General features: G+C 57.9%; 210 protein-coding genes and 18 pseudogenes (1 of these 228 cut by a window edge). 118 read left to right on the top strand and 110 right to left on the bottom strand.

Translation table 11 applies throughout. The features are described from left to right. Both AFK24_RS29735 and AFK24_RS06495 read left to right on the top strand, forming a co-directional pair. Positions 1-360 (top strand): annotated as a pseudogene (locus tag AFK24_RS29735) (integrase domain-containing protein); the annotation flags it as partial. Beyond that, positions 357-632 (top strand): hypothetical protein, encoded by a 276-nt coding sequence (locus AFK24_RS06495; protein WP_065832445.1) that lies wholly within the window; start codon positions 357-359, stop codon positions 630-632. The pseudogene AFK24_RS29735 and the gene AFK24_RS06495, both read left to right, overlap by 4 nt. Before the next feature lie 178 nt (positions 633-810). Here the strand turns inward: AFK24_RS06495 and AFK24_RS06490 are convergent, their stop codons facing one another. Then, complete coding sequence (locus AFK24_RS06490) at positions 811-2,184, bottom strand: IS1182 family transposase (RefSeq protein WP_065832444.1); 1,374 nt, start codon at positions 2,182-2,184, stop codon at positions 811-813. A gap of 232 nt (positions 2,185-2,416) precedes the next feature. Here AFK24_RS06490 and AFK24_RS06480 point away from each other — a divergent pair, with 232 nt between their 5' ends. From AFK24_RS06480 to AFK24_RS31505, 4 genes and pseudogenes are all read left to right on the top strand, one after another. Beyond that, positions 2,417-2,926 (top strand): sigma-70 family RNA polymerase sigma factor, encoded by a 510-nt coding sequence (locus tag AFK24_RS06480; protein WP_065832442.1) that lies wholly within the window; start codon positions 2,417-2,419, stop codon positions 2,924-2,926. Positions 2,927-2,929: 3 nt separating this feature from the next. Further along, positions 2,930-3,868, top strand: a complete 939-nt coding sequence (locus tag AFK24_RS06475; protein ID WP_065832441.1) for a FecR domain-containing protein — start codon at positions 2,930-2,932, stop codon at positions 3,866-3,868. A 121-nt stretch (positions 3,869-3,989) separates the two neighbouring features. Further along, complete coding sequence (locus AFK24_RS06470) at positions 3,990-6,419, top strand: TonB-dependent siderophore receptor (protein WP_065832440.1); 2,430 nt, start codon at positions 3,990-3,992, stop codon at positions 6,417-6,419. Between the two features lie 406 nt (positions 6,420-6,825). Continuing rightward, positions 6,826-6,924: pseudogene (locus tag AFK24_RS31505) on the top strand (integrase domain-containing protein); the annotation flags it as partial. Positions 6,925-6,931: 7 nt separating this feature from the next. On the opposite strand, the gene AFK24_RS06465 reads toward AFK24_RS31505, so the two are convergent. Then, the gene (locus AFK24_RS06465; protein WP_065832439.1) at positions 6,932-7,777 is read right to left on the bottom strand and encodes a helix-turn-helix domain-containing protein; all 846 of its coding nucleotides are present in this window, start codon (positions 7,775-7,777) and stop codon (positions 6,932-6,934) included. 83 nt (positions 7,778-7,860) lie between these two features. Here AFK24_RS06465 and AFK24_RS06460 point away from each other — a divergent pair, with 83 nt between their 5' ends. The 6 genes and pseudogenes from AFK24_RS06460 to AFK24_RS30550 all read left to right on the top strand — a co-directional run. Further along, the gene (locus tag AFK24_RS06460; RefSeq protein WP_065832438.1) at positions 7,861-8,484 is read left to right on the top strand and encodes a glutathione S-transferase family protein; all 624 of its coding nucleotides are present in this window, start codon (positions 7,861-7,863) and stop codon (positions 8,482-8,484) included. A gap of 126 nt (positions 8,485-8,610) precedes the next feature. Next, positions 8,611-9,954: a SidA/IucD/PvdA family monooxygenase gene (locus tag AFK24_RS06455; protein WP_065832437.1), complete on the top strand. Its 1,344-nt coding sequence runs from the start codon at positions 8,611-8,613 to the stop codon at positions 9,952-9,954. Between the two features lie 64 nt (positions 9,955-10,018). Further along, complete coding sequence (gene ectB / locus AFK24_RS06450) at positions 10,019-11,341, top strand: diaminobutyrate--2-oxoglutarate transaminase (protein ID WP_065832436.1); 1,323 nt, start codon at positions 10,019-10,021, stop codon at positions 11,339-11,341. Beyond that, entirely contained in the window at positions 11,331-12,236 is a 906-nt protein-coding gene (locus AFK24_RS06445; protein ID WP_065832435.1) for a DMT family transporter, read from the top strand. Before ectB ends, AFK24_RS06445 begins: the two co-directional genes overlap by 11 nt. A gap of 861 nt (positions 12,237-13,097) precedes the next feature. Beyond that, complete coding sequence (locus tag AFK24_RS31145) at positions 13,098-13,490, top strand: ParA family protein (protein WP_170826287.1); 393 nt, start codon at positions 13,098-13,100, stop codon at positions 13,488-13,490. Positions 13,491-13,694: 204 nt separating this feature from the next. Next, positions 13,695-13,797 (top strand): annotated as a pseudogene (locus AFK24_RS30550) (transposase domain-containing protein); the annotation flags it as partial. A gap of 82 nt (positions 13,798-13,879) precedes the next feature. Here the strand turns inward: AFK24_RS30550 and AFK24_RS06435 are convergent. Both AFK24_RS06435 and AFK24_RS06430 read right to left on the bottom strand, forming a co-directional pair. Beyond that, complete coding sequence (locus tag AFK24_RS06435) at positions 13,880-14,824, bottom strand: DMT family transporter (RefSeq protein ID WP_065832434.1); 945 nt, start codon at positions 14,822-14,824, stop codon at positions 13,880-13,882. 79 nt (positions 14,825-14,903) lie between these two features. After that, positions 14,904-15,632, bottom strand: a complete 729-nt coding sequence (locus AFK24_RS06430; protein ID WP_065832433.1) for a helix-turn-helix transcriptional regulator — start codon at positions 15,630-15,632, stop codon at positions 14,904-14,906. A gap of 666 nt (positions 15,633-16,298) precedes the next feature. On the opposite strand from AFK24_RS06430, the gene AFK24_RS06425 reads away from it, so the two are divergent. Both AFK24_RS06425 and AFK24_RS06420 read left to right on the top strand, forming a co-directional pair. Continuing rightward, the gene (locus AFK24_RS06425; protein ID WP_065832432.1) at positions 16,299-17,081 is read left to right on the top strand and encodes an alpha/beta fold hydrolase; all 783 of its coding nucleotides are present in this window, start codon (positions 16,299-16,301) and stop codon (positions 17,079-17,081) included. A gap of 255 nt (positions 17,082-17,336) precedes the next feature. After that, on the top strand, positions 17,337-18,158 hold the full coding sequence (locus tag AFK24_RS06420) for an alpha/beta fold hydrolase (RefSeq protein WP_170826294.1): 822 nt from the start codon (positions 17,337-17,339) through the stop codon (positions 18,156-18,158). Between the two features lie 462 nt (positions 18,159-18,620). Here the strand turns inward: AFK24_RS06420 and AFK24_RS06415 are convergent, their stop codons facing one another. Next, a complete protein-coding gene (locus AFK24_RS06415) occupies positions 18,621-19,736 on the bottom strand; it encodes a GNAT family N-acetyltransferase/peptidase C39 family protein (RefSeq protein ID WP_065832430.1) in 1,116 nt (371 codons plus the stop codon). 91 nt (positions 19,737-19,827) lie between these two features. Here AFK24_RS06415 and AFK24_RS06410 point away from each other — a divergent pair, with 91 nt between their 5' ends. Beyond that, the gene (locus tag AFK24_RS06410; RefSeq protein ID WP_065832429.1) at positions 19,828-21,411 is read left to right on the top strand and encodes a RimK family protein; all 1,584 of its coding nucleotides are present in this window, start codon (positions 19,828-19,830) and stop codon (positions 21,409-21,411) included. Between the two features lie 24 nt (positions 21,412-21,435). Further along, the gene (locus AFK24_RS06405; RefSeq protein WP_065832428.1) at positions 21,436-22,383 is read left to right on the top strand and encodes a magnesium transporter CorA family protein; all 948 of its coding nucleotides are present in this window, start codon (positions 21,436-21,438) and stop codon (positions 22,381-22,383) included. A 275-nt stretch (positions 22,384-22,658) separates the two neighbouring features. On the opposite strand, the gene AFK24_RS06400 is transcribed toward AFK24_RS06405, so the two are convergent. The 10 genes from AFK24_RS06400 to AFK24_RS06360 form a co-directional block, all read right to left on the bottom strand. Further along, positions 22,659-23,057: an NADPH-dependent F420 reductase gene (locus tag AFK24_RS06400; protein WP_240500347.1), complete on the bottom strand. Its 399-nt coding sequence runs from the start codon at positions 23,055-23,057 to the stop codon at positions 22,659-22,661. A 149-nt stretch (positions 23,058-23,206) separates the two neighbouring features. Next, positions 23,207-24,316 carry an NAD(P)/FAD-dependent oxidoreductase gene (locus AFK24_RS06395; protein WP_205884858.1) on the bottom strand — a complete coding sequence of 370 codons (1,110 nt, stop codon included), beginning with the start codon at positions 24,314-24,316 and terminating at the stop codon, positions 23,207-23,209. After that, positions 24,246-24,527 (bottom strand): NAD(P)/FAD-dependent oxidoreductase, encoded by a 282-nt coding sequence (locus tag AFK24_RS31805; RefSeq protein WP_205884857.1) that lies wholly within the window; start codon positions 24,525-24,527, stop codon positions 24,246-24,248. The genes AFK24_RS06395 and AFK24_RS31805 overlap by 71 nt, the downstream gene beginning before the upstream one ends. Continuing rightward, positions 24,524-25,582, bottom strand: coding sequence for an ABC transporter ATP-binding protein (locus tag AFK24_RS06390; RefSeq protein WP_065832427.1), 1,059 nt, complete (start codon positions 25,580-25,582; stop codon positions 24,524-24,526). Before AFK24_RS06390 ends, AFK24_RS31805 begins: the two co-directional genes overlap by 4 nt. Beyond that, positions 25,582-26,634 (bottom strand): ABC transporter ATP-binding protein, encoded by a 1,053-nt coding sequence (locus AFK24_RS06385; RefSeq protein WP_065832426.1) that lies wholly within the window; start codon positions 26,632-26,634, stop codon positions 25,582-25,584. Before AFK24_RS06385 ends, AFK24_RS06390 begins: the two co-directional genes overlap by 1 nt. Next, positions 26,631-27,518 (bottom strand): ABC transporter permease, encoded by an 888-nt coding sequence (locus AFK24_RS06380; RefSeq protein WP_065832425.1) that lies wholly within the window; start codon positions 27,516-27,518, stop codon positions 26,631-26,633. The genes AFK24_RS06385 and AFK24_RS06380 overlap by 4 nt, the downstream gene beginning before the upstream one ends. 13 nt (positions 27,519-27,531) lie before the next feature. Next, on the bottom strand, positions 27,532-28,482 hold the full coding sequence (locus tag AFK24_RS06375) for an ABC transporter permease (protein ID WP_065832424.1): 951 nt from the start codon (positions 28,480-28,482) through the stop codon (positions 27,532-27,534). 60 nt (positions 28,483-28,542) lie between these two features. Beyond that, on the bottom strand, positions 28,543-30,219 hold the full coding sequence (locus tag AFK24_RS06370; RefSeq protein WP_065832423.1) for a peptide ABC transporter substrate-binding protein: 1,677 nt from the start codon (positions 30,217-30,219) through the stop codon (positions 28,543-28,545). Positions 30,220-30,345: 126 nt separating this feature from the next. Next, positions 30,346-31,680 (bottom strand): NAD(P)/FAD-dependent oxidoreductase, encoded by a 1,335-nt coding sequence (locus AFK24_RS06365; protein ID WP_065832422.1) that lies wholly within the window; start codon positions 31,678-31,680, stop codon positions 30,346-30,348. Further along, positions 31,680-32,378, bottom strand: a complete 699-nt coding sequence (locus AFK24_RS06360) for an SDR family NAD(P)-dependent oxidoreductase (RefSeq protein ID WP_065832421.1) — start codon at positions 32,376-32,378, stop codon at positions 31,680-31,682. Before AFK24_RS06360 ends, AFK24_RS06365 begins: the two co-directional genes overlap by 1 nt. A 212-nt stretch (positions 32,379-32,590) precedes the next feature. On the opposite strand from AFK24_RS06360, the gene AFK24_RS06355 reads away from it, so the two are divergent. After that, the gene (locus AFK24_RS06355; protein ID WP_080482053.1) at positions 32,591-33,472 is read left to right on the top strand and encodes an IclR family transcriptional regulator; all 882 of its coding nucleotides are present in this window, start codon (positions 32,591-32,593) and stop codon (positions 33,470-33,472) included. Here the strand turns inward: AFK24_RS06355 and AFK24_RS06350 are convergent. Continuing rightward, the gene (locus AFK24_RS06350) at positions 33,421-34,722 is read right to left on the bottom strand and encodes an NAD(P)/FAD-dependent oxidoreductase (protein ID WP_205884856.1); all 1,302 of its coding nucleotides are present in this window, start codon (positions 34,720-34,722) and stop codon (positions 33,421-33,423) included. The two genes, AFK24_RS06355 and AFK24_RS06350, sit on opposite strands and share 52 nt — an antisense overlap. A gap of 257 nt (positions 34,723-34,979) precedes the next feature. On the opposite strand from AFK24_RS06350, the pseudogene AFK24_RS29725 reads away from it, so the two are divergent. From AFK24_RS29725 to AFK24_RS06310, 10 genes and pseudogenes are all read left to right on the top strand, one after another. Continuing rightward, positions 34,980-35,180: pseudogene (locus tag AFK24_RS29725) on the top strand (NAD(FAD)-dependent dehydrogenase); the annotation flags it as partial. 73 nt (positions 35,181-35,253) lie between these two features. Further along, positions 35,254-35,568 carry an ArsR/SmtB family transcription factor gene (locus AFK24_RS06345; protein ID WP_065832418.1) on the top strand — a complete coding sequence of 105 codons (315 nt, stop codon included), beginning with the start codon at positions 35,254-35,256 and terminating at the stop codon, positions 35,566-35,568. Next, positions 35,565-36,005: a YeeE/YedE family protein gene (locus AFK24_RS06340; RefSeq protein ID WP_065832417.1), complete on the top strand. Its 441-nt coding sequence runs from the start codon at positions 35,565-35,567 to the stop codon at positions 36,003-36,005. Before AFK24_RS06345 ends, AFK24_RS06340 begins: the two co-directional genes overlap by 4 nt. After that, the gene (locus tag AFK24_RS06335) at positions 36,002-36,421 is read left to right on the top strand and encodes a DUF6691 family protein (RefSeq protein ID WP_065832416.1); all 420 of its coding nucleotides are present in this window, start codon (positions 36,002-36,004) and stop codon (positions 36,419-36,421) included. Before AFK24_RS06340 ends, AFK24_RS06335 begins: the two co-directional genes overlap by 4 nt. A gap of 71 nt (positions 36,422-36,492) precedes the next feature. After that, positions 36,493-36,608: pseudogene (locus AFK24_RS31870) on the top strand (MBL fold metallo-hydrolase); the annotation flags it as partial. Next, positions 36,598-36,891: a DUF202 domain-containing protein gene (locus tag AFK24_RS06330; RefSeq protein ID WP_065832415.1), complete on the top strand. Its 294-nt coding sequence runs from the start codon at positions 36,598-36,600 to the stop codon at positions 36,889-36,891. The pseudogene AFK24_RS31870 and the gene AFK24_RS06330, both read left to right, overlap by 11 nt. A gap of 133 nt (positions 36,892-37,024) precedes the next feature. Continuing rightward, on the top strand, positions 37,025-37,237 hold the full coding sequence (locus AFK24_RS06325) for a hypothetical protein (protein WP_065832414.1): 213 nt from the start codon (positions 37,025-37,027) through the stop codon (positions 37,235-37,237). A 189-nt stretch (positions 37,238-37,426) separates the two neighbouring features. Beyond that, positions 37,427-38,341: a cation diffusion facilitator family transporter gene (locus AFK24_RS06320; protein ID WP_065832413.1), complete on the top strand. Its 915-nt coding sequence runs from the start codon at positions 37,427-37,429 to the stop codon at positions 38,339-38,341. Next, positions 38,334-38,738 (top strand): annotated as a pseudogene (locus tag AFK24_RS29720) (ATP-binding protein); the annotation flags it as partial. The gene AFK24_RS06320 and the pseudogene AFK24_RS29720, both read left to right, overlap by 8 nt. Before the next feature lie 38 nt (positions 38,739-38,776). Continuing rightward, positions 38,777-39,241, top strand: coding sequence for a DUF411 domain-containing protein (locus AFK24_RS06310; RefSeq protein WP_065832411.1), 465 nt, complete (start codon positions 38,777-38,779; stop codon positions 39,239-39,241). Positions 39,242-39,292: 51 nt separating this feature from the next. On the opposite strand, the gene AFK24_RS06305 is transcribed toward AFK24_RS06310, so the two are convergent. The 5 genes and pseudogenes from AFK24_RS06305 to AFK24_RS06290 form a co-directional block, all read right to left on the bottom strand. Next, positions 39,293-40,699 carry a sensor histidine kinase gene (locus AFK24_RS06305; protein ID WP_065832410.1) on the bottom strand — a complete coding sequence of 469 codons (1,407 nt, stop codon included), beginning with the start codon at positions 40,697-40,699 and terminating at the stop codon, positions 39,293-39,295. After that, on the bottom strand, positions 40,696-41,361 hold the full coding sequence (locus AFK24_RS06300; RefSeq protein ID WP_065832409.1) for a response regulator transcription factor: 666 nt from the start codon (positions 41,359-41,361) through the stop codon (positions 40,696-40,698). The genes AFK24_RS06305 and AFK24_RS06300 overlap by 4 nt, the downstream gene beginning before the upstream one ends. An 84-nt stretch (positions 41,362-41,445) precedes the next feature. Continuing rightward, positions 41,446-42,261, bottom strand: coding sequence for a MipA/OmpV family protein (locus tag AFK24_RS06295; RefSeq protein ID WP_080482051.1), 816 nt, complete (start codon positions 42,259-42,261; stop codon positions 41,446-41,448). Positions 42,262-42,451: 190 nt separating this feature from the next. After that, positions 42,452-42,559: pseudogene (locus AFK24_RS31500) on the bottom strand (cytochrome b); the annotation flags it as partial. 46 nt (positions 42,560-42,605) lie between these two features. After that, complete coding sequence (locus AFK24_RS06290) at positions 42,606-43,508, bottom strand: LysR family transcriptional regulator (protein WP_065832407.1); 903 nt, start codon at positions 43,506-43,508, stop codon at positions 42,606-42,608. Positions 43,509-43,649: 141 nt separating this feature from the next. Here AFK24_RS06290 and AFK24_RS06285 point away from each other — a divergent pair, with 141 nt between their 5' ends. The 4 genes and pseudogenes from AFK24_RS06285 (at position 43,650) to AFK24_RS06270 (ending at position 46,470) form a co-directional block, all read left to right on the top strand. Further along, complete coding sequence (locus AFK24_RS06285) at positions 43,650-43,847, top strand: tautomerase family protein (RefSeq protein ID WP_020291262.1); 198 nt, start codon at positions 43,650-43,652, stop codon at positions 43,845-43,847. A gap of 95 nt (positions 43,848-43,942) precedes the next feature. Next, positions 43,943-44,306 (top strand): annotated as a pseudogene (locus tag AFK24_RS06280) (putative quinol monooxygenase). 78 nt (positions 44,307-44,384) lie between these two features. Next, entirely contained in the window at positions 44,385-44,999 is a 615-nt protein-coding gene (locus AFK24_RS06275; RefSeq protein WP_065832406.1) for a nitroreductase family protein, read from the top strand. Positions 45,000-45,102: 103 nt separating this feature from the next. Then, entirely contained in the window at positions 45,103-46,470 is a 1,368-nt protein-coding gene (locus tag AFK24_RS06270) for an MFS transporter (protein ID WP_065832479.1), read from the top strand. A gap of 273 nt (positions 46,471-46,743) precedes the next feature. On the opposite strand, the gene AFK24_RS06265 is transcribed toward AFK24_RS06270, so the two are convergent. Both AFK24_RS06265 and AFK24_RS06260 read right to left on the bottom strand, forming a co-directional pair. Next, positions 46,744-47,538, bottom strand: coding sequence for an SDR family NAD(P)-dependent oxidoreductase (locus tag AFK24_RS06265; protein ID WP_065832405.1), 795 nt, complete (start codon positions 47,536-47,538; stop codon positions 46,744-46,746). A 139-nt stretch (positions 47,539-47,677) separates the two neighbouring features. Next, positions 47,678-48,586 carry a LysR family transcriptional regulator gene (locus AFK24_RS06260; protein WP_065832404.1) on the bottom strand — a complete coding sequence of 303 codons (909 nt, stop codon included), beginning with the start codon at positions 48,584-48,586 and terminating at the stop codon, positions 47,678-47,680. Positions 48,587-48,767: 181 nt separating this feature from the next. Here AFK24_RS06260 and AFK24_RS06255 point away from each other — a divergent pair, with 181 nt between their 5' ends. After that, positions 48,768-49,721: an alpha/beta fold hydrolase gene (locus AFK24_RS06255; RefSeq protein WP_065832403.1), complete on the top strand. Its 954-nt coding sequence runs from the start codon at positions 48,768-48,770 to the stop codon at positions 49,719-49,721. Positions 49,722-49,845: 124 nt separating this feature from the next. Here AFK24_RS06255 and AFK24_RS06250 read toward each other — a convergent pair whose 3' ends face one another. Next, entirely contained in the window at positions 49,846-50,745 is a 900-nt protein-coding gene (locus tag AFK24_RS06250; protein WP_065832402.1) for a LysR family transcriptional regulator, read from the bottom strand. A 110-nt stretch (positions 50,746-50,855) separates the two neighbouring features. Between AFK24_RS06250 and AFK24_RS06245 the strand changes: the two genes are divergently transcribed. The 4 genes from AFK24_RS06245 to AFK24_RS06230 are packed head-to-tail and all read left to right on the top strand — an operon-like array spanning position 50,856 to position 53,454. After that, complete coding sequence (locus AFK24_RS06245; RefSeq protein WP_065832478.1) at positions 50,856-51,485, top strand: NADPH-dependent F420 reductase; 630 nt, start codon at positions 50,856-50,858, stop codon at positions 51,483-51,485. Between the two features lie 30 nt (positions 51,486-51,515). Next, a complete protein-coding gene (locus AFK24_RS06240) occupies positions 51,516-52,349 on the top strand; it encodes a DODA-type extradiol aromatic ring-opening family dioxygenase (RefSeq protein WP_065832401.1) in 834 nt (277 codons plus the stop codon). Between the two features lie 4 nt (positions 52,350-52,353). Beyond that, entirely contained in the window at positions 52,354-53,025 is a 672-nt protein-coding gene (locus AFK24_RS06235) for an alpha/beta hydrolase (RefSeq protein WP_065832400.1), read from the top strand. Positions 53,026-53,055: 30 nt separating this feature from the next. Next, the gene (locus AFK24_RS06230; protein ID WP_065832399.1) at positions 53,056-53,454 is read left to right on the top strand and encodes a DoxX family protein; all 399 of its coding nucleotides are present in this window, start codon (positions 53,056-53,058) and stop codon (positions 53,452-53,454) included. A 94-nt stretch (positions 53,455-53,548) separates the two neighbouring features. On the opposite strand, the gene AFK24_RS06225 is transcribed toward AFK24_RS06230, so the two are convergent. After that, positions 53,549-54,430 (bottom strand): LysR family transcriptional regulator, encoded by an 882-nt coding sequence (locus AFK24_RS06225; protein ID WP_065832398.1) that lies wholly within the window; start codon positions 54,428-54,430, stop codon positions 53,549-53,551. A gap of 153 nt (positions 54,431-54,583) precedes the next feature. Between AFK24_RS06225 and AFK24_RS06220 the strand changes: the two genes are divergently transcribed. The 9 genes from AFK24_RS06220 (at position 54,584) to AFK24_RS06180 (ending at position 61,608) form a co-directional block, all read left to right on the top strand. Continuing rightward, positions 54,584-55,594 (top strand): LLM class oxidoreductase, encoded by a 1,011-nt coding sequence (locus tag AFK24_RS06220; RefSeq protein WP_065832397.1) that lies wholly within the window; start codon positions 54,584-54,586, stop codon positions 55,592-55,594. Next, the gene (locus AFK24_RS06215; RefSeq protein ID WP_065832396.1) at positions 55,594-56,394 is read left to right on the top strand and encodes a TIM barrel protein; all 801 of its coding nucleotides are present in this window, start codon (positions 55,594-55,596) and stop codon (positions 56,392-56,394) included. The genes AFK24_RS06220 and AFK24_RS06215 overlap by 1 nt, the downstream gene beginning before the upstream one ends. Positions 56,395-56,410: 16 nt before the next feature. Next, on the top strand, positions 56,411-57,217 hold the full coding sequence (locus AFK24_RS06210; RefSeq protein ID WP_065832395.1) for a sugar phosphate isomerase/epimerase family protein: 807 nt from the start codon (positions 56,411-56,413) through the stop codon (positions 57,215-57,217). A gap of 42 nt (positions 57,218-57,259) precedes the next feature. Further along, a complete protein-coding gene (locus tag AFK24_RS06205; protein WP_065832394.1) occupies positions 57,260-58,243 on the top strand; it encodes an LLM class flavin-dependent oxidoreductase in 984 nt (327 codons plus the stop codon). Between the two features lie 50 nt (positions 58,244-58,293). Beyond that, positions 58,294-58,641: an ArsR/SmtB family transcription factor gene (locus tag AFK24_RS06200; RefSeq protein WP_065832393.1), complete on the top strand. Its 348-nt coding sequence runs from the start codon at positions 58,294-58,296 to the stop codon at positions 58,639-58,641. Positions 58,642-59,182: 541 nt separating this feature from the next. Then, positions 59,183-59,458 carry a formaldehyde-responsive transcriptional repressor FrmR gene (gene frmR / locus AFK24_RS06195; protein WP_020291289.1) on the top strand — a complete coding sequence of 92 codons (276 nt, stop codon included), beginning with the start codon at positions 59,183-59,185 and terminating at the stop codon, positions 59,456-59,458. A 69-nt stretch (positions 59,459-59,527) separates the two neighbouring features. Beyond that, entirely contained in the window at positions 59,528-60,637 is a 1,110-nt protein-coding gene (locus tag AFK24_RS06190; RefSeq protein WP_065832392.1) for an S-(hydroxymethyl)glutathione dehydrogenase/class III alcohol dehydrogenase, read from the top strand. Between the two features lie 70 nt (positions 60,638-60,707). Beyond that, on the top strand, positions 60,708-61,286 hold the full coding sequence (gene gfa, locus AFK24_RS06185) for an S-(hydroxymethyl)glutathione synthase (RefSeq protein WP_065832391.1): 579 nt from the start codon (positions 60,708-60,710) through the stop codon (positions 61,284-61,286). Positions 61,287-61,392: 106 nt separating this feature from the next. After that, positions 61,393-61,608 (top strand): hypothetical protein, encoded by a 216-nt coding sequence (locus AFK24_RS06180; RefSeq protein ID WP_139110454.1) that lies wholly within the window; start codon positions 61,393-61,395, stop codon positions 61,606-61,608. Positions 61,609-61,624: 16 nt separating this feature from the next. Here AFK24_RS06180 and AFK24_RS06175 read toward each other — a convergent pair whose 3' ends face one another. From AFK24_RS06175 to salA, 5 genes are all read right to left on the bottom strand, one after another. Then, entirely contained in the window at positions 61,625-62,548 is a 924-nt protein-coding gene (locus AFK24_RS06175; protein WP_430962144.1) for a SphA family protein, read from the bottom strand. Between the two features lie 95 nt (positions 62,549-62,643). Next, positions 62,644-64,095 carry an aldehyde dehydrogenase gene (locus AFK24_RS06170; RefSeq protein ID WP_065832389.1) on the bottom strand — a complete coding sequence of 484 codons (1,452 nt, stop codon included), beginning with the start codon at positions 64,093-64,095 and terminating at the stop codon, positions 62,644-62,646. A 28-nt stretch (positions 64,096-64,123) separates the two neighbouring features. Continuing rightward, the gene (locus AFK24_RS06165; protein WP_065832388.1) at positions 64,124-65,272 is read right to left on the bottom strand and encodes an NAD(P)-dependent alcohol dehydrogenase; all 1,149 of its coding nucleotides are present in this window, start codon (positions 65,270-65,272) and stop codon (positions 64,124-64,126) included. Positions 65,273-65,320: 48 nt separating this feature from the next. Continuing rightward, on the bottom strand, positions 65,321-66,259 hold the full coding sequence (catA, locus tag AFK24_RS06160) for a catechol 1,2-dioxygenase (RefSeq protein WP_065832387.1): 939 nt from the start codon (positions 66,257-66,259) through the stop codon (positions 65,321-65,323). A gap of 66 nt (positions 66,260-66,325) precedes the next feature. Then, on the bottom strand, positions 66,326-67,600 hold the full coding sequence (salA, locus tag AFK24_RS06155; protein ID WP_065832386.1) for a salicylate 1-monooxygenase: 1,275 nt from the start codon (positions 67,598-67,600) through the stop codon (positions 66,326-66,328). Positions 67,601-67,736: 136 nt separating this feature from the next. On the opposite strand from salA, the gene AFK24_RS06150 reads away from it, so the two are divergent. Next, the gene (locus AFK24_RS06150) at positions 67,737-68,636 is read left to right on the top strand and encodes a LysR family transcriptional regulator (RefSeq protein ID WP_065832385.1); all 900 of its coding nucleotides are present in this window, start codon (positions 67,737-67,739) and stop codon (positions 68,634-68,636) included. 231 nt (positions 68,637-68,867) lie between these two features. On the opposite strand, the gene AFK24_RS06145 is transcribed toward AFK24_RS06150, so the two are convergent. Both AFK24_RS06145 and AFK24_RS06140 read right to left on the bottom strand, forming a co-directional pair. After that, entirely contained in the window at positions 68,868-69,281 is a 414-nt protein-coding gene (locus AFK24_RS06145) for a cupin domain-containing protein (RefSeq protein ID WP_080482050.1), read from the bottom strand. A gap of 75 nt (positions 69,282-69,356) precedes the next feature. Further along, positions 69,357-70,283: a LysR family transcriptional regulator gene (locus tag AFK24_RS06140; RefSeq protein WP_065832383.1), complete on the bottom strand. Its 927-nt coding sequence runs from the start codon at positions 70,281-70,283 to the stop codon at positions 69,357-69,359. Positions 70,284-70,488: 205 nt separating this feature from the next. On the opposite strand from AFK24_RS06140, the pseudogene AFK24_RS29710 reads away from it, so the two are divergent. Then, positions 70,489-70,678 (top strand): annotated as a pseudogene (locus AFK24_RS29710) (hypothetical protein); the annotation flags it as partial. A gap of 85 nt (positions 70,679-70,763) precedes the next feature. On the opposite strand, the gene AFK24_RS31140 reads toward AFK24_RS29710, so the two are convergent. Next, positions 70,764-70,991: a hypothetical protein gene (locus AFK24_RS31140; protein WP_170826286.1), complete on the bottom strand. Its 228-nt coding sequence runs from the start codon at positions 70,989-70,991 to the stop codon at positions 70,764-70,766. On the opposite strand from AFK24_RS31140, the pseudogene tnpC reads away from it, so the two are divergent. Beyond that, positions 70,983-71,660, top strand: a pseudogene (gene tnpC / locus AFK24_RS06135) (IS66 family transposase); the annotation flags it as partial. The gene AFK24_RS31140 and the pseudogene tnpC sit on opposite strands and share 9 nt — an antisense overlap. A gap of 174 nt (positions 71,661-71,834) precedes the next feature. Here tnpC and AFK24_RS31980 read toward each other — a convergent pair. From AFK24_RS31980 to AFK24_RS06120, 4 genes and pseudogenes are all read right to left on the bottom strand, one after another. After that, entirely contained in the window at positions 71,835-72,548 is a 714-nt protein-coding gene (locus AFK24_RS31980; protein WP_430962146.1) for a methyl-accepting chemotaxis protein, read from the bottom strand. Between the two features lie 141 nt (positions 72,549-72,689). Then, positions 72,690-73,697 (bottom strand): annotated as a pseudogene (locus AFK24_RS31975) (methyl-accepting chemotaxis protein); the annotation flags it as partial. Between the two features lie 254 nt (positions 73,698-73,951). Next, positions 73,952-74,257, bottom strand: a complete 306-nt coding sequence (locus tag AFK24_RS06125; RefSeq protein WP_065832381.1) for an IS3 family transposase — start codon at positions 74,255-74,257, stop codon at positions 73,952-73,954. A gap of 35 nt (positions 74,258-74,292) precedes the next feature. Continuing rightward, positions 74,293-74,898 carry a hypothetical protein gene (locus AFK24_RS06120; protein WP_065832380.1) on the bottom strand — a complete coding sequence of 202 codons (606 nt, stop codon included), beginning with the start codon at positions 74,896-74,898 and terminating at the stop codon, positions 74,293-74,295. 189 nt (positions 74,899-75,087) lie between these two features. Here AFK24_RS06120 and AFK24_RS31970 point away from each other — a divergent pair. Both AFK24_RS31970 and AFK24_RS06110 read left to right on the top strand, forming a co-directional pair. Further along, positions 75,088-75,348: pseudogene (locus tag AFK24_RS31970) on the top strand (fumarylacetoacetate hydrolase family protein); the annotation flags it as partial. Between the two features lie 220 nt (positions 75,349-75,568). After that, positions 75,569-76,765: an MFS transporter gene (locus tag AFK24_RS06110; RefSeq protein ID WP_065832378.1), complete on the top strand. Its 1,197-nt coding sequence runs from the start codon at positions 75,569-75,571 to the stop codon at positions 76,763-76,765. A gap of 32 nt (positions 76,766-76,797) precedes the next feature. On the opposite strand, the gene AFK24_RS06105 is transcribed toward AFK24_RS06110, so the two are convergent. The 3 genes from AFK24_RS06105 to AFK24_RS06095 all read right to left on the bottom strand — a co-directional run bounded on the left by AFK24_RS06105 (position 76,798) and on the right by AFK24_RS06095 (position 80,108). Continuing rightward, on the bottom strand, positions 76,798-77,922 hold the full coding sequence (locus tag AFK24_RS06105; RefSeq protein ID WP_065832377.1) for a zinc-dependent alcohol dehydrogenase family protein: 1,125 nt from the start codon (positions 77,920-77,922) through the stop codon (positions 76,798-76,800). A 202-nt stretch (positions 77,923-78,124) separates the two neighbouring features. Beyond that, positions 78,125-79,021: a universal stress protein gene (locus AFK24_RS06100; protein WP_065832476.1), complete on the bottom strand. Its 897-nt coding sequence runs from the start codon at positions 79,019-79,021 to the stop codon at positions 78,125-78,127. A 40-nt stretch (positions 79,022-79,061) separates the two neighbouring features. Further along, positions 79,062-80,108, bottom strand: a complete 1,047-nt coding sequence (locus AFK24_RS06095) for a universal stress protein (protein ID WP_080482048.1) — start codon at positions 80,106-80,108, stop codon at positions 79,062-79,064. A gap of 227 nt (positions 80,109-80,335) precedes the next feature. On the opposite strand from AFK24_RS06095, the gene AFK24_RS06090 reads away from it, so the two are divergent. Continuing rightward, positions 80,336-81,094 (top strand): cyclic nucleotide-binding domain-containing protein, encoded by a 759-nt coding sequence (locus AFK24_RS06090; protein WP_065832375.1) that lies wholly within the window; start codon positions 80,336-80,338, stop codon positions 81,092-81,094. Positions 81,095-81,351: 257 nt separating this feature from the next. After that, complete coding sequence (locus tag AFK24_RS06085; protein ID WP_065832374.1) at positions 81,352-82,275, top strand: universal stress protein; 924 nt, start codon at positions 81,352-81,354, stop codon at positions 82,273-82,275. A 55-nt stretch (positions 82,276-82,330) separates the two neighbouring features. On the opposite strand, the gene AFK24_RS06080 is transcribed toward AFK24_RS06085, so the two are convergent. Beyond that, positions 82,331-85,120: a cation-translocating P-type ATPase gene (locus AFK24_RS06080; RefSeq protein WP_080482047.1), complete on the bottom strand. Its 2,790-nt coding sequence runs from the start codon at positions 85,118-85,120 to the stop codon at positions 82,331-82,333. A gap of 341 nt (positions 85,121-85,461) precedes the next feature. Between AFK24_RS06080 and AFK24_RS06075 the strand changes: the two genes are divergently transcribed. After that, positions 85,462-86,034 (top strand): GNAT family N-acetyltransferase, encoded by a 573-nt coding sequence (locus AFK24_RS06075; protein WP_065832373.1) that lies wholly within the window; start codon positions 85,462-85,464, stop codon positions 86,032-86,034. Positions 86,035-86,062: 28 nt separating this feature from the next. Continuing rightward, the gene (locus AFK24_RS06070; RefSeq protein WP_065832372.1) at positions 86,063-86,713 is read left to right on the top strand and encodes a BON domain-containing protein; all 651 of its coding nucleotides are present in this window, start codon (positions 86,063-86,065) and stop codon (positions 86,711-86,713) included. 62 nt (positions 86,714-86,775) lie between these two features. Here AFK24_RS06070 and AFK24_RS06065 read toward each other — a convergent pair whose 3' ends face one another. Further along, the gene (locus tag AFK24_RS06065) at positions 86,776-87,732 is read right to left on the bottom strand and encodes a threonine dehydratase (protein ID WP_065832371.1); all 957 of its coding nucleotides are present in this window, start codon (positions 87,730-87,732) and stop codon (positions 86,776-86,778) included. 96 nt (positions 87,733-87,828) lie between these two features. Here AFK24_RS06065 and AFK24_RS06060 point away from each other — a divergent pair, with 96 nt between their 5' ends. Beyond that, positions 87,829-88,638 (top strand): helix-turn-helix transcriptional regulator, encoded by an 810-nt coding sequence (locus AFK24_RS06060; RefSeq protein WP_065832370.1) that lies wholly within the window; start codon positions 87,829-87,831, stop codon positions 88,636-88,638. 345 nt (positions 88,639-88,983) lie between these two features. On the opposite strand, the pseudogene AFK24_RS30540 reads toward AFK24_RS06060, so the two are convergent. Continuing rightward, positions 88,984-89,178, bottom strand: a pseudogene (locus AFK24_RS30540) (transposase); the annotation flags it as partial. Between the two features lie 126 nt (positions 89,179-89,304). Continuing rightward, entirely contained in the window at positions 89,305-90,162 is an 858-nt protein-coding gene (locus AFK24_RS06055; protein ID WP_065832369.1) for a LysR substrate-binding domain-containing protein, read from the bottom strand. Positions 90,163-90,273: 111 nt separating this feature from the next. Between AFK24_RS06055 and AFK24_RS06050 the strand changes: the two genes are divergently transcribed. The 7 genes from AFK24_RS06050 (at position 90,274) to AFK24_RS06020 (ending at position 97,567) form a co-directional block, all read left to right on the top strand. Further along, positions 90,274-91,503 (top strand): glutamine amidotransferase-related protein, encoded by a 1,230-nt coding sequence (locus tag AFK24_RS06050; RefSeq protein WP_065832474.1) that lies wholly within the window; start codon positions 90,274-90,276, stop codon positions 91,501-91,503. Positions 91,504-91,719: 216 nt separating this feature from the next. Continuing rightward, positions 91,720-92,538 carry an ABC transporter substrate-binding protein gene (locus AFK24_RS06045; protein WP_205884855.1) on the top strand — a complete coding sequence of 273 codons (819 nt, stop codon included), beginning with the start codon at positions 91,720-91,722 and terminating at the stop codon, positions 92,536-92,538. Positions 92,539-92,605: 67 nt separating this feature from the next. Further along, positions 92,606-93,331, top strand: coding sequence for an amino acid ABC transporter permease (locus AFK24_RS06040; RefSeq protein WP_065832368.1), 726 nt, complete (start codon positions 92,606-92,608; stop codon positions 93,329-93,331). 28 nt (positions 93,332-93,359) lie between these two features. Further along, positions 93,360-94,118, top strand: coding sequence for an amino acid ABC transporter ATP-binding protein (locus tag AFK24_RS06035; RefSeq protein WP_065832367.1), 759 nt, complete (start codon positions 93,360-93,362; stop codon positions 94,116-94,118). 10 nt (positions 94,119-94,128) lie between these two features. Beyond that, positions 94,129-95,298, top strand: a complete 1,170-nt coding sequence (locus AFK24_RS06030) for a M20 family metallopeptidase (RefSeq protein WP_065832366.1) — start codon at positions 94,129-94,131, stop codon at positions 95,296-95,298. Next, the gene (locus AFK24_RS06025; RefSeq protein ID WP_205884854.1) at positions 95,295-96,392 is read left to right on the top strand and encodes a mandelate racemase/muconate lactonizing enzyme family protein; all 1,098 of its coding nucleotides are present in this window, start codon (positions 95,295-95,297) and stop codon (positions 96,390-96,392) included. The genes AFK24_RS06030 and AFK24_RS06025 overlap by 4 nt, the downstream gene beginning before the upstream one ends. Continuing rightward, entirely contained in the window at positions 96,392-97,567 is a 1,176-nt protein-coding gene (locus AFK24_RS06020; RefSeq protein WP_065832365.1) for a M24 family metallopeptidase, read from the top strand. Before AFK24_RS06025 ends, AFK24_RS06020 begins: the two co-directional genes overlap by 1 nt. A 53-nt stretch (positions 97,568-97,620) precedes the next feature. On the opposite strand, the gene AFK24_RS06015 is transcribed toward AFK24_RS06020, so the two are convergent. From AFK24_RS06015 to AFK24_RS06005, 3 genes are all read right to left on the bottom strand, one after another. Further along, positions 97,621-98,826 (bottom strand): pyridoxal phosphate-dependent aminotransferase, encoded by a 1,206-nt coding sequence (locus tag AFK24_RS06015; RefSeq protein WP_065832364.1) that lies wholly within the window; start codon positions 98,824-98,826, stop codon positions 97,621-97,623. A gap of 108 nt (positions 98,827-98,934) precedes the next feature. Continuing rightward, positions 98,935-99,720 carry an SDR family oxidoreductase gene (locus tag AFK24_RS06010; RefSeq protein ID WP_065832363.1) on the bottom strand — a complete coding sequence of 262 codons (786 nt, stop codon included), beginning with the start codon at positions 99,718-99,720 and terminating at the stop codon, positions 98,935-98,937. 41 nt (positions 99,721-99,761) lie between these two features. Further along, a complete protein-coding gene (locus AFK24_RS06005) occupies positions 99,762-100,718 on the bottom strand; it encodes a GntR family transcriptional regulator (protein WP_065832362.1) in 957 nt (318 codons plus the stop codon). A gap of 168 nt (positions 100,719-100,886) precedes the next feature. Between AFK24_RS06005 and AFK24_RS06000 the strand changes: the two genes are divergently transcribed. The 3 genes from AFK24_RS06000 (at position 100,887) to AFK24_RS05990 (ending at position 103,745) form a co-directional block, all read left to right on the top strand. After that, on the top strand, positions 100,887-101,810 hold the full coding sequence (locus tag AFK24_RS06000) for a dihydrodipicolinate synthase family protein (RefSeq protein WP_065832361.1): 924 nt from the start codon (positions 100,887-100,889) through the stop codon (positions 101,808-101,810). A 78-nt stretch (positions 101,811-101,888) separates the two neighbouring features. Further along, on the top strand, positions 101,889-102,854 hold the full coding sequence (gene speB, locus AFK24_RS05995; protein WP_065832360.1) for an agmatinase: 966 nt from the start codon (positions 101,889-101,891) through the stop codon (positions 102,852-102,854). Positions 102,855-102,950: 96 nt separating this feature from the next. Then, on the top strand, positions 102,951-103,745 hold the full coding sequence (locus AFK24_RS05990) for a transporter substrate-binding domain-containing protein (protein ID WP_065832359.1): 795 nt from the start codon (positions 102,951-102,953) through the stop codon (positions 103,743-103,745). A gap of 70 nt (positions 103,746-103,815) precedes the next feature. Here AFK24_RS05990 and AFK24_RS05985 read toward each other — a convergent pair whose 3' ends face one another. Next, positions 103,816-104,781: a biotin-dependent carboxyltransferase family protein gene (locus tag AFK24_RS05985; RefSeq protein ID WP_065832471.1), complete on the bottom strand. Its 966-nt coding sequence runs from the start codon at positions 104,779-104,781 to the stop codon at positions 103,816-103,818. Continuing rightward, a complete protein-coding gene (gene pxpB / locus AFK24_RS05980; protein ID WP_205884853.1) occupies positions 104,778-105,509 on the bottom strand; it encodes a 5-oxoprolinase subunit PxpB in 732 nt (243 codons plus the stop codon). The genes AFK24_RS05985 and pxpB overlap by 4 nt, the downstream gene beginning before the upstream one ends. 157 nt (positions 105,510-105,666) lie before the next feature. Between pxpB and AFK24_RS05975 the strand changes: the two genes are divergently transcribed. After that, on the top strand, positions 105,667-106,443 hold the full coding sequence (locus AFK24_RS05975; RefSeq protein ID WP_065832358.1) for a LamB/YcsF family protein: 777 nt from the start codon (positions 105,667-105,669) through the stop codon (positions 106,441-106,443). A gap of 86 nt (positions 106,444-106,529) precedes the next feature. Here the strand turns inward: AFK24_RS05975 and AFK24_RS05970 are convergent, their stop codons facing one another. Further along, positions 106,530-107,765: a D-amino acid dehydrogenase gene (locus AFK24_RS05970; protein WP_276204938.1), complete on the bottom strand. Its 1,236-nt coding sequence runs from the start codon at positions 107,763-107,765 to the stop codon at positions 106,530-106,532. A 144-nt stretch (positions 107,766-107,909) separates the two neighbouring features. Between AFK24_RS05970 and AFK24_RS05965 the strand changes: the two genes are divergently transcribed. Beyond that, positions 107,910-108,266 carry a RidA family protein gene (locus AFK24_RS05965; protein WP_065832356.1) on the top strand — a complete coding sequence of 119 codons (357 nt, stop codon included), beginning with the start codon at positions 107,910-107,912 and terminating at the stop codon, positions 108,264-108,266. Here AFK24_RS05965 and AFK24_RS05960 read toward each other — a convergent pair. The 8 genes from AFK24_RS05960 to AFK24_RS05925 form a co-directional block, all read right to left on the bottom strand. Next, positions 108,263-109,711 carry an N-acyl-D-amino-acid deacylase family protein gene (locus AFK24_RS05960; protein ID WP_065832355.1) on the bottom strand — a complete coding sequence of 483 codons (1,449 nt, stop codon included), beginning with the start codon at positions 109,709-109,711 and terminating at the stop codon, positions 108,263-108,265. The genes AFK24_RS05965 and AFK24_RS05960 overlap by 4 nt on opposite strands. A gap of 2 nt (positions 109,712-109,713) precedes the next feature. Then, positions 109,714-111,357 (bottom strand): dipeptide ABC transporter ATP-binding protein, encoded by a 1,644-nt coding sequence (locus AFK24_RS05955; RefSeq protein WP_065832354.1) that lies wholly within the window; start codon positions 111,355-111,357, stop codon positions 109,714-109,716. Beyond that, a complete protein-coding gene (locus AFK24_RS05950; protein WP_065832353.1) occupies positions 111,354-112,229 on the bottom strand; it encodes an ABC transporter permease in 876 nt (291 codons plus the stop codon). The genes AFK24_RS05955 and AFK24_RS05950 overlap by 4 nt, the downstream gene beginning before the upstream one ends. Before the next feature lie 10 nt (positions 112,230-112,239). After that, the gene (locus AFK24_RS05945) at positions 112,240-113,181 is read right to left on the bottom strand and encodes an ABC transporter permease (protein WP_065832352.1); all 942 of its coding nucleotides are present in this window, start codon (positions 113,179-113,181) and stop codon (positions 112,240-112,242) included. Between the two features lie 35 nt (positions 113,182-113,216). Continuing rightward, positions 113,217-114,815, bottom strand: a complete 1,599-nt coding sequence (locus tag AFK24_RS05940) for an ABC transporter substrate-binding protein (protein WP_065832351.1) — start codon at positions 114,813-114,815, stop codon at positions 113,217-113,219. Between the two features lie 113 nt (positions 114,816-114,928). Next, positions 114,929-115,783 carry a D-amino-acid transaminase gene (locus AFK24_RS05935; RefSeq protein ID WP_139110453.1) on the bottom strand — a complete coding sequence of 285 codons (855 nt, stop codon included), beginning with the start codon at positions 115,781-115,783 and terminating at the stop codon, positions 114,929-114,931. 16 nt (positions 115,784-115,799) lie between these two features. Further along, a complete protein-coding gene (locus tag AFK24_RS05930) occupies positions 115,800-116,723 on the bottom strand; it encodes an N-carbamoyl-D-amino-acid hydrolase (protein WP_065832349.1) in 924 nt (307 codons plus the stop codon). A gap of 124 nt (positions 116,724-116,847) precedes the next feature. Then, the gene (locus AFK24_RS05925; protein ID WP_065832348.1) at positions 116,848-117,768 is read right to left on the bottom strand and encodes a LysR family transcriptional regulator; all 921 of its coding nucleotides are present in this window, start codon (positions 117,766-117,768) and stop codon (positions 116,848-116,850) included. A 166-nt stretch (positions 117,769-117,934) separates the two neighbouring features. On the opposite strand from AFK24_RS05925, the gene AFK24_RS05920 reads away from it, so the two are divergent. Then, positions 117,935-118,834: an AEC family transporter gene (locus tag AFK24_RS05920; RefSeq protein ID WP_065832469.1), complete on the top strand. Its 900-nt coding sequence runs from the start codon at positions 117,935-117,937 to the stop codon at positions 118,832-118,834. Between the two features lie 4 nt (positions 118,835-118,838). Here the strand turns inward: AFK24_RS05920 and AFK24_RS05915 are convergent, their stop codons facing one another. Continuing rightward, positions 118,839-119,774, bottom strand: coding sequence for an NAD(P)-dependent oxidoreductase (locus AFK24_RS05915; RefSeq protein WP_065832347.1), 936 nt, complete (start codon positions 119,772-119,774; stop codon positions 118,839-118,841). Between the two features lie 122 nt (positions 119,775-119,896). Here AFK24_RS05915 and AFK24_RS05910 point away from each other — a divergent pair, with 122 nt between their 5' ends. The 5 genes from AFK24_RS05910 to AFK24_RS05890 all read left to right on the top strand — a co-directional run bounded on the left by AFK24_RS05910 (position 119,897) and on the right by AFK24_RS05890 (position 123,679). Further along, the gene (locus AFK24_RS05910) at positions 119,897-120,532 is read left to right on the top strand and encodes a DUF1989 domain-containing protein (protein ID WP_065832346.1); all 636 of its coding nucleotides are present in this window, start codon (positions 119,897-119,899) and stop codon (positions 120,530-120,532) included. Positions 120,533-120,536: 4 nt separating this feature from the next. Further along, complete coding sequence (locus tag AFK24_RS05905) at positions 120,537-121,343, top strand: amino acid ABC transporter ATP-binding protein (RefSeq protein ID WP_065832345.1); 807 nt, start codon at positions 120,537-120,539, stop codon at positions 121,341-121,343. Beyond that, complete coding sequence (locus tag AFK24_RS05900; RefSeq protein ID WP_065832344.1) at positions 121,340-121,996, top strand: amino acid ABC transporter permease; 657 nt, start codon at positions 121,340-121,342, stop codon at positions 121,994-121,996. Before AFK24_RS05905 ends, AFK24_RS05900 begins: the two co-directional genes overlap by 4 nt. Positions 121,997-122,039: 43 nt before the next feature. Further along, the gene (locus tag AFK24_RS05895) at positions 122,040-122,831 is read left to right on the top strand and encodes a transporter substrate-binding domain-containing protein (protein ID WP_065832343.1); all 792 of its coding nucleotides are present in this window, start codon (positions 122,040-122,042) and stop codon (positions 122,829-122,831) included. Between the two features lie 134 nt (positions 122,832-122,965). Beyond that, positions 122,966-123,679 carry a GntR family transcriptional regulator gene (locus AFK24_RS05890; RefSeq protein WP_065832342.1) on the top strand — a complete coding sequence of 238 codons (714 nt, stop codon included), beginning with the start codon at positions 122,966-122,968 and terminating at the stop codon, positions 123,677-123,679. Between the two features lie 81 nt (positions 123,680-123,760). Here AFK24_RS05890 and AFK24_RS31965 read toward each other — a convergent pair. The 5 genes and pseudogenes from AFK24_RS31965 to AFK24_RS05865 form a co-directional block, all read right to left on the bottom strand. Next, positions 123,761-124,162, bottom strand: a pseudogene (locus AFK24_RS31965) (hypothetical protein); the annotation flags it as partial. A 23-nt stretch (positions 124,163-124,185) separates the two neighbouring features. Next, a complete protein-coding gene (locus AFK24_RS05880; RefSeq protein WP_065832340.1) occupies positions 124,186-124,509 on the bottom strand; it encodes a hypothetical protein in 324 nt (107 codons plus the stop codon). A 253-nt stretch (positions 124,510-124,762) separates the two neighbouring features. Further along, positions 124,763-125,658, bottom strand: a pseudogene (locus AFK24_RS05875) (transposase). 57 nt (positions 125,659-125,715) lie between these two features. Beyond that, on the bottom strand, positions 125,716-126,393 hold the full coding sequence (locus AFK24_RS05870; RefSeq protein WP_065832339.1) for an aspartate/glutamate racemase family protein: 678 nt from the start codon (positions 126,391-126,393) through the stop codon (positions 125,716-125,718). A 160-nt stretch (positions 126,394-126,553) separates the two neighbouring features. Continuing rightward, positions 126,554-127,756 (bottom strand): pyridoxal phosphate-dependent aminotransferase, encoded by a 1,203-nt coding sequence (locus tag AFK24_RS05865; RefSeq protein WP_065832338.1) that lies wholly within the window; start codon positions 127,754-127,756, stop codon positions 126,554-126,556. On the opposite strand from AFK24_RS05865, the gene AFK24_RS31135 reads away from it, so the two are divergent. Then, positions 127,755-127,928, top strand: a complete 174-nt coding sequence (locus tag AFK24_RS31135; protein WP_170826293.1) for a hypothetical protein — start codon at positions 127,755-127,757, stop codon at positions 127,926-127,928. The two genes, AFK24_RS05865 and AFK24_RS31135, sit on opposite strands and share 2 nt — an antisense overlap. A gap of 308 nt (positions 127,929-128,236) precedes the next feature. Next, a complete protein-coding gene (locus tag AFK24_RS05860) occupies positions 128,237-129,133 on the top strand; it encodes a serine hydrolase domain-containing protein (RefSeq protein WP_065832337.1) in 897 nt (298 codons plus the stop codon). 67 nt (positions 129,134-129,200) lie between these two features. Here AFK24_RS05860 and AFK24_RS05855 read toward each other — a convergent pair whose 3' ends face one another. Beyond that, on the bottom strand, positions 129,201-130,208 hold the full coding sequence (locus AFK24_RS05855; protein ID WP_065832336.1) for an NAD(P)-dependent oxidoreductase: 1,008 nt from the start codon (positions 130,206-130,208) through the stop codon (positions 129,201-129,203). A gap of 114 nt (positions 130,209-130,322) precedes the next feature. Between AFK24_RS05855 and AFK24_RS05850 the strand changes: the two genes are divergently transcribed. After that, on the top strand, positions 130,323-130,937 hold the full coding sequence (locus AFK24_RS05850; protein ID WP_170826292.1) for a TetR/AcrR family transcriptional regulator: 615 nt from the start codon (positions 130,323-130,325) through the stop codon (positions 130,935-130,937). A 300-nt stretch (positions 130,938-131,237) separates the two neighbouring features. Here AFK24_RS05850 and AFK24_RS05845 read toward each other — a convergent pair whose 3' ends face one another. Next, complete coding sequence (locus AFK24_RS05845) at positions 131,238-131,714, bottom strand: cupin domain-containing protein (protein ID WP_065832335.1); 477 nt, start codon at positions 131,712-131,714, stop codon at positions 131,238-131,240. A 304-nt stretch (positions 131,715-132,018) separates the two neighbouring features. On the opposite strand from AFK24_RS05845, the gene AFK24_RS05840 reads away from it, so the two are divergent. Next, positions 132,019-134,193: a TonB-dependent siderophore receptor gene (locus tag AFK24_RS05840; protein WP_065832334.1), complete on the top strand. Its 2,175-nt coding sequence runs from the start codon at positions 132,019-132,021 to the stop codon at positions 134,191-134,193. A 116-nt stretch (positions 134,194-134,309) separates the two neighbouring features. Here the strand turns inward: AFK24_RS05840 and AFK24_RS05835 are convergent, their stop codons facing one another. Beyond that, positions 134,310-135,674 (bottom strand): dicarboxylate/amino acid:cation symporter, encoded by a 1,365-nt coding sequence (locus AFK24_RS05835; RefSeq protein WP_065832333.1) that lies wholly within the window; start codon positions 135,672-135,674, stop codon positions 134,310-134,312. A 122-nt stretch (positions 135,675-135,796) separates the two neighbouring features. Then, complete coding sequence (locus tag AFK24_RS05830; RefSeq protein WP_065832332.1) at positions 135,797-136,852, bottom strand: tartrate dehydrogenase; 1,056 nt, start codon at positions 136,850-136,852, stop codon at positions 135,797-135,799. Between the two features lie 136 nt (positions 136,853-136,988). Between AFK24_RS05830 and AFK24_RS05825 the strand changes: the two genes are divergently transcribed. Both AFK24_RS05825 and AFK24_RS05820 read left to right on the top strand, forming a co-directional pair. Further along, positions 136,989-137,933 carry a LysR family transcriptional regulator gene (locus tag AFK24_RS05825; protein WP_065832331.1) on the top strand — a complete coding sequence of 315 codons (945 nt, stop codon included), beginning with the start codon at positions 136,989-136,991 and terminating at the stop codon, positions 137,931-137,933. A gap of 63 nt (positions 137,934-137,996) precedes the next feature. Further along, on the top strand, positions 137,997-138,542 hold the full coding sequence (locus tag AFK24_RS05820; RefSeq protein ID WP_065832330.1) for an NMCC_0638 family (lipo)protein: 546 nt from the start codon (positions 137,997-137,999) through the stop codon (positions 138,540-138,542). A gap of 44 nt (positions 138,543-138,586) precedes the next feature. Here AFK24_RS05820 and AFK24_RS05815 read toward each other — a convergent pair whose 3' ends face one another. Continuing rightward, positions 138,587-139,423 carry a LysR family transcriptional regulator gene (locus AFK24_RS05815; protein WP_065832329.1) on the bottom strand — a complete coding sequence of 279 codons (837 nt, stop codon included), beginning with the start codon at positions 139,421-139,423 and terminating at the stop codon, positions 138,587-138,589. 111 nt (positions 139,424-139,534) lie between these two features. Between AFK24_RS05815 and AFK24_RS05810 the strand changes: the two genes are divergently transcribed. The 6 genes from AFK24_RS05810 (at position 139,535) to AFK24_RS05785 (ending at position 143,824) form a co-directional block, all read left to right on the top strand. After that, a complete protein-coding gene (locus AFK24_RS05810) occupies positions 139,535-140,239 on the top strand; it encodes a haloacid dehalogenase type II (RefSeq protein ID WP_065832328.1) in 705 nt (234 codons plus the stop codon). A gap of 7 nt (positions 140,240-140,246) precedes the next feature. Further along, positions 140,247-141,035: an aldolase gene (locus AFK24_RS05805; protein WP_065832327.1), complete on the top strand. Its 789-nt coding sequence runs from the start codon at positions 140,247-140,249 to the stop codon at positions 141,033-141,035. Between the two features lie 242 nt (positions 141,036-141,277). Beyond that, positions 141,278-141,784, top strand: coding sequence for a peptide-methionine (S)-S-oxide reductase MsrA (msrA, locus tag AFK24_RS05800; RefSeq protein ID WP_065832326.1), 507 nt, complete (start codon positions 141,278-141,280; stop codon positions 141,782-141,784). Positions 141,785-141,850: 66 nt separating this feature from the next. Beyond that, a complete protein-coding gene (locus AFK24_RS05795) occupies positions 141,851-142,744 on the top strand; it encodes a LysR family transcriptional regulator (RefSeq protein WP_065832325.1) in 894 nt (297 codons plus the stop codon). Positions 142,745-142,829: 85 nt separating this feature from the next. Then, positions 142,830-143,297 carry a DUF1203 domain-containing protein gene (locus AFK24_RS05790; protein ID WP_065832324.1) on the top strand — a complete coding sequence of 156 codons (468 nt, stop codon included), beginning with the start codon at positions 142,830-142,832 and terminating at the stop codon, positions 143,295-143,297. Between the two features lie 200 nt (positions 143,298-143,497). Further along, positions 143,498-143,824, top strand: a complete 327-nt coding sequence (locus tag AFK24_RS05785) for a hypothetical protein (protein ID WP_065832323.1) — start codon at positions 143,498-143,500, stop codon at positions 143,822-143,824. A gap of 211 nt (positions 143,825-144,035) precedes the next feature. Here the strand turns inward: AFK24_RS05785 and AFK24_RS05780 are convergent, their stop codons facing one another. After that, entirely contained in the window at positions 144,036-144,923 is an 888-nt protein-coding gene (locus tag AFK24_RS05780) for a LysR family transcriptional regulator (RefSeq protein ID WP_065832322.1), read from the bottom strand. A gap of 310 nt (positions 144,924-145,233) precedes the next feature. Between AFK24_RS05780 and AFK24_RS05775 the strand changes: the two genes are divergently transcribed. After that, positions 145,234-146,217 (top strand): aldo/keto reductase, encoded by a 984-nt coding sequence (locus AFK24_RS05775; RefSeq protein WP_065832321.1) that lies wholly within the window; start codon positions 145,234-145,236, stop codon positions 146,215-146,217. A gap of 629 nt (positions 146,218-146,846) precedes the next feature. Here the strand turns inward: AFK24_RS05775 and AFK24_RS05770 are convergent. The 5 genes from AFK24_RS05770 to AFK24_RS05750 form a co-directional block, all read right to left on the bottom strand. Beyond that, entirely contained in the window at positions 146,847-147,275 is a 429-nt protein-coding gene (locus AFK24_RS05770; RefSeq protein ID WP_240500344.1) for an ester cyclase, read from the bottom strand. A gap of 26 nt (positions 147,276-147,301) precedes the next feature. Next, positions 147,302-147,715: a nuclear transport factor 2 family protein gene (locus AFK24_RS05765; RefSeq protein ID WP_065832320.1), complete on the bottom strand. Its 414-nt coding sequence runs from the start codon at positions 147,713-147,715 to the stop codon at positions 147,302-147,304. Positions 147,716-147,805: 90 nt separating this feature from the next. Further along, a complete protein-coding gene (locus AFK24_RS05760; RefSeq protein ID WP_065832319.1) occupies positions 147,806-148,426 on the bottom strand; it encodes an NADPH-dependent F420 reductase in 621 nt (206 codons plus the stop codon). Positions 148,427-148,609: 183 nt separating this feature from the next. Then, positions 148,610-149,575, bottom strand: coding sequence for an SDR family oxidoreductase (locus AFK24_RS05755; RefSeq protein ID WP_065832318.1), 966 nt, complete (start codon positions 149,573-149,575; stop codon positions 148,610-148,612). A 49-nt stretch (positions 149,576-149,624) separates the two neighbouring features. Next, entirely contained in the window at positions 149,625-150,260 is a 636-nt protein-coding gene (locus AFK24_RS05750; RefSeq protein ID WP_065832317.1) for an NADPH-dependent F420 reductase, read from the bottom strand. A gap of 203 nt (positions 150,261-150,463) precedes the next feature. Between AFK24_RS05750 and AFK24_RS31865 the strand changes: the two genes are divergently transcribed. Further along, positions 150,464-150,625 carry a winged helix-turn-helix transcriptional regulator gene (locus AFK24_RS31865; RefSeq protein ID WP_346424274.1) on the top strand — a complete coding sequence of 54 codons (162 nt, stop codon included), beginning with the start codon at positions 150,464-150,466 and terminating at the stop codon, positions 150,623-150,625. A gap of 653 nt (positions 150,626-151,278) precedes the next feature. Here AFK24_RS31865 and AFK24_RS05740 read toward each other — a convergent pair. From AFK24_RS05740 to AFK24_RS05730, 3 genes are all read right to left on the bottom strand, one after another. Then, positions 151,279-154,365, bottom strand: a complete 3,087-nt coding sequence (locus AFK24_RS05740) for an efflux RND transporter permease subunit (RefSeq protein WP_065832316.1) — start codon at positions 154,363-154,365, stop codon at positions 151,279-151,281. Beyond that, the gene (locus AFK24_RS05735; protein ID WP_065832315.1) at positions 154,362-155,468 is read right to left on the bottom strand and encodes an efflux RND transporter periplasmic adaptor subunit; all 1,107 of its coding nucleotides are present in this window, start codon (positions 155,466-155,468) and stop codon (positions 154,362-154,364) included. Before AFK24_RS05735 ends, AFK24_RS05740 begins: the two co-directional genes overlap by 4 nt. A gap of 76 nt (positions 155,469-155,544) precedes the next feature. Next, positions 155,545-156,159 (bottom strand): TetR/AcrR family transcriptional regulator, encoded by a 615-nt coding sequence (locus AFK24_RS05730; protein ID WP_065832314.1) that lies wholly within the window; start codon positions 156,157-156,159, stop codon positions 155,545-155,547. Between the two features lie 977 nt (positions 156,160-157,136). On the opposite strand from AFK24_RS05730, the gene AFK24_RS05725 reads away from it, so the two are divergent. After that, positions 157,137-157,808 carry an SPOR domain-containing protein gene (locus AFK24_RS05725; RefSeq protein ID WP_240500343.1) on the top strand — a complete coding sequence of 224 codons (672 nt, stop codon included), beginning with the start codon at positions 157,137-157,139 and terminating at the stop codon, positions 157,806-157,808. Between the two features lie 70 nt (positions 157,809-157,878). Next, the gene (locus tag AFK24_RS05720; RefSeq protein ID WP_065832313.1) at positions 157,879-158,169 is read left to right on the top strand and encodes a DUF6388 family protein; all 291 of its coding nucleotides are present in this window, start codon (positions 157,879-157,881) and stop codon (positions 158,167-158,169) included. A 105-nt stretch (positions 158,170-158,274) separates the two neighbouring features. Here AFK24_RS05720 and AFK24_RS05715 read toward each other — a convergent pair whose 3' ends face one another. Both AFK24_RS05715 and AFK24_RS05710 read right to left on the bottom strand, forming a co-directional pair. Then, entirely contained in the window at positions 158,275-159,129 is an 855-nt protein-coding gene (locus tag AFK24_RS05715; protein WP_065832312.1) for a helix-turn-helix transcriptional regulator, read from the bottom strand. Between the two features lie 189 nt (positions 159,130-159,318). Continuing rightward, on the bottom strand, positions 159,319-160,290 hold the full coding sequence (locus AFK24_RS05710) for an XdhC family protein (RefSeq protein ID WP_065832311.1): 972 nt from the start codon (positions 160,288-160,290) through the stop codon (positions 159,319-159,321). A gap of 123 nt (positions 160,291-160,413) precedes the next feature. On the opposite strand from AFK24_RS05710, the pseudogene AFK24_RS29700 reads away from it, so the two are divergent. Next, positions 160,414-160,737: pseudogene (locus AFK24_RS29700) on the top strand (alpha/beta fold hydrolase); the annotation flags it as partial. Here AFK24_RS29700 and AFK24_RS31855 read toward each other — a convergent pair. The 4 genes and pseudogenes from AFK24_RS31855 to AFK24_RS05690 form a co-directional block, all read right to left on the bottom strand. After that, positions 160,734-161,234, bottom strand: a pseudogene (locus tag AFK24_RS31855) (xanthine dehydrogenase family protein molybdopterin-binding subunit); the annotation flags it as partial. The pseudogenes AFK24_RS29700 and AFK24_RS31855 sit on opposite strands and share 4 nt — an antisense overlap. A gap of 162 nt (positions 161,235-161,396) precedes the next feature. Beyond that, positions 161,397-162,665, bottom strand: a complete 1,269-nt coding sequence (locus AFK24_RS05695; RefSeq protein ID WP_346424275.1) for a putative bifunctional diguanylate cyclase/phosphodiesterase — start codon at positions 162,663-162,665, stop codon at positions 161,397-161,399. Between the two features lie 48 nt (positions 162,666-162,713). Beyond that, a pseudogene (locus AFK24_RS31335) lies at positions 162,714-162,992 on the bottom strand (transposase); the annotation flags it as partial. 223 nt (positions 162,993-163,215) lie between these two features. Then, a complete protein-coding gene (locus tag AFK24_RS05690; protein ID WP_065832308.1) occupies positions 163,216-163,578 on the bottom strand; it encodes a winged helix-turn-helix transcriptional regulator in 363 nt (120 codons plus the stop codon). Between the two features lie 113 nt (positions 163,579-163,691). Here AFK24_RS05690 and AFK24_RS05685 point away from each other — a divergent pair, with 113 nt between their 5' ends. From AFK24_RS05685 to AFK24_RS05670, 4 genes are all read left to right on the top strand, one after another. Then, a complete protein-coding gene (locus AFK24_RS05685) occupies positions 163,692-164,426 on the top strand; it encodes an SDR family NAD(P)-dependent oxidoreductase (RefSeq protein WP_065832307.1) in 735 nt (244 codons plus the stop codon). 72 nt (positions 164,427-164,498) lie between these two features. After that, positions 164,499-165,098, top strand: coding sequence for an NADPH-dependent F420 reductase (locus AFK24_RS05680; RefSeq protein WP_065832306.1), 600 nt, complete (start codon positions 164,499-164,501; stop codon positions 165,096-165,098). Positions 165,099-165,173: 75 nt separating this feature from the next. Next, positions 165,174-165,596 (top strand): nuclear transport factor 2 family protein, encoded by a 423-nt coding sequence (locus AFK24_RS05675; RefSeq protein ID WP_240500341.1) that lies wholly within the window; start codon positions 165,174-165,176, stop codon positions 165,594-165,596. A 47-nt stretch (positions 165,597-165,643) separates the two neighbouring features. Further along, entirely contained in the window at positions 165,644-166,060 is a 417-nt protein-coding gene (locus AFK24_RS05670) for a nuclear transport factor 2 family protein (protein WP_065832305.1), read from the top strand. A 637-nt stretch (positions 166,061-166,697) separates the two neighbouring features. On the opposite strand, the gene AFK24_RS05665 is transcribed toward AFK24_RS05670, so the two are convergent. Continuing rightward, positions 166,698-167,354, bottom strand: coding sequence for a hydrolase (locus tag AFK24_RS05665; protein ID WP_065832304.1), 657 nt, complete (start codon positions 167,352-167,354; stop codon positions 166,698-166,700). A 229-nt stretch (positions 167,355-167,583) separates the two neighbouring features. Between AFK24_RS05665 and AFK24_RS05660 the strand changes: the two genes are divergently transcribed. The 3 genes from AFK24_RS05660 to AFK24_RS05650 all read left to right on the top strand — a co-directional run bounded on the left by AFK24_RS05660 (position 167,584) and on the right by AFK24_RS05650 (position 170,804). Continuing rightward, entirely contained in the window at positions 167,584-168,480 is an 897-nt protein-coding gene (locus AFK24_RS05660) for a LysR family transcriptional regulator (protein ID WP_065832464.1), read from the top strand. A 202-nt stretch (positions 168,481-168,682) separates the two neighbouring features. Then, complete coding sequence (locus AFK24_RS05655) at positions 168,683-170,281, top strand: sensor domain-containing diguanylate cyclase (RefSeq protein WP_065832303.1); 1,599 nt, start codon at positions 168,683-168,685, stop codon at positions 170,279-170,281. A gap of 52 nt (positions 170,282-170,333) precedes the next feature. After that, on the top strand, positions 170,334-170,804 hold the full coding sequence (locus tag AFK24_RS05650; RefSeq protein WP_065832302.1) for a potassium channel family protein: 471 nt from the start codon (positions 170,334-170,336) through the stop codon (positions 170,802-170,804). A gap of 14 nt (positions 170,805-170,818) precedes the next feature. Here AFK24_RS05650 and AFK24_RS05645 read toward each other — a convergent pair whose 3' ends face one another. Further along, entirely contained in the window at positions 170,819-171,382 is a 564-nt protein-coding gene (locus AFK24_RS05645; RefSeq protein ID WP_065832301.1) for a TetR/AcrR family transcriptional regulator, read from the bottom strand. Between the two features lie 93 nt (positions 171,383-171,475). Between AFK24_RS05645 and AFK24_RS05640 the strand changes: the two genes are divergently transcribed. The 3 genes from AFK24_RS05640 (at position 171,476) to AFK24_RS05630 (ending at position 173,959) form a co-directional block, all read left to right on the top strand. Next, on the top strand, positions 171,476-172,486 hold the full coding sequence (locus AFK24_RS05640; RefSeq protein ID WP_065832463.1) for an NADP-dependent oxidoreductase: 1,011 nt from the start codon (positions 171,476-171,478) through the stop codon (positions 172,484-172,486). 108 nt (positions 172,487-172,594) lie between these two features. Further along, positions 172,595-172,933: a DUF7693 family protein gene (locus tag AFK24_RS05635; RefSeq protein WP_065832300.1), complete on the top strand. Its 339-nt coding sequence runs from the start codon at positions 172,595-172,597 to the stop codon at positions 172,931-172,933. A gap of 60 nt (positions 172,934-172,993) precedes the next feature. Then, positions 172,994-173,959 (top strand): endonuclease, encoded by a 966-nt coding sequence (locus AFK24_RS05630; RefSeq protein WP_065832299.1) that lies wholly within the window; start codon positions 172,994-172,996, stop codon positions 173,957-173,959. A gap of 253 nt (positions 173,960-174,212) precedes the next feature. Here AFK24_RS05630 and AFK24_RS05625 read toward each other — a convergent pair whose 3' ends face one another. Then, a complete protein-coding gene (locus AFK24_RS05625; protein WP_170826290.1) occupies positions 174,213-174,890 on the bottom strand; it encodes a hypothetical protein in 678 nt (225 codons plus the stop codon). Next, a complete protein-coding gene (locus tag AFK24_RS31960) occupies positions 174,823-175,107 on the bottom strand; it encodes a DUF262 domain-containing protein (RefSeq protein ID WP_080482060.1) in 285 nt (94 codons plus the stop codon). The genes AFK24_RS05625 and AFK24_RS31960 overlap by 68 nt, the downstream gene beginning before the upstream one ends. Before the next feature lie 242 nt (positions 175,108-175,349). On the opposite strand from AFK24_RS31960, the gene AFK24_RS05620 reads away from it, so the two are divergent. The 4 genes from AFK24_RS05620 (at position 175,350) to AFK24_RS05605 (ending at position 179,312) form a co-directional block, all read left to right on the top strand. Continuing rightward, positions 175,350-177,068 (top strand): amidase, encoded by a 1,719-nt coding sequence (locus tag AFK24_RS05620; RefSeq protein WP_065832298.1) that lies wholly within the window; start codon positions 175,350-175,352, stop codon positions 177,066-177,068. 136 nt (positions 177,069-177,204) lie between these two features. Beyond that, positions 177,205-177,651 carry a thiol-disulfide oxidoreductase DCC family protein gene (locus AFK24_RS05615; protein ID WP_065832297.1) on the top strand — a complete coding sequence of 149 codons (447 nt, stop codon included), beginning with the start codon at positions 177,205-177,207 and terminating at the stop codon, positions 177,649-177,651. Further along, complete coding sequence (locus AFK24_RS05610; RefSeq protein ID WP_240500340.1) at positions 177,648-178,391, top strand: LysE family translocator; 744 nt, start codon at positions 177,648-177,650, stop codon at positions 178,389-178,391. The genes AFK24_RS05615 and AFK24_RS05610 overlap by 4 nt, the downstream gene beginning before the upstream one ends. A gap of 60 nt (positions 178,392-178,451) precedes the next feature. Continuing rightward, positions 178,452-179,312, top strand: coding sequence for an urea carboxylase-associated family protein (locus AFK24_RS05605; protein ID WP_065832295.1), 861 nt, complete (start codon positions 178,452-178,454; stop codon positions 179,310-179,312). A gap of 59 nt (positions 179,313-179,371) precedes the next feature. Here the strand turns inward: AFK24_RS05605 and AFK24_RS05600 are convergent, their stop codons facing one another. Continuing rightward, complete coding sequence (locus AFK24_RS05600) at positions 179,372-179,902, bottom strand: glyoxalase superfamily protein (RefSeq protein ID WP_065832294.1); 531 nt, start codon at positions 179,900-179,902, stop codon at positions 179,372-179,374. 310 nt (positions 179,903-180,212) lie between these two features. Continuing rightward, a complete protein-coding gene (locus AFK24_RS05595; RefSeq protein WP_065832293.1) occupies positions 180,213-181,022 on the bottom strand; it encodes a DeoR/GlpR family DNA-binding transcription regulator in 810 nt (269 codons plus the stop codon). Positions 181,023-181,359: 337 nt separating this feature from the next. Between AFK24_RS05595 and AFK24_RS05590 the strand changes: the two genes are divergently transcribed. From AFK24_RS05590 to AFK24_RS05580, 3 genes are read left to right on the top strand one after another with little or no spacing between them, the layout of a single operon-like run. Beyond that, complete coding sequence (locus AFK24_RS05590) at positions 181,360-182,370, top strand: zinc-binding alcohol dehydrogenase family protein (protein WP_065832292.1); 1,011 nt, start codon at positions 181,360-181,362, stop codon at positions 182,368-182,370. 10 nt (positions 182,371-182,380) lie between these two features. Then, entirely contained in the window at positions 182,381-183,907 is a 1,527-nt protein-coding gene (locus AFK24_RS05585; protein ID WP_139110452.1) for a UxaA family hydrolase, read from the top strand. Positions 183,908-183,964: 57 nt separating this feature from the next. Beyond that, positions 183,965-184,669: a FadR/GntR family transcriptional regulator gene (locus tag AFK24_RS05580; RefSeq protein ID WP_065832462.1), complete on the top strand. Its 705-nt coding sequence runs from the start codon at positions 183,965-183,967 to the stop codon at positions 184,667-184,669. Positions 184,670-184,777: 108 nt separating this feature from the next. On the opposite strand, the gene uxuA is transcribed toward AFK24_RS05580, so the two are convergent. From uxuA to AFK24_RS05550, 6 genes are all read right to left on the bottom strand, one after another. Then, positions 184,778-185,953, bottom strand: a complete 1,176-nt coding sequence (gene uxuA / locus AFK24_RS05575) for a mannonate dehydratase (RefSeq protein WP_065832290.1) — start codon at positions 185,951-185,953, stop codon at positions 184,778-184,780. A 17-nt stretch (positions 185,954-185,970) separates the two neighbouring features. After that, positions 185,971-187,428 carry a mannitol dehydrogenase family protein gene (locus tag AFK24_RS05570; protein WP_065832289.1) on the bottom strand — a complete coding sequence of 486 codons (1,458 nt, stop codon included), beginning with the start codon at positions 187,426-187,428 and terminating at the stop codon, positions 185,971-185,973. Between the two features lie 27 nt (positions 187,429-187,455). Then, positions 187,456-188,748, bottom strand: a complete 1,293-nt coding sequence (locus AFK24_RS05565) for an MFS transporter (protein ID WP_065832288.1) — start codon at positions 188,746-188,748, stop codon at positions 187,456-187,458. A gap of 67 nt (positions 188,749-188,815) precedes the next feature. Further along, entirely contained in the window at positions 188,816-189,847 is a 1,032-nt protein-coding gene (locus tag AFK24_RS05560) for a Zn-dependent oxidoreductase (RefSeq protein WP_065832287.1), read from the bottom strand. 67 nt (positions 189,848-189,914) lie between these two features. Then, positions 189,915-191,126, bottom strand: coding sequence for a D-mannonate dehydratase ManD (manD, locus tag AFK24_RS05555; protein ID WP_065832286.1), 1,212 nt, complete (start codon positions 191,124-191,126; stop codon positions 189,915-189,917). Positions 191,127-191,130: 4 nt separating this feature from the next. After that, a complete protein-coding gene (locus AFK24_RS05550) occupies positions 191,131-192,132 on the bottom strand; it encodes a sugar kinase (RefSeq protein WP_065832285.1) in 1,002 nt (333 codons plus the stop codon). A gap of 151 nt (positions 192,133-192,283) precedes the next feature. Between AFK24_RS05550 and kdgR the strand changes: the two genes are divergently transcribed. The 4 genes from kdgR (at position 192,284) to AFK24_RS05530 (ending at position 197,200) form a co-directional block, all read left to right on the top strand. Next, on the top strand, positions 192,284-193,066 hold the full coding sequence (gene kdgR, locus AFK24_RS05545; RefSeq protein ID WP_065832284.1) for a DNA-binding transcriptional regulator KdgR: 783 nt from the start codon (positions 192,284-192,286) through the stop codon (positions 193,064-193,066). A 112-nt stretch (positions 193,067-193,178) separates the two neighbouring features. Continuing rightward, positions 193,179-193,685, top strand: a complete 507-nt coding sequence (locus tag AFK24_RS05540) for a sigma-70 family RNA polymerase sigma factor (RefSeq protein WP_065832283.1) — start codon at positions 193,179-193,181, stop codon at positions 193,683-193,685. Beyond that, positions 193,682-194,653 (top strand): FecR domain-containing protein, encoded by a 972-nt coding sequence (locus AFK24_RS05535; protein WP_065832282.1) that lies wholly within the window; start codon positions 193,682-193,684, stop codon positions 194,651-194,653. Before AFK24_RS05540 ends, AFK24_RS05535 begins: the two co-directional genes overlap by 4 nt. 114 nt (positions 194,654-194,767) lie before the next feature. Continuing rightward, positions 194,768-197,200 carry a TonB-dependent siderophore receptor gene (locus AFK24_RS05530; protein ID WP_065832281.1) on the top strand — a complete coding sequence of 811 codons (2,433 nt, stop codon included), beginning with the start codon at positions 194,768-194,770 and terminating at the stop codon, positions 197,198-197,200. 83 nt (positions 197,201-197,283) lie between these two features. Here AFK24_RS05530 and AFK24_RS05525 read toward each other — a convergent pair whose 3' ends face one another. The 4 genes from AFK24_RS05525 to AFK24_RS05510 form a co-directional block, all read right to left on the bottom strand. Next, positions 197,284-200,604 carry a type III effector HrpK domain-containing protein gene (locus AFK24_RS05525; RefSeq protein ID WP_065832280.1) on the bottom strand — a complete coding sequence of 1,107 codons (3,321 nt, stop codon included), beginning with the start codon at positions 200,602-200,604 and terminating at the stop codon, positions 197,284-197,286. 349 nt (positions 200,605-200,953) lie between these two features. Continuing rightward, on the bottom strand, positions 200,954-201,196 hold the full coding sequence (locus tag AFK24_RS05520; protein WP_065832279.1) for a hypothetical protein: 243 nt from the start codon (positions 201,194-201,196) through the stop codon (positions 200,954-200,956). Further along, complete coding sequence (locus AFK24_RS05515) at positions 201,186-201,974, bottom strand: MlaA family lipoprotein (protein ID WP_065832278.1); 789 nt, start codon at positions 201,972-201,974, stop codon at positions 201,186-201,188. The genes AFK24_RS05520 and AFK24_RS05515 overlap by 11 nt, the downstream gene beginning before the upstream one ends. 220 nt (positions 201,975-202,194) lie before the next feature. Further along, positions 202,195-202,638, bottom strand: coding sequence for a MarR family winged helix-turn-helix transcriptional regulator (locus tag AFK24_RS05510; protein ID WP_240500339.1), 444 nt, complete (start codon positions 202,636-202,638; stop codon positions 202,195-202,197). Between the two features lie 95 nt (positions 202,639-202,733). Here AFK24_RS05510 and AFK24_RS05505 point away from each other — a divergent pair, with 95 nt between their 5' ends. Further along, on the top strand, positions 202,734-203,750 hold the full coding sequence (locus AFK24_RS05505; protein ID WP_240500338.1) for an FAD-dependent monooxygenase: 1,017 nt from the start codon (positions 202,734-202,736) through the stop codon (positions 203,748-203,750). 4 nt (positions 203,751-203,754) lie between these two features. After that, positions 203,755-204,231: a hypothetical protein gene (locus AFK24_RS31475; RefSeq protein ID WP_240500337.1), complete on the top strand. Its 477-nt coding sequence runs from the start codon at positions 203,755-203,757 to the stop codon at positions 204,229-204,231. 9 nt (positions 204,232-204,240) lie between these two features. On the opposite strand, the gene AFK24_RS05500 is transcribed toward AFK24_RS31475, so the two are convergent. Next, positions 204,241-204,615, bottom strand: coding sequence for a cupin domain-containing protein (locus tag AFK24_RS05500; RefSeq protein ID WP_065832276.1), 375 nt, complete (start codon positions 204,613-204,615; stop codon positions 204,241-204,243). Here AFK24_RS05500 and AFK24_RS30530 point away from each other — a divergent pair. After that, a complete protein-coding gene (locus AFK24_RS30530; protein WP_139110451.1) occupies positions 204,598-205,035 on the top strand; it encodes a hypothetical protein in 438 nt (145 codons plus the stop codon). The two genes, AFK24_RS05500 and AFK24_RS30530, sit on opposite strands and share 18 nt — an antisense overlap. On the opposite strand, the gene AFK24_RS05495 is transcribed toward AFK24_RS30530, so the two are convergent. Continuing rightward, on the bottom strand, positions 205,000-205,590 hold the full coding sequence (locus AFK24_RS05495; protein ID WP_065832275.1) for an NADPH-dependent FMN reductase: 591 nt from the start codon (positions 205,588-205,590) through the stop codon (positions 205,000-205,002). The genes AFK24_RS30530 and AFK24_RS05495 overlap by 36 nt on opposite strands. 188 nt (positions 205,591-205,778) lie before the next feature. Between AFK24_RS05495 and AFK24_RS05490 the strand changes: the two genes are divergently transcribed. After that, positions 205,779-206,525: a substrate-binding periplasmic protein gene (locus AFK24_RS05490; protein WP_065832274.1), complete on the top strand. Its 747-nt coding sequence runs from the start codon at positions 205,779-205,781 to the stop codon at positions 206,523-206,525. 57 nt (positions 206,526-206,582) lie between these two features. On the opposite strand, the gene AFK24_RS05485 is transcribed toward AFK24_RS05490, so the two are convergent. Continuing rightward, on the bottom strand, positions 206,583-207,479 hold the full coding sequence (locus tag AFK24_RS05485) for a LysR substrate-binding domain-containing protein (protein WP_065832273.1): 897 nt from the start codon (positions 207,477-207,479) through the stop codon (positions 206,583-206,585). A 109-nt stretch (positions 207,480-207,588) separates the two neighbouring features. On the opposite strand from AFK24_RS05485, the gene AFK24_RS05480 reads away from it, so the two are divergent. Beyond that, positions 207,589-208,200, top strand: a complete 612-nt coding sequence (locus AFK24_RS05480; protein WP_065832272.1) for a glutathione S-transferase — start codon at positions 207,589-207,591, stop codon at positions 208,198-208,200. 84 nt (positions 208,201-208,284) lie between these two features. Here AFK24_RS05480 and AFK24_RS05475 read toward each other — a convergent pair whose 3' ends face one another. The 4 genes from AFK24_RS05475 to AFK24_RS05460 all read right to left on the bottom strand — a co-directional run bounded on the left by AFK24_RS05475 (position 208,285) and on the right by AFK24_RS05460 (position 210,843). After that, positions 208,285-208,980, bottom strand: coding sequence for a tRNA (adenine(22)-N(1))-methyltransferase (locus tag AFK24_RS05475; protein WP_346424273.1), 696 nt, complete (start codon positions 208,978-208,980; stop codon positions 208,285-208,287). 79 nt (positions 208,981-209,059) lie between these two features. Beyond that, on the bottom strand, positions 209,060-209,281 hold the full coding sequence (locus AFK24_RS05470) for a hypothetical protein (protein WP_065832271.1): 222 nt from the start codon (positions 209,279-209,281) through the stop codon (positions 209,060-209,062). A 13-nt stretch (positions 209,282-209,294) separates the two neighbouring features. Beyond that, positions 209,295-210,161: an SDR family oxidoreductase gene (locus AFK24_RS05465; protein WP_065832270.1), complete on the bottom strand. Its 867-nt coding sequence runs from the start codon at positions 210,159-210,161 to the stop codon at positions 209,295-209,297. A gap of 25 nt (positions 210,162-210,186) precedes the next feature. After that, positions 210,187-210,843: an O-methyltransferase gene (locus AFK24_RS05460; protein WP_065832269.1), complete on the bottom strand. Its 657-nt coding sequence runs from the start codon at positions 210,841-210,843 to the stop codon at positions 210,187-210,189. A gap of 129 nt (positions 210,844-210,972) precedes the next feature. Between AFK24_RS05460 and AFK24_RS05455 the strand changes: the two genes are divergently transcribed. Continuing rightward, entirely contained in the window at positions 210,973-211,605 is a 633-nt protein-coding gene (locus tag AFK24_RS05455) for a TetR family transcriptional regulator (protein WP_065832268.1), read from the top strand. A gap of 13 nt (positions 211,606-211,618) precedes the next feature. Here AFK24_RS05455 and AFK24_RS05450 read toward each other — a convergent pair whose 3' ends face one another. The 3 genes from AFK24_RS05450 to AFK24_RS05440 are packed head-to-tail and all read right to left on the bottom strand — an operon-like array spanning position 211,619 to position 213,887. Beyond that, positions 211,619-212,311, bottom strand: coding sequence for an HAD family hydrolase (locus AFK24_RS05450; RefSeq protein ID WP_065832267.1), 693 nt, complete (start codon positions 212,309-212,311; stop codon positions 211,619-211,621). Positions 212,312-212,333: 22 nt separating this feature from the next. Continuing rightward, on the bottom strand, positions 212,334-212,708 hold the full coding sequence (locus tag AFK24_RS05445; RefSeq protein WP_065832266.1) for a RidA family protein: 375 nt from the start codon (positions 212,706-212,708) through the stop codon (positions 212,334-212,336). A 45-nt stretch (positions 212,709-212,753) separates the two neighbouring features. Further along, on the bottom strand, positions 212,754-213,887 hold the full coding sequence (locus tag AFK24_RS05440; RefSeq protein ID WP_065832265.1) for an alanine racemase: 1,134 nt from the start codon (positions 213,885-213,887) through the stop codon (positions 212,754-212,756). An 87-nt stretch (positions 213,888-213,974) separates the two neighbouring features. On the opposite strand from AFK24_RS05440, the gene AFK24_RS05435 reads away from it, so the two are divergent. Beyond that, positions 213,975-214,724, top strand: partial view of a LysR family transcriptional regulator gene (locus AFK24_RS05435; RefSeq protein WP_065832264.1) — the 5' portion only. 156 nt of this gene lie beyond the right edge of the window; the window shows 750 of its 906 coding nt (coding positions 1-750); its start codon is at positions 213,975-213,977; its stop codon lies off the right edge, out of view.

The raw sequence follows: 214,724 nt of genomic DNA, 5'->3' as shown, positions 1-214,724 counted from the left end.
CGCTGGATCAGGGCGGGTGATCATATTCGCGAGGCGCTGAGATTCGCCGAACAGGTCTCACCCGACGGCAGCCGCAACCTACTTGCACCGAACGAAACCTACCTCGATTTCCAACGAGGAATCGTCCGTCCTGCACGGGACATCCTCCATCAGTACAACCTCAAAGGCTTCCACGAATTGCGTGCAGCCTATGCTTGCGAACGCTATGAGCAAATCACCCACCATCCCGCCCCCATCAACGGTGGCCATTGCTATCAACTCGACCGACGTCTCGATCGGGAAGCCCGAGTACAAATCAGCTATGAGCTGGGGCACAAGCGTATCCTCGTAGTGGCCGCTTACATTGGTGGTCGCGCATGAGCACGGTATTCGATATGGATCTGTTCCTGACGGGCGTCCTGACCGGGTCGCATACCACACGCCAACGCCACCTGCGTCAGGCGAAGGCCATCCAAACAGCGATCGCTGAGCGCTGGCAACGCGACAATCCATGGACGTGGCAGAGAAAACACCTTTCGTGGTTTTTGAATCACCACCTAAACCAGCACACTCAATCGACGCGCTATTATTATTTGCTGACCATGCAATTACTCACTCGTCGCTTAGGAAAATCCTGGCAGTTCAACCTCTAAACGAAGGTCAGAAAACGGTCGATTCTGTTGAAAAAGTCGGAATTTCAAACTGGAAGACTTCGAAGTTGATCGTCTCTTCAGAACCTATTCACCACGTTGCGTGGCTTTCCGGTTCTGCGTTGATCGTTGCAGCTTGTCAGTAGGTTGATTTGAAGATTTTTGCTGATTCCGGACGTACCTATCCCGTGGTCGGTGGCCCTTGTGAGGTCATTTTCGCCAGTCTTCTTAGATTCTGTACCGCTGCGGCCAAGGTAAATTCATCGTTTGCACCGGTCATTCCTCGTAGCCGCAATCGATCCAGCTTCAGGATTCGCTTGAGGTGAGCGAACAACATTTCGACCTTCTTGCGCTCATGGCGAGAGCACACGTATTGAGGTGTCTTTGCGATGCGCCGCGCAACATCGCGCGCCGCTTCATGGACGCTGCGTGCGATTTTTCTAAACGACGTGTTCGGGCAGCAGCGCTCTTTCATTGAGCATTTAGCACAGTCGGTTTGCCGGGATCGAAAGATGATGGTGTCGGCTTTCGTGACATGTGAGCGCTGGTTCTTGAAGGCCCGCCACTCGCTACGCAACGCGTGTCCCGTGGGGCAACGATATTCCTGCGCCTCTTCATTCCATTGAAAATCGCTGATCGAGAGGTTGTCGTTCTTGCGCTCGGTTTTGTCCCAAACCGGCACATGTGGCTCGATGTCTTTTTCGTCCACCATCCAGGCCAACATCGGTGCGGTCCCATAAGCGGTATCGCCGATGAGCCGATCCGGCTTGATGTCGAACTGTTCTTCGACCCGCTCGATCATGGTTATGGTGCTTTCGACCTCGGCGGTTCGATGAGCTGGGGTCGGCTCCACGTCCATGATCACGCCATGCTCGACATCAATCAGGTAGTTCGTCGAGTAAGCGAAAAACGCCGGGCCTCCTGGCGCTGCGGTCCAACGAGAAAGCGGATCAGTCAGCGACAGGCGCTTGGGCAGTGCTTCGGCCAAGGCCTCTTCATCCAGCGCATCAAGGTGCTCACGGACGGCGCGAGTACTCAGCGACGGATCGCGCCAGTTGATTTCATCATCGCCAGATACGCCACGTTGCCGACTGGCATCAGCCTTGATCACACTTGCATCCACAGCAAAACCTTCGCCCTTGACCAGACCCGCGTCCATGCACCGACGCAGCACCTCGTTGAACAGCCAGCGAAAAAGCGAGCTGTCACGAAAACGGCCGTGGCGATTCTTGGAAAACGTAGAGTGATTGGGGACTTCGTCTTCAAGACTCAAACGGCAGAACCAGCGATACGCCAGGTTCAAATGAGCCTCTTCGCACAACCGACGTTCGGAGCGAATGCCGTAGCAGTAGCCCACCACCAACAGGCGAATCATCAGTTCGGGATCAATCGACGGACGCCCGATCGGGCTATAAAAATCGGCGAGATAATGGCGCAGATCGCTTAGGTCAAGGCATCGATCAATGCTGCGCAGGAGGTGATTGGCTGGGATGTGATCTTCAATGTTGAACGAGTAAAACAGTCTCTCTTGTCCGCTCGACAATTGTCCCATCATGCTGCGAATCCTCCCGCTGGCCGATGACCTGATTTTGCCGCTGGCCAGGCAGGAGATCTACTTTTTCAACAGAATCGGCCAGAAGCGGACGTTTAGGCAACTGGCCCAAGCCACTACCGTGACTGGCTCACAGCCGCAACGACGAAGCCGGCCCCATTTCCAGCCTTGCAAAATCATCCAGCAAACACGAAAATGAGATTGATTATCATATAAGCCTCTTCAGGTTTGAGCCATGTCCTCCGTCGACCGCCTGCATCAACAGACCGTACACACCCTTTACGCCGATCATCATCGCTGGCTGTGTGGCTGGCTGCGCAAACGCCTGGGCTGTGTCGATCACGCTGCGGACATGGCTCAAGATACCTTCATGCGGGTACTGATCCAACGCAAGGCGCCTGAGCTGCGTGAGCCGCGTGCGTATTTGAGCACCATCGCGCGCAGCCTGATGATCGATATGTTCCGGCGCCGGACTGTGGAACAGGCGTATTTGGAAACCCTGGCTTCCCGACCCGAAGCGCTGGATATCTCGCCGGAAACACGCTTTCTGATCATTGAAACCTTGCTGGAAATCGACCGGATCTTGAATGGCCTGGGCGCTCGCACTCGGCAGATTTTCCTGATGGCCCAGTTGGATGGCTTGAGCTATGTGGAGATCGGCCGACAACTGCACGTATCGGTCAACACCGTCAAGAAACACGCGGTGCGCGCGTTGATGCACTGCCTGCTGGCCACTGAGGAGTAAGGCGTGGCACTGGATCACGCGACCCTTGAAGCCGCCGCGCGCTGGTACGTCGACTTGCGATGTGATGACGCCGATGGAGCCACGCAGGAAGCGCATCGGTGCTGGCTTGAGGGTGCGCCCGGGCATCGTCAGGCCTGGGAACGGCTGATCCAACTGCAGGAACGCTTTGATCGGGTCGGCCCCGGTATCGCTCGACCAACGCTCAACAGCGCACGGGTCAAGCGGCGTGAAGTGCTCAAGGTGCTGTCGCTATTGCTCGCGGCCGGTGGTGCCGGCACGTTGGCCTGGCGCAACACTGCACTGCCGTCACTGGTGGCAGACCAGCGCACCGTCACAGGTGAAAGCAAAAGCCTGCGCCTGGAAGATGGCAGCCAAGTACGCCTCAATACCGCCACCGCGATGAATATTCACTTCAGCCCGAGCCTTCGCGAGCTGCAATTGCTTAGCGGGGAAATCCTTGTAGAAACCGCGCGTGATACCCTGGCTCGGCCCTTTGTGGTGCACACCCGCGAAGGCAGTATCCGCGCGCTCGGTACACGCTTTATCGTGCGTTGCGAAGACGCTCAAACCCGGGTCTGTGTGCTTGAACATGCCGTCGAAGTGCGCAGCGCAACCCGCACGCCGACAGTGCGGGTGGAGGCGGGCCAGCAGGTGTGGTTCAGCCAGGGCCAGGTGGGTAACGTGCAGCCTGCGAGCCCCGACGCCGATGCTTGGATCCACGGCATGTTGGTGGTCAACAACTGGCGCCTGGAGGATTTGATCCTTGAACTCCAACGCTACCGTCCCGGGCACCTGGGCTGCCAGGCGCAGGTCGCGGCGCTGCGTATCTCGGGGGCGTTTCATTTGAACAATATCGATACGATCCTGGAAAACCTGTCCTCTACCCTGCCTGTGCGCATCCGCCAATTCAGCCGCTATTGGACGCGCGTGGAGTCGGTCTGAACAAGCGCCAGAAAATAAATGCCCGCCAGGGGTTGTTGATTCAAGTTCTCATTCGACTTGGTAGATAGAGGCGCATCAGACGCCGCTCTCACTCTACTGCCACTGGGCGAAAGGAAACGGTATGTCCGTACACAAGCCAACCACTCAACGACCGCCTTCACTGACCCGCATCGTGTGCCGCACGCTGCTCGGCATGGCCCTGGGGGCCCCGCTGACCTCAATCATGGTTGCCGCGCCCGCCTGGGCGCAGACGGCCGCGACCCGTCAGTTCGATATCCCTTCCGGCTCGGTCAACACTGCACTGGCGCAGTTTGCAGCCAAGGCGGGAGTCAATATTTCGTTCGACCCTACCCAGGCGCAAGGGCACCGCTCGCCTGGTTTACACGGGGCCTACACGGTGGACTCAGGCTTGCGCCAGCTGCTGGCCGGCAGCAAATTGCAGGCCGTGCTGCTGAGTAACGGCAGCTACTCGCTGATCCCTGTCGTCGACGCAACACTTCAATTGGACCCCACGAGCATCACCGGCAAATCGGTTGAGTCCGCCGCCGGTCCAGTGGAAGGTTACGTGGCCACCCGCAGCAGCGCAGGTACCAAGACCGATACACCGATCATCGAAATCCCACAATCGATCTCGGTGATAACCCGCCAGCAAATGCAGGCCCAGGGCGCGCAGACCGTCACCGACGCGTTGCGCTACGTACCCGGTGTCAAGGTGGAAGCCTACGGCCTGGACCCCAAGGGTTTTGACTGGTTGTACATTCGCGGTTTCAACGGCCAGGCCAGCAGTGACTACCTCAATGGGCTGCGTCAGCAAAACAACAGCTACGCATTTTTCCGCAGCGAACCCTACTCACTGGACCGCATAGACGTCGTACGTGGCCCGGCCTCCAGCCTGTTCGGCCAAGGGGATGCGGGCGGCATCGTCAACCGGGTCAGCAAGAAACCCGAGGCCAATCACGTCAACGAAGTGCAGTTGACCGGCGGCAACCATGATCGCCTGCAAGGCCAGTTTGATATCGGCGGTGTGCTGAGTGACGATCAACACCTGCTCTACCGAGTGGTCGGCCTGGCCCGAGAAGCCGATACCCAAGTGGATTATGCGGACGGCCACGCGCTGAAAGACGACCGCTTGTACATCGCGCCATCCCTCACCTGGGCGCCGGATGAAGACACCAGCCTGACCCTGCTCAGTGACTTCATGCGCGATTCGAACGGCGGTTCGCTGTTCGCATACAGCACGCCGAACGGCCACACCACCAACACGCTGATGGGCGATCACAGCTTCAACCATCTGGACCAGGAACAATTCAGCCTGGGCTACGAGTTCCGCCACCGGCTGGACGACACCTGGGAGTTCCGCCAGAACGCCCGCTACGGGCAGGTCGACCTGATCTTCCAGAATCTGCTGCCCACCGCCGTCGACACCAACACCGGCAACGTGACGCGGATCGCCGACCGCTTCGACCAGCACATGGACACGTTCAACCTGGACAACCAATTGCAGGCCGACTTCACCACCGGCCCGCTCAGCCACACCCTGTTGATGGGCGTCGACTACACCTGGCAAGACGCCGATATCTCGCGCTGGCGCACCCAAGCGCCAGGCCTGAACCTGAACGCGCCACAGTATGGCCTGGCGATCGCTCGTCCCAACGCCGCCAACAGCCTGAGCTCGATTGATTACGACCAGACCATCGAACAGGTCGGCGGTTATATTCAAGACCAGATCAAGTTCGACGACCACTGGATCGTCACGGCCGGCGGGCGCTATGACTATGTTCGCAACGCCCTGGACAACCATGTCGGCGCCTCCTCCAACCAAAAAGACAATGCCTTCACCGGTCGCCTAGGCCTGACCTATCTCACCGAGTTCGGCCTGGCCCCCTACGTCAGCTACGCCGAGTCGTTCACCCCCAACACCGGCACGGACCGCAACGGCAGTGCGTTCGACCCAAGCATGGCGCATCAATGGGAAGTGGGCGTGAAATACCAGCCCACCGACGCCATCCTGATGACTCTGGCCGCTTACGACCTGACCAAGACCAATGTGCTGACGACGGAAATCGTCGGCGGAGTGAACACAGGCTTCACCGTTGCGTCGGGCGAACAACAATCGCGCGGCATCGAAGCCGAGATCAAGGCGCGGCTGGATCAGCACTGGGATCTGATCGCGTCCTACACCTACACCCACGCCGAAATCACCAAAAGCAATCGCGGCGACGAAGGCAAACGCCCGGCCAACGTGCCCAGGCACATGGCGTCCACCTGGTTGAACTACACCTTCAACGACAGCCCGCTCAAAGGCCTGAGCCTGGGCGGCGGTGCCCGCTACACCGGCGTGCTCTATGGCGACAACGGCAATACCTATCACATCGACAACTACACGCTGTTCGATGCGGGCGCCAGCTACCCGATCAACAAACACGTGACCGTCTCGGTCAATGCACAAAACCTGTTGGACACCGAGTATGTGGCCACCTGTGACGATTCTTATGAGTGCTACCCAGGGATGCGGCGTACGCTGCTGACCAGCGTTAAATACTCCTGGTGACCAGATGCACACCATTGACTAAAAAGCGGCTTACCGAGAGGTAAGCCGCTTTTTATGTGCGCCAGGCAGGGCGCGTTGAAGCGCACCTAGTTCCGTAGACACCCGACGGCCGCGTTTGGCCGTCCGCTGCCTGTCGCCACGGCAGCTTTTGGCGGATTCCTACCTATTCTCGACGGAGGGGATGATCAACAACGTTCGAATTCGGGAGGTTTACCATTCCGTATGCGGCTCTGAATTACTTGCAGACCGACAACGTGCTGACATCTAAAAAATCCCGAGTTCGATTCCACCGAACGCCATAACTAGCTGATTTGTTTATAGTTACTAGTTGGGGTACGCCGAATTTTCCAGCGAACTCCAGATGCCCGAAAAACCTACTCTCGCCGAAACATACCGTTCGTCTGGTGCCACCGGCATGCGGCTGGGCGAGGCCATTTTAGCCGACTTAACGCGCTTAAAACGTGAGGCCGAGCACTACGGCAAGATCAACATCCAGGATGGCACTTACAGGCTCAGGCACTGCTGTTGCGGAAACTGCCCGGTGTAATGCCGACTACTTTTTTGAAGGCCCGGGTCATGTGGCTTTGATCGAAGAAGCCGCAAGTGAATGACGCTTCTGCGAGACTGGACCCGGTGCGCAGCAGTTTTTGGACCTGGGCGATTCTTTTCTGGATTTGATAGCTGTGGGGGGAGACGCCAACGCTTTTTTTGAACACCCGGATCAGGTAAAGAGGGTCAAGGTTCACCAGTTGCGCCAGTTCTTCCAGCGACAGATGTTTGTCGAACTCGTCTTCGAGCTTCCTCTTGATCTTTTGCACTGCGTGCTGCTCAGCCGCGCTGACTGATTCGATGGGCGCTCCGCTACGCTCGAAGAGCTGTGTCACCAGATCCAGCAGGATAGTTTCCCGTTCAAGGCTGGAGGGGGATTTTTCAATGAGTTGATGTTGATGCAAAAAAATCCGGGCGAAGTCGGGTGCTTGGCTCAGAGCTGTTTGAAAAAGATGAATATGATCGTCTGAAAAGCGCCCTTGAAACACCACCCGATTGACCCATTCGGGGTCGATATAGAGCATTCGATACATCCAGCCCTCATCATGGCCTGGCAAGCCGTCGTGGATCTCCCCAGGGGTAATGGTGACCACACTACCAGCGACCCCCATGTAGTAACTGCCGCGATAAAAAAGCTTTTCAATACCGCTGCTTATAACGCCGATGGCGTACCGATCATGTGAATGTCGGCCGAAAGATTGGGTGCTGTAACGCGCAGATAGCAACTCGCAGTCGCCTTCGGGTATACGCCAGAATTGAACAAAATCCTTATCTTTTTGAGGGGCTTTATCACTGCGGATCCCGTCCATAAATTGTCCAGTTTTGTGCAATACGTATAAAAAAAAGGTCGCTAAATTTAGCACCTATTTCATAAAACAAGCTAGGGGATGCGATGTCTACAAAACTGGTAATTGGGGATTTTAATAAGTCGTCATGGTCATTTCGTGCGTGGCTGGTTCTTGTGACAGCGGACGTTTCGTTTGAAACCCTTCAGCTGAAACTGGAACAGAGCGACACTCGCCAGCAAATCCTCGAACACTCGCCTTCTGGCCGAGTCCCGGCACTGTTACTCAATGGCATCGTGATCAACGACAGCCTAGCCATCAGCGAATACGTTGCCGATGCCTATCCTAGCGCCAACCTCTGGCCCCAGGACCCGCAGGTCAAGGCACTCGCCCGCGCCGCAGCGGCGGAGATGCACTCCGGCTTCACTCACCTGCGCACACAGATGTCGTTCGGCCTGAACACCGGTGATATCCCTGAAACGCTGACCGCCGAGACGCGTGAAGAAGTTATGCGCGTGTTCGATATCTGGAGCAACCTGCGCGAGCTGAGCGGTTCGAAGCAGTTCCTCTGCGGCGACTTCGGCATTGTCGATGCCATGTTTGTTCCGGTGGTATTTCGTTTCCGTCGTTATGGCATTGCCATACCGGCACAACTGCAGGGATATATCGACAACATCCTGGCGTATGCACCGGTACAACAATGGTTGAAGCTGGCCGCACAAGAAGTTTAAAAAACAGCACTACCGATATCGATTAAAGATAACTACAAACAACTTTTGTTGGCCGCATGCAGGAAAGACCTCAGGGGCTTTTCTGCTTTGCCGAGTCTGACTTTTGTAATAAATGGGGATAAAGCTGTGAGCGTTCATAAAGTTAATACCAGTGATTCAGGGCGTGACGGGCAAGTCTACGATGTCATCGGTATAGGCTTTGGGCCCGCGAACATCGCCTTGGCCATTGCCCTGGAAGAATTAGGCTTTGCCGGAACACGCCTGTTCCTGGAGCGCCAGGGCAGTACGAAATGGCAACCGGAGATGATGCTGTCGGGCAGCGATATCCAGAATCATCCGAGCCGCGACCTGGTGACGCCACGCAACCCGCGCAGCCGCTACACCTTCACCAACTTCCTGTTCGAAAATGATCGGCTTTTCGAGCACCTCAATCTTGGCCTGGAGTTTCCGCTGCGCAGCGAATTCGCCGAGTACGTGCGCTGGGTCGCGGGTTTCTTTGCCAAAGACGTGGCTTACAACCAGGCCGCGACATCGATTCAGGCAGACCCTGTCAGTAACCTGTATTGCGTGACGACGCAAACTGGGAGCAAGTTTTTTGCCCGCTCGCTGGTCGTCGCCCCCGGGCGGACACCCGTGATTCCGCAGGCATTCACCGACTGCGCCGCCGACCAGGTTTTCCATTTGACCCAGTACCTCGGGCGGTTGGCGCAACTGGCGCAACAGCGCGAGTTGAAGCGGGTCGCGGTAGTGGGCGGCAGCCAGAGTGCGATCGAGATCATGCTGCACCTGCGCCACAGCTACCCGCACCTCGAGATTATCAACATCCAGCGCGGCTACGGTTTCCGCCTCAAGGACACCAGCCAGTTCAGCGAGCACGTGTACTTCCCGTCCTTTGTCGACCATTACTACAACAGCTCCGCCGAAGCGAAGAAGAACATCAACCGCCACTTGCATTACACCAACTACTCCGCCGCCGACGCCGACGTGATCTCGGAGTTGTATGTAGGCATGTATGAAGACAAGTTGCAGGGCAAAAACAGAATCACCATCAAGAGTTTCAGTGACATCGAGGCTTGCACAGCCACCGGGCACAGCTACTCACTGACGCTACTCGACACCCAGGCCGGGACCACCGAACAGCTGCCTGAGTTGGACGCTGTCGTGCTGGCTACCGGATTCCGCAATCTAGGCACCGGCGCACAGGACGAGCGTTTCCCCTCCATTCTGCGCGACCTGGCCGAAAGCCTGGACTGTGATGCCCAGGGCGTGATTCGCATCGGGCGCGATTATCGCCTGTCCGCGCGCACAGGCTGCAACTTGCCGGCGCTTTACCTCAATGGCTTGTGCGAGTCGTCCCACGGCTACGGCGATGCCGGCTCCTTCAGCCTGTTGTCGCTGCGGGCCCGGGATATTTTCACGTCGTTGAGCGAACAACTGGGGCTGGAAGACGTCGCAGAAAAAATCGCCTGAGTCGCCTTTAATCGCACGCACCTCGACCCCTTATATGAGTAGGCCGTAAATGGAAATTTCAGGAATGGATGAGTTGGGTATATTTGCCGAGGTCGAGTCCCAGGCGCGAAGTTATTGCCGCAGTTTCCCCGTGGTCTTCGACCAGGCTCAGGGCAGCTATCTGTACGACCTCAAGGGTCAGGCCTACATCGACTTTCTAAGTTGCGCCGGCTCGGTCAACTATGGTCACAACCCTAAACCGGTCAAGGCAGCGGTAATCGACTACTTGCAGCGTGACGGGATCCAGGCGGCGCTGGACATGCACAGCCGGGCTAAGCAGGAATTTCTCTTCAACTTCCGCAAGATCATTCTTGAGCCACGGGCGCTGTCTTACAAAATGCAGTTCACCTCGCCCACGGGCACCAGTGTGGTGGAGTCGGCCATCAAACTGGCGCGCAAGGTCACCGGGCGACAGCACATCGTAGCGTTCACCAATGGCTTTCACGGGATGTCGAACACCTCGCTAGGGCTGACCGGCAACCGCGATAATCGCCAACCTGGCGTCGACCCATATGTGTTCCGCATGCCCTACGACGGTTATCTGAAAGGTCTGGATTCCGTCGAGTATTTCGAACGTTTGCTGAACGACAACAGCTCCGGCATGGATCTTCCGGCGGCGGTGATTCTGGAAACCGTTCAGGGCGAAGGCGGGATCAACGTAGCGTCCGCCGACTGGCTGGTGCGCTTGCGCAAACTGACGGCCAAGCACGACATCCTGCTGATCATCGATGATATCCAGGCCGGTTGCGGTCGCACCGGGACCTTCTTCAGTTTCGAGCCGTCCGGTATCACCCCGGACATGGTCTGCCTGTCGAAATCTCTCAGTGGTTACGGACTACCGTTCGCCCTGCTGCTGCATCGTCCAGAGCTGGATCAATGGTCGCCCGGCGAAGACAACGGCACCTTCCGTGGCAACACCCTGGCCTTCGTCGCCGCGACCAATACCTTGCAGGAATTCTGGAGCGACGACCGTCTCGTCAAGCACATCCAGGCCAATGAAATGCTCCTAAAGACCTGGCTCGCCAAGGTCACCGAGCGCTTCGCGGTGCATATCAAGCAGGTGCGTGGGCGCGGGCTGTTTTATGGCATCGAGTTCCACGATGCGTCATTGACCGCCGCGGTCACGCGCGCGTGCTTTGCGCGCCGATTGATCATCGAGCGCTGCGGCCCGGAAGATCAGGTGCTCAAGTTAATGCCGGCCCTGACCATCGACGCAGAAACCCTGCAGACCGGACTGGCGAGCATTTTTGAGGCCATGCAGCAGGTACTGGAATACCCCTCGTCCAGCGAATCGGACACTGATACAGATACGTTGCGCTTTACCAATGAGGTCTCCCATGTCGACTAATAACAACCGGGCAATCATCGAGCTGACCATCGGCGGGCTGATGCTCAGCCTGTCAGCACTGGCGGTGGCTTTCGCACATATTGGCGCCGGTGGTGCCGGATTCTATCGGATGCTGATCGCCTCGATCCTGTTCTTCCTGCTCCTCAAGGTGCGCAAGACGCCGGTGCGACTGAAAAGCGCCAAGGCCCAGCTCTACACCGCATTGGCCGGGGTATTTCTGGCGATCGACCTGGTGCTGTGGCATCAGAGCATCTACATCGTTGGCCCGGGCATCGGCTCGATCCTGACCAACTGCCAGGTGTTCTTCATGACCTTGCTGGGGCTGTACCTGTTGAAGGAAAAGCCCTCGATCTACTTCCTGATTTCCATCTCGCTGGCCTTCGTCGGGCTGTACCTGTTGCTGCTGCCGGAGATGACCAGCGGAGTCGGGATCAAAGGCGTGGTGTATGGGGTGCTGTCGGGGCTGGCGTATGCCATTTGCGTGTACTTCTTGAAGATCAACACCCAGCTGTCTGATGGTGGCGGTGACAAGATTGCGCAGATGCTCAACTTGAGTCTGTGGGCAGCCCTGGTATTGCTGGTATACGCGCTGGCGACCGGGGAAAGCCTGGCCATCGTGGACGGACAAACCCTGGTGATGCTGGTGATTTACGGGGTGCTGGTGCAATTCGTCGGTTGGCTGCTGGTCAATCGTTCGATCGGCGCCATCAGCCTGGGGCTGGCCGGACTGATCCTGCTGCTCGAACCGGTGATCACTTACTTCATCGACGTCGCTTTTCTCGGCAAGGCAAGCTCCTCGCTACAGATTGCCGGCGCGCTGCTGTCTATCTTCGCGGTGTACATCGGCTCAATCAAACCGCCGGAAAAGGCTCAGAACTTACCCGAGGCTATCTGACGGATGGGGTGTCACGGCAGTCTGTGAACAATGGTTGCGTGCCCCCAATCGATAAGCTACGTGCAGGCCCACAACGTTTGCGCGTAGTCGTTTATATCCGTTGCGGCCAACTTCCTGGACCGGGCAGATCGTGCCAGCTCACAAAAAAGGTCGAGAAAAAGCTGCTGAATCTCCGGCTAATCGTTCTTTTGGGGTCGCTATTCAGCGAACCTTGTCAGCTATAGGCGGGCGTTTATCAAGAGCCTGGCATATCGGTCTTTTATTTTGCCCGGCAAGATATTTTCAATTTTCCGAGCGATCATCGTTCGTTAGCATCCAATCATCATGCCTTGTGTGAGCTTGCGCTTGGATTGCCAGGGTTTGCCTTGCAGCATCTTGGGATCGACCCACGATAGCAGCTGTTGCTAATTGAAAAGGTGTGATGGCTAACTGAATCGCCGAAGTCTAGAGCGAACTATGGTCAACGTCAGTGCCATTTGTTAGCCAGCATAGACGCGTGTCACTTTATAAAAACTGTCAAACTAATGCAATGATCGGTAAGCGGGATGGACGCAACTGCGGTGTTCATGGTGACCCAGGAGTTTCCATAAAATCTCGGATTAATTAGGATAGCCTTAGGGATATAATTTTTATATGTTTTGTAAAATGTCTTTGTAAAACATTTGCTTATTTTTCTATTCGAGTCCAGGTCGTGCCATATTTGATTCAAGGGCTTAGGTGGGCTTGTAGGAAATTTCGTTGATAGTGGCGCTTTTCGCGTTGGATCCTACGAAACCTCAAAACCACCCTTCTCCTGCATAGCCAAGCAATTTGTCGCGCCGCAAACGCTGTCTCTAATCATTCGATTTAGAGGCAAGCATCATGAAAATCGCAACAATCCTGTCGACCAAAGGCGGACCCGGTAAAACCACGGTTACCGCCAACTTGGGCGCGTTCTGCGCCGATGCCAACATCCGCACCCTGCTCATTGATCTCGATACGCAACCCTCGTTGTCTTCGTTTTATCGCCTCGTTCATGAAGCGCCAGGCGGCACGTATCAGCTGATTTCCCAGAACGACACCCGCCCCGATCAAGTTATCTCCCAGACCTGCATCCCCAACCTCTCGCTGATCCTTTCCAACGACCCGCACAACCAGCTCAGCAACATGCTGCTGTACGCCGCTGACGGCCGGCTGCGCCTGCGCAACCTGATGTACGAGTTCGCCCTCGATTACGACCTGATCCTGATCGACAGCCTGGCGCGCGTTCGGTGACGCTGGAGACTGCGCTGCTGTGTTCGGACCTGGCCATCTCGCCGATCACCCCGGACATGCTCGCTGCCCGCGAGTTTTACCGGGGCACCCAGCAACTGCTCAAGGACCTTGCGCCTCTGGCATCGCTGGGCGTGCACACTCCGCCGCTGAACATCGTGATCAACAAGCTCGATGCGACCAACGATGCGAGCCTGACTTATCAATCGCAACCACTCCCACGATCCGTACGCGTACTTGAAGGATGTTCTTACGCGCCTGCCGACGCAGCGTGCGAGTGAGACTGCCAATGCTGTTGCCGCACAGTTGGGCTGCACGTCGCCTCGCGTTGACACTGGCAAGTCAATTCCAGAGCCAGCATTGCTCGATAGGCTTCAGGGTCAGTGTACGAGCTAAGCAGCCGGGGAATGGAGGGGAACACGATGACAATTCAGACACCAGACGACACCGGTAACCAGCAGTGCAATGGCCGCCAGCTCATACCCGTCGGGTAGCCGATGCTCCCATAAAAATCCAAAAACGAGCGCTGCCAACGTTTCAATCACGAGCACTTGTCCACTGAGTGCCAATGGTAAAAGTCGGCTCGCCTGATTCCAGCATGCGCCTCCCACAACCGAAGACAAAAGTGCAACGCCAGCGGCCACCAGGAGAAAATGCAGCCATTCCGAGATGCCATGCGTTCCGGCCTGCAAACCCAGGACAGGCGCCGCCAAAAGCAGTGACTGAGCGCCAGTCATGACCCCTGTCAGCAGTGCCCAGTCATGCGAGGAAACGCTGGCGACCTGCACCAACCGCCAAGCGTTGCTCACCGCGAACCAACTCCACGCCACCAATGCGCCTGTCGCGCATAGAATCCCGACGATGTTCGTCAATGTATCGGGCCTGTCGCCGTTGATCAGTGCATGCCAGCTGATGAGCACGACTCCACCCACGGCGCAGCACAGCGAGGGGAAGAGCTTGCGCAAAGAAACTGCGTTTGCGTCATTACGACCTGCCAAGGTTACGAACACCGGGATGAGTCCGACAATCAGGGACGTTGTGGCAATGCCAACCAACTGCACACCTGTGCCCACCAGCGAGTAGTAGATGAGGTTCCCGATCAGGCTAAGCCAGAACAGTGACTTCCAATCAGCCATAGTGAGATTGGCACAAACGCGCCTCCAACGCGGCATAAGCAGGGCCGCCGAGATCGCGCCATAGCAGAGGAATCTTATGACTGCGAATTGCAAACCGCTCAACCCCGGGGTTAGCTGCGGGCCTAGGAAAATCACTCCCCAACACAGACCCGCGCAAACACCGTAGGCGATGCCCTTCAGCAGTAATCGATCAGCAAACATTTCACCAGCGCTCCAAAGCGTAAAGCATGAAGTCTGGAGTAGCTGACTCGGAGAGTATTGTCGGTAACTGTAGGGTTTTTTACCCAGGCTGTTTTTGCGCTTTACGATAAACCGCAGGGGTCGTGGCGCTTACACGCTGCATGGTACGCGTCAGCGATGCCTGGTCGGAAAAGCCTGCACGCAAGGCAATCTCAGCTATCGACAATGATGTGCCGCGCAACCACCGTTGAGCCTCCTGGATGCGAAAATCGGTCAGCCAGGCTTGAGGACTCATCGCAAACAATTGCCGGAATCGCTGGTGCAGTTGACTCATGCTCATATTTGCTATTTGAGCCATGACCTCGTTACTCCAGTTTGCTCCAGGATTTGCACGCAGACGGGCGACCAACTGCTCCATAGGGGACGAAAAACAGGAGGTGTCCGAGCCAAGGGATGACAGAAGCAGAGGGCCCAGCTGTGAAGCACCGATGGACAGTTGCTCATTACCTATCAGCTCAGCGAACTCGATAAGCCGCCGGGTCGCCGGGGAAATAGGCACATAGATTCTCTGAGCCAGACGCCCCATCTGGAGTGTCTCCAGCGTTGTCGGTGCACAGTCCAAAACCAAAAAACGGCTATCAACGTGAGTGTGCTGCGAATGCACCGAGCCGGGCGTTACAAGCGCTGCCAATGACTGATCAATGCAGCCCCCGCGACCGTCCACGTCAATTTCCATTCGGCCACGAACCGGCAGTACCAATTGAGCATGGTCATGGTGGTGATGAGGGTTTTCCCTCTCGTAGCTGCGAACTTCAAGGCTTAGAAACATTAGCGCACCATTGGGCCCGTCTGGTGGTTCGAGGTTGGCGTTCCACAGTGCCCGCGCGCACCCGCGGTAGGTTGGACATGGGCACCGGATTCTAACACCTGCCGATCAGGCCGTTAATCACACAAGCTGTGTCGGCCATACGCTTACCATCAATTTGCTCCCTACCCAGACGAGAAGGCGTAGGCCTGACCACAACTATGTGGGAGTGAATTCATCGCACCCCGTCAAGACCGCCAAGTTTCAGGGACGGGTCGCCTTAAAAATCGAGGCAGCGCGTCAAGCTCCAGGATCGCTGCAAGGCGAATGGTATCGTCGAACGGTTACAGTGAAACACAAAGCCGAACACAGTATCGGAGAGACTTCTAGCATCGCTCTACTCTGGAGAGGGATCGAAAGATGGTAGATCGGAAATTGCTCATGCTAGCGACAGAATCAATCGACCACTGGTAACTTTCGCGCTATTGCTGACCAAACAGTTAACTCCATATTTAAAGCTTCTATGTTTTGCCGCCGAGGAAATAGCACGCCCGTACAATCTGCGCTTTGCAATGCTCTCTAATCTAAATTTTTAGTCGGTTTAATGTGTTTTTCTAAGGAGAGAGCAATGCGTAGATGGGCCACGCATAACGGAAGACTCACCCCTCACACGTTCGGAAGGAATCTGATATGAACAAACATAAGTTAGTCATCAGGCTGGCTCTAATTGCCGTGGTATCGGCATCCAATTTAGCATTCGCCGAGACCCTCAAACCCACAGTCGTTTTGGTTCACGGTGCATTTGCCGGCTCCAGTAGCTGGAATGGTGTAATCAAGATCCTGGAGAAGGATGGCTACACCGTTGTTGCAGCAGCCAACCCATTGCGTAGTGTTAAGAGCGATGCTCAATCGGTAGCAAGCCTGGTCAAAAGTATCAAAAGTCCAGTGGTGCTAGTAGGTCACTCCTACGGTGGGCCGGTCATCAGCGAGGCCGCTTATGGCCAGGCTAATGTCAAGGCGTTGGTGTACGTAGCCGCTTTTGCACCTGAGGTGGGTGAAAGCGCCGTAGCACTGACAGGAAAGTTCCCAGGTGCAACCCTCGGCCCTACGCTTGCTGCTCCAGTCGAGCTGGAGGGAGGTGGCAAGGATTTGTACATTCAACAGGATAAGTTTCCCGCTCAGTTCGCAGCTGACGTTCCCCTTGCCGAGGCACGCCTGATGGCTGCGACGCAGCGACCAGTTACTGAGGAAGCACTCAACGAGGCGGCGACTGAGCCAGCATGGAAAACCATCCCTTCGTGGTGGATTTTCGGCGACAAGGACAAGAATATCCCCCCACAAGCCATGCAATTTATGGCTGAGCGGGCGAAGTCCAAGCAGACGACAGTCGTCAAAGGTGCATCGCACGTCGTCATGGTTTCCAACCCGAAACCTGTAGCGCAGATCATTGAGGCAGCTGCGAAAGCCAAGTGAGCGGGTCTTGACCCAATTGCTGGTTGTTCTAATTAACGCTCACTGGTTGAGCTAAGTCTTGAATCTGATTCTCGTGCAAAGCCGAGACCTGGAGGTTCTGTGTCAGACACAAACAACATCCCGACAAGTTCACGTAGGCAAGTTCTCAAGGTTGGGGCTACTGCCCTGGCCGCAGGATCACTCTCGGCAATTTCCATGGGAAGCAACGCTGCGCAAGCGGCAACCTCAGCCTCTACCGGACAAGGACAAAACGAGATGACAAGTTTCACCACGAGCGACGGCACTGAAATCTTCTACAAAGATTGGGGCACTGGGCAGCCCATCGTTTTCCACCATGGTTGGCCGCTCAGTTCCGATGATTGGGACGCACAAATGCTGTTTTTCGTTTCCAAAGGCTACAGGGTGATCGCTCATGACCGTCGCGGTCATGGCCGCTCGACTCAGACCGCTACCGGAAACGACATGGACACCTACGCAGCCGATGTGGCAGCGCTGGTTGCCCATCTGAAGCTCAAGGCCGCAGTGCACATCGGCCACTCCACAGGCGGTGGCGAGGTCGCTCGCTATGTCGCTCAACATGGCGCTGGTCATGTAGCCAAAGCAGTATTGATCGGCGCAGTGCCCCCGATCATGGTCAAGTCCGCCAGCAATCCAGCTGGGCTGCCGCTAGAAGTATTCGACGGCTTCCGCTCAGCGCTCGCTTCCAACCGTGCCCAGTTCTATAAAGAGGTACCTATTCCGTTCTACGGCTACAACCGTGAAGGTGCCAAAGTCTCTGAAGGCGTGAAAGACAACTGGTGGCGCCAAGGCATGATGGGCGGCGCTAAAGCCCACTACGACTGCATCAAGGCGTTCTCGGAAACCGACTTCACCGAAGACTTGAAAAAGATCACAGTGCCGGTGCTGATCCTGCACGGCGACGACGACCAGATCGTACCGATTGCCGACTCAGCTGAGCTGTCCATCAAGCTGGTCAAGAATGGCACGCTTAAAGTATACAAAGGCTATCCGCACGGCATGTGCACGACACACCCAGAGATCATCAACGAAGACCTACTGGCGTTCATCAAAGGCTGATGCGTAAAGGCCTTCCACTAACGTAGTGGCAGGCCTGACCTAATCCCTTCAGCGCGCCATCACGCAGTTCTGGCTCGTATAATTATCGTATGGATTTCAAGCAACGTATAAAGAAATTGTAGAAATCATTGAGTTCCCCCAAGAATGTCTTACTCTACTTTCTCACATATCTAATGAGAGAATCCGTATGAGCAACTCAGATTTGGGCACCATGATTATCATAATGATCGGGTTGTTCGGCTTTGCTTCCTTTCTCTTCGAATACCTCACTGCCAGGCACACCAAGAAAAATAAACGCAGCTAACTAAAGCTCGACACTGAGCAACCACGGCCTGATGCCGCTGAAATATAATGAGCCCTACACGTTTCACGATTTCGATCCGATAAGTACACGTTCAATAAGCGCTCGCTTAGCCCTTGCCGCTCGTAGAATAGAGTAGCGCAATGTCGATTGCTACAGACCTAATCGTTCAGAGCTTCAGAACCATGTTTAAAAAGCACTAACGCAGCCCTGATCTTGTCTTTGCCAAAGACGCTCATCCGTTCGAACTCCTGCTGCGTTAGCGGGACGTGCTGGCAATCCAGTCGCTGGCGATACCGGCTGTGGTCAAGGTCAGGATCATGGAAGTAAACGAAGTCTTCATCGCACCCGGTCACCACTACCCAATGGGGTGCCTTGGAACGCGTTAGTCGGTAGCTGCTTATCAAAACGATAGGAACGCCGCCGGCAGCGAAAATCTGAGGCAGATCCAGGCGACGAGACCTGGATTGCTGCACTCCGCTGGCTTGCAGCTCTCTGCAGAATGCATCATGAACAAGCCGCATCACGGACTTCTTGTCCTCACGGCGCACGCCATCCAAAAACAGAGGGCCTGCTCGGCTTACGTGCAAACGCACATCAAAGCCCCGCCGCCAGGCCGCCAATGCCAATCCATGCGGGCTGCAGCCACCATGGCCGGAAGTCATGAAAATGGTCGTCGCTTCGCGCCACAACTGAATCTCTTCTTCCCGCGAAAAGGCTCGCTCAGGGTAGAGTGCCCTCATGCCCATAAGCAGTGACGCGGCGCCGCAGGTGAATTCTGTAGTTTGCGAATAATACGGAACTGCGGTGACACTGCCAGCAATCGGCATGACCACGCGTTTCTCGTAGCGCAGTGCCCGAGCGTGGTCTTCGTAGTAATCGTCCACTTCTGCAAACAGACGGTAGCCCGCTCGCTCGTACAAACGAATCGCCAATGGATTGTCGGGGCGTACCTCAAGGCGCAGGTGAGCGCACTCATGATCGATAGCCAATTGCTCTGATTGCTGAAGCAACGCTAACCCCAGGCTCATACCCCTGGCACGGTTTGCAATCGCCAATGAATACAATCTCGCCAGTGATGTCCCTCGGTGGAATAGAACCAGCGAGTAACCTGCCAATCCTGTTTCATCTTCAGCAATGAGTAACTTTCCATGGGCGCGCTGAATCATCCATAGGAAGTTGCGCCGAGATAACCGATCCTGTTCGAAACACTGATTTTCCAATAATTGAAGAGCATCAATATCTTCGGCGACCGCAAAGCGATAGTTAAAAATCATAGTTTTACCGTAAAGGAATCGTAACGACGAGGGACAGCTCAGCTCAAATATGTTTTATAGACCTACCTGCACTCCAAAGGCTCCCTTCATCATGGTTTCGGTGTATTCAAACGTAATGGAAGTTTTGCAAAAGGTCGAGTTTAATTTGCAGCCTGTTAAAAGTGGGTCTGCGGCGACATCCCCCTCGAGCAAGTTATTAGTTATCGTTGAGCGCCGAGATGACTGGCTCGGCTACCTGCCCAGTGAAAGTATCGTAACGGCGCAGGAATACCTGGAGGATAAGCGCTACAAAAGCGTTGGAGGACAGGTTCAAGTCATCAATCTATGTCGAAGCTATAAATACCTTGGACACGGCTACTATTGCTCGTTGTTGGCCGAGGCGCGTGGGCACAAAGTCATACCCTCCGTTAGAACCATCAGCGAACTGACCAAGCGAGCACTGTACGGACTGGTATTAGATGACCTGGATAAGGTGTTGGATAAAGCAATATCCAATCACCCCTATGGTGAGACGGAAGGGTTCACGCTCAGTTTCCACTTTGGCAAGACTGATTTGATACCCCTGCAGAACCTGGCTCAGCAGTTATTTGATACGTTTCCAACCCCGATTTTGCAGGTCGAATTCGTCAAAAACCAACGTTGGCATATTGCCGGAATCAAGATCGGTGCGTTGCATAAGCTTCGTGAGGAGCAGCAATACGATTTCGCCAATGCGCTGGATACGTTCAACCGACGCATATGGCGGCAGCCCAGTTCGTTGCGTCAGTCTCGCTATGATCTGGCGATTTTGCATGACCCCGCAGAAGCGTTGGCTCCGTCTAATCCCTTGGCGCTTCAGCGGTTCGCTGAGGCGGGCCGGCGATTGGGGGTGGATATTGAGCTGATTGAGAAGAAGGATTACGCGCGGCTGGCCGAATATGACGCGCTGTTCATTCGAGAAACGACGAGTGTCGACAACCATACTTATCGTTTCGCCAAAAAAGCCGAGAACGAAGGTTTGGTGGTAATGGATGATTCCGCGTCCATTCTGCGCTGTACCAACAAGGTGTTTCTCACTGACCTTCTCAACAAGCACAACCTTGGAATGCCAGCCACGGAAATCCTTTACCGCGACCGCATCCAGGATTTGGAACAGATTGGTGAACGCCTGGGTTTTCCCGTTGTGTTGAAAATCCCTGACGGTTGTTTCTCCAAGGGTGTCATCAAGGTGGAAACACAAGCCGAACTCACTAAAGCGGCAGCTGAATTATTCGAGCGGTCAGTGTTGCTGCTCGCCCAGGAATACCTCTACACAGAATTTGATTGGCGTATCGGTGTGCTCAACAGACAGCCGCTCTACGCATGCCGCTACTACATGTCCAAAGGGCATTGGCAAATCTACAACCACAAGGCTCAAAGCAATGACGTCAACGGCCTGTGCGAGACGGTGCCCATCGAAGAAGTGCCTGCCGATGTGGTGAAACTAGCGGTCGATGCTGCCAGCCTGATTGGCGACGGACTATACGGTGTAGACCTCAAGCAGACCGATGAGCGTCTTGTTGTGATTGAGGTAAACGACAATCCAAACCTGGACGCTGGCATTGAGGATGCCTGCATCCAGGAGGGTTTGTACGAGCGGATATTGGAGGAGTTCATCCGGCGCCTGGAGCTCAAGCATCAAGGCCATGGCGTATAAGCCTTCAGCAGTAGAGGCGACGTAATGATCGAGCGCTATAGCCTTATCGACGGTAAATTGAACGAGACGGCGGCTGGGGAAGCGCCTCTGCTGTTATGTACTGACCCAACCCAAGAAGAGCGGGCCTATTTGCATCGGCAGTTTCAAGTCGATGCACATATGCTGGACTCCGCTTTAGACCCCGATGAAGTCTCGCGAATCGAATTCCATGATGGCCAATTATTCCTCATCTGGAAGCGCCCCGAAAGCTACACGGGCGCTGCGACCATGTCATTTGAGGTTTCCTCATTTGGCCTTTTATTCTCCTCTGATAGCTTGGTCGTTATTTCTGCAGGAAACTCATTGCTCAGCCCTGATGGCACCCATCGGCCGTTGAACAACCCGCTGGACATACTCATCAACCTGCTATTCCACAGCGTGCATCACTACCTTGGCCACCTGCGAGTTATCAAGCTTATTGCTCGGGAACTGCATAAGAAATTTGACACATCTCTTGATAATCAGCACCTGTTGCAAATGTTCAATCTGAGCGAAAGCCTGATCTATTACATCAACGCGATTCAAAGCAACGGAGCCGTGCTTGACCGTTTGCATAACCATGCTAAAAGAAATGCATTTCCCGCCCAGGTCATCGCTTTGCTGGACGACCTGATGATCGAGAACGATCAGTGCTACAAACAGGCCAAGATCTATTCCACCGTGTTCGCCTCTCTGATGGATGCCCGAGGCAATATGGCGAACAACAGTATGAATGCCACCCTTCGTAACCTTACCGTTGTGAACGTAGTGTTCTTGCCTCTGAATCTCATCGCGAGCATCGGCGGCATGTCCGAGTTCAGCATGATGACGGCGAAATATCCATGGTGGATCGCTTTTCCAACTTTAATATCAGGGATGCTGTTTTTGAGTCTGCTCATGACATGGCTGCTCAGGAAATCGCTTTTCAGGAGCAACGCGTCAGCATCCCACTAACCAACCTAGCAAAAGCTCTGAAGCCAGGAAGGCTGCCACACCAGGCGGGGCAAGGGGCAAGGACCACCGCCGCAGCTCACCCAGGAACAGGTCCGCGTGCAGGAACGGCAGCGCAACGCCTCCCCGAGCTCGAAGACATCAAGCAGACCCATAAGCGAGCGCATGCCAGATGATCGGAGCGAGGCTTACTACCGGCGTCGCCCTCGCGTCAATCAAACTGTGGCTGCCCATTGCCCACGCGGCAGGATCGCATCGAAATTTGCGATCACGATTCATCAGTCGAACTTGACCAGGTCCTTGAAGATCAGTTGACCCCAGCTATTTCCCCGCGCCTGCACTAGCAGCCCACCTTCCGAAAGCCCGCCAAGTTGGATCGGCGAGAAACCGAGTTTTTCCGCAAGCGCACCAATCTCTGCTGCGGCACCGTCATCGTCGCTCGCCAGGAACACGACTCTCCTGCCACCTTGTACGGCCTGATCTTGACCAAGGACGGCAGCACCCAAATGATTGAAGCACCTGACCAGCCTTGCACCCGTGAAGGCCTGCGCGACGACCCTGGAAGAAGGCTGATCGCCCAGTTCCTCAGGGGATACGCCGTAGGCATTGGTCACATCGATGATGGTCTTGCCCTTCCATGTCGGCAACGCCTTCACGACAATTAAAAACCGCAGCAACCCCCTGTCGGGGCGTCACCACAATGACTCACTGCTCCTCAGCAAAGGTAGTAGTGGTAACTATCCGGTGACGTTGGACACGTTTCTGGATCGGCTGCCCCCGCTTGAGGGATGTCGCTGATTAACACCTCGGTGGGCGCCTTTGAGCCTCAATGGTACGGCGGCAACTCGACGCCATCGTGCCTGGCCGCGCGGTTGTCGCGCCAACGGTAATAGCGAAGCGCCAATGACGGTGCAATGCCCATATAAGGTGGTGCGGCGCTTATGGGTTCGATGGGGAGCGCCAGTTCGTCAGCGGGCACCTCTCTTGCCCAGTCGGCGAGAATGCCGCCCAGCATACTGCCGGTGGGCACGCCTCGACCGGACAACCCGGTCAGGGCAACAACCCCCGGCGCCAGCCCATACAGACGCGGAATGGTCTGGCGCTGCATGTCCAGTTCACCCATCCAGAAATAATCCCAGCGTACGCTCCTGGGGATTTGCGGATGCAACCAGTGCAGCCGCTCGCCCATGACCTGCCGGGTGAAGGCCATGTCGCGGCCCCGTCTTCCCAGGGGAAACATCGAGGCCACGATGCGGCCTTCGGCGTTGTACTTGTAGACAAAAATATCGCCGCGCCCGTCATGGGTTGTGGTGTTGAGCGGTAGCACTTCACGACGCACCGATTCAGGCAATGGCTCAGTGGCCGCGACAAACACCTTTTGGATGCGGAACGTCTGGTCCAGCCCCGGCCAGCCCAGACGGGAGTATGCTCCGGTGGCGAAAATCACTTTGTCGGCCAACACCAGGCCATTACCGGTATTGATCTGCCAGCGGTCGCCCTGGCGGGCCACATTGCTCACCAGTGACTGGGTAAACACCCGACCACCCTCTTGCACCACGGCTCGCGCCAAGCCTCGAGCATAACCCAGCGGATTGAGATGCCCGCCAGCCGGATGCAACCAACCACCGTGCAAGCGCTGACTGCCGGTCATTGCGCAAGCCTCTTCACACTCCAGCAACCGGGTGTGCTGGCCGACCGCATTGTACTGCTCGGTTTTCAGCGCCAGGCGTGCCATGGCGCTGGGCGTATGTGCCGCCATCAAATAGCCGTTCTGCTGCCATTCGCAGTCGATGTTGTAGCGCTCTATGTAATCGGCCACCACCGTATTGGCACCGGTCTGTCGGGCGATCAACCGCTCGCCGCGCTCAGGCCCCAGCAATTGGCGAATCTGGGGGGATCGAATGATGGTGAAACGTCGGTGTGCAGTGGCCCGCATTACGCCCGGAACCGCCAAAGCCGATTCCTTCGGCTTCCAGCAACACCACGCGCACCCCGCTGCGCGCCAATTCCAGCGCGGTTGTCAGCCCGGTATAACCGCCGCCGACGATGCACACATCGGCTTCCAGGCGCTCATTCAACGCCAGCGTCGCTATCGGCGCCGCAGCGGTTGCAAACCACAGTGACGTGTCGAAGTCGGAGAACCTCATACGGCACTCTCCCGACGCACCGTTTCACAGAGCGTCTCGCGCTGTTCGTTGAGGGGCGAGATCAACGACAAATCATCACGGATACAGGCCGTACCATGCCCCGGCCCGATCATGCGTAGCGACGGACGTTCCAGGCTGCACGCGGGCAGCACGTAGGGGCAACGGGTACGAAAGGTACAGCCGGAAGGCGGTGAAATCGGGCTTGGAATATCACCCTGCAACACAATGCGCTGGCGCCGCTGACCCGGGTCCGGCATCGGGATCGCCGACATCAACGCTTCGGTGTAGGGATGGCGTGGGTTGCTGAACAACTCGCGGGTCGGCGCCACTTCAACGATGCGCCCCAGGTACATCACCGCCACGCGGTCTGCGATATGCCCGACCACAGCCAGGTCATGGGTGACGAACAGCATCGTCAGGTTCATTTGTTGGCGAATGCGCGAAAACAGATTGAGCACCTGCGCCTGAACCGATACATCCAGCGCCGACACCGGCTCATCGGCCATGATGAATTCCGGCTCCAGGGTCAAGGCTCGGGCGATGCCGATGCGCTGGCGCTGGCCACCGGAAAACTCGTGGGGATAGCGGTCCAGATACTGGCTGGGCAAGCCCACGGTTTCCAGGGCCTGCTCGGCTTTTTCCCGGCGTCCCAGGGCGTCCAGCTCTTTGGAATGAAAACGTAGGGGCATGCCAAGAATCTCGGCCACGGTCATGCGTGGATTCAGCGAGCCGTAAGGGTCCTGGAACACCATCTGCATGCGCTTGCGCCAGGGTTTGAGCAAGCGATCGTTGAACGGGGTGATTTCCGTGTTATCGAACACGACATGCCCGTCTGTAGGCGGGTCGAGCATCATGAGGCTGCGGCCCAGGGTGCTTTTGCCCGAGCCGCTTTCTCCGACCAGACCCAGCACTTCGCCACGGGCAATGGATAAATCGACGCCATCCACGGCCCGCACCAGATTGGCGTCACGACCACGGCTGCTGACGAACAGCTTTTTGCGCACCGGAAAGTATTTCTTCAGGCCGATGGCTTCGATCAAGGGTGGCTGTTTCATCACGCACCTCCCAAGGCAGTCTCAAAGGACGCATATTCAAGGGTGGCCGGCAATTCCTGCCAGCGCACGCAACGCAAGTGGTGTCCGGGTTCCACCTCTTCGAGCTCAGGCGCCTGACTGTCGCAACGTCCAGCGATGCTGAAGGCGCAACGCGGATGGAACGCGCAACCGCCTGGAGGTGCCGACGGGTCGGGAACAAAACCCGGGATCGTTCCCAGATCACCCTGCCCCAGCCCGGCGTGTTCGAAGCGCGGTACGGCGGCAAGCAAGCCACGCGTATAAGGCATGCGCGGCGACGACAGCACCTGGGCAACACTGCCCTGCTCCACGATACGGCCGGCATACATCACCATCACCCGGTCGGCAATTTCCGCCACCACCCCGAAGTTATGAGTGATGAACAAAATCGCCATGCCGTTCTTCTTTTGCAGCGTGCGCAACAGATCGAGGATTTGCGCCTGCACCGTGACATCCAGCGCAGTGGTCGGTTCATCGGCGATCAACACGTCCGGCTCCATGGCCAGGGCAATGGCAATCATCACCCGCTGACGCATCCCGCCAGAGAGCTCATGGGGAAAACACTCCATACGTTGCGCGGGTTCAGGGATGCCGACCTGCTCCAGCAACGCCTGGGCTCTGGCTCGCGCCTGGGTTTTGCTCAGGTGCTCATGGAAGCGAATGGCCTCGGCAATCTGATCGCCAACCCTGTGCACCGGGTTCAGTGAGGTCAACGGTTCCTGAAAAATCATCGCCACCCGGTTGCCCCGCACATGGCGCATCTGCTGTTCGCTCATCGCCACCAGATCGATCATATTGCCACTGCTGTCGGCCACCACTGCGCTGCCTTCGATGCGGGTCTTGGGCGCCTGCGCCAGCAGTTTCATCATCGCCAGGCTCGTTACGCTCTTGCCGGAACCGCTCTCGCCCACCAGTGCCAGGGTTTCCCCGGCGCGGATGGTGAAGTTGATGTCATGCACTACCGGGACATAGCCGCTGCCCCTGCGAAAGGCGACGCTGAGGTGAGACACGCTGATCTTTTCGTCTGCGTTCATTTCAGGTCACTCCTGCCGTCCAGCGCATCGCGCAGACCGTCACCGATGAAGTTGAAGCTGGTCACCGCCAGGGTGATCGCCAGGCCAGGAATAATCGCCAGCCACGGGGCTTTGCCCAGGTATTGCTGGGCCGCGTTGAGCATGTTGCCCCAGCTTGGCAGCGGCGGCTGAATGCCATAACCGAGGAAGCTGATGTACGCCTCCAGCAAAATGGCGTTGGCGATGGTCAGGGTAGCGGCGACGATGATGGGACCGATGGCGTTCGGCACCAGCTCACGAAACATGATCCACCGATTGCTCGCGCCCACCATGCGCGCAGCCAGCGTGAAATCACGCTCGCGCAACGAACGAATTTCGGCCTCGACGATACGTGAGATCTCCATCCAGCTGGTCACGGCAATGATCAGGGTGATCATCATCGGGCTGGGCTTGATGAAGGCCGCCAGTACCAGCACCAGGAACACGCTGGGGAACGATAAAAAAGCATCGACGAATCGCATCAACGCCGCGCCGATCCAGCCTCGGTAGTACCCGGCAACCACACCGATCAAGGTGCCGATGACGGTACTGATCAGCATCGCGAAGAAACCCACCGTCAACGATATCCGCCCGGCGTTGAGCAGGCGTGCCGCCGTGTCGCGGCCCAGGGCATCGGTGCCCAGGTAATGGTTGCCGGTCAGCGGCGGCGAAAAACGATTACGAATGTCGATGGACAGGTCGTTGTAGTGCAGCAGCCAGGGCCCGAACACGCAGGCCAGGACCAGCAGCGTGATCATCACCACGCCGAGCACCGCCAGTTTGTGTCGCATGAAACGCGCCAGGGTCGGGTTGCTGAACCAGGCCAGGCGGCCGGAGGACGGCAGATAGGTCGCAGAGGTGGTCATATGCAGTGCTCCTTTAACCGAGTCGGACGCGAGGGTCCGCAACACCCACCAGCAGATCGGCAAGCAGGTTGCCGAGCAGCACCAGAATCGCCGAGAACATCAGAATGCCCATGATCACCGGGTAATCGCTGTAACCCAGGCTGTCGAGAAACAACCGGCCCATGCCCGGCCAGGTGAACACCGTTTCGGTCACCAGCGCGCCGCCGAGAATCGTGGGAATTTGCAGACCCGCAAGGGTAATCATCGGCAGCAAGGCGTTGCGAATGACGTGATGAGTCAGCACCCGTCGATACGGTAAGCCTTTGGCGCGGGCGGTACGCACGAAGTCCTGATCGATGACATCCAGGGTCGCCGAGCGCATGTAGCGGCTCCAGATCGCCACGTTGACCAGAGCAAGGACCGCCACCGGCAGAATCAAGTGGATCGCATAATCGCCCACCGACTGATCGCCAATGGTGTACATGTTCCCCGCTGGCAACCAGCCCAGATACAGGGAGAAAAAGAAGATCGCCACCAGGCCGAACCAGAACGTTGGAATCGACAACGCTACCATCGCGCCCACCGTGGCCAGAGTGTCGAACACCGAATACCGTCGCACCGCGCCAAGCACCCCCACCCAGGTTCCGACAATCACCGAGAGCACGGTGGCCGTCCCCATCAATAGCAGCGTGGCCGGCAGATGACCGCCAATGACGCTGAGCACTGGCCTGCCATCACGAAATGAATGGCCCCAATCGCCGATGAACAGCCGCGTGAACCATTCAACATACTGCACCATCAGCGGGCGATTGAGGCCCATCTGTTCGGCGATGCGGTCGAGTTCGGCCTGGCTCATGCCGGGGTTCATGGCAAACTGTGACATCGGCCCGCCGGGCGCCAGGTTAAGTACGATGAAACCGATCAGTGACACCAGCACCAGGACGATTGCGCTCTGGCCCAGACGATTGAGGATGTATTGGGGCATAGCGTATTCCTTCTGAAAGCAGAACTACGCCCGGCGAACGTGCCGGGCGCTGGCGGACAATCAGGTCCAGGACCAGGTGTTCACGTTCCACGGTTCGATGCGCAGGTTGATGTTGCCGGCAAATCCCTTGAGCTTTGATTTGTAACCACGCACGTAGGCGTACTGAAACAGCGGCAGGATCGGCAGGTCGTCACGGATGATCTGCTGAACCTGCACATACACAGCCTTACGCTGGGCCACATCCTGCAGGGATGCGCCCTGAGCCAGCAATGCATCGACCTTGGCATTGCTGTACTGCGTGGTGTTCTGCCCGGCGCCACCCTTGGCGCTGATGGACGTAGACCCAAAATAATCACGGGTGTCGGGATCGGCACCGGTCAGGAAGTTGATGCCCACCACCACTGAATCGAATTTCGACTGCATCCAGTACTCACCCCACATGACCGCCGGCGGCAGATTCGAAATTTTCATCTCGACGCCGATGGCCAGCCAGGTTTGCTGCATGAACTGCTGCGCTTGCTCGCGGATCTGGTTACCGGCTGTGGTCGAGTTAGTGAATGACAGACGCACCCCGTCCTTTTCTCGAATACCGCCAGCACCCGGCTTCCAGCCGGCCTGATCGAGAATCTTGTTGGCCTCATCGATATTGAAACTCTGCTTGGGCAGGTCGGGGTTGTAGTAGGCCGACTGCTGCGGCATGTAGGTTTCGGTGGGCAGTACCAGGCCGTAATACAGCTCATCGATGATGGTTTTCTTATCGATGGCCAGGTACAACGCCTTGCGTACCGCCGGATCCTTGAACTGCGGGCGCTCCATGTTCAACGCCACCGACTCGACCGTCGCCACCGGCAGGATCACCACCTTGCGTTCGGCCAGACCCTTGGCTTCTTCATAGTGATCCGGGGTGATGCCCTGCATCGCGGTGACGTCGATGTCGCCGGTCTTGAACTGGGTATAGAGCACGGTCAGGTCAGGGATGTACTTGAAAATCACACTGTCGATCTGCGCACCCGTGCCGTAGTAGTCAGAATTGGCCTTGAGCTGGATGTGATCGCCTGCCACACGGCTGGCCCATTTGAATGGTCCGGTGCCAATTGGCGCATTATTGAAGGGCGCGCTGTTCACGTCCGCTGCGGCTGACAGAACATGCTTGGGCACCATGAACGTCCACGACAGAATCGACGCATATGGGGCGTAGGACTTCTCCATCCGCCAATGGATTTCAGTGGGGGAAACCACGGTGATATCGCGCACCAGATCATGACCGGCGCGGCGACCGCTGCGAAAGTTCGGTGCAACAATCAGCTCAAGGGTGTATTTCACATCCTCGGCGGTGAAGGGTTTGCCGTCGTGCCATTTGACGTCATCGCGTAACTTGACCTTCCACTGCAAACCGTCGCCCGAGATACCGCCGTTGGCCACGGTGGGGACTTCCACGGCAAGCGCCGGGGTGAATTCGCCGCTCGGGGATATTCCGAATAGCGGATCGAAGACGTTCCAGTGAATACCTTCGTCCACTTCGATGTGGGGCATGTGCGGGTTGAAGACAGTCGGTTCCTGGGACAACCCAATGATGACCTGGCCGGTCGCTGTGGCCTTCATCGCCGCAAAGGACTGACCAGAGCGCCCCAGAGGCAACATCACACCGGCCGCACCAATAATCGCCATCGCCAGCGCCTGGCGGCGAGTAGGATTGAGCAGACTGTTACCTTTTTCCGAATCATCGCGCTGCGACATGCTGAAGCTCCCGTAGAAATGAAGGCAGGTGGCTTGCGCCTGAAGTCGTGTAAGCGATAAAACCTGGCTCGTTCAATCGAGCTTCTTGGCTGCTGCGTGATGTGCCGAGCGTGCTGTCGGGCCCTCTCAAAATCCGGAAATGGGTTTAGGGATCGAGCCGTCGCTAAAGCGCGACAAGCTAAACGCCTTGATGTCGACGATGGGCGTCTCGCCAGTAACCAGATTGGCCATCAACCGCCCCGCCGCAGGCCCGATGCCGAAGCCGTGGCCGGAGAAACCGGTGGCAATGAAAAAACCCGGCACCGCGTCCACGGCCGAGATAACCGGCACCGCATCAGGCGTGACGTCGATCATGCCGCCCCAGCGCTGCGCAACGCGGACGTTGCTGAACACCGGGAACGCCTTGGTCAGGCTCTCCAGTGCCCGGTTCGATTGACGGATGGAAGGAACCGGATCGAGCACCCTGCGGTATTCAAACGGACTCGCTTCGTCCAGTGCCCAGCGCCGAGGCAACACCGCTTCCTGGAAAAAACGCTGGCCGAGGCGCAGCGACAACGAGGCATGTTCGTGCTTGAACGCAGGCCAGAACTGCCTTGCGTGGCGAAACGAGTCCGGCACGATGTCAGCGATGTTTTCATGCCCCGAAGCGACGGTGTAGCCGCCATCCTGACGCTTGCGCACGGCAAAATCGGTGGTCCAGATGGCTGATTGCGGTCCGCCTTCCACGGGCGTAGTGCGGATCACCGAATTGAGCACCTTCAACTGCGGTAAGTGCACGCTCAGAGGCGAGCAGAACAGGCTGGACCAGGCGCCGCCCGCCAGTACCACCGACGAACAGGCAATCGGCCCACGTTCAGTGATAACACCGCTGACACGTCCTGCTGAGCGTTCGATACCCCGTACCGCGCACTCGGTCAGAATGAACGCCCCTTTGGCCCGAGCCGCCTCGGCAATCGCCGGTGCCGCCTGCTGCGGTTCGGCCCGACCGTCATCCGGCGTATACAGGGCACCCTTGACCTGCAAGCGATTGACCTCTGGCAACAGGCTGCCTAATTCCGCACCGGAGACCATCCGCGCGCTGACCGGGTAATCTTCCAGATTGCGCTTCCAGCGTTCGTGCTCTTCGTAGCTTTTGTCATCAGCACAGGTGAACAGAATCCCAGCGCGGGTATAGCCGACATCCTTGCCAATGCGCGCGGCCAGGCCGTCCCACAACGGCAGGGCGTGAGCCATTAACGGCAGCTCGCGAGGGTCGCGACGGGAAATGCGCACCCAGCCCCAGTTACGGCTTGATTGCTCATGACCGATGCCGCCTTTTTCACAGAGCGCCACTTTCAAGCCCCGCTCGGCCAATTCCAGCGCCGTCGATACACCAATGATTCCGCCACCGATCACCACCACATCCACGCGATCAGGAAGCTGTTCGTCACTCTGCACGGGTACAACACGCGGTCCAGGCATCAGTAGCTGTCATCCAGTTGGCAATTGATATTCAACTCCGCGACGCTCGCTTCGTTGGGCAGGTCCAGGAGGGTATTGATCAGCAAAGCCAGGTCGGCGGGGGCTGTCATCTGCGAGTCCTCGCGGGTGCTCAGGCTGCGGGCCATGTCGGTGGCGACGAAGCCCGGACAAATCGCAGTGGCACGAATGCCCAAATCCCAACCGCTGTGGCGCAGACCGTGAGCCAGGCCCAGTGCGGCGAATTTACTGACCGAATACAGACTTGAGCCGGCTGATTTGACACGCTTGCCCGACAGCGACGCCATGATGATCACCCGCCCTCTGCCGCTGATGCTCAGGGCATCCCATGCAGTGGCGGCGAGTCGGCGCGGCGCCTTGACGTTGACCTCCAGCAGCGCGTCCATGTCGGCCTCATCGGCTTCGACCACGGTTTTACGGATCATCAGGCCCGCGTTGGCGACGACAGCATCGATGCGCCCAAAGCGCGCCAGCGCAGCGGCAACCCAGCGAGCTTCGGCACCCACGTCGGTGGCGTCGTAGGCCACGACCTGGACGGAATCGGTGTCGCGCCAGGCCGCCGCCGTCGGCTTACGCATGCCCAGCGACACGCACCAGCCGTTGCTCGCCAACTGCCTGGCAATCGCTTCACCAATCCCGCGATTGGCACCGGAAATCAGAGCGACGCGTTGTTGCTGCATGGATGTTCTCCTTCAAATCAGTCACACGTGCAGCCATCCGGATGCGCGGCAAAAAGGTGAATCACGCCAGGCCGATACCTCCTGGAAATACCCAAGGCCTGAAACTTGCACAGCAATGATTGGCCAGAGCCCGGCGACCATCACTTTGTGCACTGACCCTCACTCCAGGCTGACCATGAACCAGCAATCGCCTGTTTCAGGGAGATGCAAACATGCCCCAAACCGAATCATCACTACCCCGAGTGCAACGTTGCAGTACCCAAGGGACGCAAATGCTGGACCGTTCCTTTGAAATACTTCAGGCCATTGCCGCCCGTGGAGAGCTGGGTGCGAGCATCGAAACCCTCAGCGCCGAAACCCGGTTGAGCCGAGCGACGCTGTATCGTCTGCTCAAAGCCATGAAGTCTTACGGATTCGTGCGTCTGCCGCGTCTGCGCGGCCATTATTTCCTGGGCTACGAGCTGCTGACCTTGGGTGCCCAGGCAGGTAATACCGGCGGCTTGCGAGAACAGGCCCGGCCAGCGTTGATGCGGCTCTCGGAGGCGTTCCAGGACAGTTTCTTTCTGTTCGTGCAGGACGGCTATTACGCGCTGTGCCTGGAAATCCAGGAGGGCGGCAACCCCACCAAAAGCTTTGCGCACTGCGTAGGTTCCCGGGTACTGAGTGGCGTCGGCCAAGGCTCGCTGGCCTTGATGAGCAACATGCCGACCGCCAAGCGCAATGAGATCCTCAACCACAATGCCCCGCGGCTGCTGCGTGAGTACGGCATCTCTGCTGCACAAGTGCGCGAGGCGATAAACCAGTTCTGTCGTCAGGGTTACACCTGTGGTCTGAGCGACAAGATTCTCCCGCTGTACACCGGCGTCGCTGTGCCGATTCGAGATAAGGAAGGCGCACCGATGGGAGCATTGAGCAGTGCCCTGCCGACGTCGCGTCTGACCGAGACCTATCAACTGCGGCTGGTGGAGGCTATGCAGTGCGAGGCCGATGCCATTGCCCAGCGGCTGAGCACGCCGCTCGGACGCACCGCGGACCAAGGGGATCATCGAGCAAATCTCGAAAAACGGAACGGCATTGGACTGACCAGCGGTTGATCGCCAGTGATCAAATCCGCCATCAGATGCCCGGCGCCGGGTCCGATCCCGAAACCATGCCCGGAAAAGCCGGTAGCAAGGTAAAACCCGGGGATCGATTCCACTTCATCCATCACCGGGATGATGTCCGGCGTCACGTCGATCAAGCCCGCCCAGCGCTGCTCAATTTTGGCCTCGGCAAAGACCGGAAACAGTTCGGCAAGCATCTTCAGCGCCTGATCAAGAAAGGCGTCGACGGGTTTTGGGTCATAAATGCGCTGGGTCTCGAACGGCGTCGGCTGATCGTTTCCCCAGCGGTCAGGCGTATTGATTTCCTGCCAGCTCTGACCCGTAACTCGTAACCGGTACTCCTGATGATGCGCCTTGACCATCGGCAGAAAATCCGGGAAGTAGCGAAAGCTGTCAGGCACCAATGGCGCGATATTGGCGTTGCGCATCGCGACCGTATAGCCACCATCGGCGCGTTTTCTGAACGACACCTTTTCAGTGGCCACGGCGCATTCCGGGCCACCCGATAGCGGCGCAGTACGCATCACTGAACCGAGCACTCGCAGCTGCGGCAGTCGAACCCCCAGATTGCGACAGAACAGACCCGACCAGGCACCTGCCGCCAGGACGACCGTCTTGCACTTGATTTCCCCCAGCTCAGTGACCACTGAACTGACTCGGCCAGCTTCTGTTTCAAGGCCCCGTGCGGCGCAGCGGGTGAAGAATCTGGCGCCCAGCGCACGGGCGCCTTCGGCGATGGCTGCAGTGGCGATGTCGGGTTCGGCGCGTCCATCGGTGGCGGTGTACAGCGCGCCCTTCCAGGAAAGCGGGCCCTTGGTCCCAAGTCTGGCAGCAATCTGCGCAGTATCTAGCCACTCGGCTTCAACACCCATGGGTTTGGCCTGCGCCAGCCATGACTCCTTGTCGCGGATTTCCTGCTCGGACTCACAGGCGTAGAGGATGCCGGCGCGAATAAAGCCAGTGTCGTGCCGCAGCCGCATGGCCCAGCCGTCCCACAGCTTCAGACTGGCGATTGCCAACGGGATCTCGGCGACATCACGGCCCATGGTGCGAACCCAACCCCAGTTGCGTGAGGACTGTTCGTGGGCAATACCACTTTTTTCCACCAACACCACCGAGACACCGCGTTCAGCCAGAAAGTAGGCCGTACAAACCCCGACAATTCCACCCCCGATGATCACCACATCGGCGCTTTTGGGTAGTGGATGATCGCTATCGACTTGCGAGATGTGCGGGTACATGGGCATTCCTGCGGCGGTCGTTACCCAAGGTTTACTCCGTGGGCAAAACAGCAGCAAGCATTGGTACAACGAAGGGTGCCATGCTCTCACATGGTGAGATCAAGTCAGTGAATCAGGACGGTGGCCAACTGTGGAAGGTGCGCATGCCGCAGCCCAAATCGTCGACTACGCGCAGCACTCGCGCGTCGAACCCACGGCCAGCGCGTTGCGCAGTTGGACTGCCCAGCTCAACGGCAATCAAAGGCAAGGCATCACCCGTTCAACGCGGCAAGATCGTGCTGGCTGAGTTCACCTATGGCGGCAAGGTCGCCCCCAGCTTCCCGTCCTGGTTGATTCACGGTACTCGGCCATCAAGGCTGGCGTGGCTGCTCAAAGAGCGGATTCTTCCACCGTCATATTGGAAAGCAATGCTTAAGGGCCGTGAGTGGATGGCGAAACCTGAGTTGGCTGACGTATGAAATCAGTGCCGCCAAACACTATATCTTTTTATATACTATAGTTTAATAAACTGACTAATTAGCGATCAATCCTGTGCCCGAATTAGATCTCCAGCAGTTACACGCCAATGCCGATGCTGCCAGCCAATTCCTTAAAGCCCTGGCCAATCCGGATCGTTTGATCCTCCTATGCCAGCTATCCCAAGGTGAGCGCAATGTCAGCGATCTGGAGTCACTGCTGGGGATACATCAACCGACTCTCTCTCAACAGCTGGCCGTGCTTCGCCGCGAAGGACTGGTGGAGACCCGCCGTGACGGAAAGCAGGTGTTCTATCGCATCAGCAGTCCCGCAGCATTGGCAGTCATCCAAACCCTGTATCAACAATTTTGCGCCGGAGAAGCCTCATGAATATCGACTGGCTCAACTTCACTCCCTGGTCGTCTCTTGCGGGCGGCGCATTGATTGGCCTGGCGGCCAGTCTATTCGTCGTCGCCAACGGGCGTATCGCAGGCATCAGCGGTTTGATAGGCAGTCTCTTACAGCGCGGGAGCGAGGGGGTGAGTGAAAAAGCACTTTTTCTCCTGGGCCTGCTAGGCGCGCCGTTTCTATGGGGCTTGTTTGCCACGCTGCCGCAGATTGAGTTCCAGACGGGCTGGTTTGGACTGATCGTCGCCGGTGTATTGGTGGGTATTGGCACACGGTACGGTTCAGGTTGTACCAGTGGCCATGGAGTTTGCGGCATATCTCGCCTTTCGCCGCGATCGTTGGTCGCCACTGGGTGTTTCATGTTCAGTGGTTTTGCCACGGTGTTTGTCTTGCGCCATCTACTGGGGGATTGGACATGATCAAACTGACTGCATTCATTGCTGGCCTGCTGTTCGGCTTAGGTCTGCTTCTGGCGGGCATGGCCAATCCGAGCAAAGTACTGGCTTTCCTGGATTTAACTGGCGCTTGGGACCCTTCCTTGGCGTTGGTCATGGTTGGGGCAATTGGCATAGCCGTTGGCCCGCTAAGTTGGGCGCGCCAACATTCCAGCTCGCTGCTGGGAAGGCCAATGCAGTTACCAATCAAACGTGAACTGGACCCGCGCTTGATTGGCGGGAGCCTGTTGTTTGGCATCGGTTGGGGAATAGCGGGCATCTGTCCTGGCCCCGCAGTGGCAATTCTGCTGACAGGCCGCTGGCAAGTGATCGTGTTCATGTTGGCCATGCTGGTCGGCATGTTGTTTTTTACTGCGCTGGAGACCCGGCGCAGATATTGATCGGGAGATCGTCATGAAAGCCCGTTGATAGATCAGCGCTGTACTTTGTATATCAAAGAGAGCGTTCCACCATGAAACCACCTGTAGAAGCTTTCTTTGACTCCGCACGTATACCTACAGCTATGTTGTCAGTGACCCGACTACCGGGCACTGCGCCATTACCGATTCTGTGCTTGATGTCCGACCTGAGCGATGCACGCGTGTTCTTCGCCACTGAGCGAACGTTGCTGGCGTTGCACCGAACCAGACTTTCTCTGATGGCACTTGGCTTTATGATTGAACGATCCGGGCTACTGCTGCAGCTGCTGAAGCCGCGCGTTGTGGGCTCCTCCGGAAAACATTTTCCGTTCTGGATCGTACTGGCTTTTCCGATGCTGCGCTCATGGGTTGCTGCTGTTGGCCACTTACCGAAAGGTTGCGCGGAAATTACCATTTCAAAATTTCATAGAGTGTTTTTGCACGCAACTTAAATCCCTTTCTAACAGTATTGTCATCCTTCACTCACCCTCTCGTTAACTTTCGGGGTTTACCATCACTCTTAATTCCTGAGGTGCGATTGAGCGTTCCTCTGGTTTCTGCCATTTCACCTATACGGTAATCACCATGAATCTGATCAAGTCGCTGGTTTTCACAGCCACCGTCCTTTCCTGTACGGCTGTACTGGCTGAGGGCGGCAGTGAACGTGCGAGCCAGGCCGCGCAAAAGATGCGCCTCGTTCAAGAAACTCGCTTCAATGACCACAGCAGCGAAGCTTCTCGGCTCGTCAGCGCTGACGAGAAATCTCGCGCTGAACAAATGAAGAAGTCAGAAGGTTAAATCCTTGCTCCATACAATTCGCCTTTAGTAGCTTCACAGCTCCTTTGGTCAAGGTGAATCTTTAAGCGTCCTTCGGGGCGCTTTTTTTTGCGCTTATTTTATAGATTGCATTGCGAACGTCCTGCCTGCCTGATGTGTCCTGACACAGGCTCTATTGTTTACTTAACCCCCCTACCAAAGGACCCTCTAATGAGCTCAGGTCACAGCCATGGCCAAGTACGTGCAGGTCATGAGAAAAAACTCCTGATGGCGCTGGGCCTGACCACCGGATTCATGATCGCGGAAATTATCGGTGCGTGGATCACAGGTAGTCTGGCGCTTCTCTCCGACGCGGCACACATGTTTACCGACTCAGCTGCGCTGGCGATATCGCTTATGGCGTTGCAGATAGCAAAACGTCCTGCAGATCGCAACCGCACATTTGGTTATGCGCGATTCGAGATCCTGGCCTCGGTATTTAACGCCATTCTTCTTTTCTTCGTTGCGATCTACATTCTTTACGAGGCCTATCAAAGGCTCCTGAGCCCTGCCCCTATTCAATCCACAGGGATGTTGGTTGTCGCTATTCTGGGGCTTGTGGTGAACCTGGTCTCAATGCGGCTATTGGGGGCGGCGAGTGGTGAAAGTCTTAATGTAAAAGGTGCGTATCTGGAGGTCTGGAGCGACATGCTTGGATCGATAGGTGTCATTGTTGCGGCACTGGTGATCCGCTTCACCGGCTGGGCATGGATGGATTCGCTCGTTGCGGCAGGCATTGGCTTGTGGGTATTGCCAAGAACCTGGACGCTCTTGCGTGAAAGCATGAATGTGCTTCTGGAGGGTGTTCCAAATGGGATTGACCTGGAAGAGGTCGAGCGAACCATCGTGGCGGTTGAGGGGGTCAAAGCGATCCATGACCTGCACGTCTGGTCGGTCACCAGCGGCAAAAACGTGATGAGCGTGCATCTGGTAATTCCACGCACATCCCTCAATGGACAAGAAATCCTGGCTCAGGTGACGACCTCAGTCAGTGAGAAATTTGAGATTGGTCACTGCACCATTCAACTTGAGCATGATGGCTTCCACGATCAAGAGCACAAACATGCAGATCATGAGCATCATTGAGCTTTTTGCATCGTCAGCTGAAGAGAAGTTTATGTTCTTACAGGTCCAGGGCAGCGGTTGCGCTCAGGGCGACAGACTGATGATCCAGAGAGCGATATCGAATCTACTTTCAAATACCATACGGCACGGCACTCCCGGCAGTACCGTAACGATAATGCTCGTCGGGCATGCTGATGAAGTAGCACTGGCGGTACGCAACGAGGGCGCCGGGATTGAAACCGAGCATTTACCTCGACTGTTTGATCGTTTCTACAGGGTTCATCCAAGTCGTTCCCGCCAACAAGGAGGCACGGGATTGGGGCTTGCCATCGTCCGCTCTATCATGACGCTTCATGGAGGTCGTGTAGCGGTTGAAAGCGAGCTGCGTGAGTTCACTGCGTTCACTTTGTATTTCCCCCACCCTCTTTCCCAAAAAAACATCTGTGAGTACGATCAATGCGCCTGCTTTCAGTTAAAAACCAAGCTTTTATCCTCACCGCCGCGGCAATCATCGGTTTTGCTTCTGTTCTACAGGCAGCCCCGCAGTTGTCCATCGACGTTCATCGAGATCCGAACTGTGGCTGCTGCAGCAAATGGATCGCTTACCTGCAAGAGCACGGCTATACCGTGATAGATCACCTTGAAGACAACATGAGTGAGGTGAAGGAAAAGTTAGGCGTGCCGGCACAACTGGGGTCCTGTCATACCGGCGTTGTGAATGGAAAGTTTGTGGAAGGTCATGTACCTGTAGAACAAATCGCCGAGCTGAGCAGGCGAACGGATCTGATCGGCGTCGCCGCCCCCGGCATGCCGATGGGATCGCCCGGCATGGAATCAGGTGACCGGCGCAGTGCCCACCAAATCATCGGGTTGACCAAATCTGGCGCAGAGCAAGTCGTAGCAGACTATCCGGCTCGATAGCCGCGTGGCGTAGTCACTTAGCCTGCCTCTGGCGAGGTAGCCATACGGCTGCTACAGACACGACGGAGTCAGCTCTTGGAAAGAAGCTGGGCCGTCGGCGCTGATATCCGGGAATATGACGCATATGGACAGTCCACTCCCGTTCAGCCCTTGTCCGGTTTCAATGATAGCGCGATGATTCTGGGCAATACCTGCAACCAAGGACAGTCCAATTCCGCTGCCTCCCTTCTCAGTGCCAACAGCGCGATAGAATCGCTCGAATATTAACTTTCGCTCTGGAGCCGGCACCCCAGGGCCGTTATCTGCGACCTCGAGGTAAACTTGCTTATCTGGCCCTCTTCGGTAACCACAGTTGACGCTTACGTGCCCCCCGGTTTTGGTGTAGCGCAGCCCGTTATCTACGAGATTGCGCAGAAGAATTCCTATTTCGTCAATACTGCAACGAACCATGCAAGGGGAAATATCCAGTGACAAGGTACGGCCTTGCTGGGCTGCGTAGATATCAAATTCATGCGCGACGTGCAGGACCAATTCGCTCAGATCAGCGAAGCCGTGCTTTGGCGCTCGGGTACCAGCCGTGAGGCGGGCCAAGTCAAGCAGCTGTTCGGATAGACGTGAGCTATGCTGAGCAACCGTTAGCAACTTCGATAACGCTACGTCTTTGTCGGCTGCCAGTGGTGCACGCAGGGCTATCTGAGCTTGTGCCTGCAGAGTGGCAAGCGGTGTGCGTAGCTCATGTGCCGCATTGCCGATGAATTGACGTTCGGCTTCAACCGCCTCGTCCAACTGCTGGAGAATGTGATTAAAGGAGGCTACAAGTGAATGAAGCTCTTGGGGCAATGAAGCTACCGGCAACTGTGTTAGATCGAAACTGCGTCTCTCACGCATAGCCTTGCCCAAGGCCACGACAGGCGTCAGGGTGTTGCGAACTACAAACCACATCAACACCCCCGCCAGCAGTAATAGTAAGGTAGCGAGCCCGACTGAAATCAACGTTTCATGCTGAATCTCTTGATCCACAATGCTGTGCAGATTTGCGACTTGCACATTGACCAGGCCTGTACTGTCTCCCACGGAGTAGACACGCCAGCGTTTGCCGCCAATGACACTTGAGGTAGCGCCATCGAAAAAGTCGGGACGCAAAGCCTCTTTTGGCGAGTTAGGCGTGCTTGCGATCAAATCTCGTTGCCTGAACCAGACTTGGAAAACCAGATTTTCTCTGTCAGCCAGTGCCGGATTGCTCAGTTGCATGCCCGGTGTTTGCCTGGCGGTTAATTTGCTGTTGGCTGGTATCGTCATGAGGATTTGGGTAGCGATGATTTTCAGTTTTTCGTCCCAGGTACTGGTGGTGTTGTGGGTGAAGTAGGCGGACAGTATGGCCAGCGCCCCCACCCAGCAAAACACAATCACGACGGCTATAACCAACATCATTCGAGCATGCAGTGATTTGGGTTTCATGACGCTGGCAGCCCAATGATGTAGCCGTGCCCGTGCACCGTCCGTATCAGATTGTCGCCCAGTTTGCGCCGCAATTGATGGATGAATACCGCAATGGTGTTGCTTTCCACCAGGTTAGTGTTGCCATAAATCCTGTCCTGCAAGTAGTCACGGGTGACCACATGGCCAAGACGATCAAGCAATGCGAGTAACGTGCGGTACTCCTGGGCGCTGAGTGGCACATCCATCCCCCCCTTGCTGACTAGCCTGCGAGTACGGTCAACTTGTACGTCACCATGAGTAAACAGCGGGATGACGCGACCTTGGCTGCGACGTAGCACAGAGCGCAACCGAGCCCACAGCTCATCAAATTGAAACGGCTTGACCAAATAATCGTCTGCGCCTGCGTCCAGACCTTGAATACGCTCACTCAATTGCCCGCGAGCCGTCAGTATCAACACCGGAGTAGCGTCACAGTTAAGACGCATCGACCGCAATACCGTCAGCCCTGACTCGCCAGGCAATCCTATATCCAGCATTACGGCCGCATAGGCATGGTCTACCAAGGCTATTCGGGCTGCTTGAGCATTGCAGGCATGATCAATGCTCCATCCAGTCTGGCGAGCGCCATCGCAGATGGCCTCGCCGAGCATGACATCATCTTCTACAAGGAGTAGGTGCATGGGATGGCATTGACCTCAAGAGCAGCAGATCGTTAATCCTGAGGGATCATCGTTAGTTTTTCATTAAGAACCTGCCAGCCAGGCCTAAAATCGATAGATGTAACCTGCACGTACACCGGTTTGCTGCTCTCGCTCTACCAGTGGGCTGTCCTTAATGCTGCTGCCCAGATAAGTTGCGCCCAGATCGAGGAACACCATCTGCTTGGAGCTGAAGGAATAGTCCGTACGCAACCCCAACTCAAAGTTGGTTGTTGATTCACCACTGTACTGCACTCGTTCAGCGCGCACTTCCAAAGGGCGCACACCGTAGTAATAGTCGACAAAATTGCTGTCCAGCAGATGCACCGCTGCGCGAGGGGTAAAACCCCAGGCGCCGGCTGCAAAGCGCCGATCTGCTTGCAATTTAAACCTTGAACCATTGCTATTTCCGGAGCCGTCGACCAAAGCCTCGGCGCTCAAATTGACTAAGTCATTACGCCAGATGGCCGCTCCGCCAAGCCAAATGCTGTTTTTGCGCTCCGTCATGCCGTCCAGGTAAGGCGAGTCGTTGTCCTCATACCCATCATTGGCGTAGCGCGCACGTAGACGAAAGTTGACCGGGCCAACCGATGGGAGTTTTATATCGATGCTAGGGAAGCCCAGACTGATCCATTTGTTCTCATAAGTGAGTATCGGGATGGGCTGAGCTTTGTCATCAAAGTCGCGGTAAGCCCGACGCTCCATTGCTGCACCGAGGCCCATGCTCCACTGTGATCCGCCATCTTTAAATTTGTCCTGCTCATTTTGCCCCCATGCGCTGGGTAGAAGCGCCAGGCACAGCGCTCCAGCGCACCAACGGGCACTCGCCAAGCATGCAGGAACAGTGAGGAAGTGGCGCAGGATCTGATGCACAGTCGTCATAGCGGATTCCCAAAGTACGAAGGATGGCCGGTAATCACAGAGGTCGCGATACCGTGCCTGGGGAACCGTGCGCCAAGAGAGTTAATTTTTTTTTATGATTATTAAGATGTTGTTAGTCAGTATGGGAACCAGCCTGCAGCACTAAGAGCAATGGTGTGTCTGCGTATTTAAAGCGTAAACACCATTGGCCTGCTACCGAACTCCAATACCAGCCTGAAAGAGGCAGGGGAATCAGGGCGACGGTGTAAAGCAAAGGGCGACCCACTATTGCTCCGCGCTGCATCAGCAGGCTCATGGATGTATACCTACAGATAAAAACCAGCGTCAGGCCCTCTCCTTGCCTGCTACTGCCAGTCCTCACATACCCGGACCAACTCATCGACCACGTACCTCACCTTGGGCCGCAAATGCGAAACTTTGGGCCAAACAGCATGGACCTCAACAGGTTCAGGCTCATAGTCTTCCAGTACCTCTACCAGCCTGCCTGCGTCAAGATCGTCCCTAAAAAGGCAGCGCGGCATCTGGCATAGGCCAACCCCCGCCACGGCAGCGAGGATCATCGCCTCGCCGTCGCCTATCTGATGAGTGGAGGGTGGCGCATAGCGAACGGTTTCCTGACCTTGCCTGACTCGCCAGGAGAGTGGTTGACCTCGTCGATGCCCAACAATGCAATGGTGACGATTCAGATCCTCCAAAGTGTCCGGTACGCCGAAACGACGCAGGTAACTCGGCGAAGCACAGATAGCCCAGCGTTGTCGCGCAAGACGGCGAGCAACCAGCCCGCTGGTATCTTTGAGTTCGCCAAAACGAACCAGCAGGTCGATGCCCTCTTCAATCGGATCGACCAGATGATCAGAAAACGTCATGTTGAGTTGCAGCGCGGGATACTTGTTAGCGATTTCAAATAACAAGGGCGCTACAACCCTGCGCCCGAATGCCACGGGTATATCTACGCGCAATCGGCCAGATGGTTCGCGAGTCCCAGGCCCCAACCCACTCTCCGCAGCACCAATTTCTTCGAGTGCAGTTGAACAAGCAATGAAATACGCATCGCCATCAGCAGTAAGAGAAATTCGACGGGTGGATCGATGAAACAGCTGCACTCCCAGGCGCCCTTCAAGGCGGGCGATAGATTTTCCGACAGCCGATTTCGAAATACCCAGTCGCCCGGCCGCCTCGGTAAAGCTGTTCGAGCGCGCAGCCACAACGAAGGTGATAACGCCTTGGAACGAGTCTATGGGAATCATGACGGCCTTAGTCAGTAGACAATAAGTCTACCCACTTTAGAGTTTTAGGCGGTTTATCGCCAGACGCTTCTACCCTAGCATGGCAACATGTCACGGACTGATCACTTCAGACCACGTTACTTATCCCAAGAGGAATACCTCATGCCCGTAGTACGCGTTAGCTGGTTCGAAGGTAAAGAGCACGCTCAGAAAGCCACCGTGGCTGCTGAGATTACCGAAAGCATCGTCAAAAACACCGGCACGCCAGCCGAATACATCTACGTTATTTTCGAAGACGTAGCGCCATCGGATTGGGCAGGTTCGGGCAAGTTGTTCGGCGAAGCGCCCGAGAAGTCCTGACCCCAGAGACTGCATCGACCGTATCAATGCATCGGCTGGATCAGCGATGCATCCTCACCTGGCGTTTTCTAACGCCGACGATGGAAGAGATCCCCATGCATCCACATATTTCCTGCCTGTTCACCCTCGCAATCAAACCCGGCGACTTTCCAGAGTTCAAAGCGCTGATTGCTCAGATCGTTCCCGCGACCAAGCTTGAGCCGGGCACACTGGTTTACGAGTACAGCGTCANACAGCGTCAACGAAGACCAAAGCGTTGCGCATATTCTTGAGCGCTACAACGTCGAATCCGTGGTCAGCCACGTGGACGAGACCTTTGCTCCGTTCGGCAAACGCTTCCTGGAACTGTGCACCATCACCAGCCTGGTCGTGTACGGCACACCTGATGCCGAGATCCGTAAACGCCTGGATCCGTTCGGTGCTGTGTACATGACGCCGTTCGACGGCTTCAGCCGCTGATTGATTTGATCTGCGCAGACTCGACTGCAAAAAAACTGGGGCTGCGCTTACTTCCCCCCTTACTGCATGGAGAGCACCATGTCTGCCATTGCTGATGTAATCAAGTCGCGGATTTCCGCCAACAACTACGACACCGAGCGCAAACTGTCAGATCAAGAGATCGCGGATCTGATTGATCTGGCCACCCACGCGCCTTCCGCATTCAATCTTCAAAACTGGCGATTCATAGCCATACGTAGCGAAGAAGCCAAAACACGTTTGCTGCCATTGGCATATGGCCAACAGAAGGTGATGGATTCGGCAGTCACTTTCATTATTTGCGGCACCCTGAATCCGCACGAAACAATTCCGGCGTCCCTGAAGCCATCAATGGATGCAGGCATCATCGACAAAGCCATCTATGACATGTGGGTGGGCGCGGCTCAGGGTATGTACTCTGAAAACCCGCAACTGCAGCGCGACGAAGCCATTCGCTCAGGCTCGCTCGCCGCCATGACGCTAATGCTTGCCGCTAAAGGCCAAGGTCTTGATTCAACGCCAATGATCGGCTTCAACCAAGCGGCGGTCGCAGAAGCATTCAATCTATCGGCTACCGAAATCCCGGTCATGCTGGTAACTGTCGGTTATCCAGGCTCGACGAACTGGCCGCAAAAGCCACGTAAAGCCGTTCGCGAAGTGCTTGAGTTCATCTAGCAAACACCGACGCCGACCTTGTCGGCGTTTCGCTCTTGCATGCGGTCGCATGGGTTTGCTGGTCAGCCGAGCATCGCTCCCCCCGATAAAGCAGAGTAAAACCATGTCAAAAACCACCTCCTTGGCTGCGATACAAATCGCGGCCTGCTTAGGATTTCTGGTAGTCCAACTCGATGTCAGCGTGGTCAACGTCGGTCTGGGTGCGCTGAAAACGGCTTTCGATACAAATCTCACCGGCTTGCAATGGGTCATTAATAGTTACGCCATGGCGTTCTCCGCGCTACTGATTCTCGGTGGTGCCTGGGGCGACAAGTTCGGCGCCAAGACCGTCTTCGCCTCCGGGTTTGCGGTTTTTACCCTCGCCTCCATCAGCTGTGGCCTGTCAAATAGCATGAGCATGCTCATTGGCATGCGAATGATTCAGGGTGTCGGAGCCGCCCTATTGGTCCCGACCTCTCTGACACTGATACGGCTGGCTTTCGAGGATCCTGATAAGCGCAGGTCCGCCGTAGCGATGTGGGGAGCCTGCGGAGGTATCGCCTTGGCTGCTGGCCCTGTCATGGGTGGCCTGTTAATCGAGTATCTAGGCTGGCGCAGCGTTTTTTTGATCAATGTACCTATCGGCATTCTGGCGATCGGACTTGTCATGCGCTACGCCCCGGCATCCCCTGGCGTTGAGCATAAAGTCGATGTGCCGGGGCAGATCAGTATTGCAGTTTGTCTAGCATCGCTGACTTACGCGCTGACCGAGTTGAGCGCCAAAGGCTGGGGCACCGAAACTGTCTCGACCATGGCAATCGCCATGGTGTGCGCAATTGCCTTTGTAGTGATCGAGCGCCGGATAAAACACCCGCTGTTGCCAGAGCGCCTGGCCAAAAACAAAATATTGGCGACCACTGCATTGGCCGGCGCGGCGATCAATCTCACGTTCTACGGAACGGTGTTTGTATTCAGCATCTACTTCCAATCATTTCTGCACTATGACGCGTTTCGAACAGGCCTCGCCTTTATACCCCTGACAGCGGTGCTGACCCTCTCCACCATGGTGTCGTCGCGTATCGCCAAACGCGTGAGTGCGCGGTGCATCATCACCACCGGTTTCTTGATTCAGGTCATAGGTTTTCTGGCGCTATCCAGAGTCACTCCAGACTCATCGCTTTGGTACTTGAACATTGCCTTGATGATTGTGGGTATTGGCAGCGCAGCGTCGGTGCCGTCGATCACCAACTCAATGTTGTCATCTGTCTCCAAGGATGATGCTGGTATGGCATCCGGCTTGATGGCATCAGCACGGCAGTTGGGGGGCGTGATTGGTGTTGCCGTGTTTGGTGCAATGATCACCAGCACAGAACCCACCGCGTTTTCTCAGGGTCTGTCCAATGCAATGATCACCTGTGCGCTGGCTCTACTGTTCTGTCTCGGCGTGAGCCATTGGGTCAACCGACCGTCCGAACTACCGGTTAGCACCTGAGTATCTCTGCGAGAAATTATCTCCAATGAACTTCATGGAGTGTAACTGCATGAATACGCGCTTAAAGGGATAAGGAAGTCAGGCGATCACGACTGATCGATTTGAGCGCTATCGCGCCAGCTACCGAAGCCCGCCTGCTGCCTGCAACCCTGCGCCATGGATCGATGGCAATTCTGCCACCGACCCCGCCGAGTCATTTCAACAGTCGGCGATAGAAGTATCAGCTGCTACAACCGTCTATCGATGATGCCAAGTGCGCATCAACCGATCAGGTCAAACAATGTCATCGACCACGCCGCCATCAACCCTGAGCGCCGCGCCCGTGGTGGCTGACGCCTGAGGCGAGCACACGTAGACGATCATGTTCGCGACTTCTTCGACGGTTGCAGCGCGCTGAATGATCGAGCTGGGGCGATGCTCCGCGATGAATGCCTTTGCGACTTCCTCGAGGGATTTGCCAGTACGCTCAACTTCGCTTTGCATCATGCCTGCAACGCCATCGGACAATGTCGGCCCGGGCAGGACACTATTGACGGTCACACCGCTACCGGCGACGCGCTTGGCCAAGCCGCGCGCCAATGCCAACTGGGCGGTTTTGGAGACGCCGTAGTGAATCATGTCCGCCGGGATATTGCGTGCCGACTCCGAGGACACAAACACTACCCTGCCCCAGTTCTGGTCAACCATTGCCGGCAACAGTGCGCGGCTCAGACGCACACCCGACATAACGTTGGTCTGCCAATAGCTGTCCCAGACGTCATCGCCAGTTTCAAAGAAATCCTGGGTGCCATAGATCCCGGCATTGTTCACCAGAATGTCGATATGCCCGGCGCCCTGCACCAGCGTTTCAACGCCATTGGGGGAGCCCAGATCTGCGGCCACGCCAGTGATGGTGGCACCCGGCACAGCGCTGGATAGTTTGGCCACCGCATCGTTGACAGAACCTTCACTGCGGCCATTGATCACCACCTCTGCGCCGGCCTCAGCGAGCCCTTTGGCAATCGCAAAACCTATTCCACCGGTTGACGCGGTGACCAGCGCACGTTTGGCATTCAACTCGATTTTCATTTTTACTCCATCACGATCGGGAGAACATAGCCCACCCTATTGGAGCTTCCACAGCATGTATAGAAGCAATCCGACACTCTAAAGCTTTAAAACCACTGGATAAATGTCGGTTCTGGGCATGCATTCAAAACAGAGTGTTTCAAAACACCTGAGGATTCACCGCATCAGGACCAAATTTAGCCACAGCGAAATCCAGAAAGCTTCGCAGTTTTGGCGTCAACCGGCGGTCCGGGGCATACAGGACATGCAAAGGACGTGAGGGAATGGGATAAGTCGGCAAGAGCGGAACCAGATCGCCCTGGAGCAGTGCCTGACGTACCAGCTCTACCGGCTGGAGCAAGACTCCCAACCCCGCCAGCGCCGCGCACAGAAGTGGCTCACCGTGATCAGCCATCAGCCGGCTGTTCACAGGAACGATCACCTTGCCTTCAGGCCCCTCGAACGTCCAATGGGTCCTTAATTCTGTGTGAGAAAAGCCAAGGCACTCGTGATCCTGAAGGTCCCACGGGGTTTTGATCGCTGGCTTATCCCGCAGATAGGAAGGCGCTGCGCACAGAACCAACTGATAAGGCGCCAAGGGACGAGCAATCAAACCGCTATCGGAAAGCTGACCCACTCTGAACACCACGTCAAAACCTTCATCGATCACGTCGACGGCACGGTTGGCCAGCGTCAATTCGACACTAATCATGGGATTGGCCTTCATGAACCCCGGCAATCGAGGTGCCAGGGACTGCATCCCGAAGCTGACCGGCGCGTTCACCCGAAGCCGCCCCGTGGGCGTTGCCTGTGTCTCAGCCGCCATGTTCTCGGCGGTTTCAACCTCTGCAAGGATGATCTTGCAGCGCTCATAAAACTCGCGACCGAAGTCGGTGACGCTTTGTCTTCTGGTCGTGCGATGCAATAACCGCACGCCCAGATGCTGTTCCAGATGGCGTACATGCTTGCCAATCAACTGCGCGGACATCTGCATCGAATCCCCGGCAGCACTGAACGAGCCCATCTCAACTGCCTTGACGAACGCAGCCATACTGCTTAACCGATCCATTAAAAATGATCCGTTTCGAATGTTGCCCCATTTTGGGTATTTATCCCGATGCAGTTCAAGCCCTATTCTGGGTCGATACCACTGATACCCGCTGGCGAAGGTCCAAATCACACTGCCTTCGAAAGACCAAGGTTGATGCCAAGACATATCCATCGCCATTTCAACTTGCAGGTGTTCCTTCTTGAATTACCCATTGAAAGATGTATCTCTCAACACAATGCTCGCGGAAGATTTTTACTTCCCTCATGAGATCATTGGGCAGCCGTTGCGCACTTCAGACTTTACTGATCTGAAGATAAGCAGCTTCACCACAAGCGATGCCATCAACCTTAGCTATTGGGAAGCAGGTACTGGACAACCGTTGATTTTCATCCCCGGCTGGTCTGCCAATGGTGCGATGTACTTTCACCTGATGCACATCTTGAGCAAGCACTACCACGTGTATGTGCTGGACGTGAGAAACCAGGGTTTTTCTGAACGTGTAGCCTTTGGTAATCGCATTTCCCGGTACGCCATGGACGTGAAGGAGTTTGCCGATCACCTGGGCGTGTCGCAGGCCAACTACTGCGGCTGGTCCATGGGCGCATCTGTGATGTGGGCCTACATTGATCTGTTCGGTACCCGAGGCATTCGTACACTGAGCATCATTGATCAGGCGCCATCGATTTATTGCCATGCCGACTGGACGGAGCAAGAGCGGCTGGAGGCTGGGGCGTTCACAACCTCGCCCGAGCGAATGATTGCATCCTATGCGCAAGGCACCGCCACCAATATGCTCGTTTCCGGTAGTCGGGTTGTCGAGCGGGCAATGGCCATGGATTCGCCCTACTTCCACAACGTCATCAGCCTCGTCCAACAAGCGGTTACAGATGACATGGCATTTACTGCACAGGTGCTTTTCGATCACGCAACCAACGACTGGCGAGACGTGATTCAATCAAAGATCAATGTGCCGACCGCGATCTTCACCGGCGAGTACAGCGACTGGCTGGAGAGCCAGCGCTGGATGAGTTCGGTCATCCAGGGCTCGGTGCTTCATGTGTACACCAAAGCCGAGCAAGGCGACCACTTCCTGGCGTTCAAGAACCCGGAGAAATTTGCTGCAGATCTGCGCAGCTTCTTGCAACTGAACTAAACCAGGGATGGATAGGCTAGCCTAGAGAATCTATGAGCCATATGGCTCCTGACACAGAGCTCCTTTTTATCCGGCTGATGACTTCATCTCCCTTTTTATCAGCCGTTTTTTTGCCAAAGGTCTATCACTGCTCCCAGACCGGATGGGCGAATCGCTCCACCAGAAAGTTGATCAGCGCCCGTACCTTCGCAGGTAAATGTTTACGGGTCGGATAGACCACGTAGATGCCCAACTCGACCGAGCGGTACTCGGGCAGTATTTCGACCAGATCGCCTCGACGCAGATCTTGCGCCACCATAAAGCTTGGCTGCAACGAAACGCCGCCACCGGCCAACGTGATGGCTCGACAGGTATCCCCGTTATTGCACCGAACCACTGAACGCGTGTGTACGCTTTCACTGCCTTGTGGCCCTTCGAAATGCCATTCATTGCCGCTGGCGAAGTTGCTGTAAGCCACCACCCCGTGCTCCGCCACATCTGACAAGGTGCGGATGGCTGCATGGCTGACCAAATACGCTGGCGATGCGCACAAGCACATCCGAGTACCGGCCAGACGTCTCCCCACCAACGAAGAATTTTCCATGCGTGCAATACGCACCGCAGCATCGATGCCTTCGTCCACCAGGTCTACCAGACGATCACTCAAGCTGATCTCCAGCTCAACCTTGGGGTAGGCGTTCATAAAGTCGGCCCAAATCGGAGCCAGGTGCAGCACGCCAAAACTGACGGGGGCGTTCACTCGAAGGATACCGCTGGCCTCAGGCGATGCAGACGACACGGCCTCCTCTGCCTCATCCATCATCGCCAACACTTCGCGGGCCTGGTGATAGAACTGACGCCCCTCATCCGTCAAGGAGAGCCGTCGAGTTGTGCGCTGCAATAACCGCGCGCCGAGTCGCTCTTCCAGCCCACTCACGTAACGCGATATTGCGGCTTTGGACATGTCGAGCGGCTCGGCTGCGCCTACAAAACTCCCTTTGTCGACAACGGTGCAAAAGACCTGCATTTCTAGCGCACGATCCATAATTGTCTCACTTAGTGGAACTATTCATCACATTCAGCCTGATTTATCCCGTCTGGGCAATCTATAAACTGAGCCTCATCGAAACGCAGCTCAACTCAAACGAGGTAGTCATGAAAATCACAGTAATTGGTACCGGCAACATGGGTTCAGCCTTTGCCAAACAGCTTTCAACCGCAGGGCACACCGTTCGCATCACCGGCCGTGACATCAGTAAGGCTAAAGCCTTGGCGGACCAGCACGCTAATGTCAGCGCCTATGTGGCATCCGAAGCTTTGGGTGACAGCGAGGTGGTCCTCGTTGCCACCGCTTATGACGATGCGATCACAGCGCTGCAAAGCATCGGTGATCTGACCGGCAAAGTAGTCATCGATATCACCAACCCGCTCAGCGCCGACTACATGTCGTTGACTGTCGGCCACGTCACCAGCGCCTCGGAAGAAATCGCCAAGGCTGTGCCAGAAGCCAACGTCGTGAAGGCGTTCAACACCCTGTTCGCTCAAGTGCTCGCTGATGGTCCGAAGTTTGCCAACAACCAGACCGGCAGCGTATTTGTCGCCAGTGACAGCGAGCGCGCCAAGCAGACAGCTATCGCACTGGCCCGCAGCCTGGGCTGGAACACTGTGGATGCCGGTGGCTTGGTCAACGCTCGCTACTTGGAGCCACTGGCCGGTTTCAACATCTACCTCGGCTACGGCGCGGGTCTGGGCACTTCGATCGCTCCGGTCTGGCTGAGCAAGTAATCAATACGTAATCACACAGGAATAGTCACCATGAACACTTTGTTTCCCCTGCTGTTTGTGTCTCATGGTGCTCCTACGTTCGCAATCGAACCCGGCCTGGCTGGCCCGAAACTGGCCGAGCTTGGTCGCGAACTGCCAAAACCTGACGCCATCGTAGTCCTCTCGCCGCACTGGATGACCCGTGGAGAAGTCAGTGTAACGGCGAGCACCGCACCTAAAACCATTCACGACTTTGGCGGTTTTCCGGACGCTTTGTATCAGTTGTCCTACCCGGCGCCGGGCGCGCCAGAGTTAGCGAGTCATATCGTTGATCTGCTGCAGACGGCGGGCTGGAAATCCCGGCTCGATCAGACCCGGGGTCTTGATCACGGCGCATGGGTACCGCTGCTGTATCTGGCGCCCGAAGCAAACATACCGGTGGTTCAGGTCTCCATGCCTGCGACGCTTGATACGCGCAGCGCGTGGCAACTTGGCGCAGCACTCAAGCCGCTGCGAGACATGAATGTGCTGATCGTGGCGTCAGGAAGCCTGACCCATAACCTGTACGAGTTCCGCGGCGCTACGAGCCACGGCGCCGACTACGTCAAACAGTTTGCAGCCTGGACCGCCAGAACCTTGCAGGCTGGAAACATTGATCAATTGCTGGATTACAAGCAATACGCACCTTCAGCGGAACGCGCACATCCGACCGATGAGCATTTCTTGCCGCTGTTCATTGCGCTCGGTGCAGCCGGAAAAAGTTACCAGACTCAGGTTCTGGACGGCGGGATTACCCATGGCGTACTGGCCATGGACAGCTACCTCTTCACCTCGATCGATAACGAACGATTCGAGTCAGTTCAACCCGTTCAAGATGTGAGATAACTTCATGCAAAACATCAGCTTTTCTGAACCAGCACGCGAGTCAGAGTCAGGTATTTTCTTCCGTAAGGCGTGTAACACCGCCAGCCCGAAAGCACGGTTGTTGCTGCTTCACGGCGTGGGATCGAACGAAACCAATCTGGCCAGCCTTGCCGCATCCCTGCCAGAAGACATCGAGATTCTGTTGCTCCGCGGCCCGCTGCAGGTTGGCCCTCAAGGATTCGCCTGGTACCAGGTCAACTTCACCAGCAATGGGCCGTCGTTCAATCAGGAGCAGGCCGAATCCAGCCGCCAGTTGTTGATCCGGTTTATTGAGGCACTTCCTCCGCTACCTACCGTGATCGCCGGCTTCAGCCAAGGCGGGATCATGAGTTCCAGCGTCGGCGTCACGCGACCTGAACTGGTGGCAGGCTTTGCGCTGCTCAGCGGGCGGATGCTGCGGGAAATCGAGCCGCGGATTGCGACACAGGCCCAGCTGAAAAGCGTCTCAGCCTTCATTGCTCACGGCCACCACGACAACGTGCTGCCTATTGACTGGGCACATGAAGCTGACGCCTGGCTCAGCCGGATTGGTGTGGAACACCAGACTCACTTTTACGACATGGCCCACGAGATTGTCCCGGAAGAACTGGCTGATTTCTCGCAATGGCTGAACCAGACCCTTTCACTTTCTAACTGATCCGCTCTAATAACCAAAGGAAGCTTCATCATGATTGATTCACGCACCGCTCCTTACGCCGCACTAGTCATGCGCCTGGCTCTGGGCATCATGTTCATCGCCCACGGTCTGACCAAAGTATTCGTCTTCACCCCGGCAGGTACTGCTGGCTTTTTCGAGTCCATTGGCTTCCCAGGCTTCCTGGCCTATCCGGTTATGGCCTTTGAAGTCATCGGCGGTTTGATGCTGGTCCTGGGCGTCTATGCTCGCTGGGTGGCTGCGATTGCTGTTGTTCAACTGTTTGTAGCCGCGACCGTGCACTTCGGCAACGGCTGGAGCTTTACCAATGCCAATGGCGGCTGGGAATATCCGATTTACCTGTCCGTGACTGCGCTGGTTGTTGCTTTGCTGGGTGACGGCGCTTTCGCTGCAAAGCCATCGAAAGCGTAATCAGTCCTGGTCGGGATAGATAAACCGCCTATCGTTTGCTCAGTCACAACGAAGCGGCGCTATCCCGACAAGCTGGCCGACCTCGGCAAGTAATCTAAGCCAGGCGAGAAGCCATGAACTCCACGAACGCCTTGATCTTCGGTAACGGCTGACGGCTGGAGGGCCAGAGAATACTGATGGTGCGATGGTCGTGAACATGGCGCTCTAGAACAGGCGTTAATCGTCCCTCGGCAACGGCGTTCTCTACAAAAAAATCTGGAAGGCAGGCAATGCCCAGACCCGCCTCGGCCATCGCCATCAAGGACTCAATGGCGTTGGCTGTCGCCGACGTCGGGACGTCAACAGTGACTGCGGCGCCTTTAACCACAAGCGGCCAAGGATCCAGTTTGCCACTGGTGGGGTATCGATAACGCAGGCAGGAATGCCTGGAAAGGTCAGACGGTCGGCCAGGAACGCCTCGATCCAAAAGGTATGCCGGGGACGCTACCAACCGATGACTGTAACCATTGAGCCTGCGCCGGGTGAGTCGCGAATCCTCGGCCTCACCGATACGCACGACAGCATCAAACCCTTCCTCAATCACATTGACCAGCCTGTCGCTGAACTCAAGCTCGAGTTCAATCTCAGGGTAAGCCTGCTGAAAAGCGATCAAGTGGGCCATCAGGCTCATGCCCAATTGCGGCAGGCCGACTCTTAATTTCCCTTGCGGTTTGCCTGCGGCCTGAGTGAGCTCGCGCTTGGCGACCTCGAACTCAGCAAAAATCCGATTGCAGCGTTCCAGGAACAGACCGCCCTCGGCGGTCAGCGTGATGGCCCGAGTCGAACGATGAAACAGCCTTACACCGAGGTCTTGCTCCAATCGCGCGACGGCCTTGCCCACTGCAGAGGACGACACGCCGGTTCTGCGACCCGCCTCGGTAAAGCTGCGTGTTTGTGCGGCCTGAACGAATGCGCTAAGCGCGCCAAAGTGATCCATGTCCGACCTCTCATGTAAGCGTTTTATTCCGAAATGATCGGAATTCTATCCTGTTTTTCTTTCCAGGCATCCCACTTATAGTCATTGCCATAGCGAATTAACGCCGTTGAATCTGGATGCGCCGTTGCATCCATTTATACGAGACACTTTACAATGACATTCACACGTCCCCCCGACAGACTAAACCCAGAACTTGAGCAACACCCCGGATATTCACGCGTCTTTCAGCCTGGCCAGTTGACCTTTGGCTTCATTGCTCCATTGGAGAGCTACCCAAACAGCCCAAGCCCAACCATGGCCGAACATGCCGCGTTGGCGCGCAAGGTTGACGACGCCGGATTTGCAGCGATTTGGTTACGTGATGTTCCTTTCTACGATCCAAACTTCGGCGACGTCGGGCAGATCCTCGACCCAATGGTCTACGCCAGCTATCTCGCGGCCGTTACCAAGCGGATTACGATTGGTACTGCAGGTATTGTTCTTCCATTGCGCGACCCACTGATCGTTGCCAAACAGGCAGCAAGCGTTGATCAGCTATTGGGAGGTCGCTTCATACTGGGACTGGCAACTGGGGATCGACCCGTTGAGTACCCTGCATTCGGCATTGATTTCGAGAGCCGCGCCGAGCGTTTTCGTGATGCATTGGCCCTCATTCGCGCTACGACCGAACAGCATTGGCCGAAGCACTCATCGCAATTCTATGGCCAATTGGGAGGGTTTATTGACCTGATACCCAAGCCCGTCGGCCCTCGAATTCCGACCATAGTGATTGGCCAATCGGGTCAGTCGCTCGAATGGATAGCCGAACACTCCGACGGCATATTGTCTTACCTGTCAAACCCCGCACTCGTACCACAAACCATCGATCGTTGGCGGACCGCCTGCGGGGCAAACGGCTACAAGCCCTACGGCTACGGCACCTTATTCGACCTGGATCGTGATCCGAATTGTCCCGTGCAACCGGGACGTGTGTTGCGCGCAGGTCGCAACGCACTGATCGAACTCTGGAAGCGCCAGCGGGATCAGGGCGTCAGCCATGTTGCTCTGCACTTCAAGCCTCAACGGCGGGATGCGGCAGAAGTCATCGATGAGCTGGGCGAATACCTCCTGCCTGTGTTTCCAAGTCTGCCGTTACCGACCCCACCGAAAGCGGAGATGCATTGATGAAACGGCCTCTACACCATATGGATTTCATTTTTCAGACCGCATTGGGCACCTATCCGCTGTCGGCTCAGTGCGAGATGTTGGCTGAGCTCGACTACCAGGGCCTTACCATGTCGGCGTGGAGCGAAGATCTGAAATCGATCCCCCTCATCAAGCCCCAATGGGGACTGGATGTAGGCGCCGTCTACCTGATCTATCGTCCAGGTCTGGAATCTTTCGTGACTAACGTCTTTGAATCCATCGAGGGCTGTTCGACCATTGAATTGGCCCTGCACTCGGGTGAAGAAGTCACCGATAGGGACAGGAGGATGCTCGAGCACTTGCTGCCCATCTGCGAACGCCGCGGACTGGACATCGCCCTGTACCCACACGCGCGGTACGGCATGCAAACCACCTCCGAGGCAGTCGCGCTGTGTGAAGAATTCAAGCACCCGCGCCTGAGCATCGTCTTCAATGGTTATCACTGGTACGCCAATCAAGAGAAGGCGCTGGAGCAAAGACTCGACGCGGTGTGGCCATGGCTCAATCAGGTGAATATCGCCGGCTGCAGACGCTCGCCGCTGGGATGGGGCGGCCTGGCAACCATCGAGCCTTTGGACGAGGGTGAAATGGATAATTTCGTGCTGCTCGGTGCGCTGGAGCGTCGTGGTTTTGATGGGCGTGTCGGCGTTCTGGGCTGGGAAAGCATGGGCGGTGATGTGTATGGCAACCTGCGCCGATCGATGACGGCATTTCGCTCCATGGAGCAACGGTTAGCCGCCCACCCCGAATGGGCAGTCTTGAACACTTTGCCCTACTAGGGTCCGGAGACGATTGATGGCTCATCCAATCCACGCGCTTGACTCGTTCTTCTACTCATCGATGGGGGTTTACGAGTTCCAGACACAATGCGAAATGCTGGCAGAACTGGGTTATGACGGAATCACCGTTTCTGCCTGGGGAGGCACGCCGCTGACCGATCTGACCTTGCTGCCCAGTGTGAAAGACAACTACGGCCTGAAAGTTGACGCGCTTTATCTGGTGCTGCATGAAGGCCGCAATGACGCTGTACTGCGGCGCATCGTGGACACCGTCGAGGGCGTAGAGCTCATCGAGCTGGCAGTACAAACATCGGTCAATGGCAGTGACGCGATCCTGCGCTTTATCGAATCGATATTGCCCATTGCCGAGCGCCGCGGATTGCGCATTGCGCTCTATCCGCACCTACACCACGTAACCCAGACCACCACACAGGTTGTGCAAATCTGCGAGCACTTTAACCACCCCCGGCTGGGCGCATCGTTCAATGGCTACCACTGGTACGCCAGCCAGGAAGGTGAACTTGAAAAATGCCTGCAGGCGATGAAGCCTTGGCTCATGCAAGTGGTGACCTCCGGCAGCGCACTTTCACAACTGGGCTGGGGTGGTGTCGCCACCATGGAACCCGTGGATCGGGGTGAAATGGATAACTTCGCGTTGATCGCAGCGCTGGACCGTATTGGCTATGCCGGCAGTATTGGCATGCTCGGCTGGGATTACGGTGGAGATATCTATCTGAAGCTACAGCGCTGCCTGACAACGCTTAGAGATATTGACCGACGCCTGGAGTCCCATCCGGACTGGGCCGCATTCCCTTTGAAATAGTGGGCCCGCCCTTCCCCTTCACCCTGCAAACAGGAGCACCCAATGACGGCGCTTTCAGTCCTTGACCTCATGATGATCGGCGACGGCAAGACCTTCGCCCACACACTCGACGAAGCCGCCACATTGGCACGGCACGTAGAAAACCATGGCTATAAACGCTACTGGGTCGCAGAGCACCACGACCTGCCGGGTATCGCCTCCTCGGCAACAACGTTGCTCATCCAGCACCTCGCCGCTACCACAAGCACTTTGCGTGTGGGCTCGGGCGGCATCATGTTGCCCAATCACTCGATACTGAGCGTGGCAGAGCAATTTGGCACCCTGGACACTCTGTTCCCGGGTCGCATCGATCTGGGTGTCGGCAGAGCGCCCGGGTCTGCCGGCCCTGCTATCCGCGCGCTACGGGGCGATGCATCCGAACGCAATTTCGAACAAGACATCCAGCAACTGGCTGACTACCTTGCCGACGAGGGTCGCCAGCCTGTCCGAGCGATCCCGGGCAATCACAGTCTTCCGATCTGGCTGCTGGGCTCCAGCCCGAACAGCGCAGACCTGGCAGCCAGATTAGGGCTGCCTTACGCGTTCGCCTCACACTTCGCGCCACGCTTTCTAATGGATGCAATTGATCACTACCGCGCGACATTCCAGCCCTCTGCGGTACTGAAGAAGCCTTATGTCATCGCCGGTGCCAATGTCTTCGCAGCAGCAACCCGCTCCGAGGCCGAGTACCACGCCAGTTCTCATCGACAATGGGTAAGCAAGTTGTACGCAGGTAAGCCTGGCCCCCTCCCAAAACCCGTCGAAGGCTATATGGAGCGGCTTTCCGATTTTGAACGACACAACCTGGCACAGGCCATGGTGTGTACTGCGGTCGGAGACAAAAATGATGTGGGTAGCTGGCTGCGGCAGTTCATAGCGACGACACAGGCAGACGAAGTGATCATCGATGCGAGGATTTACGACGCTGAAGCGCGTTGTCAGTCCTACCAGATTGCAGCTGAATCGATCGCTGACATGCTCAACTGAACCGGTCGAGCTTTTCCCGGAATGCGAGCTTCACCCCTCGAGAACGTCCCATGGCACTCAATACAGATCAAAACTCGACACAGACCCAGAAATTCGATACGTCCATAAGAGCCATTGCCCACCCCCTCAGACGCCAGATTTTGGTATGGCTGAAGGATCCTCAACTGTATTTTCCGGAGCAAGCGTACGGTCAGGATTTCGGCGTGTGCTTTGGGCAGGTAACCCTTAGATGCAGTCTTTCTCAATCGACGGTATCAGTGCACATGGACTCACTCAAAAGAGCCGGACTGATCGATCTGAACAAACAGGGAAATGTTCATTTCTACAAGCGGAATGAAAACGCGATCCAACGCTTCAAAGAACTGCTCACCTCGCATTTACAAGGTGAGGGTTTTTGAGGGGCCATCGCCCTCCTGCATCAACGCTGGAAAAGGTGTCCATCCGCATTTAACAGCTTGTTCAGCCTCTTGAAAAAATCGACCACACTTCGATTGCAAACAAAACGATGGGAGTCTCCAAACCTGGAGGCTGTTTTTGGTTCGGACATTCAGGGCTAAGCTCGTGGGTAATTGATATCGCGCCCTGGATCGCTCCTGATATGAAGTTGCATCCTTATGCCGAGCCTTATCGGATCCGCGACTGCTCCCATCGTTTGCCCAGAACCATCCAGCCACTCTTAGGCTTCATCGTCGATGTTGATTTGCGGTGGTCTACAGAGTTTGTAGCCCGCCTGAACAATGCCTATCAGGCGAACAGCTCTTTGAGCGTGTCAATTCCAACCACGAAAACCGAGCCGCTGAAAGCCCATGCGACAGTGAGACGCAGATACCTCTGTATACTCCCCACCAGTATGCGCATATACTCCCCATCAGTACCTACAGATACCCCCTCCCAGTACCTGTGTACAATGCGATCCATGTACACACCTGGAGAACATAGATGCCACATTCACCTGCTGAGAAAAAACGCGTACTGGGAAGGGTTCGGCGCGTCAGGGGGCAACTTGATGCCCTTGAGGCGGCGCTTGAAAAGGGTTCTGAATGCGGCCCGGTCCTGCAACAGATTGCCGCCATACGCGGGGCTGTGAACGGACTGATGGCAGGCGTGCTGGAAAGCCATCTCAGAGAAGAGTTTACGAATCTGGTAGAAACGACCGAGGCGCAGCGCTCGTCGATCGATGAAGTGGTTTCATTGGTGCGCACGTACCTCAAATAGGCCCTACACCTAACATCGGCGTGGCTGCTTGCCTTGGTCAAATGAGCATCATCACTTGGAGAAAGTCATATGAAATCTCGTGCTGCAGTTGCATTCGAACCTGGCAAGCCACTCCAGATCGTCGAAATCGACGTTGAGCCGCCACGCAAGGGTGAAGTGCTGATCAGGATCACCGATACCGGCGTATGCCATACCGATGCCTTCACCCTTTCAGGTGATGATCCGGAAGGTCTGTTCCCGGTGGTACTGGGCCACGAAGGCGCCGGTATAGTTGTGGAAGTAGGCGAAGGTGTGACCAGCGTGAAAGTTGGCGACCACGTCATTCCGCTGTACACCGCCGAGTGCGGCGAATGTCTGTTCTGTAAATCCGGTAAAACCAACCTGTGCACAGCAGTCCGCGCTACCCAAGGCAAAGGCGTCATGCCTGATGGGACCTCACGTTTCTCCTATAACGGCCAGCCGCTGTACCACTACATGGGTTGCTCGACGTTCAGTGAATACACGGTTGTGGCTGAGGTTTCTGTCGCGAAGATCAACCCAGATGCCAACCCTGAGCACGTCTGCCTGCTCGGCTGCGGTGTGACAACCGGTATTGGCGCGGTGCACAACACGGCCAAAGTCCAGCCTGGTGACACTGTGGCCATCTTTGGCCTGGGCGGCATCGGATTGGCTGCAGTTCAAGGCGCGCGCCAGGCTAAAGCAGGACGGATCATTGTGATCGACACCAACCCTGCCAAATTTGAACTGGCCCGCTCGTTTGGCGCTACAGACTGTGTGAATCCAAAAGATCACGATCAGCCGATCCAGCAGGTGATCATCGAGATGACTGGCTGGGGTGTTGATCACTCCTTCGAATGTATCGGTAACGTGCATGTGATGCGCGCAGCACTCGAATGTGCACACCGCGGTTGGGGCCAATCGATCATCATCGGTGTCGCCGGTGCCGGTCAGGAAATTTCAACCCGCCCCTTCCAGTTGGTCACCGGCCGCACCTGGAAAGGCTCGGCGTTTGGCGGCGTAAAAGGTCGTAGCCAACTGCCGAAGATGGTTGAAGACTCGATGAAAGGCGAAATTGAGCTGGCACCTTTTGTCACCCATACCATGGGCCTGGAGCGCATCAATGAGGCGTTTGACTTGATGCACGAAGGCACGTCCATCCGCACCGTCATCAAATACTGATGTATTCCCCTGTTCTGGGGCACTTGCCTCAGAACTCATTCCAAATCACCCATAGATCTGGAGATACAACGTGAGCGAAGTAAAACTTCATCCTGCGCTGGATAACGGCATTAAACCGGCAACTGCCGATTTCGCGGGCGGCACGCTGCTGTGCCTGTGCTCAACCGACAAGGTTGAGGTCAAAATCGACGCCCAAACCCTGCATAACCACGCCTGTGGCTGCAGCAAATGCTGGAAACCAGCGGGCGCCAAATTTGCCGTCATCGCTGTAGTTCCACGCGACAAAGTCAGCGTCACCGCCAACGCGGCGAAACTGGCCATTATTGATGAAAGCGCAACCATCCAGCGTCATGCCTGCAAAGACTGTGGCGCGCATTTGTACGGCCGCATCGAGAACCAAAACCATGCTTTCCATGGTCTGGACTTCGTGCATACCGAACTGTCCCCTCAGACCGGCTGGGCTGCACCTGGCTTCGCCGCGTTCGTATCATCGGTCATTGAAACGGGCACCCCGCCAGCTGAAATGGACGGTATCCGCGCCCGTTTCAACGCAATTGGCTTGCCACCTTACGATTGCCTTTCCCCTGCACTCATGGATGCTTTGGCAACACATACAGCGAAGCAAAACGGCGTTCTTCAGCCAAGCTGAATTAATCCCAGGCTAATCAACACTGCTTTCAATCAATAGTACTGAGTACTGTTGGCCGTACCCGTTCGCTTGCTGAAACATGCAAGCGAACGGTTTTACAAGGTAAATGGAATCATTCTCCTTCCAACTTGGCCGAATGAAAGACCTCAACATCGGCGACGAATACATTTCATTGGACGCCGTACTGGATGAGAACGTTAAACAAATACTGGCTGATCGAACAGCAAGTTACGACACGTTGGTCATCGCCGTAGGCAGTACCTCCAGCGGCTTTGGTATCCAGGGTGTCAGGAAACAAAAGGCGGCTTTAGGCCGCCCTTAATGCAGTTACCCTCGGGTTAAAGGGGCACGGTAAGTTTGATCCAGTACGCTTCACCTTCAGGACGGTTGCGGACATCACTTTCCTTTTGCCACTTAGCAGTGACAAACCAGCCAGACGAACTGCTGTATTTGATCGACGGACCTATCGCAAAAGCGCGTCCCTTGTTGTCCTCCACCCGGTCGCCGTTTTGGCGATCATCGGTTGTCTGACGGTAGATATACCCCCCGACGCCCAAAACCCAACCATGCCCTACTCCCCATCCAAGGGAGTAGTCCGCGTGCAACTCCTGCCCCGACCGATAGTCGGTGTCCGAGTTGCGCAGGTTGAAGTCGTACATCATCTTGATGTCGGCGTTGAGCCCGACGGGATCAACGTAAGAAAACGCCGCAATCGGTTCGAACGCCCAGTAGTTACGGCCAATGTTGGCCAGATCACCCTGCTCATAGCGCCCGGTTGGCGCGAAGATGTCCAGCGCGTAGATGGCGTGGAATTTTTCGCTGTAGTGATACCCCAGCGCAGGACCAAAGATGATATCGCCCATGCCTTTCTTGCTTTGATGCTGGCCGTTGACGTCAACACGCAGGTTAACCAGTGGAACGTTCAGGTGAAATGCCAATGCTCCGTCCAGCACTTTTTGCTCAGTCACCCAGATCAGTCGTGGGGCGATGACATCCGCACTCAGATGAAAATCATCGACCGCCTTGCCACCCCGGTTGTCGCGCAGGTCGTCCGCCCGATAGCTTTCGGCGAATATCTGGCTGTAGAACCCCGGTGGCGGCATGGCCCCGGTCATGTAGTTTTCAGCCCCCATTGGGTAGGAGGATCCTCCTCCCTCAGTGGCCCGGGCATCCGGCAGCGCCACAACCAGCGCGGAGCCGAGCATCAGATAGTGAATGTTCTTGAACAGGCTTGCGGGTGCATACGATTTTTTATTATTCATTGTTCGCAACCATTTACGGTGAGCACGCGATAGCCCTGGGAGTTGATCCTCCACAGGGCCGTTTTACGTTTTGAAAGCGTTGCTTCGGGCTTAACCTAGAACGGATACGGCTGGTCGGCCGGCTCCACGGTCACCCACTTCACTTCGGTGAATTCCTCGATCACAGCGCTGCCGTCGAACCGGCCGTAACCGCTGTTCTTCACGCCGCCATAGGGGGCTTGCGGTTCGTTCTGTACTGTCGCCCCATTGATATGCACGCAACCGGCATCCAGACGACTCGCCAGTTCAAGGGCACGGCTGACATCGCGGCTGAAAATCGATGAAGAAAGGCCGTAGGCGGTGTCATTGGCTACCGCCAACGCCTGCTCTGCGCCTTTGACTCGGACCACGGTGGTGACCGGTCCAAAGGTTTCCTCATCGTAGATGTCCATTGATGAGCTCACGTGATCGACCAGCGTAGCGCCCATCAGCGCCTGCTCCGCCAGACCGCCTGCAACGATCTTTGCGCCTTTACTGATTGCGTCGTCCAGCAACTGATTGATGCGTTGGACCGAGCCTTGGGAAATCATCGGCCCTATCACGCAGGCTGGCGACGAAACCGGATTACCCATTTCCAGGCTGCTGACACGCTTGGCGAACATCTCAACGAATTGGTCAGCGATCGCTTCGTCGACAACAAAGCGCTCGGTCGACATGCAGATCTGCCCCTGATAAAGGAAGGCACCAAACACCGCAGCGTTCACGGCGCCATTAAGATCAGCGTCATCGAGAACGATGAAGGGCGCTTTGCCACCCAGTTCCAACAAGCAACGTTTGAGGTGTTTGGCACTGGTCTGGGCAATCATCCGCCCGACCTTGGTTGAACCGGTGAAGTTTATCCGTCGGACAGTGTCGTGGCTGATCAATGCTTCGGTTACGGCCGACGCGTCTTCGGGGGCCGAAATAATGAAGTTCAACACCCCCGGAGGAAAGCCCGCCTCATAGAAGGCTTCGGCCAGTAGCTCATGAGTCCTGGGGCTGTTTTCCGACCCTTTGAAAATAACGGTGTTGCCACACGCCAGCGGGTAGGCAATGGCCCGAGCGCCCAATACCACCGGCCCGTTCCAGGGCACGATGCTCAGCACGGTGCCGACAGGCTGGCGAAGGGTCATCGACAGGGTATTGGCCTTGTCGGTCGGAATGGTTTCACCCTTGATCTGGGTCGTGAGTGCGGCGGCCTCACGCAACAGGTTCGCAGACGCACCTACGTTGAACTGCGCCCATAATTGAGATGCGCCGATTTCTTCTGCCATAACACTGCAGAACGTGGCCATTTTGCTCTCTAGCACATCAGCGGCGGCCAATAGCAGACGACGGCGTTCCGTCGGCCCGACCTTGGACCAGGTCTTGAACGCTGCCTGTGATGACGCTGCTGCGCGCCGGGCATCTTCAACGCTGCATGCAGCCCCCTCGGTGATCAGTCGAGCGCTGACCGGGTCCAGTCGCTGATAAGTCTTGCCGCCCGTGGCATCCAGTTTCTCGTTATCGATAACCAGTTGAACATTCATCTTTTCGCTACCTTTATCAGTCGGAAATTCAAGCCAGGTCAGTCGCTGTCGACATGCGCAGGATCGGTTTGATCGTGATACCGCTTTCGCTGTCGGCCATGGCTTCGTTGATCTGGTCGAAGGTATAGAAACGGCACAGCTTGTCGAACGGAAAACGGCCTTGCAGGTACAGATCGACCAAGGTGGGAATGAACGCATTGGCGACTACGTCGCCTTGAACGATGCCCATGATTCGCTTGCCGGGAATCATGACGTCGTTAATGTTGAAGGCCACTTCGGTGCCCATCTTCGTCGCGCCGACGATGCCGCAAATGCCTAACGTGGTGACCGCATCGATAGCCTGGCGCAACACTTCTGCGCGCCCTGAACACTCCAGGCTGTAGTTGACGCCACCGCCAGTAATTTCACGGATGCGCGCTACCGGGTCCTCTTGGCGGCTGTTGATGATATGAGTCGCGCCCAGCTCAAGTGCCAGCTCCAGGCGACTTGGGGTTACGTCCACCGCGATAATGGTGGTCGCACCCGCGACCTTGGCGGCCATGATCGCAGCCAGTCCAACAGCGCCAGAACCGAATGCTGCAAAGCTTGCGCCCGCCTCGACCTTCATGGCCTTGAGTACAGAGCCCGCCCCCGTCTGTATGCCGCAGCCCAGTGGGCCCAGGAGTTCAATCGGTGCCTTCTTCGAGACCTTGACGACATTGCGTTCATTGGCGATGACATAGGTCGAAAAAGATGACTGACCGAAAAAGTGGTCATGAATGGGCGCATTACCTTCGCAACTGCACGTCGAGGTGCTGCCATCCAGACGGCCCCCACCGAAGTTCAGTGGGTGCATATGTGAACAATGGGCTGGGTGGCCGGTTTCGCACGGCAGGCATAGCCCGCACGACATGTAAGTCATCACAACATGGTCGCCGGGCACAATAGTGGTTACCGCCGATCCTACTGACTCGACCACACCTGCACCTTCGTGCCCCAGAACGATAGGCAGCGGCGTCGGGAATAGCTGGTCACGAACGACCATATCCGTGTGGCAAACGCCCGTTGCAACTATGCGCACGCGGACTTCGTCGGGACGTGGAATGCCCAACTCGGCGCGCTCTACCTGCAGCCTTGCACCCGCCTCACGCAAGACAGCGACAGTGACTTCAATGGGTTTCAAATTACTCAGGGACATGCGGTTATCCTCTTTTTTCATTTTCGATTGATGGTATGCAATGCTGTTTTACGAGGCCTGAAGCGCCCGCGGGCGAGTGCTCCGCTGCTCGGCTTCGCGATCAACCGCCTGGCGCAACTGGAAGTCGAAAGTCATCTCGGCAAACCGCGCGGCAACCCCGCTTTCCTGAGCTGCCTCAGGGTTTTCGACAAAGCGAACCTCGCCAATCAATCCATCACGAGTGGCATAGGCGAAGTCATCCCAGAGGTAGGCATCGTTCGAAAGATTTATCTGGGTGGTCAGATGCTCATAGCCCGATGCGGATACGAAAAAATGAATGTGTGCCGGACGCTGACCATGACGACCGAGCTGGTTCAGGCACTCCTGAGTAGGACCTGACGGATTGCAGCCATAGCCCGATGGCACAATGCTTCGAAACCGGTAACGCCCCTGCGCATCAGCCACTATCCGGCGGCGCAGGTTGTATTCGGACTGGCTTTTGTCAAAGTGCGAGTAGTTACCCTTACTGTCCGCTTGCCAGACGTCGACCAAGGCTCCAGCGACCGGCTGACCCTGCAGGTCCAGCACCTGGCCCTCCACGAACATAACCGTTGCGGCATCTCCCTCGGCCCCGTCATCCAGGCGAGCGTAGCCCTCACAAAGAGGAGCTCCGGCGACGTACAGCGGGCCTTCGATGGTGCGTGGCGTTCCACCGGTTCGTCCGGCTTCTGCCTGTTTGGCGTCGTTGCGCAGGTCGAGGAAGTGTTCAATGCCAAGCCCCGCGACCAATAGCCCCGCCTCATTACTTGCACCTAAACGGTTGAGGTATTCGACAGCTGACCAGAACTCGTCGTCGCTGACGTCCAGCTCTTCGATCAGCCGGGTGGTCTCCTGCAGCAGGCGAAAGACAATCTGCTTGTTTCGGGCACTGCCAGCGGTGTTCTTCAATCCCGCAGCGTCCTTGAGAAACTCAAGAACCTGAGGTGTGTTTGTAATGCTGACGGTCATGATGTGGCTCCTTTTTTATTGTTGATGTTTCTGCAATTGATCCGGCACGGGGGCAACCCAGCCTCGTTATTGCCATCCGAGCTGAGCGCGTGCGCTCGCCAGATCAATTTCCATGTCGTGGTTCCACAGCCAGTCGAACCGGTTGGCCAGAGTCGTTGATAGAAGGGGCTGGTCATCGCCGACCTGACGATCACGATATTCATACAGCTCGCCGGCTTCCCACGAGGTCCGCTGGACCCGGCACGCACGTGGCCTGCGCACTTGGTCGTAAACCTCGAGCACACGTTTGACATTCCCGGCATCGACCTGAGGATCTGCCAATAAACGGGCGAGCAACCAGGCATCTTCGAGGCCTTGGCCAGCGCCAGCTCCTTGATGGGGTAGCATGGCGTGCGCTGCGTCACCGATCAGGCCCACGCGACCATGAACATAGCCGGGCAGCTCTTCCAGCTCATGAAGGGCCCAGAGCGTGGGCGCAGGAATGCACTCGAGCAGGACCCGAACCGCGTCGCCCCAGCTCGAAAACGCATCGAGCATCTCGGCTTGTGTGGTGTTTTTTACCCAGGGTTTATCCTGGGGCCATTGCGGGTCTTGGGAGCTGCGATCAGAGACGAAGGCCACGACATTGATCAGCCGGCCTTTTTTGACCGGGAATGTGAGGATGTGCCCGTCAAGGCCCAGATACATCTGCGGAACGTTAATCAAATGTTCGTCGATATCGGCTGCGCGATAAGCCGCACGCAGTGTTTCGCTATCAATCATTCCACGATAAGCGCACGTGCCACTGAATCGAGGAACTACGGCGGGATGCCCCAAGCCTTGCAGAACATAATCGCGAATCGAGGACTTGATACCGTCTGCGGCGATCAGCAGGTCACACTCGTGTTCGGTTCCGTCGGTAAAGTGAACCCGAACCCGCTCAGCTGTTTCTTCGACCTTCAGCGCACGCTTGTCAAAACAAGCGATTCCAGCTGGCAACTGCTGCGCCAAGGCCTCCAGAAAATCGGCTCTATGAACGGATGACTGGCCAACGCCCGGCGCGATACTGGCTCCCAGATAACCCGCATCTGCGCCACGACGCCATTCAAACCAGATGTCCTGCCAGGGTTGTGGAGTGCGGTCAGCAATGAGTTGATAGGGTTTGCCAATGCCCAACCCTTCGATTGCACGAACGGCGTTGGCACCAAATGAGACCCCCGCCCCGACCTCGCCAAATGCAGGCGCCGCTTCGAATAGCAGGATGTCGAGATGGGCGTGGCGACACAGATCCAGTGCCAGGGCCACGCCTGCGATACCACCGCCAACGATGGCTATTTGTAGCTTCGATTGAGGACTGCTCATGGGGACAACCTTGCGTCTTGTTTTTGGAATGTCCCGATAATGCAACGCAGATCGCTATTGATAAATGGTGCAAAAACCATAGAAACTATCACCATCATGAATATCGGCTCTAGCCTCAGGCCTCAAGGGCACCGCAATGCACTTACGCGATCTGGATTTAAATTTGCTGGTGATCTTCCACCAGTTGTTGCTAGACCGAAGCGTGTCCATCGCCGCTCAGAACCTTGGCTTTACTCAACCAGCAATGAGCAATGCCCTTAAACGATTGCGCACAGCACTCAATGACGAGCTGTTCGTACGGACGAATCAGGGCATGCAGCCCACCCCCTACGCAATGCAACTGGCCGAGCCCGTGGCTAACGCCATTGGCACACTGCACGGTGCGTTGAATCGTCTTGACGATTTCGATCCGGCGACGACGCAAAAACGGTTTGTGATTGCGATGACGGATATTGGCGAGATCTACTTCATGCCGAAGTTGATCCAGACCCTGCTTACGCTTGCGCCGGGTGTGTCGGTGACGACGCTGCGCAGCCATGCAGGCTTGTCCGAAGGGCTGGCCAACGGCAGCGTTGATCTGGCAGTAGGACTGTTACCGGACCTACAGGCAGGTTTTTATCAGCGACGACTTTTTCACCATCGCTACGTAGGCTTATGCAGGAAGGGGCATCCCATCACACAGCACGCCATGACCCAAGAGCGTTACTGTGAATACGGCCATGTCAGGGTTATCGCAGCCAGTACAGGTCACGGAGAAATAGATGGAGTCATGCAGCGCGCTGGTCTGCATCGAGACATCAAACTGGAAGTGCCGCATTTCGTCGCAGTCGGTCACATCCTCCAGAATACGGATCTCATAGCAACGGTACCGGAGCGTTTCGCAACCAGTTGCACCGAGCCATTCGGTCTCACCATCCTGCCCTTGCCGATGCCACTGCCAGAAATTGCCATCAACCTGTTCTGGCATGCCCGATGTGTTCGCGACCCGGCCAATCGCTGGTTCCGGCAGTTGATGTTTGATCTTTTCAGTGACTGAGCGTTGCTAGCCCCCCCTTGCCACTGATTGAACTTGTAGCTGCTCGCTCGACACAAAAGTCGGGAAATTGCTTTTCCGTAGCGCTGTCAAACTGCGCACTCATCTACTCGTTGGAGGTTCCTGTGACATCAGAAGTATGGGGAGGCGCCACCTACTCCGAAACGCTGGTACCTCACCAAGCTTCATGCTCGGTGCCTGGGTAAAGACAGGCATCGAACCAGCCAGTAATAGCTACGGCAGCGCCTTCGTTACTGGCTTTCCGGTTTCAGTGATGTAGGTCGAAATAATCTCTGTCTCGGCGGGCCCATTTTTTACAATATGGGGCGCATACGCCGGCGTCTCAAAGGTATCCCCTGCGCGCAGCACATGTTCCGCCTGGCCATCAATGCTGATCGTCACAGATCCTCTTGCGATATAGCCCGACTCCAAACCCGGGTGTTCGTGATGGGGTGAATTAGTGTTCGCAGGAAGCACGATGCGGATCACGTTGACTTCGTACCCCGACGGGTAAACCTCGTGTTGCAAAACTGTTCTTGAACCCTTTGCTGGTGCAGACACCGAGGCACATCCGGCAAGGACTGCAGCAGTTGCGACTACTATGCAAAGCGCGCTTGGGCAAAGCCTGGCGTTGGATTTGAAGCTCATCGTTCAACCTCGATTTTGATACGGAAATAATCAGACAACACATACAGGCAGCCGACTGACTGACAGCATGCGCCGTTAGGCCGATCGCTCATGCAGATCGCTGGCCAGGAGCCTGGGCAAGTTATTGCCCAGGTGTGCAGTCCAGCTTCGAATACACGTGTTGCTGCTTGACTCTGATCGGTAAACGGCATGGATCCCGTTCGACTCAAGATGATAAAGAGGCAGTACTCTAACCAGTCGTCCATCAGCCAGGTGCTCTGCCGCAACAAAGGCGGGGATGCAGCCGATCCCCAAACCGGAATTTACGGCATCCAATAGACCATCACTGGTATTCAAGTGAAACTCCGAAGGTGGAATATAAAGATTCACCGGCCCGTAAGGTCCCTCAAACGTAGCGTTGTCCACCGTGCTTGCAGGATCATCCGAGGGCCTGATGCACTCATGTCCAGCGAGGTCCTCAGGTACCAGTGGCATTCCATGACCAGCAATATAGTCGGGCGAAGCACACAGCACGCTATAGGTTGCGCCCACATTGCGAGAAATCCATTTTTCATTCAGCAGCGGCATAACTGAAACTGCTACATCGAAGTTTCCGGTGCAAAGGTCGGGAATTCGATTTTCCAGGGTCAGATCAAAGGTCACCAGTGGAAATGATCGTCGATAGTCCGCGATCAACGGGATAAGATAACGCCGTCCGATTTCATTCAGAGTATGGACACGCAAGTGCCCTTCAGGCTGTACCTTGCTGTCGGCAACGGTTTGAACCGCGTCATCCACACCGACAATAATGGTTAAACAACGATTGAAGAAATCTTGTCCGGGCCCCGTCAAAGTAACCTTACGGGTTGTTCTGTTCAGCAATACAGCGTTTAGATGGCCTTCCAACCGGGAGATACTCTTTGAGACTGCGGGAAGCGTTAGATTCAGCTCTTTAGCCGCGATCGTAAAGCTACTGTATTTCCCAACGAGCACGAACGTTCGCATGTGATGTAGCAGGTCCATATTTTTCTCTTGCTAAAGAATAGGGAAAGGGAGCTATCACCTGATGAGCGACGAAGACCAATTCCCAAAGTGAAGGTTTTAAGAGTTGCGAGGACCTTAACAAGGCAGCCAGTTATCCGTGTATGGTTACCGTTGATAACCGCTATTGAGGATCGATGTTTATATGAATAACTCTTCATAAAGACGACGAACAGAAGCGATTGATGAAGACGAACGCGACGTACTCGGCGAACTGGAAATCACTGCACGGTTGACCACCGGCGGCGAAGACAAGGAAGAAGCGCGCATGACTCGCGCCGATCGCAGCCTGATCCGGCAATGCATCATCGACGCCACGGGTTGGCGTCGCAGCAAAACACACGGTGCTCACGCAGGAGGTGCGCGATGCACCAAGACGATTGGGCAGTTGAGCGAATAAAAGTTCTCACCAGCAAGCAATTGCGAGCACTGGTTATTTATTCATCACGCCATCAATACTTTTCACCCACGCGGAGTCCTTTTTTCAACACTTTTTCTTATATTCATCAGTGCCATATCAACCAACTTACTAGAGCCAGGATCTTCCTTTACAATATCAGTCAACTCCTTATTATCGAAAGCAAACTTCAAATATTTCTTGGTTTGATCTTTTGTATCATCAGCATTGACCATCCATTTCTTTGGCGATTTCTCCCACTTCGATGTGTCAACCTCCTGCGGGGGGGGCATGCACGCAACTTCCTGCAAGACTGGAAAGGCAAGCTGGTGTGTGATGATTTTAGTGGTTACAAGGCCAGCTTCGAACTCAGTGTGATCGAGATCGGTTATGGCTCATGCGCGGCGCAAGTTTTTCGAACTGCATGCCACGAATAAAAGCACGCTCGCCGAACAAGCCTTGCGCTATATCCAGTTGTTGTACGAAATCGAGAGTGACGTCCGCGACCTGGAGCCGGATTTACGGCACGAATACGGCAAGAAAGCCGCGCCGATGATGGAGATGCTGCATGCCTGCATGCCTGCATGCCTGGATGCCTGGATGCCTGGATGATCGCCCAGCGTGACCTCGTGCCCGAAGGCTCAGCCATCAGCAAAGCACTCGATTACAGCCTGAAACGCTGGGCAGCGCTGTCGCGCTACCTCGATGACGGAGGCGTACCCATTGATAACAACTGGTAGGAGAACCAGATCCGGCCATGGGCTCTTGGACGCAAGAACTGGCTCTTCGCTGGGTCGCTTCGCAGCGGAAAACGCGCGCCGGCGATCATGAGTTTGATTCAGTCTGCGCGGCTAAATGGACATGATCCTTATGCGTACCTGAAGGATGTTCTTACGCGTCTGCCGACGCAGCGAGCGAGTGAAATCGATCAATTGCTGCCGCATAGGCGGCAGCCGGTTTAATCACGCAAGGCGTGATGCCCGGACGCATAGGTTGTTTCGTCATCAGGCACCTCTCTGTGGCAAGCATTCTCGCCTAAATGGGCGTCCAGTTTCATTAGACCACTACACAGGAGATTGCGAGAGCGTGGATATCTGGCACCCACTCATGGCACCGCTGCCCATCTCGCCCACCCCTTACAACGTAAACTTGCTCACCATCGACTGCAAACTCCCGCCCAAACGCGCCAACTCGATACTTGCCTCTGCCGTTTGCTTGCTCGCGGTTGACGTTTGCTCGCTGATATCGCGCACATTCATGATGCTGCGGTTGATCTCTTCGGCCACAGCGCTCTGCTGTTCAGCAGCAGCGGCGATCTGCAGGTTCATCGATTCGATACCAGCCACCGAGCGACTGATACCAGTCAAAGACTCGCCCGCCTGACGCGTGAGGTCAACGCTGCTTACAGTCAATTGCTGGCTGGTTTCAAGTGCAGTCGCGACTTGTACGGTACTGCTTTGCAGCCTACCAATCAGGTTTTCGATTTCCTCGGTAGAGGTCTGGGTGCGCTGCGCCAGGCTTCGTACTTCGTCGGCAACTACGGCGAAACCACGCCCGGCCTCACCCGCACGAGCGGCTTCGATGGCAGCGTTCAGAGCCAGCAGATTGGTCTGTTGCGCGACGGACTTGATCACATCCAGCATGCTGCCAATCTTGTCGCTATCACGCTTAAGCTCTGCCATAGCCGTTGTCGAGTTACCGACTTCGCCGACCAGAAGGTTGATCTGGTCGATAGCTTTAGCCAGTACGACATCGCCTTGGGCCGCCTCGCGGCTTGCGCTCTTGGCGGCATCGGACGCCTGTTCTGCGTTGCGCGCGACTTCCTGAACAGTGGAGGCCATCTCATTCATGGCCGTCGCAACCTGGTCTGTTTCCAGTCGTTGGCTGTTGACCCCGACGTTTGTCTGCTCAGTGACCGCAGACATTTCTTCAGCCGCACTGGAAATCTGAACAACACCATCCCTGAGGCCTGTGATCAGCTCACGTAGGTTCAGGGTCATACGCTGCATGCTTTGCTGTAAGAGCCCCAATTCGTCTCGTCGCGTTACAGCGGGCCCGCCAGTCAACACGCCGGACGCCACACGCTCGGCCTGGCGCAATGTGTCAAGCAACGGGGCTACGATCATCCGGGTAATCACCCACGCAGCCAAAACCCCTAGCAACAGGGCCAGCAGCGCTGCACCGGCTAGCAAATTGTGTGAGTGGGTGACATCCGCAGCACGTTTCTCAGCCTGTGCTTTCGACAGATTATTGCTCGCAGCGAAAAGATTAGAGATGTCATCGTTAAGCAGAGCCGTGATCTTGGTGGCCGCCTGCAAGGCGTTGCTGAATTGCTCGACCGTGGTGCGATAACCCGCTAACGCACGTTGCAAGTTTTGCAGATGTTCTGCTTGATCTGCCGGGAGCAGGTCAACTGCGGCTTTGGCATAAGCACTGGCCTGGTCGATGGCATCTTTGGCAGCCTGCTCCAGTTCCGGCTTCATGCTGTAGCTGTAACCGCGAAGCTGGAAACGTGCCTGCTGCACCATGAACTGGGCTTTGATGACTACATCTCGCTGGGCCTGTTCACCTGCCGGCGCGGCCACTGCATCGCTGAGCTTTTTCAGCTCGGCGACAGCGGTATCAGCGTAGCCACCGAACACACCCCGTATGTCTTCACGGTTTTTTATAGCTTGGCTGAAGTCGTTGAAGTGGTTGGTGTACTGCTTTACCGAATCTATCGCGGCCTGAATCTCGACCAAGTTATTTGCGTCCATAAAGGTCGCTCGGATTGAAACAAGGTGGCTATCGAGATTATCGATTTGTTTACGCACCGCAGTCGCCTGCTCACTGTCAGGGGAGGCGGTGTAACGCAGGCGGGCAATTCGCAGATCACGAGTGAGGTCATTGAGTTTGGCGATGTCGAGAATTCGATCACCACGATTACCCAAATCTGTAATACCCACCCACCCGGTTGCGGCAATCAGGAGGGTCAGTATAAGAACGATTGCGAAGCCCATGGCGAGCTTGGTACGCACACTCATGTTTTCCAGAGCTCTATTTATCGTCGCAAACATTCGGTTCTTCCCACGGTCAATGAAGGGATTTTTTCAGGGCGGCTTGCCCTTTAAATAGCACCTATAATGCATCTTTATCGGTCGCACGGGCAGAAACTGAATGATGAGCTGGATGAATAATGGACGGGGTGGGTTTTGTCATCTTCCCGTGAAATCCGCGTCCTGGTTGCCGGGACAAGGCCTCCAATCCGCTTTCATCAGACCTGCGCTCCCCACTCGCCAATGATGTCGGATTTCCGGATATCAAACAGGGCAGCGACTTGGCGATAGGATAGCTCTTCCTCTCGCATGCGCTGCAACACTTTCAGCTTGAACTCAGCGCTGTAGTTCTTCTTTCTCTTGCTTTTGAGGCCTGCGGCACCAAGCGCCTGATATTCCTTGATCCACTTTCGAAGGGATGAAGCATTGACCCCGTGACGATGCGCGACCTCTCTGTGACCTGCGCTCCCCGAGCAGTAATCTTCAACAACCGACAGTTTCGCCTGCTCTGTGTACTTTTTCATGGCACCCCTCAATGTTGATGTCCAACATTTCGGGGTCAGATCAAAATTGAGGTGGACACCATGGCCTTTGGCGTCGGGGTCAGGAAGGTGGGTTCGCCGGACGCATACGCTGAATCCACAGAAGTGTCTACAAGCCTGGCATACACAACTGACAAGAATGCGTTCGCGGGCGGGTCGTACCCAGTCCTTTTGGCATATTCAAGATACTCCTTAGCTTTTACATTTTCGTTAATTGCGAAATAAGCCCCACCTAATAGAATCGCGCTCGGATGAAACTGATCATTATTCACCTGCCTGTTCAATAAACGCTTGATTCGTTCCATATCCGCAGGAGGAATATCATTTAACTTATTATCTAGCATAGGTTGAATTATTACCGAAATATCGTCCTCCGCTCTCCATGCCGCCTCATCATTTAGATAGTCATTTCTTAGAGTATCTAACTCTTTAGGCTTTTTTTGAAGCTTCAAGATTTCGATCGCAGATAAATAACTAGCTGTTTTTTGCTCCTTAACCTTCGTTGCATGGTTGAATTTGGTGTCCTGCTGACCCAGATAAGCACTCCAGCCACCCAGCAACAAGCCAAACCACGCCGCAAAAATAGAGCTGACTGTAGCGATCTTCTTCCATTTTATAGTCATAGCTACCCACTCAGATATTAAATATGAGGGCGTGTTTTTTCCGCAGACACTGTCGTAGTGACCGCATTTTGGATGATTGTAGTAGCCTTCGTCGCCACTGCCAGGTGGTTTCGTTGGCTATCCTCCGTTGGTGGATGGACAGCTGCATGGAGGTCAGCGGGTATGGGTTGTTAGGCTGTAACACCTGATGAGATCCCGGACATCGGTAAACTCGCAATCTGGCTGGAGGTGAAGGGTCACCGCTTTCAGAACGGCAATACCAGCAACCTCATCTGTGATGTGCGGCAGATCGTCAGTTATGTGTCGCAGTTTTATCAACTCGAACCCGGCGACGTTATCACTATTGGCATTGAGGGCCTGGGCAATAAGCGCCAGGAAATCGTAGCCTGGAAAGACTGCACAGCTGACTACACGCCTAAAGGGTGTTACTCACTCATCCCCATACCTTGAGCGTATCCGCCGCCTACTGCCGCACTCTTCGGGTGCCGAGATTGTACGCATTCAATCGATTCAATAATCCGGCGGCTATTGCCTGAAAGGTGAAGATCCAAGGTGATTCTCTGCCAAGGATTCGTGACCTAAAAACAAATATGTTTGTCCTTAACTGGCATTTTTAAGCACGAATATGTCTCGCACAATGCGCTCCACAAACCACACTGGAGCGACAGTCATGCCAATTGCCTTACTAGCGTTAACGTTGAGTGCCTTTGCCATAGGCACCACCGAATTTGTCATTGTCGGGCTACTGCCCACCATCGCTTCAGATCTGGGCGTTGATCTTCCTTCTGCCGGCTTGCTGGTCAGTCTTTACGCGCTGGGCGTTGCTATCGGCGCGCCTCTGCTGACGGCTCTGACGGGCAAGGTGCCGCGCAAGCTTCTTCTGCTGACACTGATGGTGCTGTTCACACTGGGCAACCTGCTCGCGTGGAAAGCGCCGGGCTATGACTCCTTGATCATCGCCCGAATCGTCACCGGCCTGGCGCACGGTGTGTTCTTCTCGATTGGCTCGACCATCGCCACCAGCCTGGTGAGCAAGGAAAAAGCTGCCAGTGCTATCGCCATCATGTTTACCGGCCTCACTGTTGCTCTGGTGACTGGCGTGCCGTTAGGCACGTTCATCGGTCAGCACTTCGGCTGGCGCGAAACCTTCCTCGCGGTATCGGCCCTGGGTGTCATTGCGTTCATCGGCAGTCTGATTTTCGTTCCGAAAAACATTCAGCACAGCAAACCCGCCTCGGTGCTGCAACAACTGCAGGTATTGAAGCAGCCTCGTCTGTTGCTGGTTTATGCAATGACTGCGATTGGTTACGGCGGATCTTTCATCGCCTTCACCTACCTGGCCCCTATCCTTCAGGAAGTATCAGGCTTCAGCGCTTCGACAGTCAGCCTGGTGCTTCTGGTTTACGGCATCTCTGTCGCGATCGGCAATATCTGGGGCGGCAAGCTCGCTGACAGCAAAGGCCCCGTCGGCGCGTTGAAAATCATCTTCCTGGCGCTGGCCGCCGTGCTGATTTTGCTGACGTTTACCGCCGGTATTCCATGGCTGGCAGTCGTCACCGTTCTGCTTTGGGGTGCTGTGGCGTTCGGCAACGTTCCTGGCTTGCAGGTTTATGTCGTGCGTCAGGCCGAAGTTCACACGCCCAAGGCAATCGATGTGGCATCCGGCTTGAACATCGCGGCCTTCAACCTCGGTATTGCCGGGGGCGCCTGGGGCGGTGGTTGGATCGTCGCCCACATGGGGCTGATCCACACCGCCTGGATTGGCGGGCTGGTGGTGTTGGTGGCCTACGCGCTGACCGTACTCAGCGGTCGTCTGGATAGAGACCAACCGTTATCCACTGCGCCAGTCAGCGCGATGGGCCACTGATTTAACGTATGAATCAGCCATGATGCTGCTCCTCAAAACTCGATGACCTGACGGACCGCGCTGCCTTCGTGCAAGCGGTCAAAACCTTCGTTGATGTCGTCCAGTTTCAGTCGGCCGCTCAACAGTCGATCTACGGGTAAGCGACCATCTCGATAGAGTTCGATGAACCGCGGGATATCACGGAGTGGCACACAGGTACCGATATAACTGCCCTTGAGCGTACGCTCCTCGGCTACCAACTGCACAACATTGACCGATAGCGCCGAGCCGGGTGGCGGAAGGCCGGCGGTTACAGTCATCCCGCCGCGTTTGGTCATCTTCATGGCGTTATCCAATGCCCGGATCGAGCCGGCCATTTCGAACACATAGTCGGCACCACCGCCGGTGAGTTGCAACACCTGCTCAACGGCGTCCGGATCGCCCCCGTTGACAACTGCGGTTGCACCGACGTCCTTGGCCAGTGCGAGCTTCTCTGGCGACAGATCTACGGCAATGATTTTGCTCGCTCCTGCTGCCCTTGCACCCAGCACCGACGCCAATCCGACGCCGCCCAAACCGATCACCACGGCGGTCGAGCCGACCCGCAACTGCGCAGTATTAACCACGGCGCCGACGCCCGTCAGCACCGCGCAACCAAAAAGCGCTGCTTCAACAAAAGGCAGATCTCTGTCGATCTTGACCAAGGAGTTACGCGACACCACGGCGTACTCAGCAAAAGCCGAGACACCCAGATGGTGATGGACGTGGCCGGCAGGACTGCTCAAACGCACTGAGCCGTTTATCAGGGTACCTGCGGCGTTCGCTTTCGCACCCGGCTCGCACAGTGCCGGACGACCTTCAGCGCACGGCAGGCAATGCCCACAACTGGGCATGAACACCATGACAACGTGATCGCCCGGTTCGAGGTCATGGACGCCCTCGCCCAACTCTTCAACCACCCCTGCTGCCTCGTGGCCGAGCGCCATGGGCATCGGCCGCGGGCGGTCACCGTTGATCACCGAAAGGTCCGAATGGCAAAGGCCTACGGCTCGGATACGCACCAACACCTCGCCGGGTCCCGGCGGTGCCAGGTCGATTGTCTCGATCACAATCGGCTTGCTCTGGGCATAAGGCGGCTCAACGTTCATGTGTCTGAGAACAGCAGCTCTGATTCGCATCTTTTGGCTCCGACGCAGCGGGACTCAATATTGAGTACCTATCACTATGCCGCAGCCCGCCAGCGTCAGAAACACATCCTTGCTCTGGCCGTCAATCGGCTATCAAATCCTCATCATTAATGACCAGGTTTCGTGCCCGCTATACGCCATACCTTGTTCCCGATGTCATCGGCAACCAACAGCGCTCGACACTGGTCAAGCATCACACCCCCCGGGCGCCCTTGTGGGGACTGATCGTCAGCAGGCTGGTTTCGATATTGTGTGCTACTTGCTCAGTGGTGCTGCCCAACCATTTATTCAGTGCGCTGCGATGCACAGTACCCATTACGACCACGTCGAAGCCGTACGTCCGGGTGTAGGTTTCAATAACCTTCGCCGGATTTCCCATCACCAGGTGCTTGCGGTCCGGAGGTACGCCAAAACGGGCAGCCAGGCTGTCGAAAGCCTCCTTGTCCGAAGCGTAGATCTGCTCTTGGGCTTCGGAGGAAAAGGCCATGTCGCTATCCCAGCCAAAGACGGAGGACAAATCGTAGGCGTACAACAGGTGCAGGTCCGCATTGCACTGCGCTGCCAGTTTTTCGGCTGTGGTGATAATCCTTTCATTCAGGCCGTCGTGTTGTTCCTCCAGGCGGAAAGGGTCGACAGCCGCCAGGACCTTGCGCGGAATTGCATGGGTCACATGGGCGACTAGGTGCAGGGGCACCGGGCATTCGCGGAGCAGACGTTCATCGAGCGAAGTGAACATGACGCGGGACAGCCACGATTGATGCTCCAGGTCTTTAATGACCATTGAAGGCTTCATCTCATGAATGTGCGCCATTATTTCGTCCAGAGGACGCGTCACCCAGCTCACTTCGTGGGTGACATGGACGCCGGAGCGACGCATGGGAACAACCTGCTGTTCCAGCCAGTCGCGATGGCGATCCAGATACCCTTCCTTCATTTCCCGCAGGGCCTGCTCATTCACAAGCCCGGCCGTGGCCAGGGCTTCCACATAGTCGAATGCAACGATGTGTAACGCGACATCCTGCGCTTTGGCCAGGGCCAGGGCGCGGTCGAACGCCGGGGTTCTTTGCATCAGTGGCGACGCAATCAGCATCAAACGTTCAGCTTGGGACATGTCACACCTCCTTTCAGGGCTAAAGGTCGCGCGGGGTTAGAAATGCGCGCGGCACTGCAGTTGATTTCTTTACAGAGAACAGGCTGCTCACGTCGCTTGCATCTTCGCCGGGCTTGATGATCAGTACGCTGCAAGGCGCGTGGAGCAACAGCGATTCGGCGGTGTTTCCCATGATTCTTCCCAGGCCGCGCTGCGGCAAAATCCCCATGATCAGGAGGTCTATGTCACTCTCGCGGGCGAAAGCACTGATCGTCGGTTGCGGCGTCCCGGTCAGGAAATGTCGACATTCGCTCGGAATTCCGTGGCGCTCGCACAGAGACGCGAATGCCTCTGCGTGCGCCTCGCTCAGGGCCTCATGAAAGCCGGTCTCGATCGGCAAGGCACCCAGCAGGGTGACATTAGCGGCGTAGAACGCCGACCAGTCATCGCTGTACAACACATGAACGCTTCCGCGGCATTGCCCGGCCAGGCTGGAAGCCGTCCTGACCAAGGTGTCATTGAGCTTCAATTCAGTTTCTTCGTATCGATCAAGGTTGACTGCCGCCAGCAACTTGCCAGGCAGAGGGTGCCGCGCATCAGTCACGAATTGAACCGGACAGACACAGTCGCGCAACAGGTGCCAGTCAAGGGGCGTGGAAAAGATCCGGGCGAAGAGCGGCTCATGACGCACATCCTTGATCAACATCCTGGGCTGGGTCGTCTTGATGTAGGCGCTAATCGCGTCGAAACAGCGATTCGTCCACAGCACCTCGACCGAGCACTCAAGGCCACGCGCGCGCTCCTGTGCAGCCTGATCTTCCAGCCACAGGCGGTGAGTCTGCAAATAGCTTTGACGTAGGACGGTGAATGTCGAGTGGTCGAAAACACCCATGACATCCAAGGCCCTGCTGTAGTCCAGCGCGACGATCCGCAAGTGTTCCCCGCACGCCCGAGCCAGAGCCACGGCGCGCTCAAAGGCAGGCGTACGCTGCATCTTTGATGAGGCGATCAACAAAAAGCCTGGCGACTGGTTCATGGCAACCTCGCTTAACGCCTTAAAGGGGCTACCTAGAGAAGCTGCCGCCATGCGCTTTGTGCCGCACAGACGTCATGAGCCCACTTCAGTGTGAAGAGATCTCGGCGGCGGGTTCTGATTTAGATCAGAAAACCAATATGCCGATCACCACTGCCGTGTTCATCCACGCGGATTACGGCGGATGGGGATTGCCCGCCCATCTGGCAATGATTGAAGTCGTTGTCTGGACGAGTATGGTCTTCGATGGTAGTACACGAAACTGTCGGAAGACTCCCGTCATGCCTGACTATCTACCGTTGCATAGCGAGAGCTGCGTCAACTGCCGGGTTCGGGAACTCTGTCTGTTGGTCGGGCTCGATTCTGCCGACGCAAGACGCCTGGCTGACATCATTCCACAGCGTGTAAAGGTGAAAAAGGGTGCAGCCCTGTTTCATCTCGGCGATCCCTTGCAGTATCTCTATGCCGTACGTCATGGTTTCTTCAAAACAACAGTTGTTTCCGAGGACGGTCGCGAGCAGCTGACAGGTTTTCAGATGCCAGGCGAGCTGCTTGGAATTGACGCGATCAGCAGCGAACAGTACGCATGTGACGCGATGGCTCTGGAGGACAGCGAAGTCTGCCCTATCCATTTCACGCAACTTGAGCGCCTGTCCCGGGAGCTGCCGTCGCTGCACCATAATCTGAACCGGACCATGAGTCAGGAAGTGGTGCGGGACCATGAACTATTGATGTGGATGGGCAACCTCAACGCGGAAGAACGGCTGGGGGCTTTTCTGCTCAATTTGTCCGCGCGCATGCAGCGCCGTGGATACTCGCCCCACGCCTTTGTTCTTCGCATGACCCGGGAGGACATTGCCGCCTATCTCGGCCTGCGCCTCGAAACGGTGTGTCGCGCCATCGCGTACCTGAGGGACAACAGCATCGTGCGGATTTCCGGGCGCGCCGTCGAGATCGTCAGCCAGGATCGCCTCAAGGCACTGGTCGCCGGTTGCAGCCCGCCGCGCAAACTCCGTGCGGCACGGGCGCGCCCTGGCTGACTCCAGCTGCCGGGCGAACAGATCGTGCACCGCGCCAAGGCCCAAGGTAAGGACGGCCACCGAATCCAGCTTGATCATGGTCAGGTAATCCCCCTTTTGAATGCCCCTCTCACCACCGCACGTCGGAACACCTGCCGGTCATTGCCCCGGTCTGATGCAAATCAAGTTCTCTACACGGCACAGCGGCAAGATCCAGGTTCCACGGCGAGCCAGACATACACGGGCTACGCCATGCTCAATCCAAAAGGATTACTGTCATGTCCGAGCAACCACGTTTCATGCTGATAGCCTCGTCGCAGATGGAAAGTAACCCGGTATTCGACAGAGCCGCCGCGCTGGCGAAAGCGCATGGTGCTGCGCTGCATATCGTTGTGTTCGACTACCTGGAAGGGTTGGTAACGGCCAACCTGGTCAACGAGGATGTGCGTGAGGCGCTACAGGCAAGCTATGTCGAGCGCCACCGTAGCTGGCTGGAGGACCAAGCCAGGCCGCTCCGAGAATTGGGGGGGACGATAACTACCGAAGTCATCTGGGTAGACGAGCCATTGGACGAGATTCTGATCCACCTCAGGGAGCAGCCCATGGACGCGCTAATCAAAGGTCTGGAATACCAGTCGCGACTGTCGCGGATGATCTTTACCCCGCTCGATATTCACCTGCTGCGCGAATGCCCGACGCCTCTGCATTTCGTGAGTCATGCCAAGCATGCCTTGCCACGCCGGATATTGGCGGCCGTGGATCCCTTCCACCGCGATGGTCGGTACCAGGATTTCAACGATCGCATCCTGCACGAGGCTGTGAAATTGGCGACAGCCTGCGACGCCCGCGTCGACGTCCTTTACGCACACGATTTGTCTTCGATCAGCTCAGCAGAGTTCGGCTTCGACGATGGTTCGGCGTTCTTCTCCTCGAAGGTCGCAAAGACCTTGTTCGAGGCGCAAGGTGAAGCCTTCAATGAGCTGGCCGACCGTAACAGTATCCCGCCTGAACAACGCCATATGATCATGGGTGCGCCAGCCAATGTCTTGTCCGCCTATGCATCGGCCCACGACATCGACGTCGTGGTCATGGGTCGCGTCGGGCATCGTAAGCCAGGCCGTCTGGTCGGCAGCACCGTAGAGAGTCTGCTGTACAAAGTCCCCTGCAGCATTTGGGTAATTGCGCCGGAATTACTGGACTGATCGGTCCGGTCGCTGGCTGGCTGGGCGATCATGTCCAGCCGTTGAGCCGGCCTATTCAAGACGGGACCGTGCCTGCCTGCCCGCCCATCCATGCCTGGATAAGTTTGGTCAGTTCGACGACAACAACGGGCGCCAGTGCACAGCCGAGTATTACGCTCCAGTCCAGGACTTCAAGGGCCGTCGTGCCGAGTACCAGGCGCAGATACGGCACATGCACGGTCATCAGTTGCAATACCACGCAAGCAGCCGTGGCGCCCCATAGCCACTTGTTTGTGAACAGGCGCCTGGTCAACGCCGAGCTGCGCATGGATCGTGCGTTGAATGCATGGAAGATCTGAACGAACGCGAGAGTCATGAAGGCCATGGTGACCGCACGCTCAACCTCTTCGGGGTACCAACGAAGACCAACGTAGAAAGCCACCAGCGTCGCAAGCGCGAGCAACAAGCCCTGCCACGCGATGAGCAGCATGAGCTGAGGCGTCAGCAACGCCGAGTCCGGGGCCCGGGGCCGACGCTGCATGACTCCCGGCGCAGAGGGTTCCAAGGCCAGGGCCAAAGCAGGAAAGATATCGGTGATCATGTTCAACCAGAGGATCTGCAGGGCCGTCAATGGCAGCGGCCAGCCGAACATGATTGCCAGGAATACCGTCAACAGTTCGGCGAGGTTGCACGACAGCAGATAATGGACGAAATGAATGATGTTGGCGTAAAGCATCCTGCCCTGTTCTACGGCCTGAACGATGGTGGCAAAGTTATCATCAGTGATGACCATATCGGCGCTTTGCCTGGCCACGTCGGTCCCGTTGAGCCCCATGGCAATGCCGATATCGGCCTGCCTCAACGCCGGGGCGTCGTTGACACCGTCGCCGGTCATGGCCACCACGTGCCCGAGCTGCTGAAAAGCTCTGACAATCTGTAGTTTGTGCCCGGGCTCTGCGCGGGCAAAGACTGCAGTTTGGGACAGGAGTCTCTTGAAGCACTCAGGATCCGATTGCATAAGCACCTGAGCATGGACAGTTTCCAACGAGCTGCCATCCGCGCTGCGATCGATCCCTAACCGACTGGCGATGACCCGTGCTGTCGCCACCTGGTCGCCGGTAATCATGACCGTTGCTATCCCGGCTTCGCGGCACAGGGCGATAGCCGAACATGCTTCATCGCGCAGCGGGTCGATCATACCGACCAGCCCTGCAAACACCCAATGCCCGGCCGCTTCGTCCCGCCGATCCAGCGTGGTCTTTTCTCGGTAGGAAAACCCAAGGACGCGCAATGCCTTGCCTGCCAGGCGAGCATTTGCGTCTTGCCACCACTGTCGGCGCTCGGCAGTCAGTAGCCTGCTGCCCTCGTGCCACGTTTCGTATTCGCTCAGTTCCAGAATGCGTAATGGCGCCCCTTTCGCGCACTCGACAGGCGGCAGATCCGCCGGACAGTGCTCGGTCATCATCCATTTTGTCTCAGTCGAGAACGGAACCTCAGCAACGCGCGGGTATCGGGCTTTCAGAGCAACCGGATCAATCCCGGCTTTTTCTGCGGCTACGATCAATGCCGCCTCAGTCGGATCGCCCAGTACAACGTCCTGATCTGCGGCATGCGTAACCTTGGCGTCATTGCAGAGAGCCCCAACGCGCAAAAGGTTGATAACCAGTTCGTCCGCGCGCACATCGAGGGCACCCTCAGGCCCGGAAAAACCTCCCTCAACCTTGTAGCCACTGCCGGTGACGCTCAGACTCCGATTGCCGACTACAAGCATTTCTACGGTCATTTCGTTGCGGGTAAGTGTGCCCGTTTTGTCGGTGCAAATGACGGTCGCAGACCCGAGCGTTTCCACCGCCGCCAGGTTGCGGATCAAGGCCCCCTTTCTGGCCATGCGTTGCATTCCGATAGCTAAAGTCATGGTGGAAACAGCGAGCAAGCCTTCGGGAACCGCCGCTATTGCCAGTGATAAAGCGATCTGCAGCATCTGGATAAATGGCATTGCGCGAAGCGTTCCAGCGACAACCATCACGACGCACAGTACCGCGACGATACCGGCCAGGGCGGCACCCAGGCGCTGCAGCCGTCGGTCCAGAGGGCTAATACGTTTGCTGGTTTCATCGATCAGCCGGCCGATTTTGCCAAGCTCGGTTCTGGAGCCGGTTGCCGTCACCAGCATCCTGCCGTGCCCACTGATGACGAGCGTTTCCATGAATCCCATGTTGACCCGATCACCAAGGGCGGGATCAGGCTCCATGAGCGATGACGATACCTTTTCGACGGAGACTGATTCTCCGGTCAGTGCAGACTCATCGACCTGCAGCCCGTGGCTGACCACGATCCGGCCATCCGCCGGCATACGGTCACCCGCGTTGAGCGTTATCAAATCGCCCGGAACCAGATCGACCGTAGAAATGCGCTGCTCTCTGCCATCACGAATAACCCGGCACAGACGAATGTCCTGCTCTTGGAGACTGATCAGCGTTCGTTGCGCCTTCCACTCAGTGAAAAATCCAATCGCGGCGTTCAGGAGCACCACGACCAGAATCATCATGGCTTCCAGAATTCCGTCCATCCAGTAGGCCAACCCCGTGGCAATCAACAGCAGCACCACGATAAGGCTTTTGAATTGATCGAGAGCAATCCTGAGCGCCGGACGACCGGGAAGTCGTTTGATTTGATTATTGCCCCACCGCTGTCGTCGCTCGTCGGGCTCGTTCCCCGCCAGCCCAAGGCTGAGGTCCGAGTTCAAGAAACAAGCGGTCTGCTCGACCGAGTGAGCCGGCCATTTTTCCGGGGCCTTATCCGTGTGCACAGCGTTCGCCCCAGGAGTGCTGCTGGCTTTGACCGCTGACGTGAACCACATGGCCATAGGCAAACGACCTTGAGAAGACCGATCCGCTCGGTTGAGCGGACAACTATGCGAATCGACAGCCCTGCTGCACCTTGAATGCCTACACGGCAACTACCTCCGTCGGCTTGGTACACCGCCCGGATCCAGGCTTATGTTCGCACCGCGTGTTTTCCGCCGCCTGACTTAAGTCAACATCACCCGTCTGCACCTCCCGCAAGGCAGCGGACAGCAGCCGATGGTCGAACAAACGGACCGCATCGACGTATTTCTGATCTTAATCAGTATCCATGGCGCGCCTAGGCGTAAAAAAGGCATGACGTGGCAATTGCGTCGCGTACACACTTAACCAGGAGATCGACATGGCCAACCGTCCTGTAACGCCCGAACTCCCTGAGCAACCGCATGCGGAAGATCTGGGGGAACATCACTGGATCGAGCCGCTGAACGACGGCACACACATCCTGATCCGCCCCCTTGAGGCGAAAGATCGAGAACGGGAATTTGCCTTCATCAAGAGCCTGTCGCCGCAAGCCCGGCACTTTCGTTTTCTGGCCACCATCAATGAGCCAGGCGAGCCAATGCTCGATCAACTGATGGATCTGGATTACCGTAAACGCATGGCCTATGTAGCGCTCATCATGGACCAGGGCCAACTGCTGGAGATCGGTGTCGCACGCTACGCCGCGCTGGCAGAGAGTTTACAATGCGAATCGGCAGTGGTCGTTGCGGACGCCTGGCAGCACAAGGGACTCGCCACGCTGCTGATGAAGCACTTGATCAACAAGGCCCGGCTCAATGGCTTCACGGAAATGATGTCTGTCGACAGTGCGGGCAATTCAGCCATGCACCGGCTGGCCAACAAGCTTGGTTTCGTGTGCCGACAAGATCCGCTGGATGCCAGCCAGGTCATCTATCGTATGAACCTATACTGACGGCGAGCGCTACCAATCAGGAGTGAACATGAGTGATTTAGAGTTACGACGCGCTATTCTCGACGAGCTTGAATTTCAGCCCCATATCGATGCGGCTGCCATTGGCGTGGCAATAGAAAATGGTGTAGTCAGCCTGACCGGGCATGTGAAGACCTACGCTGAAAAAGATGCTGCCGAGCGTGCTGTAAAACGTGTCAAAGGTGTGAAGGCCGTTGCCGAAGAGCTCCAGGTACGCGTGCCTGGCGAGCTAGAGGTTGGAGATGAGGCCATTGCGTCGCGCTGCCTGGACGTTATCCGCTGGAACACCGACACGGTTGCCGACCGGATGCAGGTCGAAGTTCAACAAGGATGGGTCACCCTTGAGGGCGAAGTGGACTGGCAATACCAGAAAGAAGCTGCCCGAGACGCAGTCCGCAAGCTGACCGGTGTCGTCGGTGTCAATAACATGTTGATTGTCAGGCCAAAGGTCAGTGTCGAAGACATCAGAGTGCGCATAGAAACGGCCCTGGCGCGAAACTCGGAACTGGATGCGAATAAAATTCGCGTAACCGTTGACGGTAAAACGGTGAAACTTGAAGGCCACGTTCGGCATTGGCGAGAACGCAAAGCGTGTGAACACACGGCATGGGCCGTACCAGGTGTCAGTCACGTCGAAAATCATATTCTGATCGCACAGTGATTGCAGAAAATGGTACGACCCAGAAGTTCAAAACAGTCTCCTCGATAGCTGACTTCACTCACTCACGCTATTACCCGCGCATATACTGACCTGTCCACATTGCCACCGGACAGGATCACACCGACCTTGCGCCCCAGCATTGTTTCGCGCTCCTGAATGAGCGCTGCCAGGGGCGCCGCGCCGGCACCTTCGGCGAGATTATGGGTGTCGGAATAATAGATGCGCATGGCATCGCAGATCTGCGCGTCGCTGACTGATACGATCCGCGCCGCGCCTGCCGCGTAGACGGCAAAGGCGTCGGGGACGGGCTTGCGTACGGCCAGACCGTCAGCGAAGGTATCTGCCGAGGCAGTCTCGCAGATAGTTCCAGTCTGAAACGACAACTTGGCGCCAGCGGCCTCAGTGGACACCACGCCCACCACCTGAGTCTTGAGGCCCAGCGCGTCGCGGGCGGCGATCACCCCGCAAATCCCCGATCCACAGCCGATGGGCACATAGACGGTGTCCAGATCTGGCGCAGCCTTGAACAACTCCAGCGCATAAGTGGAGACACCTTTGACCAACTCGGTATGGAATGGCGGCACCAGAAACAGGCCATGCACCTGCGACAGGCGTGCGGCCTCTTCCCGAGCCTCGTCAAAGTCGCGGCCATACTCCACCACTTCGCCGCCAAAGCCGCGCATGGCGTTGTTCTTTTCCGGGGAATTGCCTTGCGGCACGACAATCAACGCCCGCAAGCCCAGCGCGCCTGCTGCCAGCGCCACGCTCTGCCCATGATTGCCGCGGGTAGCACTGACGATACCTTTCGCCTCTGGATGCTCACGCTTGAGCCAGTGCATAAAGGTAATGCCGCCTCGCACCTTGAAAGCGCCTGTAGGTGTGTGATTTTCGTGCTTGACCCACACCTTGCAACCCAACCGTTCCGCCAGTAAAGGCCAGGCATATTGGGCGGTAGCCGGCATGACCTGGTAGACCAGTCGAGCTGCCTGTTCGATATCATCAAGTGTCAGTCTGTGCATGATTTGCGCTCCAAAGGTATGGCCCAGTCTAGGGACGCGCGCAGCCGTTTGGCTTTCAGAAAACCGACCTGACTTCTACGCCCTCTCCTCGCTACTATGGCGCTCATGAGCCATCGTAATCGCCCACAGTCATCGCGAATGCCCGAACCGGTCCGCCGGGTCGAAACAGGGCCGTGGACGATTGAATTGCTACCCGCCAGCGCCTACGCAACCCGATACATACCGACTCAGGCAGCCATTGGCTTCGCCTTCGACAGCCAGCGGGGCCTGCACGCTATCGGCAGCGACCGGGTGCTGCCCTTCACTGCCGTCCCCAATGGCTTGGCATTCGTCCCGGCTGGCTGTGACGTGTTGTCGGAATCCCCTCAGGGTGGAGAATACCTGCGGGTAATCCGCACCGACGGTATCGCGCTGGCGGGTGATCGAGCCTTCAACAATCGCATCGATCCCCAGGCGACCAGGCTCGCATCGCGCATGCGCAACGCACTGTTGCAGGCCTCGGTGGCGGACGACTGGGAAAGCTGGGCACTTGCATTGGCAGAACGGGCGCACAGCCACGACGCATTGCCGATACCACACACCGGCTCGATAACCGGTGCCCGAATGCGCTTGCTCGATGAGTTCATCGACGTGATGCTTGGCGAACCGCTGGGTGTAAAAGCGATGGCGCAGTTGCTCGGATTGTCCGAAGGGTATTTCATGCGCGCATTCAAGACCGCCACCGGCAAAAGCCCCCACGCTTATCTGATCGACCGCCGCCTCGCCAAGGCCCGTGCTCTGATGCTCGACTCGACCTTCGGCCTATCGGACATCGCCCTCACCTGCGGTTTCAACTCTCAGGCGCACATGACGACCGTCTTCAGGCATCGGCTTGGCGTCAGTCCCGCGCAATTGCGCCGAGGTTAGCGGCTCTGGTCGCGGCAATTTATCGCCCGCATTTGCCGATTGGTGGCTGGTAGCTATCGGTCAATTCTGTTGAAAAAGTCCGCTGTGGTTTGTAAGCCAAAAAAGTAAGCGCCTGAGATTGAAATCTTGAACCTTTGCAGAGACGTTCGGACTCGGATTTTAAGTAGAAGCGTGCCAGAAGGCCGCTTCCAGCGATCCATGTCTTATCAGTTTAAAAAACCGACTTTTTCAACAGAGTCGATCGATAGCAGTCCGTCTTCTGACTTGGCTGTCGCCTTTGGTACACGCGGTGCACGAGTTAATAATTATTCTAAAAACCCAGCATGGCGTCGTAACCATGACTATGCCCTTGACGATCCCTGCGTCCAGGCACCGACGCAGCACCTCGTTGAACAACCAGCGAAACAGAGCGCTGTCGCGAAAACGACCGTGACTATTCTTGGAAAAAGAAGAGTGATCAGGGACTTCGTCTACGAAGCTCAAGCGGAAAAATCAGCGATACGCCAGGTGCAAACGAGCCTCTTCGCACAACATGCCCTCTCAATGCCTTAGCGCACCTCACAATCCACAGCGCCATTCGAAGCGGTTGCGGCGGCCTTACCCGACAGTGCAGAAGATGAGTGTGCTCATGCCCAAGGAGCCAGGACCGTGCGGACGCTGTGCGCCTCAGCCCTTGGCCAGTGATTGAAGCAGCGCCTCCAGCATCCGCGGTCGGTCGGTGTGAGCCAGCATGATCAATACAATCTGCCGGTCATAGCCCTCGCCCACCGGCGTAATATTGAAATCCTGCGCCAGTCGATCCAGCCCCGCCCACTGGGGCACCAGACTGGCGCCGACCCCGTCGGCTACCAGCATCGCAATCGCCTCCAGGCCGTCGAGACTGAACAGCGGCTTGAGCGACAAGCCGTTGTCGTTCAGGTAGCGCTCCGCATGCAGGCCGCCCCAGGATTTCGGCTCGTAGCAGATGTAGGGATGGGACCGCAGCACGTCGGCAATCCCGTGGGCGGGAAGCGCCTTGGAGGCCATCACCAGCTTCTCCCGATGCAGCGGCGCCACGCGAAACATCTTTGGCGGCTCGAAAGGCGGCGCCACGATAATGGCCGCGTCGAGGTCTCCATTCTGCAACGCCGCATACAGCGAACGCGAAGTGCCGGGCAGTATCGACGGCTGAATACCTGGTGCCCGCCGGCTCAGTTCCAGCAACGCACTGGGCAGCAGCCCGGTGAGCATGGTGGAGATGGCGCCAATGCGCAGCGAGCCGGTCATGCCGCTCAAGTCCGCATCGCCTGCCAGCAATTCGACCTCCCTGACGATGTGCCGTGCTCTGGGCAGCAACGCCACGCAGGCTTCGGTGGGCTTGGCGGAGTGCCCCACGCGCGACAACAGCGGGAATCCGAGCGAGCGTTCAAGCCCCTGGATACGTTGACTCACCGCGGCAGCGGTCAAGCCTTCGGCGCGCGCGGCGTCGGCAATCGAGCCGCACTCAATCACCGCGAGCAGACTTTTCAGGTATCGACTGTCCATAAGAAATACTTTCGATTGAAACAAAAAATACAGGCTATCTCTATCGAGCTGAAAGGGACACTCTAGATTGCATCAATGATTGCGCCGGTGCGCGACGCTACGGAGACCTTGATGGCCCTCACGCTGGTCACACATTCACCTTGCTGCTCTGCCCTGTACGGCGCACTAGCCGCCAGCGTCTCTCAAGTCGATGATGCGGTGTTGATGCACTGCACCGCTGAATTTCTACCCGAGCACGGGGCAGACACCGTGCAGATGGTGGCCGCCACCGGCACGCTGGTGCCCAGCGGGCTGCTCTGGTACGAACGGATCACCGGGCGCGACGTGATGCCTGCCAGCAGTGTCGACGAGATGATCGACATGGCCCTCCGGCAGGACGTCGTGGTGCCGTGGCACCCACAATTCCACAGCGAAGCCTTGCGCACCCTGCTGCTCGATAAAGCCAACAGCGCAGGCGTCCAGGTGGTCCAGCTGATGGCCCGGAGTCTGGAGGATGGTTGGGAGCTGCTGACCGCTCAGGGTCAGCCGACCCGGTATGGCGTCTGGAGCCGCGACCGTTTTGGTCGCTGGGGCCGCTTGCAAGACCACAAAACTGCCGCCCCGGGACGAGACAGGCTGACGGTGGTCCTGGTTGGTTCGCACGCTGATCAAACCGACGTCTACCCCGCCACCCTCGCCGCCTTGGGCGATGCAGCGGATGCGACCGGCATCGATCTCCAGGTGCGTTTTATTCCCGCGCCGCAGTTGGAGTTGTCCCATCTGTCTGCGGTGGCCGGGATTGTCTTGCCGGGTGGCTCGGACATGGGCAACGTGCCGGGGCAGATCGAAGCCGCGCGCCACGGCCTGCGATCCATGATTCCCACGCTGGGGCTGTGCCTGGGCATGCAATCGATGACCACTGCTTTGGCGCAATCGTGCCCCGGCCTCGATCAGGCCAATATGGCTGAAGCCGTTCCGGACGCGCCGATCAAGAGTTTTTCTCCCATGGCCGGCGTCCCCGGCCTGCCGACTCATCGTCTGGGCGCCCACGCCCTGACATTTGTCGATCCGGAACTGACGCAGCGGTTCGCTGATCACTCGACAATACGCTGCAACCACCGCTTCATGCTGAATCCTGCGCTCGTTCAACCCTTGCGCGATGCCGGGCTTGAGATCACCGCAACCGACCTCAGCGGGCAGATCGTCGACGCCATCGACTGGCCTGGACATCCGTTTTACAAGGGCATGCAGGGTCATCCTGAACTTGGATCTCGTAGCACCCGTGCCCATCCGTTGCTCGAAGATTTCTTGCTGGCTGCGCTAGCCGTCACTGGCACCCGCCACCAGGGCCAGCGCGCGTGACCCTGCTCGTGATCAACACTCAAAAACATGGAATGTAAATTGCTGCTACCCCTTTGAAGCCTGATTGGGCTTCACCCCTCCTGCTGAATACGCCGAAAGTCTTACCCGCTGCATCATTTCAGAGCGGCATGCCCCGCAAGGGCTCATTGCAACTTCCGGAATATTTGCACTAGTTGACACAACTCGTGCAATTAATTGATGGTTTAGGAGAATTACATGATGACATCGTCTCGCTTCAGTCTGCGCTTCATCACCCTGATGGCCGCGCTCCTCGCAGCACCGCTGGTCAACGCTGCACCTTCGGCACCGGTGATGACCCCAGGCCTGCTCACCTACGGCACGGCCGCGACATTCGCGCCGTTCGAGTTTCAGGCGAATGGCAAGCTGACAGGCTTCGATATCGACCTGATCGAAGCGCTGGGTAAAAAGATGGGCCTCAAGCCAACCGCCATGAACATGGAGTTCCAGGGCCTGATCCCGGCGTTGCAGGGCAAGCGTGTGGACCTGATCAACTCGGCCATGTACATGAACGAGGCGCGGGCGACCCAGGTCGATTTCGTGCCTTACCTGCGCATCGGCAACCAGGTGGTGGTGACTCAGGACAATCCGGCAAAAGTCACCGGCCGCGACAACTCGCTGTGCGGCAGGACGGTGGCCGTGACCCTGGGCGGTATCGAAGAAACCTACGCGCGCCAGGATAACAAACGCTGCCAGGACGCTGGCCTGGAGTCGGTGAAGGTCCAGACCCTGCCGACCGCTCAGGCATCGGCCCTGAGCCTGCGCCAGGGTCGCGCCGACGCAACATTCGATTCCACCCCTGGCGTGGTGCAGATGCTGCGCGATGTGCCCGGCGTCTTCAAAACCGTGGGCCCTGAGTTTGAATCCGAAACCCGGATCGGCATGGCCGTGGCGAAGGGCAACACGGCGATGAGCGATGCCCTGCAGGCTGCGCTCAAGGAAGTGGTCGCGGATGGCACTTACAAACAGATCATCGAAAAATGGAAGTTTCCTGTAACGGTTTCGCTGTTCGACTGACAGCTGATCACCGAGTAGCCGCGGCGCTGCACTGTCAGCGCCCGGCCACGTCATTTGAGGATGCACCATGTCGTTTGAACTGGTTTGGCAATACCTGATATCCCCGGCGTTTTTTCACGGCGCCGTGACCACCCTCCTCATCACCGCCTATTCGCTAGTGTTCGGCGTGGGCGTCGGCGTTGTGCTCGCCCTGCTGCAAGACAGCCAGACCCGCATGGGTCGCACCCTGGCGCTGATTTACCTGTGGCTGTTTCGTGGCACACCGGTGTTGTTTCAGATCATCTTCATCTACAACGTCCTGCCGACCTTCGGCATTCGCCTGTCGGCGATGGTCAGTGCCGTGTTGGCGTTGTCCCTCAATGAAGGCGCCTACATGGCCGAGATCATTCGGTCCGGCATGCAGGCGGTGAAAAAGGGCCAGCGGACAGCGGCCCTGGCGTTGGGCATGAAGCCCTTTGCGGTGTTGCGTCATGTGGTGATTCCCCAGGCCACGCGGATGATTCTGCCCCCCATCGGCAACCAGATGGTCGGCATGCTCAAGCTCAGCGCGCTGGTTTCCGTGGTCGCCGTCGAAGAGTTGATGCTGGTGGCCAACCAGACTGCCAGCTCCAACTTCCGCTACTTCGAAGCGCTCACCGCCGCAGGCATTTACTACCTGATCCTGACCACACTGTTCATGGGCGTCCAAGCGTTGATCGAACGCCGGCTCGATCCAAAAAAACGCCGCAAGGGTCCGCGTACCAGCCTGACCGAACGCATGCTCGGCAACCCACGCGGCGCCTCCGTTCGCTAGGGCCACTGTCAGCCAGGAGCAATCACACATGCAAAAGAATCTCTCGGCCAACGGCAAACCGCTGCTGGAACTCATCGGTATCGACAAGAGCTACGGCCCGTTCAACGTGCTCAAGAACTGTTCACTGAACGTCCACACCGGGGAAACCGTGGTCATCATCGGGCCCTCGGGCTCCGGCAAATCGACGTTGCTGCGCTGTGTCAATCAACTGGAACCGGCCGACGGCGGCGACGTGTTTTTCGAAGGCCGACGCATCGACTACGACAAGCGCCAGGTCCACCTTCTGCGCCGCGACATCGGCATGGTGTTCCAGAACTTCGAGCTGTTCTCGCACTTGTCGGTGGTAGAAAACATCATGCTCGCACCAATGAAAGTGCTCGGCATGAGTCGCACCGACGCCCACGACCTCGCCGTGGAGTTGCTGGGCAAAGTGCGCATCCCGGAAAAGGCCGATGCCTACCCGGACGAGATTTCTGGCGGTCAGCAGCAACGCGTGGCCATCGCCCGTTCGCTGGCCATGAAACCCAAAGTCATGCTCTACGACGAGCCGACCTCGGCACTGGACCCGGAGATGATCCGCGAAGTGGTCGACGTGATGGCCGAACTGTCCAACGAAGGCATGACCAGCCTGGTGGTGACCCACGAGATGGGCTTCGCCCGCCGTGCGGCAGACCGCATCGTGTTCATGGAAAGCGGCGAAATCATCGAAAACGCCAGCAATGCCGACTTCTTTGGCGGTGCGGTAAACCCGCGCACTCGCCACTTTCTTGATCAGATCCTGCACTGAGATCCCTACCATGAATCAGCAACCCGACTTTGCCCGCATGAAACGCGACCTCGCCACACTGGTCGCGATCAACACCGAGAACCCGCCAGGCCACGAGCTGGAAGCAGCCCGCTGCCTGCAAGTGCTGCTGGAAGCCGAAGGCTTTGACCTGTCGCTGTCCGAGTACAAACCCGGCCGCGTCAACGTCATCGCACGCTACGAAAACGGCCCGGGGCCGACCTTCGCCTTCAACACCCACATCGACACGGTCCCAGCCGGTGACGGCTGGAAGACCGATCCGTTCGTGCTGCACGAGGCGGATGGCAAGCTGTACGGCCGCGGTGGTTGCGACGCCAAAGGGCCGATGGTGGCGATGATCGAAGCCACCCGCATGCTGATCGCCTGCCGCGAGCAGTGGTCCGGCACACTGATGGCGGTGTTTACCGCTGACGAGGAAATCGCCAGCGAAGGCGCCAAGCACTACGTTGCCAATCAGCCGCCGCACATCGACTTCGCCGTGATTGGCGAGCCTACGTCGAACTCAGCCTTCACCGCGCACAAGGGCAGCCTCCGGCCGCTGGTGCGGGTGCATGGCGTGACTGCGCATTCCGGCACCCCGCATCTGGGCGAAAACGCGATCTACCGCGCCGGCCAGTTGCTGGGCCTGATCGAGCAACACCACGAGCAGTCGGTGAAATGCCACTGCCACGCGCTGGTGGGCGAAGCCAGCCTGACCGTCACCCGCATCAACGGCGGCCATGCCGACAACGTACTGCCCGGCGCCTGCGATCTGCTGCTGGACCGGCGGATGGTTCCAGGCGAAAACGAAGACGAGGTCAAGGCCGAAATCGACCAACTGCTGGCCCTGGCCAACGAGTGCTTTGGCGTGCGCGCTGAAGTGCTTAAATACATCCCGACCACCGGCGGCGCCACCGAAACCGCGCTGGAAGAACCCATCGTCCAGGCCAGCCTGGCCGCCTGCCGCGAGCATAACCACGGCAACGCCGGACCGTTCGGCTTTCAGGGCGGCTGTGACCTGGTGCATTTTCGCAGCCTGGGCACCACCGGCACCGTCATCGGCCCCGGCACCCTGGCGGTTGCGCACAAGCCGGACGAGTTCGTGCCCATCGATGAATTCATCGCAGCGAGCCTGATCTACCGCGACATCGCCCTGAAAATGCTGCCGCTGGTGCAGGCATGAGTCTGACCGCCTCACTGCGCCGCGCCGACCTGCATTACGGCAACGGCGTGCAGCTGCACACCGCGGCGTCCGGCAGTGTAGGCGAGCTTCAGGCGTTGTATTTGTGCCTGGACGACGGTGAGCATCAGGCGGTCGGTGAGGTGCGGATCAACATCGCCTACCTCAACGGCTACACACCTGGCGAAGTGATCGCCCAGGCGTTGAAGGCGGTCTCGGCGGTGTCCTGGCAGCAGGACCCCGCCCAACTGTTGGCGCAGATGCCGCACTGGGCGGCCGCGCTGAGCATGCCGGTGCGCACGCTGATCGACTGTGCCCTGCATGACCTGCTCGCGCGCCGGGCCGGTCTGCCGTTGGCGCAATGGCTGGGGGCGCCTGACGCAAAGGTGCGTTATGCCAGCAACCAGACGCTGTTCTGGTCACCGTTCGAGGTCTTCCTGGCGCAGGCCGATGCGTACGTAAACCGTGGCTTTCGCGACCTCAAAGTGCGCATCGCGGTGAGCAGTTTCGACGAGGACCTGATTCGCCTGCAGGCACTGCGCGAGCGTTTCGGCAGCGAGATCAAGATCGCCGTGGACGTCAACGGCCAATGGCCGCAACACGATGCCTTGAGTCACCTCGAGGCACTGGCGCGATTTGATCTGGCCTACGCCGAACAACCCATCGCCGCCGGTGGCTGGGAGGCCATGGAGCGCCTGGCCGAGCAAAGCCCGCTGCCGCTGATGATCGACGAAGGCCTGGCGGGCAGTGAGGACGTGGACCGGCTGTGCGCCCTCGGCGGCAAGGTCTGGGCGCACCTAAAACTGGTCAAGATCGGCGGCATCGCCCCCTGTGTGTCCGCTGCTCGACGACTGACCCAGGCCGGCGTCACCTGCATGATCGGCCAGATGAACGAAGGCGCTGCCGCCACCGCCGCAGCGCTGCATGTGGCCTGCACCACTCAGCCTCGATTTGCCGAACTGTATGGCGCCGATGGTTTGAGTGACGACCCCGCAAGCCCCCTTCTCTACCGGGATGGCCAAGCCTGGATGCCCACGGCACCGGGCCTGGGCATCACCCTTGATCTCGAAAAAACTCAACTGATACGGAGTTTCTGATGAACCTAGCGCCCCCCGTCAACGTACGCCAAGGCAGCGAGTCGGCCTTCGCTGCACATGAATACGGCGAACGCGTTCGCCGCGCCAAAGCCAATATGGTTGAAGCCGACATCGACGTGATGATCGTCACGGGACCCGAGAACATTTTCTACCTGACCGGCCAGCAAACGCCCGGCTACTACACCTTTCAGGCGTTGGTGCTGCCGGTGGACGGCGAGCCGATGTTTGTCATTCGCCAGCTTGAATACTTCAACTTCATCGCCAACACCTTCATCAGCGATGCGTCGGTGTACCTGGACGGAGACGATCCGGTGAGTTTCCTGGTGGCCGCCATCGAGCAAAAAGGCTGGAGCAAGCGCCGGATTGCCATCGACAAGCGCGGCTGGTTCCTGCCAATCGCGGTCTACGAAGCGCTGCAAGCCAAGCTCGGCGCCATCCATGACGCGGCCGGCATCGTGGAAAAACTGCGCGCGGTGAAATCCCCTGCCGAGGTGGAAAAACTGGAATTCGCCGCGCGTTATGTCGACGCCGGCATGCGCGCGGGCATGAACGCCGTGCGTGAAGGCGCCAGTGAAAATGATCTGGTGGCGGCAATGCTCCAGGCCTCGATTGCCGCAGGGTCCGAGTACATGGGCATGGAACCGCTGGTGTCCAGCGGCCCGCGCACCGGCATTCCCCACGGCACCTGGCGTCGACGCAAGCTGCAAGCGGGTGAGCCGGTGTTTCTGGAAATGGCGGCCAGCCACGATCGCTACCACGCCGCACTGATGCGCTGTGCCTGGCTGGGCAAGCCACCGTCCATTGCGGTGGAAATGGAAAAGGTCTGCCAGGACGCGTTGCAGGCTGCACTGGATGCCTTGAGTCCGGGAGCGCCGTGCGAGGCATCGCACATCGCGTGTCAGGCGGTCATTGACAAAGCCGGCTTCACCGACGCGTTCAAGAAACGCACGGGGTACTCGGTGGGCGTTTCATTCGCGCCGGACTGGGGCGAAGGCTCGATCCTGAGCCTGTACAGCGGAGTGAAAACCGAGCTGCAACCGGGCATGACGTTCCACATTCCGCCCGCTTTACGCATCTACGGCGAGTTCACCGTCGGCGTCAGCGAGACCGTGGTCATTACCAAAACCGGTTACCGCGTCCTGGGCGCCCTTGAGCGTCCATTGCTGCTGATCTGACCCGCAAAAAAAGCGCCGGTACGGTTGCAACCCCGTACCGGCGCTTCATTTTTTCAGCCCAACTCGTGACACACCGCTTCGATCCGCTGGCACGCTTCGTCCAGCACGCGATCATCCACCGCATACGCGATCCGCAGGTAACCCGGCGCACCAAAGGCCGTGCCGTGCACTGTCCCCACTTTCGCTGCATCCAGCAGGTAGCTGGCGAAGTCCAGATCGCTGGCAATGACCTTGCCGTCAGGCGTCCGCTTGCCGTACATGCCCTGGCAGTTCACAAACAGATAAAATGCCCCTTCCGGCATCGCGCAGCTCAGCCCGTTGATGCGCCCGATACTGTCCAGCACCCGGTCCCGACGCTTTGCAAGCCTGCCGATCCAGTCATGGATGAATCCGGTGCCGCCGTCCAGTGCCGCAATCGCTGCGCCCTGGGAAATCGAGCTCGGGTTCGAGGTGCTCTGGGACTGCAGGACCTGTAGCGCATCCACCAGCCAGGTCGGCCCGCCGGCGTAACCGATCCGCCAGCCAGTCATGGAGAACGCCTTGGACAGGCCATTGACCGTCAAGGTGCGCGGCAACAAGCGCGGCTCGACCTGAGCCGGGGTGAAAAACGGCGGCCCGAAACGGGTGTGCTCATAGATGTCGTCGGCCAGCACCAGCACGTGCTCGTGGCGTAACAAGACGTCGGTCAGCGCCCTGATTTCGCTTTCGCTGTAGACCGCACCGGTGGGGTTGTTCGGCGAATTGAGCAGCACCCAGCGGGTACGCTTGGTGATCGCCGCTTCAAGCGCCGCAGGCTGCAGTTTCCAGCCATCGGCTTCATGGCACAGGACGATCCGGGTTTCGCCTTCGGCCAGGGACACCATGTCCGGGTACGACACCCAGTAAGGGGCCGCGATGATCACTTCATCGCCCGGATTGACCGTGGCCATCAGCGCATTGAAGATCAGTTGCTTGGCGCCGGCCCCCGCGATGACTTCGGCTGTGCTGTAGTTCAGGCCGTTTTCGCGACTGAACTTGTCGATGATCGCCTGCTTGAGACGCCCGCTGCCGGGGACTGCGGTGTACTTGGTTTCACCGGCATTTATCGCGTCGATACCGGCCTGAGCGATGTGCGCCGGGGTGGGGAAATCCAGCTCGCCCTCACCCAAATTGATCACCGAATGTCCGGCCGCGGCGAGCGCCCGGAGCTTGTCGGAGATTTCTGCTGTCGGCGACGGCCGGACACGGCGCATTCTCTGCGCCAGAAGCGGTGTTGACATGAAGGTTGCCTCCCGGAAATTGCATTTATTGGTACAAATAGATCACTTGAAACCGAAGCAAAACCTCCCGCGCCGCGGCGCGGCACAACTCAGTGATCTACAGGGTGATCAGATGCTGCGGATCAGGCCGCCATCGACCCGCAGGCTGGTGCCGGTGATGTAGCCGGCGCGGGCGCTGGCCAGAAAAGCCACGGCGTCGGCGAATTCAGCGGGATCGCCATAACGGCCGACCGGGATGGTATTGCGCGAAGCTTCGGCAACCGCGGCGGCGGTGGAGCCGCTGCGCTTGGCCGCGGCTTCATCCAGCTCGCCGACACGCGCGGTGGCGATGCGACCGGGAATGACCGAGTTCACGGTGACGCCGTCTGCGGCCACTTCAGCCGCCAAGGTCTTGGCCCAGCCGATGATGCTGGCGCGCAACGTATTGGAGATGCCGAGGTTGGGAATGGGCTGGACAACGCCGGAAGACACTACGTTGATCACCCGGCCCCAGCCACGCTCGCGCATGCCGGGAAGGATCCTGGCGGTGACTTCAAACAGCGAGCTGACCATGCTGTCGAACGCGCCCTGCCACTGGGCGGTTGCAACCGCGGCCACCGCGCCCGGTGCAGGGCCGCCACCGTTATTGACGAGAATGTCGTAGCCGCGACCTTCGGCCAGCAGACCGTCAAAGGCGCTGCGCCGTTGAACAGGATCGGCCAGATCCAGCACCAGATAATCTGCCTGAGCACCTGAGGCGGTGAGCTTGGCGGCCGCATCGGCTAGTGCTTCACGACTGCGTCCGCATAACGTGACCGCAACGCCTTCGGCAGCCAGTGACTGGGCAATCGCCAGGCCCAGACCACGACTGGAGCCCAGCACCAGCGCACGTTTACCTTGCAAACCAAAATCCATGAAAACCTCTCTCTTTACAGGATGGGACGCTCCTGGCGGAGCTAACCCGGAATCGGGACACTCGCCGCCTTGCGCGGCGTGCGGGGTTTTGCCGCCGTTTTGCGCACCGGTCTCTTGCCCGGTTGCGCCGCGTCATCGGCGTGGGTCAGGTGGTTGCGCATCAACTCGCTGGCCTCGGCGTATCGCCCATCAGCCACCGCGTCGATGATCGCCAGGTGTTCGGTGCACCAGTCGCGCACGCGGCGGCGGTTGGCGTACCCGGCGAATTCCAGCAGCTTGCGCAGCCGGTTCTGTTGTTGGATGGCCTGAATCACGAAGGTGTTGCCGCCAAACTCGGCGAACATTTCGTGAAACTGCGCATCGGTTTCGAACAGTTGCGCGTTGCTGACCGCCGCGGAATCCGCGTGGCCGGCCAGATACAGGTGTTGCAGTCGCGAGCGCTCAAGGGCGGCGGCGTTGGGCCTGAACTGCGGCTGTAGAAAGTTGGCCGGCTCCACCATCATGCGAAACCGGTAACCGCTACGCAGCGCTTCGTCGTTGTCCAGCGTGGGCAAGAAGCTCCAGCCGTGGCCTTTGTTGCGAATCAGTAGGCCATCCTCGGCCAGGCGCGTCAGGGTTTTCATCAGCGTGACACGGTCAACCTCATAGCGCCGGGCGATCTCGGTCTGGGTCAGGGAATTGGCGATCTCGCCGCTGAGCCGGTCATTCACCAGTCGCTCATACAGCGATTCCTCAAGGCTCGACGAAACGCTCAGCTCCACCCGTTGCAGGGCATCGAACGCCTTGAGCAGAAAGAACCCCTGATTGCGCCGGGCTTCGACGATGTCTTGCTCGACCAGCAACTTAAGCGCGTTGCGGATCGGTGTGCGTGAGACGCCAAGCAAATCGGCGATCTGTTGTTCGCGCAGGTGATGCCCAGGCTCGAATTTGGCCTTGCGCACGAAATCGAGAATCTGGTTGGCCAGACGGCGGCTGTTCTGACCCGGTAACGAAGCCATGGACGGTGAACCTCGAAAATTAAGTGCGCACATCCTACCAAGGACCCTCGCCGCAACCCCACACCCGTTTGAACACACAGTGGCGACATCGCCCAAGAAAATCATTGTATATATGAATACAAATAATACAATATCGGATCACTCTTACCTCCAGCCCAGGGAATCCCCATGCAGACCCTTCAAGAATGTCGCGAACGTCTTCACGGTATCTTCAACATCACCGTCACCCCTTTCACCACCACCGGTGAATTCGATTACCCGGCCATGGCCGAAAACATCGAGCGCGTCATCGCGCTGGGTTATGACGGGTTGCTGATCGGCGGGACGTACGGCGAATTCCCCGTAATGACTGTTGAAGAGCGTGCCGACATGTTCCGCAAAGTCATGGAGATCGTCGGCGACCGCGTTCCGGTGATGCTCTGCACCGCAGGTTCCGACAGCCGTGTGGTACGTGAACTGACGCAACTGGCCGGTGATCTGGGCGGCCTGCCCATGGTCACGCCACCGTTCGTCTCCGAGATCACCGACGCCCAGATCGTCAGCTTCTTCAAGCAGATGGCCCCCCTGTCGAAAACCGGGATTCTGATCTACAACGCACCGGGCATCGGCATCACCCTCTCGGTGCCAGTGATCGAGCAACTGGCAGCCATCGAAGGCGTGGTGGGCTTGAAACAGGGTGACCTGACCCCTACGGTCATCGACCGCATCGCCAACAAGCTGGGTGGCAAGGTGCGGCTGTTCTGCGCATCGGACCTAGTGTTCAGCGGCCCGATGATGGCCGGTTTCGACGGCATCAGTTCCACCAATAGCGGTGCCTTGCCCGAGCTGATCCTGGCGACTTTCCGCGCGCTGCAGACCGGTGATGCAAAGCTGGCCATTGAATTGCATCGTCTCTGGTTCCCGCTGCGGGAACTGGCGCGCAAGCACGGCCAGCCCCAAACCACCAAGGCGATCATGAACCTGCGCGGGTTCAAGGGCGGCTCGGTCCGCCAGCCGTTACTGGACCTGCAAGGCGCGGAGCTGGAAGAAGTGGCCGTCGCACTGCGCGCACTGGCCAGCGACCCGCGCTCAGCCATCGTGCTGCCTGCGTAATCCCTTGACCCGACGTCGGCCGGTGACGCCTGAGCGCGCCACTGGCCATCAAGAATTGCTGAGCATTCGGAGCATGACATGAGCGTATTACCCACCGATTCTCTCTCCACGCCACGCTTCTGCGGCGTACCGACTTTCATGCGCTTGCCCATGGCGACCACGCTGGAAGGCCTCGACGCAGCGGTCATCGGTTTGCCGTCCGATTCTGGCGCGGCGTTCCGGACCGGATCGCGTTTCGCGCCCAATGCGGTGCGCGCGATGTCAGTGATGCTGCGCCCTATCAGCCCGTATCGCGACAACATCAATATCTTTGAAGCCCTGAACATCGCCGACGCCGGCGACGCTGCAGTGGTGCCGGGCTATGAAGAGGAATGCCTGGCGCGGATCGAGCAGGCAGTGGCAGGCCTGGTCAACGCCGGCGTGGTCCCCTTCGGGATCGGCGGCGACCATTCGGTGACCCTGGGCGAGTTGCGCGCTGTGGCGGCCAGACACGGGCCGGTGGCCTTGGTGCAATTCGATTCCCACAGCGATACTTGGGACAAGTATTTCGCCGACAAGCTGTACAGCGCCGGCACGCCGTTTCGTCGCGCGGTGGAAGAGAATCTGGTGGATCCTGCCCACTCGATTCAAATCGGCCTGCGCGGCTCACTGTTTCGGACCACCGATATCAGTCAGTCGATCGATCTGGGCTACGAGGTGGTGACCACCGATCAGATGTTTGAAATGGGTATTGCAACGTTGGCCGAGCGCATCCGCGAGCGCACCGGCGGTCGTCCGACGTTCATCACCTTCGACATGGACTTCGTCGACCCCGCCTCGGCGCCCGGTGTGCAGACCCCCGAAGCGGGCGGCCCGACCACTCGCGAAACCCTGCAATTGCTGCGTGCCCTGCACGGTATCAATCTGGTGGGTTGCGACGTCACCGAAATCAGCCCGATGTACGAAGGCCCAGGTCAAATCACCTCGTTGCTGGGGGCTACAGTCCTCAGTGAATTCATGTCGTTGCTCGCCAGCGAGCGCGTACGCGGGTCGACGCCCGTTTGATTGACCGATGACCTTGATTGACTTGATGGAATAAAGCCCCGGCCTGCCGCGCCTGCGACCCCACGTTCAACACTAACCAGCAAAGAGAGCGTGACCATGAAAGTCAGAAATATCGTGCAAATGTTCGCGGCATTGTCGGTGCTGACGTTTGGCACCTGGGCGAATGCGGATGAGCAACTGGAGCTGATCCGTCCGGGCAAATTGCTCGTTGCCACCGAAGGCACGTTTGCACCGTTCAGCATGCGCAACGCGGGGGGGCAGCTCGATGGCTTGGAAATCCGTGTCATGAAGGAAGTCGCCCGGCGCCTGAACCTTGAATACACCCCGGTGTTGATCAAGTGGGACGCGTTGCTGGTGGGACTTGCCGCCAATCAGTTCGATGTGATCAGCGCGGCGATGGACATCACGCCGGCACGCCAGGAACAGATTCTGTTTTCCGATGGCTGGCTGGAATCGGGTGGGCGCGTGGTGACGCCGCCAAACTCCCCGATCAAATCTGCCGCCGACCTGAAGGGAAAAAACGTCGGTGTTCAGGTGTCTACCACCTTCAGCGCCATCGCCGAAGAAAAAGGCGGCGTGCTGAAGAACTACAAGGCCGAATCCGACGCAATCCAGGACCTGATCAATCACAACACCGATGCGGTGATCACCGACTCCATAAGCGCCGCTTACCTGATGAAGACCGTGCACCTGCCGATTGTCATGACCGACGATTACGTCAGCCATATCCAGAAGGGCTTTGCCTTCAAACTGGGTAAAAACAACCTGGTGAAAGCCGTCAACAAAGCGCTGGCGGACATGAATGCCGACGGCACGTACGCGAAGTTGACGCTGGACCTGGTGGGCTACGATCCGGCGCCAAAAGAACCGATCCGCTCGATCATCAAGTAACTGTGTAGGCCCGAGGCTTGCCCGTTTGTTGGAGCAAGTCTCGCACCTACAGGTCAGCGGGCTTCAGTGTTCAACGGCGACGGCGGTAGCGCATCAACAGTTCATCCAGATATGCGTTGAGCAGCACCTGACGCTCGCACCACAGTTCTTCGGCGTCCTCCACCGAGACCTCGGCAAAGCTCAGCCAGTCGCCCGGCTTGAGTTGCCCCAGGCGGGCCAGGTCCGCACGAATCACCGTGGCGATTTTCGGATATCCACCGGTGGTTTGCCGATCATGCATGGCGATAATCGGATGACCACTGCCGGGGATCTGCACGCTGCCGGTGCTGATTGCATCCGAGACGATATTGAAGCCTTTGAGATGAGTAATGACCGGGCCGGTCAGGCGGTAGCCCATGCGGTCGCTCTGGCCTGACACCTGGAAGGATTCTCTGAGAAAGCGCCGAACTTGCGCCGGGCTGAAATGTGCCTGTTGCGGACCTAACACGACCCTCAGCGGCTGATGCTCTCGTTGCGGCAGAAGGCGCTGACCGGGCGCGCGCGCGGCCAATGGCAAGTATTGCGAAGGCGCCGCCAGCGGTAACTCGTCACCCTTGGCCAGGGCGCGGCCGGCAAAGCCGCCCAGTGCGCCGCGCACCAAGGTCGAGACGCTGCCCAGTACCGGCTCGGCTGCAAACCCACCGGCAACCGCCAGATAACCGCGAGCCCCGCTCAATACCCGACCGATTTTGAGCACGTCGCCCGAACTCAGTACGTGGCACTGATAGGGCGCGACGGGCTGATCGTCGATGAACACCTGCATGTCCCCCGTGACTGCGATGACGCAACCGCCCTCTCCTGCGCGAAACTGCCCGCCGACCAGCGTGAACTCAAGCGCGCCAGTGCCAGCCTGGTTGCCAACCAGTGCATTGGCGATGGCAAAACTCAATTCATCGAGCGCACCGGAGGGCGGCACGCCGCGATCCTCATAGCCTGTGCGGCCACGATCCTGCAGCGTGGTGAGCAGCCCCGGATTCAAAACGTGAAAACTGCTCATGTGCGCCAGGTCCATTGCGGGACGTAATCAGGTTGTGCCCACAGCGCATCGAATTCCTCGGTGCTGATGGGGGTAAAGCGGATTTCGTCACCGGCGCTGAACAGAAACGGCTGCTCACGCGACGGCTCGAAACTGCGCGCCGGGGTTCGACCGATCAGGTGCCAGCCGCTCGGCGCCTCGACCGAGGCCACGGCCGTTTGCATGCCGCCAATGCTGACCGAGCCCGCTGGGGTTTTCAGCCGGGGGGACTCGCGGCGCGAGGTGTGCAGCCGCGCGTCCAGCCCGCCCAGGTAGGCGAACCCTGGCATGAAGCCGATCATGTAGACGCGATAACCCACCGCGCTGTGCAAGCGAATGACGGTGTCAGGATCCAGTTGGTGATGCTCAGACAGCCATTGAAGATCGACACCGTGTTCACCGCCATAGGCCACCGGCACCTCCCAGCTGCGCACGGGGTCAGCCGCCGCATCGGGCTCAGCCAACAGCCGCTCAATGTGCCCGATCAGGCGCCCTTGCCGGATGCGGGTGCAGTCGTACGCCACAGTCAACGCGCGGTAGGTGGGGATCAGGCCGGTGACGCCATCGATACGTGCCTCGCCGACACGCTTGGCCAGGGCCGTGACGCGCTGATTGACCGCCGCATCGATCACTTCGCCAAAATCGATATACAGCGCATGATCGGCGATTGGCGCAATGCGTAGAGACGGCTCGGGCTCCTCGATGTTCACTGCTCAACTCTCCGCAAAACGATGGAATGCTTTTGGAATACCATAAGTATTCTGGCAATATGCCGATACGAAAGATAGCCCTTGTGCCCGCACAATCGCCCGGTGTGATGCCGGGGTCAACCGAATCACGATGGTTAATGGTCTCAAAGGTGACTGCATGCTGATCGACTTGAACTGCGACATGGGTGAAGGCTTTGGCGCCTGGAAGATGGGCGATGACAGCACAATGCTCGACATCGTCAGCTCTGCGAACATCGCCTGCGGATTTCATGCCGGTGATCCCGACATCATGTTTGCCACCGCCGCCATGGCGCGTGACAAAGGGGTCGCGGTCGGCGCCCACCCCAGTTTCCTCGACCTGCACGGTTTCGGTCGTCGGCAGATTCGTGGCGATAGCCCGGCACAGATCGAACGCCAGATCATTTACCAGATCGGGGCGTTCAAAGCGCTCGCGCACGCAGCCGGGTTGCCCCTGCAACACGTCAAGACGCATGGCGCACTGGGCAACATGGCCAATGAAGACCCGGAACTGGCGCTGGCTGTGGCGCGCGCGATCAAGGCCGTCGACCCGGATTTGATTTTCGTGGTGATGCCCGGCCTCGAAACCGAGCGTGCCGGTGAGCAACTGGGTCTGCGCATGGCGCGGGAGATCTACGCTGACCGCGCCTATGCCGCCAACGGCAACCTGGTCTCGCGAAAATTGCCGGGCGCTGTTATTCATGACAGCGAAATCGCCGCCACCCGCGTGCTGCGCATGATCGAAGAGCAAGCCATCACCACCGTCGACGGCACACGCATGCCCGTGCGGATCGACACCGTTTGCCTGCACGGCGACACGCCGGGCGCCACGGATATGGCCGAACAGCTGCGCACGTTACTTGAGGGCGCCGGTGTGCAGATTGCGCCGATGGCGGCGGTGGTCGGAGCAAAATGAAGTCAAAGGCGCTCAGTGTGTTATGAACTGACGAGCAAGCCTCAGCCGCGATTACGGTGTATCAGGCAAGTCGCAGCGATCAATCCCTATCGCAACTGAAACGGTGCCGAATCGATGGGCAAGGGTTCGTTGAGCATCTGCGCGGCCAGCAGCCGGGCGCTGCCCAGTGCCAGGGTGAAACCCAGGGCACCCTGCCCGACGTTCAGCCACAGATTGCTGAAGTCGCCCGCGCGCCCAACGATGGGTTTGCTATGGGCGGTACTGGGACGTAACCCCGCCCACGCCTGTGCATTGTTCAAATCCAGCTGCGGGAAGGTCTCGGCCACTTGCTGCTTGAGCAGAGTGATGCGCGCCGGGTCGACATCAGCCCGGCTCACGCCCATATCCACCATCGCGGCGATGCGCAGCTGCCGGGCCAGCGGCGCGTAGACCACCTTGCGCGCGGCATCGGTCACGCTCAAGCGTGGCGCCTGCATGCCAGGGTCCAGCTGCACGCTCAAGCTGTAGCCGCGCAGGGCGTACAGCGGCAGTGAAATCCCCAGCGGCTTGAGCAACGACACACTGAACATCCCCGCCGTGACCACCACCGCATCGGCTGGCAGATCGCCCTGATCGGTGCGCACCGCGACAACGCGCGAGCGTTCGCTCACCAACGCCTGCACCTGGACCCCAAGTGCCAGCCGCACGTTTGGCAGCTGCGCGAGCAGGCCTTTCAAGCCCTGACAAAAGCGCAGGCAATCGCCGGTCGCTTCGCCCGGCGTGTAGATACCGCCGGCCAAGTTATCGCCAATGGCCTGAAGCGCCGGTTCAAGGGCCACGCAAGCCGGGCCGTCGAGGACCTGCTGGTCAGCGCCCAGCGTACGTTGCCAATCGACCATCGGTTCGGCAGCGACCAACGCCTGCTGATCACGGTACACCACCAGTTTGCCGGTGCGAATCAGATCGAAATCCAGAGGATGCGCGGCCAACAGCTCGTTCAGCGAATCGCGGCTCAGGTACGACAAGCTGAGCATCTGGCCAATCGTGCGGCGCACTTGTGCGTCGTTGCAGGCGCGCAGAAATTCCAGGCACCAGCGCCACTGCATCGGGTCCAGGCGCGGCCTGAAACGCAGCGGCGAATCACCGCGCAACAACCACTGCGGCAATTTGCCGATCACTCCCGGATCAGCCAAGGGCGCCACGTAGCTGTAGCTCAGTTGTCCGCCGTTGGCGAAGCTGGTCTCTTGCGCAACATCGGCATGACGGTCCACCAGCGTGACCTGCACGCCCTGTTGCGCCAGATACCAGGCGCTGGTCAGACCCACCACACCCGCTCCTATCACCACTACCTGCACAGCGTTCCCCTTTCAATTGCGAGTCGCGACGGTGGCCATAGCACCAGGTTATGGCCGACCGTCAATTTGTTCATGGCAATGCGCGACGAGCTTGGTTAGCGTTGCCGATCCATTACCCCGTCAGGAGTTGCCATGAGCATCCAGAGAATTTCCGTTAATCCACGACTGTCCGGCGCCGTCGTCCACAGCGGTCTGGCGTGGTTGTCCGGCCAGGTGCCCGATGATCGCGGTGCCGATTGCGCAGGCCAGACCCGCCAGGTGCTGGCCAAGATCGATGCCCTGCTCGCCCAGTCCGGCAGCGATAAATCAAAATTGCTCAGCGCCCAGATCTGGCTCAAGGACATCAGCGCCGACTTCGCCGCCATGAATGAAGTCTGGAGCCAATGGTTGCCCGAAGGCGCCGCCCCCGCCCGCGCCACGATCCAGGCCGACCTGGCGTCACCGGACGTGCTGGTCGAAATTATGCTGACCGCCGCCATCGGCGCCTAACCCACAACAGCAGCAGGCTGGCGCTTGAGCAAGCGCCCTTGCCGCCCCTGCACCCTGCCGCCTTCGTAGCTGACCACGCCATTGACCACCACCAGATCAATGCCCGGCGCCTGCCGACAAGGGTCGCTGTATGTGGCGACATCCTCGATGCGCAGCATGTCCACCAGCGTCAGGTCGGCGAAGGCGCCTTCGCGCAGCACACCACGGTCCTGCAGACGAAACCGCGTCGCCGATAATCCGGTCATCTTGCGCACTGCTTCGGCCAGATCGAACAGTTTCAGGTCGCGGCAATAATGCGCCAATACCCGAGGAAACGTGCCCCACAGCCGCGGGTGCGGATTGGGGTCGTTGGGCAGACCGTCGGAACCGACCATCGACAACGGATGCGCGAGAATCCTGCGCACGTCGTCTTCGCTCATCATGTGGTAGATCGCGCCAGCCGGGCGCAGTCGCTCGGTGGCTTCCCACTGCGAAACACCCCACTGGGCGGCGATGTCGTTGAGCGTCTGGCGGGCCATTTCCGGGTGAGGGTCGGACCAGGTGATGTAAATCTCCATCTGCCCATCCACGCGCCAGGCATCCAGTGTGGTCGAGCTGGCCGAATAGGGGTAACAGTCGCAATTGCAGGATTGCTCACTGGCGGCGTTCTCCAGCGCGGCAAGGGCCAGCGGCGCTTGCCCCCAGTTACCGGCGCCAGCGCACTTGAGATGGGAAATCACCAGGTCTGCCCCGGCATTGCGCGCGGTCGTGAATGACTCTTGCAGGGAGTCCAGCAGCCCATCGTGTTCATTGCGCATGTGCGTGGTGTACAGCGCGCCATGGGCGCCGACGATGTCCACCAGGCGCTGCATCTCGGCCATCGGCGCCTGCTTGGCATTGGTGTACGCCAACCCGGAACTCAGGCCGATGGCACCTGCCTGCAGCGCGTTTTCCAGCGCCAGACACATCACGTCGAGCTCGCTGTCCAGTGCAGCACGATCAAACTGCACCATGACGTTGGCGCGCAAAGCCGTGTGGCCAATCAAGGCTGCGACGTTGACGCTGGGGACAGCCTGCTCGACCGCGTCAGCGTAAGCCGTGAATGTGGGGTAGACGAACGCGTCCTGGGTGCCGAGCAGGTTCATCGGGTCCGGCGGCACACCGGGCAGCGTAACCGGTGATGCGCTGATGCCGCAGTTGCCGACGATGACTGTGGTCACGCCCTGAGAAATCTTGGCCAGCATTTCCGGGGTGCGAATGACGTTGGTGTCGTCGTGGGTGTGCACGTCGATGAAACCGGGCATCAGGCAGCGCCCGCTGCCATCGATGCTGCGCACCGCCTCATGACCCGCCAGATTGCCGATGGCGACAATGCGATCGCCCTGGGTCGCAAGGTCGGCGACATACGGCTTGGCACCCGTGCCATCGACCACGGTGACACCGCGAAACAGTAAATCGAAGGTCATGCTCACGTCCTCTGGCCCGCAGCAAAATTCCAACCCTTGCCGGGCACCGCGTCCATCAATTGCTGGGTATAGGGTTGCTGCGGCTGCGTCAGGACCAGAGCTGCCGGGCCGTACTCGACGACCTGCCCGCGATGCATCACCAGCACGTCGTCGCACAATTGCGCCGCCACGCGCAGGTCATGGGTGATGAACAGGATGGCCACCCCCATGCGCCGCTGAATGTCCTGCAGCAGTTGCAACACTTGCGCCTGCACCGAGACGTCGAGCGCAGAAACGGCCTCGTCGGCGACGATCACGTCCGGCTCCATGGCCAGCGCGCGGGCAATGGCAATGCGTTGCCGCTGTCCGCCGGAAAACTGATGCGGATAACGCTCGATCGCATCGGCAGGCAACCCCACCAGCTCCAACAACTCCTGACCGCGCGCCCACGCCTCAGCGAACGGCACACCATGGTTCATCGGTCCCTCCACCAGGCTTTTGCCAATGCTGACGCGCGGGTTGAGCGAACGGTTGGGGTCCTGAAAGATCATCTGGATGCGCTTGCGGTGCGGCTTGAGACTGGCCGCCGACAATTCGGAAATGTCCTTGCCGGTGACCCTGATTGCGCCATGGGTCGGGGCCAGCAAGCGCATCACGCAACGGGCTACCGTGGATTTTCCGGACCCGCTCTCGCCGACGATGCCCAGGGTCCGTCCACGCTTGAGGGTGAACGACACATCATGCACGGCGCGCGTGCCTTCACGGGCTTTGCCCAACCAACACCAGGCACCGCCCGCTGGCAGATACACCTTGCCCAGCTCGCTGACGTCGAGCACCACCTGGGCACTGTAGACCTCATGCCGTGCCGCCCTTGGCTCAAGGCCGGGCACTGCCGCGAGCAAGGCTTTGGTGTAGTCCTCACGGGGGCGGGACAAGACATCTGCCACCGTGCCGGACTCGACGATACGGCCCTGGCGCATGACGCAAACCCGGTCGGCGATGTCCACCACCACGCCCATATCGTGGGTGATGAACAACACTGCCGTGCCGTGCTTGTGTTGCAGCTCGCGGATCAGCTTGAGGATCTGTTGCTGGGTGGTGACGTCCAGCGCGGTGGTTGGCTCATCGGCGATCAACAGGCGCGGTTCGAGGACCAACGCCATGGCAATCATGATGCGCTGACGCTGTCCGCCGCTGAGCTGATGCGGATAGGCGTCGTACATACGTCCGAGGTCAGGCAGATGCACCTGCGCCAGCGCGGTCATGACTTGCACGCGACGCTGCGCGGCGTTCATGTCGGTATGGGTCTGCAGCACCTCATCAATCTGGCGGCCGACGCTGAGTACCGGGTTGAGCGCGGTCATCGGCTCTTGGAAAATCATCGCCATGCGGCTGCCGCGCAGGGCCTTGAGCCGGCCATTGCTGACCTGCAACACGTCTTCGCCGTCCAGCACGATCCGGCCGCTGACTGCACTCAACGCATCCTTGGGCAGCAGGCCCAGGGTCGCCAGTGAGGTCACCGACTTGCCCGAACCGCTCTCGCCCACCAGGCATAACGTTTCGCCGGGGCGGATTTCGAATGAGATGTCTTGCAGGATCGGCGTGCCATCTGCGGCGTTCACGCACAACTGCTCGACCCGCAGCGTCTCGCTCAGTTGATCGCTCATGCGGCGCCCCTTTTCTTCATGCGTGGATCGAGTGCATCGCGCACCGCGTCCCCCAACAGATTGATCGACAAGATGCACAGCGACAACGCAAGACCGGCCCACAACACCAGCGAAGGCTTGAGCTGAAAATACACGCGGCCTTCGGAGATGATGTTGCCCCAGCTCGGGATTTCGGTGCCGATCCCCGCGCCGAGAAACGACAGGATCGCTTCAGTGAGAATCGCCGACGCGCAGATGTAGGTGCCCTGCACAATCAGCGGTGCCAGGGTATTGGGCATCAGGTGCCGGGTGAGGATATTGAACGTCGAGGTGCCCATCAGCACGGCGGCTTCCACGTACGGTTCTTCGCGCGTCGATAACACCCGTGAGCGCACCAGACGCACCACCTGCGGGATTTCCGGGACCGTGATCGCGATCATGATCGTCCAGATCCCGGCACTGCTGAGGGACACGATGGCAATCGCCAGCAAGATGCCGGGGATCGCCATCAGCCCGTCCATCACCCGCATCAACAAAGCGTCCAGGCCGCGAAAATAGCCAGCGATCAAACCCAGCGGCAAACCGATGAGGATGCTCAGCACGGTGACGCCAACGCCAACGGTCAGGGAAATACGCGCGCCGTACACGATGCGCGAAAACAGGTCGCGGCCATAGGCGTCGGTGCCCAACCAAAACTCGGCGCTGGCAGGTTTCAGGCGAAAGGCCGGGGCCAGTGCCACCGGGTCATGATTGGCCACCCAAGGTGCGAAAACGGCCATGCCAATGATCAACACCAGCACCACCAGCGCCAAGGCCGACGTCAGCGGCATTCGCGGCAGCGCGATCAGTCGCCGCCGGGGCGCGGGCCGGCTCAGAGAAACGGGTTTGCTCATGGCCTTGCCCTCAGTAGCGAATGCGTGGATCGCTGATCGCATAAGACAGATCGATCAGCAGATTGATGACGACATACACGCCGCTGGTCAGCAGGATCATGCCCTGGATCACCGGGTAGTCGCGGGCCAGCACGGCATCGACGATCAGCCGGCCCAGCCCTGGAATGTTGAACACGCTTTCAGTCACCACGACGCCGGAGATCATTAGCGCGAAGCCGGTGCCGATCACCGTCAGGATCGGAATCATCGCGTTGCGCAGCGCGTGCCGGAACAACACATGCACTTCGGCCAGCCCCTTGGCGCGGGCGGTACGGATGTAATCCTCGCCCAGCACCTCAAGCATGCTGGCCCGGGTCATGCGCGCCACCAGTGCCACGTAGACCGAGGACAAGGTTAACGCCGGCAGCACAATGCGTTGGGCAAATGGCCCCAGGCCATCACTGATACTGCGAAACCCTTGCACCGGCAGCCATTTGAGCTCCAGGGCGAACACGGTGATCAGCACGTAACCGATGACGAACACCGGTATCGAGAAGCCCAGCACCGAGGTCGACATCACTAGGTTGTCGATCCAGCTGCCGTGTTTCCACGCCGCCAGTACTCCCAGGGGGACCGAGATCAGGATGGTGAACACGATGGACACCAGCGCCAGGCTGAGCGTCGGTTCCAGCCGCTGGCCGATCATGTTCAGCACCGGCGTGTGGGCCATCAGCGAAGTGCTGAAATCGCCCTGCAGCAGTTGCCATATCCACACGAAAAACTGTCGGTACAACGGCTGATTAAGGCCCAGGCTTTCGCGAATCGCCGCCAGTTGTTCGGGGCTGGCCATGTCACCGGCGATGATTGCCGCAGGATCGCCCGGCGACAGGCGCAGCAGCAGGAACACGAACAGTGCGACCACCAGCATCACCGGTATGGCGGCCAGCACCCGACGTAAAAAGTAACCCAGCATCGAAGCCTCCAGAGGCAAGCATCATGTCGCGGCGATCAGTCAGCTTTTTCGACGTTCCAGAACACCGTAGACGGCCCGGTCATCAAGTGGCTGATGCGGCTGTTCCAGGCGGCGACGTCAAAGTACTGACCCAGCGGGATGTAGCTGACCTGATCCATGGCGCGTTTCTGGATGTCGACGGCGATTTCCTTCTGCTTTGCCGGATCGGTGGCAGTGGCGAAATCCACCCGCAACTGGTTCATCTGCGGATCGGTCGGCCAGCCGAACCAAGCGCCCTTCTGCCCGCCACCGTCGAGCATCGGATTGACCACCGGGTTCCAGATGGTCTCGGCGTTCCAATAGGTGAAGAACAGGTTCCAGCCACCTTGCGCGGGTGGATTTTGGTTGGCTCGGCGCGAGACCAGTGTTTGCCAGTCCATCGGTTGCAGATCGACGTTGAAGCCAGCCTTGCGCAACGCTTGCGCCACTACCACCGGCTGCGGCGCCTGACTTGGGACGTCGGTCGGCTGCATGATCACCACGGGCGTGCCGTCGTAACCGGCTTTTTTCAGCAGCGCACGTGCAGCTTCCAGATTGCCGCCGGTGGTCAGCGATTCGCCGCCCGCCTCGGTTTCAAGCGTGGTCCCGCAACCGAACACCGAAGCGCATTGCTTGAAGTACTCGGGGTTGCCGACCAGCGCATCGAGCACATCCTTCTGGTTCATCGCCAACAAGGCGGCGCGACGGATGTCGGGGTTGTTGAACGGCGGGTAAAGGAAGTTCATGCGCCCCCCGGTCATCGACCCCAACTTGCTCAGCACACCGGACTTGAGGTGATCGTCGGCCTGCACCATCGGCAGCAGGTCGATGGGCAGTTGTTCGATGAAATCGATATCGCCGGAAGACAGCGCGTTGATCGCGGTCATGCGGTCGGGCATGTTGATCCACTCGACGCGGTCAACCTTGACCACCTTGCCCCCGGCAGTACCGCTGGCTGGCTCTTTGCGCGGGACGTACTGCTTGAATTTTTCGTAGACCACCCGGTTGCCGGGATCGAACTCCTTGGCGACGAACACATACGGCCCGGAGCCGGTGTAGTCGCTGATGGTCTTGCCATCGGCGATGGTGGCAACACGTTCGGGCATCATGAACGCCGCCACCGAAGACGGCTTGGCCAGCAGTTGCAGCACGTAGCCGAACGGTTTGGCCAGGGTCAGGGTGATGGTCTTGTCATCGGTGGCGACGATGCCAGCGGTGTACTTCATCATCAACTGGCCGCCGACGTCGAAGCGCGCCCAACGCTTGAGCGAGGCGACGCAATCGGTGGCTGTCACCGGTTTGCCGTCATGCCATAGCAAGCCGTCACGCAGCGTGAAGGTGTACGTCAGGCCATCTGCAGACACAGTCCAGTCAGCCATTTGCGGCTGGGGCACGAAGTGCTCATCCATGCCAATCAGCGTGTCGTAGATCATGTAAGCGTGATTGCGGGTGATCTGCGCCGTGGTGGCGATGGGATCAAGCACTCGCAGGGATGAGGACATCACCGCATGCAGGGTTTTCTCGGCGGCCAGGGTGAAAGGCGCATTGAGCGCAAGGGCCAGGCCGATGGGCATCAAGAGGCGGGAAATCAGGGCGCGGGTTGGTCGTGATGTCATGCTCAACACTCCTTACAGATGGCTACGGTCGGTGTCGGCAGTCGTGCTGCTTGGTGCAAATGGCGTGGCAAGCCCGGCGTGTCTGTGCACGCCTGAGCCGTGGCGTGCAGCGTCTAGACAAGCACCGCAAGCGCATGATCGATGTACAACTGGCGCAGGTGTTGGGTCCGCGCACCGGGTTTGCCATCGCCCACCGGCTGGCCGTCGATGCTGACCACCGGGTACACAAACGAGGTGGACGAGGTGATGAACGCTTCGGCGGCGGTTTGCGCCTCTTGAAGGGTGTAGCCGCGCTCTTCAAGGCGCAGGTCATGTTCTTTGAGCAGTGCGATCAACGCGCCACGGGTGATGCCGGGCAACAACGCGCGGGACAGCTCGCGGGTCACCACGGCGCCGTCGTGGGTGATGATGAACGCGTTGTTGGACGTGCCTTCGGTGACCCAGCCATCCTTCACCAGCCATGCATCGTCGGCGCCCTGTGCCCTGGCCTGTTCTTTGGCCATACAGGCGTAGAGCAACTGGGTGGTCTTGATATCGCTGCGGCCCCAGCGCAAATCGGGCACGCCGATGATGTTCATGCCGCGCTTGGCCAGCGGGCTATCGATCACCACCTTGGCCTGGGTATACAGCACCACCGTCAGCGGGCTGCCAGCTGGCGGATACAGGAAGTTGCGGTCCTCGACGCCGCGCGTGACTTGCAGGTACACCAGCCCTTCGTGCAACTGGTTGCGCGCGATCAGTTCCCGGTGAATGGCCAGCAATTGCGCATGGTCGAGTGGCAAATCCAGGCCCAGCCCCTCCAGCGAGCGCGCCAGACGCGCAAGGTGCAGGTCGAAATCCACCAGCTTGCCTTGCAGCACGGCGGTCACTTCGTAGATACCGTCGGCGAACATGAAGCCACGGTCGAAGACTGAAATCTTCGCTTCGTTTCCAGGGACGAAAGTCCCGTTCAGGTACACGCTGCGCATGGTCGCTGTCTCCATGTCAGGGGCGTTCGACGCCGGTCTGACGGGTGATGATGCCGTAGTGTTCGATGCGTCGATGGCGGGCGAAATCGAAGATCGTGGTCTTGCCAAACGTGCACAAATCCATGTCGCAGGCATGCACGATCAGTTCATCGCCCTGCCCTTGCGCCCTGGCCACGACGAAACCGTTGGGATCGACGATGACGCTGCCGCCCATCAGCGGGAAGCCGTCTTCGACTCCAGCCTTGGCGACTCCGACGACCCAGGTTGCGTTCTGGTAGGCCCCGGCCTGCATGCACAATTCAGAATGAAACAGCCGATGCTCTTCGCCTTCGCCACGCTTCTGCGAATTGATCGACGGTGTGTTGTAGCCCAGGGTAATCAGCTCAACGCCTTGCAAGCCCATGACTCGATAGGTTTCTGGCCAACGTCGGTCATTGCAGATGCACATGCCCATCACCGCCCCCTGGGTTTCCCAGGTCGGGAAGCCCAGGTCGCCAGGTTCGAAATAACGTTTTTCCAAGTGCTGGAAATCGCGTTCCGTGTCGAACTCGACGTGGCCAGGCAAATGCACTTTGCGGTACTTGCCAACGATGTTGCCCTGGCGATCAGTGAGGATCGAGGTGTTGAAATGCTGGCCCTCGGGTGTCAGTTCGGCGTAGCCAAAGGAGATCGCGATGCCGTGCTCACGGGAGAAGTCGAACAATGGGCGGGTGACATCGCTGGGCATTTCACGCTCGAACCAGGTGTCGACCTCCTGCTGATCCGGCATGAACCAGCGCGGGAAAAATGTCGTCAACGCAAGCTCCGGGAACACCACCAGTTCACACCCCTGCCGCCGGGCCTGCTCCAGCAGCACCAACATGCGCTGGACCACAGTGGCCCTGGCGTCAGTTTTCTGGATGGCGCCCAACTGGGCGCCGCCGATGATGATTTCGCGCATGTCGCATGTCCTCTCACGAGACCGGCTCGGTGCCGGCAAACCCTGGTGCAGTGCTTAGGGGTCATTGTGGGAGGGTCGTCCCCGCCTGTCGCATGCCAATACGTCGACGATGGTTAACCTGGTGTTAATCCATGCCGAACAGTTCAAACCCGTTGCCACCGAGGGTGCCACGCAGGTGTTCGACAAAACCGTGGGCCACTTGCGCCAGCGGTTCGCGACGCAGGTGCACCAGGCTGACCGTCAGGCGCTCGTCGGCCAGCAAGGGCAACACCGCCATGCGTTCGGTACCGGAGGCGCGCCAGGAAATTTCGTCGACCACCGAGAAACCCGCACCGTTTTTCACCAGCGCACAAGCATGGTGGGGCGAGTCAACATGGATGTCCGGGCGATACGCCAGGCCTACGCGCTCGAACGCAGGCTTCATGAAACTGAAAAAAGGAGTGTCCGCCGGGTAGCCGATGAAGGGCGAATCAGCCAGCGCCTGGGGCAGCTCGTCCTGCGGCACATGGGTCAGCGGATGATCGGCAGGACACACCACCAGTACCCGGATGTCGCTCAGCGGCACGGCACGCAAATTAGGGTGATCGATCGGAAACAGCGAGATACCGAGGTCAGCCTGCTGATCCAGCAGCCTGTCGCGCAGCAACACATGGCGCAAGCACTCAAGACTGACACGAATGTCGGCGTTGCAGCGCCTGAACGCGGCGATGGCATCGGGCACCAGTTGATGGCCCAGGCTGGGGCTGCTGGCAATGCGCAGGACCCCATGACGCTGCTGCACCAGATCGTGCAGCGTGGTGTTTACCCTCTGGATGTCGCGGTAGACCGATTCGACGTCGGCAAACAAACGCCGGGCCTCGGGCGAAGGATACAACCGGCCCTTGACCCGTTCGAACAGTTGAAAGCCAATGCGCACCTCGGTGTGCGAGAGCATACGGCTGACAGCAGGCTGCGAGACCAGCAGTAGCTGTGCCGCGCCGCTGATGGAGCCGGTGATCATCACCGCGCGGAACACTTCGATCTGCCGCAGATTGAGCGACTGCATTCAACTTCCTCTTTGCCGAATTGCGCCCCATAGCGGCCGACGCTTAACAATACGTTATAGGTCGATAGCAATTAGTATGCCAATTGATAAATAAACCTGAGGATCACGCTGACAGCCGCGAACCGGCGCGGTAATAATGCGCGCACTTTTTCCTGAGGCGCGCGCCGTGTCTGTCCCGCAAACGATCCTGCCCATTTTTCTCCTAATCATCATTGGCTATGTGCTTGCCCGCCGTGGCGCAATCAATCCGCCGACCAACAAGGCGCTGGGCAACCTGGCGTTCAAGCTGTTCATGCCCATGGTGCTGTTCACCGGGATGGTCAACGCGCCGCTGCACGACGGTTTGAACGTAAAGGTGCTGGTGGCGTATTTCGTACCGGCGCTGCTGGTGTTTGCCACGGTCAACCTGATCGCCCATCGCTTCATTAAGCGTCCCACGCCGTTCGGCCTGACCGCTGCGTTCGGCAACAACGCCTTGATCGGCATTCCCATGGTCGCCGCGCTGTTCGGCAGCGGCGGCCTGGTGCTGTTGTTCACGGTGCTGGCGGTCCACAGCTTGCTGCTGTTCAGCTTCCAGAGCCTGTACAACAGCTTCGCCGGGGCCGAACCGTTCAAGCCGGCAACACTTGTGTCGAGCCTGGCCAACCCGATGATCATCGGGTTGCTGCTGGGTGTGGCGGTCAACTTGTCGGACCTGACGCTGCCCGGTTGGGGTCTGCAATTGGCGACCTGGCTGGCCCAGGCAGCGCTGCCCTGCGCGCTCATCGTACTGGGCGCCAACCTCTCCGGTTATCAGCTACGACCGAGCCTGTACGCCGTCGGGATCACGTTCGCCAAGTTGATCGCCTTGCCGTTGTTGGTGCTGCTGGCGTGCATGCTGCTGGGTATCGTCGGGTTGCCGCGCGGCGTGCTGGTGCTGATGGCGGCCAATCCCTGCGGCGTGAACGTACTGGGCTTTGCCCGCTCGCTGGAGGACAGCCAGAAAACCAGCTCCGCCATCTGCCTGTCGACCATCCTGTCGGCGGTGACCCTGCCGTTGTGGATGTGGCTCAACGGCGCGATCTGAGCCGCTACGCCAAGCGATCTTGCGGCTCCCCGCCAGCCAGCACATGTACCACGCCTTCAGTCACGGCGTAGGCCATCCGCATCAGCGACTGTTCAGTGGAGGCGCCGGTGTGCGGTGTCAGCAGGACGTTGGGCGAGTGCAGCAGCGAGTAGTCGGCGGGCATGGTGTCAAAGGCATAGACGTCCAGCCCCGCCCCGGCAATGACACCTGAATGCAAGGCATCGATCAATGCGGCTTCATCCACCAATGGCGCGCGCCCGGTATTGATCAACAACGCCGTGGGTTTCATCTCGCGTAACTGTTCGGCGCCGATCAGGTGATAGGTCTGCGGCACCGAGGGCAGATGCAGGGACACGATATCGCTGCCATTGAGTAGCGCCTGAAGACTCTCTGCCCGCTGCATGCCCAGGGCATTCAATTGCTCGTGGGTGGCGCTACGGGCGAACACCTGAACCTGCATGCCCAAGGCTTGGGCCAACGCCCCGGTGGCCTTGCCGATCGCCCCGAAACCCACCAGCCCCAGGCGCTGACCGTGCAGCTCGCGCAACTGTGCCCGGAAACGAAACGCCATGTCCCCGGCCCGGGCCGCCTGATCGCTTTGCAACAGCTGCTTGCTCAGCGCGAACATCAATGCAATCGCATGCTCGGCAACCGAGCGAGCATTGCGTCCGGGGGTGTTGAACACCGGAATGCGCAAATCCCGCGCCGCGTCCAGGTCGATATTATCGAAGCCTGCGCCATGCACCCCGATGACGCGCAGGTTTTTGAAGCGCTCTATCTCGAGGCGTCCAAAGCGGCTACTGCGCAATATGCCGGCCACCACCCGTTGCGGATCCGCCCGCAGGCACGCTTGCTCACCGATCAGCGGCTCCAGGCCAGCGGCGCGCAGGGTCTCTATCCCGCAGGCGTGAATGGGTTGCGGCATCAGGCATTGATTCATGGGGCTCTCGTCGTTTTTCGGAGGAAATCACACAATGGCATTTACCTTGCATTCCATTGGTATACCTGAAATCTACCAGAACTGACATCCTTCTGCGATCTGTTCGAGCAAGAGAGGACGACATGCCCCCTTTATCGCCCACTGACGATTTACAGCAAATCCTGAAGGCCACGCGCGGGACCGCCATCAAGCTGTGCAAGGGCGAGGTCATCCGCATCATCAACCTGCACGGCAGCCAGGTGGTGGACGCCTGGGCCGTCAATCTGACCGACAGCAATGAGTGCAGCGCGCTGGAACATACCCGCTCGATCAACAGCAACATATTCTTCGAAACGGGCATGACTCTGGTCAGCAACCTGCGTCGCCCGATGCTCACGCTGGTCGAGGACACCTCCCCCGGACGTCACGACACCCTCCTGTGCCCATGCAACGGCGCCATCTATCAAGAACTGGGTTGCATCGACTACCACCGCAGCTGCACCGACAATTTCCACGAAGCACTCGCCGAACAAGGCTTGCAGTGCAGCTACACCCCCGCCTCACTGAACCTGTTCATGAACATTCCGGTGGCCGAAGACGGCAGCGTGCAACGTGTGCCGCCGCGCTCCCGGCCGGGCGACAGTGTGACGCTGCTGGCAGAAATGGACGTGATGGTGGTGTTGTCGGCGTGCCCGCAGCACATCACCCCAATCAATGGCACCGGTTGTCAGCCCAGCGACATCGCCTGGGTCATCCACCCTCTTCCCGCCGAGCAATGACCTCATGACCCAAACAGTCAAACCGATGCTGCGCATCAAAGAGCTGAGCAAAAGCTACGGCGATTTGCATGTGCTCAAAAACGTCGCACTCGACGTTTATCCCGGCGAGGTGGTGTCGATCATCGGCGCCAGCGGTTCAGGTAAAAGCACCTTTCTGCGCTGCTTGAACGTCATGGAAATGCCCCAGCACGGGTTCATGGAGTTCGAGGATTTCTCCTTCGACTTTCGCGACGGTGCTCGGGCACAACCGACCACCAATCAACTGCGTGCGTTGCGCGCGCAGATTGGCATGGTGTTCCAGAGCTACAACCTCTGGCCGCACAAGACGGTGCTGCAGAACGTGATCGAAGCGCCGATGCGCGTGCTCAAAGTACCCAAGGCCCAGGCCATCAAGGAGGGCGAAGCACTGCTGACCAAGGTCGGACTGTTCGACAAATGCCATCAGTATCCCGGCAAATTGTCCGGCGGCCAGCAACAACGCGTCGCCATTGCCCGTGCGCTGGCAATGAAGCCCAAGGTCATGTTGTTTGACGAAGCAACCTCGGCGCTGGACCCAGAGCTGGTCGGTGAGGTGCTGGCGCTGATCGCCTCGCTGGCCGCCGAAGGCATGACCATGTTGCTGGTGACCCACGAAATCGCCTTCGCCCGCGACGTCGCCAGCCGCGTACTGTATTTCGATCAGGGCTGCATCGCCGAAGACGGCCCGCCTGAAGAAGTGCTGCGCAATCCGAAGAACGACCGCCTGCGCCAGTTCCTCAAACGCATCCTGCATGAAGACATCACCCGGTCAGCCTTGGAGAAACCGCAATGAGTCAGCTGTACAGCGACATCTCTCTTTATGGTGCCGGCTTTATGGAAGCCGCCTGGGTGGTGTTGCTCATAACCGTGGCGACGATTTTCCTGAGCTGGATCTTCGGTCTGCTCGCAGTGCTGGGCAAGCGCTCCAACTTGGTGCTGCTGCGCGCCATCGCCAGCTTCTACGTGTGGTTCATCCGTGGCACGCCAGCGCTGATCCAGGTGTTCATCATTTATTTCGGGCTGCCACAAGTGGGGATCAACCCCTCGCCGTTCATGGCGGGCGTGATCGCGCTGGGCCTAAACAGCGGCGCCTACGTGGCGGAGATCATCCGCTCCGGGCTGCTGGCGATTCCCAACGGCCAGTTCGAATCGTCACAGGCGCTGGGCATGAGCCATCCGGAAACCATGGTCAGGATCGTCCTGCCGCAGGTGTTCCGCATCATCCTGCCGCCGTTGACCAACGAAGCCATTGCCGCGCTGAAAAACACGTCACTGCTGTCCACCATCACCGTGGTCGACCTGACGCTGTATGCGCAAACGATTATTTCCACGACGTTCCGTCCCTTCCAGTTCTTCATCGCTACCGCTGTGATCTACCTGATCCTGACCACGATGTTGACGCAACTGTCGTCCTGGATGGAACGCCGCCAGGTGCGTCTGAGCTGAATCCGTCGCGTCTTCCCCTTATTTGGCCAACGAGTAAGCAACCATGAATATCAAACGCCTTTTCACGCTGTTCACCGTCCTTTCTGTCTTGAGCGTTGGCGCCCATGCAGCACCCGATGATCTGGAGCTGTTGAAGCCTGGCCAGTTGAAAGTCGCGACCCTGGGCACTTTCCCACCGTTCACCATGCGCAGCCCCAACGGCCAGCTCGATGGCCTGGAAATTCGCGTCATGAAGGAAATCGCCAAACGTCTGAACCTGGAATACACGCCCATGCTGGTGCAGTGGGATTCCTTGCTGGTCGCCCTTGAGGCCAACCAGTTCGACGTCAGCACCGCCGCGATGGACATCACCCCCGCTCGCCAGAAACAGATCGTCTTCTCCGATGGCTGGATCGAATCCGGAGCGCGCATCCTCACGCCCCTCGATTCGTCGATCAAATCGGCCGCTGACCTTAAAGGCAAGCGCGTCGGCACTCAGGTCTCGTCCACTTATGCCGTGTTGGCCGAGGAGCACGGCGCGGTGGTCAAAAGCTACAAATCCGAATCGGACACCGTGCAGGACCTGGCCAACCACAATGTCGAGGCTGTGATCACCGACGCGATTACCGGGGCGTACCTGATCAAGCATGTCGGCCTGCCGATCACCATGACGGACGATTACGTCAGCCACATACAGAAGGGTTTCGCCTTCAAAAAAGGCAAGCCGAAACTGGTAGCCGCCGTGAACAAGGCCCTGGCTGACATGCAAGCCGACGGAACATATGCAAAGCTGACCAGCGACCTGATCGGCTACGACCCAGCGCCCAAAGACCCGGTCCGTTCACTGGCGCAGTAATCGCCAGACATCTTGCGCCGCGTGCTATCGCGCAGGGAGCGACACGGCGTAAAATGCGGGCCGTCATTGGCAGCCGCCCCCGTTTACCGGCTGCCAGTCCACTTTTGTCTGATACCCCTTGTGTGAAGTGACTTATGGAACCGATCAAATCCACGGCCGACTTCCTCGGTGAACGGGAACAGAATCTCAGCGCCAAAGCGTACGACGCGATGCTGCAGATGCTCATCAGTCGAGAGTTGCCGGCCAATACGGTGCTCCAGGAGCGCAGGCTGGCCGAGCTGCTGAATATCTCGCGCACCCCGGTTCGCGACGCCCTGACCCGCCTGGAAAACGAGGGCCTGATCAGTCGTACCGCCGGGCGTACCCTGGTGGTGCGGCAATTTTCCATCCGTGAGTTGATCGAGACGCTACACGTTCGCCGCACGCTGGAAGCCGAAGCCGCACGCCTGGCGGCAGGCCGTGTACCGATCGCCGAGCTCGATGAACTCGAAGCCAGCGTACGACGCCTGCTGGAAGCTGAAGTCCCCAATGCCGAGGAGGACTGGATCGTCGACAGCAAGCTGCACCAGATGCTCTCGCACTACAGCGGCAACCTGCTGCTGACGCAGTACATCGAAACCCTGCGTTTGAAGACCCGGATGTTCAACCTGAGCGTGGCGCCCGAACGCTTCGAAAGCGCGCATCAGGAACACCTGGCAATCGTGCAGGCCTTGAAGGTCGGTTACCTGGAGCACCTGGCAATCATCGAGGCGCTGCGCGCAGGCGATCCGGAAGCTGCGCAAAAGGCCGCCGCGGCGCACATAGACAGCGTTCGCCAAGGCATCATCAACCGCTTCAGCCAGCTTTGATTCACTTGCACCGCGCGGGGTCAGCACCCTTCCCAGCACCTGCGTTGCACGCTGAAAATTCTCCATGCTCATGGCTTCATCAGGGTTGTGGCTGCCATTGGCGTTACGGATGAACAGCATCGCGGTGTCGATACCTTGCTCCGCGAACACCACCGCATCGTGGCCCGCCCCGCTGGGCATGGACCGTGCGGGCAGTCCGAGCGCCAACGCGACATCGTGCGTTTGAGCGATCAACTCGGCCGACATCACCCCGGCCGTGCTCTGCGTGCGCTCACCGAGGTCATATGTCACGCCGCGTTCGGCGGCAATGTCCCGCACGGCACATTGCAAACGCTCATCCATCAACGCCAGGGTCCAGGGCTGTTGCGAACGCAGGTCGATGCAGAAGGCCACCTGGCCGGACACCTTGCTGAAATCAGCCTGAACAGCATCCGTGGCGAACCGGCCCACCGTTAAGGTCAGCTCATGCCCTTCGCGTTCCATACGCCCCCACAACGCATGCAACGTCACCACCAACTGGCTGGCCGCGACCACTGCGTCGCACCGATAACACGCGGCGTAGCGCCGGAATGCGCGTAATAGCCGAGCGCACGCGCCTTGCGATAACGCAGGCTGCCACAAATGCCGCTGACGATGCCCAGCGGTATACCGGCATCGATCAGCACCGGGCCCTGCTCAATATGCACTTCGATAAAGCTGTTGATCATCGCGGGATTAAGGGCGGGCAGCTGCGCGGCCAGAGTCAGCGGATCGCCACCCAGCTGAGCCAAGTGCTCGCTCAAGGTCCGTGCGGTGGCGGCACGCCTGGCCAGCAGCGCATCAGCGGGCAACAGGCGAAAGCGGACTTGCTGCCCACGTACGAAACCGGAAACCAGGCGCTTTCCTCGGCGCGGATGGCCATGATCGTGACGTCATGCTCCGGCCCAGAGTGTGTAAAAACGTCAGATTGAGTTTCTCACATCGATGCTAGGAGACCGTGCTTACGTTTCGCAAACTGATCAAGTCCGTGACGTTTCCAGGAACAGTTAAAACCGCTCAGCAACCTCTTAAAGCCCTTTGGATGGGGCAAAAAAAGACCGGTTTTTACCCCGTTGACGCTTTCATCAAGCCAGTGGTGCCGATGATTTTCATGACTCGTTTCAGGTTGTAGGCAAGCACATTCAAGCTCATCTCGGCGCTTACCCCGTTAAGCTTTGGGTCAGAAAGTACGTCGCCCCCATCCATTGCTTGAGCGTCCCGAAGGGATACTCAACAGTCCGTTTTCGGATCCGCATCATCTCCGGCGCATTGCTCAGCCTGTTCTGCATTTCCTCCAATACGGCTTCATGCTCCCAGCGCCGAGCTCGCCGTGGCTTGCTCGGCGTGCACTGAGTTTGTAGCGTGCAGTTCTGGCAATTTGAACTCCAGTAACAGTGCAACTTCATGCCTTTCTCAACGCTGGAGAAGCGCCAGATCAGGGCCTCTCCCGCCGGGCAGATGTATTCATTTTTCGTCACGTCATGTACGAAGGCATCTTTGTTGAACCGCCCATCTGCCTTGGCGCCGGAGGTCATCGGCTTTGGCAAATAGGCGGTGATGTTTGCGTCGTAACAGGCCAGGATTTCTTCACCTTTGAAGTAGCCCCGATCAGCCACTACCGACAGGGTTTCTGAGCCGATGGCTTCCCGCGCCTGCTTCGCCATCGAGCTGAGTTGGTCGCGGTGGGAGCGGACGTTGGTGACCTCATGAGCAACGATCAAATGGTGTTGGGTGTCGACCGCCGTCTGTACGTTGTAGCCGACTATTCCCCTTCCATTCGCCGCTTCAGTTTGGCGCTGGTGAAATTGCGGTCGCGGTTGTTGACGGCCTTGAATTTACTGCCGTCGATGGCAACCAACATCGACCATGCGCACCGGATTGGTATCGCTGACGTAGTCGTCGAGGCTCTCGGGAAGCAAGGTGCTTTGACCTTGGTGTTCACCCTGGATAAACCGTTTCATGGGTTTCCCTTGCGATGAATTTCTCAGAAATCATAGCCCCTGAACCTCAAGCAGACACTACCCTCGTCTATTTAGTTTTACGTGACTCGATGCGGCTTCCACTGCTGCCTTTAAGCCTTCCGTTGCGCTGGTGAGCGGGGAAGGACCAGTCGTCACGAGCGATGCCGCTCCACTCATTGAAGCTTGTCCCAAGGCGACCACTGACGCGCCGTCGAGGTATGCACGGTCCACCGCCTCAGCAACAGCTGCTAGATACCCTCTGAAGTCACCGGATTTAAATAGTGCCCAAGCCCCGGAAACAAGTCGTATCTCAACCAACGCTTTGGATCTCTCCGCAGCGTGCATGAAAAGACGAGATGTGGGATCGACAGTGGTCTCGACGGCACACAAAACCACGATTTTACGACCCACAGTACCCGCATGAACCGCAGCGCAGGCCAGAGCTTCATCCGCTCTCATAATTGTGGGTGAAGCGTTCTTTGCAAGGCCTTCGATAGAAGGGCCTAAGGTCGAACACGTGAGTACAACTGCGTCAGCATGGTGAGCGAGTGAAAGAAGCGCTTGCTGCGTTGCATTCGATATACCCGCAGTCAGTCCGCCTGAACGCTCGGCCGCTGCCAGGAGATCAGCACGAACCTCATGCTGCAAAATATTTAGCCCAATACCCAGCGCCTTCGCAGCCGAGTCGAAGACCGCCACGTTGCTTTCAGCTGTATGTAGGCAGGCGATTCGCATGAGTCACTCCTCTTCTCTCTAAAACATCTTTGAACATCGCTACGCGTTTTTTACACACTCTAGGCCGATAGCCGCTCTTGCTCCAGCCGCTCAGCACGGCAAGTCCGGCCACTACCCGGCGGCGCCGTCGTAATTGCCGCCTTGCGTGAAGCCCCCACCGTCACACCAGCGCCCGGCAGGCGGCGACGATCAACTCGCAGGCGGTAGCCAGATCTATATCACTGACGCTGTAGGAAACGCGAAAATAAGGCGCCAGACCAAACACGGTGCCAGGCACCACCGCCACGCCGCCAACTTCGAGCAGGTAACGGCACAGGTCGACATCGGTTGCGATGACGTTGCCTGCCGGGGCGGTTTTGCCGATCAACCCGCCGCATTCGACATACAAATAAAACGCGGCGGGGGGACACGCGACGTTCAACAACGGCCGGGCACCGGCAAACACCGCCAACGCATGATCGCGACGCCCGCGCAGCCGCTCGCACCACTGCGCGATGAAGTCCTGCGGCCCGTTCAATGCCGCGACGGCTCCCGCCTGGCTGATCGATGAGGGATTCGTGGTGCTTTGCGACTGCAGCAGTTCGATGCCCTTGATCAACCAAGCGGGTCCGCCCGCATAACCCAGGCGCCAACCGGTCATGGCGTGGCTTTTCGAGACGCCGTTCACGGTCAGCGTGCGGTCATGAAGGTCAGGCACAGCCTGGGCGAACGATGCGAAGTGGCCTTCGAACACAATCGGCTCGTAGATATCATCGGACAGAATCAACACGCGTGGATAACCGCGCAGCACCTCGCCCAGCGCCTGTAATTCCTCGGCGCTGTATAACGCGCCCGACGGGTTGCCTGGGGAATTGAGCAGCAGCCAACGGGTATGGGGCGTCAACGCGGCAGCGAGAGAGTGCGCAGTGAGCTTGAAAGCGTGACCCGGCTCAGGCGTTACGACCACGGGCCTGGCGCCGGTCAGCAAGACCATTTCCGGGTACGACACCCAGTACGGGGCAACGAACACCACCTCATCACTGGGCTCAAGTGTGGCCAGTAATGCGTTGAAAATGATCTGCTTGGCGCCGGTAGAAGCGATCACCTGATCGCTGGTGTAGGTCAGCCGGTTGTCGCGCTGGAATTTACCAATGATTGCCTGCTTGAGGCCACGGTCCCCGAGACGCTGGTGTACCGGGTTTGGCCCTGACGCATGGCATCGATGGCGGCGGGTGTCGAAATCCAGCTCCCCGGTGCTGAGGCTGATGACTGCGCGCCCCTCGGCGGCCATGCGCCGCGCAGCATCGGCAATCGCCGCTGTGGCGGAGGGACGGATCCGGGACACAACAGACGACAGCTGATGGTCGGTGGAGGCACTGCTCATGGACGTCTCGCAGAAGGAGAAATACACATGGTATACCGGAGGGATACAACTGTCATACGCAGAGGTGTCTGATGAAACGCTGTATCGAAGCACGCAAACTGCGGCAAATCCGGCTGATATGGAGCGAATCACCGACGAGTTGATCAACAAAATTCTTGAAGAAGAACGTTAGGGGTCACGCTTCTGAAACCGCTGGCGATGGGTGTGGAGGCTATTCACCTCCAGCTGTTGCCGAAAGCTCCCGGCCAGAAGCGGCCTCTCGACACCCAAGCAAATGGTTTGAGAGAGTAACGACCATAAACGCGGTTCCCAGGACCGGTAAGCAGGCCGTCTGAAAAAACCGACTTTTTCAACAGAATCAGCCAATAGCAGTTGTTCAGGATTGTACAAACGCCTCAACGTGACTTTGCACTCTCTCGGAAAAGAGTAAATGGGATATCTTGCCGAGCTGTCGATCCGTTCAACACTCCAGGGAATTCAATGCTAAGTTCACTCGTATCAAATGGTCAGTCACTCACGACTGACCGATCAGAACCGATGGTGCCATGGTGGAGCTTTACCAAGACAGTCCTGGCCGTGACCGCCCTGTCACTGGTGCGTGATGGGCGTATCGGATTGGACGGCCCGATTTCTGGTCATCCTTTCACGTTGCGCCAGCTCCTGCGGCATGAGGCAGGTCTCGGCGATTATGGCGAACTGGCGGAGTATCACGCCGCCGTTGCTGACAATGAGTCAGCCTGGTCGGAAAGTGAAATGATGCAACGCCTTGATGGTGCTCGGCTTCGATACAGCCCCGGAACCCGTTGGCGCTACTCCAATGTGGGCTACTTGCTCATTGGGAGGCTTATTGAAAGGTTGACTGATCTGACGCTTGAAGAGGCGGTCACTCAACGTGCGCTGACGCCTTTGGGCCTGTCGAGCGTTTGCTTCGCCAAGACGCGAGCAGACTTACAACAGACCCTCCTGGGAAATACATCGACTTATGATCCCGCCTGGGTCTATCACGGCTTGCTGATCGGTCCGGTTTCACAAGCCGCGCTATTCCTGGATCGACTGCTCTGCGCAGACCTTCTCCCCACGGGTTTGCTCCAGGAAATGCAGACAGCACGAACATTGGGTGGCCCGATTCCCGGACGCCCATGGATTACCCCTGGATATGGCCTTGGTGTGATGCAAGGTTTGATTGACGGCGGCTTGTCCCTATGCGGACACACAGGCTGCGGGCCGGGCAGTGTCATTGCCGTATACCGTGCCTGCGACGGCGACGCATCGGCTTGTTGCGCTGCTTTTGAGCCGGGCGCCAGTGAAGGCGCCGTCGAAGCCTTCGTTGTTCGGCAACTGAAACAGGCTTTGCGACAGGAGGCTTTGGACGCCTGAGTCCTTTCAGCGCCAGCCTCCTGATTGGTCAACCGCCGCGAGTACAATTGCCGTATTCCTCGCAGCATCATTGCACCTGCAACTCGCGCAACTCACCACCCTCTTGCTCCAGGCGCTTCAGATACGCGGCGGCGTCCAACAGTTGATAAGGAAAGTAGAGGCCTGGCGGGGTTGGCGGTTGACCGTCCAGCCCGAGCAGTCGCTCCAGGATCATTGCCACGCTGAGGCCGGTCAGCGGTGCAGCGCCCGCGGGGTGGACAACGGCATGACGTGTGCGCAGCGGTTCACCCCTCAGGTCTTCGCCCGCGAGTTCGATGATGATCTCGGTCGACATCGGCCTACCCTGGCGGCGAGTCGAGCTCACCCCGATGGCCATGTTGAACTGGACATTGGGCGCCCCCGTCGCGGCCGCCAGACCAACGACGTCGATGGACGAGAAGCCCGAGGCTTCGATTTCCGTACCGTCCACCGCGCGGAAGCTGACCTTGGAATCCTCGCCTTCGCGCCAGACGTACATACCAGCGCGCCGTGTCAGCGCAGCGGGCAGCATTTTGTTCAGGTGCTCGAAATCAGTGGCTACAGTCGGGCCTCCGGTGTCTTGCTCGTCGACCAGCGCGTTGATGCTGATGTTGTTTACCCGACCGAATGCCCTGGCAACCTTCAGCGTCGACACGGTCGTCGCGCCTACCATCCATTCGTAACCGAGGACGATGGGCGCCGCGTCAGGGGTGTGCATGTAGGTCGCGATTTCCGGCGCGATCTCGAAAACGCCAGAAGAGATGCTGAGGTGCGGTACACCGCGCTTTTGCGCGTAACGCAGTCCGGCAAGGGCGTGGTCCATGTAAAAGACCACGACGCCGCTGACCTGGCGATCGCCAAGGCCCAGGTCGTCTGCGGCGGGATCGATCACCACGCCCTGCGCTCCACCCATTTGCTCTGCGGCCCGCTGAGCCTTGGCAAGGTCGCGGCCGCCGATCAGCAGTGGGACGTCGGGATGGGCTGCGCGCAACGCCCGGGCAGTGTGCTGGCCAATGGCGCCAGAACCGCCCATTAACAGGATAGGATTTAGTGACATTGTGTGTTCTCCTTGGTTTTTCCGGCTACAACCTACTATTGGTAGGCACACTAGCACGAGCCTCGCGCCTCGCAACCTACCATTGGTAGGTTTTATTATTCTGGAACCGATAACGTGCAAGAAGACATTGAGAACCCCGCCACTCATTCATCTACGCGCCGGCTTTCGAAAGCCGATCGGCGGCGTCAGTTGCTGGATACCGCATTACTGATCGTGCGCGAGGAGGACGCGGACCGCTTGACCCTGGGCCATTTGGCCGTCCGCGCAGGCGTGTCCAAACCGGTGGTCTACGATCATTTCGGCACTCGATCGGGCCTGTTGATCGAGCTCTACAAATGGATTGATACCGAGCGCGTCAACGCTTTCCGTGACGCAATGTCCAGGACCACACGGAGTGTGGAGGAGACTGCCTTGGTCCTGGCCAGCGCCTACATTCAGTGCGCGGCAGACAGCACCGACGAATTCTATGCGGTAGGCGCGGCCCTGGCAGGCAGTACCGAGAAGGCGGCAGTTTTTCAGGAGTTACTGGATAACTGCGTGCAGATGTTCGTGACCGTGCTTAAACCTCACACTGCCTTGTCGGCGGCCGAACTGGAGCGACGCTGTACCGGTCTGGTCGGCGCGGGAGAAGCGCTTTCGGGCGCGTTGGTACGGGGGCGGCATGGCATGGATGAGGTGACAGACGCTTTCGCTTCGCTGATCCGGGGCGCTTTACAGAGTGCTGACTAAGGCTGGCGCGCTCAAGGCAATGTTCATGGGAGCGGTGGTGATTGCGTCGAGGGAACCAACCAAAGTGAATCCAATGATCGGCTGTGTATCACAGTGTGTCTGAACAGGCTCCCGATACATGGGCTGGAATCAGACCTGCTCCTGGACACAGACCAGATACGTGATCGCGCTCAAATGCAGGCAAGGTTTGAAGGGGGTTCAGCCAGAACCCTTGGCCGATGGCTTGCAACGGGTACATCCGTATGAAGATGGCACTGCAGAGCAACAAAACCAACCAAACTCGGCGCCAGCGGGTGCGGCCTATTTCTGCAGGTTAACCAGCGGTTCGCCTTTCTTGACGATGTAGGTCGCCAGTTCCGAGCCGGTAGTCTTGCCAATGTTCGTCGCGATGTGCGCCGTACCTTCCGGAATGTACAAGGAGTCCCCCGATTTCAGCGTCACAGCCGGTTGCCCTTCGAGTTGATACTCAAAGGTGCCGCTGATGACGTAAGCCACTTCCACGCCTGGGTGAGAATGCTTGGGCGCTGCAACACCCGGTTCGAAGTCGACACGAACCTGGATAACCTCGCGGTCGGCAACACCCAGATCACGCTTCACCAGATCCGTGCGATGAAGCCCTGTCTGCCAGCTTTTCGCTGCTGACGTTGCGTGTGCAACTTCGGCGCTAGCCTTCACCTCTTGAGCATGCGCCATCCCCGCAAATGCAGAGAGGGACACGGCGGCGACCAAGGCAGCACCCATCATGCCGACAGTTTTGCGGGTGTTAAAACGAGCCATTGAATTTCTCCGATCAGGGCACTGGAAAGTGCCGAATATGGTTCCGCTCGTGCGGTTTAACCATTTCGGGGCAATGGTGTATCTGGTACATGTCAGGCTGATCGGAGTTTTGTATGCGCAGTTGGCTGACGCCAGGAGGGATACGTGGGGATACAAACCCTGCGAGGGATGGCCGCCCTGCACCTCTCTACCTGATTAAATTTTTGTTCATTAAGCGCTTTGTCGCTGTAACAATTCCTGACACAATAATACGAATGATTATCACAAGCATTAAATCTCTTCGTTAATGAGTCAGGAAGCTTTTATGTCGCGCCTTATCTCGCAGCGCTGTTTCAGTCCGTCCCGCAATCTCTTGGCCATGGCCGTCTGTATGGCAACACTGACGCCGGCCCTGGCCGATGACAGTAGCGAGGCGCAGGAGAAATCCACGGCGACTACCGTCGAACTGGGCGCGACCGCGATCACCAATACCCAACTGGGCAGCACCACCGAAGGCACCGATTCCTACACCACGGGTGCAATGTCCACGGCGACCAAGCTGCCGCTGACCCTGCGGGAAACACCCCAGGCCGTCACTGTGATCACCCGTCAGCGCATGGACGACCAGGCCATGACCAGCATCAACGATGTGGTCCGGGCCACGCCTGGATTGTACCTCGACTTTTCCAACGGCCCCGGCCGGCAGGCCTACTCGGCGCGAGGTTTCAACATTGACAACCTCATGTACGACGGCATCCCCAGCGGCTACAACGGCGTGACGGTCGGCGCTCAGCCCAACCTGGCGATGTTCGACCGGGTCGAGATCGTGCGCGGCGCCACTGGGCTGGTGACGGGTGCAGGTAACCCTTCAGCGGCCATCAACCTGGTACGCAAGCGGCCGCTGGCCGAACAGAAGGTCACCCTCACCGGCGCCGCTGGTAGCTGGGACGATTATCGCGGCGAGCTCGATGCCTCCAGCCCGCTCAACGACAGCGGCACGTTGCGCGGCCGGGTGGTGACATCCTACCGCGACGCAAACAGTTTCATTGATGGCGTGAATGAGGACCACGGCCTGTTCTACGCCGTCACCGAAGCAGATCTGAGCGAAGACACTTCCCTGACCCTGGGCTTCTCTCACCAGAAGGACAAGACCAACTACTTCTGGGGGGCCTCGATGATCGGCCTCGATGGTCATCACCTGGACCTGCCGCGTTCGTACAACCCCGGTACCGACTGGGAAAACAAGGACCAGGAAATCAATACGGTATTCGCCGAGATCCGCCAGCGCCTGGCCAACGACTGGAAGCTGCAGGTCAACGCCAATTATTCCGAACAGAATGCGCTGTTCTCTGGTTCCTACCAGTCACGCTGGGTCAATAACGCGCTGGCCCGGACCGTCTACCAGTCAGCCCACGATGAAAATCAGGCGGGTCTGGACGCCTTTGTCAGTGGGCCGTTCGAAGCCTTGGGGCGGACCCACGAACTGGTGGTGGGTGCCAGCAAGCGCATCTACGACATGACCTCACACGACTACAGCCCATATGACCTCAACTGGCCGCTGAATGCCGGCAAGCCCGACTTCGTCCACTCCGGAAGCAGCCGCGAAGTCACCACCCAGGATGGGGTGTACATGACGACCCGCTTGAGCCTGGCCGACCCACTGAAACTGATCCTCGGCGGGCGCCTGGACTGGTATGACTACGATAACCGCGATGGTGACGGCGACTACAAGGTCACCCGCAACGTCACCCGCTACGCCGGTTTGATCTACGAGCTGGACGATCATCATTCGGTATACGTCAGCTATAGCGACATCTTTACCCCGCAGACGGCGAAGAACACCTCCGCTACCCCAGTCAAGCCAATCGTGGGCAAGAACTATGAAATCGGCATCAAGGGCGAATACTTCGACGGTGCGCTGAATGCAAGTCTGGCGGTGTTCCGCGTCGACCAGGAAAACCGCGCGGTGCAGGTGTTCGTACCGAACTGCCCGCAAGAAAGCTGCTATGAGGCCTCAGGCGAGATCCGCAGCCAGGGCGTCGACATCGAGCTACAAGGCGCGCTGACCGAGAACTGGCAGATTGGCGGTGGCTACACCTACGCTCGCGCGCACACCACCAAGGATGACGCCAACCCCGAGAAAGTGAACCAGCGCTTCGACACCGACATACCGGAGCACATGTTCAAGCTGTCCAGCACCTACCGCTTCCAGGGTCCGCTGAAAGACCTGCGCGTTGGTGGCAATATCAACTGGCAGAGCCGCTTGTACAACGACATCGACCTGGCCGACGGCAGCAGTCATCGTCTGGAACAGGGCGCGTACGCCATCACCGACCTGATGGCCGGCTATCGGGTCAATCAGCACGTGGACCTGCAGCTCAATGCCAACAACATCTTCGACCGCAAGTACTACTCGGCCATCGCCAACTCCGTAAGCTATGGCGGCGACAGCTATGGCAACCCCCGTAACCTGATGTTGACCGCCAGATACAGCTTCTAGGTTGCCTCCGCGCAAGGACGCGCGGGACACTCGATCCGCTGGTTCGCACGGTGTTTAGCCCGCACGAAAAGGCCGTCAGCTCAAGATAACGCCTACGGCCAATTGTGATGGCTTTTTCAAGCGCGGCTGGCCGAAACCTTCAAACCGGACACCGGCCCCACTATTTCTGTGGTTGCGGCATAGGATGCCCCGGCAGTGTCAGGGACAGCTACAGTGCCTTCGGCAGGTTCAGGCTCACCGTTCAGCGCGCGGTTCATCTTGTCTTTATCCAGGGCACCTACCCATTTGGCAATAGCCATCGTACCGACGCCGTTACCGATGGTGTTGGTGATGGCGCGGGCTTCCGACATGAATCGGTCCACACCCAGCAGTAACACCATCCCGGCCACGGGGATCGTCCCCAAAGACGCCAGCGTGGCAGCGAGAATGATGAAACCCGACCCCGTCACGCCCGCCGAGCCTTTTGAGGTGAACATCAGCACGGCCAGCACGATCAATTGATCCGTGAGGGTCAAGGGTGTATTGGTTGCCTGGGCAATGAAAATCGCGGCGATGGTGTAGTAGATGGCTTGGCCGTCCGGATTGAAGGTCAAACCGGAGGGAATAATCATCCCGGCAACCGGCTTGGAGACACCGGCTTTTTCCATCTTCGAGATCATCTGCGGCAGCACCGATTCGGACGAACTGGTGCCCAGCACCGTAAACAGTTCTTCCTTGATGAAGCGCAAGAATTTCCACAAGCTGAAACCGCTGTAACGGCAGATTGGCCCCAGGACGAAAACCACGAACACCGCGCAGGTGAGGTAGACGCAGGCCATCAGTTTGCCGAGGGAGAACAGTGAGCCAAAACCATACTTGCCGATGGTGAACGCAATCGCACCAAAGGCACCAATCGGGGCCAGGCGCATCACCATGTTGACGATCCTGAACATGCCCTGCATGAGACTGTCCAGCGTGTCGACAAAGACTTTTCCCCGCGGCCCGACCTGGGCCAGCGCAACGCCAAGCAAGATCGAAAACAGCAGGATTTGCAGCACGTTGCCCTTAGCGAAGGCGTCCACAATGGTGTCGGGAATGATGTTCATGATGAAGTCCATGAACGATGCGTGCTTGGCTGCGGTGGTGTAAGTCGCAAGGCTGGAGGTATCGAGACTTGCGATGTCGACGTTCATGCCAACACCTGGCTTGAACACGTTCACGACCACCAGCCCGACCACTAACGCCAGCGTCGACACCACTTCGAAATATATCAGCGCGCGAAAGCCGACACGCCCCAACTCTTTCATGCTTTCCATCTTGGCGATGCCGGTGACCACGGTGAGGAAAATCACCGGCGCCAGAAGCATTTTGATCAGTTTGATGAAGGCGTCGCCCAACGGCTTGAGTGCGGTGCCGGTCTCCGGCACCAACACGCCGATAATGGCGCCGAGGATGACGGCCAGCAAAACCTGTACGTAGAGCTTTGCAAAAATTCTTTTCATGACGGGGCCCTGATTTTTTATTGTTGTCAGGAAATGCCCAGGGGCCGGATCGTTGATCGTCCCCCAGGCGTAGTGCCGCAGCAGTGTTTGAATCAGCAGAACTAGATGCAGTCGCGCTCGCCTCAGCGGTTGATCAGCGCGATGACCGCGTCGGTAATCTCACGCGTGGTCGCAGTGCCGCCAAGATCGGGCGTGTGCAAACCGCTTTCAGTCACCGCTTCGATAGCCGACATCAAATGCTTGGCCGCGGCGGGCTCACCAAGGTGCTCAAGCATCATGGCAGCGGTCCAGAACGTCGCAATGGGGTTGGCGACGCCTTTGCCGGTGATGTCGAAGGCTGAGCCGTGAATCGGCTCGAACATCGACGGGAATTGGCGTGACGGGTTTAGGTTGGCGGTGGGTGCGATGCCCAGGCTGCCCGACAACGCGGCCGCAAGGTCGGACAATATGTCGGCGTGCAGATTCGTGGCGACGATCACGTCCAGGGTCGATGGCTTGAGCACCATGCGCGTGGTCACGGCATCGACCAGTTCCTTGTCGATTTTCACGTCCGGAAAGTCCTTGGCGACCTCGTAGAAAATCTCGTCCCACAGCACCATGCCATGACGCTGCGCGTTGGATTTGGTGACCATGGTCAGATGTTTACGCGGCCGGCTGCGGGCCAATTCAAATGCAAAGCGATGAATACGCTCAACCCCTGTGCGGGTGAAGATCGACACCTCGGTCGCGACCTCTTCCGGCAGGCCGCGGTGGACGCGACCGCCATTGCCGGAGTATTCACCTTCGGAGTTTTCACGCACCACTACCCAATCGATCTGGTCGCCATTGTGCAGCGGGCTTTTCACACCCGGTAGCACTCGGGCGGGCCGCACGTTGGCGTACTGATCAAAACCCTGGCAAATCGGCAGCCGCAGGCCCCAGAGGGAAATATGATCAGGGACGTTCAAGGCACCGACCGCGCCGAAGAAGATGGCGTCGAATGTCTTGAGTTCTTCCAGGCCACCTTCAGGAATGTAGTAGCCGTTTTTCAGGTAGTTATCGGAATTCCAGTCGAAGTCTTTGAACGCGAGATCAAAGCCGGATTTTTTCGAAAGGGCCTTGAGTACTTCCACACCGGCAGCGATTACCTCTACGCCAATACCGTCACCTGGAACCGCTGCAATTTTGTATGCGCTCATCGTCAGTACCTTCCCGCTCAGTTTTTATTTTGTCCGTCGAACAGGGCTGTCCAATCGGGGTGTGAGCGGAGTATATGTATTGCCCATAACGGTGTGAGTTACTCAAAATCACTACATCCATAACTTTGAGTTACGAATGAGCCAGACGCTGGATTTGTCTTTTTTCTACCTGCTGGCCAATCAGGGCAGCCTGGCGGCGACCGCTCGCGAGCTTGGCGTGACACCACCCGCCGTGAGCAAACGCCTGACAGCGCTGGAGGCGCGCCTTGGCATTCGTCTGGTAAATCGCACAACCCGGTCGATGAGTCTGACGGCAGAAGGCGAGCTGTACTTTTCCCATGCTGCGCGGATCCTGACCCAGATCGATGAGGTCGAGCAGCTGGTAAGCAGCAGCCGCGCAACGCCCAAAGGGTTGATTCGGGTCAATGCGTCACTCGGCTTCGGTCGCCGCTACATCGGCCCCGCGCTGGCCGCGTTCTTTTCGCGCTACCCGGAGGTGGAAATCCAGCTGGAAATCAGTGATCACCCGCTGGACCTCGCAACCCATGGCTTCGACCTGGGCATTCGCTTCGGTACATTGCCGGACGCGGCTTTTCATGCGCGCAAGATTGCCTCCAACCGACGTTTGCTGTGCGCCTCCCCGCTCTATCTGGATAAGCACGGTGTGCCCAAGCGCCTGGCAGACCTGCAGCAACACAACTGCATTTTCCTCAGGCAAAACGAAACGCCCTATGGCGTTTGGAGTTTCACCAGCGGCAGTCGCACGCAGAACATCAAAGTCCGTGGCGCGCTGGGCTGCAACGATGGTGAAGTGGCCCTGAACTGGGCGCTGGAAGGCTATGGCATTTTGCTCAGGGCTGAATGGGACATTGCCCGGTACGTACGCAGTGGCCGTTTGCGCCTGGTGCTTGAAGACCAGACGCCTACCCGCGCGGACGTCTACGCGGTCTATCCCCAGCAACTGCATCTGTCCGCGCGGGTACGCAGCCTTATTGACTTCCTGGTGGAACGCTTCAGGCATATCGACAACCTGGATGACCCCGAATCGACCCCTGATGCCTACGGGTCTACAAAAATTTAACACTGGATGGCGACTTTTGGAGAACATGCTTAGCTTGATCTCTCAAGACCACGGAGCGGTTGCATGCCCAGATTTTTCCCCGCGTTACTCATTTTCTCCTTGGCGTTGAACGATTGCCTTGCCAGTGAAGGTGACGATCAAGCCAATGCGTTTGCCAAAATTTACGCCTCGCTTTGCCTGCAAAACCTTCAAAATCTTGAGGGTCTTCGGGAAAAGCTGAAGCCTATGCCTAAGCTTCCCCCTGACAAGGCAGCGCTGTTCCTGGCGGGTAATCAAGGTGACGCGTGGCCTGTTCCGGATAAATACGGGACGTTTGTGCTTGCCCTTCCTAGCGGCAAGAATTTTTGCTCCGTGCATGTCCGAAAGGCCAATACCGAAACCGCAACAAGGTTGTTCACCGCTATGGTCTCGAACGCACCCGCTCCGCTTACCGTAAAACAAGTGAAGAACGAGCAAGCGAAATCCACCACAAACGGGCAGATTCAGACTGTTGCTTACGAGTGGTCAGTTCCGAACGCGACGCGAAAGATGTTGTTTACCCTCACGACGGCCTCATCTGAATCCGCACAACTTCAAGTGCTTGGATCAGCGGCTATCATCGATCAATGAACCGCACTCACGTCTGACCAGAATCCCAGGTGCATTGAGTCCTGTTAGCCCAGCGCCTCGCGCAGGTAGCCGACCAATGCCACTTGGGCGGCATTGAGGGTTGCACCCGTGCTAAGCAACGCCATCTCGGAGGGTGGCACCGCCGGCATGTCCCGACAGATGACATGTTGCGGCAACACGGCTGAGGCAGGCAAAACGGAAATCCCCAAACCACCCGCTACCGCAGCCTGAATGCCAGTCAGGCTGTGGCTGCCAAAAGCCAATCGCCAGCGCCGCTGGATAGAGTCCAGAGCCCGAATGGCACGCTGGCGATAAATGCACCCCTGCGGGAACAGCGCCAAGGGAACCGCCTCTTGCCCCAACTCCACGCCTTTGCCCTTCACCCACACCAGCCCTTCAGGCCAACTGGCCAGGCTCGGACCTGCTCCGGGTTCACGTTTGACCAAGGCGATGTCGATGTCGCCAATGGCCAACTTATGACGCAGGTCGATGCTCATTCCGCTGATGGTCTCCAGTCGTACGCCCGGGCGAACATGGTTAAAACCGGCGAGCATCGACGTCATTCGCAACGCATCGAAATCCTCCGGCACGCCCAATCGCAGCGACTCCAGGCTGACTTCACTGAGCAGCGCTTCCTCAGCCTCCGAAGCCAATGCCAACAGACGCCGTGCATAAGGCAGCAGCACCGCACCGTGTTCGGTAAGGCTCAACTGGCTGCCCGCACGATCTCGCAGCAGCAATGGCTGGCCCAGCACTTCCTCAAGCTTGCGAACCTGCTGGCTGACCGTCGATTGAGTTCTGTGCACCCGCTCGGCGGCGCGCGTGAAGCTGCCTTCATCGATCACACAGACAAGGGTTTTCAGCAGTTCAAGATCCAGCATGGCTTTACTGACTCATTTGTAATTCAACTATCAAATGGATAGTAATTTAATTTCAAAATATGAAACAGGTTTTCTATGCTGGGCTCACTTGCTCATTACAGGAATGTCGTCATGCCTCTGACCGTTACGCCTCGCCCCGAATGGCTCACCTTCGATTGCTACGGAACGTTAATCCAGTGGGATGAAGGTCTTATTGCTGCGGTAAGGAACATCCTGCGTGACAAACAGGTTGGCGAAGTCGCCCCCAAACAGTTGATCCGTCTCTATGATCGTCATGAACACGCTCTGGAGCAGACTCCACCTTTCAGGTCCTTTCGCGAGCTGAGCGGGTTGAGCCTGGGCATGGCCTTCGATGACCTGGGGCTTTCGTGCAGCGCCCCGGACCGCGAATATCTGACCTCAGGCATATCCCGCATGCCACCGTTTCCTGAAGTCGTGGCGACGCTGGCCCGCTTGAAGGCCGCCGGTTACAAGCTGTGCATCGTTTCCAACACCGACGATGACATTATCGCGGGCAATGTCGCCCAGCTTGGCGGCCATATAGATCGTGTCATCACCGCCCAGCAGGCAGGTGCCTATAAGCCGGACCGCCGCCTGTTTGACTACGCTCATCGGGAACTTGGGGTAACCCTTGATCAAGTCCTGCACATTTGTGCCAGCCCGCAGCTGGATCATCCGGTGGCGCGGGACATGGGTTTTCGCTGTGTCTGGGTCGACCGTGGCACCGGTCGCCAACTGCTGCCGGATTATCAGCCCGATGCGACAGTCCAGACACTCGATCAAATCCCCTCGCTGCTATCCTCTTTTGTCAGGTAAAAGACCCATGGCCCATATCCTGCCCCACCGTCCCACACTTGCCCACGCGACGCGCATCGACCTGGATTCACCAGCGGTTATCCAGGCGCGCCAGGAACTGGCGGCGTGCTTTCAGCTCGCGGCGCAGAATGGCCTGGAGGAAGGCATCTGCAACCACTTTTCCGCAATGGTGCCGGGTCATGAGCAACTGTTTTTCGTCAATCCCTATGGCTATGCATTCTCGGAAATCACCGCCTCACGACTGCTGGTCTGCGACCTGGCGGGCAATGTCATTGACGGTGATGGCGTGCCCGAGGCCACGGCGTTCTATATCCATGCCCGCCTGCATCTGCAACACCCCCGGCTCAAAGCGGCGTTCCACACCCACATGCCCTATGCCACCGCGCTTTGCCTGCTGCAAGGGCCGCCTCTGCTGTGGCTCGGTCAGACTGCGCTGAAGTTCTATGGCCGCACGGCAGTCGACGAACACTACAACGGCCTGGCCCTGGACGATTCCGAAGGTGATCGCATCGCCCGGGTTCTGGGAGACGCCGATATTCTGATCCTGAAAAATCACGGCGTAATGGTCACTGGCCCCAGCATCGCCGAAGCCTGGGACGATCTTTACTACCTCGAACGCGCGGCCCAGGTGCAACTGCTGGCAATGCACAGCGGTCAGCCCCTCAAACCGGTCCCCCACGCCATCGCCCAACGGACTTACGAGCAGATGCGTATGGGCGATGCTGAAAGTGCCCGCGCTCACCTGGCCAGCGCAATGCGCCAGTTGCGCGCCAGCGGTAATCGGTTTGAAGAGTAGAACAGCGTCCCGGGCTGGACCTGAAGGCACCCGATCCGGGAACGACTAGCCAGCATCAAAGCGGTTAATGCCCCCGGCGCTGAAGGATCCGCAGGTCGCCGCATTGATGGGCATAACGCAACGACTGGACAAAGCTGATGAGATAGAAAATTCGAGGAAGATGACACCCCCTCCTTGGAATCACGCAGCGCGCCCTCATAACAACAGCTGTATCCAACATCACCCGAGGGGAAGGACAGACCATGACCAGCCAAACCGAAACCGCCATCCTCGCCGGCGGCTGCTTCTGGGGCATGCAGGACCTGCTGCGGCGTTACCCCGGCGTGCTGCACACGCGGGTCGGCTATACCGGTGGCGATGTGCCAAACGCTACTTATCGCAACCACGGAAACCACGCTGAAGCCATCGAAATCGTTTTCGATCCTGCCGTCATCAGCTACCGGCAGATCCTCGAGTTCTTCTTCCAGATTCATGACCCCAGCACGCCCAACCGTCAGGGTAACGACCGCGGCCCCAGCTATCGATCGGCGATCTATTACCTCAGCGACCAGCAACGCGACGTCGCCGAAGACACCGCCGCCGACGTCGACGCCTCTGAACTGTGGCCTGGCCGCGTGGTTACCGAAATTGAACCGGCGGGACCGTTCTGGGAAGCGGAACCGGAGCACCAGGATTACCTGGAGCGTATACCCAACGGCTACACCTGCCACTTTATCCGGCCGAACTGGAAACTGCCGAAGCGCGCCTGAGACCCCGCAGCACCATCATCAATGCGCAACGCTGCATGTTGTTCTTTTAACAACTGGTGATTGTTAATGCTTGATCGACTGACCAGCATGACGGTGTTTGTTCAGACGGCTCGCTACGGGTCCTTCGCTGCCGCAGCGGAAAAGCTTGGTATGTCGCCACAGATGGTGGCCAAACATATCGAGGCGCTTGAGCAACGGGTGGCAACCCGTTTATTGAACCGGACAACCCGCAAGCAAAGCTTGACGGTATTCGGCCGTCTTTATCTGGACCGATGCCAATCGGTCCTTGCCGAAGTGGAAGCCGCAGACTCACTGGTCCAGTCTTCACATGCGAAGCCGCAAGGTCGTCTGCGCATTAATGCCCCAGTCACTTTTGGGCGCCATGAATTAGTACCGTTAGTTACACGATTTCTTGATCGCTATCCCGAAATTGACGTGGAACTGACCTTATCGGATCGCCTGATCGATCCGGTGGAGGAAGGGTATGAAGCTGTGGTGCGCCTCGGGCCGTTGCAAAAAGATCTCGCGCTGGTAGCGAGGCCTTTGCAGCCCTATCGCCTTGTAGCCTGTGCGTCGCCAGCTTACCTGCTTGCGCACGGCACGCCGCAACTGCCTTTAGATCTCATCAACCACGAGTGTCTGGGCTTTGCCCCTTGGGTATCCGACCTCAGCCGCTATTGGCATTTCGAGCAAGATGGGCAGGTCACGGAGGTACCCGTGCGCGGGCGCCTGCATGTCAATGATTGGGAGGCTTTGCGTGCAGCTGCGCGCGATGGCTTTGGTGTCTTGATCGGCTACGAGCGTGCCCTTGCGAGCGACCTGGCATCCGGCCTCCTGGTTCGGGTACTGCCCGCTTACGAGGGACCTGTGCGCCCTATCCACTTGCTGTACGCGGCGGACCGCCAAATGACATTGAAGTTGCGCTGTTTTGTTGACCATTTGATGGAAGCGTTAGGTTGAAGAAACACTTTCGGTAGCAAGAATCGGAGCGCGAGCACAGGGCGAACACTCTTATTGTAAGGCTCAACTTCAACAGGAGCCGACCATGGCCTTCCGTATATCTGGCCTTTCCCCTGAACAATTCCAGCCATTGTTTGGATTGCCTGACCAGGAACTAACGTCACGTGGGATAAAGCGCTACATCGTCGACAGCAAGCCTGGTTTTCCTGACCGTATTGAAATGAAAGATGCAGAGCTGGGTCAGAGCGTGCTGTTACTCAATCATGTCTGCCAGCCAGCCAACACACCCTACCGAGCCTCACACGCTATTTTCATACGCGAGGGTGCAACTCGGACCTATGACGTAGTGGATCGGGTTCCTGAGGCAATGCGGATACGCCTGTTATCCCTTCGTGCTTACGCAGCGGACGGGATGATGCTCGACGCAGATGTCGCTGAGGGAACAGCAATAGAACCGATCATTACTCGGATGTTTGATAATCCAGACGTGAGCTACATCCACGTCCACAATGCCAAGCGGGGCTGTTACTCCGGGCGTATTGATCGCGCATAGTCATTGTCGGTTTGGGGCCAACGCGTAAGTGCATTCTGCAGCGCGTTATTCTTCTTCTTCTCGAGTCTCTACTTCGTCCAGAGGTATCCAGACATACGGGGAGTAGCCATTTGGCAAGCAATGCCGTTGGTCGCCAACAGTTCTGTTTTTTGCCTCAAGGTCCAAACTTAATTGTGCGACTCTAAAGGAGGCGTACAACAATGAGCACAACCCTACTGAGCGCCGTGACCGCAACGCTGCTCGCCGCAGCCTGCCTGACAGCGTTCGCGGACCCACCAAAAAAACACAATAGGACCAGCACCGTTAGCGAATCCACTTCCTACCAGCCCTCGACGAACTCGGCTCCCAACGTTGAATACAACAACAGTGCCGACAACGCAAATGGACCCATCCAGGCAATCGGAAGAAGCGGTTCACATTCGATGCATCCCAACGCGCCTGTTGCAGCAGAGCAATTTGCTGACGATGAAGTAGAGGCTTCCCAACAAATTGGAGATGACTATCCAAATGCTCCCGGGAGCAACTAAGACTGTCGTTTGAGTGTTCGAAGCCCGCAGCCACCTTCGGCCGTTGTCTGGAAAGACCCTTTTCCAGCAAGGCACCCACAATCGGGCCTCGTGGGCTTCGACCGCTCGAAATAGAGCTAGAGTCCCACGGCCGACTTTTTCAACACAACCGGCCATAAGTGGTCATTACCGCTCAAGGCCGATTTCGCTTGGCCATATTTCCGACGACACATCACACGCCTGAACGCAGCAAATTCAGCAAAAGCCTGAACGCAGGTTTGGGCTGTCTACGACTCGGGTAATAGAGGTGATACCCCGTCACAACAGGACACCAATCATCTAAAACCCGTACCAATCGACCTTCCAGGATGTGATGTTCAACGACGTCTTCCGGGAGATGAGCAAGTCCGACGCCCGCGAGCGCGAAGTCCAGCATCAGCGGGACTGTGTTGCACACCATGTGACCCTCCGCACGAACCCTGACCTCCCGCCCCTCCTTTGCAAACAGCCAGGACCAAAGCCCTCCCGATGTAGGCAAACGTAAATTGATTCCGATATGGGCAGTCAGATCATGAGGCGTCACGGGTTTGGCCCTGCGCTTGAAGTATGAAGGAGAACCGACCACTGCCTGTCGGAAGTCCGGACCTATACGAACCCCGATCATGTCTTTGGCCACCTGCTCGCCTAAACGAATCCCGGCGTCGTACCGCTGCTCGACGATATCGACCAAGCCGTAGTCATTGTTGATTTCAATCCGGACCTCTGGGTAATCCAGCATGAGCTTGCTGACTGCCGGAGTCAGGATCGTTGCTGAGGCGTGTTCCACCGAGGTGATCCGTAAGGTGCCTGCCGGTTTTCCGCTTAGCTCGGACAGATCTGCCAGTCCAGCTTCGATGCCTTCAAAGTGCGGACCGATAGAGCCTATCAAGCGTTCTCCAGCTTCCGTCGGCGAAACGCTTCGGGTACTGCGAGTCAGCAACTGCACACCCAATTGCTCTTCGAGACGTCTGAGCGTTCGGCTCAGGGCTGGTTGTGACGTCCCCAATTGAGCCGCTGCTTTGGTAAAGCTCCGCTCGCGCGCGACCGTCAGAAACGCAACAAGGTCGTTAGTGTCTCGCATGATTGATATCCAACTGATATAGGTCCATTCCTACCATACCATCTAATCATTTATCGGGTGCGCTGCTAGATTGGCTTCACATTCAGTCTGTGACGTCCTCATGAAACATACGCAATCAGGAGTTTTTATGGACAGCGACAAGCCAGTAACAGGTTCTGAATTTTTCACCTCTTTTGGCCGTCGTGAGTTCGTAACCAAAGCCGCACTCACAGGGGCTGCCTTGGCAGTTGGAACTTCGGCATGGGCAGGGTCTTCGCTTCCGCCTACCGCTGTCCAGAACTCGAAAAACCTTACGGGAGGGACTGTAAAAATGACGAAACGTCATCTGGGTAATCTAGAAGTTTCGGCCATTGGCGCCGGTTGCATGAGCATCAGCGCCAACTACGGCCCACCTGCTGATATTGATCAAGGCGTTCAAACGCTTCGCACGGCTTTTGAAAAAGGTGTGACGTTTTTCGACACGGCGCAGGTGTACGGCCCATACACCAACGAAGAGTTGGTCGGTAAAGCGCTTAAGCCGTTTCGAGACCAAGTGAAAATCGCCAGCAAATTTGGTTTCGCCATCGACGGCACCCTCGGCCTGAACAGCCGTCCGGAGCACATCAAAAAGGTTGTCGAGGAATCTCTAAAACGCTTGCAGACCGACCGGATTGATCTCTATTACCAGCATCGCGTCGATCCCAATGTGCCCATTGAAGACGTAGCGGGCGCAATCAAGGATCTGATTGCAGATGGCAAGATCCTGCATTTTGGTTTGTCCGAAGCCAGTGCCAAAACCATTCGCCGCGCGCATGCCGTACAACCTGTGTCGGCAATCCAGACGGAATACTCATTCTTCCATCGTGACCCCGAACACAACGGCGTACTCGCGGCCTGTGAAGAGCTGGGAATCGGTTTTGTGCCGTGGGCGCCGCTGGGTGAAGGCTATCTGACCGGCAAAATGGACGCGAATACCAGGTTCGATCCGAAGACCGATTTCCGAGGGACATTCCCCCGCATGTTCTCTGAGAACATGACAGCGAACATGCCGGTCGTGGACATCCTGAGAAAGGTGGCCACAGCAAAAGGCGGGACACCTGCACAAGTCGCGATTGCCTGGCTACTTGCACAGAAGTCCTGGATCGTGCCAATCCCCGGTACACGCAGAGTCGATCACCTGACTGAAAACCTTGGCGCGCTGAATATTCAGCTGACAAGCGAAGACCTCTCGGCCATGGAGCAGCAGTTCTCCAAATTAACGGTTCATGGCGAGCGCATGTCTGAGATGCACATGCAGCAGATCGACCGCAATTGACTGGCGGGCACTTATCTTGAAAATCCAATGGCCAAGCGGGAGATCCACAGCACTTAGGCGCTTTGGTCAGCGGTCAGCGGTCAGCGGTCAGCGGTCAGACAGGAACAGAATGGAGGGTTGAAATGAGCCATAGCTACTCTGCCTGTCGCCACCGTCAGCTTTGGGTCCAGGCTGTGTGAAAACGCATGCACCGTTTTGAAGTCTGCGTTGCTACGTAAAATCTGCCTGCGTTTGGTTAATCAGCAGACAGGAAATTTGCGTAGGAACGCGATTTTCGTTCCAGTCCTGACTGTCAAACCTGCTCTAAAACGTTTTCACACAGCCTCGGTCAATAGCTGCTCTCCACGGAGGGCAACTTTGGGTCGGATATCCGAGAGTGCCTCGCCGCCATAGGTAAGCTGATGGGCGTGGCCACAGAGCGGCCGAGCGCCTCGATCATCTGCGTTTACCCCGAGCCAGGCCTAATTAGAATCTACGGCCATATGAAGCCGCCGATTGCCGTCCTTCACCCTAGTTCCATCGCGTGCAGATGACCGCTGCTTGCGCTTCCTTGTCGAAGCCCTTCAACATGTTGATGACGTTAATGACATGGGTGAGGCAACGCTTGATGCCGCTCCCAGCACCGCTCCTCAGTTGCTGGCAAGGCCAAGTTGTTGCTGCATTACGGAAGCCGCGTTGTAGCAATTAAAGGATATGACCTTTCCATGTTCCAGATGAAAAACGTCGCAGCACGGAACATCTATTGTCTTGCCCGTTGGAGCGACAGTCCCTGAGGCAAGTGTGAGGTTACCTTTATGCGTCCCCCGAATTGCGAGCTCGACGACTACGACATTCTCCGCGACATAGATGTTGAATAGCTCGCGGTGAACATCAGGAAACGCACTTGCGAAGGCGTCGATAGCATCGCCAATAGCCTGCCCGTGCAACTTCAATCCGGTAGGAATGTCGCACATATATCCTTCATCCGAGAAGAAGGAGATAAACTTCGCGATGTCTTTCCCGCTACCCTCCCCGGCTGCGTACAGTTCTCTGACGATTTCTTTATTCTCAAGCATCATAAATCCTCCGCGTAGTTGGTTACCGACTATTTGGAGCCCGCGTCCATCTCGGACGCCCGCGCCAGTGCTTGCGTATCGATATATTCCCGGATGTTCGTCAGTTTTCCATTTCGCACAGTAATGGCGAAGACCCAATCGTCCTCCCACGTCCTATTCGTCGCTTTAATTCTCCCCTTAGCGAAGCCGACGACCAGAACCCGGTCTCCCTGCGCTACGAATTCGCGGGGCTCCATGAATGAAGTTTCCATCGTTTCAGATTGCGTCTGAAACAAATCCGCCAATCCCGCGTGCCCACGTCGCGTGCCGGCCAGCGGCCAGTCCTCGCCCGGAATGATCCATTCAATATCTTCGGCAGACAACGCCAGCAGACCTGGCATATCGCCGCGGCCGATTGCTGCAAACGCATCCTTCACAATCTGGACATTCTCTTTTACGTTCATCGAAATCTCTCCGTTTCGCTCACATCTGATCGCGTCCGCTCTAATCAGATACGTTATGGACCTGCCGGTGAGGGGCGAGGTGTCGGTGATTCAGCCGATGTCGACGTTCAAGGCGATGTCCCAAGTGCCGGCGCCGTTTTTGGCCAAGCCGATCATCATCAGGCCGAGCGCCTCGAGCGTCTGCGCCATGTGCACGCCGCCAACATCCAACGGACGCAGCCCGAGACTCTCGATGAACGTCGAGACGCGCGCCTTGGCATCCTGATCGTCGGCGGCGATGAACGTGTCGAGGCGCCCCCCCTTGGCAAGGACGTGGCCGAAAAGCGTGTTGAACGCCTTCACGACATGCGCGCCGGCGGGGGCGATCTTGGCGATCTCCTGCGCACCAGAACTGCCGGCGGGAGAGACAAGGCCCTTGAGGTCCGGGGAGGCCGTGTTGGTGATGTCGATGATCACCTTGCCGTCGAGCGCGTCCCCGTAGTCGGCCACCACCGACGCCGCACCGGTGTACGGCACAGCGAGGATGACGATGTCGCCGGCCGGAGTGGCCCCGTACTTCCCTGTGGTCGCTCCGGCTGCGAGCTTGTCGGCCAGCGCCTGCGCCTTGGCGGGGTCGCGGCTGACCACCTCAACAGTGTATCCAGCTTTGGCGGTGCGACCGGCGATCGCCGCGGCCATTCCTCCTGAACCGATGATGCTGATAATGCTCATGTGTAATCTCCAAATGAGTTGGGGTATTGCCCGCAGTCTCTGAACGGGCTTCCCCCGGTTAGTATCCCGTGTGTGCCGGGCCGCATCCGCCTCCCGTATGCCATGCTCGGGTCGAACGGATCACGCATCGCGACATTGCTGTCCGCCAGGCCCGTTGCGACCCGGCGAACAGCCTCAGCTCACTCAGGCGGCAGGGAAGTAGTGGCCATTGTCCATATCGGCAAACAGGCCGGGCTGCATTGGTGTCCAGCCGAGAGTCTGGCGCGTGATATCGTTCGACGCCGGGGTATCCAGCGTCACCAGGTTCGCGAGGAAGCCGAAGAAACCCGGCCCCATCATTACGTCCGCGGGAATGGGCACGGCGGGAAGGTTCAGACGGCTGCCAATGGCCTCCGCGATCTCGCGGTACGGGATAGACCCTTCGGCAACCGCATGCCAGCATCTGCCAGCGGGACCCTTCTCCAGCGCCAGGCGGAACAGGGTAGCGAGGTCGCGGGCATGCACTGCCGCCCACCGGTTCGAGCCGTCGCCGGGGAAGCCAACGACGCCCTTTTCCTTTGCTTGCCCGATTAGGACCTGAAGGAAACCAGCCTTGTCGGTTGAGCTGTGCATGATTTCAGAAATGCGCACGACCGAAGACCGCACGCCCCGCTCTGCGAGACCGATTGCGGTAAGCTCCACGATGTTACGAACCCGCAGGGAGCCCTTATATTGATCGCCAGCCGGAGAAAGAGCCGGATCCTCCTCGGTCGCTGGTCGGCTCTGGAGCGGCCCAGGAACCGGCCAACCCACGTTAGTCGGCGAACCGATGCTTCCCGACACGACCAGCGGCTTTCCCGTTCCAGCCAGTGCATCACCGTATGCGAGCATGATCTTGACCTCCGCTGCGGCAACAGCGTCGAGCCCGCCGACCGGAAGCAGGTCTTGTCTGTGCGCGACGTGGATCACGCCGTCGGCGGCTGCAGCCGCCTCCTTGAGCCCGTCGAGATCATCGAGATCACCGCGACGCACCTTTGCGCCGAGCGCAGTGACCGCCTCCGCCGCACTGTCCGACCGGGCCAAAGCAGTGACCTCGTGGCCGGCGGCGATGAGGTCGGAGATGATGTACGGACCGGAATGGCCGGTCCCGCCAGTGACGAATACGTGCATGTAGGTGTTCCTTGTAAGTGATGTGATGCGAGAAGTTCTGCGAGTGCACTCAGCCGAGAAGGCTGACGCCGATTGAGAAATTGGTGTGCTTGACGGAGTGGGCGATGAGGCCCAGCGAAAGCAGGCAGGCATGCTCCAGCGTTCGCGCCATGAGTAGCGGCCCAGTGTCCATCGGGCGCAGTCCGAGGCTCTCGATGAACGCCGAAACGCGTGCCTTCGCCTGTGCGTCGTCCCCGGCGATGAACACGTCCAACGGGTGACCCTCGACAGAACCGGCAGCCAGGACGTGGGAGAACTGGGTGTTGAACGCCTTGACGACTTCGGCGTCGGCAGGGGCGGCTTTGGCGACTTCCTGTGCGCCGAAACTGTCCTCGGGGGTCACAAAGCTTGTGAGGTCGGGGGCGACGGGGTTGGTGATGTCGACAAGTACCTTGCCTCCCAGTTCCTCGCCGTACTGCTTCACCACGTCGAGAACGGCGGAGTAGGGAACCGCCAGAATGACAATATCCCCCGCCGGGGCGGCGCCGAACGTTCCTGTTGTCGCGCCGGCTCCGACCTGCTCGGCCAGTGCCCGCGCCTTGGCGGCGTCACGGCTCATCACCTCGACGGTGTGTCCGGCCTTGGCGGCAAGGCCGCCGATCGCTGCGGCCATGCCACCTGAGCCGATGATGCTGATAGTGCTCATGTGCAGCTTCCTTACAGATAGGGGGTTGATCATTCATGGACTGCCGGTGCGATCCGGCGACCGTGCTCAACGTACGAGCCATGCTGGCCTCTTCACTTGCAAAACGCAAGTGAGTCACGGAAATTTACTTGCACCATGCAAGCAATATTAAGATCCAACCATGAAAAACAACATCCAAAGAAGACGTTCGGTCCCATTGCGCAGTGAACTATGGCGTGGAGATCTTTGGCGACCGGTGGTCGCTGTTGATCATTCGCGACATCGTTTTGGTGGGTAAGAAGACGTATGGCGAGTTCCGGAAGTCCGAAGAGGGAATCGCAGCTAATGTCCTTGCTTTCCGCCTTGCCTTTCTTGAGGAGCAATGAATTCTCTCGAAGGCACCCTGCCCCGACGACAGGCGCAAGGATTTCTACACGCTGACAGAGAAGGCCCTGGACCTCATTCCCCTCGTGCTCAACATCGTCCTTTGGAGCGCGAAGCACGATTCGAAGGCGTACGTAAGGGACCTCGAGGAGTTCATTATCGATTAAGTTGAAGCCCCACGCAGGTGAGCGAAGAGGTGAAGGCGCTGGTCCGCAATGGCGGATGTATGTTTCCCGAGAGCAAGGAATGAGCAAGACGGCAAGCGCGCCCTGTCACGTCGCACGAGCTATATGCACACCACCAGCTACAAGGTGCAGCGAATGGCGGGGTTCAGGGTCGATTTCAGCCGGTCGCCACTGGCCGAAATCGGCCGATTCTGTTGAAAAAATCGGTTTTTTAGAACTGCCGAAAGATTGGCCGGCGAAACCGCCTTTTAGCACGCTTCTACGTGAAATCTCGGCCTGAAAACCTCCGCAAACATTAAGAATTTCAATCTACGACGCTTACTTCTCTTCCGTAGAAACCGAGGTCGATTTTTTCAACAGAATCGGCCAAAAGCCGCCACTCAGCCCTAAGACCATGAGGTCGCGAATCCGGTATCGACACCCGCTTTGCAGACCTGAAGATAGAAAACAGTCGTTACTGCTCATGAGCGTTATGAGCCCTGTTTTTGCGTAATAGGTTTGCCCTCGGGACGGATCTTGAACCAGATGGAATACATGGCTGGAAGGAAGACCAAGGTCATGACGGTCCCCCCTAAGGTGCCTCCAATCAGGGTGTAAGCCAGTGTGCCCCAGAACACCGAATGCGTTAGCGGGATGAACGCCAGGATCGCCGCCACCGCCGTGAGCAATACCGGGCGAGCTCGCTGTACAGTCGCTTCAACCACCGCATGGAACGGATCAAGCCCCTCCTTTCCGTTGTGATCGATTTGCCCGATCAGGATCAAGGTGTTGCGCATCAGAATGCCGGACAGCGCGATCAGCCCGACAAGGGCGTTGATACCGAATGGCTGGTTGAACAGAAGTAGTGTTGGCACTACTCCAATCAATCCAAGTGGCGCGGTAAGGAAAACCATCACCATCGCAGACATCGACCGTACCTGGACAATGATGATCAGCAAGGTGATTGCAATCATGATCGGAAACAGCGGCAGTAAGGCCACGGTGGCCTTTGCTGACTCCTCAATCGACCCGGCTTGCTCAATGCGATACCCATCTGGGAGGCTGTCGATGATGGACTGCAACTCGTTCATGATCTTCGAGGACACATCCGGTGGTTGCAGGTCTTCAGCAATATCTCCACGCACGGTGATTGTCGGCATGCGGTCTCGGCGCCGAAGAATGGGGTCCTCCATGCGCACACTGACCTCGCCTATCTGCGAAAGCGGAATACGCTGACCGGCAGAACCTACCAGGGTGAAGCCTTCAATTTTCGCAGGGTCGAGCCGGATATCTCCTGCTGCCCGCCCCATCACCGCTACTGAACGGATGTCTTCGCGTACAGAAGTGATCGGGATACCTGAGAGCAGGAACTGTAATTGCTGGGCTACCGCGCTCGACGTCAGCCCGACTGCCTGCAATCGGTCCTGATCCAGAGAGAAATGCAGCGTGGGCATTCGTGGTCCCCAATCGCTGTTGACGGTCCGCATCATCGGACTTGCCAGCATGACGGCTTCGACCCGGCCAGCGATCTCACGCAACGTGTCCGGATTTGGCCCCGTCACGCGATACGCGACAGGAAACGGTGAGTAAGGACCGAATACGAGTTGTGTAACGCGAACACGAGCCTCAGGTGCGAGCCCCTGAGCAACAGCCTCACGAATCCGTAGCTTGAGGGCCTCGCGCGCCTCCTGACTCTCGGTCAGGACCACGATCTTCGCGAATGATGGGTCCGGAAGCTCCGGTGCCATTGCCAGATAAAAACGCGGCGAGCCCTGCCCGATATAAGACGTGACGATCTTTGCTGCATCCTGCTTTTGCAGCCATGCTTCGACTTTTGCTGTCGTGGTGCTGGTCTGCTCAATCGATGTGCCATAGGGCATTTGCACTTCGATTAACACTTCCGGACGATCCGACGTCGGGAAGAATTGTTTTTTAACGAGTCCCATCCCGAGAATCGCCATTACAAACGCAGCGATGACCGCACCAGCCACCCACCATTTCCGAGCAATGACGTGAGCCAGGACTCGTCGAAAACGGTTGTAATGCGGGGTGTCGTAAATAGCGGCATGCCCGCCTTCAACCGGCTTGATTTCTGGCAACATCTTCACACCCAGATAGGGCGTGAAGACCACTGCAACTACCCAGGAGGCAATCAAAGCGATACCGACAATCCAGAACATGTTGCTGGTGTATTCGCCAGCAGTCGACTGCGCAAAACCGTTAGGCATGAAGCCAACAGCAGTCACTAATGTCCCGGCAAGCATTGGAGCTGCTGTTTGGCTCCAGGCGTAGGCTGATGCCTTGATACGGTCGTAGCCTTCTTCCATCTTCACCACCATCATTTCGATGGCAATGATGGCGTCGTCCACCAACAGACCCAGCGCCAGGATCAACGATCCCAACGTAATACGGTCAAAGTTCTTGCCCGAGGCTTCCATCACTACGAAGACAATAGCCAGTGTGAGCGGTACGGCCGCGGCGACGACCACACCCACTCGCCAGCCCATACTGAGGAAGCAGACCAGCATCACAACAAGCAGCGCGACGAAGAATTTGATCATGAACTCGTCAACGGCCGAGCTGATGTTAACCGACTGGTCGGTGACCTTCGAAAGCGTCATTCCCAATGGCATGCCTCCATTGATTTTGGCCGTCTCGGCATCCAGTGCTTTACCAAGGTCCAGACCGTTCCAACCGTCGCGCATCACGATGCCCAGCAACAGGGCCGGTTCACCCTGGTTGCGGACCAGAAAAGTAGCGGGGTCTTCATACCCGCGTTCAACTGTCGCCACGTCCGAAAGCTTCAGCGTTTTGGCCTGCACCACAATCGGCGTATTGCGGATTTTCTCAAGCTTGTCGAGGGCGCCGTCCAGGCGTAGAAATACCTGGGGCCCGCTGGTTTCAATCGAACCGGCAGGCGTCAAAACGTTCTGGTTGTTGAGCGCCGAAAAGATGTCCTGAGGAGAGATACCCAGTGTCGCCAGCCGCTCATGGGAGAACGATACGAAAATACGCTCGGCTTGTTCACCGATGATATTGATCTTCTTTACGCCCGGTACATGAAGCAGACGCTGGCGCAGCGATTCAGCATCGCGCACGAGTAACCGCTGAGGCCCACCTTTTGCTTTTAACGCAAAAAGCGCAAAGGTCACGTCCGAGAATTCATCATTGACCATCGGACCGATGACGCCCGCAGGCAAGGATTTCGCTGCATCACTTAGTTTTTTGCGAGCTTGATAAAACTCTTCCTGCACCAGGGAAGGCGGTGTTTTATCCACGAGTGAAACCATGGTGAAAGCCAGGCCTGGCCGGGTGTAGGTCTCGCTACGGTCGTACCATTTCAATTCCTGCATGCGTTTTTCAAGCGGCTCAGCGACCTGGTCCTGCATCTCTTGCGCAGTTGCGCCAGGCCACGCAGAAATGACGGTCATTTGCTTGACTGTGAAGGGTGGATCTTCCGCACGCCCCAGTTTGAAAAATGAAAGCGTTCCTGCCACTCCGATCAGGAAGATGAGAAACAGCGTGATAGACCGTTCGCGCACGGCCAGTGCAGACAGGTTGAAACGTCCCACGCTCATGGTCGTTCCCCGGCGGCGACAGCACCCTGCTGCACCAGCACTTCCTCACCATCGTGAAGTAGATGCGCCCCCAGTGCCACGACCTGTTCACCGGCCGCAAGACCGCCACTCACCCTCGCCGAATAGTCACTCAGACCCAGCACTTGAACAGCACGCCAGGTTACTTTTGCAGGTGTACCTGCAATGACCCAAACACCCGGCCCCTGACCTGGGTCATGGATGGCGGCAATGGGTACCGCCAACGCATCCAGGACGCCTTTGCTTCCAGCGATATCGATCGTGACTGTTGAACCGAGTGGCGCGCTGACGTTTGCACCCTCAAGCACATACCTGGCTTCGAAAGTACGCGTCAGTGGATCTGCAGCGTCAGAGAGCAGCCGCAGCGTTGCAGGGATAACGCTCGCACCGTTTCCATACAACCTCGCCTTAGCCTGGTCACCAATGGCTGGGCGCAATGTTTCGGGTAACTGGACAATGGCCTCCCTCCGTCCAGCCTTTGCCAGCCTGACCACGGGCTGGCCTGCACTTACGACCTGTCCAGGCTCTGCCAAGGTGTCAACCACTACCCCATCGGCGTCAGCCAGTAAAACTGCGTAGCCTGTTGCGTTGTGAGCGACGTTAGCCTGGGCTTGCGCAGCATTCAGCTCTGCCCTTGCCGTGTCAGCCAAGGCCTTTATCCGGTCGTAGGCCGAAGCGGAGATAGCACCAACAGTTACCAAGTTGCGATTACGGGCTTCGTCATCTGCGGTCTGCTTGGCTCGCGCGCCCGCGGCCGCAACCGCTTGCTGTTGAGCCAGTGCCTGGAGACCAAGGTCAATGGGGTCCAGACGCATAAGCGGCTGACCTCGTTTGACGGTTTGGCCGGTGTCAACCATACGTTCCAGCACCTTCCCCGACACGCGAAATCCCAAGTCGCTCTGAACGCGTGCTACCACAACGCCGGTGAACGAGCGTGATGTGTCATCAGCGCGCGCGACAGCTGCGGTCCTTACCAAAGGAGGTTGAATACGTGGATCGCGCACGCTCGACGATTCGCCGCATGCAGTCAAAACGAAAGGCAATAAGCAAAAAGCGGCAATGAATGCAGGTCTGGACCGGAGCATGGGATCCCTTACTTCAATTAAGTGAGCAGGAAACCGATTCTCCAGATAGTGACCAATATAGTCAATAGTCACATACTTAAGGTGCTAGACTTCGCAGTATTAGAGCCGAGAGAAGCACTGGAGCTGTCGACACAATGTCCAGGTTGTACTGCAACTGCACCGGGTTGATGAAAGGCCGCATTACCAGGTGAATCGCCTGAACCGCCTCATCCAGCGGAGTCTTGCGCTCAAACTCACCCGACTCTCTGCCCTCAAGTAGAATTTGCTGGATTAACTGGCGAAGGCCTTCGTCATGCGCCGCGGCAGAAGGCCACCGATCGCGGCCTGCGACAGCTGCAATGTCATAGAGCTTTCGGTCGTGAAAAAACAAATCGCTGCCCGCCTCCACAAGCGACCGGAACAAGCGGCGCAGCTTCTCAGAAGCTGTTGGCGCATCGCTGATTGCCGAGTTCACGATGGCCATGATCATCGCAAGCCGATTCGAGCAGATGACCTCTCCAATGGCCTGCTTGGAGTCAAAGAATTTGTAGATGTAAGCCTTGGAAAAGCCGATAGCCTTGGCAAGATCGGAGACCGTGGTTTTCTCATACCCGTAGTGTCCGAAATGCTGTGTTGCCGCTTCTACAACCTGATCGCGAACGCTATGGTCGGATGGACCGCGCGATGGTGGCGTCTTGATTTGATTAGTCATATTTTCAGCTTAGCTCTGTGAACATTTATTGAAAACCCGTTACCCAGCCGTAATATAGTCACTGCGTAGATCAATTCAAGGAATTTCAATGCGCCCGCTTTGTTCGTACGTACTGGTTTTGAGTACCGGACTACTGTCGAGCTGCGCCGTAGGTCCGGACTACCACCGGCAAGCCAGATATTACAGCGCATCCGACCGGTAATGCCGTCTGGTGGGAGGGTTTTGATGATCCGTAACTAAGTAACTACGTCTCAAGCGCGCTTGCGCAGAATCTCGATCTCGCCATTGAAAGGCCGCCGAGTTTCATCAGCAGCGCAGCGGCAATCATTACCTCGCGCGCTTTGACTTGGGCCAATACCCGAAACAGGGGATTGAGCAGAACGTTCAATTTTGAGCGCTCAGTTCAGCAAACTCTTCAGGGCTAAGCACAATATCCGGAGCGTTCACCAAGAACTCTCCAGGGTAGGAATGGCACCTGAAGCGTAGTGCAGGACACTGGCATCGTTTGAAAGGGTGACAAAAAATTCAGTAGCCTCTCCCTGTCCGCACCGTAAAGGGCCGGCTAACAATCTTTTCATTTTTACCGAGCGCATAGGCATAGCTTGAATCTTGAGTAAGGCACTTTGGCCACGATATCCACCTTGAATATAAGTATTTTAATGGATAACCCTGCAATCCATCTGATACGGTTTTTTTTCGATTATCTGAGCCTTTTTCGTTAACCAGCAGTCTATAAAGTGCATGCCCGATGCTCTTTAAAACAATAAAAAGCAGCCAATAGTTTTGGCTCTTGGGCACACTGACGCGCTCAGGAATTTAGACCATCCCAGGATCAACAATAGAACCCTGTTTTATCAGAAAGAAATGGGAAAAATAACTATTCACTTGATTTGGAGATGGCCGCTGTGCGAAAGCTAGGCTTGGGTTTCTTGGTAACTGGCGTTTTGGGGCAACTATCAGCACTACTATGGACCTACATGTCTACAGGACCAATTTGTCAAAATAACGTCGACCATTCATACCTCCAGCAAAAAGTGACAAAGTTCGAGCAACTAGTCGATGACACCTCTAATAAAGTTGTGACAGAGCTCAATACAATACATTCCGACGGGCTCACGCCCCTTGCGAAAAACGGATCCCACATACCCGATTCAACGGAGGCTGACGCCGTACAGTTTTTGATCGAAAAGCCAGACGAAACTCCAGTACTTACGCTGCCTTCATTGCCCGCACAGGCACACAAATGGACGATTATTCTCAGCGGTCTGATCGCTTTTACCGGCCTGCTCTTGGCCGTATTCGCCCGCAAAAAAACCATTGATCCGCAATGGCACGTCTTTCGCACCGTGCCAGGCTCGCTAATCACGCTGGAACGCCCGTGTTTGACGTGCGGCGGCTTCATTTCCCACATAGCAAAAACCGCTTCAGCTTCGCCTTCATCAGGCTTGTGGGTGATCGAAATAGCGTTGAACACACCCAGCCGTCATCGCGCCACAAAAGCCATTAAGCAGCTGGAGTTGCCGGTAGCGCGTAAAGAAAACAACTTTGTCGTCATCGGCCCATATAAACAGAAGCAGGACGCGGCTCGAGTCGTGAAAGAGTTGAGTGAAATTCATGGCGTTAGAGGATGGATGATGGCGGGAAATTGACATAGCCCGATTTAGCACTGGGCCTACCTCGAACAAACGGCTACTTATTTTATGACACAAGAGCGCATTCATGATCGAAAAAGAACTTAGGGCCGAACTCGCCCTGAAGAAATTCCTGGCCGCCAACTTATGGATCCAACTTGAACTCAGCGAGCTGAACTACAGCCTCGCTGAAAACTGCGGACTATCGCCGGAAGAATATCGCCTAAAAATTCTGCAAGAAGCATTTGATGCAGAAGCAGACGCTCACGACTGCGATTGCTGGGACTTCATTCTGCAGTGGGTAGCCGATACTCAGGAAGAGCTAGAGTTGATGCGTGAAGAACGCATGAAAGAGATTTATGACTTTCTGGACGATTAGTAGACTCTACAACTTTTGTAACCTATACAAGCCGCTAGCTTTCAAGATGAAAGACTAACTTCATCGGCCGGAGCATTGCCCAATAGCTCCCGCCCTCCTCTCGGTTCAAACCGCCGCATAGCAATCCACTACACGCCGATACTGGCTGGGAGAAGCTCCGATATGCTGACGGAAAAACCGTGTGAAATGGCCTTGCTCGGAAAACCCGAGGTTCTCCGACAACAGGCCTAACGTTCCACTGCGCTCACGCTCCAGCCAGCCAAAAGCCCGGCGCATGCGAGCGTCGTTAAGCAACAGGGTCGGGGTCATGCCGGTATCTTTCTTGAACAGCGCAAAGAAGTGCGCCCGCGACAGACCACAAGCACGCGCGGCATTGTCGATCGGGTTCGGATCATCGAGGTGCGCAAGCAACCAGGCGGTGCCACGGCGCACGCGCGCGTCCCGGAATTCAGCTGAGTTCGGCGCACCCAGTAGTGACAAATGCCGCCAGCTGGAAAAGTCCTCGATCAGTTCGATCAGGAAGTCGAACAGCATGAATTCCATGCGCTCTTTCGGCACGATCCCGCAGCCATGCGCTTCGGCGACCAGGATGTCGGCCAAGGTGCGATTACGACTCGACAGCTCGATGCACGACTGGGCAAAAAAGTCCGGCCGACCGCTGAGCGCCAGCGACTGCTGGGCAGTGGCCAGCCAGGCGGGCTCGATGTAGAGCGCCAGGATTACGGTGGCACCGGCACCCGACTGCGGATCGTAGAAATGCGGCTCCCAGGCGTTGACCAACACCGCCGTGCGATCACTGAGCGGAACCCGCCGACCGTTGACGTTGAAGTAAGTGTCTTCGCCGGACACTTTGACCAGCACATGGCATTCGGAATGGGTGTGGGTGACCAGTGAACGATCCATATTCAGCAAGGCGACCCGGCCAAACCTGCCGTGGAAAACCCGTTGGGCAATCGACATCAGATTCCTCCGCTCGCTAGAAGCGATATTGTTATCAGCCACAGTGAAGAATTATCGCGGTGCCTATGTGTTTCTGGACCCCGGCGATCTCTCAATGGTTCGGCAGCACTTGGCTGGCCACTATCGCGCGCGAATGACCGATCGTCTATCTCGACTTTCGCAGCCCCCACGCTCGTCGGAAAAACCGCCTTACAAGGCATGGCGCTCTTTCCCGTGATAAACGCGCAGGATATCGGCCACCACCGCCAGAGCGATTTCCGCCGGGGCCTTGCTGCCCAGATCGAGGCCGATGGGCATGTGCAAACGGGCAATCTGTTCATCCGTCAGACCACCGATGCGTTTGAGCCGCTCGGCGCGCTTGGCCGAGGTTGCCTGAGAACCCATGGCACCGATGTAAAACGCCGGGGTGTGGACCGCTTCCATCAGCGCCAGATCATCGATTCGCGGATCGTGAGTCAACGCCACCACCGCGGTCGCCGCGTGACAACCTCCTGCGGCAATGAACATTGAGGGCAGCACACGTTGCATCTCGACGCCTTCGAGCTGGACATGCAGCATCTCTTCCCGGGGGTCGCAGGCGATGACTTCGCAGCCGATGGCGCGGGCAAAACTGGCGCAGACTTCCGCGACCGGCGAGAGCCCTGCCAGAATCAGTCGCAAGGCCGGACCGACGCTTATGCGTACGGTCTCAGCAACAATCTGCACTCGCTCACTGCCGTGTCCGATGTCCGCGTTCAATTGCAGGGCGCCGCTGCTCAGGTCGACATGACGCAGCAGACGACGCTGACCCAGTAACGCCGCTTGCAGACTCTCCAGGTGCGCGATCCATTCGAGGCTGGCAGAGCGGTGCTCGACCAACACGATCAGCACGCCGCCACAGGGCAATCGTAGACGGTGGCGTTGCTCGACGCTGTCGCCATAACTGACGATCTGCGCCGGTTCACGTAATTCACCGCGCGCCAGACTTTCGAGAAACTCCTCTTCGACGCACCCACCCGACAGCGAGCCGACGTGTTCGGCTGTGCCATTGGCCACCAGCATCGCACCCGGCGCACGCGGCGCCGAGCCATAGGTGGAGAGCACCGTGCACAGCCACTGGGCCTGCCCGGCGCGAGCCCATTGCAGTGCCTGGTCGATCACCTGAACATCGAGATGACGCATGTTTTCTGTACCTCAAGCAAAGCGTGGTGCTGCATGCGGGGTTACGTTTACGGTAACCTGCGAGCAACCTTGTTCAATCGTTGATTCAGCATGTCGCCACAACAATTTTTGTAACTTGGGCCTCTGCGCTTGGAATATCGCCAACTGCCTCCGGCTAACCCGTCGCGACCGAGGCTTGTACTGTTGCACGAAGGCCTCGGCAGCGCTGACCAATGGAAAGACTTCCCCCTGCGCCTGGCCCTGGCCAGCGGTTACGGTGTGGTCACCTACAGCCGTCAGGGTTACGGGCAATCGAGCCCGGTAACCCTACCGCGTCCGCCGAGCTACCTAAGCAGCGACGGCCCTCGTGAACTGCGGCAATTGCTCGATGCCTTGCAACTGCCGCAAGTGGTCTTGCTCGGTCACAGTGACGGCGCATGCATCGTCCTCGCCTATGCCGCCGCCTCATTGACCACGTTGCTGCCGACTGCTTCGTGCAGGATCGGCGCCTGCTCGGCGGTGGCCAGTTCGGGATCGATGATCGGTGGCAGCGGCTCGTCTTCAACGCGCACACCTTCGATGGCGTCCTCGGCCAGATAGCGGCTCTCAGCGATCACCACGGCCACCGGCTCTCCGACGTAGCGCACCTTGTCCGCGGCGACGCACCAGTGCTCCATCGGCTGACGCACACCCACCGGAAACGGCAGCGCCCAGCGTTTGACGTCTTCGCCGACCAGCACGCCGTGCACGCCTTTCATCAGCAGCGCTCCGGAAAAATCCACCTAGGTGATCCGCGCACGAGCGTGGGGTGAACGGATCATCGCCGCATGTAGCGTACCCGGAGGGATTGCAGCGTCATCGGCATAGCAGCCGAGGCCGCGCAACAATGCGGCGTCCTCGACACGGGTCTGACGGGCGCCGATGTCGCCGGTCTGGCTTTCGGTAGCAGGTTGGAAACTAGTCATTTTTTCGCGGCTCTTGTTGTTATGCAGCGCGATAGCGTTAGAGCCGAGTGTGTGAGAAAGGCGCAGGAAGCGCCTTGCCTGGGGAGAGGGAGTTCTGCGTTGAGGTCTGAAAGTTTGCCTTAGCGTCTGATTTTCAGGACTGGGACCAGACAGAATTGCCGGTCAGGGATGGGACGCGGAACTGCTTAGGAAAGCTTCGATTTCTGCATAGGGCATCGGTTTGGCAAAGTAATACCCCTGAAAAACATCGCAACGACTGCCCTTCAGGAAATCCACCTGAGACGCAGTTTCCACGCCTTCGGCGACAACCGTCAGGCTGAGGTGATGGGCCATGGAAATGATGCCTTGGGTGATCGCGGCATCGTGATGGTCGGTGGTGATTTCCTGGATGAACGAGCGGTCAATCTTGATCTTGTCGATGGGCAATCGCTTGAGGTAACTGAGGCTGGAGAAACCGGTGCCGAAATCATCGAGCGCAATGCATACACCTAGGGCTTTGAGCTGGTGCAACGTGTCGATCGCCTGTTCAACGTTATGCAGCAAGAGCGACTCGGTAATCTCCAGTTCCAACTGCCCGGCGCTGAGTCCGTGCTTGCCCAGCACTGTCTGGATACACTCAACGAACTGGCCACGCTGAAAATGCATCGGCGAAATATTCACCGCCATCGAGATGCCCGTGATGCCCTGCTCGCCTAGCTGGTGCAGCTGCGCGCAGGCCGTATCGAGTACCCAAAGGCTCAGCGGGATGATCTGACCACTGTCCTCTGCCACCGGCACAAACACTGCGGGTGAGATAAATCCTTTTTCCGGATGCTGCCAGCGCAGCAACGCTTCGATCCCGACCACCCGACCCGTGCGCGCGTCTATCTGCGGTTGATAACGCAGCTTGAACGAATGAGTTTCGATAGCCTTTTGCAGGTCATTGCGCAGGCTCGCATGCTCGCAAACGCGCTGATTAAGATCGCTGGTGTACCACTGAAAGTTGTTGCGCCCTTGCTGCTTGGCTTTGTACATGGCCATGTCCGCCTGCTGGATCAGCTGCATAGGCTGCTCGATGTGACCATCGCTCATGGTAATGCCGATACTTGCACTCACGTGCAGGTCAATGCCCTGGATGCAGTAGGGTCTGGCAATGCTGGCCATCAATCGCTCGGCCACCGGTACAACGTCCTCATCACGAAGCAGGTCCGGCAGCAGTACGATAAATTCGTCACCGCCCATGCGCACGATGGTATCGCCGGGACGAACCTGCTGGGTCATACGCTGCGCCACCTCAATCAGCACTTGATCGCCGAAGTAGTGCCCGATCGAATCATTGATGGATTTGAATCCATCCAGATCAATGCATATCACCGCCAGACAACGCTTACGCCGACGACTGGTGTGACAATCCAAAATAAGCCGGTCTTCAAGAGATACACGGTTAAGCAAACCAGTCAGCCGGTCATGGCAGGCGTTGAAGCTCAATTGGCGCTCGAAGCGGCAGAACCAGCGGTACGCCAGGTTCAAATGAGCCTCTTCGCATAACCGGCGTTCGGAGCGAATGCCGTAGCAGCCCACGATCAGCAGGCGGGTCATCAGTTCAGGATCAATTGAGGGACGCCCAATCGGGCTGTAAAAGTCGGCGAGGTAATGGCGTAGATCGCTCAGATCGAGGCATCGATCAATGTTGCGCAGGAGGTGATTGGCTGGGATGTGATCTTCAATGTTGAACGAGTAAAACAGTCTCTCTTGCCCGCTCGACAATTGTCCCATCATGCTGCGAATCCTCCCGCTGGCCGATGACCTGATTTTGCAGCAGGCCAGGCAGGAGATCTACTTTTTCAACAGAATCGGCCAGAAGCGGACCTGCAGCTTTCGTCTAAAACATGTGCCAGAGCATCCAAACCACGCACCCTGACAGTCTGATCGGAAGAATTAAACCTGCCGCCCTCACACGAATGCGGAGCGTCGCCCAACTCAGCGTTTTTCCAGCATCCTGCTAGGGCAAAGTGTCGCGCTTGGCGAAGATGTTTGCCATTTCCGCCGCGTTCTCGGTTCCCCAGATGCACAGCGGGATGATCGCGTCAGCCAGGCTGCGACCGAGCAGGGTCAGCGTGTAGTCCACGCGCGGGGGCACTTCTTTGTAGTCGGTCCGCGCCAGTACGTGATCGGCCTCCAGATCCTTCAATTGCTGGATCAGCACCTTGTCGCTGACGCCAGGGATCAAGCGCTTGAGTTCGCCGTAGCGTTTCGGACCGTCGCGCAGGAAAAACAGGACCAGCGGTTTCCACTTGCCCGAGATGATGCGCAGCGTGGCGTTGAGCCCGCAGCCGGTACCGCAGATTTCAGAAGTCGTCGTCATTTTTTGATACTTACCAAAAGGTGCATACTTGTCGTTAGGTTATTAGGCCTGCATCCTTGGCCTCAAGCAAGCAGTTCCCTGCTTGCACACAACGCCAAGGAAAAATGCACGTCATGACCAGACTGAATGGAAAGACCGCAGTGATCACCGGCGGCGCTACCGGTATCGGCCTCGCCGCTGCAAAGCGCTTCATCGATGAGGGCGCCTTCGTCTTCATCTTCGGCCGCCGTCAGGAAGCGCTCGACGCCGCCGTGGCCGACCTCGGGCCCAATGCCCGCGCAGTAAAGGGCTCGGTTTCCGATGAGGCCGACCTCGACCGACTCTACGCGGCGGTGAAGGCCGAGCGCGGAACCCTCGACATCGTCTTCGCCAATGCCGGGGCGGGAAGCCAGCTTGCGCTCGGCAAGATCACGGCCGAGCACATTGACGAAACCTTCGACACCAACGTGAAGGGTACGATCTTCACGGTCCAGAAGGCGCTGCCGCTGATGGGCCAGGGCGGTTCGATCATCCTGACCGGATCAAGCGCCGGCACCACGGGCGCCCCGGCATTCAGTGCCTACAGCGCCAGCAAGGCAGCAGTGCGCAACCTCGCGAAGTCTTGGGCGGAGGATCTGAAGGGCACCGGCATCCGGGTAAACGTGCTGTCGCCCGGACCCACGGCGACCGATCTCGCGAAGCAAGCGCTAGGCGAGGAAGGCATGAAAGTCTTCGCCTCGATGAATCCGCTCCAGCGCATGGCTGAACCGGCGGAAATCGGGGCGGCGGCTGCCTTTCTCGCTTCGTCGGACAGCAGCTTCATGACCGCCAGCGAGGTCGCCGTCGACGGCGGCCTGGCGCAAATCTGACTCGCTGCGCCCGGCCGGTCACTCCATTCGATATTCGGAGCCCGCTGGGCGTGGTAAACCTGAGGAGAATATATGAGCTACGCAATTATCGGCTTCGGTAATATCGGCCAGGCCCTAGCCAAGGCATTTGCCCGCAACGGCATCGAAGTATCCGTTGCAACCACTCGCGACCCGGAAAGCTTTGCCTCCGCTGCGGCCGCGATCGGACCCGAGATCATTCCCAAAACCCTGGCGGAAGCCGTCAAGGTGGACATCGTCTTTTTGGCGGTCCGTTTCGAGTCACACCCGGATGTCGCGAAGGCGTTGCCGACCTGGAAGGGCAAGACCATCATCGATGTGACCAATGCCTACGGCGTGTCCCCTGAGGAACTGGGCGATCAGCCTTCTTCCAGAGTCGTCGCGCAGGCCTTCACGGGTGCAAGACTGGTCAGGGGCTTCAATCATTTGGGTGCTGCCGTCCTTGGTCAAGATCCGGCCGTACAGGGTGGTAGGAGAGTCGTGTTCCTCGCGAGCGACGATGACGACGCCGCGGCAGAGGTTGGTGCGCTTGCGGAAAAACTCGGTTACTCGCCGATCAAACTTGGCGGGCTTTCGGAAGGTGGGCTGCTAGTGCAGGCGCGGGGAAATAGCTGGGGTCAACTGATCTTCAAGGACCTTGTCAAGTTCGACTGATGAGTCGTGATCGCAAGTTTCGATGCGATCCTGCCTCGACGATTAGATAGTACTTAATAATCAAGGAAAGGGGCGATGATGCTTAATAATGAAAGAATAATCAGAGAACTCTGTGCCTCCGCGGAGGGGCAAGGAACGGATATCGAGAAGTTTGTTTCCATGTTCTCTGAGGAAGGATACATGTGGGATATGGCTTCCGGCATGAAGTTCCGTGGGAAGGCCATTGGTGACTCTATCGCTGGCCTGGTAAGCGCGTTCCCCGATGTGCACCGTGAGTTGTTGAACATCCACGTCGCGGGAGATGTTGTCGTTGTCGAGCTCGCGATTCGGGGAACGCACACAGGTGATCTGGCGCTTGCTTCTGGGACTCTAGCTCCCACGGGCAAGACGATAGATGTCCCGTCTTGCGATGTTTTCCACCTCGAAAATGGGAAGGTCATATCTTTCCATTGCTACAACGAGGCTTCCGTCATGCAGCAGCAACTTGGCCTCGGCTGAATTACCGACACTACACGATCCGATGTAAGAGCAATGGAGAGGTCTTTATGAGCATTCAAGAGAATATCCAGATTGTGAAGGAGTTTTTTGCAGCAATGGGCGGCGGCGATAGGCAAGGTCTGCTGGCGTTGTCTGCCAAAGATATCGAGTGGATCATTCCGGGAGAGGGCTGGCCGTTGGCCGGCACACACCGCGGGCACGCGGGATTGGCAGACTTGCTTCAGAAGGCTTCTGCAGAGATGGAAATTTCATCCCCAGAGCCCCCCGAGTTCGTAGCGCAGGGAGACCGGGTTCTGGTCGTCGGCTTCGCTACCGGGAAAGTCAAAGCCACGAATAGGACGTTTGAGGACTATTTTGTCTTCGCCATCACTGTGCGAAATGGCAAGCTAACGAACATTCGAGAATATGTCGACACGCAAGCACTGGCGCTGGCCTCAGAGATGGACGCAAGCCCCAGGCCCTAAGCCATCGGGACAGATACCACCCAAGACGATCCGCAAAGGGTTGATGTATTGGTCACGGGCCTGACACCACTTGACGTTGCATTGGTTGCATTGGTTGCATTGATGTAGAGGCTTGTCCAGATCCGGGCGGTGCGCTAGACCAGCTTCATGTGCTGATGATCCGTGGTGCGATCCGCCATGCTCAGTCTGGCAGTGGTCGATTTCTGCCTGTCGCCACCGTCAGCTTTGGGTCGATTCTGTTGAAAAAAACGGCCATCCAAAACTGCCTGAACATTGGCTTGTGAAAACGCGATTTTTACGCGTAGCTACGTGAAATCTGGCGTCTGGAAACCTCTGCTAAAAGTAAAGATTTCAATCTCGGACGCGGATTTTTCAGCCGCAGAAACCATGGCACACTTTTTCAACGGAATCGGTCGAACGCAGCCAGTCGCAACCGGCAGCTATCGGCCAGAGGCGGCAATTGCCGTGACATAGAAACAGTGATTCAGCCCGCACTGACATCCTGGTGCACAAGCCCAGGCTCCCGGTGGTAACTGCCACCGGCTGCTTTCACCTATGCCGGACATCGCCTTGGCCATCCTCCTGGCTGAATGAAGGTGGCGGCGGCTGCGTTCGCAACCGCCACCTCCATCATTTGTCAGCTACGTGAGGTGTCGTTGGTCGCTTCCTTTACTGTCTTTTCGGCGTTGAAACCGTCGAAGTTCTCAAAGACGCCCATAAAGCCGGGGACGGTTGATTCGCGCGACCAGTCGCGCTGGAGCTCGCAGTACATCTGCACACGGCTGATGAGCTTCGCGCCCGCCTGCTCGATCCGGCGTAACGCCGCTTCGTGTGCGACGGGCGATGTGCCACCGACCGCATCAATCGGCACGTAGACGTCATAGCCTTCCTGGATCGCGTCGAGCACAGGGAACGTCAGACAGGCTTCGGTCCAGAGTGCGGTCATAATGAGCTTCCGGCGGCCGATCGCTTTGACCGCCTGCTTGAACTCGGTGTCTTCCCAGCTGTTGATCGAGGTGCGGTCATATGTCGGCAGATGACCGAGTATCTCCTGTAGCTCCCGGATGGGCGGCTTGTTGCGACCGGTCGCGACATTGACAGTCGAATGAATAATAGGAAGGTTGTAATTGACGGCTGCCTTGGCGACGCTCGTGATGTTAAAGATGAGTTCCTCGCGCGACATTGAACGGATCGAGGAGACTTGGATCGGCTGGTAGTCAATGATGATGAGCGCCGAGTTCTCGGGCGACAAGAGTTGGTCGGTATGAGGGTCGCGGATAATTTCGCTTGTCATTGGAAGGTCCTTTTATTGGTGGTGATGCACGCGTGTGGAAGGGCCAGAGTCCGTCCGGGAGAATGGGCAAGACCCTGACAGCGCCTCTTCTGATGTAGAGAGCGATTTAGTTTTCCTGGGGACATGCGCCAGTGATGACGTTGCCAGGAGGCAGGATTGTGCTGTTCCCGAGGCCGATGCAGTAGTAGCATTCCGAGACTAGCTGTGTTGCGAAATGGGGAACACTCACGTGGATATCGAAGAGCTACAGACATTCGTAGAGGTTGCTGATGCTGGGGGAGTTTCGTCTGCGGCGGTCCGCCTGGGAGTGTCCAAATCAATAGTCAGTCGCCGGCTTGCCAGGCTTGAAGCAGAACTTGGCGTGCAGCTGCTCGCACGATCCACCCGAGGGGCAGCTCTCACAGAAGCCGGGGGCACTTTCCGAGACTATGCGGCCAGAGTCTGTGCCGAGGTCGACGCAGCCAAGGAAGCGATCCTGCCCCTTGGCGCCCTTCGCGGCCGCTTGCGAATTTCCGTGCCACTATCTTTCGGCCCTACCCATTTCGCCCCCATGCTCGCGGAAATGGCGCGACGCCACCCCCAGCTACAAATCCAGACCTGCTACAGCGATCGCTTTGTAGATCTCATTACGGAGGGTTTCGATTGTGCGATACGGGTTGGTTATCTTGCGGACTCCAACCTCATTGCAAGAGGCATCGGCCCGATTTACACGAAGCTCGTCGCAAGTCCTGACTACATAAAAGCTCATGGGTCACCCGAGACGCCCGAGGATATCGTTGACCATGAAGCCCTCATGCAGAGCACCGAAGCCTGGCAATTCATGGATGGCGACAAGATCATCACGGTTCGACCCCAAGGACGCTTCAAGGCCGACAACGGCACAGCGTTAGTCGCCGCCGCAACAGCGGGACTGGGGATTGCGTACCTGCCGGATTGTCTCACCCATGAACATTTGACCTCCGGGGCGCTCGCGCCGATTATGACCGGCTATCCACCACCACCCGCTGGAGCCTACGTCATCCGCCCGCCAGGCCAGCATCCCGCACGGAAGATACGGGTCCTCACCGAACTCCTGATTGAGTCTTTTGGCCAGTCTCCACACTTTGCGGCAGCTGCCCGGGCCTAATCATGCAGTTGCCTCGCCTAATATCGAACCAATACTCCAGCATTCGCCAAAAGATCCAGGTTTCTCCGCTCTTCCTTCAAACGTGTTCCTGCAACTTTCACAGTCGTTAACCACCAGGAGCTAATCGGCCCTAAGCTGATCAACACCATTGTCCGCTCGCCCTTGTGTGGCGGTTCGCAGTTTTTTCCATTGAGGTATCTCGATGCCGGGACGCAAAGAGAGAGAAGTTTCATCGGACGCTTCCGCCGAGCCCTTGATGTTAGGTGCAGGCCGCGCCGCGTCTGGATTTCGCCTGACGGTGTGTTTCATTGCGTTGGTGATCATCACCTTTCTATCTGTCGAAGGGTGGAGAGCATGGAGAGATTATCAGCAGGCTTTCGCCGTAGCTCGCGACTCAGCGTCCAACCTGGCACGTGCTACGGCCCAGCATGCTGAAGACGCCGTTCGGCAGGTTGATCTTCTGACTGCCACGCTCGGTGAACGCGTAGAGGGCGATGGCATCGCGAATATCGACGTGCCCCGTATACACGCACTGATGATTCAGCAAGCCAAGATCATGCCCCAGCTACACGGCCTGTTCATTTACGGCCCTGATGGCGAATGGATCGTTACTGATAAGCCTGTCAATCCTGAAGCCGCGAACAACGCTGACCGCGACTACTTCATCTACCATCGCACCCATAAAGATCAAAACGTCCGGATCGGCAAGGTCGTTAATAGCCGCTCAACCGGCGAGCCCATCATTCCCATTTCTCGTCGTCTGGAGAACCCCGACGGATCGTTCGCCGGGGTCCTGCTGGGTACCATCAAAGTCAGCTACTTCGTCGATTATTACGGTGACTTCAAAATCGATGACAAAGGCGCGCTGGTCTTGACCCTACGCGACGGTACGATCCTGGTGCGGCGGCCGTACAATGCAGCGGTCATTGGGCAGAGCCTCGCTGATAGCGAGATATTCAAGAACCACCTTCCCGTTTCCGACCAGGGTGTGGCAGAGGTCAAGGCCGTGGTTGATGGCACCTATCGCCTCTACGGCTATCGTGCCGTAGGCAGATACCCTCTCGTAGTCGAAGCAGGTCTGTCGAGGGAATCCTTCGTCGGGCCATGGCGTCGTGACTTGATCAAAACCGGCATAGTCCTGCTGGTGCTGGTTACAGGTTTAGCTGTCTTTGGCTTCGTGGTGCTCGGCCATTTGCGGCAACGGACGGCGATGGAACGTGAAATCCGGCGAGTCCATCAAACCGTCCGAAACATGGCCCTGACAGACAGTCTGACAGGCCTCGGCAATCGCAGGATGCTGGATCTGGTATTGGCCAAAGAAATCAGCCGCGCCAAACGCGAGGGGAAGCAGCTGGCGTTGATCATGCTGGACGTAGACTATTTCAAGCGCTTCAACGACGAATACGGACACTCCGCCGGCGACGACTGCCTGCGTCAAGTAGCTGAGGCCATTCGCCAGTCTCTCAACAGACCGGCGGATCTAGCAGTCCGATATGGTGGTGAAGAATTCACGGTGCTGCTGCCCGAGACCGACAGTATTGGAGCCTACCGCGTAGCGCAGACGATTTTGGACAATATCCGTCTGCTGGGGATTGAGCACAGCGATCATCCACTTGGTAGGGTCACCGCAAGTGCCGGCATTGCTACCTTCTTGCCGGGATCCGAAGACGCCACTGCCGACGGGCTCATCAAAGCTGCCGACGCCTTCCTCTACGCGGCAAAAAGCAAGGGCCGCAACCGATGGGCTGCAGCCAACCGGGACAGCCCGGAGGAAGCTCTCCCTGTTAGCAAGCCTGGTTGAACTTCATCTTTGACTAGATGGTTACGCAAGAACACCGAGCTGAGTGCCTCCCATGATCCTCGTCACCCTGATCAATATGCTGATCATAACCACCGCTGTGTTCATCCACTACGAGTGCCTGTTGCGCCTGAACCTGCTCCTGCCCAGGCTGAAAATCTGGCATCGATTCAGAATCGTGTTCGGTGTCATGGGCGCGCTGATAGCCCATGCCATTGAAGTCTGGGTCTTTGCGTTGGGTTATTACCTGATGAACAAGACCGAAAGGCTGGGCAAGCTCACCGGCAACTTTGACGGCAGTTTCATGGACTCGGTGTACTTTTCATTCACCACCTACACGACCATTGGTTTTGGTGATATCTCGCCGATTGGCCCGCTCAAGTTCCTCACCGGTCTCGAAGCCCTTACCGGCCTGGTGCTAATCACCTGGACGGCCTCTTTCCTGTTCATCGAGATGCAGAAGTACTGGGGCATAAAGCAACCCCGCGTGCCTGACCGCGGTTCGAAAAGCCGACACGTTCCTTAGCCCGGAACGGTTTCTCAATCAATGGCACGACCGCGACTCAGCAGAATCGAGCTGGAGATGACATCGAAAAGATGGTTGGCGCGGGCCGCAAGTGAGGGCTGATCGTTGATCCATGTGAGCGCACCGACAAGCGCGAATAGATCGGCGCCGTCTATGTCGGCCCGCGCCAATCCTGCGCCTTGAGCTCGGCCCAATAAACGCGTTCCTGACGCCTTCATGGTGACGCATGAAGCATGCAATGCAGACTCTGGCTCCTCGATGGCGGCCACCATCACCGCAATAACCCCGCGCAGACTGCGTGCAACTGCGACGATTTCGCCCAGCCACGACACAAGTGCATCATCGGCTGGTTCTACCGTTTCAAGCTCTCCGGCTCGAATCGTCAACGCATTGAAACTCGTGCGCAGCAAGGCTTCGAACAAGGCCTCTCTGGTCGGGAAATGCCGGTACAGAGTTCCTAGCCCTACTTCCGCTCTGCGGGCCACATCACGAATCGATGCATCAACGCCCTGCTCCGTGAATACGTCGCGGGCGACCGTCAGGATATGGTCGTAATTTTTTTGCGCGTCAGCTCTCATAAATCCATTCTTGACAAAACGGAACAGTGCTCCATATATTTGGAGCGGTGTTCCGGTAACTTTAGCCTACCCATGGCTCGGGAGAAAGTGATTATGAGCAAAACGATGAAAGCGGTTCGCCAACATGCGTTCGGTGGCCCCGAGGTTCTGCGTTACGAAGATGCACCGATCCCCGAATTAGAGCCTGGAGAGGTGATGGTTCGCGTGCACGCGGTGGGGGTCAATCCTCCCGACTGGTACTTGCGCGACGGATATAAGATGTTGCCACCTGAATGGCAGCCGCAAGTGTCCTTCCCCATCATTCTGGGGACAGACATCTCTGGCGTAATCGAGGCAGTCGCTGCAGATGTCACAAATTTTTCCGAGGGCGACGAAGTCTACTCGATGGTTCGGTTTCCCAGCTTTGGGCCGAGCAAAGCGTACGCTGAGTACGTCAGCGTGCCGGCGTCGGAAGTAGCGCTTAAGCCGACTGGCATCGATCATGCGCATGCAGCTGCAGCACCTATGTCACTGCTCACGGCGTGGCAATTCATGATCGCACTGGGACACGACGTACCGAATCCGCTCCAGCCGAACCGGCATGAGCCATTACCTCTGGCGGGCAAGACAGTCCTCGTCAACGGAGCCGCAGGCGGTGTGGGACATTTCGTGGTGCAAATCGCCAAATGGAAGGGAGCACGAGTGATTGCTGTGGCGTCTGGCGAGCACGAGGCATTTTTGCGCGACCTCGGCGCCGATGATTTCATCGACTATACCCAGGTTGCCGCCGAAGACGTCGTGCGTGATGTCGATCTGGTAATCGACTCTGTTGGTGGCCCGACAACCGAGCGATTCCTGCGGACGCTCAAGCATGGCGGAGCCTTGTTCCCGATATTCCCCCTGGGTTTCGCCGGTGCCGAAGAAGCTGAAAAGTTGGGCGTCACGGTCTCAGCCACCCAGGTGCGGTCCAGCGGCGCGCAGCTGGCGGAGGCCGGTCGCTTGCTCGAAGCAGGGACTCTGCGCGTCGCGATCGACAGCACCTACCCGCTTGCCGAGGCGAGCCAGGCGCACGAGCGAGCGGCACGTGGTCATATTCGAGGCAAGATCGTACTCACGGTCCTCTGACGCAGCTTCACCCATCCACTTTCTTGGGACGGCCGTCTTCAGCCACTAAAGCTGCCGCAACGAGAGATTGGTATCCTTGACCAGCTGAAGGCCGAGACTGGACATGTAATGACTGTAGACGACCGTACTGACGACTCCCGCACTGCGCTGACCGCAAGGGAGGTTTGCCATATCCTGCGCGAGGTCACTTTCGAGCGTCGCGTCATGGCCAAGGGATGCGATCAGTCCAGGGGTGAGATCCATACCGGCTTGTTCGTCGTTGTCGTCGACGGTTGGCGTATCACGATCTACAACGACTGCGATGAGCTCGGCTACTGCGCAGAGTGCGTCAGCCCAGATGGCAGGCGGTGGTCATTCGACAATGGCGACCGATACGGTACCGACCCAATCGCACTGCTCTCGACCTGGGAACACGGAACGCTTGAGCAACTCCTAAAGCGATTGTGAGCCAATCCTCAACTAGAACATGAGTACAATGCGGCACCTGAAACTTGAATATGCTCACTCATGAACTTGTTGCGTTACGTATTATTGCTGTCCATCGCCGTCATCAACCCCGCGTTCTCAAGCCCTCCATCTACTTTTTCCGAAGCCAAGATCATCGCGAAACAGAAGGTCTATCTCGACCAGGCCAGCAGTGCGCAGGGTGACCTGTATTGCGGCTGCAAATGGACATGGGTGGGGAAATCGGGTGGCCGTATCGATGCTGCTTCCTGCGGCCTTCAAGCCCGAAAGCAAGAAAACCGCTCCGACAGAACCGAATGGGAGCACATCGTTCCGGCATGGACATTCGGCCATCAGCGGCAGTGCTGGCAGAACGGTGGTCGCGAACACTGTGTAAGTGATGATCCGGTGTTTCAAGCCATGGAAGCTGACCTGTTCAACCTTTACCCCTCGGTGGGTGAAGTCAACGGCGACCGCAGTAATTTCAACTACGGAATGGCTGCCGGAGTTGCGCCGCAGTATGGTCAATGCAAGACCAAAGTCGACTTCGAGCAGCGCGAAGCCGAGCCACGCGATGAAGTGAAAGGATTGGTAGCGAGGACGACGTTCTACATGTTCGACCGTTACAACTTGACCATGTCACGTCAGCAGCAACAGTTGTTCATGGCCTGGGACAGGCAGTTTCCAGTAACGCCCTGGGAAAAGGAACGCAACACCAGGATTGCGGCGATCATGGGCCACCCCAACCCGTTCGTGACCAACGACCGCACCTGGACACAAGGCTACAAGACCGTCGGTGACGGTGTAGTCAGCTCGATCCCGGACCGAGCTTCGCAGCCACAACCGCAGGTACCTGTCACTCGCTCAGCGTCAAGTGGCGCGATCATTGGCAACCGCAACAGTCACGTGTATCACCTGTCCCATGGCTGTCCGGGCTACGACAAAGTTGCAGCGAAAAACCAGATGTCGTTTGAATCTGAGTCTGAAGCTCAGGCGGCGGGCTATCGCATAGCTGGGAACTGTAGATGAGCGGTTCACTCGCAAGGCGTAACCGCCGTGAGTTCAACCCAACGCACTGCCGTTACGATACCCCAATTACCTTGTCCGTTAGGGCGACGCCAGCACGCGGACGGTTGCGACTTCAGGTAAGCCAATGCCTGAACGAAATCATCAAACTTCTGCTCGTCGCCTTTGCTTCCAACGGTAAAGCCGCTCCTCCCCCGAAGTGCAGGGGAGAAGGCGGAACCATCCCGTGCTTGTGGAACCATCAGCGACGAGCCGGCTACTTTTTTACGCCCTCGACCTCCAGATCAGCGGAAATTTCCAAACCATCTTCAAGGTCCTCTGCCAACTCAACATATTCGGCGAACCCAAGAATATCGGCGTAGCGCTTTCTCAGTAGTCCATCTCGCGCCTTGAGGAAATCCAGGAATCGATTGGGTTGAAAAAGCTCAGCAACAGCTGGAATAGTGTGCTCGTTGATGAACGTTGGACTACGTCCGCCAAGCCAACTTTCAAACGGCTGGTCTGATTTTTCAATGTTGTCCCGGTACGGAAGCAGCTGCAGATTACTTAAAAGATCTTTGCCTTCGAGGTAGCCCTCTACTACCCACTCCGACACGCCGTCACTTACCAATTTCGCTTTGGTCAGGCTGGCCTGAGGAAAAATGTGATCGACATGGTATTGCACATTCCCCCAGCGTTTGTCGGGGTGCAGCAAGGAAAGCGCGAAGAAAGTCGTCTTATCCTGGTATCTCAGCGATAGAAGGTCATCCAGGCTGCGCAGGTCTGTGAAGTCGATATGGCTTTGCCTGCGCAAGCCAATCAACAGCGCTCGCTCCGGAAACTCGCTGGAGACAGCCAGGCTTTCCTGGATAATCTTGCGCGATTGGCTAATGGTGCCGTCTGACGAACCACCGAAAGTACTGGCCAGCAATGCTTTTACGAGCCAGCGATGCATCGCCTGAACGGCTTCCAGATGTTTGGCATCGGTGGGCCTGCGCGGGCTCTATGTCCCAAAACAGAAAAGAACTGATGGGGTACCCTTTGAGCAGGCTGTCGAACAGGCGGACAATTTGTTCGGGTGTCCATACATAAGGTCGTTGAATAGCCGGGAGGTAATAGTCCCGATTCAGACGTCGAATAACGCCTGCTATGGAGCTGGATTTGTAAGCCATTGTCTCGTCCTTAGAGTGGCGCGACAGGTCAATGTCCGCGTCAAATGAAACCAGCGGCGACGTTAACCGAGCACAGGCTGGGCTGCAAAGAGTGAATCTGCGAAGTTGGATCACCTTCAAGCCGAGATGTTCTAAGCCAATTCGAATAAACTCGCATCAATCCAGCGATATAGCCGCTTGTGCCGACTCCATTGGCACACGCCATGAAGCTACCTATTGCTAAGAAAACCAGGTACTGATTAATGATCGAAGTCACAGAGGTACCCATAGCCAAGCTGCGTACCGCGCTTGAGTCAGGGCAGACAACCGCAGTCGAGCTGGTACAGGCCTATCTGGCCAGGATTGATGCTTACGACGGGGCCGATACAGCGACTGCCCTGAATGCAGTGGTGGTTCGCAACCCGGAGGCGATTGAAGAGGCTCGGGCGTCCGACAGTCGTCGGGCCAAAGGCGAGACTCTCGGCCCGCTCGATGGAATCCCCTACACGGCCAAGGACAGCTATCTGGTCAAAGGTCTCACCGCCGCTTCGGGCAGCCCTGCTTTCGTCAACCTGATCGCTCAGCGTGACGCTTTCACTATCAGCCGCCTGCGTGCTGCCGGAGCAATCTGTCTGGGCAAGACCAATATGCCGCCCATGGCCAACGGCGGAATGCAACGCGGCGTCTATGGCCGCGCGGAGAGTCCGTATAACGCCGACTTTCTGACTGCGCCCTTTGCGTCCGGCTCATCCAACGGCGCCGGGACTGCAACCGCCGCAAGCTTCGCGGCTTTCGGCATGGCTGAAGAAACATGGTCCAGCGGCCGAGGCCCGGCCTCGAACAATGGTCTCTGCGCTTACACCCCTTCGCGTGGCGTGATCTCGGTGCGCGGCAACTGGCCGTTGACGCCGACCATGGACGTTGTCGTCCCTTACGCGAGAACCATGGCAGATTTGCTCGAAGTGCTGGATGTCGTGGTCGCGGAAGATCCCGACACGCGCGGCGATTTGTGGCGACTGCAGCCTTGGGTACCGATCCCGAGCGTCGCGTCGGTGCGCCCCGCTGCCTATGCCGAACTTGCGGTAAGTCGCGATGCACTGGCCGGCAAACGCTTCGGCGTGCCGCGCATGTACATCAACGCCGATCCCGAAGCTGGCACTGCAGAAAAGCCAGGCATCGGAGGCCCTACCGGACAACGCATCATCACCCGCGCCTCGGTCATCGATCTGTGGCAGGACGCCCGCAAGGCACTCGAAGCGGCTGGCGCTGAAGTGCTAGAGGTGGATTTCCCGCTTGTCTCCAATTGCGAAGGGGATCGGCCCGGCGCGCCGACCGTATTTACTCGCGGACTTGTGTCGAAAGAATTCCTGCATCATGAACTATGGGATTTGTCGGCTTGGGCTTTTGATGACTTCCTGCAGGCCAATGGTGATCCAGCCTTGAATCGTCTGGCCGACGTCGACGGGGCGAAGATTTTTCCTCACGATCCCGGCACGCTGCCCAATCGTGAGGACGACCTCGCCGCCGGAATGGACGAGTACGTGCGCATGGCGGAGCGCGGTATCACGCCCTGGAATCAGATCCCTACCCTGCCCGATGGCCTGCGGGGCCTGGAGCAGACTCGACGCGTCGACCTGGAAGACTGGATGGACAAACTTGGCCTGGACGCGGTGCTGTTCCCGACAGTGGCCGACGTCGGCCCGGCGAATGCCGATGTCGATCCGCAATCTGCGGATATCGCCTGGAGTAACGGCGTGTGGGTTGCCAACGGCAATCTCGCCATTCGCCACTTGGGTGTGCCTACCGTTACTGTCCCAATGGGTGTGATGGCCGACATCGGCATGCCGGTCGGGTTGACCTTTGCCGGGCGCGCGTACGACGATTCGAATCTGTTGCGCTTCGCCTCGGCTTTCGAGTCGGCGGGCAGCAAGCGGTTGATTCCGCCTCGTACGCCACCGTTGCCTGTGCCGAACGCCAGGTAGAGCAGAATTGGGGCGGTGCAAGGCGAATCAATAAGGGAAGGATGCCGTAACCATCCGGCATCGTTCGATATGAGTAAGCTGTTGAGTGCTTCACGTGCACTTCCTCTAAAAGCAACAACAGGACTTACCCACCCTTATGAATATTGAAGCACTACGCCCTGCGCCGTTTTTGAATCCCGGCGAGACCGTCGTTCTCTTCGATGGCACCTGCAAATTGTGTAATGGCTGGGCGAAATTCATCATTCGCCACGATCAGGCACACCGTATCCAGCTTGCCGCAGTCCAGTCGCCAGAAGGCCAGGCACTTCTGGCATGGGCCGGTCTGCCCACCGACGATTTCAATACCATCGTTCTAGTCAGCGATAATCAGTTCTTCGTCCGCTCGGAAGCGATGTTCCAGATCCTCGCTCGCTTGCCTGCGCCTTGGCGCTGGATGAGGAGTGCGCGAATTGTGCCGGGAAGGATGCGCGACTGGATGTACGACAAGATCGCCCTGAATCGCTACCGACTGTTCGGCAGGTACGACAGTTGCCAGGTTCCCACCGCAGACCACGGCCGACGTTTCCTGAAAACAGAACCGTGACGTACTCCACTCGTCTGAGGCATTCTTACGGCATCATTCCTTTCGCCGTGCAGTCGCTGCAATTCGAGCTGCTGACTGGCGTGTTTTCCAGTGAAGGACCATCAATGTCATTCGATTTGCATCACCTGCTGCTGGTATTTACGGCGTATATCGTGGGAGCAGCAAGTCCTGGGCCCAGCAATATGCGGATCATGGGCGTCGCCATGCACCAAGGCAGACGTGCCGCGCTCCTGCTGGCGACAGGGGTCATCAGCGGTTCGTTTTTCTGGGGATCGATGGCCGCCACGGGTGTCTCGGCCGTGCTGACGCAATATGCACAAGCGCTTGGCGTTCTCAAGGTCGTGGGGGGCGTTTATCTACTCTTCCTGGCCATCAAGGCGGGTCGCTCGGCACTTAATTCCAATGAGCAGCTCGCCAAAGCGCTTGAGGCGGCGCCCAGCACCTCTGGTTTCAAGCTCTATCAGCGGGGCTTGCTCATGCATCTCACCAATCCAAAGGCGCTGCTCGGCTGGATCGCTACCATGACCCTTGGGTTAGGACCGCAAGCGTCATCGGCAACGGTCGTCATTATCCTGGCTGGCTGCGCGGTGCTTAGCGTCACGATTTTTTGTGGGTACGCAATCGTCTTCTCCACCGAGCCGATGATTCGGGGATATCGGAAGGCGCGACGATGGATTGAAGGCACTTTGGCACTGGTCTTTGGAGCTGCTGGAATAAAACTGTTGCTCTCCCGCACCTAGCCATCGCAGATGTACCGGACAACCAGCGGCGTGAGCCGGGCCATATAAACGGAGACTGGAATGAAGCCAACCCCTATGACAGAAGCGCCAATAGACGCTGCTCAACGCAAAGCCGTAAAGCCCGTCATCTGCTACCCGGTTGACCGTTTACCACGACCTGATATCTCCAGTTATCGTAAGGTTCGGGACGACTTGAGGCTGATCGAGACCGTGACAGTTCCTCCTCGTGATGCTGCGACTTTTACCGTGCCGGCCGGACATTTTTTTCGCATTGTCTCGACCGAAGGGTCGCAAGTGGGTGACCTGAACCTGTTCAACGCGCACGACTTGAACGAGCGGTTTTATACCGGGAAAACACGCGCGCTCAATGGCACACATCTTGGCCTCGGCGATCAGCTGTATTCGAGTTTCCCTTATCTACGCCCGATTGCCACGATCACTCATGACTCCCTGGACTGGTATGGTTTCGATGAGTTCGGCGGCTCGGTACATGACGTGATCGGGACTCGCTGTGATCCTTACACCCACAATCTACTGAGCAATGGCGGGCAATATCATCACTGTTGCCACTCGAACCTTACCCGCGCATTGTCCAAGGCAACCGGTATACCCCTGCATGAGGCTGAAGCCCATGTTCATGATGTGTTGAATGTCTTCATGTGCACGGGCTTTACCAGGGACACAGGACAATACTTCATGAAGGCCAGCCCGGTGCGCCCTGGCGATTACCTGGAGTTTTTTGCAGAGGTGGATCTTCTTGGTTGCCTTTCAGCCTGTCCCGGCGGCGATTGCTCGTCAGAACATTCATCGGACACAGCAAAGTGCTATCCCCTCCTTGTGGAAATCTACGAGGCAGCTCGTCAACCTCAAGGCTGGATTGCACCTGCAGTCAATGGGTATGACCGCAGCCACGGCGCTTGAAACCGAGACGGGGCCGACCTGTCCAGGGCGGATCAGGTCGACCCAATCTCACAGCAAAATCAGCTTTGGCAAAACCGAATCCGATTACCGAAAGGGTCGTAAACTTCCAGAACCTGTCCCCATCCTTGCTGGACGATGTCCGGACGTCCGTAGCCGTAACGCTTGGCAAGTAACTCATCCCGAAGCATTTCGATATTTTGCATCGGGACAAAGATCGTCGACCCCGGGCTCGCATCGCCATGATGTTCGGATAGGTGGAACTGAAGCCCGTTTCGACTGATCCCTAGGTAAAGCGGAAGATCCGCTTCAAACCGGTGCTCAAATTCGACGCTGAAACCCAGGAAATCAACGTAGAACTCGCGTGCCTTGGCTTCGTCAAATATGCGCAATATCGGAATTGCCTTGTCGAAGGTAATAGCGTGTTGGCTACTTTCATCTGCAAGCATCGCCGATGCGACGTTCCAGTCCTTGTAGCCCAGTTGCTGTGCAACCAGCTCGAGTGCAGTGGAGTGAGACACTTCCTGTTCACGCTTCTCTAACGAAGCACGCAGGTTCTTGGCCATCTGCTTGGCTTTCTGGATTGAAATCATTACTTCTCCTGGGGTCGAAGCGTTTTGGTGCTCGCGTTGCCAAACCTCGACTATCAAGAGAGATGCGATAGGGTTTGGGAAAATATGCTTTCACCTTTCCTTTCGGGAGCGAGCGGCGGGCAGCATCGGCCAGCCGCGATAGTACACAGCCACTCATGAAGGCGAAAGTTTTTCCCAACAGGGTGCATCAATAGTGCTGGCCATAAAAATAGCCTTCCAGCAGCGATAAAGGCTTTGGCGCCCGCCCCTAATCGGCTTAGGAGGATTGATGAAAAACAACCCGCCTCGGCGGTTTTTTCATGCCTGCCTATCAGTTAGCCATTTCACTCTCGGACCACTGCTCGGCGGTCGCGGTCATGACATTGGCAATCTGGTCAAAGAAGGGGCCTAGCCGCTCGCGGGGCGCGTCGTGCTCCACCACCAACGTGGCGACCTCTTCACAGGGCGCCACCTGATAGTGCGCAACGCTGGACAGTTTTTCGTTAGTCACGGCCACCACCACCTGACCGCTCGCTGCCACTATCGCGCGTTTGAAATCGGCGTCCTCGAGACCGACCGCTGTCACGCCGTTGTCCGGGTCGATGGCGCAAGCGCCTAGAAAGCACAGATCAAAGTTGAACTGCCGCAGTTCCTGGACAGCCCTCAGACCACTCACACCTCCCGTTACCGAATTCACGCGCCCGCCCAACATGATTACTTCCGCGCGGGGAAGCTTCATCAGTTGCGCTGCAATCAACGGCGAGTTGGTCGTGAGTGTTAACGGAAGTTGCGGATCAATGCTGCAGGCGATGGCCAGATTTGTCGATCCGGCATCGATGAAGACATGCTGCCCTGCGCTCAAAAGCGAGGCCGCCGCTTTCCCCAGACTCTCCTTACGCGAAGAGCCTTGTAGTACCCGGATGGCGAGCGGTCCTTCATCGGCGCGCAACAGAATTGCGCCGCCATAGACGCGTTTGCACAACCCCGCTACCGCCAGGGCACTCAAATCGCGCCGTATCGAATGCTCGGACACATTGAATTCAACGGCCAGATCGGCCGCAATCACCCGGCCAAAACGGGAAAGACGTTCGCGGATCAACTGCTGGCGTTCGCCAGGAAACGCTTCGTGGGGTGAAGTCATTGATTACCAACCCTGCATAAACAAGCACAAACAAACACAAGCGAGCAATCTATGCTGATATCCGGCATGGCGTCAAACCTGAAAATAATTCGTTCGCAAGTCAGGACTGATCCCATAATTACCGATTGGTCTGTCCAATTTTCATTTTTATAAATTGGTCTTGCCAATATTTTCCTCGGCGTGTAGTTTTTGGGTCTTGATCATCCGAGCGGGCCACTGTCCGCCTACAACAAAAAAGAGATCCTCAGAATGTGTAGATTCCCCGCCAGCCGGGCGCTCGGTGCCCTCTCCCGCTTATCGACATCCGTCGCCTGCGCGCCAGCCAAGGAGCATCAACATGCTGACTGTCATCTGTAACGAACCAGGGTCGTTAACTGCCATCGAGCGTGACAAACCGGTCAGAAAGCCAGGAGAGATCCTCATCCGCATCAAGCGCGTCGGGGTTTGCGGCACCGATCTGCATATTTTCAGCGGCAATCAGCCGTACCTCGAATACCCCCGCGTGATGGGCCATGAGTTCTCCGGGCTTGTAGAAGAAACCGACAGCGCCAGCGACCTCAACGTGAGTGATGTCGTGTACGTGATGCCCTATCTTTCCTGCGGCACATGCATCGCCTGCCGCCAGGGCAAGACCAACTGCTGTACCCGCATTCAAGTACTAGGGGTTCACTGCGACGGAGCCTTCACCGAATACCTGAGCATTCCCCACGAATTCGTCCACAAGGCCGAGGGAATTTCCCTTGATCAGGCCGCGATGATCGAATTTCTGTCGATCGGTGCTCACGCTGTACGTCGTTCAAGTGTCCAGGCGGATAAACGCGTACTGGTGGTCGGCACCGGCCCGATCGGTATGGCGGCGGCGATCTTTGCCAGCCTGCGCGGTGCCAAAGTCACTGTCCTGGATACCCGTGACGATCGCCTGTCGTTCTGTAAGGAACACCTGAAGATTCACGCGGCTGTGAAAATCGGCGAAGGCGACAAGGAGCTCCTGGCTGAGCTCACTGAGGGTGATTTTTTCGACGTCGTGTTTGATGCCACCGGCAATGCCCGGGCAATGGAGCGCGGGTTCGAGTTCATCGCGCACGGCGGCACTTATGTGATGATTTCGGTGGTTCGGGACTCCATCACGTTCTCCGACCCCGAATTTCACAAGCGTGAAGCCACTTTGATGGGTAGCCGCAACGCCACCAAGGAAGACTTCCGTCATGTAGAAGAATGCTTGCGCAACGGGTTGATTCCGGATGCCGCCCTCAATACCCATCGACTGACGCTCAGCGACGTTGCCAGCTCGTTCGCCACATTGCTCGACCCGAAACAAGGCGTCGTCAAAGCAATCATCGAGTGTTAGGAGCAGCATGATGAGCGATAGGCAATCTTTGCTTGTTTTGACACCCGGTGATGATGTCGCCGTGGCCCGAGGCGATATCGCCGCAGGGCAACACCTCAGTGCCGACGGTATCGCGCTGATCGCCCGACAGCAGATTCCGTCCGGCCATAAGATCGCCCTGCGCCCGGTGTCGCCTGGCCAACAGGTGCTCAAGTATGGTCAGACCATCGGCCTGGCGACCCAAGGCATAGAGTCCGGCGATTATGTCCACGTACACAACCTGGACATGCCCACAACCAACGCCGAACACAGCGTGCAGAACATCTATGCACCCACTTTGCTCAGCACTGAACCGGCGAGCTTCGAAGGCTTTGTCCGCGATGATGGGCGCGTCGGCACGCGCAACTACATCGGGGTTATCTCCAGTGTCAATTGCTCGGCAACCGTCTGCAAACATATCGCCAACGCATTTTCCCCCGAGCGCCTGAAAGACTTCCCCAACGTCGATGGCGTTGTTGCAATCACTCACGGCAGCGGCTGTGGCATGGGTGCGAAAGGTGAAGGCATCGATATCCTCAAACGTACCTTGCGCGGGTACGCCGATCACGCCAACTTTGCCGGTGTCCTGTTGATCGGACTGGGCTGTGAGGTCAACCAGCTGACCCCTCTGATGAATGAACTCGGGGATCGCTCAGCCCTGCTCAAGGCAAGCCTGATCATTCAGGAAGCGGGCGGTACTCGCGAAGCTGTGCGACGTGGCATAGCCCATATTGAAGAGATGTTGCCCATCATCAACAACTTCCGGCGCACTACCGTTGCGGCCAGCCATCTCAGCGTCGGTTTGCAATGCGGCGGCTCGGATGGTTACTCAGGCATTACCGCCAATCCAGCACTCGGGGCTGCGGTAGACCTGCTTGTGCGTCAGGGCGGCACTGCAATTCTTTCGGAAACACCGGAAATCTATGGCGCCGAACACCTGCTGACAGCCCGCGCCGCATCAGCCGATATTTCGGCGAAACTGATGGAGCGGATCCATTGGTGGGAAGCCTACGTGCGCCACAACGACGGTGACATGAACAACAATCCCTCGCCTGGCAACAAGGCCGGTGGCATTACCACCATTCTGGAAAAATCCCTGGGCGCGGTGGCGAAAGCCGGAACTACCGGGTTGATGGGCGTTTACCACTACGCTGAAACGATCGATGCCCACGGACTGGTGTTCATGGACACGCCTGGCTACGACCCAGTGTCGGCAACCGGTCAGGTTGCGGGGGGTGCGAATCTCATCTGCTTCACCACTGGCCGTGGCTCGACCTACGGTTGCAAGCCCACGCCATCGTTGAAGATCGCCACCAACACCGGCTTGTTCCAACGCATGGAACTGGATATGGATTTCAATGCCGGAGGTATTGTCGATGGCCTGGAGTCGGTGGCAGAAGCCGGTCAGCGGTTGTTCCAGTTGATGCTGGACACCGCTTCCGGACGACACACCTGCAGCGAAGAAAACGGCCTGGGCGATAACGAGTTCCTGCCCTGGCAGATCGGCGCAGTGATGTGAAACGGACAGCCAGTCACTATGGTAGCCTTCGCCAACTATCTGATGGACGCCGTACCGATGGCCTCACCGACAAACTCCGCTGAGCGAAAGCCGTACCAGAAAATCGCCGACCAACTTCGGGATTACATCTTTCAGGGGGATTTCAAACCGGGCTCCAGGCTTCCCCCCGAACGCGATTTGACGCAACTTCTCGGCGTTTCCAGACCGTCACTTCGTGAGGCGCTCATCGCCTTGGAAATAGAGGGCGGCGTTGAAATCAAGATGGGCTCAGGAGTGTATGTCCGGGCTCTGACCATCGCCGGAAAAAACCAGACCGTAACCCTGGGCGAGAGCCCCTCGGAACTGATGCAGGCCCGCGCCTTGATCGAAGGTGAGTCGGTGATTCTGGCCTGTCTGCATGGCAAAAAAAGCGACTATCGCTATCTGCAGGAATGTATTGACGCCATGCGTGCCAGCATCGTAAACGGCCTGCCGCCCCTGGAGGACGACCGCAAATTTCATCATCGCCTGGCGAAAATGAGTGGCAACTCCGCGCTGGTGCGGATCATCACCGGTCTGTTCGATGAACGACACAACCCTATTTCGGCTCACCTGAGCAAACATTCAGAGAACGCTTTGACCTGGGAGGCTGCGGTAATCGAGCATGAGGCGATACTTCGCGCAGTGGCCAGCAAAGACGTGCTCGGCGCGCAAACCTCAATGCGCCAGCATTTGAGCCGTTCGGAGAATCGTTGGCTGGAAGCTCTGGAGCCGGAAGAGTAGATCTGCGTGGGAGCGAGGCTTGCCCGCGAAGAAACCAATGCGGTATGTCTGAATCACCGCGTTATCGTTCTTCGCGGGCAAGCCTCGCTCCAACAAAAAATCCGAGTCTCAGCCCAACTGTTGACGCACGGCCAATTCCACACCGCGGATTTCTGCCAGGCCCTTGAGGCGCCCGATCAGCGAATAACCAGGGTTGCTTTTCCGGTGCTGATCGTCGAGCAGTTGATGCCCATGGTCCGGACGCAGCGGCAAGCGTGGGCCACCTTCGCGTTCACGCCTGCGCTCTTCTGCCACCAGGGCACTGATCACCCCGACCATGTCGACGTCGCCGTCCAAATGATGGGCTTCATGGAAGCTGCGCGGATCCGCCTCGCGGCGGGTTGAGCGTAAGTGGGTGAAGTAGATGAAAGGCGCAAAGTGCTTGGCCATCGCCACCAGATCGTTGTCTGCGCGCACGCCATAGGAACCGGTACAGAACGTCAGGCCATTGGCCGGACTTGGGGCGGCGTCCAGCAACCATTGAGCGTCTTCGGCGGTGGACAGGATGCGCGGCAAGCCGAGCAGCGCCCGGGGTGGATCGTCCGGGTGGATTGCCATGCGCACGCCCACTTCCTCTGCAACCGGTATCACCGCGCGTAAAAAGTACCCCAGGTGCTCACGCAGCCGGGCTTCGTCGATTTCGGCATAGGTGCGCAGCAAGGCCCGGAAGTCTTCCAGACTGTAGTGTTCTTCGGCGCCGGGCAAACCGGCGATCAAGGTGTTGACCAGAGTTTCGCTCTGCGCTGGCGTCAGTTGCTCGAAGTAGGCCTTGGCCTGCTGGATATCCTCGGCGCTGTATTCGGCCTGCGCATCCGGGCGCTGGAGGATGAACAGGTCGAACGCGGCAAACGCGGTTTGATCGAAACGCAGCGCCCAACCGCCGTCCGCCAGCTCCCAGGCCAGGTCAGTGCGGGTCCAGTCCAACACCGGCATGAAGTTGTAGCACACGATATCGATGCCGCAGCTCGCCAGGTTGCGCACGCTTTGCTGGTAGTTGGCAATGTACTCGTCACGCCGGCCGCAACCGCGCTTGATGTCTTCATGCACCGGAATGCTTTCCACCACCGACCAGCTCAAGCCGGCGGCTTCGATCATCTGTTTGCGCGCCGCAATGGCGTTTACCGGCCAGATTTCGCCATTGGGGATTTCGTGCAACGCGGTGACGATTCCGGTCGCACCGGTTTGGCGGACGTCCACCAGGGAGATCGGGTCTTTGGGGCCAAACCAGCGCCATGTCTGTTCCATGTTGTTCTCCTTTCTTGTTAGTTGTGTGCAGCAAAGGTGTGTAAAAGGCTGCCCACGCCGTCGCGAATCAGAGCGCCATAGGCGCGTTGCACGGCGTCACGAAATGCTGTGCGCTCGGAAAGCGCCGCCGGGAAAACTTCGTCCAGATCGAGAAAGGCATCCACCAACGACGCGCCTTCGAATCTTCCGGCAAGATCGGCAAATGTTGCGCTCAAGGGGTCGTCAATAACGCGCGCCGAACCGTCGGGCAGCGGCTGCGTGCAATAGTGAATCCATGCTGCGATACCCAACGCGGTGCAGGCCAGGCCGCGCCCCTCGTCGAGCAACTGCTGCGCGCTGAGCAGCCAGCGTTGCGGTAGTTTCTGCGAGCCGTCCATGGCGATCTGGCGCAGGCGATGTTGCAGGCTGTCATTGGCAAAGCGCGCCTTCAGATCCTGGGCATAGACCGCAAGATCAATGCCCGCTGGCATGTCCAGGGTGGGCGCTGCTTCCTCGGCCATGTAACGCTCGACGAACTGCGCCAGATCCGCATCATTGATGGCGTCGAACACCGATTCGTGGCCGACCAGCAAACCCAGGTAGGCCAGCAACGAATGGCTGCCGTTGAGCATGCGCAGTTTCATCGTTTCAAACGGACGGACGTCGTCCACCATCTGCACCCCTTCCACCTCCCAGTCCGGACGCCCGAGCGGAAAGTGATCCTCGATCACCCACTGGCTGAAACTTTCACAGACCACGGCCGCACGGTCGCGGCAGTCCAGTTGCTGTTCCAGCCGAGTGAAGGCTTCGCCATCCATGGCGGGGACGATCCGGTCAACCATGCAGCCAGGGAACGCCACGTGCTCGTTGACCCACTGCGCCAATCCTTCGTCCTGCATCGCCGCCAAGGCACTCACCGCCTGGCGAGTGCGCTGGCCGTTGTCCGGCATGTTGTCGCAGCACAACACGGTAAACGCCGGAATGCCTGCCGCACGCCGGCGACGCAGTGCTTCGAGGAGAATGCCGGGCGCTGTACGCGGCGCTTGCGGATGAGCGATGTCGTGGGCAATCGCCGGATCTTCAATGCGCAACTGCCCGGTGGCAGGACTCAGGCAGTAACCTTTCTCGGTGACGGTGAGCGTGACGATCCGTGTTTGCGGCGTAGCCATGCGCTGTAACAGCAATTCCAGCTCGTGGCCGCCCTCGCCCACATACAAGGCCTGGCGCAATACACCGATCTCACGCAGCGTTACCTGCTCGCGATCGCGATACTCGGCCACATGGTAGCGGCCGTCCTGCTCGCGCAATTGATCAACCAATGTGCTATTCGAGCGCAGGTTGGCACTGCACAATCCCCAGTCACTTTCGCCGTGGCGATTGAGATGGCGTTGCAGATAGACCGCCTGGTGGGCGCGATGAAACGCCCCCAGGCCGAGATGCACAATGCCGATCTCACGGACAGCACCGGTAGAGGGCACACGTTTCACAACAGGCATCGACATGCTCCTTTTGTTCATGACGGGTTATGGTCGGCTCAGGGCCGAACCTGGTTGCGGGCTTTGCGCCTCCGCGCTACCGGTATCCGCCGCCGAAAGGGGTTTGACATAGCGCGCCACACACACGGCGCCGATCACGGTCAGTAGTCCCGCCAGCAGGAACGCACTGGTGAACGAACCGGTGAATTCCACCAGAAAGCCGGTCAGGGTCGGACCAATGATGCCCGACGTGTTAGCCAGAAAGTGCATGAAGCCACTGACACCGCCCACCCGCGCTGCAGGCACGGTGTCCTGGATGATCGCCCAGTAGATGGCACCGGTGAGGTACAGGAAGAACACGGCCAAGGCGACGAGGATGACCGCCGGATACAGGGTTTTGACGATCCCGGCGAAGGCGATGCACGCGGCACAGGCCAACAGGCATGTCACCAGTACCACTTTGCGGGAGAACATCATCCGCCCGGTCTTCTTGAACACGAAGTCGGAAATGAAACCGCCCAAGGCCAGACCGAGGAAACCCAACAGCCAGGGAATGACCGTGGCGATGCTCATGTCCTTGACGTTCAGGCCGTGGGCCATGGTCAGGTAGCTGGGGAACCAGGTCAGGAAAAAGAACAGCGTGTAGTTATAGGAAAAGAAGGCCAGCGCGGTGAACAGTACCGTCGGTTGCTTGAGGTAGTAACGCAGCGGATGAACCGGAAGCGCCGCAACTTCGCTCTTGCCTTCGGCCTGCAGAATTTCCTCGGCGACCTTGCCTTTAGGCTTGTCCTTGACGAACTTGAACCACACCAGCGCCCAGATCAGGCCCAACGCCATAATGATGATGAACGACACCTTCCAGCCGTAACTGATGGCGATAAAGCCCACCACCGGCCCGGAAATCGCGCCGCCCAACGGCGTGCCGGACATCGACGTACCCAGCGCCCGCGCCCGTTGTTTCGGGGTGTACCAGTTGTTGACCATCTTGCTCGTGGTGACGCTCAACGGCCCTTCACCCATACCGAACAGGATGCGGATGAACACCAGCGAGGCGAAGCCTATCGTCAGCACTGTGAGACCGCTGAACAGCGACCACAGCACCATCGCCAGCAACAGCGTGGTTTTCGCCCCGTAGCGGTCGGCCGCCCAGCCGCCGACAAAGTTGAACACCGCATAACCGACGAAAAAACTACTGAAGATCATGCCCATTTCACCCGTCGTCAGACCGTAGTCTTTCTGGATGAAGGGGGCCGCAACGGACAATGCCGAGCGATCCAGGTAATTGATGACGCCTGCCAGGAACAGCATGATGATGATTAACGTGCGACCTTGACCAAACATTGGAACCTCCCGCTTCTTGTGTTTATTCGGTGAGGGTGCCCGGATGGGCACGAGTATCTACAACGGACTATTGATGAGCGCCGCTCAGTTCCACGAGGACCTTGCGGGTCTGTTCGGGATGGCTTTCGATCAAGTCGATTGCCGCCGGCATTTCGTCGAAGCTGACGCGATGACTGATCATTTCCTGGACTTGCAATTTGCCACTGGCGATCAGTTCGATCACCCGTGGAAACTTGCGATTGTTCAGGCGCGATCCCACCAGCGTCAGTTCTTTCTTGATCATTTCCAGTTGCACCAGATCGCTCGGCACCGCGTTGAAACCCAGCAGGCCGATCCGCCCCGCTGGCGAGGCGAGGCGCACCATTTGCGGCATCAGCGCCGGAATGCAGGCCGCGTCAACGATCAGCGGCACGCCTTCGCCATCGGTCAATTCGCGCATGGTCGCCTCGACGTCGACATCCTTGCCGTTGAGGGTGCGGCTGGCGCCCAGAGCCTTGGCGGTGTCCAGGCGTGTGTCGATGACGTCGGTCACGGTGATATCGGTCAGCCCCAGCGCCCGGGCCATCTGCACCAGGGTCAGGCCAATCACGCCTGCGCCGTAGATCAACAGGCTGTCGCCCGGATGGGGCTGCATGCGATCAAGCACGTTGAGGGCGATGGAGTATGGTTCCACCAGCGCCGCGTGGCTCAGGGACATCGAGTCAGGCAAGCGGTGGGCATTCTCGGCCGGCACACAGACTTGCTCGCTGAAACCGCCATCACGGTGTACGCCAATCACTTGCAGTCGAGTGCAGACGTTCGGCCGGTTGATCCGGCACGGGTAGCAGGTGCCACAGCTGATTACCGGGTCGATGCACACGCGGTCGCCGACTTTGAGGTTCTCGACCCCCTCGCCCACTTCGCGCACTACGCCTGAAAACTCATGGCCGGTCACCCGCGGAAAACGCACAAAGGCGTTCTGCCCGTGGATGATGTGCATGTCCGAGCCACAGATACCGGCGTAGGCGACGTCGACCTTGACTTCACCAGGCGCCACTTGGGGCATCTCGACGTGCGCCAGGCCGAATTCAAAAGGTGCTCTTACTTGAAAAGCTTTCATCGGGTAACTCCTGCCAGGGCGGGTGGCGCCCTGTGTTCTTGTAGTTATTGATCAGTCGAAACAGCGCTTACCAGTGCCAGAGCGTGCCGTCTTCCAGGCGATTGACCGGCAGGCTGGCGCGTTTATAGGGGTATTTCGCCGCCAGGTTCTCGTCGATGTCGACGCCATGCCCCGGGACTTCGCCGGGGGTGAAGTGGCCGTCTTCAAAGCGATAGGCGTGGGGAAACACCTCGTCGATACGTTCGTCGTGGGGCATGTGTTCCTGGATGCCGAAATTGGGCACCCAGGTATCGAAATGCAGCGCCGCGCCCATGCACACCGGCGACAGGTCGGTGGCGCCATGAAAGCCGGTGCGCACCTGATAGAGCGCGGCAAAGTCGGCGATGCGTCGCACATGGGTAATGCCACCGGCGTGTACCAGCGTGGCGCGGATGTAGTCGATCAACTGTTCCTGGATCAGCTCGCGGCAGTCATGAATGGAGTTGAACACCTCACCCACCGCCAGCGGGGTGGTGGTGTGTTGGCGGATGAGGCGGAAGGCTTCCTGATTCTCGGCCGGAGTGCAGTCTTCGAGCCAGAACAGGTTGAATGGCTCGACCGACTTGCCCAGACGCCCCGCTTCAATGGGCGTAAGGCGATGATGCACATCATGCAGGATGTGCAAGTCATCGCCGAAACGCTCGCGCACTGCGGCAAACAGCTTGGGTACGTGGTTCAGGTATTTGGCGGTGTCCCATACATGTTCAGCGGGCAGGTCACTGTCGGCCGGCTCATATCGCTCACCGCTGCGCTTAGCCACGCCATAGGTGGTGGCGATACCGGGAATCCCGCATTGCACGCGCACCGCCTTGTAACCTAGTTCGACATGACGGGCGACTTCGTCCAGGCAACCTTCGATGTCCTTGCCCGTGGCATGCCCGTAGACCATCACCCGCTCGCGACTTTTGCCACCGAGCAACTGGTACAACGGCATCTGCGCGGCCTTGGCCTTGATGTCCCACAGGGCAACGTCTACGGCGGCAATCGCGGTCATGGTCACCGGGCCACGGCGCCAGTAGGCCCCTCGATACAGGTACTGCCAGATGTCTTCGATGCGCCGGGCATCGCGCCCGATCAGTGCTGGCAGCACGTGTTCTTCAAGATAGGCAACCACTGCCAGTTCCCGGCCATTCAAGGTCGCATCGCCGATGCCGTAGATACCGGAATCAGTGACGATTTTCAGGGTGATCAGGTTGCGGCCCGGGCAGGTAACAATGACGCGGGCTTCAATGATTTTCATAGGATCAGGCCTCTACGGCAGAAGAAAATGAAGGCATGTTCAGGCTGGGCATGGCGGCGCAGGGGATCAGTGCACCGCGATGCTGGACGACCTGGGCCGCCAGTCGATGACCCCAACGCGCAGCCAGTTGTGGATCACCACCTTGCAGGCGACACGAAAGATAAGCCGCGCTGAAGGAGTCGCCCGCCGCCGTGGTGTCGACGATCTGCCGCACCTGCTCGGCGGGCACTTCGAAACGACCTGAGGCGCACTGGATCAAGCACGAAGCGACGCCACGCTTGAGGGCGACTTCGGCGACGCCAAAATCTGCGTAGGCGCGGAACAACGCCTCGACATCGGCATAACCGAACAATGCGGCGTCGTCCTCCCAGGTAATCAGCGCCAGGTCAGTCAGGCGCAGCATGGCGCCATAGGCCTGGCGCGCGGCCTGGGCATCGGGCCACAGATGGGGACGGTAGTTGTTGTCGAAGACGATGCGCGTGCCGGATTCACGGGCCTGACGCAAAGCCTGCATCAGCCGCTCGCGGCCATTGGCGGTGAGAATCGCCAGGCTGATGCCACTCAGATAGACGTAGTCGTAATCCGCAAGGGCATGCAACAGGGCGTCGGCTTCAGGGCCGTCAAACATGCTCCGCGCTGCGGCTTCGCCCCGCCAATACAGAAAGCGTCTTTCGCCTTGGGTGTCGGTCTGGATGAAGTACAACCCCGGCAGCGCATCCTCAATTACGCGCACATGTTGGTCGCCGACGCCTTCGTCGCGCCACAACTGACGCATGGCGTCACTGAAGCTGTCGGCGCCGATGGCGGTGACGTAGTCCACGACAATCCGCGAGTCGGGATTCAATCGGGAAAGATAAACCGCAGCGTTGAGCGTATCGCCGCCGAAGGTCTGGCTGAAACCGGAGACTGGCTCGCCGCGCATCTCGATCATGCACTCGCCCACCAGCGCCACTTTGAGTGGACGAGGTGAAACGGTTTGCGGGCGTTGCCCGGGAATTACCTTCATCACTGCGCGCCTTTGTTATTTTTAAAACGGCGTTTCATTTTAAAAGCTTGTGGCCGAGTTTAGTCAGATTTTCTCGACCGTCAAGAAAAATGAAACAGCGTTTTGATTCGCTAACGTATATCCTTGGGTTTTCGTTCCCGTTGGAGCCTTCATGGACAACAGCACCCTTCAGAACAACGAACTGGTCTCCGCCGTCGCCCGGACCATGGCCGTCCTTGAGGCCTTGGCCGAGCATCCCGAGGAAAGCGGCGTGTCGGAAATCGCGCAGAAACTGGACATGTCCAAAAGCACGGTTTACCGGTTTCTGCAGTCACTCAAGGCCCGCGGCTATGTGGTGCAGGACGCCGAAGATCGCTATCGGCTCAGCGTTAGGCTGTTTGAACTGGGCGCGCAAGCCCTGCCCCACCTGGACATCGTCCGCGAGGCGGAACCGGGCATGCGGCGTATCAACGAATTGACCGGCGAGACCGTGCACCTGGGAATTCTCGACGAAGGCAACATCGTCTACGTGCACAAGATCGACTCCAAATACAATCTGCGCATGTACTCGCGCATCGGCCGACGTGCGCCGCTTTACTGCACCGGTATCGGCAAGGTGCTGATGGCGTGGCTGGAGCAGCCTGAGCTGATCGCCCATTTGCAGGAAGAAAGCTTCGAACGCCGCACCGCCAACACCCTGACCAGCATCGAGGCCTATCTGCAAGAACTGGAAGTGGTTCGCGCCCAGGGCTATGCCGAAGACCATGAAGAATTCGAAGACAATATGCGCTGTCTGGCCGCCCCCATCCGCGACCGTTTTGGCCATGTGATCGGTGGCATGAGCGTGTCATTCCCTTGCTTTCGCTTTCGCGAAGAACTCAAGCAGGACTACGTCAAGCGGCTGATGGAAGCCACGCAGCAGATTTCCAGCCAGTTAGGCTGGCATGTGCAGTAGCTGACGCAAACCAATCCGCAAGGCGCTGCTCCGCTTCACACAGGATTGCACTGTCTCTTGTCACACAGGTATTATTGCGAACGATTTTCAATAAGATCTGGAAAGCCAACCAGTGCAATCTCCTTCGTCCAGCAAACTGGGATTCTTTTTCAGCGACCATCATCGTTGGCTGCTGGCGCATATTCATCGGCATCTGCGCAATCGGGCGGACGCCGAAGACACCGCAGCCGATACGTTTTGTCAGATCCTGGCGGCGCGCGTCGATCCCGACAGCATCGAGCAACCCCGTGCCTACCTTTCGACCATCGCGCGCCGGCTGATCTTTGATCGTCATCGTCGGCGCAAGCTGGAGTTGGCCTACCTGGAGCGCTTGTCCGTCCTGCCCGAGGCGCTGGCACCCTCCCCCGAAGAACAGTTGCTGCTGATCGAAGCCCTGGTGGCCATCGACCGGGCTATCGACGGCCTGCCGATGGTCGTCAAGGCCACTTTCCTCTACAGCCAGCTGGATGGCCTGAGCTACGTGGCGATTGCCCAGAAGCTGGGGCTGTCGGAGCGCACGGTCAGTCGCTACATGAAACAGGCATTGCGTCAGTGCTATCTGTGCGAAATGACACCATGAACCCGCCGCGCCTGGATCCGGCAAGCGAGCAGGCCATCGACTGGATGGTCAAACTTCGCGCCAGTACGCCTGATGCCGCGCTGCAGGAACGCTTTAACACGTGGTTGGCGATGGACCAGGCGCATAGCCAGGCCTGGGCCAGATTGCAGGATCGTCTCGGCGGTTCATTCAACACCGTTCTCGCCATGGATCGACGCTTGCCCGGCCACGCCGGCGAAGCCCGCCAAGTGCTATTGCAGCCTAATGCTTCGCGTCGCGATGCCTTGCGCGTGATCGCTGGCCTGGGCCTGCTCGGCGGCGGTGTCTGGCTGGGTGCCGGGACGCAGCTGGCTGATGCGCTGCTGGCGGACCTGCACACCGGGCGCGGCCAGCGTCAGAACTTTGATCTGGCCGATGGCAGTCGCCTGAGCCTGAACGCCAATAGCGCGGTGGATCTGCGCTTCGATGACCAGCAACGGCTGGTGATTCTGCGCCATGGCGAACTGCTGATTGAGGTGGCGCCAGACCCGCGCCGGCCGTTGCGCGTGCGCACCGCCCAAGGCGAAGTGCGCGCGCTGGGTACCCGGTTTCTCGTTGCCCAGGAGCAGGAGGCCAGCCGATTGGTGGTGTTGCAGCACTCGGTCGAAGCACGATTGTTCGACGGCACGGCGCGAGTGGTGCAAGAAGGTCAGTCGGCTCTGCTGCACGCCCGGCGGATTGACCTCGTCAGTGGCGATCAGCGCCAACGCGCCGACTGGCTGAGCGGCAGGTTGAATGTGCTGGACGAACCCCTTGAACAAGTGGTCGATGCCCTGCGCCCTTACAGTCGAGGTTTTGTGCGCGTGGCGCCGGAGATTCGAGGCTTGCGCGTGCAGGGTGTGTTCCCGCTAGACGATCCCGACCGGGCCTTGAATGCTCTGGCGGAAACCCTGCCGATACGCGTGGATCGCTACAGCCCCTGGCTGACGCTGATTGGCTCCCGGAAGTGATTGGCTATTAGTAACGCGGCAAAAGTTTTTTTGAAAATCGATCTTATTTGTGTCCGGTTTTCATTTCTCATCCCACCTATCTCCTGACACTTCCATACAAACAGGAGAAATTTTGTGTTCAACACCTGGCCCCAAGCCCTTTCCGTTGCCGTCGCTCTGACAACTCTGGCGAGCCCTGCCCTGGCGCAAAACCTGACCTTCAATCTGCCGGCCGGCCCGCTCGCCAGTACGCTTAATGCGATCGCCGGCCAGAGTGGGCACATCATTTCGCTGAAACCTTCACTGGTGCAGGGCAAACAGGCGCCAGCGGTGATCGGCCAGATGCCGGTTGAGCAAGCGATGATCAGGGCGCTGGCGGGCAGCGGCTTGCAGTTACGGGTGACGGATCAAGGCAACTTCAGCGTCGAGCCGGTCGCGGACAGCGACGCGCTGCAACTGGATGCCACCAACATCGTTGAACGCAGCACCGACGCCGCCACCGAAGGCTCCGGCTCCTATGCCGCGCGGGCCGTGACAATCGGCAAGGGCACGCACACGCTCAAGGAAATCCCGCAGTCAGTCACTGTGATGACGCGCAAGCAAATGGATGACCAGGACCTCACCGACCTCAAGGACGCAGCCAACAAGACCACCGGCTTGGTCGGCGTTCAGGGCGTGGGCAAGGGCATGATCCTCACCTCGCGGGGTTTTCAGATCGATGACTGGCAGTACGACGGCGTGCCGATCCCGCGCAACACCTATGCCTTGGGCAATTGGGCCACCCAGGACCTGATCTTCTTTGATCGCATGGAAGTGCTGCGTGGCGCATCGGGCCTGCTTCAAGGCACCGGCAGCCCCGGCGGCGCGATCAATCTGGTGCGCAAGCGCGGCCAGAACGCTTCGACCGTGACCGTAACCGGCAAGGCCGGTTCCTGGGATCACTACGGGCTGCAACTGGATGCCGGTGGCCCCCTGAACCAGACCGGCACCGTGCGTGGCCGTTTCGTGGCCGACGAAGACCAGAGCGATTCATTCATCGACTACGAGTGGAGCAAGACTCACTCGCTCTACGGCGCGCTGGACATCGACCTGCGCGAGGACACCACCCTTGGTCTGGCTGTGAGCCGCTCCGATAGCGAGTCGCGACCGATGATCCGCGGCCTGCCTCGCTACGCCGACGGTAAACCCGTCGATCTGTCGCGTTCAACCTACACCGGCGCTCGCTGGAACCATTCGGACATCGATGTCACCACCGTGTATGCCGACCTGGAGCACCGTTTCAACGATGACTGGGCCTTCAAGGTCGGCGCCGTGCGCATGGCGGAAGACAACAAGGCGAAAAACCAGCGCTTGCAAACCAGTGGCGCCGGACTCGAAGCGGACGGCAGCGGCGTGCAATACGCCGACTTCGTAACGGATTTCGACTCGACCAAGATCGGTCTGGACATGAACCTCACCGGACGCTTCGAAGCCTTGTCCATGCAGCAGGAAATCATGCTGGGCGGCAACTACGCCCAGTTGAAATCAGACGACCGCTTCGCTCGAACCTTCAATAACAGCAGCGACACAATCTTCGGCATTGATCACAACCGTCCGGAAATCAGCTACGACGGTTTGCTCAATACGACCGGGGGTCGTGCAACGCCCAGCAAGTACGACGTCCGGCAGAAAGGCCTGTACGGAAGCTGGCGGATCAAACCGTTCGAACCGTTAACCCTGGTGCTCGGCTCCCGGGTCAGCTGGTACGACTACCGCTACACGTCATCAACCCAGGTCGCATTCAGCAACGTTGCCATCCCGGACGCTGATAGCACCACCAATGAAACCGGGGAAGTCACGCCCTATGCCGGCATCGTTTATGACTTGAGCCGCGAATGGGCGGTTTATGCCAGCTACACCGATGTGTTCGAACCCCAAACGGTCCGTGATACGGGCGGTTCGATGCTCAAACCGGTGATCGGCAGCAACTACGAAATCGGCCTCAAGGGCGAGCTGCTGGATGGCCGGATCAACACGTCCCTGGCGGTGTTCCGTTATGACCAGGAGAATCGCCCCGTCAACGACCTGGCTTCGGGTTTCGCCTGCGACGGCTGGTACTGCTCGACGTCATCAGGAAAAGTTCGCAGTCAGGGGATCGACGCAGAAATCAGCGGCGAAGTACTCACCGGCCTGCAACTGTTTGCCGGTTACACCTACAACACCACCAAATACCTGGAAGACCCGGACAACGAAGGCAAAGTCTTCAGCAACTGGACGCCTAAACACATGCTGCGGGTCTGGAGCAATTACCAGTTCAGCGGCGACTGGAGTCGTGTCAGCACTGGCCTGGGCTTCACCACGCAAAGCCATACGCTGGGCTACGAACATACCTTCGACGTACCGGGTTATACCGTGTGGAATGCCCGCCTCGGCTACCAGCTGACGAAGGAGATCGGCCTGGCGCTGAACGCCAACAACCTGTTCGACAAGCATTACTACACTGCGGGCTATGACCAGCTCAATGGCAACAACAACTTCGGCGATCCGCGCAATATGATGTTCAGCGTGAAATACACGCCGACCTTCTGACACGAGTGCCGATCGCTCAGCGCCAGCCCGGCCGGAATTCGTTTCCAGAAAGGCCAGGCCGGGTAAACCCCAGCCTGGACCAATCACGATGCGATCGTGCTTTCCTCCGGGCCCGGCCACTCTTCATACGGCACATCCGAGAGATCACCGTTCTCGACGCCGTCGATCTCGTACTGGGTCAGGTAGTCGCTGAGGTGGTTGGAGAAGCGGTCGACGCGGGTTTCCTGCTTGCCCTCCTCGATCAAGCCTGGAATCAGCAGGGCAAGGGCGCCAACACCGGCCGCCGCAATGCCCAGGCTCCCGGCGATCAGTGGCAAGGCGCGCACAACGCTGCCAGCGAGCTGGAATACCCCGGCCGCGCCTTCAGCCGCTGAAGCCAGCCCGGCCATGGCACCCAGCGAGCCTGCGGTGATGCTCATGCCCCCGGATACCAGTTCGCCTTTGCGGATCGACTGTACGCCATCAAAAATGCCATAGGCGCCAGCCGCCACGCCCGCAAGTCCACCGAGACCCTTGGCGCCGTTTTCCAGCTTCGACAGGTTGGTGGTGATGTCCTTGTAGACGTCCGGATCGATAACATCTTCAGCGCCCTTGAAGTTGTTGGCGAAATTTTTGATACCGCCTTCGACCAGCAACGTCGCGCTTTGCACCGAGCCGGTGCTGATGTCGACGATCTGCCGATCGGTCAGCGCGCCAGCGCCATTGGCACCCTTGGCGATAGTGATACCGGCCATGAACAGGCCGCTGACGCCATGCAGAACACCGGCACTGGAAGCGCCCTTGATCGAGGAGTTCGCGCTGAACAGGCCCAGTTCGGAAATGGACTTGGTGCCTTGACGCAGCACGTCCCAATTGCCTCTGAACACGGCCAGGATCTGGTCGGAAGTGGCGACCTTGCCATCGGCATTGGTCAATAGCTCAGGGTTACTCTTGCCGATCTCGTCGAGCAGCGCCTTGACCTTGTCCTCATCCAGATCCTTGCCGCCATTCTTGCCGAAGGCCTTTTCCAGGTCTTCGAAAGTGGCGTCATTAAAGACATTCTCCTGAGCGATGGCCGTGTAGTTTTCGGTCAGTTTGTCGTCGAACTTGCCGGTGAATTCCGGGTTCAGCGCAGCGTTGTACATCGCCACTTCCATGCTGAACTGGCTGCTCGCCTCTTCGAAGCTTTGGGTCTTGAGCAACTCCTTGAGGCGATCACCCGTCACCAGGGATTTTTCATAGAAAGATTCGAAGTCCTTATTGTGCTCGGACTTCTGCACCGCCTCCTGGATTTCACCGGGTTTGCTGATACCCAAGGCCTGTTGCATGCTCTGCGCCGAGCTATAGAACTGAGCGAGCGCTGTCTGCTGATCGGTTTTGCCGTCCTTGGTATTGGTGTCCCAGAATTTATCCAGCGCGTCGCCGGTCTTGATGCTGTTGTCGTAGGTGCTTTGCAACGCGTCCTTGAGCCCGTCGCTGCCCTCCAGCACCTTGGCCAGTTCACTGGTCGCGTTTTCGTTGTAGAACTTGACCACTGCGGGGTCTTTCTCAAGGACCGAGATGTGCTTGTTGACGTCATCGAGGAGCTTTTGCGGGTCGGGATGGCTGCGCACAGTGTTGGCGATCGCGACCTGTGATTTGTCGTCTTTCCACATGCCGGCGCCGCTACCCTGGACAATCAATTGCTGCGCAGCCTTGAGTTCCTGAAGGACGGCAGCTTTCTGTTCTGCCGTGTAGTTTTCCGGATGCTCGAATACGTCCTTGTTGAGTTTGTCGGTGTTGACCTTGTTGAGCAGGTTGCCTTCGGCGACGGCTTCCAGCAGCGTGCCTACTGCGCCGACATCTTTCGGGGCAGTGTTTTTGAGAAAGGCTTGCACGTCGCCACGGCTGGCCTTGCCATCGACGCCCTGCTCCAGCGGGCTCTTGGCGTTGTCGAGCAGCGCAAAGGCACCGGGTTGCGACCAGAAGTCCAGGGCCTCCTTGACCTCATCACCGAGCTGGGGATTCTTGTTCTTGTAATCGGCCAGCGCCTCGGGGGTCATGTCGGCCGAGCCGGTCTTGCCCTTGATCGCGTCGTAGTTCTCGTCAAGGATCGCCGTGTACCTGGCGATTTTTTTCGAGGCGTCGTCGGCGTCAGGATTAGCCTTGAGGTAGTCCTTGTAGCTGCTGATCTCCTCGGTCTTCTTCAGCTCTGGCAGGGCGTCAAAGCCCAGTTTGCCGAAGTCTTGCAGCCGGCCGGCTTCAGTTCCGTGTTTTGCCTCGCCGCTTTTGGTGAAGCCATCGACGCTGCTGTTGAAAACGTCACCACCAGACTGCGCGTTACCCTTGTCGTCGTACATCGTCACCCGGTCGAGCACTTGGGCGGCGCGAAAGGCGGCGTTGGCGTCTTTCTCGTAATCGCCGACCTGCTCCTTGAGCATGTCCTTGACGCCGCTCTGGTTACCGAGGTTCTTGAGCAGCGGATTTTCGTCAATGATGTCCTGGGCCGAACGCGTGTCGTCCTTGGGTAGCGCCCACATGATGCCGAGTTTCTCAGCCTGTTCGCGCGCTTCTTTGTTGTCGCCAGCGGCCGCCACATTGGTCATCTGGCCCTTGAGGGTTGCGAAACCGTCCTTGCCGAAATCCTGCAGCCGGCCGGCCTCGGTGCCGTTCTTAGCCTCGCCGCTTTTGGTGTATCCGTCGACACTGCCGTTGGCGACGTCGTTACCGACGATGCGCGTGCCGTTGCCGTCGAACTGCTCGATGTGGGCCAGCACTTGAGTGGCACGGAAGGCGGCGTCAGGATCGGTTTCAAAATCACCGACCTGCTCCTTGAGCATGTCCTTGACGTCACTTTGATTGCCGAGGTTCTTGAGCAACGGGTCGCCTTCGATGATGTCCTTGGCCGAGCGATCATCACCTTCCGGGCGCTGCCATTGGATGCCCAGCTTTTCGGCCTGCTCCCTGGTGGCAGGATCGTCAGCGGCGGATCGAACCTCGTGCAGCTCGCCCTTGAGGTTGGAGAAACCGGATTTGCCAAAATCCTTCAGGCGACCGGCCTCGGTGCCATGTCTGGCGTCGCTGCTGCTGGTATAGCCGTCGATGCGGTCGTTGCCAATGTCGTTGCTGGCCAGGCGACCACCGTTGGCGTCGAAGGTCTCGATGTGTTCGAGTACCTGGACGGCGCGGAACGCAGCGTCCGGGTCCTTGGTGTAATCACCGACCTGTGCGATCAGGTTGTCCTTGGCTTCACCCCGATCACCCCGCCCACCCACGCTCTTGAGCAACGGACTGTCGTCGATGATTTCCTGCGCGGTGCGCTTGTCGTCCGCAGGCAGCTCCCACTGGATGCCGGCCTCCTTCGATTGCTGGACCGCCTGCTCCCAGGCTTTGATATCCACCGGATTTTCGGGTTTCTCGGTAGTGATCTTGCTGACAGAGCTCATCGACTGTTCCTTCCATTGGTTACCAGAAAAAGTCCAGCGACAACCGGGGCTCGCGCAGATTGGGGGCAAGCTCCGCTACTGATCAGACTGGTGCAAACTGGGCCGTAACGGCAGAAACACGAGGGCTGGGCTTGACCCCAGACTCCCGCGATTGAGTTCGATTAAAACGGCTTAGTGTTAAGGAGGGATGACATCGATGGGATGATGTTCGTCACGCCACATAACTTGATTATCGAATCAGTTTGATGGAAGCCGGGATCGCGACACCGGCGGCTTCGGCCTGGGTCTGGCGATCAGCCCGCGGCGCCAGATTTGAGATATTTTTGCCGCTCACCAGCACACCACGTCGCTAAACCTTCACCACCTCCCCATTGCTGATTATCCAGCGGATCATGCGGGTCAAAGGGATGCGATGGTGGCGAACCGAGCACCAGGCAGTGTGTTCGTCGCTGTACAGTTCGACGTAGCGGCTGAGCATTACATGGCAGCCGTCGTCGGCGAGGCGCAGTTCGATTTCCCGGCAGTGCAATGAAGCCTGATTGGGGGCTCGCGTTCTTCGGTGCAGTACCAGGGCGTCGTTCTTATTCGTCATCGGACTCACCGCTTGGGCAGCTTGAAAGGACCTGGGCGACGCTGCCTCTCTTGCCTTCCACCACAAAGTTGGCGCGTTTCTGGGCCACGGTGTCACGCAGTGCCAGATAATAATCCGGTTGTTTGCGCAGTTCGTCTGTGACAGGCAAGAGTCCGGCGCGGCCGTCGACAATTCCACCGACGGTATTGATGGTGCCCAAGGTGTTGAGGGTGTCGCTGTTGCTGCCCAGTGGATCAACCGCGAAGCTCAGCACTTTGCCGGTCGCATCCCTGAGGTTGCTGGTGCCCAACAACGGCAGCTCGACAATAGGCCCGCTGGCGATGTTCCACACGCCGAAGGTCTGGCCGAAGTCGGCCTTGTGGCGCTCGATGCCCATCTTGCCGGAGACATCGATCAAACCGACGATGCCGACGGTGGTGTTAATCACGAACCGGCCGAAGGTGGCGACCGAGCGTTCGCCATTGCCTTGCAGCAGGTCGTTGATGAAGACCTTGGGCTCGCCGAAGTTGGCGACGAAGTTGTGAATGCCCGCCTGGAAGAAGTCCGGCAAGTGCCGATAACCACGGGCAACTGGCGCCAACGCATAATCGTCGACAGTGCGGTTAAAGGCGAAGATGCCGCGGTTGACCGGCTCTGCCGGGTCATGAAGGGTGTAGCTCACGTTGTCGCAGGGGCCCAACGGTACAGAAGGCGCGCTGGCGCAACCGCTGACGAGCACTGCAACAAAACCGGCAAGCGTGGAGCGAACAACAGGTGACGCGCATTTGATAATTGGCATGCAAGGCATCTCGGCAAGGACTGCTGGCGATCCTGCCTACGCTTTTTTGCCTGAAGATTTCTGCTTTATGCCGCCCCTGTAGTTTTGTTACCAGGTTGAAATCTATGGCGTAGTGCTGGGAGTGATTCTAGCTACCCTCCTGCGCATTCATTCCGGCAGCGAACCCGCGCAAACATCGCGATGTCCGGGCCGCTTTCTGCGCAGGCAAGGTTCAATCCGCTCAAGACCCGGCTGGCAGTTGCTGCTCCAGCGCGTCGGCGAATTTGCGCATGAGTCGCACGAGGCTATCGACGTCATCCTCAGACCAATTCTCGAATATCGCCCGGCCGAGCTGCTCACGGGCGGCGTCGATGCTGTCCGTCATTTCCTTGCCTTTTGGCGATATGACGGCCTGCCGCAAGCGGCGGTCAGCGGCATTTTCGTGACGTGTAACAAGCTCCATGCTTTCGAGCTTGCTGACCTGTCGGCTGATGGTGGTGTAGTCCCGGCCCAGACGATCGGCCAACTCGACGACACCAATCGGTCCCAGACGCTCGATCAGCACCAGCAAGCGAAAAAGCGCCTGATCGAGCCGAACGCCTGCGTCCTTGATAAGCCTTTCATCATTTCGAGGCCGGTTCATCACGCTGACGATACTGATCAGCGCGCCGTGCAGCTCCCTCATCTGCCTGGAACTATGTGTATCTTGCACTCTTTTCTTCGATGGCATAGCCTTTCTCCTAATGCGTGCATAATACACTCAATCAGGAAAGCGACGACATGAAATCATTCACCGATGTGCTGATTTTCGGAGCGGGTGCGGCAGGCTTGACGCTTGCCATAGACCTGGCGCGACGTGGCGTGGCGTTCCGTCTTTTGGAAAAAATGGAAGCTCCGTTCCATGGCTCAAGAGGCAAAGACATTCAGCCCCGCACCCAGGAAGTCTTTGAGGATCTGGGCATCATCGATCGCGCCGCAGCCGCCGGGGGCCTGTACCCGCCAGCCCGGAAATATCTGGCGGATGGCAGCTTTACCAAGCCCGAAACCGTCGAATCCGACCGCCATGCGACGCCTTCGGAACCCTATCAGCAGCCGCTCATGCTCCCTCAATTCCTGACCGAAGCTGTGATGCGCGAGCGACTGGCCGAGCTGGGCCATTATCCGGAGTACGCTTGCGAGCTGGTGGGCCTGAAGCAAAGTGACAAGGGCGTCGAGGCCAGAATTGCCAGCCCTGAGGGCGAGAACATCCTGCAAGCCCGCTATCTGGTCGGCGCGGATGGCGGTCGCAGCTTTATGCGCAGTGCGGTGGGTATCGGATTTCCAGGCGCGACACTGGGTATCCGCGCCGTAGTGGCTGACATTGTCCTCAAAGGCTTGACCCGGGACGCATGGCACCAGTTTGGCTCCGGAGCGCAGCAACTGCATTTATGTCCGCTGGCGGGGACCGAACTCTTTCAACTGCAAGCCCCCATTCCCACTGAAGGCGATGTGGATTTATCCGCCGCAGGCCTGGAAGTCATGGTGACCGAGCGAACCGGTCGCACTGATATCGAGATTGAATCGGTCCATTGGGCGTCCGCCTACAGCATGAATGCGCGTCTGGCCGATTTCTACCGCGTGGGTAACGTGTTCCTGGTGGGTGACGCCGCACATATTCATCCACCCACCGGAGGCCAGGGTCTGAACACCAGCGTTCAGGATTCCTACAACCTTGGATGGAAGCTGGCCGCAGCCCTTGCCGGACCTTCTGACAAGCTCCTGGATACCTACGAGGAGGAGCCGCCGCCCTATCGCTGAGGGCATGCTCAAGCTGGCAATAAAATTGCTCGATGCGTCCAAAACAGGCGAAAACCGCCGAGGCCGTGAAGTGCAACAACTCGATATCGGCTACCCCGACTCTTCACTGTCCTTGCAACAAACGGATCGAACTCGCGAACTGGTCGCCGGTGCGCGCGCCCCTGATGCCCAGATTCGCGGCGCCGGAGGACAGCCGACACGGCTTTTCGAATTGTTCAAGGGCACCCACTGGACCCTGCTGGGTTACCAGACATCCCGCTGTGCAATGCCAGTGCTCAGCCACTTGCGCACCCATATTTTCGGGCCAGGCGGGGATGTCATCGATGAGTGCGGACAGGTCAGCGATGCCTACGGTTTAGCCGCCGGGGACTGGGTACTTGTACGACCTGACGGCTATATCGCGGCCATCGTTTCTTCCGCACGTGAAGAGACGCTGAAACGCTACATCAGCTCGATGGTGAGCCCGCCCTCATGCTTTTGATGTCGGCCCCTATCGCAGTTGTTGCTCGATAGGCACGCTTCTCGGGCTGATTTCATTCCCGGTATGCAGTGTGGTGACCGTTTCAATCAGCACGATACCGCATTCGTCCAACGCCACCGGATTATGCCGGACGCCTTTGGGGATGACGCAAAACTCACCAGGCTGGAGGACGAGGTCCCGATCTTCCAACTGAATCTTGAGGGTTCCGTAAACCACCATGAACATCTCATCTTCGTCGACATGGGAATGCCACATCAGTTCGCCTTTGAGCTTGGCAACCTTGATGTATTGGTCGTTGACCTGACCGATGATCTGTGGCGACCAGTATTGGCTGACCTTGGCCAAGGCTGACTCGATGTTGGTGGTGTGACCGCTGAGCATCATGAGCAGAACTCCGTAGAAGGGATCGGCACAGCGGACGAACTGTTTCGCCAACGGCCATTGCCTATGTGTTTCGTGACGCCAACCTGCACGTTTCGCCGTACGGTTTTTTCACTGCTGGGCCAGGCCCACATCAGTTGGCGTGTGGTATTCGAAAATGCCTCGGTCGATGCCACGCTTTCCACTGTACGCAGCGGCCTGGCCTTGACGCCATGGTTACGCTCGCTTATGCCCGGAGATTTCCAGGAGCTGGGAGTCGATTCCGGACTACCCTTGTTGCCAGACTTCGCCATCGAGCTTCACGTCTCGCAAAGCGCAGGCGACGGGGCACTGGAGATGGCGGAGGTTATTCGCCAGCACTATCGCCAGTCGGCAATGCCGCCCACATTAATAAGGCGTGCCGCTCGCTCGCTGGCGCCGTAGCGCCTGTGCATACCATTCAAACTCATCCAGAAAACTATTCATTTGCTTGGTTGTGCGCTCCTCTTTGGGTTGCCCATCATCACTCAGTGCGTCACCAATACGAGGAATGGCAAACAGGCTGGGAATGCTCGGCATGCCCAACTCCCCGAGGATCATCCGCAGCTGCATGGCCGCCCGCACGCCCCCATACCCGCCAGCGGAGTAACAGGTTATCGCCGAAGGCCGCCAGAAATACTCCTCCAGAAAATGATCCAGCAGATTTTTCAACGCTGGCGGTACCCCGTGATTGTATTCCGCACTTACCAACAGAAAACCATCGGCTCGACGGTAAAGCGTAGCCAGCTGCTCCAGTTCGGCCGGTGCCGAGCCTTTCGGGTATTCCTTATACATACGGTCCAGCAGGGGCAAGCGAGTCACCATGGGGTCAACCAATACCGCCTCATGGCCGCGTTGTTCAAGCGCCGCCAAAAGCAGGCGCGCGGCTTTTATCCCTTGACGGTCGGAACGCACAGAGCCCAGCAATACGGCGATGGTAAGTGGTTCAGAGTGGGTCATGATCAGGGCTCCTGGATAATCGGGTCTATCGAGAATAGCCGTCGATTGCTTGACTGGAGAACAAACGCGGCGCCATCAATTCTGCCCCTGTACGTGACATCCCCGACATTGGACGCCCATCCCGGTCTATGCTTGTCTTGCCTGTTCGGTCCGTCCTGGAACACCGAACAACCCACCAGGCAGAAAACGTGAACCATTGGACACTTGCCGCAGCATCGTTGTGTGTATTGCTCGGCACTCTTGTCAGGGCCGAGCCGTATCAGGTCGTTACCGAAGAGTGGGCACCGTACAACTACGAAGAGAACAACCAGCTGACCGGCATGACCACGGAAATCGTCCGGGCCATCATGGCGCTGACCGGAGATAACTTTGAAGTGGTGCTGCTGCCCAGCATGCGAGCCAGCCGCGTATTGCAAACCCGGCCCAGGACGATCATGTATTCCATGTTCCGCACGACGGAGCGTGAGCCGTTATACAAGTGGGTTGGGCCGATCGTGGAAGAGTCCATCCACCCCTATCAGTTGGCCAAGGCGCCGCCGGTGACTTCCCTGGAGCAACTGCTGCACGCGCCGCGGATCACTACGCGGCATGCCGGGCTGGTGCCCGATATGCTGTCGTCGCTGGGTTTCAACAACCTCGACAAAAGTGCCACCGAAAACCTGCAGCTCTACCGCATGCTAATGGCCGGGCGCACCAGCATCATCATTGGCGATACCGATGCGGGGGTAGTTTTTTACAGCCGCCAGTTGAACATCGCTCCCGGCACGCTACGGCAGATTCCCATCGAGCTTTATCGCTCGTCGTTATACATCGCCTTCAGCCGCGACTGTGACGACGAACTGGTAGCCGCCTGGGCCAAGGCTTTGGAGCAACTGCGTCACTCGGGCGAGCTGGAGCGCATCCAGCATCAGTACCTGCAATCTGTCGGGCAATAAAGCGCAGTACTGGCGCAACTGCGCCCAGCCATACTCCACCGCGACGGGCATTGACTGTTATGTCGATGATCCAGGCTTCAGGTATTCATCGACCTCTGCGAGCAACCATTCGGAAAAATCACGTTGCCGCGATTTCGAGCGTTGCTGATTGGGCACTACGAGCCAATAAGGATAAGGGTAAGGCGCGGTAAACTCGGTAAGTTGTACCAACTCACCTTGCACAATGGCATCGTGCACAAGGCTGCGGCGTTCCAGCGCAATACCCTGGCCAAGGCTGACCGCCCGCAGCACGAGGTTGGAGTCATTGCTGCATAGCCCCGCTCGCGGTACGTCTGCATCCAGACCCGCCGCTCGGCACCACGGCTGCCACGACTCCATGCTGAAAATGATTGTGCTCCTGATGATTTCATCTGGCGTTCGCGGAAGCTCTCCACCGTTGAAATGCGGCGCGGCTACAACGAGGGTTTCGTCATGGAACAACAACCGACTCTCCATACCTTCCCAGTCCCCTCGCCCCATACGGATGCCCAGGTCTACAGATTCCTTATGCAAACTGGACACCGCCAGACCGGCCTGCAATCGAACACTTACATCAGGATGCAGCGCCAGGAAACGCGGGATGCGAGGTACAAGCCAGCTACATCCGAACGACGGCAGAACAGCAACGACCAACTCGCTGGACTTGGGTTGCGCCTTGATCAACCGCGTTGCTTCAGCGATGTCACCGAGAGCTTCGCGAATCTGCAGGGCGTACAACCGTCCATCTTCGCTGACCCGAAGCCCTCGCCCCTCGCGCACGAACAAGGTGACCCCAATTGTCTGTTCAAGCACTTTGATCTGCTGGCTGATGGCCGAGTGGGTGACATGCAGTTCTCTGGCAGCCGCATTCACGCTACCCAATCTTGCCACCGCTTCGAAACTGCGCAGACAGGTAGCAGGAGGAATGTTGAACATGTAAGAAATACTTACCTATTTTGATAATAATTGCCGATATTCTAGTCAGTAATAGCGAGCTAATGTAAGGCATTGTAAATATTTGGTCATACGAGACGGAGAGTAGCAAATGAAGCTTTGGGGCATGCTGGATTCACCCTATGTTCGCCGAGTCGCCATTTCCCTGGACTTGTTCGGGGTCGAATTCGAACATGAGCCGTTGTCCGTGTTCAGCACGTTCGAGGCGTTTGCCCAGATCAATCCGGTGGTCAAAGCGCCGACACTGTCGCTCGACGACGGTACGGTACTGATGGATTCGACGCTGATCATTGACTACTTCGAAGCTGCCAGCGCCCCGGCTGCCAAGCTGTTGCCACAGCAACCACAGGCTCGAGGTGTGGCCCTGCGCACCGTGGGGCTGGCATTGGCGGCCTGCGAAAAAGCCGTGCAAGTGGTCTACGAGCACAAGCTGCGACCCGCGCAAAAGCTGCACCAGCCTTGGGTGGAGCGCATCACCCGGCAGCTGCTGGCCGCTTGTGATGAGCTGGAAACACAGATCACCACAGCCGAACCGCCGCGAGATCCTCGGCCGGACCAGGCGGCGATCAGCACTGCGGTTGCATGGTCGTTCACTCAGTTGATGGTGCCCGACCTCGTCAAGTCCGAGGACTTCCCTGCGATCCGCGCATTTGCCGAGAGCCTGGAACAGACTGAACTGTTCCAACGCTATCCCATCGCTTGAATACTGGCAGCGGCCCGGCTGAATCCGAGTCAGATATGGCAGCGAAGCAAGGCCGGTTCAAAGTGTGCTTCGCTTCGTCCAGGCTCAAGCCAGCAGTTCGGTGATCCACCGGACATGCCGCGCGACTTCCAGCACTTTCTCTTCGGGCACGGCCTGCTGCGCCCGGGCGAATTGGCTCAGGGTCCGCTGCTTCAGGCGCAGCAGGCGTTGCCACTTGAACAGGAACGCCGGGCTGCGTGCCTGCATCTGCAGCGGGCCGAAGTACAGTTCTTCGGCGGTGTATTTCACCGGCCCGGAGCGCTCGGCGACGATGATTTCGTAATCGAAGCGGTTCTCCCGCAGTACTTCTTCGCAGAGGATGCAGTAACCATTGTCCATCAGCCATTGACGCAATGGCTGCTCGCCGCCGTTGGGCTGCAGGATCAGGCGCTCCTGGCCGTTCAGGTGCGCCTTGCCGCTGTCGAGGATGTCGCGGATCGTCTCGCCACCCATGCCGCACATGCTGATCGCGGTGATTGCATCGCCCGGCTCGATCGCCGCCAGGCCATTGGCCAGGCGCACGGTGATCCGCTGGTCCAGGCCGCTCTCGTGCACGGTGCGTTGCGCCGCGTGGAATGGCGTCAATGCCACCTCACCGGCCACCGCTGCCGCGATTGCGCCTCGACGCATCAACGCCACCGGCAGATAGCCGTGATCCGAGCCGATATCGGCCAGACGCGCACCGGCCGGCACATGCGCCGCAACGCGTTCCAGGCGCATGGACAATGTCTGTTGATTCAACTGCAGCCCCTTTTCACCACGACCGCCCGGCAATTTTGGCCGGATCGGGGGGCGATTCTGTCGAGCAACGCCTTGTATTTCAAGCCTGACGCCCTCCTCCATGCGTTTCGCAAAGCAGTACCAACGCCGCGACCACCGACAGGGCAACCGTCACAGCTCCCGCCAGATACACCGACGCAACCCCCGCCACACCCGCCAGGACGCCGGCCAGCGGAATGCTGATCCCCAGCGAGAGCACATTGATAACCGAAGGCGCGTGTAGCACCGAAGCCGAACAATGCTCGCTGCGTTGTTGCGCCATGGAAAGCGTCCTTTCAGAGGGTGAAATAGTCAGGTTGATCCAGATCCGTCAGCAGATCGGGGCCGCTGGGTGTCCAGCCAAGCAATGCTCGCGTGTGGGCGCTGGATACCGCCATGTCGGCGCCTGCCATCGTGGCGAACCAGCCAAAGTGCGTCGGCTCTCTGGACTCCACCGGCAAGCCGAGCCGTCGCCCGATAACCTCGGCAATGGCCTTGAACGGCACGGCTTCGTCAGCGACCGCGTGATACGCCGCCGAAGTGACGCCCTGCTCCAGGATCAGCCGATAGACCTGCGCGGCGTCCGTTCGACAAACGCCAGACCAGCAATTTTGTCCGTCACCGATGTAAGCCGACACGCCCGTCTCCCGGGCCAGCCGGATCAGGATGGGCAGGAAACCATGGTCACCCAACCCATGGACCGAGGGCGCAAGCCGCACCGTCGCCGCACGTATGCCTCGCTCAGCCAAGGACCTGGCGGCGGCTTCGGACTTGCGTGGGGATAACGCGTTGGGCTGCTGCGCCTCGGTCGCGCCCCGGGGCAGTCCGGACAAACCTGAGGTGACAAGCAGCGGGCAGTCGGAGCCTTTCAAGGAGTTTTCCAACGCCTCGATCACCTGCCGGTCTTGCTGGCAATTCTCGGCAAATCTCGAAAAGTCATGATTGAAAGCGGTATGGATGACCGCGTCTGCCATCCAGGCGGCACGCCGCAGTTTGTCCAGGTCATCGAGCGTGGCGCGCAGCACTTTCGCGCCCGTGGCTGCCAGCGCTTTGGCCTTGTCGTCGGAACGGGCCAGCCCTGTCACCAGATAACCGGCGTTGAGCAAATCTTTTACCACCTCGGAACCCACCCAACCGGTGGCTCCCGTAACAAATACGTGCATGGTCCAATCCTCCATCGATAGGGTATTAGCTCAGGCGCACTGACAGCTCGACATCCTCGCCGACGGGCACGGACAGGTAACCGTTTTGCGGCGAACGAACGTAGGCCAGGTATTGCGGGCAGTAATCGGTGTTGTCGGCCACCACCACGGCTCCCGGCTTGAGGCGGCTTTCGACCAGGCTCAGCACATCGTTATAAAGCGCCTTCGCGCCGTCAAGCAGCAGCAAGTCGACGGCATCAGGCAGATCAGCGGCCAGAGTGACAAGTGCATCGCCCTCGCGAATGTCCACCAGGTCGCTTACCCCGCCTTCAATCAGGTGCTCGCGGGCCACGGCAATTTTCGACGCTTCGAATTCACTCGTAATCAGCATACCGCCGCCGTTGTCCCGCAGGGCGGCGGCCAAGTGCAAGGTCGAGAGCCCGAACGAAGTGCCGAACTCGACAATGGACCACGCCTTCGCGCTGCGCGCCAGCATGTACAACAATTTACCGGTGTCGCGCGAGACCGGTAGCCACAGGTCCTTCAACAGGCCATAGAGTTCCCGATAGTCTGCCTTGCTGCGCATGAGACGTTCACGCTCATCAGCAGAGATCGTGCTGAAAACGTCGCTGGTGGCGGCGTTGGCGCGAGCGTACAGGCGTTCAATCAGCGGGGCCATCGGCGCTGCAGTAAGAGTGTTCATGGTAGCTTCCCGTTTCAAGGTTGAGCGCCTCAAGGCGCCGGGCTAATATGCGACTAATTCGTCGCATTAAATTATGCGAGCGATTCGTCACATTCGCTATTCGCATTAGCACCGACGCAGGAACGTCCCATGACCATTCGCCAGACCGCGCAGATTTCCTCACGTAAACAGCCCAAACAGGCGCGCTCGACCGAGCTGGTGGCGACCATACTCGAAGCGGCTATTCAGGTTTTGGCCAAAGAAGGTGCCGCGCGTTTCACCACGGCCCGCGTCGCGGAAAAGGCAGGCGTCAGCATTGGCTCGGTGTATCAATACTTCCCCAACAAGGCCGCCATCCTGTTTCGACTGCAGAGCGATGAATGGCAGCAAACCACGCAAATGCTATGCGCGATCCTCAATGACATGAACAAGCCGCCCCTTGAGCGGTTGCGGACGCTGGTGCATACCTTTATTCGTTCGGAGTGCGAAGAAGCGCAGATGCGGGTTGCCCTCAATGACGCCGCGCCGCTTTACCGGGACGCACCCGAAGCACATGAGGTTCGAGCGACGGGGGAGCAGATTTTCCAAACCTTCATGCTTGAATTGCTCCCTGAGGTCCCTGAAACAACCCGCGCCCTGGCCTGCGATTTGATTTCCACGACCTTCAGTACGGTGGGAAAGGACTTCTCGGAAAGCCCTCATACTGCTGCCGAAATCACTGCCTACGCTGATGCAATGGCCGATATGTTCAGCGCGTATGTGACGGTGCTTAATCAACGCTGAGTGCGCTCCCCGGTCAGTCGTGACATTCAGAGCGCTGTGCGCTCAGGGCTGCAATGTCCTGAACCAGGCTATCGAGTGTCGGACGCATGAATAACGGAGCAGGCGCACCGGCGGGGGCATCGAGCCCTATCCGGTTATGCCAGAGGGTTGGCAAACCGACTTTCTGCGTTCCAAACAGATCGTAGGCTGAACCGGCCACGAAAAGAGCGTTAGCGGGCTCTACTCCCGCGATTTGCAGCGCGAGCCGGTAAGGTTGCGGATCAGGCTTGTAGAAACCGGCCTGTTCAGAAGTGACAATCACATCGAACGGCACGCCCAGAAGATCCGCGGCAATGCGTCCCAACTTCTCCGAACAGTTGGTGACCACGCCCAGTTTGTAGTGCGGTGCCAATTCGCTCAGAACGCGTTTGGCCTCAGGCCACGGTTGCAACTCCGTCCAGCGCGCCTCCAGATTTTCCGCAGCCTCCTTACCCAATCCCACACTGATGGCGGCCTCCTCGACCAGCGTTTCATAAGGTCGATAGGTGCCACAGCCGTAAGTGGCTTTCAAATAAGCCATACGCCACGTGCGCCCCATTTCCTCGGAGCCTGCGACGCAATTCCACAGCGTCCACGAATCCAGTAACGCGGTGAGCAAGTCGAACAGAACGAGTTGCACCGCAGCCGCAGGTTGAGGAGCATGCTGAACATTGCCACTTGATTTCATAATCACTGCCCTTTTCTAAGAGTTATTCAATTTCAGCCACTGCTGATATTTCCACCAAGGCGCCATGATGGAGTGGCCCACAGGGGATGATCACCCGCGCAGGTCGATGCGCGCCCATCAGCGCCGAGTAAGTCGAATTGACGATCGGCCAGTCAGCCACATCAACAATGTAAATCTGCACATTGACCAGATGATCCAGGGAAGCTCCCGCCGCCTGGAGCACAGCCTCAACATTTGCCATCGCTTGAATACACTGGGCGTTTATTCCCTCGGGAAATGCTTGTACGCCTGGCAGAAACGGCAACTGGCCGGAAATGAATAGAAGCTTTCCTGCCAGCACCCCGTGTGAGTAATGCCCGCCTGGCGCAGGCAGTTTTTGTGCTGTGATCAACTTCATTTGCCCCTCCTTGATCGATGAAAGCTTTGAACTCGACTTGAAGAATCACCAGCCCGAGATACGTGGCCAGAAACCCAGGCTTCGTCCTTCGCTCAGAACGTGGTACCCGGCGTGCTGCGCCGAGGTCGCGCAAGCATGGTTCGGCAGGATTCGCAGCAGAGTGCCCAAGGGCGGAAAACTCGAGGGATCGAGCTTGCCGGATCGCGATGAAATGATTCCGTGTTCCTGGTTGGTTGCGCTGACGATCAGGTCGCCAATCGGCTGGCCGGCGGCGTCGCACACGATGCCATAGCCTTGATCGATGGCCTGTTTGGCGGTACCCCGATCACGAGAAAGTGCCATCCATCCCGCATCCGTGATGATCCAGCCTTTTTCAGCCTGGTAACCGATGACAGACGTCAGGACCGAGACGGCAATATCCTGCACCTGACACACACCCAGGCCCGCCATGACCAGATCGAAGAATGCGAACACACCCGCGCGAACTTCGGTCACCCCTGATAAATCCTGGGTGAACAACGCTGTGGGTGTTGAACCAATACTGATGATCGACAGGTTGAAACCTGCGCGGGTCAGCACCTGGCTGCTTTCGATAATTGCCGCGCGCTCCTGCCGGGCGCACGCCTCGATCTGCGCGATTGACTGGCAGTCGTAGGACTTGCCGGCGTGAGTCATCAAGCCGCTGACCCTGACGCCACTGGCGCTCAACAACTGGGCGATTTCTACCAGCAACGGTGATTGCGGACCAAGGCCGGAGCGATGACCGTCGCAGTCGACTTCCAGCAGGACATCAAAGACATGATCCGTAGTTTGCGCGAATTCGGCCAGTTGCCTGGCGGTCTGCAGATTGTCGAGCACCAGCTTGAGTGCCGCGCCTTTGTGGATCAACGCGGCAGCATGAGCAAATTTGTTGGGCGCAATGCCAACCCCGTACAGGATGTCGGTAAACCCTGCTTCGAAAAAGAAATCCGCCTCGCGCAGGGTGGAAACAGTAATCGGCCCACGCCCACCGGCAAACAGGCGCTCGGTAACTTCCAGCGACTTGTTGGTCTTCACGTGAGGACGTAATACCACATTGAACGGCGCCAGTTTATTGCGCATCCGCTGAATGTTGGCGTCGAGACGATCACAGTCCAGCAGCAAGGCCGGCGTTTCGATAGTAGTGTTGAGTGCTGACATGGGTGGTCTCCTGGAATGGCGCTATTCTAAGCCTCCAGATTTAGATTAAAATTTAATATTGCTAACTCTAATATTCAGTGAAACTTAATGAATGAAACACTCGATATCCGCTTTCTGCTGGTCATCCGGGAAAGTGAGAGTTTGCTGGCTGCGTCGCGCAAGCTGGGATTGACACCCTCGGCAGTGACCCAGCGGCTGCAGCAAATGGAAAAGAAACTGTCCATCCGCTTGCTGGATCGGTCAGCCCGGCAGCTGCGCTTCACCGATGAAGGCGAGCTTTTGTGCCTGCGGGGAGCAGAGTTGGTCGAGCAATTCGATAACCTGCTGGCGGATTTGCATGAGCGGCGCAGTGGCTTTGTCGGCAAGCTGAAAATCAACGCACCATTCGGCTTTGGACGGCTGTATGTGGCGCCTGCAGTGGCAGCGTTTCAACGCCAGCACCCGGAAGTCGAGATAGCCTTGAGTTTGTCTGAACGGCCGATGGTCGAAGTGGCCGATCGGTTTGATGTCGTCATCCATATTGGCGAACTCCACGCGTCCAATCTGGTGTGCCATTCCATTGCCCCCAACCGACGCTACGTGTGCGCGTCATCTGCCTTTCTTGAACAGCATGGCCTGCCTGAACATCCTGAACAGCTGGCAAGCCTGCCGTGCATTGCACTGCGCGAAAACAACGAAGACGTAACGCTCTGGCATTTCACGCGGGCGCGTAAAACTATCAGCGTGCGCGTCCGCCCGGCATTGAGCTGCAATGAAGGAAGTGTCATTCGCCAGTGGGCGTGCGAAGGTCATGGCGTCATCATGCGTTCGGAATGGGACGTTGCCGATGCTTTGGCG

This window comes from Pseudomonas syringae (assembly GCF_001698815.1).
Lineage (GTDB): Bacteria > Pseudomonadota > Gammaproteobacteria > Pseudomonadales > Pseudomonadaceae > Aquipseudomonas > Aquipseudomonas syringae_A.
Note: the sequence above shows the minus strand (reverse complement) of the source record. Positions and strands in the feature narration are given on the sequence as shown.

What these genes read in the sequence shown, in the direction of transcription:
- AFK24_RS05715 (WP_065832312.1), bottom strand. Translation starts at nt 159,129, where the DNA reads ATGTCGATTGCCCAACGGGTTTTCCACGGCAGGTTTGGCCGGGTCGCC.
- AFK24_RS06355 (WP_080482053.1), top strand. Translation starts at nt 32,591, where the DNA reads ATGCCCCAAACCGAATCATCACTACCCCGAGTGCAACGTTGCAGTACC.
- AFK24_RS05815 (WP_065832329.1), bottom strand. Translation starts at nt 139,423, where the DNA reads ATGCTGGATCTTGAACTGCTGAAAACCCTTGTCTGTGTGATCGATGAA.
- AFK24_RS05445 (WP_065832266.1), bottom strand. Translation starts at nt 212,708, where the DNA reads ATGAAGTTGATCACAGCACAAAAACTGCCTGCGCCAGGCGGGCATTAC.
- AFK24_RS05735 (WP_065832315.1), bottom strand. Translation starts at nt 155,468, where the DNA reads ATGCTCCGGTCCAGACCTGCATTCATTGCCGCTTTTTGCTTATTGCCT.
- AFK24_RS06420 (WP_170826294.1), top strand. Translation starts at nt 17,337, where the DNA reads ATGACAAGTTTCACCACGAGCGACGGCACTGAAATCTTCTACAAAGAT.
- AFK24_RS05870 (WP_065832339.1), bottom strand. Translation starts at nt 126,393, where the DNA reads ATGCGAATCGCCTGCCTACATACAGCTGAAAGCAACGTGGCGGTCTTC.
- AFK24_RS06010 (WP_065832363.1), bottom strand. Translation starts at nt 99,720, where the DNA reads ATGGATTTTGGTTTGCAAGGTAAACGTGCGCTGGTGCTGGGCTCCAGT.
- AFK24_RS05910 (WP_065832346.1), top strand. Translation starts at nt 119,897, where the DNA reads ATGCCCCCTTTATCGCCCACTGACGATTTACAGCAAATCCTGAAGGCC.
- AFK24_RS06095 (WP_080482048.1), bottom strand. Translation starts at nt 80,108, where the DNA reads ATGGCGGCAGCTTCTCTAGGTAGCCCCTTTAAGGCGTTAAGCGAGGTT.
- AFK24_RS06025 (WP_205884854.1), top strand. Translation starts at nt 95,295, where the DNA reads ATGAGTCTGACCGCCTCACTGCGCCGCGCCGACCTGCATTACGGCAAC.
- speB (WP_065832360.1), top strand. Translation starts at nt 101,889, where the DNA reads ATGAGCGTATTACCCACCGATTCTCTCTCCACGCCACGCTTCTGCGGC.
- AFK24_RS05480 (WP_065832272.1), top strand. Translation starts at nt 207,589, where the DNA reads ATGAAGCTTTGGGGCATGCTGGATTCACCCTATGTTCGCCGAGTCGCC.
- AFK24_RS05600 (WP_065832294.1), bottom strand. Translation starts at nt 179,902, where the DNA reads ATGATTTCAATCCAGAAAGCCAAGCAGATGGCCAAGAACCTGCGTGCT.
- AFK24_RS05580 (WP_065832462.1), top strand. Translation starts at nt 183,965, where the DNA reads ATGGCCTCACCGACAAACTCCGCTGAGCGAAAGCCGTACCAGAAAATC.
- AFK24_RS05565 (WP_065832288.1), bottom strand. Translation starts at nt 188,748, where the DNA reads ATGTTTGGTCAAGGTCGCACGTTAATCATCATCATGCTGTTCCTGGCA.
- AFK24_RS06330 (WP_065832415.1), top strand. Translation starts at nt 36,598, where the DNA reads ATGTCCGACCTGAGCGATGCACGCGTGTTCTTCGCCACTGAGCGAACG.
- AFK24_RS06465 (WP_065832439.1), bottom strand. Translation starts at nt 7,777, where the DNA reads ATGGACGGGATCCGCAGTGATAAAGCCCCTCAAAAAGATAAGGATTTT.
- AFK24_RS05945 (WP_065832352.1), bottom strand. Translation starts at nt 113,181, where the DNA reads ATGCTGGGTTACTTTTTACGTCGGGTGCTGGCCGCCATACCGGTGATG.
- AFK24_RS05950 (WP_065832353.1), bottom strand. Translation starts at nt 112,229, where the DNA reads ATGAGCAAACCCGTTTCTCTGAGCCGGCCCGCGCCCCGGCGGCGACTG.
- AFK24_RS06150 (WP_065832385.1), top strand. Translation starts at nt 67,737, where the DNA reads ATGCACTTACGCGATCTGGATTTAAATTTGCTGGTGATCTTCCACCAG.
- AFK24_RS06145 (WP_080482050.1), bottom strand. Translation starts at nt 69,281, where the DNA reads ATGAGCTTCAAATCCAACGCCAGGCTTTGCCCAAGCGCGCTTTGCATA.
- AFK24_RS06270 (WP_065832479.1), top strand. Translation starts at nt 45,103, where the DNA reads ATGTCAAAAACCACCTCCTTGGCTGCGATACAAATCGCGGCCTGCTTA.
- AFK24_RS05560 (WP_065832287.1), bottom strand. Translation starts at nt 189,847, where the DNA reads ATGAAAGCTTTTCAAGTAAGAGCACCTTTTGAATTCGGCCTGGCGCAC.
- AFK24_RS05675 (WP_240500341.1), top strand. Translation starts at nt 165,174, where the DNA reads ATGATGCTTAATAATGAAAGAATAATCAGAGAACTCTGTGCCTCCGCG.
- AFK24_RS06225 (WP_065832398.1), bottom strand. Translation starts at nt 54,430, where the DNA reads ATGGATCACTTTGGCGCGCTTAGCGCATTCGTTCAGGCCGCACAAACA.
- AFK24_RS06200 (WP_065832393.1), top strand. Translation starts at nt 58,294, where the DNA reads ATGGCACTCAATACAGATCAAAACTCGACACAGACCCAGAAATTCGAT.
- AFK24_RS06290 (WP_065832407.1), bottom strand. Translation starts at nt 43,508, where the DNA reads ATGATTCCCATAGACTCGTTCCAAGGCGTTATCACCTTCGTTGTGGCT.
- AFK24_RS05770 (WP_240500344.1), bottom strand. Translation starts at nt 147,275, where the DNA reads ATGATGCTTGAGAATAAAGAAATCGTCAGAGAACTGTACGCAGCCGGG.
- AFK24_RS06240 (WP_065832401.1), top strand. Translation starts at nt 51,516, where the DNA reads ATGAACACTTTGTTTCCCCTGCTGTTTGTGTCTCATGGTGCTCCTACG.
- AFK24_RS05865 (WP_065832338.1), bottom strand. Translation starts at nt 127,756, where the DNA reads ATGAGCAGTGCCTCCACCGACCATCAGCTGTCGTCTGTTGTGTCCCGG.
- AFK24_RS05765 (WP_065832320.1), bottom strand. Translation starts at nt 147,715, where the DNA reads ATGAACGTAAAAGAGAATGTCCAGATTGTGAAGGATGCGTTTGCAGCA.
- AFK24_RS06265 (WP_065832405.1), bottom strand. Translation starts at nt 47,538, where the DNA reads ATGAAAATCGAGTTGAATGCCAAACGTGCGCTGGTCACCGCGTCAACC.
- AFK24_RS05595 (WP_065832293.1), bottom strand. Translation starts at nt 181,022, where the DNA reads ATGACTTCACCCCACGAAGCGTTTCCTGGCGAACGCCAGCAGTTGATC.
- frmR (WP_020291289.1), top strand. Translation starts at nt 59,183, where the DNA reads ATGCCACATTCACCTGCTGAGAAAAAACGCGTACTGGGAAGGGTTCGG.
- AFK24_RS06380 (WP_065832425.1), bottom strand. Translation starts at nt 27,518, where the DNA reads ATGACCACCTCTGCGACCTATCTGCCGTCCTCCGGCCGCCTGGCCTGG.
- AFK24_RS05855 (WP_065832336.1), bottom strand. Translation starts at nt 130,208, where the DNA reads ATGTCACTAAATCCTATCCTGTTAATGGGCGGTTCTGGCGCCATTGGC.
- AFK24_RS05730 (WP_065832314.1), bottom strand. Translation starts at nt 156,159, where the DNA reads ATGACTAATCAAATCAAGACGCCACCATCGCGCGGTCCATCCGACCAT.
- AFK24_RS05720 (WP_065832313.1), top strand. Translation starts at nt 157,879, where the DNA reads ATGATCGAAAAAGAACTTAGGGCCGAACTCGCCCTGAAGAAATTCCTG.
- AFK24_RS05515 (WP_065832278.1), bottom strand. Translation starts at nt 201,974, where the DNA reads ATGCCAATTATCAAATGCGCGTCACCTGTTGTTCGCTCCACGCTTGCC.
- AFK24_RS05710 (WP_065832311.1), bottom strand. Translation starts at nt 160,290, where the DNA reads ATGCGTCATCTCGATGTTCAGGTGATCGACCAGGCACTGCAATGGGCT.
- AFK24_RS06260 (WP_065832404.1), bottom strand. Translation starts at nt 48,586, where the DNA reads ATGGATCGGTTAAGCAGTATGGCTGCGTTCGTCAAGGCAGTTGAGATG.
- AFK24_RS06110 (WP_065832378.1), top strand. Translation starts at nt 75,569, where the DNA reads ATGCCAATTGCCTTACTAGCGTTAACGTTGAGTGCCTTTGCCATAGGC.
- AFK24_RS06300 (WP_065832409.1), bottom strand. Translation starts at nt 41,361, where the DNA reads ATGCACCTACTCCTTGTAGAAGATGATGTCATGCTCGGCGAGGCCATC.
- AFK24_RS06395 (WP_205884858.1), bottom strand. Translation starts at nt 24,316, where the DNA reads ATGCGGGCCACTGCACACCGACGTTTCACCATCATTCGATCCCCCCAG.
- AFK24_RS06320 (WP_065832413.1), top strand. Translation starts at nt 37,427, where the DNA reads ATGAGCTCAGGTCACAGCCATGGCCAAGTACGTGCAGGTCATGAGAAA.
- AFK24_RS05670 (WP_065832305.1), top strand. Translation starts at nt 165,644, where the DNA reads ATGAGCATTCAAGAGAATATCCAGATTGTGAAGGAGTTTTTTGCAGCA.
- AFK24_RS05905 (WP_065832345.1), top strand. Translation starts at nt 120,537, where the DNA reads ATGACCCAAACAGTCAAACCGATGCTGCGCATCAAAGAGCTGAGCAAA.
- AFK24_RS05645 (WP_065832301.1), bottom strand. Translation starts at nt 171,382, where the DNA reads ATGAGAGCTGACGCGCAAAAAAATTACGACCATATCCTGACGGTCGCC.
- AFK24_RS06175 (WP_430962144.1), bottom strand. Translation starts at nt 62,548, where the DNA reads ATGAATAATAAAAAATCGTATGCACCCGCAAGCCTGTTCAAGAACATT.
- AFK24_RS05535 (WP_065832282.1), top strand. Translation starts at nt 193,682, where the DNA reads ATGAACCCGCCGCGCCTGGATCCGGCAAGCGAGCAGGCCATCGACTGG.
- AFK24_RS05465 (WP_065832270.1), bottom strand. Translation starts at nt 210,161, where the DNA reads ATGCACGTATTTGTTACGGGAGCCACCGGTTGGGTGGGTTCCGAGGTG.
- AFK24_RS06350 (WP_205884856.1), bottom strand. Translation starts at nt 34,722, where the DNA reads ATGTACCCGCACATCTCGCAAGTCGATAGCGATCATCCACTACCCAAA.
- AFK24_RS05620 (WP_065832298.1), top strand. Translation starts at nt 175,350, where the DNA reads ATGATCGAAGTCACAGAGGTACCCATAGCCAAGCTGCGTACCGCGCTT.
- AFK24_RS05985 (WP_065832471.1), bottom strand. Translation starts at nt 104,781, where the DNA reads ATGAGCAGTTTTCACGTTTTGAATCCGGGGCTGCTCACCACGCTGCAG.
- AFK24_RS05825 (WP_065832331.1), top strand. Translation starts at nt 136,989, where the DNA reads ATGAGCCAGACGCTGGATTTGTCTTTTTTCTACCTGCTGGCCAATCAG.
- AFK24_RS06390 (WP_065832427.1), bottom strand. Translation starts at nt 25,582, where the DNA reads ATGAAACAGCCACCCTTGATCGAAGCCATCGGCCTGAAGAAATACTTT.
- AFK24_RS06415 (WP_065832430.1), bottom strand. Translation starts at nt 19,736, where the DNA reads ATGATTTTTAACTATCGCTTTGCGGTCGCCGAAGATATTGATGCTCTT.
- AFK24_RS05805 (WP_065832327.1), top strand. Translation starts at nt 140,247, where the DNA reads ATGGCCCATATCCTGCCCCACCGTCCCACACTTGCCCACGCGACGCGC.
- AFK24_RS06165 (WP_065832388.1), bottom strand. Translation starts at nt 65,272, where the DNA reads ATGTCCCTGAGTAATTTGAAACCCATTGAAGTCACTGTCGCTGTCTTG.
- AFK24_RS31980 (WP_430962146.1), bottom strand. Translation starts at nt 72,548, where the DNA reads ATGAATGAGATGGCCTCCACTGTTCAGGAAGTCGCGCGCAACGCAGAA.
- AFK24_RS06030 (WP_065832366.1), top strand. Translation starts at nt 94,129, where the DNA reads ATGAATCAGCAACCCGACTTTGCCCGCATGAAACGCGACCTCGCCACA.
- AFK24_RS05755 (WP_065832318.1), bottom strand. Translation starts at nt 149,575, where the DNA reads ATGCACGTATTCGTCACTGGCGGGACCGGCCATTCCGGTCCGTACATC.
- kdgR (WP_065832284.1), top strand. Translation starts at nt 192,284, where the DNA reads ATGGACAACAGCACCCTTCAGAACAACGAACTGGTCTCCGCCGTCGCC.
- AFK24_RS05900 (WP_065832344.1), top strand. Translation starts at nt 121,340, where the DNA reads ATGAGTCAGCTGTACAGCGACATCTCTCTTTATGGTGCCGGCTTTATG.
- AFK24_RS06065 (WP_065832371.1), bottom strand. Translation starts at nt 87,732, where the DNA reads ATGCACAGACTGACACTTGATGATATCGAACAGGCAGCTCGACTGGTC.
- AFK24_RS31960 (WP_080482060.1), bottom strand. Translation starts at nt 175,107, where the DNA reads ATGGCTTACAAATCCAGCTCCATAGCAGGCGTTATTCGACGTCTGAAT.
- AFK24_RS06210 (WP_065832395.1), top strand. Translation starts at nt 56,411, where the DNA reads ATGGCTCATCCAATCCACGCGCTTGACTCGTTCTTCTACTCATCGATG.
- manD (WP_065832286.1), bottom strand. Translation starts at nt 191,126, where the DNA reads ATGAAAATCATTGAAGCCCGCGTCATTGTTACCTGCCCGGGCCGCAAC.
- AFK24_RS05785 (WP_065832323.1), top strand. Translation starts at nt 143,498, where the DNA reads ATGAGCACAACCCTACTGAGCGCCGTGACCGCAACGCTGCTCGCCGCA.
- AFK24_RS06105 (WP_065832377.1), bottom strand. Translation starts at nt 77,922, where the DNA reads ATGCGAATCAGAGCTGCTGTTCTCAGACACATGAACGTTGAGCCGCCT.
- AFK24_RS06090 (WP_065832375.1), top strand. Translation starts at nt 80,336, where the DNA reads ATGCCTGACTATCTACCGTTGCATAGCGAGAGCTGCGTCAACTGCCGG.
- AFK24_RS05925 (WP_065832348.1), bottom strand. Translation starts at nt 117,768, where the DNA reads ATGCAGTCGCTCAATCTGCGGCAGATCGAAGTGTTCCGCGCGGTGATG.
- AFK24_RS06020 (WP_065832365.1), top strand. Translation starts at nt 96,392, where the DNA reads ATGAACCTAGCGCCCCCCGTCAACGTACGCCAAGGCAGCGAGTCGGCC.
- AFK24_RS05605 (WP_065832295.1), top strand. Translation starts at nt 178,452, where the DNA reads ATGAAGCCAACCCCTATGACAGAAGCGCCAATAGACGCTGCTCAACGC.
- AFK24_RS05775 (WP_065832321.1), top strand. Translation starts at nt 145,234, where the DNA reads ATGACGAAACGTCATCTGGGTAATCTAGAAGTTTCGGCCATTGGCGCC.
- AFK24_RS06230 (WP_065832399.1), top strand. Translation starts at nt 53,056, where the DNA reads ATGATTGATTCACGCACCGCTCCTTACGCCGCACTAGTCATGCGCCTG.
- AFK24_RS06480 (WP_065832442.1), top strand. Translation starts at nt 2,417, where the DNA reads ATGTCCTCCGTCGACCGCCTGCATCAACAGACCGTACACACCCTTTAC.
- AFK24_RS06470 (WP_065832440.1), top strand. Translation starts at nt 3,990, where the DNA reads ATGTCCGTACACAAGCCAACCACTCAACGACCGCCTTCACTGACCCGC.
- AFK24_RS06100 (WP_065832476.1), bottom strand. Translation starts at nt 79,021, where the DNA reads ATGCTGATTGCGTCGCCACTGATGCAAAGAACCCCGGCGTTCGACCGC.
- AFK24_RS05760 (WP_065832319.1), bottom strand. Translation starts at nt 148,426, where the DNA reads ATGAGCATTATCAGCATCATCGGTTCAGGAGGAATGGCCGCGGCGATC.
- AFK24_RS06000 (WP_065832361.1), top strand. Translation starts at nt 100,887, where the DNA reads ATGCAGACCCTTCAAGAATGTCGCGAACGTCTTCACGGTATCTTCAAC.
- AFK24_RS05655 (WP_065832303.1), top strand. Translation starts at nt 168,683, where the DNA reads ATGCCGGGACGCAAAGAGAGAGAAGTTTCATCGGACGCTTCCGCCGAG.
- AFK24_RS06215 (WP_065832396.1), top strand. Translation starts at nt 55,594, where the DNA reads ATGAAACGGCCTCTACACCATATGGATTTCATTTTTCAGACCGCATTG.
- AFK24_RS06180 (WP_139110454.1), top strand. Translation starts at nt 61,393, where the DNA reads ATGGAATCATTCTCCTTCCAACTTGGCCGAATGAAAGACCTCAACATC.
- AFK24_RS06305 (WP_065832410.1), bottom strand. Translation starts at nt 40,699, where the DNA reads ATGAAACCCAAATCACTGCATGCTCGAATGATGTTGGTTATAGCCGTC.
- AFK24_RS05960 (WP_065832355.1), bottom strand. Translation starts at nt 109,711, where the DNA reads ATGACCTTCGATTTACTGTTTCGCGGTGTCACCGTGGTCGATGGCACG.
- AFK24_RS05470 (WP_065832271.1), bottom strand. Translation starts at nt 209,281, where the DNA reads ATGGCGCAACAACGCAGCGAGCATTGTTCGGCTTCGGTGCTACACGCG.
- AFK24_RS05690 (WP_065832308.1), bottom strand. Translation starts at nt 163,578, where the DNA reads ATGACGACGACTTCTGAAATCTGCGGTACCGGCTGCGGGCTCAACGCC.
- AFK24_RS05500 (WP_065832276.1), bottom strand. Translation starts at nt 204,615, where the DNA reads ATGATGCTCAGCGGTCACACCACCAACATCGAGTCAGCCTTGGCCAAG.
- AFK24_RS05935 (WP_139110453.1), bottom strand. Translation starts at nt 115,783, where the DNA reads ATGCGCAGCGTGTACCTGAACGGGACTTTCGTCCCTGGAAACGAAGCG.
- AFK24_RS05485 (WP_065832273.1), bottom strand. Translation starts at nt 207,479, where the DNA reads ATGTTCAACATTCCTCCTGCTACCTGTCTGCGCAGTTTCGAAGCGGTG.
- AFK24_RS06015 (WP_065832364.1), bottom strand. Translation starts at nt 98,826, where the DNA reads ATGTCAACACCGCTTCTGGCGCAGAGAATGCGCCGTGTCCGGCCGTCG.
- AFK24_RS06275 (WP_065832406.1), top strand. Translation starts at nt 44,385, where the DNA reads ATGTCTGCCATTGCTGATGTAATCAAGTCGCGGATTTCCGCCAACAAC.
- salA (WP_065832386.1), bottom strand. Translation starts at nt 67,600, where the DNA reads ATGAGCAGTCCTCAATCGAAGCTACAAATAGCCATCGTTGGCGGTGGT.
- AFK24_RS05615 (WP_065832297.1), top strand. Translation starts at nt 177,205, where the DNA reads ATGAATATTGAAGCACTACGCCCTGCGCCGTTTTTGAATCCCGGCGAG.
- AFK24_RS05440 (WP_065832265.1), bottom strand. Translation starts at nt 213,887, where the DNA reads ATGTCAGCACTCAACACTACTATCGAAACGCCGGCCTTGCTGCTGGAC.
- AFK24_RS05590 (WP_065832292.1), top strand. Translation starts at nt 181,360, where the DNA reads ATGCTGACTGTCATCTGTAACGAACCAGGGTCGTTAACTGCCATCGAG.
- AFK24_RS06325 (WP_065832414.1), top strand. Translation starts at nt 37,025, where the DNA reads ATGAATCTGATCAAGTCGCTGGTTTTCACAGCCACCGTCCTTTCCTGT.
- AFK24_RS05680 (WP_065832306.1), top strand. Translation starts at nt 164,499, where the DNA reads ATGAGCTACGCAATTATCGGCTTCGGTAATATCGGCCAGGCCCTAGCC.
- msrA (WP_065832326.1), top strand. Translation starts at nt 141,278, where the DNA reads ATGACCAGCCAAACCGAAACCGCCATCCTCGCCGGCGGCTGCTTCTGG.
- AFK24_RS05685 (WP_065832307.1), top strand. Translation starts at nt 163,692, where the DNA reads ATGACCAGACTGAATGGAAAGACCGCAGTGATCACCGGCGGCGCTACC.
- AFK24_RS06125 (WP_065832381.1), bottom strand. Translation starts at nt 74,257, where the DNA reads ATGAAAAAGTACACAGAGCAGGCGAAACTGTCGGTTGTTGAAGATTAC.
- AFK24_RS06080 (WP_080482047.1), bottom strand. Translation starts at nt 85,120, where the DNA reads ATGGCCATGTGGTTCACGTCAGCGGTCAAAGCCAGCAGCACTCCTGGG.
- AFK24_RS06360 (WP_065832421.1), bottom strand. Translation starts at nt 32,378, where the DNA reads ATGCAGCAACAACGCGTCGCTCTGATTTCCGGTGCCAATCGCGGGATT.
- AFK24_RS06365 (WP_065832422.1), bottom strand. Translation starts at nt 31,680, where the DNA reads ATGCCTGGACCGCGTGTTGTACCCGTGCAGAGTGACGAACAGCTTCCT.
- AFK24_RS06425 (WP_065832432.1), top strand. Translation starts at nt 16,299, where the DNA reads ATGAACAAACATAAGTTAGTCATCAGGCTGGCTCTAATTGCCGTGGTA.
- AFK24_RS31135 (WP_170826293.1), top strand. Translation starts at nt 127,755, where the DNA reads ATGGACGTCTCGCAGAAGGAGAAATACACATGGTATACCGGAGGGATA.
- AFK24_RS31805 (WP_205884857.1), bottom strand. Translation starts at nt 24,527, where the DNA reads ATGAGGTTCTCCGACTTCGACACGTCACTGTGGTTTGCAACCGCTGCG.
- AFK24_RS06205 (WP_065832394.1), top strand. Translation starts at nt 57,260, where the DNA reads ATGACGGCGCTTTCAGTCCTTGACCTCATGATGATCGGCGACGGCAAG.
- AFK24_RS05665 (WP_065832304.1), bottom strand. Translation starts at nt 167,354, where the DNA reads ATGACAAGCGAAATTATCCGCGACCCTCATACCGACCAACTCTTGTCG.
- AFK24_RS31145 (WP_170826287.1), top strand. Translation starts at nt 13,098, where the DNA reads ATGAAAATCGCAACAATCCTGTCGACCAAAGGCGGACCCGGTAAAACC.
- AFK24_RS06340 (WP_065832417.1), top strand. Translation starts at nt 35,565, where the DNA reads ATGAATATCGACTGGCTCAACTTCACTCCCTGGTCGTCTCTTGCGGGC.
- AFK24_RS05835 (WP_065832333.1), bottom strand. Translation starts at nt 135,674, where the DNA reads ATGAAAAGAATTTTTGCAAAGCTCTACGTACAGGTTTTGCTGGCCGTC.
- AFK24_RS06430 (WP_065832433.1), bottom strand. Translation starts at nt 15,632, where the DNA reads ATGTTTCTAAGCCTTGAAGTTCGCAGCTACGAGAGGGAAAACCCTCAT.
- AFK24_RS05640 (WP_065832463.1), top strand. Translation starts at nt 171,476, where the DNA reads ATGAGCAAAACGATGAAAGCGGTTCGCCAACATGCGTTCGGTGGCCCC.
- AFK24_RS05940 (WP_065832351.1), bottom strand. Translation starts at nt 114,815, where the DNA reads ATGACATCACGACCAACCCGCGCCCTGATTTCCCGCCTCTTGATGCCC.
- AFK24_RS05895 (WP_065832343.1), top strand. Translation starts at nt 122,040, where the DNA reads ATGAATATCAAACGCCTTTTCACGCTGTTCACCGTCCTTTCTGTCTTG.
- AFK24_RS06060 (WP_065832370.1), top strand. Translation starts at nt 87,829, where the DNA reads ATGGCGCTCATGAGCCATCGTAATCGCCCACAGTCATCGCGAATGCCC.
- AFK24_RS05510 (WP_240500339.1), bottom strand. Translation starts at nt 202,638, where the DNA reads ATGAGGGAGCTGCACGGCGCGCTGATCAGTATCGTCAGCGTGATGAAC.
- AFK24_RS05830 (WP_065832332.1), bottom strand. Translation starts at nt 136,852, where the DNA reads ATGAGCGCATACAAAATTGCAGCGGTTCCAGGTGACGGTATTGGCGTA.
- AFK24_RS06410 (WP_065832429.1), top strand. Translation starts at nt 19,828, where the DNA reads ATGGTTTCGGTGTATTCAAACGTAATGGAAGTTTTGCAAAAGGTCGAG.
- AFK24_RS06335 (WP_065832416.1), top strand. Translation starts at nt 36,002, where the DNA reads ATGATCAAACTGACTGCATTCATTGCTGGCCTGCTGTTCGGCTTAGGT.
- AFK24_RS05625 (WP_170826290.1), bottom strand. Translation starts at nt 174,890, where the DNA reads ATGCATCGCTGGCTCGTAAAAGCATTGCTGGCCAGTACTTTCGGTGGT.
- AFK24_RS05455 (WP_065832268.1), top strand. Translation starts at nt 210,973, where the DNA reads ATGACCATTCGCCAGACCGCGCAGATTTCCTCACGTAAACAGCCCAAA.
- AFK24_RS05740 (WP_065832316.1), bottom strand. Translation starts at nt 154,365, where the DNA reads ATGAGCGTGGGACGTTTCAACCTGTCTGCACTGGCCGTGCGCGAACGG.
- AFK24_RS05840 (WP_065832334.1), top strand. Translation starts at nt 132,019, where the DNA reads ATGTCGCGCCTTATCTCGCAGCGCTGTTTCAGTCCGTCCCGCAATCTC.
- AFK24_RS05725 (WP_240500343.1), top strand. Translation starts at nt 157,137, where the DNA reads ATGTCTACAGGACCAATTTGTCAAAATAACGTCGACCATTCATACCTC.
- AFK24_RS05810 (WP_065832328.1), top strand. Translation starts at nt 139,535, where the DNA reads ATGCCTCTGACCGTTACGCCTCGCCCCGAATGGCTCACCTTCGATTGC.
- AFK24_RS06120 (WP_065832380.1), bottom strand. Translation starts at nt 74,898, where the DNA reads ATGACTATAAAATGGAAGAAGATCGCTACAGTCAGCTCTATTTTTGCG.
- AFK24_RS06005 (WP_065832362.1), bottom strand. Translation starts at nt 100,718, where the DNA reads ATGGCTTCGTTACCGGGTCAGAACAGCCGCCGTCTGGCCAACCAGATT.
- AFK24_RS06370 (WP_065832423.1), bottom strand. Translation starts at nt 30,219, where the DNA reads ATGTCGCAGCGCGATGATTCGGAAAAAGGTAACAGTCTGCTCAATCCT.
- AFK24_RS06490 (WP_065832444.1), bottom strand. Translation starts at nt 2,184, where the DNA reads ATGATGGGACAATTGTCGAGCGGACAAGAGAGACTGTTTTACTCGTTC.
- AFK24_RS05915 (WP_065832347.1), bottom strand. Translation starts at nt 119,774, where the DNA reads ATGAATCAATGCCTGATGCCGCAACCCATTCACGCCTGCGGGATAGAG.
- AFK24_RS06040 (WP_065832368.1), top strand. Translation starts at nt 92,606, where the DNA reads ATGTCGTTTGAACTGGTTTGGCAATACCTGATATCCCCGGCGTTTTTT.
- AFK24_RS05750 (WP_065832317.1), bottom strand. Translation starts at nt 150,260, where the DNA reads ATGAGCACTATCAGCATCATCGGCTCAGGTGGCATGGCCGCAGCGATC.
- AFK24_RS06295 (WP_080482051.1), bottom strand. Translation starts at nt 42,261, where the DNA reads ATGACGACTGTGCATCAGATCCTGCGCCACTTCCTCACTGTTCCTGCA.
- AFK24_RS05650 (WP_065832302.1), top strand. Translation starts at nt 170,334, where the DNA reads ATGATCCTCGTCACCCTGATCAATATGCTGATCATAACCACCGCTGTG.
- AFK24_RS05795 (WP_065832325.1), top strand. Translation starts at nt 141,851, where the DNA reads ATGCTTGATCGACTGACCAGCATGACGGTGTTTGTTCAGACGGCTCGC.
- AFK24_RS05550 (WP_065832285.1), bottom strand. Translation starts at nt 192,132, where the DNA reads ATGAAGGTAATTCCCGGGCAACGCCCGCAAACCGTTTCACCTCGTCCA.
- AFK24_RS06405 (WP_065832428.1), top strand. Translation starts at nt 21,436, where the DNA reads ATGATCGAGCGCTATAGCCTTATCGACGGTAAATTGAACGAGACGGCG.
- AFK24_RS05930 (WP_065832349.1), bottom strand. Translation starts at nt 116,723, where the DNA reads ATGCGCGAAATCATCATCGGCGGCGCCCAGTTGGGCGCCATCCAGAAA.
- AFK24_RS06385 (WP_065832426.1), bottom strand. Translation starts at nt 26,634, where the DNA reads ATGAACGCAGACGAAAAGATCAGCGTGTCTCACCTCAGCGTCGCCTTT.
- AFK24_RS05495 (WP_065832275.1), bottom strand. Translation starts at nt 205,590, where the DNA reads ATGACCCACTCTGAACCACTTACCATCGCCGTATTGCTGGGCTCTGTG.
- AFK24_RS06035 (WP_065832367.1), top strand. Translation starts at nt 93,360, where the DNA reads ATGCAAAAGAATCTCTCGGCCAACGGCAAACCGCTGCTGGAACTCATC.
- AFK24_RS06140 (WP_065832383.1), bottom strand. Translation starts at nt 70,283, where the DNA reads ATGGACCTGCTACATCACATGCGAACGTTCGTGCTCGTTGGGAAATAC.
- AFK24_RS05525 (WP_065832280.1), bottom strand. Translation starts at nt 200,604, where the DNA reads ATGAGCTCTGTCAGCAAGATCACTACCGAGAAACCCGAAAATCCGGTG.
- AFK24_RS05860 (WP_065832337.1), top strand. Translation starts at nt 128,237, where the DNA reads ATGCTAAGTTCACTCGTATCAAATGGTCAGTCACTCACGACTGACCGA.
- AFK24_RS05585 (WP_139110452.1), top strand. Translation starts at nt 182,381, where the DNA reads ATGAGCGATAGGCAATCTTTGCTTGTTTTGACACCCGGTGATGATGTC.
- AFK24_RS05975 (WP_065832358.1), top strand. Translation starts at nt 105,667, where the DNA reads ATGCTGATCGACTTGAACTGCGACATGGGTGAAGGCTTTGGCGCCTGG.
- AFK24_RS05990 (WP_065832359.1), top strand. Translation starts at nt 102,951, where the DNA reads ATGAAAGTCAGAAATATCGTGCAAATGTTCGCGGCATTGTCGGTGCTG.
- AFK24_RS06250 (WP_065832402.1), bottom strand. Translation starts at nt 50,745, where the DNA reads ATGGATCGTGCGCTAGAAATGCAGGTCTTTTGCACCGTTGTCGACAAA.
- AFK24_RS05505 (WP_240500338.1), top strand. Translation starts at nt 202,734, where the DNA reads ATGAAATCATTCACCGATGTGCTGATTTTCGGAGCGGGTGCGGCAGGC.
- AFK24_RS06445 (WP_065832435.1), top strand. Translation starts at nt 11,331, where the DNA reads ATGTCGACTAATAACAACCGGGCAATCATCGAGCTGACCATCGGCGGG.
- AFK24_RS05630 (WP_065832299.1), top strand. Translation starts at nt 172,994, where the DNA reads ATGAACTTGTTGCGTTACGTATTATTGCTGTCCATCGCCGTCATCAAC.
- AFK24_RS06245 (WP_065832478.1), top strand. Translation starts at nt 50,856, where the DNA reads ATGAAAATCACAGTAATTGGTACCGGCAACATGGGTTCAGCCTTTGCC.
- AFK24_RS06070 (WP_065832372.1), top strand. Translation starts at nt 86,063, where the DNA reads ATGAGTGATTTAGAGTTACGACGCGCTATTCTCGACGAGCTTGAATTT.
- catA (WP_065832387.1), bottom strand. Translation starts at nt 66,259, where the DNA reads ATGACCGTCAGCATTACAAACACACCTCAGGTTCTTGAGTTTCTCAAG.
- AFK24_RS05890 (WP_065832342.1), top strand. Translation starts at nt 122,966, where the DNA reads ATGGAACCGATCAAATCCACGGCCGACTTCCTCGGTGAACGGGAACAG.
- AFK24_RS06170 (WP_065832389.1), bottom strand. Translation starts at nt 64,095, where the DNA reads ATGAATGTTCAACTGGTTATCGATAACGAGAAACTGGATGCCACGGGC.
- AFK24_RS05635 (WP_065832300.1), top strand. Translation starts at nt 172,595, where the DNA reads ATGACTGTAGACGACCGTACTGACGACTCCCGCACTGCGCTGACCGCA.
- AFK24_RS06190 (WP_065832392.1), top strand. Translation starts at nt 59,528, where the DNA reads ATGAAATCTCGTGCTGCAGTTGCATTCGAACCTGGCAAGCCACTCCAG.
- AFK24_RS05790 (WP_065832324.1), top strand. Translation starts at nt 142,830, where the DNA reads ATGGCCTTCCGTATATCTGGCCTTTCCCCTGAACAATTCCAGCCATTG.
- AFK24_RS05570 (WP_065832289.1), bottom strand. Translation starts at nt 187,428, where the DNA reads ATGCCTGTTGTGAAACGTGTGCCCTCTACCGGTGCTGTCCGTGAGATC.
- AFK24_RS06235 (WP_065832400.1), top strand. Translation starts at nt 52,354, where the DNA reads ATGCAAAACATCAGCTTTTCTGAACCAGCACGCGAGTCAGAGTCAGGT.
- AFK24_RS05955 (WP_065832354.1), bottom strand. Translation starts at nt 111,357, where the DNA reads ATGAGCGATCAACTGAGCGAGACGCTGCGGGTCGAGCAGTTGTGCGTG.
- AFK24_RS31140 (WP_170826286.1), bottom strand. Translation starts at nt 70,991, where the DNA reads ATGCCCCCCCCGCAGGAGGTTGACACATCGAAGTGGGAGAAATCGCCA.
- ectB (WP_065832436.1), top strand. Translation starts at nt 10,019, where the DNA reads ATGGATGAGTTGGGTATATTTGCCGAGGTCGAGTCCCAGGCGCGAAGT.
- AFK24_RS06495 (WP_065832445.1), top strand. Translation starts at nt 357, where the DNA reads ATGAGCACGGTATTCGATATGGATCTGTTCCTGACGGGCGTCCTGACC.
- uxuA (WP_065832290.1), bottom strand. Translation starts at nt 185,953, where the DNA reads ATGGAACAGACATGGCGCTGGTTTGGCCCCAAAGACCCGATCTCCCTG.
- AFK24_RS05520 (WP_065832279.1), bottom strand. Translation starts at nt 201,196, where the DNA reads ATGACGAATAAGAACGACGCCCTGGTACTGCACCGAAGAACGCGAGCC.
- AFK24_RS06085 (WP_065832374.1), top strand. Translation starts at nt 81,352, where the DNA reads ATGTCCGAGCAACCACGTTTCATGCTGATAGCCTCGTCGCAGATGGAA.
- AFK24_RS06435 (WP_065832434.1), bottom strand. Translation starts at nt 14,824, where the DNA reads ATGTTTGCTGATCGATTACTGCTGAAGGGCATCGCCTACGGTGTTTGC.
- AFK24_RS05780 (WP_065832322.1), bottom strand. Translation starts at nt 144,923, where the DNA reads ATGCGAGACACTAACGACCTTGTTGCGTTTCTGACGGTCGCGCGCGAG.
- AFK24_RS06055 (WP_065832369.1), bottom strand. Translation starts at nt 90,162, where the DNA reads ATGGACAGTCGATACCTGAAAAGTCTGCTCGCGGTGATTGAGTGCGGC.
- AFK24_RS06310 (WP_065832411.1), top strand. Translation starts at nt 38,777, where the DNA reads ATGCGCCTGCTTTCAGTTAAAAACCAAGCTTTTATCCTCACCGCCGCG.
- AFK24_RS06045 (WP_205884855.1), top strand. Translation starts at nt 91,720, where the DNA reads ATGATGACATCGTCTCGCTTCAGTCTGCGCTTCATCACCCTGATGGCC.
- AFK24_RS05965 (WP_065832356.1), top strand. Translation starts at nt 107,910, where the DNA reads ATGAGCATCCAGAGAATTTCCGTTAATCCACGACTGTCCGGCGCCGTC.
- AFK24_RS06220 (WP_065832397.1), top strand. Translation starts at nt 54,584, where the DNA reads ATGACATTCACACGTCCCCCCGACAGACTAAACCCAGAACTTGAGCAA.
- AFK24_RS31475 (WP_240500337.1), top strand. Translation starts at nt 203,755, where the DNA reads ATGCTCAAGCTGGCAATAAAATTGCTCGATGCGTCCAAAACAGGCGAA.
- AFK24_RS05460 (WP_065832269.1), bottom strand. Translation starts at nt 210,843, where the DNA reads ATGAACACTCTTACTGCAGCGCCGATGGCCCCGCTGATTGAACGCCTG.
- AFK24_RS06460 (WP_065832438.1), top strand. Translation starts at nt 7,861, where the DNA reads ATGTCTACAAAACTGGTAATTGGGGATTTTAATAAGTCGTCATGGTCA.
- AFK24_RS06075 (WP_065832373.1), top strand. Translation starts at nt 85,462, where the DNA reads ATGGCCAACCGTCCTGTAACGCCCGAACTCCCTGAGCAACCGCATGCG.
- AFK24_RS05820 (WP_065832330.1), top strand. Translation starts at nt 137,997, where the DNA reads ATGCCCAGATTTTTCCCCGCGTTACTCATTTTCTCCTTGGCGTTGAAC.
- AFK24_RS05450 (WP_065832267.1), bottom strand. Translation starts at nt 212,311, where the DNA reads ATGAAATCAAGTGGCAATGTTCAGCATGCTCCTCAACCTGCGGCTGCG.
- AFK24_RS06285 (WP_020291262.1), top strand. Translation starts at nt 43,650, where the DNA reads ATGCCCGTAGTACGCGTTAGCTGGTTCGAAGGTAAAGAGCACGCTCAG.
- AFK24_RS06375 (WP_065832424.1), bottom strand. Translation starts at nt 28,482, where the DNA reads ATGCCCCAATACATCCTCAATCGTCTGGGCCAGAGCGCAATCGTCCTG.
- AFK24_RS06050 (WP_065832474.1), top strand. Translation starts at nt 90,274, where the DNA reads ATGGCCCTCACGCTGGTCACACATTCACCTTGCTGCTCTGCCCTGTAC.
- AFK24_RS05845 (WP_065832335.1), bottom strand. Translation starts at nt 131,714, where the DNA reads ATGGCTCGTTTTAACACCCGCAAAACTGTCGGCATGATGGGTGCTGCC.